Here is a 230,686-nt window from a genome sequence, read left to right as displayed (position 1 = left end):
GCTCCCCAAAAGACATCTTCGGCTTCCATGTCTTCCACTCCCGCCCGAGCTTCATCACCGCGCTCACAGTTGAGGGGCTTGTGACGGATGTACATGGTTCGTCGTTCAAGGACAGCATCGTTTTTATGGAAAATGCTGACCCCGGTTTTGACTGGATATTCACGCACGGCGTCAAGGGATTTATCACGAAGTACGGTGGCGAAAATTCACATATGTCAATCAGAGCGCGTGAACTTGGTGTTCCCGCCGTTATCGGCGCCGGCAGCCGCTTTGAGCAATGGCGGAACGCACGCGTTATTCGACTCGAATGTGCAGCTCAACGCGTCCAAGTTCTCAGTTAAGCTATGGAAATGGAAGCGATGTCTGAACACGGAGTACGGCGATGCCCTCGCCGCATTAGAACGCTCCCACGAGCGGCCTTATCGAAACTCGTGAAGACCTCATAGCCAAGTTGCTTCGCTTGGCCCTCGGCAGGCACACTGATCACGGCCCGCCGAGGGGCGGTCAGCCCTTCGACTCCATATTCCAGGATGATTTCGCGCAACAGGTCGCCCTGATGCTCTCATAGGGTAGGAGGTAACCAGCGTGATAAATCCGATACCATGATCGAACTTACTCAGCAAGGCGAACGGTCAATACAATTGTAATCGCTAGGTGATGTCAGGCTCATGTTGACATCATGAGCGTCGCCAACTGAGGTGCCCGTTTGATTTGGAAGCGCGTGAAAATAAACAAATCGATGGCGGCGATGATCACTCAGCCGTTATATGAGGGATTCTAGTCAGGCACGGGGTCAAGCCCATAAACACTTGGAAACTCATATGTGTCCCGCCGTTCTCAATACGGGCTCCCGAAGCGGTTAGATTTATCGAAAACTTCATAGAATGGAGAATCACCTCACCGGAACTGGTCAATACTTGGCATATCCCCCACGCTGACTTCGATCACCGTCGGTACACTCGTCGTTGAGATGGCCCGACGTAATGCGAACCGCAGTCCTTCGGGAGAGTCCGTTCGGAACGCTTGTGCACCAAAGCTTTCCGACAAACGGCAGAAATCTGGATTTCGAAGATCAGTTGCTATAATTCTACCGCCGTAGTCGTTGACTTGCATCTGGCGGACATTTCCAAAACAGTTGTTATTGAAAAGCAGAACGATCAGAGAAATCTTATGCTGTACAGCAGTGGCTAGCTCTTGAACGGCAAACATGAACCCGCCGTCCCCCGTAATAGAAACCACGGGTACGTTTGGCTTTGCAACCTTCACTCCGAGCGCAGTCGGAAAGCCATATCCGAGTGTCCCCTGATAGCCGGTAGATATGTAAGTGCGGGGACTGTATACAGGATAAACGATGCGACTCGCAAAGCCAACCTGGGTTAATTCGTCTACAAATATTCCATGTTCACCTATTTCTTCACGGATAACCTTCAGATAGCTCAATTGTGGTTCGAGCACCGCTGAACGCGCTTCCCATGCGGCTTTGACTTCCATCAATGCAGTTTCTCGTGGACGTCGAACGGCATTGTATTCTTCAAGCCTTCTCAGCAAGAGTGGCAAGGCTTGCTCTGCCCGAGCCGTAATTTCGCACTTCGGCGTAAAAAATCTACGATGTGTGGTCGGGTCAACGTCAATGCGAATAATATCCGGCCGATGTGTCCGAATCCATTTTTTTGCTGGTATTCGCATGTTGGTACCGATGGCCAGAACAACATCGGTTTTTCCCCAAAGGTCCTTCGCGGCAGGCAGGTGCAGGGAGAGATAGCTACGGGCATCCACAACCCCCATACCGGTACGATATGCCACGACCGGTGCCTGTAAGACCTCCGCTAACTGCCGGACCAATGTGCTCGCGCCTTGCGCACCGCTTCCGACAAATATCATTGGAGCAACAGAGGCACCTAGCACTTTGGCGACCTCTTCGATAGCTTCCTCGTCCAGAGGAGGTTCATAGGGAGTCCGTAGTTTGAGTTGGGGATCGGCGGGAGCCGTGCTGGCTAACACGTCCATTGGAATCTCCAGCCCAACTGGTCGAGGTCGACCCGAAAGCATCTGGTGAAAGGCTTCACCGATCAAGATCGGAATCTCCGATGGGGTGTGAGCAGTTGCTACCCATTTGCTAAGGGAACGCAAGATTGAGAGCTGATCATTAATTTCATGCAATTCACCCCAACCTCTTCCTATTGCCGCTGAGTTTATCTGACCGGTCAAACACATCAGCTTTGCGTTAAGTGCGTACGCCGTTGAGATCGCGGCGGTTGAATTGAGAAGGCCTGGCCCCGGAACAACGTTGAATACCGTGGGCAAATCGCTGACCAGAGCATGACCGAGTCCCATATATGCCGCACCTTGCTCATGTCGAGTGTGAATTATCCGGAATTTTTCTCGATGATCGAAAAATGCATTATAGAGCCAATCGTTCTGCATGCCAGGTAGACCGAATACCGTCCTTATTCCGAGGTTATGCAAAGAAAGAACTGCTGCCTCACCACCCGTCATAGCTCTCATAGTCTTCAGCCCTCCAGAAGCGTATCCAATAATGCGAGTAATCTCGTGTTGTCACCTGGTGCACCGACCGTGATTCTTATGCAGTGCGGCAGATCGAATGCGGGACGTACCATGACCCCGTTCCCAACCAAGAGCCCTGCCAGTTCCTCAGCGTTGAAGCCTTTGGGACAGCGAACCATGAGAAAGTTTGCCTGGCTTGGTGTCACCTCCAGATTCAGGGCTTTTAGCCCGGTCGCGAGCCTGAGCCGCTCGGCATGGTTGTTATCGACGGTGCGCTGCAAGTGAACCCTATCCCCCAAAGCGGCAATTGCAGCATCCATTCCTGCTGCGCTTAGGTGAAAATTTCGTTTCCGCTTCTTCACACTCTGAGCTATCCGTTGCGGCGCGATCCCATAACCGATGCGCATACCAGCCAAACCATAAGCCTTGGAAAAGCTATGAACAATCACGACATTTTGATCGTCGAGGACATGCCGTATAGCATCAGGAAGGCCTTCTTCTGTAGCAAATTGATAATACACCTCATCATATATTACGGTGACATCATCCGGAATTTTTCCCAACACTGTACCCAACACACTTTCCCCAAACCAGGTCCCGGTCGGATTATTTGGATTACAAAGATATAGCAACCTGGTATCCTTGTTTATCCTGCGTAGGATTGCATCGACGTCCAAGCGGAAATCCGATCCAATCAGCGGTACTCTGTCTATCTCGCATCCCTTATTTGCAAGAGATTTTGAATATTCACTAAAACACGGCGGACATATGATGGCACGTTGACCAGGCTTAATCAGCGCATCTTCCACTAAAGACAGTACTTCGACACCGCTGTTTGCCGAGAAAAATTGCGCGCTTGTAAGGCCTCTACCATGAAAGGCAGCTAGGGCGTCGCAGAGCTTTTTGTCGGTGCGTTCTGGATAGCGATTCGCAGAGGCAATTGCTAGTTTCGCGGCATCAACTGCTTTGGGTGATGGGCCAAATGGGTTCTCGTTTGAGGAGAGTTTCGTAATCTGCATTATTTCTTCGTCCGCCATCATTTCATCAAATGATTTACCATTTATAATAGTGAAATAGGAGATATTTCACTATTTCAGCGCTGGATACCCGATAACGACTCGGAAAAGTGGACTAATCTTTCCTCCGCTGGATTGAACTTCCCCCTCGATAATTCATGAGCATTATGTTCGCGGAAGTGCCTTGTGTGTGCCGTGTGTCCACACGAAATTGATTCGTCCGCTTGATGCCGGATGAGTTCAAGCTCAATGGAGAATATCACTCAACATACGACTAAGAATATGGCAAGGCATAATCAACGAGGCTTGCGCAAAGGGCCTCCTTTATTTGCGGCGATGCTGGATACCGCTACACTTCCTTATCCCATGCCCCCTCGGGATGCACTAAAATTTCTACACTTCTTAGCTTGACCCTAGCCGCTTTCTTTTCAAGCCAAGTCTTTATTGTAATTGCTCGGTGCGAGGTCGGTAAAATGATCCGTTTTCAAGACGCCATGAAGTTATTTCATGGAACGAACATTTACTGATATTTTTACGGACTATCTTCGTCAGGATAGCCGTACGCGCGAACCCTGCTGACCTTGAGATATTGTGGTTGCCTCGATCAGGGGCCAGCGGTCAGGCGTTGTCGATCGCCGGCATAAAGGAACCGGGCATCTTCGGCGTAATGGAGCCAGGCGGAGTCGCCTGGATCGGGCTCGAACGGGGTCTCAAGAATGGCGCGGACGGCGGCATGCCCCAGTGCCTGGGCCAAGTGGCTCTTGCCGGTACCGCACGGTCCGGCGATCAAGATGCAGGCCTTCTCCTCAATGTAGCGGCCGGTGGCCAGGTCATAGACAGTCGCCCGGTTCAAGTTTGGCAGGCGGTCGAAGTCGAAGCCCTCCAGGGTCTTCTCCCCGCGGAAGCTGGCGCGGCGCACGCGTTGGCTGAGTTTCTTCTGGTCCCGGCGAGCCAGTTCGTAGTGGACAAGCAAGGCGAGGAAGTCGGTGTGGGCCAACTGACGCTCGACGGCTTCGCGATTGCGTACTTCCAGCGTGTCGAGAACGCCAGACAGGCGCAGTTGCTTGAGGGCGGAGGAGAGTTCGGGGATCGGATTCATGGGATTCAATGAAGAAGCAGCGTCTGGGTGTCGCGGCAGAAGCGGCCGCCTTGGGCGTAGGTGGTGGCCAGCGTGCTGACCGTGGGCGCTGGTTCGAGATCCAGCCCCCTTGGCCAGAATCTGCTTGACCGCGCCGTAGTTGGGCGTGCCGAAGTGGTTGGCCCGCCGGCAGGCGGCTTCCAGCCGTTCGTCGCTGCATTGCTGTGCGAACCGCAACAGGCCTTGGACAGCACGCAACTTGATCAGAACTCGATCGCCGAACAGCACGCGCACCAGAGCGGAACAGGACGGACCGATGCGCTTGGCCTCGCGCAAGCACCACTGGACATCGTGCAATTGCCAAGCCTGTGCCTCGGGTGGCAGATGGTCGGTGACGGGACTGCGGGCGCCGAGCGCACCCTGTCGCAAGTGAGTAGCAAGCAGGATGTATTCCTCATACAGATGCACCATCGTCGCCGTAGCCTTGAGCCACACGACTTGCCGGCCAGACGGAACGGCGCCGAGTAATAAGCCCGCTCGAACTGAACGTGACCATCCCGGTGTGCCGTGGATGCGAGTGCCGGCCTCGGCCATGACCCAGGCGCGCACCTGGCGGTTGGCATCGGCGAGGTCGCGGAAGTCGCGCAGCGGCCCGAAGCTGTTCTTTACGTACTTGACTCCCGATTCCACGATACCCTTCTTCTGTAAGCGGTCTTTTAAGGGCGTCCCTTCCGGCCGCCGGCGGTATCCGAAGACGGTTGAGGGCTTGAGCCTCCAGGGCAGCAGAGCCTCGTAGTCGTCGGCTGTCTGTGCGTGTGGCAACGCCTTGAACAAGGCAACGAGATACTGATACGAATCGACGTCGTTGGCCTTGCAGGTTTCCACCAGCGAGTAAAGACTTGCGCTGGCGTTGGCACCGGCCACGGTGTCGCAGAAGAGGAAGTTTCTCCGTCCGATCACGAATGGCCTAATCGCGTTCTCGCAGGGATTGTTCGAGATCGGCCAGGTTCCGTTCTCGATGTAGCGCACGAGCTTTGGCCACTGCCCATGCAGGTAGTGCAGCGCCTTGCCGAACAGGCTTTGCGGCAGCACGGTATGCAGATGTTGCAGCAGCATTGTTTCGATCTCGGCCAGCAGCGGCTGGCTTTGTTCGGCGCGAACCTGCTGCCGTTGTTCCGGCTTCATCTTGAGCGTGTGGCTTTCGATGGCAAACAGCTTGCCGATGCGCTGCAGGGATCCGGTGACCGGGTGGTCGGGGCGCTTGTCCTTGGGCAAGGCTTGCTCCGCCTCGACCAGGTAGCGGCGCGCGTGTGCCCAGCATCCGAGATGCACCAACTGATAGGTGTTTGAGACGTCGTCGTATGGTGCATAGCCGTCGGTCATCAACACCGCCCCAGGCTTGATACCGGCATAGAGAGCCGTAGCCTGCTTTGTCTCGCGTGTCGGGCTATAGGCAAACAACCGTACCGGCGGCCCCGTGCCATTCATCTGCGCCCATAGGAAGCTCTTTCTCTGGGCAGGCCTGCCGGGCTCCTTGAGCACCTGTACCGTTGTCTCGTCACCGTACACGACGTCTGCTTCCAGCAGATGGTCGCGCAGCAGGTTGACGACTGGCTGCACCGCTTGGCCTACTCGCACTATGCTTGCGGCCAGGGTGCCGCGAGAGAGGTCCCCGCCGAAGCGATGCAGCAGCGCTGCCTGGCGGTACAGCGGCAGGCCATCCTGATACTTCGAGGTGATGCACCAGGCCAGCGCCGATTCGGTAAGGAGTCCCTTGGGAATAATGCGCGCCGGTGCCGGCGTTGTCTTGATGCCGCCGTCGCAGCATGGGCAGGCGTACTTGACCCGCTGGTGCTGGATCACGCGGACCTGCTGCGGCACGATGTCGAGCTGTTCGCTGACCTCGACGCCAATCTCGACCAGAGTCTGGCCATCGAGGGGGCTGACGCGTTCCGACTCGGGTAGTTCGTGACGAACCTCGACACGGGGCAGCGCCGGATGGAGCGGCTTGCGGCCACGCTTCTTGCGTTTGTGTCCGGCCACTTCGGTCTCGGGCGTACCTTCTTCTTCCTGCGCTGGCTGCGCGGCCGCCGCCAAGGCTTCGGCTTCATTGAGGAACAAGTCCTTCTGCTCCGAACCTCGCGCCTCGCTCTTGGCGGCGAACAGCTTACGCTGGAACGCCTTGAGCTGTTCCAAGAGCAGGTCTCGCTGGACCGTCATCACACGCAGCTCGCCCTTGATTGCCTCGCGTTCCGCGAGTATTGCCTTGAGTTCGCGTTCGGCATCGCGCAACAATTGCAGCTCGGCGGCGGTAACGGTGACGGGCGTGGATGGCATGGCGGGTTAGACCGCTGCCGCCAAGCAGCGTTCACGCAGCGCGATGGTATTCTCGGTGCGGGTGCCGGCGCATCGCCTCGATGTCGATTCCCTGGAGCAGCCAGTGCAACGGTTCGACCGTCAGCATAGCCACTGTCGCCTCGCGTGGCCAGGCAAACCGGTCCGCCTCCAATCGCTTCAACAATAGCCAGAAGCCGTTGCGATCCCACCCGAGAATCTTGATACGATCGGCCCGCTGGTTACGGAACACAAATACAGCCGATGCAAACGGATCCAGCCCGAGCGCCTGCTCGACCGGCAGTGCCAGGCCGTTGATGTTCTTACGGAAGTCCACTGCGTCGCGATGCAGATACACCCGCAGCCCAGCGTCGAGGCGGAACATCAATGGCCTCCACTCAGGGCTTCGATCATTGCCTTTACGAGCCCAACGTCTCGCTCGCTGCATTCCAGCTCGAGCGATACACCGTTGGGCAGCTTTGCGCTCAACAGCGCCAGCGGTTGCGCTCGCCGCGGTGGCGGATCGCCAGACACCACAACCTGTGCGGGTGTCTTGATTGGCCGCGAATCTAGAACCTCCTCGACAACCGGCACGAATGCCGGCAACGCACCTTGCGCCTGCGCTGAATCTCGGATCCCGAATCCATTTGCGCAACTGGTTAGCGTTGATGCCCGCCTTGAGAGCCGTGCCTGAAACCGATGCTCCCGATTGAAGACAGAACTCAATCAGACGCCGCTTGCCCGCTGGCTCGTAGTCTCGCTTCCCATTGGAGCGGGCACGCACCGCCTGCAGCGGAAATAGGTCAATCTCGTCGAGGCTAACAGAATTAAAAAACCTCCCGCACATAAAGAATGCGGACAGGTCCGCGCCGCCCGCATAAATTCCCGCGCCTCCAAAAGGCATACACGTCCACCACCGTAACCACGCCCGCACTGAGGGAAAGCCTGTCGGACAAGCAGCTAAGGAACGTACGTTGAACAAGCGCCTTCACACGTGAGACTACCGCGCCCGCTCCCAACAGAGCTCATCTCAATGGCTATCGGCAGGAAGAAAGCCGCTCGGAGCGAGCGATCACTCATTCGCTTTCCCCAAAGACGAGTTTCTTGCTTATCCGATTCAAAATCCTCACGCAAAAACGAAGAGCCGTTTGGCTATTAGACCTTCGATAGGCTACGCAGTTCGTTCACCGAACAATGTCATAGCTGTAGTCGGTCTCCGAAACAGCAATAGTGCTAGCGTCCAAGGCTTCAAAATATTCATCCAGTAGCGCCATAAGAATGCGCAGACCGCCAGCGTATCCCCAAGTAGGGTACCGATGATAGTGGTGACGGTCAAAAATTGGAAACACGAGCCGAACGAGAGGTGTCCCGGCATCGCGCTCCAAGTATTTTCCGTATGTGTTGCCGATCAGATAGTCCACCGGCTCCGTGAATAACAAAGAGCGCAGGTGCCAGAGGTCACGCTTCGGATAGACTTTGCATCCTACACCATATGGCGACGCATCGAGCAACGCCTGCACTTTCTCAGCCCAAGCATCGTTACCGTTTGTCGATAACACGTGGCTTGGTTCAGCCCCAATCTCGAGGAGAAATTGGGTGTATCCCAGCATCTGGTCCGGATCACCATACAATGCGTACCGCTTACCATGGAGGCTTGCCTGACTGTCCGCCATAGCGTCTACGAGTTGACCTCGCTCCTTTTCCAGTTCAGCTGGTATCGGCTTACCGGTCACCCGTGAAATCTCCATAAGGAAATGGTCAGTGCCACCAACGCCAACTGGCGCATTTAAAACCACGACATCCTGACCCTGTTCAGCGATAAACTTACTTGTTCGTTCGCAGCAGAACTCCTGGAAAACGAATGTTGCTTTAGCGTTCAGTGCGCGTTCCACCTCCTCTTTCGTTGTCCCACCTTGATACATTCTGAACACGCCATCCGTAGGTGTGTTCCAGGTTTCCGACGGGTCGCAGATAATGTTCACTTTTACGCCGAACAGATCAAATATTCTCCTGATTTCGCGCATGTTTCCGACGACAAAGCCATCAAAGCCGCCGATGAAGTTCACACTGTCGTCAGGCATTCGTACCAGCGGGTTGGACGTTCCTGCCCTACCGCCCCAAAAGTGCTTCAGGATGCCCAGTAGCGCATTGTCATAACCCGTCACGTGACTACCGACAAATGCTGGCGTGTGGGCGAAGGGCACGTCGTAATCTTCAGGGACGCTGCCCTTCTGCTTGCTGTTTTTGATGAATGCATCGAGGTCGTCCCCGATCACCTCCGCCATGCATGTTGTGGATACAGCAATCATCTCGGGCTTGTAAAGGTTGTACGCGTTAGCCAGCCCATCAATCATGTTGTTCAGGCCGCCGAACACCGCCGCATCCTCAGTCATAGAGGAACTCACACACGAAGTCGGCTCCTTGAAATGCCTTGAGAAATGTGAACGGTAGTATGCAACGCAGCCTTGAGAACCATGAACGAATGGAAGTGTCTTGTGAAAGCCGTTTGCTACAAACACGGCTCCAAGTGGCTGACACGCCTTGGCCGGATTCACAGTCAGTGATTCTCTTGCGAAGTTCTTTTTCTTATAGTCTTCTGTCTTAGTCCATTCGGAAAAATCCCTTATCTTTTCCTCGGGATCCTTAAATTCAAACTCTTTCTTCTTATTCTGAAAGAGCGCCCTGTATTCCGGCTCCCGGAAGAGTAGTTCATGGTCGAGAATTTTGTCAGTCGATTGTGGCATCACTCACTCCTGTACGTAAGTTCCAAATAAACGTTCGCTAGACGCGCCCGCCGCTGCGATCTCTGTGCTCATGTTCGATCTTTCCACGGCGTCTTCGCGAGGTTCCATACAGGACTTGAGATGGCAATGTCCATATCACGGGCGAATATCGCAAATCCGTCGTAGCCGTGATAAGGGCCTGAGTAATCCCAGCTATGCATTTGACGGAACGGTACACCCATTTTCTGGAATACGTACTTCTCTTTGATACCAGAACCGACAAGGTCGGGGCGCACCCGGTCTACGAATCTTTCAAATTCGTACCCCGTCACATCATCATAGATGAGTGTGCCATCCTTTAGATAATGCGTCGTTCGTTGGTAATCGTCATTGTGTGCAAACTCATACCCCGTTCCGATAACCTCCATGCCTAGATCCTCGTATGCCCCTACAACGTGCCGCGGGCGTAATCCACCTACAAAGAGCATCACCTTTTTACCTTGCAACCGAGGCTTATATTTCGCAGTGACGGCATCAGATACCTTGCGGTATTTAGCGATCACCTTTTCTGCATTTTCCATAATCGCATCATCAAATCGACCTGCAATTTCACGCAAGCTTTTCTCAATCATTGTGGGACCAAAAAAATTATATTCTACCCATGGGATGCCATACTTTTCTTCCATGTGTCGACTGATGTAGTTCATCGATCGGTAACAATGCAACAAATTCAGCTTTGACCTTGGGGTGTTCTCTAGTTCCGCCAATGTACCGTCACCCGACCACTGTGCGATGACCCGCAAACCCATCTCTTCAAGAAGAATTCGACTTGACCACGCGTCTCCCCCAATGTTGTAGTCGCCTATGATAGCAACGTCATAGGGTGTCGATTCAAGCGCGAGACGCTTATTGGAGTGAGCATCGAACACAAAGTCGCGGATCGCGTCGTTTGCCAAATGATGACCGAGTGACTGCGACACACCACGGAAACCCTCGCAGCGCACAGGTACGACGGTGTGCCCGCCATACTCCTTACTCTTCTTCTTTGAGACAGCCTCAATGTCGTCGCCGATAAGACCAATCGGACATTCTGTCTGAATAGAAATCCCCTTGTTGAGCGGAAACAATTGCTGTATCTCATCAATGATCTTGTCAAGCTTCTTGTCACCTCCGAACACTATGTCCTTCTCCTGGAAATCAGAGGTGAACTGCATAGTAACGAACGTATCGATGCCCGTGGTGCCAACGTAGTAATTGCGACGCGATCCCCATGAGTACTGGCCACAGCCAACGGGCCCATGGCTTATATGGATCATGTCTTTGATCGGCCCCCATACCACGCCCTTTGATCCAGCATACGCGCACCCGCGAATCGTCATGACCCCAGGCAGCGACTTGATATTCGACTTCACCCCGCAATCTGGCTTGCCTTCCTCGAATGAACTTAGGTGCTTGGCCCGTCGTTTTCCCATCTTTTCAGGGTAAGCCCGTAGCACTTCGTCAATGAGGGCCTTGTTAGCGGCCTTCCGTTCCTCAACCGTCGTGGTCATCGCGTAGTCCATAGGTAATCAACATGCTCGTCGCAAATAGCCGCCGTGCGTGCACGGCGGCTGTCGTTCAAGCCTGACTAGGCAGTAAGTTCTGACGCAGTCTTCCCAACTTTTGACTCGTCGATCTGCACCAGAATCCCCTTCGCCATCAAGAGATCCTCCAACTGGTCCATCGTGATTGGCGTCGGAATAACACCATTTCCGCCATTGTTATGGATCTTCTCGGCAAGCGCACGATACTCCCCTGCCTGAGCGCAGTCTGGCGCATACTCAATGACGGTCATTCGACGCAGTTCTGCATGCTGGACTACGTTGTCGCGAGGCACGAAGTGTATCAACTTCGTGCCTAGCATCTCCGCCAGCGATTCTGCTAGCTCAAGTTCCTTGTCCGTCTTTCGCTCGTTACAGATCAACCCACCCAAGCGCACGCCGCCGCTATTTGCGTACTTCAAAATTCCTTTAGAAATGTTGTTTGCGGCGTACATCGCCATCATCTCGCCAGACATAACAATGTAGATCTCTTGGGCCTTGTTTTCACGTATTGGCATCGCGAAACCGCCACAGACGACATCGCCGAGCACATCATAGGAAACGTAATCAACACCGTCATACGCGCCGTTCTCTTCCAGGAAATTGATTGACGTTATAACACCTCTGCCTGCGCAGCCAACCCCCGGTTCAGGCCCCCCCGACTCGACACATCGGATGTCCTTGTAACCAATCTTCATTACGTCATCCAGTTCAAGATCCTCGACGGATCCCGCTTCAGCCGCAAGCGAGAGGATTGTATCCTGTGCTTTAGCATGCAAAATAAGCCGTGTGGAGTCCGCCTTTGGATCACACCCAACGATGAGAATCTTCTGCCCGAGGTCGCTCAGCGCCGCTAGCGTGTTCTGCGAGGTAGTCGACTTGCCGATGCCACCTTTACCATAAAAGGCAATTTGCCGAAGGTTAGACATTGTGATACTCCATTTTGAATTGAAGGTGTAGCTAGAAAACCATGGTTTGCAAGGCCACGATCATGTCCTCAGTCTGCGGTGTTTCCCTATGGTCTTCTTCTTTCAAAAGCACGCATCGGCCAGCTCGTGTCCGCGCGACCGCGTTAGCGCAGCTTTCGTGCCATGTCGCTAAGAACTCCAGAAAACCCGCGAAATCGCGGCTTTCCGGAACTTGTTGTAGCCCTAACTATGAACCATGGTCCGCGTCGCGATACTGACAAACCGATCGCACTGTGTCGAAATACGTCGCTTGGCAACTAACACGCCCTCGCGTCGCCCCCACTGACCTATTAACTTGAATCATTAAGGCTGGCACAGCCTGTGTGAAACAGAGACGTGTTTGGCAGCTTCACGCTAGCCATCGGACAATTTCGTAAAACTGAACGGCAAACGCCGTGCCCAGCGGTAATGTAGAATACCTTATGCTTTTTTTGGAAATCCATCGTAACCACGTACGGAGAGTCGTCGTACATTCGAGAGGTCCTAGAGAAGAGACCCCGAGGTCGACTTAGCCGTTGTTTAGCCAACTTTTAAACCATTATGGTCGTCTATGAGAGGCCATTTCCTCACTTAGTAAAGATGAAATCCATTCAGTTATGAAATCCCCCATTCAAATATTATGGTAATGTTATCCATCTTCATTGGATGCCCAATTTTCCGTGAGGATCAGCATATTCGCGTGGCTTGGCTCCGATGTTATAGAAATGCAGACGCCCGTGGATGCACCAAAATAGACGCGCCGCCCAGCCAATTCTATAACCGGTCTTTCGTACCGCATTTCGAGATCGCTCACCCGGATTGCACGAACATCCGGATAGCAGCTTTGCCACTTAGCCGCAACTTCGGGAAGTGATGATTCCTTGCGAATCAATTCCGTTATAATATTGATCTGATCGCCAGTGAGCGCCATGTCATTTGCCTCCAGAATCAACTCTTCTAGCTTCGACAGTCACTGGAAGCCTAGTATCTGGCGCCATCTCTGGTAACTGAAACTGCCAACCATTCCCAAGCTTAACGAGGCCGCCCCACATTTGATCCTTCGTCATGGAAACTATCGGCTCTTCAAGGTCCTTTCTTGGCAGATATGCCTTAAGTGTACCTGTAATATCCTTTCGAATCATAATTTTCATTTTTGGCCTCCAAAAACGGAGAAACTGGAAACACAGTGTATGGCAAACACTCCGTTACAAAGGATTTGTCAGGTTCACCGCCATGCATTGACCTTCGCGTATTGAAAAATTCTCCAGACAAACCACACACATTTTGTCATTGCCCCGACAAGCATAATCGACTCATTACGTACAAAAGGACCTGTAAGGACAGCTTACCCGTTTGGTCTGGTTCCGCCACATCTCGCCGGGGAATCGATCTCTTGCGCGACAACAGCGACAACAGGCAGTTTCTCTTAGCCGGCAAAATACCGCCGGTTCGTCTGGATTCCATACAACAGCACGCCGGCACCTTTTAGCGATCGACTCCCCCCTTGGAATTTAGAACGGCCCCGTCAAAAATTCCCCCGTCTGTGATGGACGGTGGACCCGCGATGTGGTCACGTATAGGCGCGCATACGCCTTCATTTAAGTAGTCCAGAGTGCAGAGTTCTCTTGCGCGCATGCCAACGCGACGATCATCCGCGACGAAGTGAACAGCATAGATGTAGAATCGTTGCAGAAAGGTGTCGATTCTAGTGACGTAGCCAATATCTCCTTTATTCACGATAACTTCGCCAATGCTTTTCCCAAAAAACGTACCATCATTGCGAACCATCGACCGTGCGATTACGCGCTCGCCAACCTCAAACCTAGGTTCAAAGGCTATTTCAACGGTGTCACCCCTCTCGGAGTTACATAAGAGCTGCTTTGGCCTCGACATCGCCTTTCCCCGAGATCAGTCTCTAAATTAGCATCCACAAACTTGCCCTCCACTATAGAAGCATGTTCGCACCCCACCGACGATGTAACGCCGACGGATCCTAGTTCCATATTTTCCGGCAATTCATAGTTTCGCTACCGGTAAGGCTTGAGCCATGAAATGAACCAGATCGATAAACACGCCTTCAAGAAGAGCGCTATGGCCAGGCTAAGCCGTTACTATGCAATCGTCCACGGGGCACACCGACAGACACTGCGGAAAATCGAGTCCCTCGCACATAGTGCACTTCTTAGGATCAATTGCCAACACGTCACCTTTCTCACTAATGGCAGCATTTGGGCACTGCGCCTCGCACGCCGAGCAGCCGGTGCAGGCTGAGGCAATAATCTTCAAGGCCATAGATACGCTCCTTACAATTTAAAGTACGGTACTACTCCTCCGCGCTTGCATGGCCTTTGCACATCAAACGGTCGTTGGAGCCTTTTAGACATCCTTTGCCTGATCATGCGTCTCGTCGCAATGTTTACGCAGCGATCCGCCACCAGCCACACGGCTTGAGTAATCATTGAACCAAGATCGTGCTGCGACCTCAACAATTTCCCCCGCGTACTGCTCCACCGACTCGATGCCCGCATCGGCGAGTTCCTTACGCGGACAGATACCAATTTTCGCCACAAAAATGGCATGACAATCGTTGATCGCGCGTATGATACGTACTAGTCGTTCATCGTCACCGTACCCCCCTTGGCAATACAATTCAACCCGGCGGTAACCCACAAAGTGCGCGCCAGAGGCGCTAACTTCGAAGATTTTTAGCTCAGAGATATTCCCAAAGTGCCCATTCACGCGACCCCGGCCTTTCGTTGCAACGGCGATATTGACCTTCAGTGCTCCTGTCGCTTTCCTGACCTTGGTTAAGGCTGGCACTTCCCGCTTTGCCTCACGTTGCGCCATGAGCTCAGTCTCCGTGCGGAACTGGTACTCTTGGCGGATGTTTCGGTCATAGCCGATATCCATCTGCTCGATACTCTCCAGTGAAAACTCGGCACCGCGATCCTCATCCAAGAGTCCTACCGCGTCCGCTCGGCACTGCCGGCAATGCCGCATCAATTTCAGACCGCCCGAACAAGCTTCCTGTACTGTCCTCAATTCACGGGAGGTAGGTCCTCGTGGTCCGTGCAGGCCGAAGTACGTACCGTGCGACGGGTCGGAGATTAGCGGCATAATGTTGTGAAGGAACGCACCTCGCTGTTTCACAGCACGATTTACCTCAATCAAATGTTTATCGTTAATACCCGGAATCAACACCGAATTAATTTTCGTCAGTACGCCTCGTTCTGTTAGCATCTCGAGCCCTTGCATCTGCCGCTCATGCAACACGCACGCGGCGTCCGTCCCTGTCAACCGGCGACGGTTCCAAAAAATCCACGGGTAAATTCTTGCCCCGACAACCGGATCGATCATGTTGATGGTTATTGTCACATGATCAATGTTGTATCGGCAGATGTCATCCACAAAGTCAGGCAACGCGAGGCCATTGGTTGAGAGACATAGTTTGACATCGGGAACTCGCTCCTTAAGCAAACGGAACGTCTCAAACGTGGTTCCTGGGCTCGCGAGCGAATCACCGGGCCCAGCAACACCCACCACCGTCAGTTGCGGTATGCGACTCGCGACAACCATCACCTTCTTCACTGCCTGCTCTGGCGTCAGCTTTCTCGACGTAACGCCAGGTCGCGACTCGTTTGAACAGTCGTACTTGCGGTTACAGTAGTTGCACTGAATGTTGCAGGCGGGCGCAACCGCTACATGCATGCGCGCGTAATGGTGATGCGCTTCCTCTGAGTAGCACGGATGATCTTTTATCTTATCCCACACCCCCGGCCGCATCCCCTCGGCCTCTCCAGGCGACTCGCACTTCAACACGCTGGCTCCAACAGACGGAGTACCCTCGCCCCGTAGGGCCGATGTTCTGCTAGTTGGCATTAGGGGCACAACTTTCTCCCCGCCTTCAAAACAGGCAGCCGATGGTCGCGTGCACGCCCTATTTCGCATAACTCTTTCCTTCACATCGAGAGTAGTTGTACATCCGCCAAAAAGCGAAATCCGTGCCATCGCGCAAGGAGCATCTCGACCGGTATGAGGGCGCAGCATCTGCCGGCGTTCTATAAGTTCGACAGCAGCGCATTCGTCTTGCGTGTGGGTTGAAGCCAGCTCGAAGCTCACTGCGAAAACAGGGTAGCTAAATTGGCCTAATACGGCTCCCTCTTCTCGGCACCCAGCAGCTTGTCCGGACAGAGACATTCGCGACACGAAAAATGTGCGAAGCCCCCAACGTTTACTGACAGCGTCGCCGCTGCCGCTCTTGAAGATAGCGCTCCAGCTTATTGAACTCGGCTGGCACAACGCTTGCTCGACCGTGTAGGACCAATGAAGCGCAAAGGCAACTACCGCGATGCTTAAACCGATTATTATCGAGAGAACATTGTCCGGCCTAAAACGGCCCGCAATGAGCCTTTATCGGATAGAAGAAAATTGTGCGATTGCCGGCATACTCGCGCATGGAGAAATTCCGGAGCTGCTTACAGCAATATTTGCAATGGGTGATGAGGAGATAACGCTTATCGATGCTACTGGGGACATAAACCTCAAGCCGGCAACAACAATTTCCGGCTGCTCGACAGACACCAAGCAAATCGCTGCCCTGTGCTGCAAAGCTGAGTTTGTATACTTGTCCATCTCCGTTTCCGATCGCTATTTTAACCATCTGCGGCTGTCGCGAATTTTGGCATTATCTCTGATCGCGTACCTTATCCGGAAGATAGAGGAATGCCACACAGGAAGCTCTATTCGTATGGCAAACCTTGCGCGTCCGCACCCTTCATTCCTTGTGGAAGTCGCGCTGCGCCCGAGGATGTATGGTGAACAGTGGATCCAATTCTCCAACAAAGTTGGTGCAATTCTCCAGTTTTCGGCCTACGACCTCATTGCAAGGCTGCACGATGTAGAAATCTATTTGCAACATGATGTCGGTCTCGCTACCGCACATACACTAGCTGCGCTCAACTCCAGCGCCCCACATGTGAGCCCAGCGGTAAATGGCATGGTTCACCCGAAGGGCAAGGCAGCGCTCAAGGAAGTCGTGACGGGTTCACGGCATTTGATTGAGCAGGATACAGGTGTCGATAGTAATACGTTCGTCCAGATCTCTTCTCTTGCCCAAGATTCGTCTCACTGGGCAGTGCCGTCGAAAAAAATAAGAACGCATATGTGCTCCCATCGAGTTAGGCGTTGGGATACACACTCCCGCGTATCCCATTTCGATTCCCGGCTGAGACGATGCGACAAGCACGATGCATTGCCTGCTAAGACGCATCCGCACCCAGATTACAAAGATTCGGGTAACTCTGAGGCCGTTTTCCAGGACCGAGTAGTTACAAAAATGTTGTTATCGCGACAACGCGAGCAGGCGCCGGAGATATCAAGCAAAGCCAATGATTCCTATTCTTAGCGACCATAGGTTGTCCATGTAGCGTTAGCTAACAATAAACGTCGGCCCGTCGAAATAGCGCGGCCCGCATCTACGTCACACACCCTATTTTTAACCTACTTCAAAGATATGCAAGGACACCTCCATCAGCAGCAACACCTCTCTTCGACTGAGGACTTTTTTCGGCATTTTGACATCGCATTCGACGAAACAGTTTTGAACGTTAGCCGTCTACATATCCTAAAAAGGTTCCTCCAGTACATCGAGCAACAAGAAGAGCCTCCCTTGGACAACGGCACCGCGCTGTTCGAGTTTTATCGCAGCTTGTTGCTCAAAGCCTACAACGATTTCGTGTCGTCAACGCCAGCGGAACAGAAGGTTTTCAGGTGTTTTGGGGAGGCAGAAGCACGAAGGTACGTTAGCCTTGACAACCTTCGCGCTTCGGTGGGAAAGCGCGACACCGTCTGACGCGGAGAAGGAACCATGCATATTGTTGTCTGTATCAAGCAAGTCCCCGATTCAGCGCAGATTCGGGTGCATCCGGTGACCAATACAATAATGCGCCAAGGCGTTCCAGCTATCATCAACCCATACGACCTCTTCTCACTAGAGGAGGCGTTACGGCTGAAGGACCGCTTCGGCGGACGACTCACGGCGCTATGCATGGGGCCGCCCCAGGCCGAGGACGCGCTACGCAAGTGCATCAGCTTCGGCGCTGACGATGCCATACTCATTACCGACCGCGCTTTCGCCGGAGCTGATACGCTTGCGACGTCCTACGCGCTTGCCGCTGCCATCCAAAAGATCACGACTCAACAAACAGTGGATATGGTCTTTACCGGTAAGCAGACCATCGATGGCGACACTGCGCAAGTCGGACCTGGTATTGCGACACGGCTCGGCTTCCAACTGCTTACCTATGTATCAAGGATCGTTGAAACGGATTTAAATAAGCGTTCAATCGTCGTCGAGCGTCGTGCGGAAGGAGGCGTGCAAGTGCTTCAGACCACGCTGCCTTGTCTCATAACGATGCTTGAGAACACGAACGAATTACGTTTTGCAACACTCCCCGCGATGATACACGCGGCGGCGGTTCCGATACGCAAATGGAATCGAGAACAAGCCGGCATCACTGACTTGAATAGGATTGGGCTCAAAGGCTCGCCCACCGTAGTCAGCAAAGTCTTCGGCCCAGCGCAAAAGGACGAGAAAGCCGAAATTCTGGAAGTGGGTGCCGCGAACCTCCGCGAAGTCTCCCACAAACTTGTTCAAAAGATCCTGGCCCGTCATCCAACATTGGAGGCAGACCTGTTAATGAAGAGGTTCTCATGAATTCCCCCGTTAGTTCACACAATATGCCGAACACCACCGTTAGAAGGGGCAGCAACCGCCACCTTGAGTTGCCTGAGCACCTGAAAACTTACAAGGGTGTATGGGTGTTCCTTGAACACGATCAGGGTCAGGTTCATAGCGTGTCGTGGGAGCTCCTAGGAGAGGCATATAAGCTCGCAGACAAGCTGGGCAGTGAGGTAGCAATTGTCGCGCTCGGCGGCCCTGAAGAGCCCCTTGAGCAGTTTGCAACTGAAGCATTTGGTTTCGGTGCAAATAAGGCGTATGTGATCCACGATCCCGTGTTGCTGGGGTATCGGAATGAACCATTCACGAAAGGATTGACCGATCTAGTTAGCAAATATCGTCCGGAGATCCTGCTTCTCGGGGCGACCACTATGGGTCGAGATCTTGCCGGCTCTGTGGCAACGACTCTTTCGACGGGGCTGACGGCCGATTGCACTAGCTTGAGCATAGACTCTACCTCGCGCGCTCTTGCGGCCACTCGTCCAACCTTCGGTGGCTCACTTCTTTGTACGATCATGACACTTGCATGCCGACCTCAGATGGCGACGGTCCGTCCGCGCGTAATGGCGATGCCGCCAGTTCAGACCGGCCGTTGCGGAGAGATTATTCATGAGCAACTAGGTATGATCGAGTCCGACATCGTGACGAAGTTGCTCAATTTTATTGCCGATTCAAAAAGCAATAAGATTAACCTTCCTTATGCGGATGTGATTGTAAGTGGGGGAAAGGGCCTTAAGAACCCTGAAAACTTCAAGCTGGTCTTCAATCTGGCGCGTGTCCTCGGCGGCGAAGTGGGTGCGACTCGCCCCTGCGTGCAAGCTGGCTGGGTCGAAGCCGAGCGCCAAGTAGGGCAAACGGGTAAAACCGTTCGACCAAAACTTTACATCGCCGCAGGAATTTCCGGTGCCATCCAGCATCGCGTCGGGATGGAAAGTTCTGACGTGATCGTGGCCATCAACACTGATGAAAACGCACCAATCTTCGACTACGCGCATTACGGTATCGTAGGAGATGCCATGCAACTACTGCCTGCATTGACTCAAGCTTGCGAGGATCACTTGGCGCAGCATAAGTCCAGACATATGAGGGTAGTCAAATGACAGAACCTTTGCGTTTTGACGTAATTGTCGTTGGCGCAGGCCCTTCCGGAAACGCCGCTGCCTACTTGATGGCCAAGGCCGGTCTAAAGGTTCTCCAAGTTGAGCGCGGTGAGTATCCGGGCAGTAAGAACGTTCAGGGAGCGATTCTCTATGCGAATGCCCTCGAACAAATTATCCCAGAATTTCGCGACGACGCACCGCTCGAGCGGCACATCATTGAGCAACGCATGTGGATGCTCGACGATACGTCGTTCGTAGGCACGCACGTACGAAGCGACGACTACAACAAACCACCGTACAACCGTTACACCATTATCCGCGCTCAATTCGATAAATGGTTCTCATCAAAGGTCCGAGAGGCCGGCGGATTTCTCATCTGCGAGACGACGGTGAATCAACTGATTATGGATGGAGATCAAGTTGTCGGCGTTCACTGCGACCGGGAGGAGGGTGACGTGTATGCAGACATTGTGATTCTCGCAGATGGCGTCAACTCAACTCTCGCCCGAAAGGCAAAATTTCACAGCGAAATTGAAGCGCATAACGTTGCGCTCGCTGTCAAAGAGATTCTCTTTCTTCCCGAGGAAACCATTCGCCAGCGCTTTAACGTTTCAGGGGACGAAGGCGTCGCTATTGAAATGGTCGGCCGCATCACCAATGGCATGACGGGCACGGGCTTTCTTTATACAAATAGAGAATCCCTGACCATCGGCGTTGGTTGCATGTTAAGTGACTTCAAGAATTCCGTACACCGCATGAGCCCTTATGAGTTGCTCGAAAAGATGAAGCACCACCCCTCGATAGCGCCGCTAATTGATGGAGGCGAAATGAAGGAGTACTGTGCACATCTGATTCCAGAAGGTGGCTTCAATACGATTCCAAAAGTATATGGCAATGGATGGATGATAGTGGGCGATTCCGGAGGCTTCGTCAATTCCGCGCATCGAGAGGGGTCTAACCTAGCAATGACGACAGGCCGCCTTGCTGCTGAAACGGCAATTCGAGCAAAGGCCATGGGTCGTGGCTACCGCGCCGAGGTACTTTCTGCGTACAAGAGCGCGCTCGATAGGAGCTTCGTGATAAAAGATTTACACAAATATCGCCACATGCCAGAGATCCTCCGACAGAACCCCCAGTTCTTTACGACGTATCCTGACCTGCTCGCATTCGCAGCACGTACGATGATTACCGTGGACGGCATCGATAAGACGACGAAAAAACATGAAATCATCGGAAAGTTTCGAAAGAGCCGGACTCTGCCCGGCCTTCTTGGCGACGCGTACAAACTCTGGAGGGCATTTCGATGAGAAAAGTAATAGTCAACATCGAAGAAAAGCTATATCAAAACCGCTATCGCGTGGATGTAGGTAGGCCACATATCCATGTCAAGAACGCGGAGGTATGCGCCAATAACTGTGCCGACAAAAGCTGCACCTACATCTGCCCAGCCTCTTGCTATCGCATTGAGACCAACGGTGCCGTTACGCTCATTACCGACGGCTGCCTCGAATGCGGCAGTTGCCGCATTCTCTGCACCGACCACAGTAACGTCGAATGGGAATACCCGCGAGGCGGACATGGCATCCAGTTCAAGTTCGGCTGAGTCCACAGCGCAATGAAATGAGCAGTATTGACCATACTGCTGCGCCACATTTACAAATAATCTCAGAACTTCTTCCCTAAGCTGAATCCTGCATACCGTCTGAGACGTTAATCCAAGTGGCCTTCTGTATGGACTGCTTCTTTATGATGCACGTGCGCCCAACTCACCATTCCGGCGGTCATCGCATCAGCCTGGAAGCAAAGACACCATCCGGCGCCCCACCTTGCAGGAGAGAAGAATGAACCTCATTACCGATATCGAATTAGCCGAATTTTTTGGCAGCACTGCCACTCCCCCGGGCATGCAGTTGATTAATACAATTCCGGAAGGGGGAAATGACGATGCGGAAGTAATTTTATGGACGACAGTTCTTTCCTTCCCCACCTGCTTACCACCGTACTATATGCTGTATAAGTTACAAGCAAGCTGCGGCAAGCTTCGAAAAGCGCGGGAAGTCGCAGGCAAAGCCCTGGTAGCTGCTGCGCGCCAGGCGTCTATCAACATTGATTGGCGGGCAGTATGGCCTGGCGACGCTGACTTCACTATTTCAGGCCCTGCTCGCTTCTGGCTCTTTACCCTAAAAGCCCAGACGTTATTTAGTATACGGCTTGGCGAGCATGCCATGGCGCTCCAACTGATGAACAAACTTCGCTGCCTGGACCCCGACAACAGCATCGGTTTAGATATCGTTGATTCCTTTCTCGCTCGTTCACCATTGAGATAACGCCAACTGATATGAGTCTCCTTATCCTTTTTATATGTTCCGGCCCTGACAGTTCTCTACTTGTAAAAAGCGATTATTTTTTCGTCATTCAGGCCCAAAACAGTCTCCGAAACTGGGGCAAACACTGCAACTCGGAGCCCTGCACACGTATAGCGCATCACGCTCACATAGCTGTTTGTAGAGGAACTTTTTCCACTTCATTCCATGGACGTTCTTTTCGGCAAGCATGGGAAACCAGTACCTCAGAACCTCTAACAGCGCGGCCCGGGATGGAAGGCGTAAGTTTTGCCAGAGATGTTTGTCTTTCAAACACCCGCAAGCCAATGCATGAGAAACACAGCGCACCTCGATGGGTGTACCGGCACTCGGATCTGCGTGTGCCTCAAGCAAGGCTACGAGTTCTTCGACTTCGTCATAGTACATCGGGTCTGGCGCGTTTGCCTCCCTATTTAGCTCCAAAGATAAGGCATACTCGGCACCTGGAAACCAGTGTGCAAGCAGCCACCTAGTTTCATTGGCGTCAAGTCCTATTATGGGGAGGCCATGTACATTTCCTTCCTCTAACGTCGACGAAATGGCGCCAGCTAGCGTCAGCACCGTGCAGTCGTCGTCATCTACCGCGTGACGCATTAGGGTACTGTGAAAATTCATCTTCGTCATAACAAAGGCCTAAGCAGGCGCGTGCGTATAACATTTTTTTGGACAAATCTTCGCGCAAGCGGTGCAACCTATGCAATACTCGCGATGCAAGATTGTCATAACCTTCTTCTCAAGCTCCTCCTCATTCTCGTTCTCCCCCTCAAGGGAAATATGGCTGCCATCCTCGCTCACTCCAACCAATTGAAGGACACCGCGCGAACACACACGAAAACATCGGCCACAGCCGATACAATTATGATGATCGATAGAATTTACGAAGCTCGGTGTCCAGATCGCGCCACTTGGTAGCACTACAGTAAAGTTGTCATTCACGTTTGCATTCTCGCGATATTCACTTATAAGCCAAGCCGGCGGTTTTCCGCGCCTCCATCAACGCGGCGTGGATTTCGTGGCAGCGTCTGGCAACCACTAAAATTTTCTCCCAACTGGCCGGCAACTCTTCGGATAAATCGTGTAGATCCATCTTGGCTTGCACCGCAAGCGTGTTCAATCTTTTCAAACGAGCTTTTGTTGCCTCAGGGTCATCTATCCTGTCTTCGCTGTCAGTTTCAGCACCAACAGTTATTTGTGGCGGAGGATAGTCCTTCTCTTTGAGGTAGGCGCGATTATTCGCTAACCCGTCGTCCGCGCCCAAATCGTATGCCGTGCCCGAATCCTTCTTGATCACCTTCCTTAACCACGGAGGCGGCGTCCCCTTCAACACCTCCTGCAGCTTTCTAAGGATCGTTTCAATAGGCTCCGCCTTTGCCACCTTGATAGGGTGGATCTTCAGCGCAACAACCCGCGCGGCTCCGGCACCTCCAATCGCGGCGACGTACAATATCGCGCAGTCATGGATTGCTTCAAGCCTTTGACCCAGTTTCTCTTCGTTGTCGTGCTTCTGTGGCGTGTCGCTGAAATCGAAAGCCTGGATGAACCTGTGCGCGGCGGCTGTCACGTCATAGACGAGTATATGTTTCGCCCACCCAAAGTGGGCGTCAACATGCTCCTTATCTTGCGTAGCGAAGGCGATTTTCATGTGCCGTCTCCTTGTAGGATCACATAGTGGCTGGAGGAAACCTTGAGATCAGATCACCGGTGTTTCCGGAGCGCGATGGGTATTGATCGTGGATAGGGGCTAATCCTTCGGTGCGCGGAACTGGATTCGCTCGAGCATCAGATTTGCAATCTCGAAAATCAGGTCCATCGTGCCTCGATATCCTATCTGACATCGATGTGCATTTCCGACGCGGTCGAATACGGGGAAGCCTACGCGCATCAGCGGCTTACCGAGTCGCGCAGCCATTTGGCGGCCATGCGAGTGAGTGATTAGCACGTCGCAATTGCCAGCCGCACGTTCCATGTCTTCCAAGTCGCCCAGCACTACTTCGCTTGCGGGCAAAAGCGCATGCGCTGGAGATGGGGTCGTGCTGACGCAGACTGATAGTTCTGCCCCTAGCTCGTGCAGCAGTGACCCAACCGAAAGGAGCATGTCCGGATCTGCACCAATCGCAACCTTTATACCCCCCGTATAGAAGTGACTGTCCAGCATTGCATCCAGAAGTTGTTCACGCTGCCGACGATACTTCTCTGGAATGGCTCGCCCTGACAACTGCGCGAGAAGCCGCAATAATCGATCGTTAGGTTCTAGACCCGTGAGACGTTCGAAGATTTCAAATGGCGTGCCACATATTTCCTGTAACGCTCGCGCACCAGCACGAGTCTGCTCTCCAATGCCAATTGTGAAAGAAGATGCCCCAGCAGCGCGGATTTGTTCGAGCGTGGTTCCGCCCCGCGTTACGCCACGCCATTCTGAATCAAAGTGGCCATCGAGCGAACCGGAAATGTCAGGGAGGATTATTGGGTCTAGGCCAAATGACTGGACTATCACGCGTAGTTCTTCAACGTCGCGCGGCGATAAATGGCTTCCCGGCAACACGCTAATTTGTCGATAAATAGCAGGCAGCGGCTCTACCAGCTCCATGACAATCTCCACCACAGCTTTGCTGTAGCCGTCCTCGAAAGCGCCAACATAATCTGGCGTCGAGACATACACAATTTCTGTATTGAAAAGTTCTGGATTACCTTTGCGTATAGCTCTTAGATGACCATCGAGATCCTCGCCATTGGTCTCGGTGAGACCTGTTGAACAGACCACAATGATTCTCGGCGCCTCGCGCTTTCGGATGTTAAGCAATGCCGTCTCGACATTATCGTATCCGCCCAAAACCGCAGAGATTTCATCCATTGCGGTAGTCTGCAGCGGGATTGCTTCCTTGAAATGTCGCGTCAGCAAAACCAAGGCAAACGACGTGCAACCTTGTGAGCCGTGCAATACGGGCATACAGGCCTCAAGCCCCATAGCCGCAAAGCTAGCGCCGAGCGGCTGGCTAGTCTTCAACGGGTTTACCGTGCAGGCTTTTTCAGATTGGATCACGATAGCCATAATGGTCTCCTCACTTTCCTAGACCGCCGCCACGCGTAGAGATGTACTTCCTGGATTCTGTGGCGGCTTAGTATTCCGAGTACATTAGCTGTGCCGCGAATCTTTTGACCAGTCGACTTCACCTCCGTTATTTCACGGCGCTGGGATTCGCACCTGTTGCCACACCGGGTTGTAAATAGTACGCTCTATCTCTCGGATCAACTCCACGATCCCTTCATACCCGGCATACGGATGATGACGTTCTTGATTTACGTCAAGCCAAGGCATAAGCGCCTTCAATGCGATAAACTGTGAGCGCCCACCAGACAGCATGATGTCGGCCTTTGCATCGTGCAATAGCTTGTACATCTCGCGCGCCGTCATGTTATCGAACATGAGCGCGTCCTGTCCGAGGATCCCTTTGATTCTTTCTTTGTCTTCCTTGGTACTCTTCTTCACGCTTGTGCCAATGATTTCTAAGCCGGCCTCCTGTAACGCAGCCACAACTGACCATGATTTCACGCCACCTGTGATTAGCAGCGCCCGTTTACCTTCAAGACGCGCACGGTACGTGGCAATCCGCTCCCATGCCCGCTCCTCCTGAGCTTGAATCAGGCGCTCTGTACTGTCTAACAGCTTTCCAGATGCCCCTCGCTGCACCAACAGACTCGCGATCTGGCGGAGAGCGTTGCTTGTGTCGCCAATTCCGTAGAATGAGCACTCAAGGTATGGAATCCCATAACGCTCTTGCATCTTAGTTGCCACATGGACCATGGACTTCGAACAGACCACCATGTTTGCTCTGGCCCGATGCGCGCTCGCAATATCGCTGTACCGGCCATCGCCAGTTATACACGACAAAAGACGGATGCCAAGTTCGTCCAAGAGCGGCTTTACCTGCCATAACTCGCCTGACAGGTTGTACTCGCCGATTACGTTGATGTCTGTGGGCGTTGTATATGCCGGCTCACGGGTACCTATCACATAATTCAAAAGCGCCTCGCCGCCAAGCTTATTGCCGAGGTTCTTTGATCCAGCGAACCCAGGCGCGTGCACCGGTATAACTGGCTTACTGAATTCTACTGAAGCCTGCTTGCACACTGCATCTATGTCATCGCCGATTAACGCAGTAACACACGTTTGATAAACAAAGACCGCAGGTGGATTGTACTTTTCAATGATCTCGCGGACGCTACGGAATAGACGTCGTTCACCCCCGTAGATCACGTCGAACTCATTGATGTCAGTCGTGAAGCCAGTGCGATAGAGCGTCGGCCCTGATGAGGCCGCCTGGCGGTTGTCCCAAGAGTTGCCTTCGCATGCGATTGGTCCATGCACGAGGTGCGCCACGTCAGCTACAGGCTGAAGTGCAATTTTTGCCCCATCGAAAGCGCAGCCCCCAGCGGCCGCGCCCGGTGAAAGCTGCCTTGAGCAGCCCAGCTTTCGCTCTTCCTCGCTCTTGGCCCGGTTCTTCGCACAATTCGGTTGGTCAAAAAGATCGGCAGCCCTCGCCTTTCGCGACATAACGGCTCCATACGCTCTGCGGTTCGCGAAGATCAGCAAGTTGCGTACCATCGTCGCAGCCATGCATTTACCGTTATGCAGCCCTACACGCCCGCTCCCGCGACTGTCGTGGATGGCCGCTCCTGTCGCAGAGTTGGAATCGATCCCGACACTTTGAAGTTCCTCGAGGGTAGACCAATGCGTTGAGTTGTCACAAACTTTTGTCATAGGTGTAGGGAAGCACCCAGGCTGTAGTGGTCAAGTAATAAGACGGTTCTGACCGACGACGGGCCGCTGCGGTTAGACATCCCTCGCGATCGCGACGGCAGCTTTGATCCGATCCTGATTCCAAGCACGAGCGGCGCTTCACCGGGTTCGACGACAAGATCATCGCCATGTATGCGCGCGGCATGACCTTGCGCGAGATCCAGGCGTTTCTGGCCGAACAGTACGGCACCGAGGTCTCGCCCGAATTCATCAGTTCGGTGACCGATGCGGTCATGGACGAGGTGACCGCCTGGCAGGCCCGTCCGCTGGAGGTGATGTACCCGGTGGTGTTCTTCGACGCGCTGCGCGTCAAGATGCGCGAGGACGGCGTGGTGCGCAACAAGGCCGTCTACCTGGCCTTGGGCGTGCTGCCCGACGGCACGCGCGACATCCTGGGCCTGTGGATCGAGAGCACCGAAGGCGCCAAGTTCTGGATGAAGGTGTTCAACGACCTGAAGACCCGGGGTACCCAAGACATCCTGATCGCGGTGACCGATGGCCTTAAGGGCATGGAACAGGCCCTGGCCGCGGTGTTCCCGAACACCACCCTGCAGACCTGCATCGTGCATCTGATCCGCAACAGCCTGGAGTACGCCAACTGGAAGGAGCGCCGCGCCGTGGCGGCGGCGCTCAAGCCCGTGTACACGGCCCCCACCGTCGAGGCCGCGCTGGCCGAGTTGGCGGCCTTCGAGAACGGGGAATGGGGTCGGCGGTATGCACCGATCGGCGCATCCTGGCGTCGCGCCTGGGATCAGGTGATCCCGTTCTTTACGTTCCCGCCGGCGATCCGCAAGATCATTTACACGACGGATGAAGTTGACAAGCGCGTGGTGTGCTTTCGCTCGTTTATGGCGTCCGTATTGGTGGCCACGGAGCGCGTACCGCACTTGCCTGCGGTCGCGCTTGCTTCCAGCGCGAGAACAGCCGTTGGTAAGCGTGCTCAGCTTGTTCGCCTGCCGCACGCTCCAGATCCCGGACGGACTTCAGATTGTAGGCGGCGGCAGACCCCTTGCGGCTACCGCGACGCGCAGGCATGCCTGCCTGCAGTTCCAGCTCACGGGTCTTGCGCGCAGTCAGCGCCGGGCGATCCCAGGCGAAGGCTTCGTTACGCGTGAGGACGTGCCACACGATGATCGCCACCTTGCGTGCCGTGGCAACAGCCGCGATCTGCTGACCGCGACGATCCCGGATACGAAGGAAGAAGGCTCGGACGGGGCCGGCCGTTTGGGCTGCGGCCCAGGCAGCGTCGACCAGCATGGCACGCGCATAGGAACGTCCGCGCTTGCTGATGTGTCCGTGCTTTGCTGGCTGCAAGCCGGATTGGTAGACCGAAGGATTGAGGCCAAAGTAGCTGACCAGTTTCTGCGGCGAACGAAAGCGAGCGATATCGCCAATGGCCGAGATCAACCCGATCGCAACGGTGGTGTTGATGCCGGTGATGGTCAGCAGCTTGCGCAGCCTGTCGTCCTGAATAGCGGATTGGGCCAGGACGCGCTCAACCTGCTGCAGATTCTCTGCCAGCCTGTCGAGCTCATGCAACCGCTGGTCAATCCCGATGCGCTCGTCCATGGGTAGCGGCTGAAGGCTCAGCCAGGCCCGCCCTTTCTTGCCAAACAGGTCTGTCGCAGGACACCGTGCGATGAGATGTGCGGCAAGGACAGCGTGAATCTCATTCTTGAGCCGCGTCCGCTGCCGCACGATCTGGGCGCGGCGCGACACCTGCCGTCGCATCGCTTGCGTGGCCTCGTCTGGAATCCACACCTCGGGCAGGAAGCCACTCGCATAGAGTTGCGCAAGGATCGCGGCATCGATCTTATCCGTCTTGACGCGCGCTTCTGCGATCAGGCGGACTTGCAACGGGTTGGCGACAATCACTTTGCCGACATGACCTGTCAGCACGTTCGCGATGGCGATCGTGTTGCCGGTCGCCTCGAGTACCACGTGGTCGTCGGGCTTTAGCTTGGCAGCAAAGTGTTCCAGCTCGTCGCGTCGCAGTCCGACGCGCCCGCCGGCGCGTAGCCGGCCATTCTCCAAATAGGCGATCTCGGCCACCGATCGCGATACATCCAGTCCTATCACTCGCATTGGCGTCTCCCATGGGAAACATCGCAAATGGGAGCCGGTGGGACAGCACGACAACTACGGATTCGCGCTCGCAGCGCAACCGGGCGGGTCGCAGGGGCGGCCAACTACTAACACGAGCTCGCAGCTCAACGTATATGAACGGCCTGCCCACCCGAAGTGCTCCCCGGTGCCCCTGTCCCGGATGGTCGAACCATACACCAAGTTACACGGTGAGGAGAGGAAGGGCACCGGTTCCTATCATGCCGGTTACCAACGCGATCGAGAGCATCAACGCGCAGCTGCGCAAGATCATCAAGACGCGCGGTCACTTCCCCAGCGACGAGGCGGCGACCAAGCTGCTGTGGCTGGCGCTGCGAAACATCACGGTGAAGTGGGGCAGTTCAACCCATGACTGGAAGGCTGCCATGAACCAGTTTGCGATCCTCTACGAGGAACGCTTCACCCACCCTTATCGTTAAGATATTGCTGGCTCACCGTTCCATCGACGGTGAGCCTTTACCTGCCCTGCACACAAAAAAACTGACAGGCCCCGCCACACGCGCTCCATCTTCAGGTTCAGGAAGAACCGCTCCATCACCGCGTTATCCCAACAATTGCCTTTTCGACTCATGCTGCAAACGATCTGATGCCGTCTCAGCAAAGCCTGATACTCTGCGCTCGCGTACTGACTGCCTCTGTCCGAGTGCAGCACCAGTCCTGGTCCTGGCCGACGCTGCTGCAGCGCCATGGTCAGCGCCGACATGACCAGGTCCGTCGGCATGGTCGGCGCCATCGCCCAGCCCACGACCTTGCGCGAGTACAAGTCCAGCACGACAGCCAAATACAGCCAGCCCTGGGCCGTGCGGACATAGGTGATGTCCGACACCCAGGCCCGCTTCGGCTCAGCCACGTCAAATTGACGATCCAGCACGTTCTCGGCCACTGGCAGAGCGTGCTTGCTGTTGGTCGTCGACACGAACTTACGCTTCCAGTTCGTGCGCAGCTCTGCCTCGCGCATCAGCGTACGAATCCGGTACCGGCCAAGGCGCAGCCCTTGTGCCCTCAGCGCATGCATGACACGCCGGCTGCCGTAGCTCGCGCCGCTGGCAGCGAACGCCGCTTTGACGTGGGTCTGCTCCTGCAGAGCCTTCGTGCTCGGCTTGGCGCGGCGGTGCGCATAGTAGCCGGAGCGGCTCACCTGCAATACCCGGCAGGCATCACTGACCGATACGGCCTCCTGTTGCAAATGGGCTACCAGGCGGTAGCTCACTTTAGTTCCCGTGCAAAGAAGGCCGACGCTTTTTTTAGCAGAGCATTGTCCTCGCGCAGTTGCCGATTCTCCGCCTCCAATTGCCGGATGCGCTGCTGTTCTGCCGTCAGCGGCTTTCCCACCCCAGGTCCACCAGCGCACTCCGCATCATACTGCGCGATCCAGCACCGAACGGCCGACTCACCAAGCTCCATCGACCGGCAAACTTCGTTCACCGATAGGCCTTGGTCTCGTACCATCCGTACTACTTCCAGCTTGAAGCTGGCGTCAAATTGTCGGCGCCTTCTTGTCATCTATCTTTTCACTCGTCGATTACGGATTATCCTCCTATCGACCTGTCCAAGGACATTAGACCACCGCAGGCAGCGATATTCTGCCATCAGAAACGGCGAAGCTCGATCCCGTTCTTACGCAGCGCGTAGCCAATCTGCCGTGGCGTAATACCCAAGAGCCGCGCCGCTTTTGCCTGCACCCAGCCACAGCGCTCCATGGCCCAAATGAGTCGCTCTCTCTCGCCTTGAGGTCTATCGTTCCTGCTGGGCAGGGCAAATCTGGCGCTCTCGTGACCTGCATCTACGGAGACTGTAGGAGTGATCTCCTCGCTCGCTGCAGCGTTTGCCGATCGGCCCGGACGTACGGCGTCTTCGCGCTCGATGTCATGCAATCCTTGGGTTAGACACTTATCCATCTCACACAGGAATGAGAGCCGATCAATGGAATCGTGGAGTGCCATCGTCGCGGTCCTCTCAACGCAGTTCTCCAACTCACGTACGTTACCGGCCCAGTAGCAACCCGAAAGCACGCTCAATGCTCCTTCTGTGAAGCGCAGCGACCTGCCGTTGTCACGGTTGAATCGATCTAAAAAGTATTGCGCCAAAGCCGGGATGTCCTCGCGGCGCTCACGTAGGGGTGGCAGACGAATGCTTACCACATTAATGCGATAATACAAATCTGCTCGGAATTCACCCTCTTTGACCATCCGTTCGAGGTTGCGATTTGTCGCAACGATTAGCCTCACATCAACCCTTACAGGCGTGGCCCCTCCTACGCGCTCAAACTCCCTTTCTTGCAGAACCCGCAACAGCTTCGCTTGGAAGGACGGTGAGATATCGCCAATTTCATCGAGAAATAGTGTGCCGCCGTGCGCTAGTTCGAATCTACCTTTCCGTTGCGATTGCGCCCCCGTGAACGCTCCCTTCTCATGGCCAAACAGTTCGCTCTCCAGGAGAGTCTCTGAAAGCGCCGCGCAGTTCACCGAAACGAATGGCTGATCATTACGCCGAGACAAGCTATAGATTGCGCGTGCGATCAATTCCTTTCCCGTTCCGCTTTCACCGCGCAAGAGTACTGTCGCCCTCGCCGGGGCGACTTGATGGACTTGCGCAAACACCCTCTGCATCGATGGGGAATGGCCTACCGCGTTCTCTATATTGCGCAAAGGATGATGCTCCTTCTGTGGACGTCTACATACCTGTTCCCTGTAACCGCCCTTGTTCATCGCCTCGCGATTAAGCAGCAGCGCTTGCCCCATCGGCGCTGCAACAACTTTCATAAGTTGAAGATCGTTAGCAAAGGCGCGCGTTCCGTCTCGATTCTCACAAAATGCGACCAGCACCCCGAGCGGACGGCCCTCATGCCGGATAGGAGTTCCCAGGAGAGCGATATGATCACCGTCCAATTCATTAGCAGTTCCGAAGCGGTCCGCGAGAAAATGTTCGTCGTGAATCTCAGGGACAATGATAGGCGAATCACTTGAATGAATGCGGCCCACGACTCCCTCATCGGGAAGAAAGCGTACGCGCTCGCGCCAGCCCTCCGAAAGTCCCGTGGAACAAAAACCAGCTAGATATCCACCCGGCTCCGCGACGGCTATGAAGGCGGAGCGCCATCCTAGCGCAGACGAAAGATGCCGTAAGGATCTGTCCAACGTCTGCTCAGCATCCCGCGACGAAACTAGTGTCTGCACTACCTCGTACACCAAATCGAAATCGTTAGCATAGAAATGCGGCATGGATTTAAACTCCCCGGGATGGCTCGTCAAACGCCGTCAGCAAACACGACTAGGTCACAACGACACATTAGTTTGCTGCGCGCTATGGCAAGTTCGAACGATGCCGCCAAGTGGGCGGACATCTACAATGTCAACAAACGGACAATATCGCAGTGGCGATGTCGGAGGGACACGGAGGACAACAACGCCTCTCTGTGCGCGCATAGGATACTAACTGAAAAAACGGCGCCTTTAACACAATCCTGCGTTGACGTCGCTCCGACCATCGAGGTCGTCTTATGCTTAACGCCTCATATGAGGGGTTGCACACCAACAGGGGTAGAAAGCGCGCGAAGTATGGGTAGAGCCTCATCTGCCGGTGCATCGTAGTTCTGAAACTTGTGCCCTGCTGGATTGAAGGGATCTCAATACCTACGAGATTGAATACAATTGGCACCTCTTGTGACTGCCCGGACATCGATTATCAGTCAGACTTCTTCGCGTCAACACTAGCCAAACTTTTTGCCTCTTCCAATAGCACCTGGCGCATCCAAATGCTTGCTGGATCGCCGGTATGTAACGCAGGCCATTGGATAGCCTCCGTAAACGAGGAAAGTGGCAGCGGTACATCGACAATCCTCAAAGGAACCACTTCGCCAAAATACTGAGCTAGTCGTAGTGGCAGTGTTGCGATGCGATCGGTACGGGACAGCATCGGTGGGATCAGGTCAAAGGTTGGTACAACAATCTCTTCCCGTCTCTTGAATCCCAGCTCAAGGAGAAAAAACTCCTCTATCGAGGGCCGGCGTGAACGTCCGAACCTTACAGTCACATGCCCCATCGAGATGTACTTTTCCAAAGCGAGTCTTCGGGACAGCTGCTTATTTGTCGGACAACCTACGCACACAAGCTTCTCTTCAAAAAGACGCGCCTTGGGATGTGTATCACTCAACAACAACTCCGGTAGTATCAGGAAATCAACATCGCCTCGTCTGAGCAATTCGCCAGGTTCATCGTCAGGAAAGAATAGCTCGAAGCTAACGGAAGGCGCCTCGCATGCGACGCGCTTCATGACCTTCTTAAAGTAGACAAGTGTCATGAAGTCCGAAAGACAAATTCTGAAACGTCGTTTCGACTTAGATGGCAGGAATACGTCACGCGAAATGATCGAGAGCTGGACGTGCGATAGTGCTTCACGGACGGGACCGGCAAGTTCCATCGCACGAGCAGTCGGAACGAACTCCCGCCCACGCATAACAAAAAGACTGTCACTGAAATAGTCTCGCAGCCTCGCGACAGCTGCGCTCATAGCGGGCTGACTTAGGTTGATGCTATGCGCCGCGGCTGTCAGATTCCGGTGCGTCATGAGTGCGTCAAGTGCGACGAGAAGGTTCAGGTCAAGGCCTTTGAAGCGCATATGGAGCCATCCACATCATCGATGATTGATATCGAAACAATCGATTGTACAAATTTGCGCCGCTGACGCAAAGTTGTGGCGACTAACGATTAGCAGATCTCCGTGTCCCATTGCGGACGGCGCACTTTGAGACCGAAGGCATAGCGTGCAAACCACAAAGGTAACGTAACGAATCATGGCTGAAAAGGTGCACAGCGAACCATCGGAACGTTTGTCTTGGCCGAGGAAAATTCGAGAACGTGATGCCAAAGTCAAACCACGTAAGGTTTTTCTTACATTCGATGACGGGCCGAATCCGACATGGACACCGAAGATCTTGGACATATTGCGCCAATTTCATGTCCCCGGCACGTTCTTCGTCCTCGGAGCATACGCAGCGGAACATCCGGAGCTAATTCGGCGAATGATCTCCGATGGACACGAAGTTGCCAACCACACGATGACGCATCTCGATCTGTCCCAATGCAACCGCGATGTGTTGCGACGCGAAATACTCGATACGAATGTAATCATCACCAAGGCCTCCCCTGGCCTAGCTGTGCGTTTCTTGCGTGCACCGTATGGAATATGGACTCCTGAAGTATGCGTCGAAGGAATGAATGCAGGTCTTACACCGCTTCACTGGTCGGTAGACCCTCAAGATTGGGCCCGCCCGGGAGTTGATCTGATTGTCGATACGGTCTTGGCGACCGTAGAGCCGGGGGCAATCGTGCTATTGCATGATGGCAGTCCACCGAACGAATTGGCATCACGCCCGTACACAGCATCACGAGAGCAAACCGTGAGGGCGCTTCCTCGGCTAATTTCGGCGTTGAAGGAACGTAACTTTGTGATCAGCTCACTGCCCAAACTACGCGGACAGATCAATCCAGTACGGACTGCCTAAGAACCTGTTATCCCACATAGACCCCGAGACGAATGTGTTCTCCACTACCCCTGGGTCGTCTTCTAGGGAACATTTATCAAAAGTTCATCTCGTCGGACGTGAGTACATCAGGAATTACTGACACAAGAAACAGATAGTACTGAACCAAGTCCCCGCCTTTCCCCATTGGTAGGCATTGCTCCTAACGCTAACATCAAATCAAGCAGCCGGCTCTCTTACCTCATATTGTACTCGCCGCGCCTCAGTTCCGAAATTTATACATCAGACGTCGCGTGCTTCCAACCGAACCGCGTCGATCTGAGCTTAAATGGCGCTCATAACTCGCCTCGGATTTTCATCTGATTCTCTTTGCGGATCAGCGTAGTCTTGTAATCTGAAAATTTCTTAACGCCCCCCTGACAAAACGACAAAGATGAATATTCCGGCCGCAATCAACACGACTTCTGTTTTATTGTACGCACTCCTATCCACCATTTATAAGAGCGCACAGGTTCTGCATAGTCGACCAACACGGTGTACTCCTGCGTCAACCAAGGTCGTTGATCCGGAATGGCGGCCGGACGTCGACGTTATTGTGCCCTGCTTCAACGAAAACCCGGCCACGCTCAGAGCTTGCCTTACTTCAATCGCAAAGCAGGAGTATGCCGGAGTATTGAACGTTTATGTAATTGATGACGGCTCAAGTAACCGTGATGCGTTGGGCGCGGTCTACCGGGACTATGAGGAAGATCCGAGGTTTAACTTTATTCTTCTTCCCAAGAACGTGGGTAAACGTAAAGCACAGATCGCCGCAATACGTTCCTCGTATGGAGAGCTCATACTTAACGTCGACTCAGATACGACGCTGGCCCATGATGTCGTAAAAAACCTTGTACTCAAGATGCGGGACAGATCGATTGGTGCCGCCATGGGACAGTTGACAGCCAGTAATCGAAAGCAGTCGTGGTTGACTCGATTGATCGACATGGAGTACTGGCTCGCATGTAACGAGGAGCGAGCGGCTCAGGGAAGATTTGGCGCCGTTATGTGCTGCTGCGGTCCTTGTGCGATATACCGTCGCTCCGCGCTTCTTCGTCTTCTTGACAAATACGAAACCCAGTTCTTCCGGGGCAAGCAAAGTGATTTTGGTGAAGATCGCCATTTGACGATTCTCATGCTGACTGCAGGCTATCGAACAGAGTATGTTCCTAACGCTATCGCGGCTACTGTTGTGCCAGATAAGCTCATACCGTATCTTCGACAACAGCTCCGGTGGGCACGCAGCACATACCGTGACACGCTCCTCTCGCTACGTCTGTTGCCCCACCTCAATGGCTTTCTTACGCTGGACACCCTTGCGCAGAACGTTGGTTCGCTATTGCTAGCGATCTCAGTCATCAGTGGACTTGCACAGTTTGTGATGACGGCAACAATTCCTTGGCCGGCGTGCATAACAATTGCCTCAATGACGTTCGTTCGGTCCACCGTAGCGGCTATTCGCGCTCGACAGCTGAGATTTTTTGGATTCTCGGCGCATACCCTGATCAACCTGTTCCTTCTACTTCCGGTGAAGGCCTACGCATTGTGCACGCTCGGAAATAGCGATTGGCTGTCGCGAGGCGAGGCATTAAACAGTTCGCACGATAAGTCCGTCTATCCATCATCGGAATCTCCGGAAAAATATACAGCTGGCGAAACGCATTCAACTTCTCGTTCTGAAATTACTGGTAATAAATGTTTGCCCTCTACGTGCGTGACATCGGGAAATGAATATTATACCGAGTAGGATAGATATTACTTGTTCGAGCTTCCTTCAGTAGACAACAACACACTTTTATTCCCGAGCTTCATGTCCACCGCAGCGATCGAGTTCTCCGGCGTTAGAAAGTCATATGGCGGCAAGCCTGTCGTCAATGATCTATCCTTTTGTGTGAAAACTGGCGAATGCTTTGGCTTGTTGGGCCCTAACGGCGCTGGTAAAAGCACGATTGCTCGAATGGTTCTGGGAATGGCAATGCCTGACGGCGGCACGATCACAGTCTTGGGAGAGCCCGTACCAATACGAGCACGCCGAGCTCGCGCTCGCATCGGCGTAGTTCCGCAATTCGACAATCTGGAACCAGGATTTACGGTACGCGAGAACCTGATTGTCTTTGGACGCTACTTTGGCATGACCACAGCCGAGATCGAGGCGGCGATTCCATCTCTGCTTGAGTTCGCGCATCTTGAAACAAAATCCCATGCTCGCGTCACGGAACTGTCAGGCGGCATGAAAAGGGCATTGACTATCGCGCGCGCCCTGATCAATGATCCCCAACTTCTGGTAATGGACGAACCCACAACCGGCTTGGATCCTCATGCGCGCCACCTGATTTGGGAGCGATTACGCTCGCTGCTAACGAAGGGCAAGACTATTCTTCTCACTACTCACTTCATGGAAGAGGCGGAGCGGTTGTGCGACCAGCTTTGCGTAATAGAGGACGGATGCAAGCTCGTTGAGGGAACTCCGCAGGGTCTGGTCCAGAAACAAATCGGTACCGAAGTGCTAGAAGTATATGGCGGCAAACCACACGAGCTGCGTTCATTACTAGCACCCTACGGTCCCCGCACCGAGGTAAGCGGCGAGACGCTGTTCTGCTACGCCTCCGATTTGGAACAGATTCGGGTACCTTTACGCGAGCTTTCTGGCCTGCGCGTCCTACAACGCCCCGCAAATTTGGAGGACGTATTCCTGCGGCTAACCGGACGTGAGATCAGGGAATAAATAATGCGTGACGTACTCATGATGACTTTGCCCGCGAACGCTTGGAACTGGCGTACGGTATGGCGCCGTAATTTCTTAGCATGGCGGAAGGCTGCTCTCGTTTCCCTAATTGGCAATCTTGCAGATCCAATGATGTATCTGTTCGGCCTTGGCTTCGGAGTTGGGGTACTGATAGATCACGTTGAAGGATCTGCATATATTTCGTTTCTGACAGCCGGTATGGTTGCTGCGAGTGCAATGACTTCCGCAACGGTCGAGACAATCTATGCGGCCTTCTCTCGGATGCACACGCAGCGCATGTGGGAAGCAGTCCTGTGCACAAAGCTTACGGTTGGCGACGTCGTACTCGGTGAAATGACGTGGGCGGCCAGCAAAGCCCTATTGGCAGGCACCGCGGTGGCTGGGGTTGCCGCAACATTGGGCTATGCCGATCTCTCGAATATTTTTTTACTAATACCGGTCATTGTTCTAACTGGCTTCGCATTTGCAAGCCTTGCTATGGTCCTCGTCGCGATTGCGCCGAGTTACGATTACTTTGTGTTCTACCAAACGCTTGTCCTCACACCGATGCTTTTCCTGAGTGGTGTCATTTTCCCAGTAGAACAGTTGCCAGGGGCCCTTCATCTTGTTTCGAGAGCCCTTCCACTTTCCCATTCCGTCGAACTCATCCGCCCCGCGATGCTTGGACGCCCGTCGGCGAGCGTCGGTCTGCATGTGTCCGTACTTTGCCTTTACGCAATAGTGCCCTTCTTCCTATCGACAAACCTTGTTCGCCGGCGTCTGATGTCTTGATGATCGCATCGACACTCTGACCAGGATGAATTTGAATATAGGTCAAATCCTTCTACCGCCGCTAACCACTTGATGTATATCTGTGCAACTCTTTAGCGAAATCATGCCAACAGCCGCACCATTCGTAATCCTTGGGATGCCCAGAACAGGTACGCACTATCTGGAAGAATTGCTGAATTTGCATCCAAATGTGTCGAGCAACGGAGAATTGCTCAATCCGTACGATATGAACTGGCCAGATAATAGCCGACTCCTACGTAGCGATAGGGACCTTCTTGAGCTAGCTTATCAATATTACCCTACCCGCTCTGGAAAGACGGCGCTCACCCACGTTGGCTGCAAGATTAACCAACCGCAGTTCCGCGAGCGGCCAGGATTCTTTGAAACCTTGATCGGTTGGCCACATCTTCGCGCGATATTTGTCCGCAGAAATTCTCTGGAGTCGCTGCGATCCCTCGTTCAGGCAAGGACAAGTGGTCAATGGCTACAGTACGGTACGTGCCACTCCTTGGCCGTTCCACCCAACGTAACGTTGACCATCGATGAATGCGAAGCCTACTTCAGGATCGCTGACGACTTCCACACTCTCGTCGCGAATTCCTTTCAGCGAGATCGGATTATGACTATCGACTATGAGGATCTACTGCGCGATCCAGCCCCCTGCCTCGACGCAATTTGGTTCTTCCTTGGAACATCTCCGCACGCATGCTCAGTACGCACGGCCCTTCGGCGTCAGGAAATGCGACCTCTGCGAGAGACGGTATGCAACTTCGTGGAGCTAAAGCGCCATTTCAGCGGGGGGCCGCATACAAGCTATTTCGAAGCCTAGAATGGCTCAAACCATCGCACGAGCAATGCGTAGTTTTGTGCCTCAACTTAATTAATTGGTCGCCAGGTGACTGTGGTTGGCCTATTACTCTTCCAATAGGTTACTTTTATGTCGTCGCCAAAAGTTCAGTGGAAACTACGCTGGGAAAATGATCTTGAACTCTCCGACCATTTGGAATTGGCTGAGTTTTTCAAAGCGACCTACGGTCCGACAGGGCCTTTCAATGCGAAGCCGTTTAGTGGCGGTCGAAGTTGGGCAGGCGCACGGCCTGAGCTCCGCGCCATAGCTTACGATTCTCAAGGGATTGCGGCACACATGGGTGCACTTCGACGATTCATCAAGGTAAATTCAGCCGATGTGCTTGTGGCCGAACTAGGTCTATACGGAGTTCGGCCGGACCTTGAAGGATTCGGAATTAGCCATTCCATCCGCGCAATGTACCCCGTGCTTCAAGAGCTTCGCATACCGTTCGCTTTCGGGACCGTCAGGCACGAGTTGAAAACTCACTTTTCCCGATTGTGCCGACATGGACTAGGAACAATCATCGAAGGAATTCGTGTGCGCTCAACTCTCTCGAACGTCCACTTGGATTTGCCGTCTACTCGGGTAGAGGATGTCCTCGTCGTGGTTATGCCAATTAACAGTTCGTTGCAAGAATGGCCAAGCGGCGAAACAATCGAACGCAACGGACCCGAGCTATGAAGACAGTTCTACTGGATTGATTGGTAGGCGATCTTCGAGCAGAAGGAAGCCTACGTTATGGTCCACTATTAGGAACCGAAAGATTTTCCCATGCTTTCAAACCTAGAATTGCTGCGTCGTGAACTAAGTACAGATGACCCCTGGCGCCTCGACACTAATCCTTACGAACAGGAACGTCACAGACATATGCTTCGATTGTCACTCGCGCAGGGCCGAGTCACTAATGCGCTCGAAGTGGGATGTGCTGCGGGGACATTCACGGAGAAACTTTTGGACCACTGCCAACGGCTCACAGTCATAGATGTTGTTCCGCAAGCGATAGCTCGTACTCGCGAACGACTGAAGGAGCCAGCGAACACTACGTGGATCGTTTCAGACGTCAAAGAGTTCTCGACACATGACAAGTTCGATCTAATCGTGGTCGCTGAAGTTCTCTATTATTTGGATAACCTTGAAGAAATGCGTTCTACGATTCTAAATCTCGCAGGAATGCTTGCGCCGGCCGGACAGTTGGTATTCGGATCGTCACATGACGACAGTTGCCGGAGATGGGGCCACATTGCTGGTGCAGAAACTGTGCTTGCTATGCTCAGAGAAGAGTTGACTGAAGTTGAGCACGTTGAATGCAAAGGACAATTGCTCACTGAGGGTTGCTCGCTAGCACGATTTCGCAAATCTCCGGACGAATCACAACACACACGTTTACCGAGTTAGAAAGAGGAAATAGCATGCGGATCTGCGGGATCAAGCTAACGCACGACGGGGCCATCGCCGTGGTAGAAGATGGGAAATTGATTTTTTGCATCGAGCAGGAGAAGCGAGAGAACAATAAGCGCTATCAGGAAATCGAGAACCTTGAGGAAATCGCTCTCATTTTGGCGGAACATGGGCTGAACGCTGTGGATATCGACCAGTTCGTCATTGATGGCTGGGACGGAGACGTGGAGTCTAGATTCCACGTCCGTAGTGGATCTGTTCCGATGAGTCTAAAGGGCGCACCGTATGCTGAGAGCGACGCCAATCACCTCCTTGCCTCCCTTGACGGCGACGGTTTGGTGGTCGGCGAAGGTTCATTTCCGTACAAGAGTTTTCCTCATGTGTCAGGGCACGTAGCGGCCGCATACTGCACCAGCCCGTTTGCACAAAAGGAGCAACCCGCCCTTTGTCTGGTTTGGGATGGCGGCATCGTCCCAAGGCTCTACCATGTGCAGCGTGATGGGGCACGCCGCGTTGACTGCCTTTTCCCCCTCGTTGGCCATATCTATGCGGCGGCGGGTCACTACTTTGGTCCCTATAAGAAACTAGGCGGAGCAGAATGGGATCTCGGCGTGGCAGGCAAGCTCATGGCTTATATTGGGCTCGGGTCCGTCGATGAAAGTATCGTATCTGTATTTCACAGCCTTTACGACGATCACTTCGCTGGTAACAGCGAGTTGGCGCGCAGCTATCGTGCGAATATTAGGGCACCTGAAGGCTCGTTGAAACCCGTCCGTGATTTTTTCGAAGCTAGCGTGCCTCGACTTGAAGGGAAGCTTCACCAAGATGTGCTTGCCTCCTTTCACGTCTTCCTCGAGCGCCTTCTCGTTCATGAAATCGGAATGGCGCTGCAGCGTCATTCAATACAAGTTCCGCAAAACCTGTGCATTGCTGGGGGATGTGCGCTAAACATCAAATGGAATAGCGCATTACGTGAAAGTGGCTTATTCGCTGCAATATGGGTCCCTCCGTTCCCCAACGACAGCGGCTCGGCAATTGGTGCGGCTTGCTGTGCGATGGCTGCGGACCAGGGATTCATACCGTTGGAATGGTCCGTGTATAGCGGGCCTTCCGCAAAACTTGGCGTCGTCCCTCCGGGATGGACTGCGTTTCCGTGCACGATTTCGGAACTCGCCCGCATACTTGCAGATAACAAGCCAGTCATTTTTCTTGCCGGTCGTGCCGAATTGGGCCCTCGGGCTTTGGGCGGAAGAAGCATTTTGGCAGCCCCAACTTCGGCTGCAATGAAACATCTTCTGAACGATGTCAAGCATCGAGAGCATTTTCGTCCGGTGGCGCCAATATGCCTTGAGGATAAGGCAATGTCCATCTTTGAGCCTGGTACTCCGGACCCCTACATGCTTTTCGACCATCTAACGCGTAAGGAATGGCGTGACAAGATCCCTGCGGTCGTGCATCTTGACGGTACTGCTCGTTTGCAAACCATCCATAGAAGTTCTAAACATCCCGTAGCAGAGCTTTTGGTCGAATATGAGAAGCTAACAGGTATTCCTTTGCTCTGCAACACAAGCGCGAATTTCCACGGCCGAGGATTTTTCCCCGACGCTGCTTCCGCTTGTGAATGGGGGCGCGTGGAACAAGTTTGGTTCGAGGGTATTCTTTGGAGAAAGACGGAAGGAAGCAGCACAACATTGAATGTGGACGAAGCAGTAGTGCGTTCCAAAGGAGCATAGACCCGATATTGGCGACATCGCTCCCGACGTAGCTACGCGTTTCAGAGGTAGACGTTCAACTAGCTTCGCCCAATTTGCACGTGGACTTCGCAGGACGCGTTTGCAAGCCGGGCGCCCGTGTTGTTTGCAAAGTCCAATTTCACACACGTATACGAAATATGATGAGCGATGCTCGCACTCCTCACCTTTACATCTACGACTTCGGAGTCGGTCCGGAATCGAGAGCGCAACTGCTTGGTCAGGCCCCGTCCATCCTCTGGTTCACAGGCCTCTCCGGCGCAGGGAAATCGGCAATTGCCGACCGGCTTGAGGCAGCCCTGCATGCGTGCGGGCGGCTCACTTATATTCTTGATGGCGACTCAGTCAGGCGTGGCCTTTGCAAAGATCTTGGCTTTGACAAGGAGGATCGACGCGAAAATGTTCGGCGCGTGGCTGAAGTTGCCAAACTTATGGCCGACGCCGGCATCGTAGTGCTTGTATGCCTTATCTCACCCTTCCATTCCGACCGAGAGCTTGCTAGGTTAATTGCGGGGAAACATGTCTTTGCTGAAGTTTACGTTCACGCACCATTGGCCGTAGCAGAGGCTCGCGACACTAAAGGACTATATCGACTTGCCAGACGGGGGGCGATCCAAAACTTCACCGGCATTGATTCGCCATATGAAAGACCAACAAGTCCCGATATCTTCATCGACACATGCACAATGTCTATCGATGAAGGGGCCAATATGGTATTGGACTGGGTGTCTCGTCATTAAATATGTTGAGAAGGTTGGAACTTGATAGTGTGATTCCGACCCTATATCAAGCCCCTCGGGGGTTAAAAGTGTCTCGCGTCGAAGACGCAAATGCACCTCACACCCCAAAAGGAGTTTTGCGTATACGCCACCCAAGACTACCTGTGATTAAGTTTTGGCAGTGGGCGACAGAAGCCGACCTTTAGCGCATTTGGTTACACACATCTCAGTCGTCAAGTTCACGGGCGTACCGAAGACCGGCGGCGAAATCCACCACTCGCTGCAGGCCTTGCCAGATAGTCTTGACTCCGGGTTCGCCGTCGCCTTTGCGCGCCAGGAAGCAGCCGAGCATAGCGACCAAGCGCACGACCTCATTCAGACGCGGTGACGTCTTCGGCGGCTTCTTCTTGTCGAGATTGAATGCCGCGCGCCATTCATCGCGCTCGAACAGCAGCCCTGCATCCAGGTCCGGGCAAGTTCGACCCAGTCGCATCAACCGAGCGATGCGCCATGCCACCACCATGAACAGCGCCAAGGCACGCTCAAGCCGTGCCATCGATGCAAGTTGCAACGCCTCGACTCGACAGCCGTTCTTGAGCACATGAAAGAACAATTCCACCTCCCAACGCGCGCGGTACCAGTCAATAAGCTGCGCGGCCGCGTCAAGGTCGTTCACCTCGCGATTACTCAGCAGTCGCCATTCAATCGGCTTGACGCCTGCCGGCGGGTCGACCTCCCGGGCGACAATACAAGTGGCACTCACCACGCCGCCTGCAGCGTCAGGCAACGCAACACGTTGCGCCCACACCTGCTGCCGTACCGCGCGCGCCGGCTGAGCCTGACGGGCTGCCAGCGTGAAGTGAATCCTGCCCACTGGCTCACCCGCAGTTACTTGCTCCCACAGCTTGCCGCCGCCAGGCAAGGTGCGATTGTGCTGCGAGCGCAGTAGCCAATCCGCCGGGTGGCCCAACTCCTTTGCCTTGATCATCAACGCCATGATGTCCGACTCTCTGTCAGTCACATAGACGAGTCGCGTGGCAGGCAGTGCGGTCGCCTGTTCGGCAACCCGCTCATATCCTTCGGTCCAATGGTACTTTCCTTGATGCCGGGGCGAACGCCATCCGCACCCTTGGGCTCGCGCGCCCCCATGTAGGCGTCAAGCACGCCCAGCGGTTCGCGCGCTGGCGTTACCGCGTAAGTCGGGTGCAGATATAGCTCACGTTGCGCCTCATACGACAGCGGTCCCAGGCCTGCGATGGCCTGGCCGTTAAAGTCCAGCTCCGTCGTGTCTTGGATGCATAGCACCACTTCGCAAGCTCGCATCCGCTCGGCTGAACTCTGCCAATGGGGCGCCAGAATATCGCGCCAGTCCAGTTCATCCTGAGCCAGGAAGCGGTACGCCGCAGCCGTTTCCTCCCAGCCGCCGCATGCGCTGGGTATGCTTGCCGTCGGCTTCTCTGCGAGCCGCTCCGCTAGCAGCACCGCCCGCTTGTTCAGGCGCTGGTCGCCCAAGTCAATGTCCTTGAATTCCGCCGCTGCCCAACTCGTTGCCTCTCGCTGCATGTGCCGCCCAAATTGCAAGAGTGAACGACATTCCGAAAGAGTTTACAACCCCACCCGCTATGTCATTGACCGTAAACGACTTTCTGCAGAGCACCAGCCGCCAGGAGTTGTGTGTAATGAGGTGCCTTTAGCGGGGGCCTGGTCGAAGATATACCACGGCGTTCCTGCTTGCAGTAGTGTGAAAAGCAGCACGGCAACCCATTCACAACAGTAGGGTTGAGAGCTCCTACACACAATTCCGCCTGTCGAAGCAGGCCGGAAATGGTTCTGCCTTTCGCAGTTGTCAAACACCGGCCTGCCGTTTGATTTACGACAAACAGTCGCATCTATGACATTCGATGTCTAATTACATTGCGCATTGCCAAAGCGCCATGCCATTGGCATATATATTGCGATTGGATGTTTCTTGAGAGCCTGCCTTGACGACGCCTATGGTATGAGCGCCCCCCCCGGTTGAAGCCTAGCTCAGAGCCGATATTTAATATCCCCGGTGAAACTCACAAACGATATCGAAATGGCAGACATCTGTACAACTCAATCACTCCGTTCATGGGAAACGAAGCCGATAGGCTGTGTGGCGGTGTACGGCCGGTCAACGATGAGATCACGGTCATGGGGCGCAGGAATAATGCACGAGGAGAACTTGACTGCTCTAGCGCTATCCCCTTGGCATGGACACGGGTTAAACATCACGCGGACTCTGTCTTACTCGCATTTTTGGTTTTTTTAAAGCCACTGGATGTTAGCCTTTGGTAAAAAATTAAAACTTTAACCTAAATTCCAATAACAACCCCATCCCTTGGGATGGCCAACGAAATGAACAATACCATTACTGATTGGCATAATGATCATTTGTACTTCGCTCATTTACTAGACCTACTCCAAAATCAAATCGGGGCTTTTTTTGAGGGACGACATCCTAATTATCGATTGATAGCTAAAATCGTCGAGTACATGTGTGATTATGGCGATCGCATTCATCACCCTCGAGAGGATGTTGCTTTTTCTTTACTGGTGAAGCGAGATCCCGATATACAGCTCGTGGTGAATCGACTTCTACAGGAACATCTAGTGATCGCGGAAACCAGCGCCCAACTACTTGACCACTTCAAGGGCGCCGAATGGGACGTTATAACGCCTAGAGACGTGTTAGTGGCGCAAGCGGCAGTATATCTTGCTTACTATCGCAATCATCTATCTTCCGAGGAAAAGCTAGTCATGCCACGAACAGGGGAGATGCTGACTGCAGAGGATTGGGCCAAAGTCGGTGCCGCCGTCGTTCCGGAGAGCGTTCATCCGGTATGTGGGATAAGTCTTCAGGAGCATTTCGCGACATTGCGCAAGCAAATACATGATGAGGAGCAGTTGGATCGGTGAACTGAATACCGGCGACCCTTTTTCCAAGTCACAAGCGGCATACAAGTTGACACCTTTGACCTCTAATGAGCGATACGTTGTGAAAGCGTTTCGATCAATTAGACTGCGTATTTCGGGGCGCTTGATCAGCGATTTCGGGGGAACGTGATCACCTGTTTCGGCGGGAAGCTGCTCGCTGGTTTCGGCGGAACGTGATCACTTCGACGACGCTGCCGAAATCGGTGATCACGATCCCGAAACGAGTGATCACGTTGCCGAAATAGGTGATCAAGCAGCCGAAACGGGTGATCACGCACCGTAATGGGGCCGGGCAAGGGCTGGGGTGGGACTGCGCATGGACTAGAACGCCGGCGATACGCTGCTTCCTTTTTGCAAGGAAGCAAGCTGATGCCGGCCAACCGGATGACCATGCGCAAGATCAAGGAAGTGCTTCGCCTGAAATGGGCGTGTGGCCTTTCGCACCGGCAGATCGCTAGGGCGACGGGTGTGAGTGTTGGTGCCGTTTCGCAGTACGCGCGATGGCGAAGGCAGCGGGGCTGGATTGGGCGCAGGCGGATAGCCTGAACGAGGATACGCTGGAGCAGCGGCTGTTCGGCGCACAGAAGCCGGCCAACAGCCCGGGCGGACGGGTGACGCCGGACTTCCCCTACCTGCACCGCGAGCTGCGCCGCAAGGGCGTGACACTGCAGTTGCTGTGGGAGGAATACCTGGACGCGAATCCCGGGGTCCCCATTTACCAATACACGCAGTTCTGCTGCCGTTACCGGGACTGGGCAGCGACACTCAAGCGGTCCATGCGCCAGCAGCACCGCGCCGGCGAGAAGCTGTTTGCGGACTTCGCAGGTCAGATGGTGCCGATTCTGGACCCGGAAGGCGGCCTTGCGTTTGAAGCCAGCATCTTCGTCGCTGTGCTTGGCGCGTCGAATTACACATACGCGTGCGCCACCCGGGGGCAGACCACCGCCGACTGGATCGGGGGAATGGTCTGTGCGATGGAATTCGCCGGCGGCGTGCCTGAGCTGCTTGTGCCGGACAACCCGCGCGCGCTGGTGGCTCGCCCTGACCGATACGAGCCAGTGCTGTCCCGAACTGCAGAAGACTTCGTTCATCACTACGGCACGGCCATGCTGCCGGCACGGCCGCGCAAACCGCAAGACAAGGCCAAGGTCGAGACCGGCGTGCTGATCGTCGAGCGGTGGATCCTGGCGCGGCTGCGCAACCATCGCTTTTACAGCTTGGGCGAGCTCAACAAGGCCATCAAGAAGCTCGTCGCCGACCTGAATGACCGACCGTTCAAGAAGCTGCCTGGCACGCGCCGGGAGTGGTTCGAGCGGTTGGACCGGCCAGTGTTGCGACCGCTGCCGCCGCGGCGCTACGAAGTTGCAACGTTCAAACAATGCCGCGTCAACGTCGACTACCACGTCGAGATCGACGGTCACTACTACAGCGTGCCGCATGCCCTGGTGCGAAAGGCGGTCGAGGCTCGCGTAACCCGCCACACCATCGAGATCCTGTACGGTGGCAAACGGGTGGCGCTGCACGCGCGCAATACCCGCAAGGGCAGCCACAGCACGGTCAAGGAACACATGCCGGTGGCCCACCGCGCGCACCTCGAATGGACGCCCGGCCGGCTGCTCAACTGGGCAGCCTCGATTGGGCCCAACGTCGCCGTCATCGTCGAATACCAGCTCACCCACAAGAGCCATCCCGAGATGGGCTATCGCGCCTGCCTGGGTCTGCTGAGTCTGGCCAAGAAGTACAGCAAGGAGCGGCTCGAAGCCGCTTGCGCTCGCGCCGTCGCCATTGGCTCGCTCACGCGTAAGTCTGTGGTCTCCATCCTTGAAAACCATCTGGACCGGCAAGCCACTCTGCCGGTATCGCAAACCGAGTGGCATTCCCCCATGCACGACAACGTGCGCGGACCCGACTACTACCATTAGGAAAACTATGCTGATGCAACACACCGTCGGCCAGCTCAAGGCCCTCAAGCTCGACGGGATGGCGCGGGCCTTCGAGGAACAGTCTGCCCTGACCGCCAGTTCCAGCCTGCCGTTCGAAGAACGCTTCTCCATGCTGGTCGACCGGGAGATTGCTTGGCGCGACACCAGGCGCCTGGAGCGGCTGCTGCGCTCGGCCAAGCTCAAGCACACCCAGGCATGCCTCGAGGATGTGGTCTATGACGGCAGTCGCGGCCTTGATCAGCGGCTGGTCGCTACCCTGGCCAGTTGCGACTGGATCCGCAACGCTCAGAGCCTCATCCTGACCGGGGCGACCGGTGCCGGCAAGTCCTGGTTGGCCTGTGCGTTTGCTCAGCAGGCCTGTCGACAGGGATTCTCTGCTCTCTATCTGCGGGTGCCTCGACTGTTCGAGGAACTGCAGATCGCCCACGGCGACGGGAGCTTTACGCGCCGCCTGGCGCAACTCGCACGCATCGATGTTCTGGTGCTGGACGACTGGGGCCTACAGGAGCCTTCTGAAAGCGCTCGCGGCGATCTGCTGGAAGTTCTGGACGACCGCGTCGGTACCCGCTCGACCATCGTGACAAGCCAGCTCCCGATCGAGCATTGGCACCAGTGGTTGAATGATCCGACGCTGGCTGACGCCATCCTGGACCGGCTGGTCCACCAGGCGCACAAGGTGGCGCTCAAAGGCGAATCCATGCGCAAGCGCACGGCAACCGACGCCAAGAAACGGGCATCGTGATCACCTACGCTACAATCTCCTGACCGCGCAGTACCACCTTCCTTCCCTGATCACGTTCGCCGAAACCGCTGATCACCTTCACCGAAATCCGCACCCAGCTGATTATCGAGCCTTGCGGCTCACGTTCCCTATCGGGTCTTCCTCGTCCCGGTCCAACCTGTTAGCCATCATGCGATCATTGCTTGCGCTCCTTGAGAAGGGTTGATCAGTCCTGGTGTATCCGCTTGGGAGGCTATGATGCAGCTATGGGCAGGTGTGCCTCATATCTCCCTTGCCTGGCCAATACTGCCCAGATGGTCCTGGCGAGTTTGTTAGCTACCGCAGCGACCGCGACGTTGAAGGGACGTCGCTTGAGCAATTCGTCGAGCCAGGCGGTTCCCGCACCTCGAGTGACCACGGATCTGGCGCCGTGTATGAGCAAGGTGCGGAGATAGGTGTCACAGGTGGCGGCGGAAATTCGGACAGTCGGTTAAGTGGAAGAGCTGGGGCCTGAGCCGGCCATAATGGCGGGCATAAAGGATCCAGAAGATGACGAAACGAAGCAGACGGACCCACTCGGCAACCTTCAAGGCCAAGGTGGCCATGGCCGCGCTCAAGGGCGACAAGACGCTGGCGGAATTGGCCCAGCAGTATGACGTGCACCCGAGCCAGATCACGGAGTGGAAGCAACAGTTGGCGGAGCACGCCGCGGACGTGTTCGGCGGCGGCAAAACCAAGACTGCGGCCGAGCCGCCGGTGGACGTGAAGGCGCTGCATGCAAAGATAGGCCAATTGACACTGGAGAACGATTTTTTAGAGCACGCGCTCGGCAAGGCGGGATTGCTGAGCGGAAAGCGATGATTGACCGCGATCACCCGCTGCCGGTGAGCCGCCAGGTCAAGCTGGTCGACATTTCCCGATCGAGCGTCTACTACCAGCCGCGTCCAATCAGCGACGCGGATCTGAGGCTGATGCGCCGGATCGACGAACTGCATCTGGAGCATCCCTTCGCGGGCGCACGCATGCTGGCCCGCCTGTTGCGACGGGAGAGCATCCCGGTCGGCCGCCGGCACGTGCGCACGCTGATGAAGCGCATGGGCATCGAGGCGCTGTACCGTCGCCCCAACACGAGCCGCAAGCATGCGGCGCACAAGATCTGGCCATACCTACTGCGCGACCGGACGATCGATCGCGCCAACCAGGTGTGGGCGCTGGACACGAGCTACATTCCGATGGCGCGGGGCTTCGTGTATCTGATGGCGGTGGTGGACTGGGCGAGCCGCAAAGTACTGGCCCACCGGGTGGCGATCACTCTGGAGAGCTGCCATGCTGTCGAGGCGCTGGAGGAGGCCTTTGCGAAATACGGCACGCCGGAGATCGTCAACACCGACCAGGGCAGCCAGTTCACCGCGACGGGGTTCACAGACGCTGTGCTCGACCGCGGCATCCGACTGTCGATGGACGGCAAGGGCAGTTGGCGCGACAACGTGTTCGTCGAACGCCTTTGGCGCAGCGTCAAATACGAGGAGGTCTACCTGAAAGCCTACGACTCGGTCAGCCATGCGCGCCGCTCTATCGCTAACTGGCCTCGACGTGGAGCGCCTACGACATCTCGTGAACCCTGCTGTCTTCCACAAGGTGCAGGCGAACCGCATCGTGCCCCGTGATCCGGCGCTGACTCCACAGCGCCTGCGGCAGGTGCTCGTCCTGCCTTCGGCGCAGGCAACTTTGCCCGCGGATCTCCAGGAAGCCCTCCAGCGCGACGCTCGCACTGGAGGGCTTGAGCAGATGCGCGTGGTCGCCCAGGGGGTCGAAAGCGCGCGGGAGCACCCTCAGCGCACCGTGGTGATCGAAGGCATGCAACCTGGGCTTACCTATGGCGTGCGCGTCGTGCACGAGCGCGATGCCGAAACCATGACGGCGGCGGAGAACGTATGCCGAGTACCGGTCTGCCCTGCCGATTTCGTGCAGCCGAGGTAAGGGCGGCTTGTCGAAGACATAAAGGGGTTCGCGTCTGTCACCAGGCGCCCTGCGGTCAAGCAATCCGCGGTAAAAATCGCAACGTAAATGGGGGAGGCGATCATGCGTGAAGGTCAGTCTGCTGCCGCCTTGCAGGGGAGCGAACAACAAAGAAGACATGTGCGGTGTAGCCCATTCAGGCAGCGTGTGCGGAGGGCGATTGCCGCCTTCGGCGTTGCATTGATCGCAGGGCTCCCCTGTGGCCCAAGCGCAGGTCAATTGGCGGATCGACAACATCAGCCCACTCAATTCGGACCGCCACACGTCCGATGCAAACAGTGCTAGCGGGGGGGCGCGTCAACAAACTTGGCGCGCATCCCACCAACAACCAGATCTACTTTGCGGCCAGCGAATGGGGCGGCCTGTATCGAACGACCGACGGCGGGCGCAACTGGGTATATGTTCCCGGGCACCGCGCGCAGGCAGTCTGGGATGTGAAGTTCAGTCCGAATAATCCCACGATCCTCGTTGCTACCTCGCGGTTCGACGGCAAGACGACCCCGGACTCCGGGATCAGCGTCAGTCGGGACGGCGGCACCACGTGGACAGTTCCTCCCACCGCGCGCCCCAGTGCGAGTGATTGCCGATTCGCAGTGGACAGGACGGAGCCCGAGGCTTTCGGTATTGCGTTTGACCCCGCGAATGCGAACACGATTTACGTGGGCACAAGCTGCGGTCTGGCGACCAGCACCGATGCTGGCGTCACGTGGCGCTACATTGATCCCACGCCAGCCTATGGGGGCATGCGAGTGTGGAGCGTCATCGTCCACCACGGTGTTGTCGACATCTGCGGTGACGAGGGGCACCTGCGCTCCACCGACAATGCGGCCACCTTCATTGGTGGTGGTGCAGAGCCGGCAGGCTTATGTTCACTGGCAGCCTCTCCCGACGAAGGCAACGTGATTTTCCTCTCGGTCGGCACGCAAATCTTCGAGAGCCGGGACGGCGGCGCGACCTGGCTGGGCGGCGACAATCATTTTGTCCGGCGTAGCGACAAACATCTTGGCCGGTGGCGGGAACTCGGAGGCGGCGTAGCCGCCGGAGAGTTTCCGCCACCGGCGGCGCCGAGTTGGCCGGGTTCTACGATGGCTGATCGCATCAATAAGCGGTCAGTCCATGTCTGGAACCCGTATTACCGACCAACAGGTTAGCCTCTACATGTCCAAACGCAAACAGCATACCCAGGAGATTGCCGCTGCCAAGGCCGGCATCAGTGTGCGCAGTGCCCGGCGTATCGAACGTGATAGCCAACTGCCTTCGCAGAAGCCCCGCCGTTACTGGCGCTCGCGGCCCGATCCATTCGTCGAGGTCTGGGACACCGAGGTCGTGCCGATGCTTGCTAGCGAGCCGCGCCTGCAAGCCATCACCATTCTGCGCAAGCTCCAGGACGACCATCCCGACCAATACCCTGACAGCATGCGCCGCACGCTCGAACGGCGCATCAGCAAGTGGCGGGCTGTGTCTGGACCGGCCAAAGAAGTCTTCTTCCCACAGGAACACGCGCCGGGGATCCGGGCACTGTCGGACTTCACCGATATGCAGGCGCTGGGCATCACCATCTCCGGCGTTCCATTCCCTCACCGCCTGTATCACTTCGTGTTCGCGTTCTCGCGCTGGGAGTACGCCCAAGTGGTTGAAGGCGGAGAGAGCTTCGAGGCGCTGTCCTCGGGCTTGCAGAACGCGCTCTGGCAGGCCGGCGGCTGCCCGCGAGAACATCGCACCGACAGCCTCTCGGCGGCGTTCAAGAACCTGAAGGAGCAGGAGGACTTCACAACGCGCTACGAAGCCCTGCTGGACCACTATGGGATGACCGGCACCCGTAACAACCGCGGCCTGGGCCACGAGAACGGCAGTGTGGAATCATCCCACCGCTATCTGAAGGAGGCTGTCGACCAGGCACTGATGCTGCGCGGCCACCGGGACTTCGAGGATCGAGCCGCCTATGAGGCGCTCCTGCGCGAGGTCGTGATGCGTCGTAACCGGCGTCATGCAGCGGCGTTCCGTCTCGAGCGCGAGCAGTTGACGGACCTGCCTCCCCGGCGCACGACGGACTTTGCCGAAGAGGAAGCGCGTGTCACCCGTTGCAGCACATTCACCGTGCGCGGCATCCTCTACAGCGCGCCGTCCCGCCTGATTGGTCACCGTCTGAAGGTGCGTGTGTACGGCGACCGACTGGACTGCTACCTGTCCGGAGCCATGGTGTTCAGCACTCCTCGGGGCTCCCACGCCGCGCACAGCACCCGCCGCGCTATCGACTATCGGCACTTCATTGAGGGGCTCAAACGTAAGCCGCAGGCCTTCAAGGGCCTGGCGTTCCGGGACGATCTGTTCCCTCGGGAGGCCTATCGGCGAACCTGGGAGCAGCTTGATGCCCGGCTGTCGCAACGCGACGCGTGCAAGACGATGGTTGGCCTGCTTGAGCTGGCGGCCATGGACGGTATCGAAGCCGTGCTGGCCGTGCGCCTGGAAGCCATGTTGGGCGATGGTGATCTGCCGGATCTGGAAGCGCTGCGCGAGGAGTTCTCGCCGCGGCAAGCCGATCACCCCGTCATCCATGTCCAGATGCCGGCGACCAGTTGCTACGACGCCCTGCTGGGCCAGGGGGTCGCAGCATGAACGCGCCGCTCCCAATTGATGCCGCCCGCCTGACGTTGATGCTCAACGAACTGCGCCTGCCCACCATTGGCCGGCTCTGGCCAGAGTTCGCACAGCGCGCCGACAAGGAAAGCTGGCAGGCAACCCGGCTGCTTGGCGCCTTGCTCGAACACGAACTGGCCGAACGGGCCAAGCGGCGTATCGAACGACACCGAACCGAATCCCGCCTGGATCCAACCAAGACGCTGGCTGCCTTCGACTTCAGTGCTGTGCCCATGGTCTCCAAGGCGCACGTGATGGCACTGGCGAGCGGTGATTCCTGGCTGGAGAAAGGTGCCAATGTGTTGATCTTCGGCCCGCCGGGCGGTGGGAAGAGCCACCTCGGATCGGCCATCGGGCATGCCCTGATCGACGCTGGGTACAGGGTACTGTTCACGCGTACCAGCGAGATCGTCCAGAAGCTGCAGGCAGCCAGGCAGAGCCTGCAGTTACCTGCAGCCCTGGCCAAGCTCGACCGCTTTGACCTGATCATCCTGGACGACCTGTCGTACGCCCGCAAGGACCAGGCCGAAACCAGTGTCCTATTCGAACTGATCGCCGAGCGCTATGAGCGGCGCAGTCTGCTGATCACGGCCAACCAGCCGTTCTCAGGCTGGGACAACGTGTTCCCTGACCCCGGCATGACCATCGCCGCGATTGACCGACTCGTCCACCATTCGACGATCTTTGAAATGAACGTCGAAAGCTACCGTCGGCGCACCGCAAGCGACAAGCAGTCTGCTCGCCGACGACAATCATCCAGCGACAACGACAATCACCGCGACATCGATAACGGAGCGACAACCATGACCTAACACTCACCGACAATCATCCCGGCCAACCGGCCAAAATGATTGTCGCTGGACCGGCCGTCCTGCTTGACGCTATCTAACCTGGCCCACACAATTCTCCAACCCCGGCCCCCAGGGGCGCATCCCGTTCGTGAAGGTGAACGATCGCGACGGGCGCGCTTTCGATCTGTGGTTCGGAGACACTCAACTCTATCGAGCGGCCTGCGCGACGCCAACGAACACAGCGTCGACGGCGGCTCGTTGTCCCGCCAGTTCGGCGTGGGCAGCCGCGCAGACCGGGGCGCACTGGGACGTTGGTGACATTGCCTTCAATACGGCCAGCGGCCTCAACGCGTGCCCCGCCCTGTTCTCCAACGACGGCGGCATCTACTTCAACCAGCGCACGGGGGCAGACTGCCACGACCCGCGCTGGCAGCAGCAAACGACGACCGTCACCGCGCTATGGCTCTGGTCGATGGCCGGCAATGAACGCGCAGCGCAGGGCGAGAAAGGCGTCTACATCGGCCAGCAGGACTCTGGTGGCTTTGGCACGCGCGACGGCGGAAAAGCGACGCGGGACTGGAACAGCCCGACATGTTGCGATGTCTTTGATGTAGAAGCCGAAGCCGGTCGGGTGGTCTACACCGTCTGTCGCTTCAACGTGGCGCCCGCCACGCGCATGTTCCTCGACGGCGACGCGATGAGCAGCGGCACTGAAATCCAAACCTATCCGGCCGGCAGCCTCACAGGATTCAAGGACAACCGATCCCTGGTGAACTACGCCAGCAACAGCTATGCGGTGGTCACCAGCAGCGGTGTTTTTTTCACCTCCAACATCTCGAGCAATACGGTGACCTGGCGCACGCTGGGCACGGGCGCGCCAGCCAACGCCTGCGGCATCAACGTGTCCAGGCGCAACGATGGCACCTCGGTGTTCTACCTGCGCGCGGGCATCGGAGCGTGCAACCTGGGCGGCACGGGGTCGCTCTGGCGACACGAAGGTGCGACTTCGATCGGCGCCTGGGTGCAGGTGGCCCGCAATGGCAATAGTCAGTTCGGTGCGTTCGGGGTCGACCGTTCCGACTTCAACCACATCATCGCCAACGACCTTTCGGGGGCCTCACCCTCGATGGTGCGCACGATCGACGGTGGCGCCAATTGGGCAGTCGTTCCCGGCATCGACACACTGCTGACGGGCAACGGCGCATTCCTGGCCCGCGTCCAGCAGGGGTTTGGTGCGTTCGGTACCGGTAATGGCTATCCGCAGGCCTCGCTGGTTGCGATCAACCCGCGCAACCGCAGCGTGATCCTCATTGGTGGGCAAGACTCGGGCCTGTACCTGAGCGCAAATGGGGGAACGAGTTGGACGCCACTTACCGATCCAGTCAGCAACTCGACGCTGCGCCCACACATTTCCCGGCCGCTGTTTGCGCACTTTGAATCGCTAGGTAATGAACGGATGAATGTCTATGTCGGCGCGCGCGGCCGCGGCGTCTGGCGGGTGGGCGTGGACATCGAGAGCCGTTGGGCGGGCGCAATCTGGCGCTCGACCGGAGCCCCCTGCGTCGGCGACAGCTGCCCCGGATGGCAGATGCTGGATAACAACATCCGCACCGTGCAGATCGCCGCTGGCGGCGAGCGTCTCTACCAGTTGCACCTCGATGGCCGCATCTGGCGCTCGAACGGAACACCTTGCAACGTCGACAGCTGCCCCGGCTGGCAGATGTTCGATAATAACCCGAAGACGGTGGCGATCGCGGCCGGTGGCGCGGATCTCTATCAACTGCACAACGATGGCCGGATCTGGCGATCTACTGGCGTCGCGTGCTCGGGAGAAAACTGTCCGGGCTGGCAGCGGCTGGACAACAACCCGGCCACTGTAGCCATCGCCGCCAACGGCAACAAGCTCTACCAGCTCCACCGGGACGGCCGCATCTGGGAATGGACCGGCAGTCCGTGCAGAGGTGACAGTTGCCCGCACTGGCGCATGCTCGACAACAACCCGGCCACCGTGGCCATCCGGACCGCGGACGGTATGCTGTATCAGATGCATTTCAACGGCCGGATCTGGCGTTCGACGGGCCAAGCCTGTGCTGGCCAGAGTTGTCCGGGCTGGGTGCAGCTTGACAACAACCCCGCCACGGTCGACTTCAGTGCCAACGCAGGTGGCCTGTTCCAGCGGCACCGCAACGGATGGATCTGGCGCTCGAACGGCGCCGCATGCTCCGGTCAAAATTGCCCGGGCTGGGTGAGGATGGACAACAACCTCCATTCCACCGCTATTGCAGGCGGTGTCTACCAGATGCACCATGACGGACGCGTCTGGAGGTTCACCGGCTCGCCTTGCGCCGGCGAAGCTTGTCGAGGCTGGGACATGCTGGACAACAACCCGCGTACAAAGCTGGTGGCGGCAGCAGATGGCGAGAACGCCCTGCTGTATCAACTCCATGCGCCCAAACTGTTCCAACTGCATAACGACGGCGCGATATGGCAGTCAATCGGCGGGGCTTGCACCGGTGAGTCTTGTCCGTCATGGCAACGGCTTGACAACAATCCGAACACGAAGGCACTTGCCGCGAGCGGTGGCAGGTTGTATCAGCTGCACCGCGACGACCGCATCTGGCGATCGATCGGCCGACCCTGCACTGATGACATTTGTCTTGGCTGGGAGTTGCTCGACAACAACCCGAGCACGACCAAGATCGTCTCGTCTGCGGGCCAGCTCTTCCAGTTGCACAGCAACGGACAGGTGTGGCGCTTCACTGGCCAGGCCTGCAGCGGCGAGAGCTGTCCCGGCTGGGTGCGTCTCGATCAGAATTCGGCTACGCGCGACATTGTGGCGGGTGGTGGGCAGCTGTACCAACTGCACGACAACGGTCGGATTTGGCGTTGGACCGGCGTCAACTGCACGGGCGAGTCTTGTCCCGGTTGGATCATGCTCGACAACAACCCGCAAACCAGAAAGCTCGTCGCGGCTGGCGGACTGCTGCATCAGCTGCACGACAATGGTCGGATCTGGACGCACACCGGCGTACGGTGTTCCGGGCCGTCGTGCCCAGGATGGCAAATGATGGACAATGACCCGCGCACGGTCGACATCATTGCAGGGGGGCGCGAGTTGTATCAGCGTCACGACGATGGGCGAATCTGAGAGTCCACCGGCCAGAAATGCGCAGTTCAATCGTGTCCTGGATGGCGGCTGATGGACAATAATGGACACGCGCAAACGATTGCAGGTGCAGCTGGTGTGCTGTACCAGTTGCATGACGATGGAGCCATCTGGCGCAGCGATGGCAAGCCATGCAACGGACAGAGCTGTCCTGGCTGGGCGCGGCTTGACAACAACCCTAGAACTGGGACGATCCTCTCGGCTGAGGACTGAGCTAACACACCGAGGGGAGAAGGTTGTCGCGATAAGGAGGTAGTGCCAGCCGGGAGTCGCGGGGGTGCTAGGATTATGCGGCCAGCGAGCAAAGTTGCTCGGCAGCGGTCCGGGGTCCGGTCGTCTGCCCCCGTTTTGGCGCGGTCTCCATCAACCACTGCGCAAATCCATTGAACTATTCGCTCTTGTTCGTTGCGGCATGAATGGTGCGACGGAGTTCCGGGTCGTCCAGGTACTTCAGCAAGAACACCGTGCGGATGACGCGGCCCAGCTCCCGGAACGCAAAGTATAGCTTATTCTTCGTACTCTCCGAACCCAGCCGGCGCAGGATGGTCGACGGCGGCATCTTGCCGGCCTTGATCGAGACGGCAACCCGCATCATGTCGGGGTAGTGTCGTTGGATCAGGTCCCAGTCGATGGACCGGCGGCACAGGCGCTCGATATGGTCGTATCGGCGTCGTCGGTCCGCCTTGTACAGCACAAGGTTCTTGATATTGCGCATGCGAGGTATCAGGTTGATGCCTCTAGCAGGCTGCTGAAGTACTCATCGCGCTAGCGATGAGTTTTTCCCCGCAAGGCGGGGAGCGCTGTTTTTCACAATCCGGAAGCCGGACGTCACTGCCTCGGCTTTTTCCGCGTTTTGGCGCCCATTCCGGCCTCATTAGCGCGATTACTGCAACTGCGGACGGATTTGTCCCAGCGAGCGCATGCGCACGAGGTGGTAGGCGGCCATGCTCAGCACAAACATCTGATCGACTTTCTTCAGACCGCGCACCATCACCTGACGCATGCGCCCCACGGTCTTGACCCACCCGAAGCCCTGTTCGATCAGCTTGCGCTTTTGTTGCGAGACGGCATAACCGGCGCTGGAAGCAATGGCATCAGGAACGGCCGAGCGACGACCCGATGTGTTCTGCGCCACGTGGGGCGTCACCTTCATTTCCAGGCAGGCCTCAATGAACTCGTGCGCGTCATAGCCCTTGTCCGCGCCCACGGTGACTTCCACATTCAGGTCTTCAATCACCTGCCTGGCATCGTTAAGCATGACCTTTGCGGCCTCCCGCTCGGCGTGTCCGTCCGCCTTGGTCACCATGGCGCTAACCACCAGGCCATGGCGGTTGTCGCTCAGGGTATGACCCATGTAGCGCAGCTCACTGGATGTCTTGCCCTTGCGGTAGAGCTTGGCATCGGGATCGGTCTTGGATTCGTGTGTCTCGTTGCTGCGCTTGCGACCTTTGAAGCTGCCGCCGGCGTCATCGTCTTGGTCGTCGCCATCCTTGCGCACGAAGCTCTTGTGGCCTGCCCACGCCTGTATCAGCGTGCCGTCCACGCTGAAGTGCTCACCCGACAGCCAGTTCTTCTTCTGCGCGATGGCCAGCACCTCGTTGAAAAACTGGATCACCGCATCATGCTTGATCAGTCGCTCGCGGTTCTTGGTGAAGACCGTGGGCACCCAAACTGAGTCGTCCATCGACAGCCCGATGAACCAGCGAAACAGCAGGTTGTATTGCGTCTGCTCCATGAGCTGGCGCTCAGAGCGAATGCTGTAGAGCACCTGCAGCAGCATGGCCCGCAGCAACTTCTCCGGCGCGATACTGGGGCGGCCACCCTTGATATCGGCCTCGTACATCTGCGCGAACAGCCGGTCCATCTTCACCAGCGCCTGGTTGGCCATAGTCCGGATCGAGCGCAGCGGATGGGACTGCGGCACGAAATCCTCCAGCCTCCGCATAGTGAACAAGCTTCCCGTGAAGGTATCTGCGCCGCGCATGAATGTGGGATTGGATGGGATCCTCAAAGCAACGCTTCAGCCAGTCGTCGCGCTGACGTCCGCTGGAGGTATTTCAGCGGCCTGTTAGGGCCGAAAAGCGTGTCGGGACGTCTCCGCATCCCGCCGCGGCGATTCTTTTTGCTTCTCGGTGCTTTGGTCGTGTGGCGATGGAGAAGCGAATTCGAGCAGCGCCAATGAACCCCTCGGAAGACGTTGACCCCTCGGGTTTCATGACACGGATGGTCGCTGATAGCGCATACCCTGATGACTTGGTCTAATTTGCGGATTTCGGTGAAGGTGATCAGCGGTTTCGGCGAACGTGATCAGGGAAGGAAGGTGGTACTGCGCGGTCAGGAGATTGTAGCGTAGGTGATCACGATGCCCGTTTCTTGGCGTCGGTTGCCGTGCGCTTGCGCATGGATTCGCCTTTGAGCGCCACCTTGTGCGCCTGGTGGACCAGCCGGTCCAGGATGGCGTCAGCCAGCGTCGGATCATTCAACCACTGGTGCCAATGCTCGATCGGGAGCTGGCTTGTCACGATGGTCGAGCGGGTACCGACGCGGTCGTCCAGAACTTCCAGCAGATCGCCGCGAGCGCTTTCAGAAGGCTCCTGTAGGCCCCAGTCGTCCAGCACCAGAACATCGATGCGTGCGAGTTGCGCCAGGCGGCGCGTAAAGCTCCCGTCGCCGTGGGCGATCTGCAGTTCCTCGAACAGTCGAGGCACCCGCAGATAGAGAGCAGAGAATCCCTGTCGACAGGCCTGCTGAGCAAACGCACAGGCCAACCAGGACTTGCCGGCACCGGTCGCCCCGGTCAGGATGAGGCTCTGAGCGTTGCGGATCCAGTCGCAACTGGCCAGGGTAGCGACCAGCCGCTGATCAAGGCCGCGACTGCCGTCATAGACCACATCCTCGAGGCATGCCTGGGTGTGCTTGAGCTTGGCCGAGCGCAGCAGCCGCTCCAGGCGCCTGGTGTCGCGCCAAGCAATCTCCCGGTCGACCAGCATGGAGAAGCGTTCTTCGAACGGCAGGCTGGAACTGGCGGTCAGGGCAGACTGTTCCTCGAAGGCCCGCGCCATCCCGTCGAGCTTGAGGGCCTTGAGCTGGCCGACGGTGTGTTGCATCAGCATAGTTTTCCTAATGGTAGTAGTCGGGTCCGCGCACGTTGTCGTGCATGGGGGAATGCCACTCGGTTTGCGATACCGGCAGAGTGGCTTGCCGGTCCAGATGGTTTTCAAGGATGGAGACCACAGACTTACGCGTGAGCGAGCCAATGGCGACGGCGCGAGCGCAAGCGGCTTCGAGCCGCTCCTTGCTGTACTTCTTGGCCAGACTCAGCAGACCCAGGCAGGCGCGATAGCCCATCTCGGGATGGCTCTTGTGGGTGAGCTGGTATTCGACGATGACGGCGACGTTGGGCCCAATCGAGGCTGCCCAGTTGAGCAGCCGGCCGGGCGTCCATTCGAGGTGCGCGCGGTGGGCCACCGGCATGTGTTCCTTGACCGTGCTGTGGCTGCCCTTGCGGGTATTGCGCGCGTGCAGCGCCACCCGTTTGCCACCGTACAGGATCTCGATGGTGTGGCGGGTTACGCGAGCCTCGACCGCCTTTCGCACCAGGGCATGCGGCACGCTGTAGTAGTGACCGTCGATCTCGACGTGGTAGTCGACGTTGACGCGGCATTGTTTGAACGTTGCAACTTCGTAGCGCCGCGGCGGCAGCGGTCGCAACACTGGCCGGTCCAACCGCTCGAACCACTCCCGGCGCGTGCCAGGCAGCTTCTTGAACGGTCGGTCATTCAGGTCGGCGACGAGCTTCTTGATGGCCTTGTTGAGCTCGCCCAAGCTGTAAAAGCGATGGTTGCGCAGCCGCGCCAGGATCCACCGCTCGACGATCAGCACGCCGGTCTCGACCTTGGCCTTGTCTTGCGGTTTGCGCGGCCGTGCCGGCAGCATGGCCGTGCCGTAGTGATGAACGAAGTCTTCTGCAGTTCGGGACAGCACTGGCTCGTATCGGTCAGGGCGAGCCACCAGCGCGCGCGGGTTGTCCGGCACAAGCAGCTCAGGCACGCCGCCGGCGAATTCCATCGCACAGACCATTCCCCCGATCCAGTCGGCGGTGGTCTGCCCCCGGGTGGCGCACGCGTATGTGTAATTCGACGCGCCAAGCACAGCGACGAAGATGCTGGCTTCAAACGCAAGGCCGCCTTCCGGGTCCAGAATCGGCACCATCTGACCTGCGAAGTCCGCAAACAGCTTCTCGCCGGCGCGGTGCTGCTGGCGCATGGACCGCTTGAGTGTCGCTGCCCAGTCCCGGTAACGGCAGCAGAACTGCGTGTATTGGTAAATGGGGACCCCGGGATTCGCGTCCAGGTATTCCTCCCACAGCAACTGCAGTGTCACGCCCTTGCGGCGCAGCTCGCGGTGCAGGTAGGGGAAGTCCGGCGTCACCCGTCCGCCCGGGCTGTTGGCCGGCTTCTGTGCGCCGAACAGCCGCTGCTCCAGCGTATCCTCGTTCAGGCTATCCGCCTGCGCCCAATCCAGCCCCGCTGCCTTCGCCATCGCGCGTACTGCGAAACGGCACCAACACTCACACCCGTCGCCCTAGCGATCTGCCGGTGCGAAAGGCCACACGCCCATTTCAGGCGAAGCACTTCCTTGATCTTGCGCATGGTCATCCGGTTGGCCGGCATCAGCTTGCTTCCTTGCAAAAAGGAAGCAGCGTATCGCCGGCGTTCTAGTCCATGCGCAGTCCCACCCCAGCCCTTGCCCGGCCCCATTACGGTGCGTGATCACCCGTTTCGGCTGCTTGATCACCTATTTCGGCAACGTGATCACTCGTTTCGGGATCGTGATCACCGATTTCGGCAGCGTCGTCGAAGTGATCACGTTCCGCCGAAACCAGCGAGCAGCTTCCCGCCGAAACAGGTGATCACGTTCCCCCGAAATCGCTGATCAAGCGCCCCGAAATACGCAAGCTGGGGACCTCGTCAGCGAATTCCATATGGGCCAGCAGGCCTTAAGGCCTGCAACAAACGGGCCGGACATAAGCGTGCTGCCTCTACCTGTCGACCACCATGTCAAATCGACCTTGCTATCCGGGAGGCGTCCACATAAGCACTTCCCTAGAGTAGCCGGTTGAAAGGGCGCATGCTTCCACTGCGGCCCCATCGCAGCTCAAGCATAGCGCCGTGTGTGCACGCCTGCGATCTCCTTCGCTCGAGAACAAGACAGCCGTTCCTCGACGTGGTCAGTGGACTGACCACACCAATATGAAATCCTAATGCTGACGCTTGTCGGCAATGAGCGGAAGTGTCACATGGCGTTGGCAGCCAACGGGCGTAAAGAAGACTTTCCGAGGCTTCGGGTCAATGCGCCCAGAACCCGTGAAGTGCCCCATGGGGGTTCCGGCCGCTCAAGTCGCACGCTCCTCTGCTGAGCCGATCAAGGGATATCGAGGTCGCTGAAATGCCTTCCAGCATCTAGAACTCCAGATCGCTGACCACGCGGTCCAGCCTGCCAGCGCACCATTGAAGTGGAGAGTAGAGTACTTCGCCGGTGTATTCGCGGAGTATCGCGCCTACGGTAAAGATCGTGGTCACGGTTTTCGTACCTTCCCGCGACGGACCTTGCTCATGAGTGAATCCTTCTGAATGCGGCCTGTTTAGGAAACGGGGGGGTTGCCTCGAGCAAGTTCACCCCTGCAGCCGACATCCTTGTGAACTGCAACATGGACGGCGCCGAAAGCGGCCGTACTTGCGTGCTAGACGCGCATTCAACTATATTGATCGGGCGTTAAGGAGCGATTCCCGACACATATCCGAGCCGAGCGTTCGCTGCCGCAGCCGCTGTCAGCGGGAACTGCGGCGCAACGACAGGAAGCCTATGATTCCCAAAACTGGGCCCGGCAGAAGCACCCAGGACGTTTTCATGCCCAGGTCCCCTAGCAACGTGGACACGAGGGTAATGGAAGCCACCGTCAGCGCAAATCCAATCGAGTTCTGAATGGCGAGTGCACCGCCGACCAAGGGCAGAGGGCATGTCTTGGCAGCTAACGCTGAAAACTGCGGGGAATCTGCGACAACTGCCGCTCCCCAAATCAAGAAAAAAACCAACAGGCAACCCCGTGACAGCGCGTCTGCCGCGAACGGCAAGAGAAAGCAGCACACTCCTGAAATCGCGAGAGCGCTGAGCGCGACGCGGGCACTATCTACCCAGCGGGTTAGCACGCCGCCGAAGACGCACCCAATGGCGCCAACCCCAATGATGGCGAAGGCCAGCGCTGAGATGCCCTGTGTTTCGAAAAGCGAAGGCAGGGGCGAGCGTGCAACGAGCATGGGTAGTATGGTCCAGAAGGCATAAAGCTCCCACATGTGCCCGAAATAACCTACCGCAATCGCTCTGAACTGGGGATCGCGAAACGCGTGCAATGGATTACCCGGATTCGGGCCGCCCGGGCGGCGCATCGGCAAGTGCGGTCCGTTACCCAAGTAGATGACCATGACTGCCGCAATACCTGCCAGCACCGAAGAGCCAGCCATGACGTACTGCCACGGCCATTGTGCGGCCATAATTCGCAAGCCATGCGGCAGCGCGCTCCCTAAGGTCAGCATGCCTACCAGCAATGCAAGCGCTGCCCCTGCTCTATCGGGGGCCCAGCTAATAATCAGCTTCATCCCAATCGGATAGACGCCAGCGAGACATACGCCCACAGCAAACCGAAGTGCGATTGCTGCGGAGAAATCCCCTGACAGACACGCGAACCACGCGTTGAAAGCAGCACCAAGCAGTGCCGAAAGGCAAAAAATTGGTTCTTCGCAGAAAACCGTGGCCCGAAAGAGCACATTTTGTATGCTGATGTCTGTTTCTTCAGGTATCAGGGGGATGTGTGCTGGATCGCAAGACGCTGCAAGCACTGGGTTGCTGGAAGGGCTACCGGCTGGAGCGCGTGGAATGGCCGGAGGGAGAGAGCCGTACGCTGTCGTTGTACTTGAAGCCGGTCAGCAAGGTCATGCATTGCGAGGAGTGTGGCGCGCGCTGCCATCAGGTGCATGAGACAGTGGTCAGGCGAGTCCGGGACCTTCCGCTGTTCGAGTATCGGGTCGTACTGCACGTGCCGCGCCGGCGCGTTTGGTGCGACCGTTGCGGCGGTCCGAGGCTGGAGCGGCTGGAATGGCTTGGGCGCTACCAACGCGTGACGGCCCGCTTGGCCCAGGCTTGCGGCCACTTGTTGCGCCACTGTACGGTGCAGGCGGTGGCGGCCTTCTACGATCTGGGCTGGCACACAGTTAAATCGATCGATAAGGCTCGCTTGCGTGAGGCAGTGGCCGAGCCGGACTGGTCCAATATCCGCTACCTGGCCATGGATGAGTTCGCGCTACACAAGGGGCATCGATATGCCACGGTGGTAGTCGACCCCATTGGGCGGCAGGTGCTCTGGATCGGACAGGGGCGCTCACGCGAGACCGCCCGAGCCTTCTTTGAGCAGCTCCCCGCCGGCGTTGCGCAGCGCATCGAGGCCGTCGCCATCGACATGACGACCGCGTATGAGTTGGAGATCCGGGCGCATTGCCCGCAAGCAGAGGTGGTCTTCGACCTGTTCCACGTGGTAGCTAAGTACGGGCGTGAGGTCATCGACCGAGTACGGGTGGATCAGGCCAATCAGCTGCGGCACGATCGGCCGGCCAGACGGGTGCTCAAGTCCACACGCTGGCTACTGCTGCGGAATCGGGAGAACTTGAGCGTCCCCCAGGCGGTTCATCTGGATGAGGTCCTGGAGGCGAACCGGCCATTGCTGACAGTCTATCTGTTGCGCGACGAGCTAAAGCGGCTATGGTTCTACCGCCGCCCGGCGTGGGCGCAAAAAGCTTGGGAGCAATGGTGCGAGCAGGCTCGGCAGAGCCGAATACCTGCCCTGGAGTTGTTTGCGAAGCGCCTGCAAGGCTACTGGCATGGCATCTTGGCCCGCTGCCGCCACCCATTGAACACCAGCGTGGTCGAAGGCATCAACAACACCATCAAGGTCATCAAGCGCCGCGCGTACGGCTATCGCGACGAGGAATACTTCTTCCTCAAAATCCGCGCAGCCTTCCCCGGAATTCCTCGATGAACCAAAAAATTCGGCTCGCCGAGAACCTGTCCGCGAGTCCGAATACGGCGAATACCAGGGTACCCAGTATGAAGCCGCTCTGAACCGCCGCCGTGAGCATGCCAATGTTTGCGGCCGTCAGCCCCCACGTCCGGGCAAGATCGTCGGCCGCGCTGTTGGCGCTGAACCAAAGCGAGGTTCCGAACAATTGCGCGGTGGCTATTGTCAATACAGGGTCGAGACGAAGCCATCCCGACTTCAGAGCAGCATTTGAAGATTGAGCCATACTCTGGGAATGCATTCTGTTGCTGGGAGCGGACTTCAATCCGCGGTATCAGCCAGCGCAGCACCTTTGATCGGCGAGGGGAAACGATGGAGCACACGTATGCGCTACTGCTTCCGCGCACCATCCGGGTCAGCACGATGGTCGATGTTGAGCTGCATGAAGACAAGGTCCAGCCACTTGCCGAACTTCGTGCCAACCTCCTTCATCAGGCCGACCTGCTCGAAGCCCAGTTTTTCATGTAGACGGATCGAGCTCGCGTTACCTGCTTCGATCGCGCTGACTATGATGTGTTTGCCGAGTTCGCCCGCACGCTCGATAAGAGCTTTCATTAGCGAGCCGGCAATACCTTTGCCACGCTGGTCAGTTCGCACGTACACCGAGTGCTCCACGGTATGGCGATAGCCATCAAACGCGCGCCAATCCCCAAATGACGCATAGCCGACCACAACGCCCGTTGCGTCCAGCGCCACGAGAACCGGTAAGCCGGCCTTGCGCCGTGCGGAAAGCCAGTCCAAGCGATTGGCCACATCGACAAGGACCTCATTCCAGATTGCCGTCGTGTTCTCCACAGCATCGTTGTAGATCGCACATACCGCTTCCATGTCTTCTGGCGTGGCATCGCGAATCGTTATTTCGGTCATCATGTACCCCTTCAATATGGTCAAAGGTCTCCGCGCTGCCTGCTGGCGGCGGCATTGGATCCCTATGCGGTGGTCGAAATCAGGCGCTCGCCTACTCGTCCAGGAGCCAGATGCCGTGCTGCCTCAGCAGACATGCATCCACCCGGGCGCTCGAGGCAGCCGACTGCCCTAACACACGCGTCTGCCACCTCATCGCCCTTCTCTATCAAGAGTTTGGCGAAGAATCCGCGCATGTGCTCTTCAGCTCGAAAATTGTGCGGCGTCAGCACCATTGAAAACACCGGTGTGTCCGTTTCGAGTTGCACGCGCATCAACCCCTCCACGACGGCTTGAGCGACGAACTCGTGCCGATAGATGCCTCCGTCAACAACGAGCGCACTTTCAATAATCGCCGCATAGTCTCCGCGTGTCGCGATCCGTTTGGCGAACAGCGGAATTTCGAATGCTCCAGGCACTTCGAAGAAGTCTACGGCATCGGTAGACACCCCGAGTTGGACCATGCGGCGCAGGAATCCCTCAAGCGCGTTCTCCAGCAGGTCTTTGTGCCACTCCGCCTGAATGAATGCAACACGCGCCGCGCGGGAAAAAATGCTTGTCTTCATAACAATCTCCTAGCGGAGGGATCGCCTCCGCCCACATCACCCAGGTGTTATTGGGAAACCGGAGCCGTCAGACCCGGGCGCTCGCTTCGCCGCGTCAGCAAGGTTACGATGATCAACGTCGCGATGTTCAGTACCAGTGCGACAACGCCGACATTCACGTCCTTCAAAGCATCCGGCAGGAATGGAAAGAGCGAAGCCACCGACTGCTTAGTCAAAGACACCCACGCAACCGTCGCCTCTCCCACGGCAATGCTAGTCATTGCCGCGACCGGCGTCACCGGATTATTCCGCAGCGAACTCATCACAAGGACCGGGAACAACTGGGTGACGAACGCGTAAGCCATCAGCAGAAGTGCGACGATCGTCTTCCCGCCCTGGAGCGCGAAGAAGAGCCCGACTGCCATGATGCACGGTGCCATCCACTTACTCAGCTTTACGATCTCGGCGCTGCTGGCAGACGGGCGCAACGGACGATAGACGTTATTGGCCAGCAAGGTTGCCGATGTCATCAGAATCATGGAACCCGGCACTAGCGCTGTCAGAACGCCTGCCGCCCCGATGACACCAACAAACCATGGGTCGAAGGTTTGCAGCGAAATCTTCAACAGTGCCAGATCGATGTCGCTTCCTTTGAGCCCAGGAATCTGCAGGACTGCAGTAAATCCGACGAAGAAGATAAACAAGAGCATCAACTGGTAGATCGGCAGAACGTAGGCATTCTTGCGCAACACCACGTCGGTCTTTGCCGTGTAGGTCGCCATGAACATGTGTGGCCACATGTAGAAGCCGAGCGCCGAAAGCAGAACGGTCGAAACCAGCCACACCGGGCTTTCACCGGACTCGCGCAGGGCAAGAAAACCTGGCTTTGCTGCCTCGATGTCCGCAAACATCTGCCCGACGCCACCGTGGTAGTGGAACGGCAGATAGAGGCCGAGGAACACGGCGACAAACATGACCAGGATGTCCTTGACCACCGACGTCCACGCGGACCCGTGTACGCCGGAGATGGCCACGTACAAGGCCACCACAATGGCACCGATCCACATGCCGTGGCTGGAGTCGATGGCGCCATACGATGCAACGCTCACGATAATGCCAAGCCCCTTGAGCTGCAACACCAGGTATGGCATCAGTGCCACGATGCCGACAACGGCGACCAGGATGCCCAGTGGCCGGCTGTCATACTTCGACGCGAAGAAGTCGGATTGAGAGATCAGGTTCTTCGCTTTGGCATAGCGCCAGATCAGCGGTAACAGCCAGTACGACAGGACAAAGCAAAGGCTTCCATAGCCCAGCATGTAGTAGGCCGGACCACCGTGGCCATATGCGTATCCACTCGCGCCAAGGAAGACGAACGTCGTGTAGATTTCACCGGCCATCAACAGGAACACGATTGCCGTGCCGAAGCCTCGGCCGCCCACCGCCCATTCCTCCAGGCTCATCTTTTTTCCTCGCCTGGCCAGCAAACCGAGCGCAAGTGCCAGGGCAATGGCACCAAAAATGAAGATCAGGGCGCTGTTCATACGTGCTCCTCAGCCGCGGTCCCGCGATCGTCGTGCGCCTTACTATCGCTGTGAAAGATGATCGCCATCACAACTGACGTGAGTACGAGATTGAGGGACAGCCAGCCCAGCAGAAAGGGCATACCGAGAATCTGGGGGGGTAACGCGGTTCAGAAAGAACGGGCCTATCAGCACGCCTGCGGCGGGTAGCAAGGCTAGTAAATGGATGGGGCGCATCTGCATCTCCTTTGGTGGCAATAAACTTCCTACCCCGCTCAAGTTGGTGACCGAAGGTACCAACGTGAACGGGCCGGATTGGGCGGAACGTTGTTGTGCTTTCTGGAGTTGTCCTGGTGTTCGTCGCTTCAGGCGTCGGCCATCACGTGTGAAATGCTTTTCACGTTCGTGTAGCACTCGAGCCCTTCGATGCCTCCTTCGCGTCCGTACCCGCTTTCCTTCACGCCACCGAATGGCGTTTCCGACACGGCGGAAGTCAGGTGATTGATTGCGAGGTTGCCCACCTCCAGCTCGTCGCCAAGGCGATAGGCGGCCGCTGCAGAGCGAGTGAATGCGTATCCGGCAAGGCCATAAGGCAGGCTGTTGGCACGTTCGATGGCTTCGTCGAGCGATTCGACAGGGGCAATCAGGCTCAGAGGCCCGAATGGCTCTTCTAGCATCGCGCGGGCGGTGGACGGGACATCGGCAAGTGCGGTGAACGGGAACATGTATCCTGCGCCCGGCAATGGCTCCCCACCGCAAAGCAGGCGAGCTCCTTGATGGATCGCGTCTTTCACCAACTCGTCAAGGCAGGCAAGTCGCCGCTCATTTGCGACAGGTCCGATATCACTGCTCGGCTCCAGCGCATGCCCCACCCGGATCCGGGCACCGTACCGAGCAAATGCTTCGACAAACCTGTCGTAGACCTTGCGATGAACGAAGAAGCGCGTAGGGGCAACGCATATCTGCCCGGCGTTGTTCAATTTCCCCTTTACGCAGGCGAGGGCTGCCGCGTCGGGATCGGCATCATCGCAAACGATGACCGGCGCGTGACCGCCCAACTCCAGAATCGCCGGCTTCATGTGTTGGGCTGTCAGGCCGGCCAGGTGCTTCCCCACGAGCGTGGAGCCAGTAAACGTGACGGCACGGACGACCGGGCTGGCGACCAGGACGACGAGATCATCCCCGGCTCTCCAAATACCAGGTTCAGCACACCAGCAGGAAGTCCGGCATCGCGGTAGGCCTGGGCCAACATCACGGCTCCCGCAGGCGTTTCCTCAGCGGCCTTGAGAATGATCGAACATCCGGCAGCGAGGGCACCACCCACCTTGCGCGCGGGAGAACTCATCGGGAAGTTCCATGGCGTGAATGCGCCAATCACGCCAATGGGTTCGCGGATCACCGTATGCCGCATGGGCGGCTCTGCCGGGATCACACGTCCGTACAACCGCTTGCCTTCGTTCGCATCCCATGTCATCAAGTCACAACCACGCAGCACCTCAGCGCGCGCCTGCGCCAGGGTCTTGCCTTGCTCCAGGGCAATGGCGGTCGCAATGGCCTCGACTCGTTCGAGAATCAAGTCAATCGCCTTCAGCATGATCTCGGCGCGCCGTGCGGGCGACGTGCGACGCCAGATCTTCAGACCATCGGCCGCGGCCGACAAGGCATCGTCGAGGTCTGCAGTCGTTGCGATTGGCACAGTGCCGATGGTTGTTTCGTCCGATGGGTTGATAACGGGCCGACCGGGCGCGCTGCGCCACTTGTCGGCGATCAGCATTCGAATTTCCGGATAGGAAGTCATGTGCATTGCCTGCTGGAGATAAGGAGAGATCGAAGCCATTCAGTCGCCTGCGATGGGGACGCCCGTGACACCTGGCGCGCACACGGCGCATCGGGAAGGACGAGCGTGTCCGACATGGGCGCGTAGCGCCCATGTGCGACCTGACGTCTCGGGGGTTTTGGAGCTGGACCTAGGCGGCTACGGCGCCTTTCACAGCCGGCGCTTCGACACTATGGAAGTTGCGCCCAAAGTAGATCAAGGCGTCGCGATCATTGCGCGTCCGCACGGCTTTGATCTCACAGAGAAACATGGTGTGCGTGCCAACGTCCATCATGGATGCGACTTCGCAGTCCAAAGCGCTGACGGTGCCGGCAATCACGGGGGCACCGGTCACCAGCCGATCCCATTCCACATCGGCAAAACGCTCCTCGACCGAGACGCTCTTGCTCGAGAACCGGATAGCCGCGTCTTGCTGATCCGCTGCGAGAACATTGACGCAAAGGCAGCCGTTCTCACGCACAACCTCGTTGTTCTTGCTGCCACGATTGATACAGACAAGCAGAGTTGGCGGCTCGTCCGTGATGCCGCACACTGCCGATACTGTGCAGCCGGCCAGTCCACCTTCGCCGTTACTAGTGATGATGTTGACCGCGGCCCCTAGCCCGGCCATGGCTTCTCGGAACGATGTTTTGTCTACCATAGTGCTCCCCTTAGCTTGGGGCCTCATAGTTTGTGAAGGACGTGCTGCGCGGATTACCGCACAGCGGCGCGTGCCTTGGCTGCGGCATGGGTGACCGGCAGGCGTGCATGACCGAACAGCTTTTCGCGATACGTACCTTCGCGATAGGCGGTCTTGTACACGCCGCGCTCCTGCAGGAGCGGTACCAGCAGATCGATGACGTCGTCGAGACATTCCGGAGCCACCGTACGCGACAGGTTGAACCCTGCTACACCGGTCTCGTTGGTCCACTCGATCATCAGGTCAGCGATCTGTTCGGCAGAGCCGACCCACGGTGCCTGGCGGCTACCCAGCGGCATCTGTTCGAGCAGCTTGCGCAAGGTCCATTGGGCCCCTGCGCTGCGAGTCATGGCTTCCACGTTGGAAACGATCGCCTGGCTCTTGCTCACATCGATCGGCTCGTCGAGGTCGTAGCGCGAAAAATCGATGCCAAGCGAACTGGCTGCGTGTGCGAGTGCGCCTTCCGAACTCACATATCGCTTGTATTCCTCGTACTTCTCCTGCGCTTCCTTTTCGGTGCCACCAATGATCAGCGTCGCTCCCAGGAATGCCTTGACATCGTCCGCGATGCGGCCAAAGGCCACAGCCTTCGCGCGGATGTCGTCGACGATGGTCTTGACGCCGTCCTTCTTCTGGCCATTCACGAAGACGCATTCAGCGTGCGTCGCGGCAAACTGCCTGCCACGCGTCGAGGAGCCTGCCTGGTAGAGCACCGGTGTCCGCTGCGGCGACGGAGCGCATAGGTGCATCGCATTTACCTTGTATTGACGACCGCGATGGTGGATCACGCGAACCTTCGACGGGTCTGCGTAGATGCCTCTGGCCTTGTCGTTGATGACCGCGTCGTCATCCCAGCTTCCTTCCCAGAGCTTGTACACCAACTCCAGGTACTCGTCGGCCAGATCGTAACGGTCATCGTGCGCAACCTGCCCGTCGAGGCCGATGGCTCGCGCCGCGCTGTCCAGATAGCCAGTCACGATGTTCCAGCCGATGCGCCCACCTGTCAGATGGTCGAGCGTCGACATGCGGCGGGCAAACAGGAACGGCTGCTCGTAGGTGAGGTTGGCCGTAACGCCGAACCCCAGATTGCGTGTGACCGCGGCCATGGCCGGAATCACTAACATTGGGTCGTTCACCGGCACCTGCACGGCGTTTTGAACAGCCGCGTTGGCGTTACCACCGAAGACGTCATAGACCCCAACGACATCGGCAAAGAAGATGCCATCGAACAGCCCACGCTCAAGTTTCTTGGCGTAGTCCACCCAGTATTGAACCTCGCTGTACCGGCTCGATTCATCACGGGGATGGGTCCACAGTCCCTGCTGGATATGACCCACGCAGTTCATCTCAAATGCGTTCAGGTGGATTTCACGACTCATTTCTACTCCTAGTTGTCGAGAGAGACTTGGAAGGAAGGTATCCCCCCATGCCGTTTACTATAGTAAACAATCGAGCATGAAAAAAGACATTTCGGCCGGAGGTAAACCCCTAGATGGGATCTGAGTTTATGCAGCCTTCGGTTCTAGCTTCAAGCGCAACCGCTTCGATCCGCCTGGCCGCGTCTGGTGGCAGTTGCTCGAAGAAGGCGCGCCGTCTCGCGCGAGCAGCCCTGACAGATCCAGAGCACTTGCTGCCGCTCGGATCGACTACCACCGTGGCAAAGCGATGGCCTTTGTGCAGCGCGAATTCGTCCATGGCTAGGGAACGAATGCCGGCATGTGGCAATTCAGCCCCCCAAATTCTTCGAAAACTAAAGAAAAAACGCCCGACGAAACGTCGGGCGCTATAAGGGACGCATTGTCGGGGGATACATACAACCGACTTGGGTGCACCTAACTGGCGCACCCCGATGAACATACTAATCGCAGCCCACAAAAAGTATTATCAGATCTTCTCGAATTTCCACCAAGGATTTTCTGATATGGCACTAGCCCGCAAGCCCACAACATGAGTGCGAACCTATCTAGCCCCTCCAGCTCTGCTTGTCACAGGTGGAAACACATACCAGCCACCGTCGCAGTGCCGGAAGAACATGATCGACAGCGTACCAGTAGCGCGGTTGCACTCCACACAAACAAAGCGGCTGCGGCAGTCTCGCAGGCGGCCCGTACCGATAACGCGGGGCGGCTTCCCTACCGACGGTGTAAGCCATTTTTCAACCATTGAACGTAACGACTTCTCTGCTGCCATGCTTCCTCCATTGACGGATAGTTGATGGCAATATCGAATGCATTCTGTGCTTTCGTAATGCCACTACAGGCGAAGCGCACGATCCAACGCCGTCCTTTGCGGGCGATAAATGGCATCGGGTTCGCCCGATTACATTTAATTAACGCCCCTAATATCCCCGACGACATAGTCGGACCGACATTTCCCGCATGAATTAGGCAGTACACTGAGATCCATCGTGACAAACGGCTAAATTCCGAGCCAACCCATTGATGCATCCCATGGACTGAGCGCATGACCTCAAGAGGCAAACGGGCACACTACCGTTTCTTAGTTCGACGTCTGCAAGGAAATCATTCCGCGAAATCCATTCCACTGCGCTGAATGCCTTATCCTCGACAGAAGGTCGCGCGTCAGCCGCGCCGCGCTTTGCCATGATTTCTGTATAACGCGGGTAGCTACCCGTCGGGCTATTCATTTTCGAACTGCCTGGCTCAATAGAGACACATCAAGCCGATCAATAGGAGAACATCTCCGCCGGCCATGGGCGAGAATCGCGGACAGGAAAAACGCCGGACGTGAACTCCAGCCGCACCAAGCGAAGCGTTGGTGGGTAAAAAAAGGGTTCTTCGCAGAAAACCGTGGCCCGAAAGAGCACATTTTGTATGCTGATGTCTGTTTCTTCAGGTATCAGGGGGATGTGTGCTGGATCGCAAGACGCTGCAAGCACTGGGTTGCTGGAAGGGCTACCGGCTGGAGCGCGTGGAATGGCCGGAGGGAGAGAGCCGTACGCTGTCGTTGTACTTGAAGCCGGTCAGCAAGGTCATGCATTGCGAGGAGTGTGGCGCGCGCTGCCATCAGGTGCATGAGACAGTGGTCAGGCGAGTCCGGGACCTTCCGCTGTTCGAGTATCGGGTCGTACTGCACGTGCCGCGCCGGCGCGTTTGGTGCGACCGTTGCGGCGGTCCGAGGCTGGAGCGGCTGGAATGGCTTGGGCGCTACCAACGCGTGACGGCCCGCTTGGCCCAGGCTTGCGGCCACTTGTTGCGCCACTGTACGGTGCAGGCGGTGGCGGCCTTCTACGATCTGGGCTGGCACACAGTTAAATCGATCGATAAGGCTCGCTTGCGTGAGGCAGTGGCCGAGCCGGACTGGTCCAATATCCGCTACCTGGCCATGGATGAGTTCGCGCTACACAAGGGGCATCGATATGCCACGGTGGTAGTCGACCCCATTGGGCGGCAGGTGCTCTGGATCGGACAGGGGCGCTCACGCGAGACCGCCCGAGCCTTCTTTGAGCAGCTCCCCGCCGGCGTTGCGCAGCGCATCGAGGCCGTCGCCATCGACATGACGACCGCGTATGAGTTGGAGATCCGGGCGCATTGCCCGCAAGCAGAGGTGGTCTTCGACCTGTTCCACGTGGTAGCTAAGTACGGGCGTGAGGTCATCGACCGAGTACGGGTGGATCAGGCCAATCAGCTGCGGCACGATCGGCCGGCCAGACGGGTGCTCAAGTCCACACGCTGGCTACTGCTGCGGAATCGGGAGAACTTGAGCGTCCCCCAGGCGGTTCATCTGGATGAGGTCCTGGAGGCGAACCGGCCATTGCTGACAGTCTATCTGTTGCGCGACGAGCTAAAGCGGCTATGGTTCTACCGCCGCCCGGCGTGGGCGCAAAAAGCTTGGGAGCAATGGTGCGAGCAGGCTCGGCAGAGCCGAATACCTGCCCTGGAGTTGTTTGCGAAGCGCCTGCAAGGCTACTGGCATGGCATCTTGGCCCGCTGCCGCCACCCATTGAACACCAGCGTGGTCGAAGGCATCAACAACACCATCAAGGTCATCAAGCGCCGCGCGTACGGCTATCGCGACGAGGAATACTTCTTCCTCAAAATCCGCGCAGCCTTCCCCGGAATTCCTCGATGAACCCAAAAAAAGGCGTCGGTTGCCGAAAGTCCGGCCTTGGCGGTGGCGATGGCGACGACTGTGGTTGCTACGGCACCCCCATTCATCGTGGCGTGGCCCGAAAGCCAGACCAGCAGCGCCAGCCCGAGTGCGCCAATGAAATTGGCCATGCACACGACCACCCAGTTGCGCAGCACGTCGCGAGTGCTTACGCAGCCGCTGGCCCAGGCCATGGCCAGCAGGTTATTGCCGGTAAACAGTTCAGCACCGGCCACCGTCACCAAAATCAGGCCAAGCGAAAATCCAAGCCCCCCTAGCAGGCGACTCGCTGCGAAGCCGAGCGATGCATCGCTGCTCACCAGAGCAAACATCAGCGCGCCCAGCCCGATGAACGCCCCCGCGAGCATGCCTAGCATTGCCAGCGTGAGCAGCGGCATGTGAGCCTTGGCAATGCAGAATTCGTTGACCCTGCTCGCGACTTGTTTAGGCGAGTAAACGTCAAAGCCATGGTCGGCTACAGGCGTCATTGCGACACTCCTGGGGGGCGTTAGCTGGGAGAGTTCCTGGTGCAAGCTACTGTAGGACGCCAGACCGGCCTCCATTTGATCGGCCGCAAGTATTATGGGTAATGGCAATGCGCTGCGACGCGCGTCTGGACGAGTTCAAGGGCGCGGCAATCGCGCTCAGAACCACCGGGCAATCGAAGATGACTCGCGGATGATCGTGCTCGCGCCAGGCTCTGCGTACATTGAGTCGTTGTCAACGCGACGACTCTGACACGTGGACGCTGCTTCTCTACGCGCATGGCCCATGGTTGCAGCGGTAGTGGCTCCAGCAAGGCCAACACCCTAACGGTGCCGACGCGCCGGTGCGTGCATATGCCCATGGCTTCAATCCTCATTTCCCACTTTGTTGCCAAGCCAGGCGAAGAAGACACCAACGGCGAAAAACCAGATCGCGAACACAATGGCCGGATACGCGGTATCCCACCAGGAGAACGACTGACCGGTCTGGAGCCGCCTGAAATCGAGCCCGTGAAAAAGTGAGTTCATGAAGTTCATGAACGGCTCCGGGAGTGCTACCCAAACCAGAGTACACAAGATATAGAACAACACAACCGTGAGGGAAAGCACGATGCCAGTCTTGATGGGTTTCATGACTACCTCCTTGGTTCAGCCGCTTCAGTGAGGCTTGGCGCGAAACAACTGGCTGAATCGAATCCGTGGAACGAACCCAGGCGTTCGCCTGCGGTACGCTTCATACTGCTGGCCGAATGCTTCCAGCACATCTTGCTCCTCCGCTCTGGCCAAGCGAACATACATCCAGGCGAGAACCGGGAACATCAACAAGATAAGAATCGTCGGCCATTGCAGGAGGAAGCCGGCCATGACGAGAATGAACGCAACATACTGCGGATGCCTGATGTGCGCGTAGAGGCCCGTCGTCGCCAGACGGCCTTCCTGCTGCGCATTGTATAGAACACGCCAGGCGGATGACAACATCAGGAAGCCGCCGAAGATAAGGATATTGCTGGCGATATGGAATGGCCCCAGGTGCGGATTGCCTTGCCAGCCGAACAGCATCTCAGGCAGATGGCCCGCGTCGTGCGACAGGAAATCGATGCCAGGGAATCTCGCCGAGAGCCACGGCAGCATGAGGTAGATCGTCAAGGGGATCCCGTACATCTCGGTGAAGAGAGCAACAATGAACGCCGAGAACGCGCCAAAGGACCGCCAGTCACGAGATGTCTTGGGCTTGGCGAAGCTGAAGGCGAAGACGATGAATACCGCCGAATTGATGATCACCAGCGACCACAGCCCATAGCCGTATTGCGGATGCTCGGTCATCGCCGTCCTCCATCGATGTCATGACCGTCCCGCGCTCGCCCCTGTCGGTGATGACCATGCCCGTGCCCCTGGTGCATGAAAAGATGCATCAACGGACAGGCGGCCAGGAGCAGGTAAGGCAGGGCCTGGATGACATGGGCCCGGTGCTCTGTCCAGAGAAAGTAGCCAATGACAAGCAGAAATCCGACCGTAACCAGTCTTGACCTCGATAGCCGCCGCTCCGTCGCTTGAACGCGCTCATCATTGCTTGTCGTTGCCAGCTTGCCCGACATAGAAGCCTCCTTGCGCGCAACGGCGCAGGCAAAGCCTTGCTTCTCTTCAGTATCGGTGCCGAAAGACGCTCGCCCTTGAGGTCGATCAAGGAAATCGAAGCCTAACAGGCTGCTGAAGTACTCATCGCGCTAGCGATGAGTTTTTCCCCGCAAGGCGGGGAGCGCTGTTTTTCACAATCCGGAAGCCGGACGTCACTGCCTCGGCTTTTTCCGCGTTTTGGCGCCCATTCCGGCCTCATTAGCGCGATTACTGCAACTGCGGACGGATTTGTCCCAGCGAGCGCATGCGCACGAGGTGGTAGGCGGCCATGCTCAGCACAAACATCTGATCGACTTTCTTCAGACCGCGCACCATCACCTGACGCATGCGCCCCACGGTCTTGACCCACCCGAAGCCCTGTTCGATCAGCTTGCGCTTTTGTTGCGAGACGGCATAACCGGCGCTGGAAGCAATGGCATCAGCAACGGCCGAGCGACGACCCGATGTGTTCTGCGCCACGTGGGGCGTCACCTTCATTTCCAGGCAGGCCTCAATGAACTCGTGCGCGTCATAGCCCTTGTCCGCGCCCACGGTGACTTCCACATTCAGGTCTTCAATCACCTGCCTGGCATCGTTAAGCATGACCTTTGCGGCCTCCCGCTCGGCGTGTCCGTCCGCCTTGGTCACCATGGCGCTAACCACCAGGCCATGGCGGTTGTCGCTCAGGGTATGACCCATGTAGCGCAGCTCACTGGATGTCTTGCCCTTGCGGTAGAGCTTGGCATCGGGATCGGTCTTGGATTCGTGTGTCTCGTTGCTGCGCTTGCGACCTTTGAAGTTGCCGCCGGCGTCATCGTCTTGGTCGTCGCCATCCTTGCGCACGAAGCTCTTGTGGCCTGCCCACGCCTGTATCAGCGTGCCGTCCACGCTGAAGTGCTCACCCGACAGCCAGTTCTTCTTCTGCGCGATGGCCAGCACCTCGTTGAAAAACTGGATCACCGCATCATGCTTGATCAGTCGCTCGCGGTTCTTGGTGAAGACCGTGGGCACCCAAACTGAGTCGTCCATCGACAGCCCGATGAACCAGCGAAACAGCAGGTTGTATTGCGTCTGCTCCATGAGCTGGCGCTCAGAGCGAATGCTGTAGAGCACCTGCAGCAGCATGGCCCGCAGCAACTTCTCCGGCGCGATACTGGGGCGGCCACCCTTGATATCGGCCTCGTACATCTGCGCGAACAGCCGGTCCATCTTCACCAGCGCCTGGTTGGCCATAGTCCGGATCGAGCGCAGCGGATGGGACTGCGGCACGAAATCCTCCAGCCTCCGCATAGTGAACAAGCTTTCCGTGAAGGTATCTGCGCCGCGCATGAATGTGGGATTGGATGGGATCCTCAAAGCAACGCTTCAGCCAGTCGTCGCGCTGACGTCCGCTGGAGGTATTTCAGCGGCCTGCTAGGTCTCTGGCGGCTCCCCACTGCAACTATGTACCTGCAGGGTATAAGTCCAGCAACTCCAGGTTTTTCATCGGCATAGGCAAAAGAGGTCACGAGCTTCGAAACCCCTTTGACTCGACCTACAAGACAGATCGAGTGTACGAAGCCCGCGCCTTCGCTGTCAATGCCTCCTTTCCAAGTTTGCGCTGATCGAAGATGACATGTAGCTTCGACGGGCTTCCTATTGCCCGAAGAACAACAAAGTGCGGCGATGCGTCGCATGCTCCTAAACCTGTCGCCGCCGAAGGCCTGCAACCCAATGCAGCAAGGCTCGATGCCGGCCGGCTGCCTGAGCGGATTCTTAGAGCAATCGCGCTGGTCTACGAGTCCGATGGACTTCGGACTTTGCACATCACGAATCGTCAGGTACTGGCCACGCTCGTCCGCTTCGCTTTGAACCAGAAGGATCCGTCTGCGCTCGCCTTCATAAAGAAGGCAACGATTGCGCAACACCTCGGGATGAGTGAGGCCACGGTCTATCGAGCGCTTGGTGCGCTTGAAGATGCCGGGCTTATTAAGCGTGAACGGCAGCGGCGCACCAGGGCGCAGCTTGAGGTCGTTGGGCGGATCGGGTTCTCCTCAAAGTTGCTCCGATGCATTGGAATCACCAGCCTGCAGGTTCAGTCCACTATCCACGTTCCGACCCGCTCTGATGAGTCGGGGGCCTCTACATGTCTCGCACCGGTGAATGGCGTAAACAAGACCATGCAGTCTTCTACGAAGAAACATCCGGGGCCGGGATCCTTTTTGCGGATTGACGGTCGCGCGGTGCCGATGGACCTGGCGCCCTTGGTACGCGACCAAGCCCTAAAGATGTCCGCGCTGTTCCTACTGATGAAGCTTGCGAGAACCACGGGCCACCGTTTGTCAGACGTCGTCTCGGCGGCTGGCAATGCGCTCAGGCCGCTCCGGGGACGAGAACTGTTCGCGTACCTCAAGTCGCTCCTCGAGATGCCTGTTGACTACGGACATATAGTCCGGACGCGGAAGCTCCGTGAAGATGCAGGGCGAGCAGCCGAGGCTCGGGCCACACGAGAGCGGCAGCAGATTGCCGAGCTGGTGGCGAGATACCGAGGCAAGCGGGTTTCAGCACCAGATGGGTCGACCTATGAAGTCGATTCAGCGTCGATCGTGTTTATTGACCGCAACGGTCGCCGGAGTTCGGTGGGGCACGATCAGGCGCGCGCCTGGCTCTTTGAGATGGACAGAGTAGCGTGTGGGTCCTCTTCCGGCCCCATCCAGTTAACGCAGCCGGGGCAGCCGTCGTCGGTAGTGGCGCGAGCGGCTATTGAGACTATCCGCGGGCTGGTGCACGGCAGGAACGCATCTCAGGAGTTAGATTGCTTTGGCCTCGGCATATCCAAGGAACTGGCTACACCCCGAACAGGTTATGGCATGCTACGGAAGTCAGCGCAGGAATCAAAAACCTGCGATAGCGACAGCGTCGATCAACGCGAAGAAATCCGCTGTGTCATGCGCGACTGAGTGCCACGCGGCCGAACACGAACTGTCCCAAGTACCAGGACAAATCTGGCGTCGTCAGGATGACGTCTTCGGAGACGGATGCAGGCTCCAGCTTCATCCGCCGCAGTACAAGCTTGCCTTCGCGCGACGCCAGCCAAGCCCGAATAAACTCCCTGCGAGTTTTGGTATCAGCCGACGTAAAATGCGCGCGACCTTGGGCTGATTCTTCATTCATGCGTGCACGCGTCTCTTCATCACGCGACGCCACGCTGTGCTCAACGGATGACTTCACTGCTGCCTTTACGGCTTCCTTCTCCGTTTCCTCCGTGAGCAGCTTCGTCTGGACCTGAACCATGGTCCGCTCAGCTTCGGACATGCGCCAGTTGTCGCGCAACGCCTTCATCAGATAGCCGGACGGACTCTTCTTCACTTGGCCCCGATTGAGCTTGAACCGCGTGTACTCGATCGCTTGCAGGATGCGGTCGTCATTCCATGCTTCCCGGTTCTCGGAGATCTCGGTGAACTGGCGCGTGGACAGGTTGAACTCGTCCTTCAGGATCTTGTAGATCTGGCTCGCGTCAGATAGGCTCGCCATCACCGCATCGGCCGTGTCCTTGCGCTGGAGTTGGAAGCGGATGCGGTCAACCTTCTTCGACGAGGTCGATTCCGTCCGAGTTTCGTAGGACAGCTCGATGTCCGAGATCTCATTGATTTCCCGGACCGCTGGCTCAAGCCAGTCGCGCTTGAAATATTTGAAGATGCTGGCGTTCGCGCCCATCTTCCCTGGCCAGGTCCGCATCTCGTCCAGCTTGATCCAGTCGGTGCGCCCTGCCGGCACGCTCGGCAAGACCTTGTCGTAGATGGCGCGCGCCAGGCTGCGCGTAAATGCCGTCGAAATCCGCAGGCTTAGCCAGTGGGACTTGCGTGGGTCGCGAATGTGGGGGATCAGGCTGTGGTGCACGTCGAAGCGGATGCGGCCACGATGCATGGCCACCATACCGATCAGTTGCACCTGCACCCAAATATCATCTTCCGCCGGCTCACGGTCTGACGGCGTGTTGGTGACGCGGACCTTCGCGTTCTGCGCTTCGTCTGCGATGGTGCGCAAATGCTTCAGGTTGCGGCTGTCGTACCGCATCAGCCATTTGAAGTAGTTCAGCTCAACGTCGTACTGATCTGGGACTTCCGGCTCTTGGGCGACGATGAAGTAGGCGGCATCGAGGAACCGTCGCGCCGCTAGCCCCATGTTCACGATTTCCGTGAAGAAGTTATTGCGCTGATAGCCGATTTCGCGGTTCGCCTCGTTGATGGACGTGCCGAGGTCAAACATGTCTTCGAACAATGCGAGCGCCATTTGCCGAGGCGTGGTCCTCGTTTTGATCTCCACCGGATTCTCGGCCGCCATAACTTGTGGTTCCCCTCTTTTTAGGCTGGGGTGACTCTAGCACGTGATGGTGAGGTTCTCAACACAATGAACCTCACCATAAAAGCCAGGCATCAGCGGCCCTGACCTTGCCCTGCGGTCCCAGCACAACGACCCTCACCCTACGCACAATGGACCTCACCGTTGCGCAAGGCGGGCAGTGGCTAAGTTGGCATCTAGCCTAGCGTCAGCGGGGATATCCACAGCGTCCGCACAACGTACCTCACCTTGACTGCCTCGGCACAAGAACTAGCACCTTGCGGAACAACGAGTCTCACCTTGCTCGCACATCAAACCGCACGTTCGTGGCACAACACACCTCACCTTTGGCACATTGCACCTCACCTTGCTGGCATCTAGTGTTTGATTAGAAAGGGCTTTGCTTTTTTCCGTTTGTTTGTCGGTGTGTTTACTTCTCAAAAAACTAAACAAACAGGCACGGTCCACGCTCACAAGATCGCCGACTGTGCTGGGGCTCGTCAGATGCGCGGGCAACGCAGACCTCGTCCTGCCGTGGAGGGTCGCCCAGCCGACGGCACCAACATCACGCTGGGCCGGCTGCAGAATTCTTCACGAAGCGCCAAGGCTCCCTCTGCCGGGGATCCTTCATGCCGGTCGTCACACAAGTCTTTGATGGTGAGGTTTTTTGTGCTGCAGTAAAGGTGAGGTCCGTTGTGCAAGACGTTGGCAGGCTTTTCTCCTGCAGGGTGAGGTTCATTGTGCGACCTCAATAAGGCGCGTACGAAGCACGCACAATGAACCTCACCATTGTCGATGCAGGGTGAATCCGGCCGTCGCGACCTCATTTGAACGAGGCAAAATCCAAGCAGAGCGTTCCCGTCGAAGCGCCGTGCGAGGTGGTGTCAATGGCCTAGGCGGCCCACGGCTCGACCGGCAAGGTGAGGTCAATTGTGCATAATCCCAGAACTAGGCTTCTAGCATCCAGGCAATTGGCATCACGATTGACTGGATTGGCCGGGATGGTGAGGTCATTTGTGCTGGTTTGCCGCGCCTGCATACGCCCGGGGGCCGCTTGTTTGACACCGCCTGTATGGGGTTGTGCAGGGCAAGACGCCCTAATTCGCCTAAAGTTTGAGCAAAACTGTGGTTTTTTAGGATAGTTGGTTTCAAAAACAACAGTTTATAAAGCATTGCTCAAGCGTTTCTTGTATTCTGAGCTTTCCAGAATTTTGCGGAAAAACCTCAGAATGGTGAAAACGAGCCAACTTCCTGCAGTCGATCGGACTGTCCCGCTTGAGCAAATATCCCAGTTCGCGGAAAAGGTCACCATTTTCACGGATGAACTGCGTCAGACGATCCTTGCGCCGCGTCCTAGAAAAACCGCCCCGGTATTCAAGACCGGGGAGATCGCCGAGATGTGCAACATCTCACATTCCCAGGTTCAATACCTTGCCACCAAGGGCGATGGGGAATTGCCGCCAGGTACTGCAGCGGGAACAGGACGCACGCGGACCTTCACGTTGGAGGAGGCGCGCACGTGGGTGCAGAAGGTGTCGGACATTTATCAGACACCGCTGGTCACCGGTACGCGGGAGCCCGAAGGGAAAATCATCATCACGGCCCAACTGAAGGGCGGTTCGGCCAAGACTACGACAACGATGTGCCTCGCCCAGGGACTGACGCTGCGCGGCAGAAAGGTGCTGGTGGTGGACCTAGACCCACAGGCGTCGCTTTCCGAGCTGTGTGGTCTCTACGCCGAGAAGGACGTCTCGCCAGAAGACTCCGTTCTGCCGTATATCTACGATCAGCAGATCGAGGGGGGCTTGCTGTCCCAAGTGCAATCGACATACTGGGACGGCCTGGATCTCATTCCCGCGCACACAGAACTGATCGGCGCGGAGTTCCATTTGCCTGCCATGCAGAAGGTCAAGCCGGGCTTCCGTTTCTGGACTGTTCTCAGGGAGGGACTGGAGCCGTTACGGAAGCACTACGACTACATCCTGATGGACACGTCGCCCTCGCTTTCCTATATGAACTTGAACGCCTTGCTGGCGGCAGATGCCATGGTCATGCCAATGGTGCCAGAGAACCTGGATTTCATCAGCTCGCTGTCGTTCTGGCGCCTGTTCTCCGATGTCTCCAAGAGCTTCATCAAATACGAAGCGGACAAGAAGTACGACTTCGTGTCGCTGCTGCTGTCGAGGGTCGACTATGGGCGTACGTCCTCTGCACCGATTGTTCGGGCATGGGCTCAAAGCGCCTATGAGAGCTGGCTGCATTCAATTGAAGTGCCCGCTAGTTCTGTGATGAGCACTGGGGCCCTGGCTTTCTCAACGGTATTCGACGTGAGTAGTACCCATAGCGCTGCAAAATCGCTGCAGCGGGTGCGCCAGCCGATTGTCGACTATTGCCGATGGTTGGATGAAATCTACGCAGAAAAATGGAGGAGCGCGCAATGAGCAATATGCGAGAACAGCTATTGGCGAAGACGGCTGGTATCCGGAAGACGTCGGCAATTCAGAAGGACGAGATCAAGCGTAACGATCGCACGCAGACCGCACCTGGGTTGGCTGGTGCACTGGCCGTGGCACAGATGCGCGTGCAGGAGCTCGAGGCTGCCGGGGTTGCGTCCCTAATCGCGGTCGCTGACATCGTGCCGAACCCCTGGCAGCCTCGGCGCGTCTTCAACGATTCAAAACTCGCGGACCTCGCGGAGTCCATCCGAGAGGTTGGGTTGATGCAGCCTATCGTGGTACGCCGCGCCGAAATGGGTTATCAGATCGTGGCCGGTGAGCGCCGGTGGCGGGCCCACAAGATGCTGGGCGCCGATACCATCAAAGCGGTGGTCGCTGAGCCGTCTGACGCCGATATGGCGGTGCTGGCTCTCGTGGAGAACGTCAGCCGTGATGATCTCTCTGACTATGAGATTGCGCTTTCCATTCGTCAGACCGAGAAGGAATTCCCGTCTCGCGCTCGTCTGGCCGAGGCTCTCGGGCTGTCCAGAAGCGGGCTTTACCGATTCCTCAGCTTTGCCCAACTCCCCGACTATGTAATCCGGGATCTGGATCTTCAGCCTACCCTGCTCGGCGGGACGGCCGCCGAAGCGATCGTTATGACCATCCGCAAGTATGGCGAGGCGGGCGATGCAGCGGCGAAGGAAATCTGGCCACTGGTGGCATCGGGGAAGATGGACCAGGGCAAAGCAGCAAATGCGATAAAAGCGCTGGCAACCCGTCGAGTTGATGCCGCCAATTCAGCGAGCGAGCGAAGCATCGACAAGTTCTTTGCCGGTAAGGAGCATGCCGGCTCGATTACCAAGGACGCCAACGGCTTCACCGTCAAGATCAAGTTCGGTGCACTGAGCGAGGCGCTGGAGAACCAGATCCGCCAGCTGATCAGCGAGACGTTCCACCACCAGCCGAAGTAATCTGACCCGAGGTGACAAGAAGGCCCGCCAAATGGCGGGTTTTTTTTTGGTTCATCGAGGAATTCCGGGGAAGGCTGCGCGGATTTTGAGGAAGAAGTATTCCTCGTCGCGATAGCCGTACGCGCGGCGCTTGATGACCTTGATGGTGTTGTTGATGCCTTCGACCACGCTGGTGTTCAATGGGTGGCGGCAGCGGGCCAAGATGCCATGCCAGTAGCCTTGCAGGCGCTTCGCAAACAACTCCAGGGCAGGTATTCGGCTCTGCCGAGCCTGCTCGCACCATTGCTCCCAAGCTTTTTGCGCCCACGCCGGGCGGCGGTAGAACCATAGCCGCTTTAGCTCGTCGCGCAACAGATAGACTGTCAGCAATGGCCGGTTCGCCTCCAGGACCTCATCCAGATGAACCGCCTGGGGGACGCTCAAGTTCTCCCGATTCCGCAGCAGTAGCCAGCGTGTGGACTTGAGCACCCGTCTGGCCGGCCGATCGTGCCGCAGCTGATTGGCCTGATCCACCCGTACTCGGTCGATGACCTCACGCCCGTACTTAGCTACCACGTGGAACAGGTCGAAGACCACCTCTGCTTGCGGGCAATGCGCCCGGATCTCCAACTCATACGCGGTCGTCATGTCGATGGCGACGGCCTCGATGCGCTGCGCAACGCCGGCGGGGAGCTGCTCAAAGAAGGCTCGGGCGGTCTCGCGTGAGCGCCCCTGTCCGATCCAGAGCACCTGCCGCCCAATGGGGTCGACTACCACCGTGGCATATCGATGCCCCTTGTGTAGCGCGAACTCATCCATGGCCAGGTAGCGGATATTGGACCAGTCCGGCTCGGCCACTGCCTCACGCAAGCGAGCCTTATCGATCGATTTAACTGTGTGCCAGCCCAGATCGTAGAAGGCCGCCACCGCCTGCACCGTACAGTGGCGCAACAAGTGGCCGCAAGCCTGGGCCAAGCGGGCCGTCACGCGTTGGTAGCGCCCAAGCCATTCCAGCCGCTCCAGCCTCGGACCGCCGCAACGGTCGCACCAAACGCGCCGGCGCGGCACGTGCAGTACGACCCGATACTCGAACAGCGGAAGGTCCCGGACTCGCCTGACCACTGTCTCATGCACCTGATGGCAGCGCGCGCCACACTCCTCGCAATGCATGACCTTGCTGACCGGCTTCAAGTACAACGACAGCGTACGGCTCTCTCCCTCCGGCCATTCCACGCGCTCCAGCCGGTAGCCCTTCCAGCAACCCAGTGCTTGCAGCGTCTTGCGATCCAGCACACATCCCCCTGATACCTGAAGAAACAGACATCAGCATACAAAATGTGCTCTTTCGGGCCACGGTTTTCTGCGAAGAACCTTTTTTTTGGCCGCGATCGGCTAATCGGCTGCTACGCGGTGCTACCGTATCGGGCAGGGTCGCCTTCACTCGCTCTGTAACGGCGGCTCCCAGCGATTGGACAGATGGCCCGATTTGGGACTGACAGGCCCATGGGAGTTTCTGCTCGGTCCGGCGCATTGCAGGAGGGATGCTACGCGGGAAGCGTACCTGCAATCTGCAGTGCAGAGGACTGGATGAATGTGCGAGGAGCTGTGCGACCGCTGCATCGCGACGGCTGTCCGAAGTTGGGACAGTCGCACAGGAGCCTCGGCGGCGGGGCATTGGCGCCTTGTTCGCCGCGACAATAGTGCGGTGGGCGGAGGGTCGGACGCAGAGACTGTTCTGAGTTGGGACACCCCCGGTAAGCGCTGAGGCATTTGAGCGAGCGTCGCTACGCGACGAGCGAAGCCGGTCAGTCAAACCGGCCGCGGCCGAAAGGCCTCATGCCGTCAGGCGCGATGTGGGACAACGCTGTGGTTCGCCGAAGTGGCGAAACTCTGGGCGATCCGGCCAACTCGGCCCCATGGCCAACGCGGCGGCGAGCGGCCAGCCGCGGGCGTCCGGGAAATGGCCCCGCCCCTCCGGGTAGCAAGGCTGGCCCGAAAGCCGGCGGTCGCACCCGCGGCTGTAGCCTTCCCGGTGTCCCAAGTCGGGACAGTTTCTTGCGCATTCCAACGCAGCCGAGGTTGTCCCAACTAGGGACACCACGTCTTAGGGGCTCTGCCAGCGATGCCAACCCAAAGCGCGATCCCTACCGTTTTGCAGTGATGCGCTCGCATTGAACGTTCACGGTCATACCGCCGGCACTTGTCCCAAGTGGGGATGGTAGCGGCCAGGAAACTCGCGCTCACGCGCGCGTCGGTAATGATGGCGAGGAGTAGTGGACTTGGCCTCGAGAGGTAAGCCGGCAGGCGGCAACGTGGGACACGGTGAAACGTTGGCGAAACTGTCCCGACTGGGGACGCGGAGATGCCGCAGCTGGAGGCCACCACTGTTTCGGACGAGTCTGGCTGCGGTCCCAAGGAGCACAATGGCCGCTGCAACCTGCAGGTCAGAATCGCACGTCGCAGCGACGCTGCCGGCGACCCTATGTCGTGCCGCCGCTGAGACTGTCCCAACTCGGGATACTTTTTGAGGGGAGATCATCGAAGCGATTTGTTCCATCACTGTATCCGTGCACGGGCTTTCCCGAGTCAACAAAGTCGTCGCTATGGCGGCTGCCAGAAGGAGCCACGGTCAGGCGCGGCGCCTCGCGCCGAAGCTGGGCTGGGCGCCGTGCGATCCATCCAGACTCTGTCCCGTCGGCAATGACCTGGCCGGCGGCAAGGTGACACGCGGGGGAACGCGCAAGAATCTGTCCCGACTTGGGACACCGGGATGGCTACTGCCGCAGCCGCGACCAGCGCTCTTTCGGGCGAGCGTCGCGGCCGTCCCCCGGGACGACATGGCCCTGCCCACCTACAGGTCGGCTTCGCACATTACACCGACGCTGGCGGCAGACCTATGTCGCGCGGCAACCAAGACTGTCCCGACTTGGGGCATTTGTTCAGCGGCGTCAAAAAAACGGGGCGTTCCGCCGCCGTACCCTTGGAGAGGCTGTCCCAAGTTGGGACAATGGCGATATGGTGCCGGCGCAGGCCGCTCGGTAAGCGGCGCCTATCAAGGACGCAACCTTCTCAAGTCGCTATGATGTGCTTGCGTTGCTCGGACTCGGAGAGCGGCGACTCTCCCCGGCGGCTGTCCCAACTCGGGACAGCCGCGCCCCGGATCGGCTTACCCGCGCGACGTGCCTACCAGCCAATTGGAATCTGAGGTCGCAATGACGTTGCTCGCGCCAATCGTTAGCCTTGACGTGGTGATGCTTCCGTGGGCATGGGATCAAATGGCCGGCTCGCCGATGTGGAATGCTGACCTTGGCGCCGCTATCCCAGAAGTCGCCACGGCCCGCCGTGACCACCCAGACGAATGAGGGGATACGCAGCAGCCAACAGCGGTCGCCGTGCAAGACGGCTGGTGCACACAAGCTGCGGCGTCCGCGCCAAGTCGGGGGGCATCCGTTCCCGGGGCAGCGCACTAACTGGGGAAGAGCTTCGACACCGCAGCGAGGCCGCGCGCGCGTTCCGCTCGGACATACAAAGAGGTCGTTTGCAGTGAGGCGTGCCCTAATAGCCGTTGGAGGACGTCCGCAGGCATCTCGTTGGCCACCGCATGAGTAGCAAACGTATGCCGCAGCGCGTGAGGCGCAGCCCGGCGCAACAGGTCCCGCTCTGGCTCGGTCATGGGGAGCGAGGCGTCGTCGGCGATGCGCTGCAGCGTCGCCGTCAATAGCTGGTACAGGCCATCCGGTGAGAAGCCCTTGCCAGTGAGGACCGATTCGCCGTCCGTCAAGCTGAGATGCTTCGCCTGGGCAGTACGTGTCGACGGCACCACCACCGGGGAGAGCAACGCCAACGCCTGATCGGCGTTCTCGAAATCGTGGCCGCGGTCGGCCCAGTGCGCGCGCAACGCGTCGATGGCGCGCGCCGGCAGGAACACGGTGCGCCATTTGCTGCGTTTGCCGAGCAGCGCCAGTTCCCACAGGCCAGCGGGGATGCCGGCTTGCTCCGGCACCGGCTGGAGGTGGCAGCGCTGCGCGCCGGCCGCCTCTTCGCGGCGTGCGCCACTGCAACCGAGCAGTAGCACGGCCGCGCGCGCCAGGCGGTACTGGGCACCGGGCGCGTCGGCATCCTTTGCGGTCAGCGGCGCGGTCACCGGTACTGCGGGCCATTTCGCACAGAGCTGGTCGAGGATGCCACCAGGCTGCACCAGTGCCGTCCATAGCTGCCCCGGCAAGGCCTTCTCGACCGCGATCGGCACCTCCCGGCGCGCCGTCAACGGATCCGGGACCAGCAGCCAAGGGTTGCCGCCCAGGTAGCGCACCCCCACGAGCCAGGCAAAGAAGCCACGCAGCACCAGTACCGCGTAGCGCTGGGATTCCGGCTTGAGGGCGCCGGCGAAGGGGCGCCAGCGGGCCGAGCTGCGGGGCGCCTTGGGGCCGACCCAGGACGGATCCGGCTGCGCCAGGAAATCCTTGTAGCGCTCGCAATCGTCGACGCCCACGCTCGACAGCGCGATGCGGCGCACGCCCACGCACCAGAGCAGGAAGCGCTCCAGCTCCTTCTGGTAGGCGCGCGCGGTCTTGTTGCGGTCGCGGAAGCGATACAGGTAGGCCTGGATGGCCTCGAGGTCGTTTCGCGCGGCAATCAGGCAGGAACCTGGCGCCCGGTTGCGGCCCTCGCTGCCGTCGAACATCGCCACGACCCGTCCCATCTGCTCCAGCGGCACCAGCTTGCGCGCGAGATCCGGGCCCAGCTCGACCAACGCTGCCTGCGGCGTGTCGTCGACGACCGCGAGCGGCCCCAGCGTCGCCGCCTGGGACTGCAGCCAGCGCTCGATCGCGCGCGCCTTGCCGGCCCCGAGCCGCGGCACCGGCAGGTACCAGCGCCGGCCCCGCAGCGCGATGTAGGCGTGCAGTTGCCCGAGCGTCTGGATGTGCTCGTGCCGCAGCGCCCGGAACACGATCGGACGCAGCCAGGCCGACACCGGGTCGTCGGGCTGCGGCGCGGAAAAGTCCTGATCGGCGGCACGCACCAGATAGTCGATGGCCGATTTCGGCCAGCTGTTGAAGCGGCGCGCGTCCGCCAGGCTCGCCGACAGGTACGGGTTGCTCAGGCAGACGCGCTCGACCAGGTGATCGCGCATGGCATCGAGCCGGGCTTCGAGTTGCGCCGCGGTGTCGATGCCGGCGGCGTGCAGCGCCTCTTCGTCATAGACGCGCGCCAGGATCTGTTCGGTCGGGATGCGGTTGAGCCGGAAGCGCAGCGCCGTGAAGTCGGCGCGGGTATAACGCGGGGTGTCGGCAGCGACGAGGTTATGTTGGGCCATGGCAGGGAAGAGAACGGCAGCAAGCCTATCTTACCTGATAATAATGGCGGGATGACGCTTTCCGCGCGGCGCGCGCGAGGATGAATGACAGTCGGGAAGGGGTATTCAGGTGGCGTCGCAGGCGGGGCAGCGACGCCATTTTCGGCTACACTGTGAGAATCGCCGCACACGTGGCGGATCTCAAGCGGTGTCAGCGCCGCGTGTCTGCGGGCCTTGTGGCTCTGCGGGCCTTGTGGCGCCGGTTCCGGCACCTCCGCCATCCCCGGTTTTCCCAAGTGCCGCCTCAGAAACCCGGTAAATCCCGTAAAAATTCAAGCCTGATAATGTGGGTTATCAGGTAAGGCCATCCACCGGTTCTTACGTCACTTTCACAGCGCACGCCGCTCACACACCTGAAGTTGTCTCCGCTTGCACCTGAAGTTGTAGCTGCGGACGGCCATGATGCATTCGCGCGGACCGGGCGATAGCGGAGAAGGGCGAACCATAATCCCATGATAGCTGCTCGGGGCGATTCGCTCGCGGCCAGCCATAGATACGACCGTCCGGATGCGGCGCCAGGCAACGTTCGGTCAGCAGGCGGTACACCTGGCCACGGCTGATGCCCGCCTTCTCGCGAATATGCTTGCCATCGGCACCATTCAAATAGAGCCGAACCGCGCTGACGCGGGCAAGAAAGGTCACGCGCTGAGGCTCTGGCAGGGCTTGCTCATCGACCGTGGGCCACGTGGCCAGATTGATCTCCACTTCCGACTCTGCCGCAGTACTTCGGGCCCGTAGATGTATTCTGGCGCGCACCCTACGGCCCTCCCATCCCGCTCCAACAAGACACAACATTAGGTGAAACGGCGGCAGCGATTACAACTTTCGGTGCGGAAGGGCACAGACGCGCTCAGGTAGAGTGTCGCGCAACGCACTGATTCGGGGGATTTCCTGCCAAGTGGGATAGGGGAGGGTTACAACATATAGGTGTGCAAGCCGCGCCTGCCGCATTGCTTTGTCAGCATGCGGGGCCGCCGTCCATTCGCCGGCATCGCCGCCGCGAAGTCGAGCCAGCCGCTGGGCATGAGGCGCGCCAGCCAGCCGCTGTCACGCCACGATGTGTTGGGCGCCGCATGGCAGGCAAGCCAGTGTCGCGTCGCGGGATCGGCATGGTCCGCGCCGCACAGCCGACAATCGGCTTGCACGGGTTCAGTAAGCTGTCCCACGGTCCCGGCCGGCGGCGAGCGATCGGGCCAACGCCGTTGTTCAATGCCCGGTTCGGCCGCACGTCCCCACAGCAGCTCGATGAATGCCTACCGCGCGCGGCGACTGCTGCCGATCCACGCGCTGATCGCCAACGGATCGCACGCGTCGATGAACCGGAACCGGGCCACCCACCTCGCGCCGTCGGGAGCCAGATGGCGGCGCACGTGGCGGGCGAGCGCCCCACCGTCGTGGTCGGCAGCGACGGCCAATACGACGGCTTCCCTCGCTCGGGTTGCCAAGTGGCGGTGGCGCGTGATCGCGAGCTGGCGTTAGCCATCGATTGGCCGGTCAGCCGCTCCGCATGCCGTTGCCTGAAACGGCGCGCCGCAGTGCAGCGGTCCAGCATCTGGCAAGTCACGGCGACGTCGAGGCGCTGATTCGGTATGCGGAAACGGCGCCCGGCGGTCTCGTTCCCATATCTGTGTTGTCGCCGCTCGCGGCGACGGCGTTCGTGCAGACGACTGCAAACCGGGGGGAGAGCGAAGCACGCGGACCGTAATCCTAGATAGCGGCTCGGGACGTTTCGCCAACTGCCTGAATTCGTCCGTCGTGCAAACGCGCGACAAAGGCGCCGACAGCTTCTCGGTAAACCCAGAACCTGGTGCCGCGCTCTAGCCCGCCGAGCAGTCACCGCCTGTGGAGGGCGCCGGGCGGGGCGAGGGCGGCAGCGCCCGTCCAGCCTTGAGCGTGCCATTGCGAGACAATGCCACGCGGCGTTGACGGTGCCGCATGGCGCGATGTAGAGCGTCAACTACTTTGGCCGGTCAAACGACAATTATCTTGGCCTGTCGGCTGGGGTAATTGTCGCTCGTCAGGTCGTCATTGTTGTCGCTCCTTCCGGTTCGGTTTCGGGTAATTGACGCCGCCGCGCACGCTTGTTGTCGCTGGCGTTGCGGCGCCGGTAGCTTTCGACGTTCAGCTCGAAGATCGTCGAGTGATGGACCAGGCGGTCGATGGCGGCCACCGTCATCGACGGATCGGGGAACACATCGTTCCAGCCCGAGAACGGCTGATTGGCCGTGATCAGAAGACTTCGCCGCTCGTATCTCTCTGCGATCAGCTCGAACAGCACGCTCGTCTCCGCCTGGTCCTTGCGCACGTACGACAGGTCATCGAGGATGATCAGGTCGAAGCGGTCCAGCTTGCCGAGCATCGACGGCAACTGCAGGCTTTGGCGGGCCACCTGCAGCTTCTGCACGATCTCGCTGGTGCGCGTGAACAGCACGCGGTAGCCGGCATCAATCAGGGCGTGACCGATGCCGGAGCCGAGATGCGTCTTGCCGCCGCCCGGCGGCCCGAACAGCAGGATCGTGGCGCCTTTCTCTAGCCATGAGTCGCCGGTCGCGAGCGCCATCACGTGGGCCTTCGAGACCATCGGCACCATGCCGAAGTCGAAGCTGTCGAGCGTCTTGGTCGGATCAAGGTGCGATTCGATGCGATGTCGTTCGATGCGCCGTTTGACCCGCTCGGCGAGTTCGTGCTCGAGCAGTGCGCCAAGCAACCGCGCGGCCTGCCAGCCCTCTTTGTCAGAGCGCTGTGCAAACTCGGGCCATAGTCGGCCGATCGTCGGCAACCGCAGTTCGTTGAGCATCAGGCCCAGGCGCGCGGCATCGTAGGTTGCAGGCATGTTCATGCTGTCACCTCCGCGTCGAGCAACGTGTCATAGAGCGACGCCGCTGGCGTCTCGACGACTACCTCCGGACACTGCGCTTGCCGCGGTGCGAACTCGCTGCGCAGTTGTTCGAGGTCCGGTAATTCGCCCGCAGTCAGCAAGGCCTCGAGCCGGGCGGCAAGGACGACCTCGACGCCGTGGTTCGCGGCGAGATCGAGCAAACCGACCATGGTCTTGCAGGCATCGCGCTGCGTCATCCGGGCTTCGAGCTGTTCCCAGGCCCGGCGGTACGCTTCGCGTGGGAACAGGTCGTCGCGGAACGCCAACCCCTTGAACGCCTGGGGCTTGCGCTTGAGCTCGTCCACGAAGTGCCGGTAGTCAAGCGCGCGACGACGGCTGTTAGCGGCATGAGACCCACGCGCGGTGCTGTGCACCAAGGCCCCCGACAGATAGCAGTCGATCCGATCGGGGTAGATCCGCACCTTCAGCCTGTGGCCGATCAGGCGCGACGGCGCGCTGTAGAGGATGCCGCGCACCGTGAAGGTGCCGCAGCGCGTCACGCGTGCCTCCTCCTCGACGAAGTCGGTAGTGCGCCGCAGCGGCAGATCCTGCAAATGTTCACGCTCGACGTTGAACGCGGCGGCGTTGCGGCGGTTGCGCCGCATCACGACCTCGCGCACGAAGTCCTCGTAAGCGGTGCGATCTGCGAAGTCGCGATGGCCGCGCAGCATGAGAGCCTGGTCGACGGCTTCCTTCAGATGGCGATGAGACGACTCAACGCTGCCGTTCTCGTGAGCCACGCCGACGTTGTTGCGTGTGCCCGTCATGCCGTAATGCTCGAGCAGCGCGGCGTAGCGGGCCGTGAAGTCCTCTTGTTGCTGCAGGTTCTTGAACGCAGCCGACAGGCTGTCAGTGCGATGTTCGCGCGGGCAGCCGCCGGCCTGCCAGAGCGCATTCTGCAAGCCGTTAGACAAGGCTTCGAAGCTCTCGCCGCCTTCGACGACGCCAGCGTATTCCCAGTGCGAGAACGCAAGCACGAAGTGATACAGCCTGTGCCCGAACGGCGCGCCGGCGACGGTCACGTGCAGATCGCGCATGTCGGTGAAGTCCGACAGGCCCTGCACGCCGGGCAGGTGTTCCTGCGGGAAGAAGATCTCCTTGCTGGGGCCCTCGATCGCGCGCCACTGGCTAACGCGCCGTTCCAGCATGCGTCGCATGCTGTCGGGGAACCGATCGGGATGAGCCTCCTGCAGCTTGGCCAGCAACGTGACTGCCTTGAGCCGGGGCGAGAGGCGCAGCAGCGGCACGATCTCGCTGTCCCCATCAGCAAACGGATCGGAACGAGTGCGCCACGTGCGTGGCGTCTTCTGCGACGGCAGATGGTCGCGGTGCTCGATTCGCCGCGCTGTGCGGACGCTCATGCCGGCCATTGCCGCTGCAACTTCCTGGGTGTGATGTTTGCGCTTGTTCATGAAGAGGCGGACCTGCTGGTCCGTAATGTGGATCCCGGACATGGCTGTTCGCTTCTTCTTGAAGGCAATCAGCCATCCTAAAACCCCCTCCGCCCGGCGCCGCCGGTGGGGCAGTGTCTCCGGCGGCTACGCCGCCTCCGCCACTGCCCCACCGGCAAAGATAATCGTCATCAAACCGGCCAAGATAATTGTCGCCGTCTAGCGCGATAACCGCAGGCCGGGCATTGGCTCCAATAACCGGCTCAACGACGCAGGCAGCGTGACGGCGCCTGGTACCCCAACGGCCACAGAGCGGGCCGGTCGCGAACTCGCTAGCGTCGGCGCATGCAAGCCGCCGTCCGCAAGCGTATCGCGGACGCGGCGCTCCGCCAGCGCTCAAAGCCAGGCGTGGGGTCCAATAGCGTCGGCCTGCGACCGCCTCCGAATACGAGAGGTACGTGAGGGCATCGAGCCACACCACTAACGGATTCATCGCACTATGTCCGCCGGCACCATGCGAGGGCGGTGGCACAACTCGGGGGCAAAAAGCGCAGCCGATCGCAAGCCGCAGCTGCCAGCCGGCCGTCAGGACCCGACAACGTCATCGGAAATGCCCGGCCGCAGCGACACTCCGCACGCTGGGCTCCGCGTGGATCGGACAGTGCTGCAGCCAGCGCAGCGCAAATAAGTCTGCAGCCAGCCAGAGGGGACAGACTCTGGCTACGGCGCCGAAGAGGGCGGGCCGCAGGCCAGCCCTCGCTTCTTCGAGCGTTGACCATTGGAATGCCCACTAACGCCGCGAGTCGCTCCCGATCAAGGCGGGCCGGTGCCGGCCGTGGTGATCCCAGTCCGCCGCATGAGCGTAAGCTGGCATGCCCAAAGCCCATTGAGTGCGCTGACCCCGTGCAGGGTGTGGCTCATCTAGGACACATAGGGCAGGATGCTGTCGCGACGCCAGGTTAAACACGGGGTTCCATCACATCTGCATCGCGCTGCGTTCATTGTGCTGTCGTGCCGCAGTGGCCGACACTATCGCCATCAAGATGCGATGACCGGCATGCCTTGACCAACTGCCGCCACGCATTCAGTGATGTCGCTTCCTCAACGCCCGCGCCGCGGCCAAGCGTAGCAGTACGTGGCGGCAGACATGGCGCACCGTCTTTATCGGAAAATTGACTGGCCAGGCAATAACCCACCGGCAGGCAATCGGTCATGGCATGCATCAGCGCGGTCGCCCTGTCGCAAACCGGAATCCCTGTGCACAACGCACCGGCGGATGGCTTGCCGTGAACGACAGGCCAAAGCCCGTCGGCCACTCGCTGCCGAGCCACAACCATTCTCGCTGCGACATCCTGTGGACTCCGTCGATGACGCGGATCACAAAGCGCCCGCCATCGTGGCTGGCCGACTCGATCCAGCCTTCCAGCAACGTGTGGTGCCGCGTTTTCCAGACTCAGTGGATGAACCACGGATACAATGTGTTGAATCTTCACGGCGCATGCAAGCGGCCGCCTTCAAGCGCGTCTCGGACGGGCCGCTCCGCCAGCGCCCCCAAGCTGAAATTATGCGCTCGCCGTTGCGGCGGTACAGCACGGCCGAAGGTAATAGAATCACTGACGGGCCAAGCCCGCAAAGAGCGATAAGGAAGGATCGCCGCCTCGCGAACGAGGTCCTGGGATCCGGAAACGACGAGCCGACCGTATTCGCAGCACATCGTGAACCTACTTACAGGTCAATGCGAACGCCATTCACCCCGGGTTCTTCCAAGCATAGGCCCATGAAAAAACCGCCTATTGCGGTAAGCAGCCCTGCACTGGGCAGATTCGCCGTGTCCCCGAGACTTCCGGCTGGACCATGGGCACTTAGTTGTGTCCCCATGTGGTTACTAACTTGGAGTCTTAAGCTTAAGTAGTATCAGACCACCGCGCGAAATCCGGGGGTGATGGACGACGTTGAAAGTCAACGGCACGATTCCCATGATCGAAAGGAGCGGTGTCGGAGTTTTCAACCTAGCGACAGACTGATGCGCTAGGAAAGCAACAGAATGATTGAACACGAACGCACAAGGAGCAATTTCCGGCAAGGCGACTTGAAGTACGTTTATCACGTCGGTGCCACTTCATCGTCTGAGCGAACTTTGGCCAACGCGAGGAGATCTGACGTGACGCGCAACCGGCACACCGCGCTTTCCTTCTGGCCGGGCTCGATCCAGCGCAGGCCGAGGCCGTGGTGGATCGCATCGGGCAGGCCCACCCACGGCTCCACGCAATAGAAGTCGGCGGTCTCAGTCTCGGACCATGTGGTCACGGCATGCCATGGCGCGCTGCCGGGCTGGTTCAGTTCGAAGCGGATTTTGCGCCCAGGTATGGCCAGCGTGGCAGACGGGTTAGCGCGGAAGGCGTGGAGGGCGTCCTGCAACCGTGGGTCGTCGAGCCGGTATGTTGGCTCGCCCGGCTCCGCGCACATCGGGCTGCCATCCGACCGCTGGCGCAAGCGCTCGGTGCGCGGCAGTGCGAGCGATGCTGCGGCGCGCTGTGAGTGGGGCAAGGCGAAATAGAAGTGGTGACCGGGATAGCAGGGCAGGCACTGCGTGCCGGTATTGATGGTGCGCAGCGTGACTTCCAGGCCATCGGGCAGCAACGCGTAGATGGCTTCAAAAACGAAGGCGAATGGATAACCTGCGCGCGTTGCCCCACTGTCGCGCAGCGTCATTCTGATGGACGCGCGACCGTTGATGGCGCTAACCTCAAACGGAAGGTCGCGCGCAAAACCGTGCAGCGCGAGCGAATGCACTTTCCCTTGCGAATCACGCCACTGCCCCGGGTTGCCCTTGACAAAATGCCGGCCGGCAAACGGAAACAGCAGTGGATTGCCGCCGCGGACCTTGGCGGGGCAGCTCCAGTCAGCGGCGTCGGGCCAGTAAAGGATATCTTGCCCTCGGTGTACCCAGCGGACCAGGCGCCCACCATGTTGAGGTGCCAGCAGCAGATAGGAGTCGGCGTGGCCAATCCACACCAGCGGGTGACCCTGGAAGTCTTCGGTTGGCAGATGCATGGTTGTGGTGATGGGTGCGAAGGCCCCATGATAAGGCAGATGTCGCCGGCACACTGCCCCCATGCTGATTGAGCCCGCACATGCCTTGAGGAAGCGCGCAACGTGGCTGGCGATGCCCTGCGGCGCATAGCCCACAGCGATCAGGCACCACTCCTTCAGGTCCGACAGCGTGCTCAGCAAGCGGGGCGCTGGAGCGATCTCGTTGAACATAGCACAGCGTCATCCAGCAAAACACTCAGGGCACGTATGATTGCCGGGCTCAAGTAGTCCAGATCGAAAATCATGCTTCGCGCACTTCTGACACAGTCTTCCATCATGCGGTGCAATTCATCCCTTAGCCACGGATAGCGCGAGCTGGTGCTTCCGGAGGTGGGCGGGCTGCTAATGGGCACCACAGCGCGCTGCGGCGGCAGTCCGCCAGAGGGCAAGGGCCACGCGGGCCGCGCCGGAACTGCATCACCAGCGGTGCGGCGCTTATATGCCATCACCGCATCCGACGAATCGTGCCGTCTCGGCGGTACGAAAAAGTCCGCTGCTTCTCGAGCATTCTGCAGCGGGTATCTGAGAATTTTTCAGCGCTCACCTATCAGTGCTCTGTCCCTGCTTGAGCGCGCCTATAGCACTGCCGGCGATCTTCGGCACGCCGCTCACAAAGCTGGGTCACCCATGTAAAACCGTGGAGCGTGATTAAAAGAACTTTGAGCACGACAGCGCGTCTCCAGTGAGAGCCGGAGTGACGCATTCAAGGGGCGAGAACTCATTGTCGGCATGGCTATTGCTTAACTCGCGCGGTCTGCCGCTCGCTAAAAGTAGGAAGAGCCTGGCAACGCATTGGTTATCGATCGTCATACCGGCGGTGCACGACCGCCAAAGTGCTCCATGCGCGCGCCGTTTATTCACATTCAGTTTCCCCGCTTGCGACACATAACCAAATTTTTAAGTCACTTACTGTGCATTCAAAGACGACGTCCCTGCGGAAGGAGCCGCGCCGGTCATGTAGACGGGAAGCTCCTTTCGCCCCGGGAGTACAGCGAAGCTGCCGTTAGACTTGCGCGCACCTACTGGTGATCAAACCTTCCATCGGCGCTTTCTACAAGACGGCGCCCTAACGCAAGGCACGAATACGCGCCGCTAGAGTTCACATCCGGCGTGGCAAGGGGATGGCCTCTGTCGATCTATCGATGTATCCCATATCCGAACACCAGGGATATGGCGTACCATGTTCCTTCCTCCCCCAGCAACGGATGTCGGTGTTGATAATAGGGTTTTGAAAGACCAAGTATCGACACGATCGCAGTGCTGTTGCGGGCGCGTCAATTTATAGCCACCAATCCCTGTCAAGCATGATTCGAGTTCTTATTGCTGAAGACCACGCGATCGTCCGCAGTGGTCTAAAGCAAATTGTGGCGACCACGACAGATATCGTCGTCTCAGGCGAGGCCGCGGATGGCGCCGCTGCGTTGGAGCAATTGCGCACCGGAGAGTTCAACCTTCTCCTCTTGGACATGACTATGCCCGGTATCAGTGGCATCGACTTGATTCGGAGGGTTCGTCTCGAATGGCCGAGTCTCGTCATCCTGGTTCTCAGCATGCATAACGAAGCACAGGTCGCTTCAAGGGCCTTACGTGCCGGGGCATCTGGATATGTGACAAAGGATAGTGACCCGGAGATCCTCCTTGGGGCAATACGAAAGCTTGCCGCAGGGGGCAAGTTCATCGATCCGGCGTTGGTCGATGCCATGGTGTTTCACCAGAGGGGCACTGACGCGCCAGCACATGAAGTGCTGTCTGATCGGGAATTCCAAGTGCTGCAGCGGCTTGCTACAGGGCAAACCGTCAACGAGATCGCCGAGTCACTATCGCTAAGCGCTAAGACGATCAGCACCCACAAGATGCGGCTGATGCAAAAGCTGGGGCTTCAGAACAACGCCGAGCTTATTCGCTATGCAATTCGACATGGATTCACGCAGGAATGAGGTCTCTAAGGATGCTCTGCACAATTAGCCGGCGGATGTGCTTGCAATGAATCGTCGAGCCAGCGAGCATGTGGCGCATGAAACAAACTGACCTTGGACTGAACTTGTCGACCAAGCGCACCCGCAAGCGCGAATTCCTGGACGAGATGAACCGTGTGGTGCCATGGGCCGATCTGGTGATGCTGATCGCTCCGTACGCCCCGGAAGGCAAGCGCGGCCGTCCCCCGTTCGCGGTCGAGGCAATGCTGCGCATCCACTTCCTTCAGCAATGGTTCGGCCTGTCGGACCCGGCGATGGAAGAAGCGCTGCACGACGTGCCGCTGTATCGGGAGTTCGCCGGGCTGGACAACTGGACGGTGAGGCTGCCCGACGAGAGCACCATCCTGCGGTTCCGTCACCTGCTGGAGAAGCACAAGCTGGCCGCTCAGATCCTCGCGCTGGTCAACGACATCCTTCGCGACAAGGGATTGATGCTGCGCGCGGGCACGGTGGTGGACGCGACACTGATCAGCGCACCGAGTTCGACCAAGAATGGGTCGGGCGAACGCGACCCAGAGATGCACCAGAGCAAGAAAGGAAACCAGTGGTATTTCGGCATGAAAGCGCACATTGGCGTGGACGCCGAAAGCGGGCTGGTGCACACGGTGCGGGGCACGGCGGGCAAGGTCAACGACGTGGTTGAGGGCAACAGCCTGCTGCATGGAGAGGAAACCGACGCGTTCGGCGATGCGGGCTATCAGGGCGTGGAGAAGCGTCCGGACGCGCGGGCGGGCGTGAACTGGCACGTAGCGATGAAGCCAGGCAAACGTCGCGTCCTGGACCAAAGCAAACCACTTGGCGCGCTCGTCGATCAGGTCGAGCGAATCAAGGCGGGCATCCGGGCCAAGGTCGAGCATCCGTTCCGGGTCATCAAGCGGCAGTTCGGCTACACCAAGGTCCGCTATCGAGGGCTGAGGAAGAACACCGCGCAACTCATGACCTTGTTCGCACTGTCCAACTTGTGGATGGCGCGCGGCAAACTGCTGGCTGCCGGGGCATGAGCGCGTTTCTGGCTCACGCCGATGCCTCGCGCGCAGCCCGCGAATGCTGCTTCGCGCGTGCGAGATAGCTTCGCTCCGAGCTGATAGGTTGGCGTCGTGGCGCATTCAGCTTCCTGTTAAACGGCCAAGCACACTCGATTCGCGTTTGTGCAGAGTATCCCTAAGACTTCCAGGCGAATCATCTCGGATTCTCGATTAATGGGATTGAGGTTTTTCAAAGGTTTCCAGAAGTCGCAGTCTTATTAGGGTACCGCGATCTGGCTTGCTGTGAACTTCTAGCTGCGCGCCAATTAGGCGAGCGCGTTCCGCCATACCGTGTAATCCATATGAATATCCGGCGCGCGCAGAAACAACGTTGAATCCCTGCCCGTTGTCCCTGATGATCACTTCGATACCGGCGTCTGTATTGGCAAGTGTGACATCGACTTGGGAAGCTTTGGCGTGGCGGGCAACATTGGTAAGTGATTCTTGAACGATACGAAAAATTGCCGTCGCACGAGGGTCAGGAAGATTTGGTTCGGGGTGAGTGGATTGGAATCGACACGGAATCTTGGTGTGGCGGCTAAAGTCTGCAGCGAGCCATTCCAATGCGGACGCGAGACCATAGTTCAATGCTGTGGGTCGCAGGTGACTCACTACATTTCGCACAATGCGAATGGTTTGTTCAATCAATTCGCGCATCTCTTCAGCCTTCTGAATCACACCAGATCCCGTCGGCAATTGCATGCTTAATAAGGAGAGGTCCATTTTTAGGGCTGTTAAAAGCTGCCCTAGTTCATCGTGGATTTCCATGGCTATGCACTTCCTTTCCTCCTCCCGAATCGCTTCCTGATGCGCATGTAATTGTTGGAGACGCTCCCGGGATGCTAGCAATTCGAGTTCGGTCCATTTCCGCTCGCTCACCTCTAGCTCTAGCCTATCGCGCTGCAATTGCAAATCTTCCAAGGCATGCTTGCGGGCGGTCACATCGGTGAGCAATCCTTCGAGATAACGAAGGCTACCTTCGCTTCCCATTAGGCCGCGTGCATTCAATTGGACCCATATAGGTGTTCCATCAAGCCGACTCAACTGAAGTTCGAGGCCGCGAATTTCGCCATCGACGTTCAGGGTCTTGAACAAAGTCGCAGTTAGGCTGAGAGAAAAGGGGCTTTTTGGTCGACCATCGCTTTCTGCAGACACAGTCAAATCACACGCGTTGTCATAGCCAAGCAGTTGAGCCATCGCGGGATTGGCTTCGGCAAGATTTCCAGCTTGATCGAGGAGGAATATACCCTCGACAGCATTCTCCACGATGCTACGGTACTTTCTCTCGCTTTTTTGAAGAAGCAGTGTCGATGTACGAAGCTGATCGGCCATGTAATTGATTCGCACGGCGAGACGCCCGAGCTCGTCGCCAGATTTCACCTCGCATCTCGCATCAAGATCTCCACCAGAAATCTTATCGACCATCTTTTCGAGGCCATTGACGGGGCTGCGGACCATGCGCTTCAGGAGGAGGAAGCTAGCAGCGTAAAGCACTGCTAGGAGCGCTGCCATAATCGCAAAGATGGCCTGCCGGGCGCGGTTGATTGCCTCCTGAGCGACAGCCTTGGTTAGTACGACTCGAATTTCCCCGATTTTCTCTTTCGGTGCGTTTCCGGGCGGATCATATTCAATTGCTCGTACACGTACAACGCTTTCGCCGTCGTTTAAGTGACGGGAACCTTTTACAGTAGCTACCGTTCCGTAGCCTGCCGCGGTAACCGTAAACTCGGCAACTTCAGGGTTGGGTGCAAGCGCGGCGAGTTGGTTTTCGATTGCGCGAAGATCAACGTTCCATAAAGGCAGAACAAGCGATTGGCTGAAAAGGTCAGCAATTCTTGTGGCCCGGTCCCCTAGTGCGAGAAGTCGGCTGTTGCGCTCGTGTTCTACTAACATAGAAGCTGAAGTTCCGGCGACAGCTGCGACAAGCACGACAAGCGAAAGCATCAACTTGGTATGAAGATTTAGGGACCTCAGCGAAAATTTGGCACGCACACGCATCAGAGGCTTCTGGTCGTAGTTTTTAAAAGATGCTTAAGATCGAAATCATAGGAGCCTTCCCGTTGATTTAAATGCTTTGAATAGGGTCTAACGTCAAAGGCTTCGATTCGTCTAAAAACGACATCGGAAAAACGTCTGGCGTTCGTGCGCTCGATAATGCCAAGATAGTCGAGTTTTAGACGCGGCCCCCCATGTTTCGCAAAATCCTTGCCCCAGTGATAATCGTATAGCAGTACCATTGCCCAAGCACCGACAAAATAATCGCCTGCTACGATGCCCGCAAGGCCGCCATGAATCACGCTTTCAAGCGCTTCTTTCAAAGCTCCCATGCCGCCTACCAGAACATGGGCGTTGTTAAGCTTGACGGCATCAAGTGCACCCAGTGCCATAGTGTCATTGGCGGCCCACATGACATTGGCTTCGGGGTACCGTGCCAGCAGTACGCGAGCCTTTTGGTGGCTATCGGCTCGACTCCAGTCACTAAAAACCAACTGACAGATGCGCCCATTTGCCGTTTGATTCAGGAAGGTGGCGACCCCGGCAGCCCTTTCCAGCGAGACTGGTGTATTAGGATCCCCAGTTATTCCAATAACATTAACCTCTCGTCGGCCGAGTCGTTGATATAAAAACTCCATCAGGCGAAATCCGCCCAACTCGGCGTTCGCCGTTAATGTGCCGATCCAGTTCGAAATTTTTTCCCGTTCATTGCCGACGTACTGGCGCTGTTCGGACGTCAGATCGTTGTGAATAACTAATATTTTGGACGGTGAGTGAGCCAACACTTTAAGCATTTGTTGTGCGGCCATCTTCTCGTTGACAATGATTACGTAGTCTGGGGGAAAACTACGTCGGGCAACTTCCTCCGCCTGGCGCTGCATGAGTAAATGATCACGCTCTGCGTACAACACCTCCAGTTGCATATTAAACGTCGTTGCGGCCATGCCCATAAAACTGGACACCAATTGCCAATGTTGACCGGTGCCACGTTCAGCGGATTCGCCGGGGTTGAGAAACACAACGTGGGGCCGCCGTTCGAATGCATGTGTCGAATGTATCATGTTTACAAGCCCGGCATACGCTCCGGCGCGGAGCATCTCTCTGCGATTCATTTTCGAAATTTAGGTTCTATCAAACCATCTAAGCGCTATGGGGGCGGCAGCTCGAAACGTGCTCTGAAGCGGCCGGTAGATTGTATTACCCGTCGGATTTCATTTCTATAGAGAGCGCACGTCAGAATAGTAGCGATGGTATTGGCAGCAGCCAAAAAAATCGTACGAGTAGGGCGACAGCTTCAGTAGGTCTTAAGCCCTAAGAGGCACTCTACATGTTGATGATAATTGCAGCTTGAGAATTATGCGGGATTTTCATTTCAGTGGCATATCCTGCACTTCGACAAAAGGTTCGTCTACCGCATCATGCATTCTATGACCAGGTGAACGATCGTAAGGCGGAGAAAACCACATGCGTAACGCTTGGGGGCCCAACCCCCAAATGGACCGGCACATGCAGGGAGAGGCAACGAGTTGGGCGGCGGCAGAATTCAAGGACATTGACTTGGGCGACTAGCGCCTGAACAAGCGGGCGGTGCTGCTAGCTAGCGATAGCATCGCAGAGAAACCGACGGCAAGCATACCCAGCGCATGCGGCGGCTGGGCGGAAACGGCTGCGGCGTACCGCTTCCTGGCGCAGGATGAACTGGACTGGCGCGATATTCTGGCGCCCCACTGCCAGAGTTAGGCCGAGCGGATGCGGGCATGCGAAGTGGTGCTCTGGATCCAAGACACTACGGAACTGGACTTTAACGGTCAGACTATCACTGTCTTGGCCGACTTACGCTGTATCGCCATCGCGCGAACCGCCTGGCGTGCTCTATGCTTACATGTGGGCACGCGAGCCGAAGAGTGCGGATGGAGTGCGCCCCAGCATCAAGGAAAGTACCCGCTGGATCGAAGGATATGAGCGGGTCGCGGAACAGGCGGCCGCACTGCCAGCCACACGACTTGTCTATGTGTTAGCGCCGATGTAAAACTGACCCACCCCGCCGAAGTAAAACTGACCCACCTGGTGGAGGATGGCGGATTTGCCGCCGATGCTGACACAGGAGCAAGCAGTGGAAATCAGGGTATTGGCGAAACGAGGTGCGGGGGTGAGGGAGATAGCACCGGCAGACGGGTCTGTCGCGCAACACGGTGCGGCGCTATTTGGGCCACGAACACGCGGGTCGGTACAGGCCGCGTGAGCTCAGGGCAACGAAGCTTGCGCCGCACCACGGCTATTTGCTGGAGCGCATCGAAGCGGCACGCCCGCGCTGGATTCCGGCGACCGTGCTGCTACGCGAGTTGCGCGAACGCGGCTACGACGGTGGCGTCAGCCAGCTCGAGGTGTTTCTGGCGCCGCATAAGAGCGCCGAGCCCGAGCCGCTGGTGCGCTTCGAGACGGCCCCTGGCAAGCAAATGCAGGCCGACTTCACAGTCATTCGGCGCGGGCGCGAGCCACTGCTGGCACTGGTGGCGACGCTGGGCTACAGCCGCGCGAGCTTCGTGCGTTTCACGGCCGGCGAGGACACCGCCACGCTATGCACCTGTCTGGAAGAGGCGCTGGCTTTCTTCGGCGGCGTGCCCGAGCACATCCTGTTCGACAACGCCAAGTCGGTGGTCGTCGAGCGCGACGCGCACGGCGATGGCCGCCATCGCTGGGACCGGGAACTGTTGGCGCAGGCCGAGCGGTATGGCTTCGAACTGAAGGTATGCCGTCCCTATCGCGCCAAGACCAAGGGCAAGGTCGAGCGCTTCAATCGCTATCTCAAGGAGAGCTTTGTCGTGCCGCTGGCCGCCACGCTCAAACAAGCCGGGCTGAAGCTGGATGTCGAGGCCGCCAACCAGTACATTGGCCGCTGGCTGACGGAGGTGGCCAACATACGGGTTCATGCCACCACTGGCGAGCGCCCCGTGGTGCGCCTTGCCGTCGAGCAAGAGGCCTTGCTGCCGCTACCGCAGGCGGGCAGACCGCTGCCTGTACGCAGGCCCATGCGCCCCATCCCGCGCGAGAGCCTGCAGCATCCGCTGGCCGTGTATGACAGCCTGCTGGAGGTGGCGGCATGAACCTGCAGCACTAGCGCATTGCCAACCTGTGCGGCCAGCTCAAACTAGACCGCGTGGCGCTGGAGTGGGGGTCGCTGGCACAGCGGGTGGCGACCGAGGACGCCAGTCTGGCCGACTTCCTGGAGCGGCTGCTCAACACCGAGGTTGCCGCCCGCGAGGAGCGCAAGCGTCAGGTGCTGACCAAGCTGGCGACACTGCCGTCGGTAAGGACGCTGGAGCAGTACGACTTCGGCTTCGCCAGCGGCGCACCGCGCATGCAGATACAGGAGTTGGGCAGCCTGGCGTTTATCGAGCGCGCCGAGAACGTTGTGCTGCTCGGGCCGTCCGGCGTCGGCAAGACACATCTGGCGACGGCGCTGGCCTATCGCGCGACGCAGGCTGGCATCAAGAGCCGCTTCCTGACGGCGGCTGACCTGATGATGCAACTAGCGACTGCGCGGCAGCAGGGGCGGCTGCGCGAGTACTTCAATCGGGCCGTGATGGGACCCAGGTTATTGGTGGTCGACGAAATCGGCTACCTGACGTTCGGGCGGGAAGAGGCGAACCTGTTCTTCAATGTCGTCGCCAAGCGCTACGAGCGGGGTTCGATGGTGTTGACCAGCAACCTGCCGTTTGCGCAATGGGCGACCGCCTTTGCCGACGACCAGACGCTAACGGCGGCGATGCTCGACCGGCTCCTGCATCACGCCCATATCGTGCAGATTACAGGGGAAAGCTACCGGCTCAAGGACAAGCGCCGGGCAGGTCAAACGAACGGCCGAGCCGCCGCCAAGGCGGCTGGCTGACGGGAGCCAGGTGGGTCAGTTTTACTTCGGCGATTCTTGCCAAAGTGGGTCAAATTTAAATCGGCGTTGACATCTATGTAGCTCACTGGAATCGGACATCATGGGCGCTGATGGTCAAAGCAAGGGAGTTGGGCCACCCGGCGGATTGGCTATTGCGCTCGCAGCACAATCACAACACCTTGCCTGGCGGCGGCAAGCTGTGGGACCAAGTAACACAGCAATTTTGAGCCCTGTGCCAACGAAGGAGGCAGTAGCTTACCGAATGTGGCAACTTAGCAGGCCGCTGAAATACCTCCAGCGGACGTCAGCGCGACGACTGGCTGAAGCGTTGCTTTGAGGATCCCATCCAATCCCACATTCATGCGCGGCGCAGATACCTTCACGGAAAGCTTGTTCACTATGCGGAGGCTGGAGGATTTCGTGCCGCAGTCCCATCCGCTGCGCTCGATCCGGACTATGGCCAACCAGGCGCTGGTGAAGATGGACCGGCTGTTCGCGCAGATGTACGAGGCCGATATCAAGGGTGGCCGCCCCAGTATCGCGCCGGAGAAGTTGCTGCGGGCCATGCTGCTGCAGGTGCTCTACAGCATTCGCTCTGAGCGCCAGCTCATGGAGCAGACGCAATACAACCTGCTGTTTCGCTGGTTCATCGGGCTGTCGATGGACGACTCAGTTTGGGTGCCCACGGTCTTCACCAAGAACCGCGAGCGACTGATCAAGCATGATGCGGTGATCCAGTTTTTCAACGAGGTGCTGGCCATCGCGCAGAAGAAGAACTGGCTGTCGGGTGAGCACTTCAGCGTGGACGGCACGCTGATACAGGCGTGGGCAGGCCACAAGAGCTTCGTGCGCAAGGATGGCGACGACCAAGACGATGACGCCGGCGGCAACTTCAAAGGTCGCAAGCGCAGCAACGAGACACACGAATCCAAGACCGATCCCGATGCCAAGCTCTACCGCAAGGGCAAGACATCCAGTGAGCTGCGCTACATGGGTCATACCCTGAGCGACAACCGCCATGGCCTGGTGGTTAGCGCCATGGTGACCAAGGCGGACGGACACGCCGAGCGGGAGGCCGCAAAGGTCATGCTTAACGATGCCAGGCAGGTGATTGAAGACCTGAATGTGGAAGTCACCGTGGGCGCGGACAAGGGCTATGACGCGCACGAGTTCATTGAGGCCTGCCTGGAAATGAAGGTGACGCCCCACGTGGCGCAGAACACATCGGGTCGTCGCTCGGCCGTTGCTGATGCCATTGCTTCCAGCGCCGGTTATGCCGTCTCGCAACAAAAGCGCAAGCTGATCGAACAGGGCTTCGGGTGGGTCAAGACCGTGGGGCGCATGCGTCAGGTGATGGTGCGCGGTCTGAAGAAAGTCGATCAGATGTTTGTGCTGAGCATGGCCGCCTACCACCTCGTGCGCATGCGCTCGCTGGGACAAATCCGTCCGCAGTTGCAGTAATCGCGCTAATGAGGCCGGAATGGGCGCCAAAACGCGGAAAAAGCCGAGGCAGTGACGTCCGGCTTCCGGATTGTGAAAAACAGCGCTCCCCGCCTTGCGGGGAAAAACTCATCGCTAGCGCGATGAGTACTTCAGCAGCCTGTTAGGCCCACGGAATTCTTCGAAGAACCCATTTTAAGCGGTGGCATGGATTTCGCATTTGAGGGCCTTCACTAGGCTGAGGCCATAAAGAACATCATGTCCGAGGTCAAACAGATGCAGCTTGAGCCTAAAGCATAAGCAGGGTGTATTGGCTTGTATGCAAGATCTTGCGGCCAACTTTGGGCAGCGCAATGTCGGCAAATATCATATTGTGGGAATCAATACCATGCTACCTAACCTAACCTAACTGTTACGGCTACCGCGGCTGAATTCATGCGTTGTGTGGTGCGTTTTTCCGGCGTGCCACTTGGTGCTGGCTTTCGGCTGTGCGTTAGCGTTGGCGCGTGCTCTGAACATGATGCAGAATTCAGCGCTGAGGCCGAGCCACACGTAGGCGACGAAGAGATGGATATCAAAGGTGTTCGCCTTTTCTTGCCGGCCGAAAGCCGTCTTCTATTGGATGGCGTGACATTAGATTTCGTCGACTCGCCGACTCGGACTGGTCTAACTTTCGCAAAGACTGCTGTGCGGCCGAGCATCACTGCCAAGCCCTTGACGCCCGGGATGTTGAACGCATTTCCTTATACGGAAGTCATGACTCTTCCCTCAGTGTTTGAATAGTGAGCGCGGCGTCCATGGTTCGCTGCATGCCGATCCAGATCGTCTTGGCGCCGGGCTCGCCATCGTTCTTCCGCCCAAGGAACCCGCCCAGGGAAGCAACCAACCGAATCATGTGATTGAGTGTGACCGGTGTCTTCGGGCGAGCTTTCTTGGAGAGCACGTATGCCCCCCGAATCTCGTCGGCATCGAAGAACAGCGACGCATCCAGATCCGGACAGGTTCTGCCCAACCGCATCAGGCGGGCAATGCGCCATGCCACCACCATATACAACGCCAAGGCCCGCTCCACACGATCCATGTGCGATAGCTGTAGCGCCTCGACCTTGCAGCCGGTCTTCAGGACATGGAAGAACATCTCGATCTCCCACCTTGCCCGATACCATTCAACAAGTTCGTTGACCGCATCAGCGTCCTGCGCTTCTCGGTTCGTCACCAATCGCCAAACCACTGGCTTGACGCCTGCGGGCGCTTCGATCTCCCTTGCCGCCACACAGGTGAACTCCGCTCCGACCAGACCCGGCAGCTTCATACGCTGGGCGCGTAGTTCCTGTTTGACCTCGCGCGCCTTCTGGCCTGCTCGCCCTGGCAAGATAAAGGTGATTTCCCCGAGTACCGGGCTGGCGTCGACGCTATCCCACAACTTGCCGCCCTCGGCCAGGTTGCGGTTGTGTTGGCTGCGGATCAACCAGTCGGCCGGTTGGCCAAGTTCCTGGGCGCGCGCCATCAACTCGGCAATATCACCCTCGCGGTCTGTCATATACACCAGCCGTGTCTGCGGCAATAGCGCGGCTTGCTCCGCAACCCGTTCATATCCTTCAATCCAGCGTACGCTTTCCTTGATCCCGCCCCGGTTGCCATCGGCGTCCTTGGGCTCCCGAGCCCACATCCAGGCATCGATCACCCCCAGCGGCTCGCGGTCAGGCGTCACCGCGTAGGTCGGATGCAAAAACATGCCCCGCTGGGCTTCATAGGTCAACGGACCCAGCCCGTCGATCTCCTGGCCATTAAAGTTCAATTCGGTTGTATCAGCGATGCACAGCACCACCGGAAACTGCGCGGCCCTCGCTGCAGTGCGCTCCCAATGCGGCTGCATTACGTCCCGCCAATCGATCTGCTCATTGCCGAGAAACCGATATGCCGCGATGGTTTGCGACCAGTCATCGCATGCGCCGGGGATGCTCGCCGTCGGCAGAGCCGCAAACCGCTTGAGCAGCTCCTTGGCGCGCCGATCCCGCCGCGGATCACCAAGATCCAGACTCTCGAATTCCTCGTCCACCCATGCCCCCGACTCGTTGCTCATTGCTGCGCGAAAATCCGAGAGTAAACGCGAGTCTGGCGAAGTTAACAACCCCCTTACCTCGAAATTCCCGGGACTTCAAGCTCCAAGCCTCGCCGCGGAGACGGTCCTACTTCCGTATAAGGGGATGCCTTGAGTGGGTGGTAACCTCCAGCGTTGCAAAGCGCTGACGTCTGGTATCATTTTAGTGCAGAAAAAATGGACCGACTCGATAATTTGAATTAGATTTGGCCCAGGTCAATTTCAATCCCGCCGAACACCTTGAAAGAGATTCATTATCGTCCCTACAGGTTCACGATTCGCCTGTATCCGGATGACGCTCTATGCACAGTCGGCTTCCAACTGCAGGAGCTAACTCTCTTCTTCAACATTGTTGATCAGGTCAGAGCCTTGGCAAGAACGGACAACGCAGTGGATGCGACAGATACGCTGCGGTGTTGCGCACTCATTGAGTGCTACTTGGCGACATGTTATGCCCTAAACAGAAATTTTCTGACAGTCCCTACCAGCGATCAGTTCGCTGCGTTCTTGACTAACGTTGTCGCCAATCACATTCCGGGATGACTTCAAGCCAATCAAGTGGAAGTATGACAATCTATCGCGACCGCGGACGCAGCTTACGGCGACAGGTTTGTTGTCTGCGTGGAGGCTTGTCTGGCTGATCGGCTTGCTTTTGACCCACCTCCCGCACCAGGCAGGAGATCCTTCGCGCTTGTGGATGGTGTACTGATTCGCATTTTCTTTGCTTGTGCTGCTCGGTGTTTTCGCGTGGTCAAAGAAGCCTTAAAGGGAAAAGACTAGAATTGGGAAATCGCTTCAAGGATCAATCTTTTAAAAGCAGAGGTGTAGCCCAGCCAATGCAGGACTTTTTTCGTCACCACAAATACGTGATGATCTACTTCCTGTCGCTTTGAGCTATAGTTCCAGGACCAAATCGAAATTCACCAGATGCGTCCCGAACTACCCGAAAACGACGCCAGAAGGCCGACTGACGCACAGGCGCGTTACAGCGCCGGTTGGCGCAGCACGCTTGTCAGCGTGGCGGTCAATATCGGCCTGACCATCGCCCAGGGGGCGGCCGGCATCATCTCCGGCTCGCAGGCGCTGATTGCCGACGCCGCACATTCGCTGTCCGACCTACTTTCAGACTTTGTCGTACTGGCCGCCGGAGCGCAAAGCAGCAAGGATCCGGATGCCGATCACCAGTATGGACACCTGCGGTTCGAGACAGCAGCGTCGCTGGTCCTGGGTGTGCTGCTGCTGACGGCGGCGGCGGGCATGCTGTGGGCAGCACTGGGCAAGCTGCAGCATCCCGCCGGGCCACAGCCGGTTCAGCCAATGGCACTTTGGGTGGCAGTGGTCGCGCTGGCATCCAAGGAGTTGCTGTTCCGCTACATGCTGGCCGTGGCGCGGCGGGTCCGTTCGAGCATGCTGGTAGCCAATGCCTGGCATGCGCACTCGGATGCGGCTTCATCGTTGGTGGTGGCGCTTGGCATCGCCGGCAACCTGCTCGGCTATCACAGCCTCGACCCGATCGCGGCAATGGTAGTGGCGCTGATGGTCGCGCGCATGGGACTGCGCTTCAGTTGGGACGCTCTAAATGACCTGATGGACCGCGCCGCCGACAAAGTAACCGTCGCCGACATTCGCGCCACCATGCTGGGCACGCCCGGCGTGCTCGGCTTGCACGACCTGCGCACCCGCAAGATGGGCGACCAGGTGCTCGTTGATGTCCATCTTGAAGTCGAGGCCACGCTGACAGTGGCACAGGGCCATGCGATTGCCGTCGATGCCCGGCGGCGCACGATGGAGCACCATCGCGTACTCAACGTTATGACTCACGTCGACCCGGTTTACTTTACGAAAACCCTCAAGGCAGAATAGATGTCGCCCTGTTTTTGGGATATCCAAGAAATTAGAGTGTCTTGGTCTCGTTGTCATCGGACCCGGTGGCAGCTTGGGTGTTCAACGGTCATCGAAAAGAGAAATATGACATCGCGTGTTCTCGTTGCTGAGCTGGGTACGCCATGGTAGAAGAAAATCGTATTCCTGATAGGCCATTTGGGAATGATCGCACTCACGCAGTTGGCCCATAAATTCGGACTGAATGGCCATTCCCGTGGAAGTGCACCATCCAAGCGATGTGCCAAACGAGCAAAGTAAATCCTCACAAAAGACGCCGTTAAGACCCATTTCCTTATACGGAAGTCATGACTCTTCCCTCAGTGTTTGAATAGTGAGCGCGGCGTCCATGGTTCGCTGCATGCCGATCCAGATCGTCTTGGCGCCGGGCTCGCCATCGTTCTTCCGCCCAAGGAACCCGCCCAGGGAAGCAACCAACCGAATCATGTGATTGAGTGTGACCGGTGTCTTCGGGCGAGCTTTCTTGGAGAGCACGTATGCCCCCCGAATCTCGTCGGCATCGAAGAACAGCGACGCATCCAGATCCGGACAGGTTCTGCCCAACCGCATCAGGCGGGCAATGCGCCATGCCACCACCATATACAACGCCAAGGCCCGCTCCACACGATCCATGTGCGATAGCTGTAGCGCCTCGACCTTGCAGCCGGTCTTCAGGACATGGAAGAACATCTCGATCTCCCACCTTGCCCGATACCATTCAACAAGTTTGTTGACCGCATCAGCGTCCTGCGCTTCTCGGTTCGTCACCAATCGCCAAACCACTGGCTTGACGCCTGCGGGCGCTTCGATCTCCCTTGCCGCCACACAGGTGAACTCCGCTCCGACCAGACCCGGCAGCTTCATACGCTGGGCGCGTAGTTCCTGTTTGACCTCGCGCGCCTTCTGGCCTGCTCGCCCTGGCAAGATAAAGGTGATTTCCCCGAGTACCGGGCTGGCGTCGACGCTATCCCACAACTTGCCGCCCTCGGCCAGGTTGCGGTTGTGTTGGCTGCGGATCAACCAGTCGGCCGGTTGGCCAAGTTCCTGGGCGCGCGCCATCAACTCGGCAATATCACCCTCGCGGTCTGTCATATACACCAGCCGTGTCTGCGGCAATAGCGCGGCTTGCTCCGCAACCCGTTCATATCCTTCAATCCAGCGTACGCTTTCCTTGATCCCGCCCCGGTTGCCATCGGCGTCCTTGGGCTCCCGAGCCCACATCCAGGCATCGATCACCCCCAGCGGCTCGCGGTCAGGCGTCACCGCGTAGGTCGGATGCAAAAACATGCCCCGCTGGGCTTCATAGGTCAACGGACCCAGCCCGTCGATCTCCTGGCCATTAAAGTTCAATTCGGTTGTATCAGCGATGCACAGCACCACCGGAAACTGCGCGGCCCTCGCTGCAGTGCGCTCCCAATGCGGCTGCATTACGTCCCGCCAATCGATCTGCTCATTGCCGAGAAACCGATATGCCGCGATGGTTTGCGACCAGTCATCGCATGCGCCGGGGATGCTCGCCGTCGGCAGAGCCGCAAACCGCTTGAGCAGCTCCTTGGCGCGCCGATCCCGCCCCGGATCACCAAGATCCAGACTCTCGAATTCCTCGTCCACCCATGCCCCCGACTCGTTGCTCATTGCTGCGCGAAAATCCGAGAGTAAACGCGAGTCTGGCGAAGTTAACAACCCCCTTACCTCGAAATTCCCGGGACTTCAAGCTCCAAGCCTCGCCGCGGAGACGGTCCTACTTCCGTATAAGGGGATGACGTAAGCGACCGAGAAACGGCGTCCTAGTTTTGTAGGGTGAGTCTTGGCAGGCTTGCGTCCGCAAACACTTTGCGGACGCAAACCATGATCACTGACGATATTGATGTTGACTGCTTTCCACTGCGAGTAGTGCGTGTCCGGCGCAATGGGAAACGCGATTACGAGCCGGTGGCCAAGCGGCGTTTGATTGAGCTGTGTCTTCGGCCTGGCGCATCGGTGGCAGGCATGGCGCTCAAGGCTCAAGTCAATGCCAATCAACTGCGCAAATGGATTCGGCTGCATCGGGAATCGAGGGCAGTGGAACACGGTTCGCTGGCGGCGTTCGTGCCGGTTGTTCAGGGAATCCGATCCCCTGAAGTCGAAGCTGTGGTCACTGCGCCGCGTCGCACGACGGCCGTGGCAGTTGAACCGCAACCTCAGCCGTCGCGATCAGTCGCGCTGCTGAGTGCGAAGTTGCCAAACGGCGTAGCGATTGAGCTCGCATGCGGTGAGCGTGACGGTGAACTCGTAAAGGCGATGATCGAAGCGTTGGGGGCGAGCTGATGTTCCGCTTCGACGAAGGGCTGAAGGTCTACCTGCACCGGGAAGCTGTGGATTTCCGCAAGAGTATCAATGGTCTGTCGGCGCTGGTCGAGCAGTCGCTGGGGCTCGATCCGTTCGCACAAGCGGTCTACGTGTTTCGCAATCGACGAGCCGATAGGATCAAGCTGCTTGGCTGGGACCGGAACGGATATTGGCTCTTTTTGAAACGACTTGAGGCAGACCGTTTTGCTTGGCCGCGTGGGGCGGCAGTGGCGACGCTCTCGGTCGAGCAACTTCACTGGCTGCTGGACGGCATCGACATCAGTGCCGTCCAGCGGCACCCGCCGCGACATTACCAACGGGCCGTGTGAACGCTGCATGACATCGACGGTCAAATCCGCCATGTCGTCAACGCCTGTCACGATTACCGCCGCGGAACTCCAGCTCTTGCGCAATGCCGCCAAGGAGCGCGATGCGCTCAAAGGCAAACTGCGCGTGGTGACGGTCGAGCGTGACCTGCTGCTCGAGAGGCTCAAGGCCTTCCAGCGCAAGCTGTTCGGCGCCACGAGCGAGGTTCGGGGATCGCAGCAGAAGGACCTGTTCCTCAATGAAGCCGAGACGCTGGCGCCAACGGCGGCGACACTTCCGGCACAGGAAGAAGAAGGTACGCCAGAGATTGAGGTGGCCGGTCACAAGCGCAAGAAGCGCGGCCGCAAGCCGTTGGACCCGGCGCTTCCCCGCGTGCCAATGCGCCACGAACTGCCGGAGTCAGAGCGGGATTACTGCAACTGCGGACGGATTTGTCCCAGCGAGCGCATGCGCACGATGTGGTAGGCGGCCATGCTCAGCACAAACATCTGATCGACTTTCTTCAGACCGCGCACCATCACCTGACGCATGCGCCCCACGGTCTTGACCCACCCGAAGCCCTGTTCGATCAGCTTGCGCTTTTGTTGCGAGACGGCATAACCGGCGCTGGAAGCAATGGCATCAGGAACGGCCGAGCGACGACCCGATGTGTTCTGCGCCACGTGGGGCGTCACCTTCATTTCCAGGCAGGCCTCAATGAACTCGTGCGCGTCATAGCCCTTGTCCGCGCCCACGGTGACTTCCACATTCAGGTCTTCAATCACCTGCCTGGCATCGTTAAGCATGACCTTTGCGGCCTCCCGCTCGGCGTGTCCGTCCGCCTTGGTCACCATGGCGCTAACCACCAGGCCATGGCGGTTGTCGCTCAGGGTATGACCCATGTAGCGCAGCTCACTGGATGTCTTGCCCTTGCGGTAGAGCTTGGCATCGGGATCGGTCTTGGATTCGTGTGTCTCGTTGCTGCGCTTGCGACCTTTGAAGTTGCCGCCGGCGTCATCGTCTTGGTCGTCGCCATCCTTGCGCACGAAGCTCTTGTGGCCTGCCCACGCCTGTATCAGCGTGCCGTCCACGCTGAAGTGCTCACCCGACAGCCAGTTCTTCTTCTGCGCGATGGCCAGCACCTCGTTGAAAAACTGGATCACCGCATCATGCTTGATCAGTCGCTCGCGGTTCTTGGTGAAGACCGTGGGCACCCAAACTGAGTCGTCCATCGACAGCCCGATGAACCAGCGAAACAGCAGGTTGTATTGCGTCTGCTCCATGAGCTGGCGCTCAGAGCGAATGCTGTAGAGCACCTGCAGCAGCATGGCCCGCAGCAACTTCTCCGGCGCGATACTGGGGCGGCCACCCTTGATATCGGCCTCGTACATCTGCGCGAACAGCCGGTCCATCTTCACCAGCGCCTGGTTGGCCATAGTCCGGATCGAGCGCAGCGGATGGGACTGCGGCACGAAATCCTCCAGCCTCCGCATAGTGAACAAGCTTCCCGTGAAGGTATCTGCGCCGCGCATGAATGTGGGATTGGATGGGATCCTCAAAGCAACGCTTCAGCCAGTCGTCGCGCTGACGTCCGCTGGAGGTATTTCAGCGGCCTGCTAGGGCCTTCTTCTTGAGGACCGGATCTTGTGCAACGGAGGCAGCTGTCCGCATCGCACGACGTCGAACCGGTCAACCAATTATCCTAACAGCCGGTTTTCACGGTTGGCATGACATCTTCCAACGGTACCCGTGGTCTGACGATTCTACAGCCAAAGACCATTACATCCAGGACTTTCAGTATGACTTAGATATCTTGCAGCAGATGTTGAGTTGGAACAGAGGCAAAGTCGCCGGAATTGTAGTCACGCCAGAGCCATCGGTCTTTCCTCCGGAGTTACTCCACCAAAGCGCTAGAATGGCTATGCTGCATGGAGCGCTTTTGATCGTTGACGAGGTGCTTTGCGGACTTCGTTACGCCGACGGTGGTTACTGCCAAGCACACCGGGTCCCGGCCGACCTGATTACCTTGTCCGAAGGACTCGCACAGGGAATTGGCCTTTCTGCGGTTATTGGTACGGCCGATGCCATGTCCGGGGCGGATGGTGTTTATCTTGGCAACACCTACTTACGTGAAAATCGAGCCTTCGTAGCTGCTAATCTAACGCAGCAAATTTTCGAAGAAGATGGCATTGTAGCTCGCTTGGCGGATAGCGGCGCAGTGCTCAAGAGGTTGTTCCACGAGTCGTTCGCTAGCTTCGGAATACCCGCGCGTGTCTTAGGAAGCGACGCCATGTTCGATATTGTCATGCCTTCGCAAAGACATGGAAGTGCATTTGTCCGACGGTGCCTTCAATACGGTATATACACAGGCTACCCGGCAACTTACATGAGCAATATTTCCATGGGCAACACATTCTTCAGCACTTTACAAGAGGCGCTGAAGGGTGCGCTCGCGGACTACTGCAAAGACGAAGATATGACCGCGCGGGTTACAGATAGATCCATGATCGAATACTGTTGGCGAGCGTTTCGCGCGACAGCGAACACTTGCCTCTCCAACAAGACTTATTGGGCACAATTATGAAAGGCCGGTACCGAGATGCCCACAGCCAAGGATTACCGCTCGAACCCGCCCCCAAACGCACAATCGCCGAATAACTCGCATCGCTACAGTTGCAGAGATGTCCTATTACTTTCGCAAATTGCCGTAGCAGCATGGCTGCGGCTTTCACCGATATTACGTGATAGGCTAAATTGAAGGCCTATTTGCTGACCGGTTCGGTCCGAGTCGCACCAGCACTAATATTATTCCGCGCAAGACTCATTTGCCATTAAATTCAAAGACTCCGCCTGAGTTTAGTCAACGACAAACTTGGGGATCTGCTTAGGAGTACCAAGTGAATTGTACGTGCAACGTCCCTCAATTCCTGCGCCGTCTTATATCCGCTCACCCGAAACGCGTAATCTGTGGGAACCTCATACATTTTGCGCGTATCTGCAAATCTAGACTCGTCAGCAGTTATCGTGTTCATGAACACGGTGTAGACTGGGTACTTTGCCGCCCCCAGAAAGGCTCTCCGCGTTTCCGTTGTGGGACAAACAAAATCCACAATGCAATGGTCGTTCGCACCGTAGTTTAGCGTCAGATTGGCGATTTCCGCCATACGACGAGCGTGCTCGATTCGGTGCACAAAACTAAACGTCAAGTCACGATTTATATTATCCCGAACAAAATCCGCATTAACCCAGCTGGCTGTCGGAATTAAATCCAAAAGCATTCTAGCAAGTGTAGTCTTGCCAGATCCCGGAAGGCCTTGAATCATGACGATAGCACGCCCTCTTTGTTTCATATTCCACTTGCTCATGATTGATGGCCGTGTCAACGAATGCAGCAATAAATTCAAGCGTTTTTCAATGAATTCTTAAACCACGGTTGGATCGATCTACGTTCCCATTTTGCCAACTTCGCATTCGGGCCTCAACACAGTTTACCGAAACTTTGCTAGGGATGCTCTGCACAATTAGCCGGCGGATGTGCTTGCAATGAATCGTCGAGCCAGCGAGCATGTGGCGCATGAAACAAACTGACCTTGGACTGAACTTGTCGACCAAGCGCACCCGCAAGCGCGAATTCCTGGACGAGATGAACCGTGTGGTGCCATGGGCCGATCTGGTGATGCTGATCGCTCCGTACGCCCCGGAAGGCAAGCGCGGCCGTCCCCCGTTCGCGGTCGAGGCAATGCTGCGCATCCACTTCCTTCAGCAATGGTTCGGCCTGTCGGACCCGGCGATGGAAGAAGCGCTGCACGACGTGCCGCTGTATCGGGAGTTCGCCGGGCTGGACAACTGGACGGTGAGGCTGCCCGACGAGAGCACCATCCTGCGGTTCCGTCACCTGCTGGAGAAGCACAAGCTGGCCGCTCAGATCCTCGCGCTGGTCAACGACATCCTTCGCGACAAGGGATTGATGCTGCGCGCGGGCACGGTGGTGGACGCGACACTGATCAGCGCACCGAGTTCGACCAAGAATGGGTCGGGCGAACGCGACCCAGAGATGCACCAGAGCAAGAAAGGAAACCAGTGGTATTTCGGCATGAAAGCGCACATTGGCGTGGACGCCGAAAGCGGGCTGGTGCACACGGTGCGGGGCACGGCGGGCAAGGTCAACGACGTGGTTGAGGGCAACAGCCTGCTGCATGGCGAGGAAACCGACGCGTTCGGCGATGCGGGCTATCAGGGCGTGGAGAAGCGTCCGGACGCGCGGGCGGGCGTGAACTGGCACGTAGCGATGAAGCCAGGCAAACGTCGCGTCCTGGACCAAAGCAAACCACTTGGCGCGCTCGTCGATCAGGTCGAGCGAATCAAGGCGGGCATCCGGGCCAAGGTCGAGCATCCGTTCCGGGTCATCAAGCGGCAGTTCGGCTACACCAAGGTCCGCTATCGAGGGCTGAGGAAGAACACCGCGCAACTCATGACCTTGTTCGCACTGTCCAACTTGTGGATGGCGCGCGGCAAACTGCTGGCTGCCGGGGCATGAGCGCGTTTCTGGCTCACGCCGATGCCTCGCGCGCAGCCCGCGAATGCTGCTTCGCGCGTGCGAGATAGCTTCGCTCCGAGCTGATAGGTTGGCGTCGTGGCGCATTCAGCTTCCTGTTAAACGGCCAAGCACACTCGATTCGCGTTTGTGCAGAGTATCCCTAGCGCGATGAGTACTTCAGCAGCCTGTTAAGGCACCCTGCAAGGCTGCACAGCGAAGAAACAGAAACGGCGAATCAGGTGGGAGCGTGGGAACCCAAACCTGCCGCAACCAAGCGGTTTGCAAGCCCGTGGATAACCGTTCTAAGGCCCGCCATTAATTTAATTTCGCCACAGATTTTAAGGGCGTCAAATAGTGTTGCTGCAGTCATGGGTGCAGCCCATGTCAATGAGCTTCTGCCTATAGGCCGGTTCTGTCGTGGTTTTTTAAAGCATCATTCTCCTGGCTCACAAAGATCAGCACTGACAGGATCGTGATAAAAAATCGGAACGCATCTGGTATCCCATTCCACTGTTTCGACATCCACATACCGAACCATTCCCCTCCAATCGACATGAACGCAACCTGCAATGTTCAAAAAACCTAGCGTCAGCCCGGCGTTGGCAAAGCCTTTCGCGCGCTGAAAGGCCATGTGGGAATCATGCCGGGCACACCACAAGCGATTGCTACCCATCCAGCAAAAAACCGCCGTTACAGTCTCTAGGTGTGATAATGCACACATAGGCAACATGATGCAGAATTGGCGAAGTGATAGTTCGATACATGTTTCTGCTACTTGGAAAGGTCGTGTCCATTAGAAGGACATGACGGATAAAGACGAAATTTGTAAAGTAATCGGTTATATTGTTAAACGCGACCAAAGAGGCAAAGAGCGCGATGGCAACGACCATCAGTGTCTTGGAGATTCGTAGGGCCATAGATTTATCGCTTTGAGTTAGTGCCATCAGAAAGAACCTCTGCGCCGACCCCAATGTCCAGGAGTCCGTCCTTCAGGCCATTGTTTCTGGACTCGGGGTTGGCAACGGGTGACCACCCATCGCCGCTCGCAATATTGCGCATAACAAATGCTGGCGCAAGGAGTGTGCCAGACGTTTGCGCGAACTCACTCTAGGTTTCTGTTCCTTCAACTTGATCGCCTCAAAGCGAGTTAAATTTGATCCACCTTTTTCAGTAACGTCAAAGGCATCCCCTTATACGGAAGTAGGACCGTCTCCGCGGCGAGGCTTGGAGCTTGAAGTCCCGGGAATTTCGAGGTAAGGGGGTTGTTAACTTCGCCAGACTCGCGTTTACTCTCGGATTTTCGCGCAGCAATGAGCAACGAGTCGGGGGCATGGGTGGACGAGGAATTCGAGAGTCTGGATCTTGGTGATCCGCGGCGGGATCGGCGCGCCAAGGAGCTGCTCAAGCGGTTTGCGGCTCTGCCGACGGCGAGCATCCCCGGCGCATGCGATGACTGGTCGCAAACCATCGCGGCATATCGGTTTCTCGGCAATGAGCAGATCGATTGGCGGGACGTAATGCAGCCGCATTGGGAGCGCACTGCAGCGAGGGCCGCGCAGTTTCCGGTGGTGCTGTGCATCGCTGATACAACCGAATTGAACTTTAATGGCCAGGAGATCGACGGGCTGGGTCCGTTGACCTATGAAGCCCAGCGGGGCATGTTTTTGCATCCGACCTACGCGGTGACGCCTGACCGCGAGCCGCTGGGGGTGATCGATGCCTGGATGTGGGCTCGGGAGCCCAAGGACGCCGATGGCAACCGGGGCGGGATCAAGGAAAGCGTACGCTGGATTGAAGGATATGAACGGGTTGCGGAGCAAGCCGCGCTATTGCCGCAGACACGGCTGGTGTATATGACAGACCGCGAGGGTGATATTGCCGAGTTGATGGCGCGCGCCCAGGAACTTGGCCAACCGGCCGACTGGTTGATCCGCAGCCAACACAACCGCAACCTGGCCGAGGGCGGCAAGTTGTGGGATAGCGTCGACGCCAGCCCGGTACTCGGGGAAATCACCTTTATCTTGCCAGGGCGAGCAGGCCAGAAGGCGCGCGAGGTCAAACAGGAACTACGCGCCCAGCGTATGAAGCTGCCGGGTCTGGTCGGAGCGGAGTTCACCTGTGTGGCGGCAAGGGAGATCGAAGCGCCCGCAGGCGTCAAGCCAGTGGTTTGGCGATTGGTGACGAACCGAGAAGCGCAGGACGCTGATGCGGTCAACAAACTTGTTGAATGGTATCGGGCAAGGTGGGAGATCGAGATGTTCTTCCATGTCCTGAAGACCGGCTGCAAGGTCGAGGCGCTACAGCTATCGCACATGGATCGTGTGGAGCGGGCCTTGGCGTTGTATATGGTGGTGGCATGGCGCATTGCCCGCCTGATGCGGTTGGGCAGAACCTGTCCGGATCTGGATGCGTCGCTGTTCTTCGATGCCGACGAGATTCGGGGGGCATACGTGCTCTCCAAGAAAGCTCGCCCGAAGACACCGGTCACACTCAATCACATGATTCGGTTGGTTGCTTCCCTGGGCGGGTTCCTTGGGCGGAAGAACGATGGCGAGCCCGGCGCCAAGACGATCTGGATCGGCATGCAGCGAACCATGGACGCCGCGCTCACTATTCAAACACTGAGGGAAGAGTCATGACTTCCGTATAAGGAAATGGGTCAAAGGCGGTCGCCCGAGCATTCCACCGGAGAAGCTGTTGCGGGCGATGCTGCTGCAGGTGCTCTACAGCATCCGGTCCGAGCGTCAACTGATGGAGCGGACGCAGTACAACCTGCTGTTTCGCTGGTTCATTGGGCTGTCGATGGACGATGCAGTCTGGGTGCCCACGGTATTCACCAAGAACCGTGCGCGCCTGATCCAGCACGATGCGGTGATCGAATTCTTCAACGAGGTACTGGCCCTCGCGCAGAGGTGGCGGCGGAAATTCGGACAGTCGGTTAAGTGGAAGAGCTGGGGCCTGAGCCGGCCATAATGGCGGGCATAAAGGATCCAGAAGATGACGAAACGAAGCAGACGGACCCACTCGGCAACCTTCAAGGCCAAGGTGGCCATGGCCGCGCTCAAGGGCGACAAGACGCTGGCGGAATTGGCCCAGCAGTATGACGTGCACCCGAGCCAGATCACGGAGTGGAAGCAACAGTTGGCGGAGCACGCCGCGGACGTGTTCGGCGGCGGCAAAACCAAGACTGCGGCCGAGCCGCCGGTGGACGTGAAGGCGCTGCATGCAAAGATAGGCCAATTGACACTGGAGAACGATTTTTTAGAGCACGCGCTCGGCAAGGCGGGATTGCTGAGCGGAAAGCGATGATTGACCGCGATCACCCGCTGCCGGTGAGCCGCCAGGTCAAGCTGGTCGACATTTCCCGATCGAGCGTCTACTACCAGCCGCGTCCAATCAGCGACGCGGATCTGAGGCTGATGCGCCGGATCGACGAACTGCATCTGGAGCATCCCTTCGCGGGCGCACGCATGCTGGCCCGCCTGTTGCGACGGGAGAGCATCCCGGTCGGCCGCCGGCACGTGCGCACGCTGATGAAGCGCATGGGCATCGAGGCGCTGTACCGTCGCCCCAACACGAGCCGCAAGCATGCGGCGCACAAGATCTGGCCATACCTACTGCGCGACCGGACGATCGATCGCGCCAACCAGGTGTGGGCGCTGGACACGAGCTACATTCCGATGGCGCGGGGCTTCGTGTATCTGATGGCGGTGGTGGACTGGGCGAGCCGCAAAGTACTGGCCCACCGGGTGGCGATCACTCTGGAGAGCTGCCATGCTGTCGAGGCGCTGGAGGAGGCCTTTGCGAAATACGGCACGCCGGAGATCGTCAACACCGACCAGGGCAGCCAGTTCACCGCGACGGGGTTCACAGACGCTGTGCTCGACCGCGGCATCCGACTGTCGATGGACGGCAAGGGCAGTTGGCGCGACAACGTGTTCGTCGAACGCCTTTGGCGCAGCGTCAAATACGAGGAGGTCTACCTGAAAGCCTACGACTCGGTCAGCCATGCGCGCCGCTCTATCGCTAACTACCTAACTTGGTACAACCAACGACGGCCCCATTCCAGTCTGGCGGACCAGACCCCGGATGAGGCATACTTCGCCACGCTGCCAGCGATCAAATCGGCAGCCTGACTGCCACAGCGCTTCCACTTAAAAACTCCGGATCTCTATCCGAACAAACGGCGCCACCTCTCCAGCGCCCAGGGCACGTTCGATCAGGGTCTTCTTGAACGCCATCGAAGCGTCCCAGATCGCCCTCGGCAGTCAACCTCCATGCACAAGCTCGACGTGAATCCCGCTCATGAATGATGTTTGGCGTTCAACACATATGCTTGTGCCGGCGCGCTGGGATGAACATGGGCGGGCCGCAGTTGCTAGGACTGAGCTTGCCCCTGTTTCACGAATCCCATAGCCGAGGCCATCAGGCCGCTTGCCCTGGCTGGGCAGCGGCCCAATTCTTCTCGAACGTCATAGGGCTGACGTAGTTCAATGTCGAATGCAGCCGGCGAGCATTGTAGAAGCCGAGCCAGTCGACGATTTCATCCATCGCGGCACGCCGCGTCGGGAAGCGCCGGCTGTGCAGTCGTGCGACCTTCAGCGAACCCGACAGGCTTTCGGTTGGCGCATCCCAATAATCGCCGGGCCGGCTCATCGACGAACGCATGCCGTACGCCTTGAGCGTGTCCTGGAAGAGCCCGCCGCAGTACTGGCTGCCACGGTCGCTATACACAATCACGCTGGCATCGGGGCGACGCCGGAACCATGCCATGCGCAACGCATCCGTGACCAACTCGGCCTTCATATGCCGCTGCATCGACCAGCCCCACCACCTGCCGGCTGAACAGGTCGATGATGACGGCCAGGTACAGCCAGCCGTCAGCCGTCGCCACGTAGGTGATGTCGCTCGTCCAGACCCGATTCGGCGCCGGCGCCGTGAAGTTGCGTTCCAGTAGGTTCGGTGCGACAGGCAGGCCATGCTTCGAGTTCGTCGTCGCGATGTACTTTCGCTTGTGCCGGGCACGCACGCAGTGTTGCACCATCAGCTTGCGCACGCGCTCCTTTCAGTACGCCGCGCGCAACCAGCTCTTTCCACATGCACGGCCAACCGTACTCGCCCTTGACCTCCGCGTGAATCGCCTGGATGTGCACCAGCAGCGCGTCGTCGCTCACGCGGCTGCGCTGCGGCCTGTCCTTAGCGGCGCGTTGCCGCCGTTGATGAAAGCCGGCGGGGCTGACTTCCAGCACCTCGCATAACACCGAAATCGGCCAGTGGTGACGATTGCGTTCGATAAAAGCGTACTTCACGTCGAGTCCTTCGCGAAGTACGCGCACGCCTTTTTTAGGATGACACGCTCCATCTTCAGACGTGCCACTTCGGCACGAAGTTCTCGACAATTCCATCTGCTCCGCGCGGACCGGCTTCGTGCCGGCCCCGCCGAGCTTGCCTTCCTGCTCGGCCTAGACCCAGTTGGAAATCGACTGCCCTGGCACGCCCAGCGCCGCAGCCTCCGCCGCAATGCTCTGGCCCGCCTTGACCAGCCGAACCGCTCCCAGCTTGAATTCGAGCGTGTACCGCGCTCGCGTCGTCTTGCTCATCTTCTTGACTCTCCTTGCATGAATTTAAACGCTCAGCAAGGGATTCCTTTTTCGGGGGCAAGCTCAGGACTTCTTCTTCGTCATTCACAACACCTTACAAATTGACAAGGTGTTGCACTTCAGAATTTTATGCCGCCTTAAAATTACTCAGCGGTGACGGCGAAGTTCTTAGACCCAAAGCTCAGCCCACCGACCGAGGATGTAATTTCAAAACCGTACTGGATCTCGCCGACGACCACGTCATCAAAATAGTTCAGCGACTTTAAGTAATTCATAATCTCCAGCACGTCGATCGTAGTTTGGTTGGTCTTCGCTGTACGTAAGAAAGAATAGACGGCGTTCTTGCCGTTGGTACCGACATAGACATTCCAGGTGCTACCGGACAGCGAAACGTTACTGTAGAGCGGAATCGCGCAACCTTCAGCAGTCCAGTTGTACGAGATTGGCTTGACATTACCGCATCCATTCGAGGTGCCCGTGTAGTTCAGCCAGACCATGATCTCGTGCTGTTTTGCGTCTGCCCAGATATCCAACGTAGATTCCCATGCACCAGCAGAGGGCGTGGTAGCTGAGATAGTGGCAGTGAGCTTCCTCAGCGAACCGACAGGCTTGTTGACAAAGTATTCGACGTGCGGATAGGACTTTATGCCGTTCGTGTCAGGCTGGTCTGATGTGACACTCCAGTCGAAACTTGAATTAGCCCAAAAGGACTGCGGACCAACTGCGACTGGAGGAACGCTGCAAGGCCCCCATACGTCATTGTTTAAGGTATACCCCTCGTAGCTCCAACGCGCGAAAAGAGTATGCTCATGGCAGGATGAAGTTGAAGGCGAAGTTACAGACCATGTTGCAGCCTGCGCGACGGTGGATCCAAGCATCAGCATCAGGGAGGTGAGACATCCCAATATGGCTAGAAATTTTGGCATATCTTCTTAATCCTATCGGTGTAAATACTTAGAATCGGTAAGGCGTTCTAGTTTAACGAAGATGGCTGGGTGTCGTACGAGTTCAACTGAAGCGGAAATGAACTACCTAACGATTCCGCGCCGGAAATACCGACAGAGCTGCCTGGTTCTCCATTAGCAGATCCCCTACCACTGGCGTGTCCGGGATGCCATCGTATACGGCACAATACACCCGCACACAGACGTTAAAAAAACGCCCGACGGGAAGTCGGGCGCTATAAAGGACGCATTGTTTGGGGAGACATACACCAACTCAAGGAGGGCCTGTCTAGCCCAATCCCTATACAGATACTAATCGCACCCTACAGAAGATGTCATCGGATTTTCTTTAATTTATAATAAGGATTTCCTGATATCTGATATCCCGAGGGGATGGTGTTCAAACATTAGCATTGCCAAACTAACCAAATGAGGATTGCCGGTTGTGTTCGCAGCGCGGTACGGCACGAATTCGACGCCAGGTTCGGCCCTAGCAGGCCGCTGAAATACCTCCAGCGGACGTCAGCGCGACGACTGGCTGAAGCGTTGCTTTGAGGATCCCATCCAATCCCACATTCATGCGCGGCGCAGATACCTTCACGGAAAGCTTGTTCACTATGCGGAGGCTGGAGGATTTCGTGCCGCAGTCCCATCCGCTGCGCTCGATCCGGACTATGGCCAACCAGGCGCTGGTGAAGATGGACCGGCTGTTCGCGCAGATGTACGAGGCCGATATCAAGGGTGGCCGCCCCAGTATCGCGCCGGAGAAGTTGCTGCGGGCCATGCTGCTGCAGGTGCTCTACAGCATTCGCTCTGAGCGCCAGCTCATGGAGCAGACGCAATACAACCTGCTGTTTCGCTGGTTCATCGGGCTGTCGATGGACGACTCAGTTTGGGTGCCCACGGTCTTCACCAAGAACCGCGAGCGACTGATCAAGCATGATGCGGTGATCCAGTTTTTCAACGAGGTGCTGGCCATCGCGCAGAAGAAGAACTGGCTGTCGGGTGAGCACTTCAGCGTGGACGGCACGCTGATACAGGCGTGGGCAGGCCACAAGAGCTTCGTGCGCAAGGATGGCGACGACCAAGACGATGACGCCGGCGGCAGCTTCAAAGGTCGCAAGCGCAGCAACGAGACACACGAATCCAAGACCGATCCCGATGCCAAGCTCTACCGCAAGGGCAAGACATCCAGTGAGCTGCGCTACATGGGTCATACCCTGAGCGACAACCGCCATGGCCTGGTGGTTAGCGCCATGGTGACCAAGGCGGACGGACACGCCGAGCGGGAGGCCGCAAAGGTCATGCTTAACGATGCCAGGCAGGTGATTGAAGACCTGAATGTGGAAGTCACCGTGGGCGCGGACAAGGGCTATGACGCGCACGAGTTCATTGAGGCCTGCCTGGAAATGAAGGTGACGCCCCACGTGGCGCAGAACACATCGGGTCGTCGCTCGGCCGTTGCTGATGCCATTGCTTCCAGCGCCGGTTATGCCGTCTCGCAACAAAAGCGCAAGCTGATCGAACAGGGCTTCGGGTGGGTCAAGACCGTGGGGCGCATGCGTCAGGTGATGGTGCGCGGTCTGAAGAAAGTCGATCAGATGTTTGTGCTGAGCATGGCCGCCTACCACCTCGTGCGCATGCGCTCGCTGGGACAAATCCGTCCGCAGTTGCAGTAATCGCGCTAATGAGGCCGGAATGGGCGCCAAAACGCGGAAAAAGCCGAGGCAGTGACGTCCGGCTTCCGGATTGTGAAAAACAGCGCTCCCCGCCTTGCGGGGAAAAACTCATCGCTAGCGCGATGAGTACTTCAGCAGCCTGATAGGCGGTCTCCAAGGTGCCTGATGCCACGGAGATAAAACCCTTCGAAAAGCAGTCCAGAAAATTCATGTTCGATTGTTTAACGCAAACCTGGCCAGAGCGAAGCAATCTCTTTGCGAGCTCTTGCCGCTTTCCCCGGCGTTGGCTTGTATTTGAACCTAAACGCATAACAATCCGCCGATTCAATGAGCGGCCCCGCATGCACGGCGATTGTCAACGTAGTTGTCACGTCACCTTACGCAACCTGCTTTAGTTCTGCTAGCTCCATCTGCTCCGGATTGAGCCAGACTTCGTCGGCCAAACTCCAGTTCCGCGTCGGCCCTGACCAACGCGCAGGCGTTCTGGCCTTAGCCTCAGCATAGACCGCTTCACGGTGCGCCAGCACCACCGGGGCGAGGCGACTGTGGCGCTGCGCCGGCGTGACGAATTTCAGTGCACTAGGCTTGTGCTCATGGTTGTACCAACGCACGAATCGCTGCGTCCATGCGCGTGCCTCGTCCACGCTGTCGAACGCCTGGTGCGGGTAGTCCGGCCGGTATTTGCAGGTCCGGAACAGCGACCCCGCGTAGGGGTTGTCATTGCTCACGCGCGGCCGGCTGAACGAAGCGACCACCCCCAGGTTTTCCAGGGTGGCCAGCATCGTCGCGCCCTTCATTGGACTGCCGTTATCCGAGTGCAGAACCAGAGGACGTCCAGCCAGACCTTCGGCCAAACTGGCTCGCCGCATGAGCAGCGCCGCCAGTTCCGCCGACTCCGCCCGATGCACTTCACCGGTGGCGCAATGGCTGGTCACCACCCGGGCCGAGGGCTTGCGCGCACGACCGCGGTGATGCTGCTGCGACGCGCTACGCAAGACACGATAAAAGCTCGACTCCGAGGCCACGTACTGGCCGCGGTCCGCCAGCGTCGGTACGATCTGGCTGGGCGGCAAACTGGCAAACTCCACGCTGTTGGCCACGGCAAGAATCTGCTGGCGTTCCGCCTCGCTTAGCTTGTTGGCTGGCGCTGGCCGCTCAGTGGTGGTGCGAGCATCTGCGACCACCTCGTCGCCTTCCCGAACCCAGCGCTGGAAGGTGCGCAAGCTCAGACCCAACTCGTCGCAAGCCTGCGCCAGCCGGCAGCCAGAGCGTTCTGCCTCACGAATCAACGATATACACAACCGGCGATCTGGGACGCTGATCAGTCGTCCTCTTTTTCTCCCCAGATCGCCTGGACTTTTTTTCTCAGGATCAACAACGCGGCCGCTTCCGCCAGCGCCTTCTCCTTGCGCTGTAATTCCTTTTCAAGCTGCTGGATACGCTTCTTGTCGCCTTTGGACTGGAGCAGTTGCTCTCGCGCCTGCTCACCGGCGTTGGCATTGGCCGAGCGACAGGCCTCGCGCCAAGCAGCGATCTGCTCCGCGTAAAGACCCTTGCGGCGGCAATACTCGGCCAATTCCGCCTCATTGAGCGGCGCGGTTTCCAGTACCACCGCAAACTTGTCTTCCGAGGACCAGACCTCGGGGTTCTTTCCATCTCCCGGCACCGGGACTCCTTGCGCTTTCATCTGTCGACGCCAAGCATACAGCGTCTGCTCCGTGATCCCCGTCTCCCTTGCCAGCGCTGACACCAACGCGTTCTCGGGAGGCATCATGCGGAGCAACAGCGCTTCCTTTCTCTCTGCTGAATAGGCTCTCATTCACTCTGACTCTACCGCCCCCAGACTGGGTCAATCGAAATCAGGTGACACGACAACAATTCTGACGCCGGGGGTGCACGAGGATCTTTCGACGTCTGCAAAGTTTTGATTCAGATCAATTCACGGGACCAGACTTATGTCTATCTTTCTTTTGGATACCCATCCCGTCCTTTAGACTCGCGTCACCATTGCATGGTGATATTGGTAGAATGTCCAATACTACGCTATCGGAAATTCGTCATGTTAACACGAAGCTATTGCAAGTCTTTGTTCTCGTTATGGAGTACCGTAACCTGGGGGCTGTCGCAGCATGCACCCAGCGCAGCGTGAGCACGGTGTCCTATAGTCTCGATCGCTTGGGCGAGATCACCGGTGACCCCTTGTTCTTCAAAGGAAACGGCATACTTGTGCCCACACCGCATGCGATACGTCTGGAAAAGATAGCGCGACAGATCCTGGCGATATGGGGAGATTTGGTTCGACGCCGAGAGGAGGTCACGACCAAGCGTCAGGAGGGTGGTAGGCGCGTAGCAATAGGCTTTTCGGCATCGATTGGCGATCCCCTCATCACTGAAATCTTGTTCGCCTTAGGCGAAGAGTTTCCGCAAGACACTTTTGTCACGCGGCCGGTGATTGCCGATGCGGTGCTTGCCAGTCTACTTGACGCCGGAGAATTAGACTGCGCCTTCGTCGTCGACAGCGGGCACCATCCCGAGCGTGTGCGCCAGCATAACATCGTGGCAACGCAGCGTCGGCTCGTCGGCGCCACGCGCAGAGTCAACGAGGATAAGAGCGAGAATGCCTGGATCCTATTGCAAGAAGACAGCGAACCCGGCAGCCCGTTACGTGCCTTCCTGAGCCGGCAGGCCGGTACGCCTGGCTACCGAGAGACGGTGGTGCCATCCTGGCATGCGCAGATAACGCTACTGCATTCAGCGGGTGGCATCTGCTCGCTGTTGGATTATAACATTCCATTGGTGACACGCGAGCCAGAAACGCAGCTTCTAGCACTCCCTTGTAGTTTCCCAAAATGGGCTGCCTTGAATTTCTGGGGGGCGGAACGCAGTTGCGATCAACGAGTGGTGAGCGACGTCATGGAGGTTGGTAGAGCTGTGCTGCGCGATCCGCTCAAGGCCATCGGCAGAAGTAACAACATGGCTCAACAGCAATTACTACGCAATATCTTACCGGAGGCAGGCGCCGTAGACACAAGTCCTTTCGGTTAGGGATACTCTGCACAAACGCGAATCGAGTGTGCTTGGCCGTTTAACAGGAAGCTGAATGCGCCACGACGCCAACCTATCAGCTCGGAGCGAAGCTATCTCGCACGCGCGAAGCAGCATTCGCGGGCTGCGCGCGAGGCATCGGCGTGAGCCAGAAACGCGCTCATGCCCCGGCAGCCAGCAGTTTGCCGCGCGCCATCCACAAGTTGGACAGTGCGAACAAGGTCATGAGTTGCGCGGTGTTCTTCCTCAGCCCTCGATAGCGGACCTTGGTGTAGCCGAACTGCCGCTTGATGACCCGGAACGGATGCTCGACCTTGGCCCGGATGCCCGCCTTGATTCGCTCGACCTGATCGACGAGCGCGCCAAGTGGTTTGCTTTGGTCCAGGACGCGACGTTTGCCTGGCTTCATCGCTACGTGCCAGTTCACGCCCGCCCGCGCGTCCGGACGCTTCTCCACGCCCTGATAGCCCGCATCGCCGAACGCGTCGGTTTCCTCTCCATGCAGCAGGCTGTTGCCCTCAACCACGTCGTTGACCTTGCCCGCCGTGCCCCGCACCGTGTGCACCAGCCCGCTTTCGGCGTCCACGCCAATGTGCGCTTTCATGCCGAAATACCACTGGTTTCCTTTCTTGCTCTGGTGCATCTCTGGGTCGCGTTCGCCCGACCCATTCTTGGTCGAACTCGGTGCGCTGATCAGTGTCGCGTCCACCACCGTGCCCGCGCGCAGCATCAATCCCTTGTCGCGAAGGATGTCGTTGACCAGCGCGAGGATCTGAGCGGCCAGCTTGTGCTTCTCCAGCAGGTGACGGAACCGCAGGATGGTGCTCTCGTCGGGCAGCCTCACCGTCCAGTTGTCCAGCCCGGCGAACTCCCGATACAGCGGCACGTCGTGCAGCGCTTCTTCCATCGCCGGGTCCGACAGGCCGAACCATTGCTGAAGGAAGTGGATGCGCAGCATTGCCTCGACCGCGAACGGGGGACGGCCGCGCTTGCCTTCCGGGGCGTACGGAGCGATCAGCATCACCAGATCGGCCCATGGCACCACACGGTTCATCTCGTCCAGGAATTCGCGCTTGCGGGTGCGCTTGGTCGACAAGTTCAGTCCAAGGTCAGTTTGTTTCATGCGCCACATGCTCGCTGGCTCGACGATTCATTGCAAGCACATCCGCCGGCTAATTGTGCAGAGCATCCCTAAGGTTTAGCAAAAAATTTCGCTGCGTGCCGAACTCCCAGATCGAATATGAATCTGATTCGAATCCTGGGAGATTTGAGGAACTTGCGGATGAGCACACCGGACTTCTTTCGCAGCCGCCTGGACGGGATGACTGATCTTCGGCATCCGCTGGCAGTGCTGGCGAGCCGGATGCCGTGGAACAGCATTGAGGCAGCCTTGGCGCCAGTGCTTGCGCGCAAGGCGAAGGATGGCAGCAACGTGGTCGGCGAGGACTTGTTCGGACCGATGTTGGCGGTGGCTGGTGCAGGCATCAGTGCCGCAGGCCGGCCTCGCCTTCCGATCCGGCTGATGGTCGGGCTGCTCTACCTCAAGCATGCCTTCAACGAGAGCGACGAGTCGGTGTGCGAGCGCTGGGCGGAGAACGTGTACTGGCAGTACTTCTGCGGCGAGGAGTACTTCCAGATGCGGCTGCCGTGTGACCCGACCAACTTCGTGCGTTTCCGGCAGGCTCTGGGTGAGGCTGGCGTCGAGGAACTGCTGGCCACCACGATTGCTGCCGCCGTGCAAATGAACGTGATCAAACCGGCTGAGTTCGAACGGGTCGTCGTCGACACCACGGTGCAAGAGAAGGCCATTGCCTATCCGACCGACAGCCGTCTGCTGGAGGTAGCGCGGGCCAAGGTGGTGCAACTGGCCAAACGCGCCGGCATCGAGTTCAAGCAGACCTTTGGCAGGGAAGGCAAGTCGTTGCGATTTCGTGCGGGTGGTTATGCGCATGCCAAGCAGTTCAAACTGCTGAGAACCGTGCTCAAGCGTCAGCGCACCGTGCTCGGCCGCGTACTACGGGACATCGAACACAAGATGACGGCGCTTGCCGAGGACCAGCAAGAGCGTCTGCGTCCCTGGCTCGAACGTGCCCGACGCATTGCGCAGCAACGCGTCAAGGACAAGAACAAGCTCTACGCCCTGCACGCACCCGAGGTGAAGTGTGTCGCCAAGGGCAAAGCCCCCCAGCCGTATGAGTTCGGTGTGAAGGTGAGTTTGGCAATCACTGCCAATCAGGGACTCATCGTCGGTGCTCGCAGCTTTCCTGGCAATCCTTACGATGGTCACACACTACACATCCAACTCGAGCAAACCGCTATCCTGCTTCAGGACCTGCCGGGATCGCGCAAGCCCCACACTGCTATCGTTGACCTCGGTTATCGCGGGGTCGATGCCGAAGTGACGCCGGTGAAGGTGATTCACCGCGGCAGAATCAAAACCATGAATCGTCGCCAGCGCAGAATGCTTAAACGTCGCCAGGCGGTCGAGCCTGTCATCGGCCATGTCAAAGCGGATCACGGCATGCGTCAGGGCGAAATCGGTAACGCCGTCCCCTATCCTCTGTGCCGCAGGCTTCAATCTCCGTTGGCTGCCGCGAGCAATTGCCCGCCTGGGCATCCGCGGGCGTTCTTTTTTTTCGTCTTGACTCTGCTCACAGGTATGGCTCGATCCGCCAGGAATGCAGCCAATCGACCTTGCCCGCATTGCCGCAGTCAACCGATGGGGCGACCAGAATCATCCACCCTCCAGCCACGCTGGGCCCTCAGACTGAATTTTTCAGGTCCGACTATAGAATCCGTGTGGCCGCCTGTGCTGCAATAAATGATGGGCTGGTTTGCTCGTGCGAATATTCGGTGCATTTTTTCTGAGTTTATTCAGCATGGCGGAGGCGTGCCTAAGGGCATGACCAGATTTGCGTGTTTGACGCTGGGTGTCAACATACTTGGAGGTGATAAAGCTCAAATGATCAGCTATCGAAGGCGTAATGGGCGCCATCTTTCAGGCAAAGCGACAGTGCTTGCTATTGCTATCTCCATTGGCTACCTATATGGCTGCGCGGGCTCGCGGTCGGCATCAGATGCTGCCAGAACACCGGAGGCTTTTCTCGCAGCGATCAATAACGTCATTGAGCATGGCGATTTAACAAATAGCGAACTATTGGCGGAAAGCTTTCGACTGAAATTTAGCCACGGAGAGCCGCATCAAGCCTTTCATCCGAAAACTAATGAGTTAATTGGAATCCGACGGGATTTCAAGATCGCATCGGCGTCTCAAGAAACTTTTCTTTATTCAACAACTCCCAGCGCGTCATATGGAACCCTTGCGCCGAGTGATGGAGGGCTGCCGAGGGTGTCATTTGGTGATTATCTTGATCGAAATAATATATGTATAACTCGTGGCGTGCTCTTTGATAAATTCGGTCGAGGTATATCACATAGAAATTATGATCACCCGGGTGAGGACTATTTTTATGGATTCAATTACAAGGAGAATTGGATTGAGTTGATAGTTGGCTTCTCTACGATTGACTGTGCAACAAATATCAGTTTATTTCAAAACAGGAAAATGGTTGAGTTACCATGACAAGTAATCAGATTATCACGGGCAATGAATCAATGTGGGGTAACGTCCGACTCTCAACGAGTCAGATTGCACTTATAAACAAGAGTCCAACTCTTGTGTCCCAGCTATTGGATTACCAGGCGGCAGTTGCTGCGGGATCATTGAACCCAATTGTTCAAGGGCCCGATGGCAGCATGTTCTTCAAGGAAGGGGGAGGAATTACGTTTGCTAGCAATTGGAAAACTTGGCCGGATGGCGAGGTCATCGGTAGCTTGGCCCATGAGATCGGTCATTTCGCGAATGTGAAAGCCGACACTGACTTCAAATCGGCGTATGCAGTTCCGTCCAGTAGTCCAGACGCCTATGCGATGAGCGCCATGGTCGGCCTGCATCAAGAGGGCGAAGCAGTCTATAACAACTGGGTGGTTCAGCGGGAGATTCTGAGCAATAATGGTCCGCAGATTTATTTGGCGGGCGAGTATAAGGCGAATCCTGATGGTAGCGTTAGTAGTACCGGGCTTCAGTCGTTACTTGATACGCAACATGCCACGGATATTCGCTCCAGTAGCCTTATCGGTTCTGATCGGCAGATTCTGATTGATAGTGCAATGGGCGTCTATGCGACCTTGCCGAACAGTGTTAACTGGCAGGCCTACTTCAATTATTACGGCGCAGCCAGTGGCGCACAGGCTCCCGCGCCTGGAACCCTTCAATCGGTCACCTTTACGAACAACAACGCGACCAATCAGATTGGTTCGATGTCGGAGAACTACTCATCCGGTAATACGATCCAGGTAAAGTTCACTGGAACAGCGCCGAGCACGTCGACCGTTACGAATCCATCTGGCAATCTGCTTACCGAAAATGTCTATACTAGTGCGACGGTCAATGCGAATAATGCAACCGTTAATCTTCTGAATGGCGCCACCGCTACAGTGAACGGCACTGGCAACACCATTAACGCCGGCAATAATGTCACGGTCACGGCGAACGGTACAAACAACACCATCAACACCGGTGCCAATGACCTAGTCTGCACCAGCAACAACGTCTTCAATGTGGGCGCCAACGTGGCAACGTGGCAGACCCTCAAGGTGTGGGGTGATACGACAGGCACCGGCCAGTTCCAGAGCGGGCAACTGTACACCCTCGACCAATTGGGTATTGCAGGGATCAACCTGGATGCCACGCACATCAGCCAGGACAGCAACGGCAACACCATCCTGGATGACGGCACGTACACGCGCGCCGATGGCACCACGGGCGACATTGCCGGGGTCAATCTGATGTTCAATCCGGGCAACGGCCAGACGCCTAGCGCGGCGGATACCTTCGCCCAAAAACAAGTGAATCAGTTGATTCAGGCAATGGCCGCGTATGCGCCGGACGCAGCCGGTAGCATCGTTGCGCAGGCGCTGCCCCAGGATCAAACCACACTGCAACTGGCGGCTCATTGATACGTCACCCCGACGGTAGCAGACGGCGCCCTTGCGAGGGCGCCGGTTTTTCTACGCTTGTCGATAGCCACCCCGTCTAACAAGAACAATTTCGCACTGATCCATGGGTTCGAACGAAAACCTGGCGCGTCTCGACGATGCCGGCTTGGCTGCGCTCGTGCTCATCGCACGATTTCATGGCATTGCTACGGATGCCGCGCAAATCCGCCATGCCGCCGCGCTCGGTGGCGAGTCCTTCTCTGAGGCCGATCTGGTATTAGCCGCTCGTGGCATGGGCCTGAAAGCCCGAGCAGTGGCGCTGGTGGCAGATCGGCTTGGCAAGACCCCATTCCCGGCCTTGGTGCTGGACAGTGCGGGCCGGCATTTCATTCTCGCCGGTTCCGATGGCAAGACCGCGCTGATACTGGAGCCCGGCATGTCGGCGCCCGCACCCAAGCCGATCGAAGAGATAGTGGCGCGTACGAGCGGGCGCATCCTGCTTTTCACCTCGCGCGCCTCCCTGGCAGGCGAGCTGGCTCGCTTCGATTTCTCATGGTTTATCCCGGCGGTGGTCAAGTACCGCCGCCTGCTGCTGGAAGTGCTCGGCGTTTCGATGGCGCTGCAACTGTTCGGGCTGGTGTCGCCACTGATGTTCCAGGTGGTGATGGACAAGGTGCTGGTGAACCGCACCTATAGCACCCTCAACGTGGTGTGCCTGGCGCTCCTTGTCAGCTCGGTATTTGAGGTGTTGCTCACGGGCCTGCGCAACCATGTATTCGCGCACACGACCAACCGTATCGACGTGGAACTGGGCGCGCGCCTGTTTCGCCATCTTGTAGCCTTGCCACTCGCCTATTTCGGCGCGCGGCGTGTGGGCGACACCGTGGCACGCGTGCGGGAGTTGGAAAGCATTCGAAATTTCCTGACCGGCCAGGCGCTGACCGCGCTCATCGATCTGGTGTTCTCTGTGGTGTTCCTCGCTGTCATGTGCCTGTACAGCGTCTGGCTCACGCTGATGGTGGTTCTGTCCTTGCCGCTCTACGGTGCGATTTCCGCCTTCATTACGCCGTTGCTGCGCAAGCGCCTGAACGACAAGTTCGCCCGTGGCGCGGATAACCAATCGTTCCTCGTGGAATCGGTGTCCGGGATCGAAACGGTCAAGGCCATGGCCGTGGAGCCGCAGTTCGTCAAACGCTGGGAAACCCAGCTCGCGGCATACGTCGCGGCGGGCTTCCGTGTGACCTCACTCGGCAACGTCGGGCAGCAGGCGATTCAATTGGTGGGGAAGCTGGTGACGCTCGGCACGCTGTTTTTTGGAGCCAAGCTCGTCATCGACGGCAAGCTGACCGTGGGCGCGCTGATCGCCTTCAACATGATGTCGCAGCGCGTGAGCGCCCCGGTGCTGCGCCTCGCGCAACTGTGGCAGGATTTTCAGCAAGTCGGTATATCCATGAGCCGCCTCGGCGACATCTTGAATACGCGCACGGAGCTGGCGCAAAGCCGGCAAACGCCGCCGTCCATCAAGGGCAGCATCGTGTTCGAGAACATCCGCTTCCGCTATCGCGCGGACGGCCCGCCGATCCTCGATGGCGTGAGCCTGGGGATCACCACCGGCCACGTCGTGGGTATTGTCGGGCGCTCGGGCTCAGGCAAGAGCACGCTCACCAAACTGCTACAGCGACTCTATCTGCCGGAGCAGGGCGCGGTGCGTATAGATGGCATCGACCTCGCGCTGGCCGATCCCTCCTGGCTGCGCCGCCAGATCGGCGTGGTGTTGCAGGAGAACCTGCTGTTCAATCGCTCGATCCGCGACAACATTTCGCTCACCGATCCCGGCGCCCCGCTGGAGGCAGTCATGCAAGCGGCGAAGCTGGCGGGAGCGCACGATTTTATCTGCGACATGCCGGAAGGGTACGACACGGTGGTCGGTGAACACGGCGGCAACCTTTCGGGCGGCCAGCGGCAGCGCCTGGCGATTGCACGGGCGCTGCTGACCAATCCGCGCGTGCTGGTGTTCGACGAAGCCACCAGTGCGCTCGATTTCGAGACCGAGCGAATTATCCAAAACAATATGAAGGCCATCTGCGCCGGACGCACGGTGATCATCATCGCCCACCGGCTCACCGCCGTGCGCCACGCCGACCAGATCATTGCCATGGACGGCGGCCGTATCGTGGAACGGGGCAGGCATGAGGAGTTGCTGGCACTGGGTGGCTACTATGCCCATCTCGTCTCGTTACAGGACAGCGGACTATGAGTACCCCCGGCGTATCCCAATGGGCGGCGCTGCGTGAGCCGCTGCGCCGCTACGCCAGCGTATTCCGGGCGGCCTGGCACATCCGTCGCGAGTTGGACGCGCCCAGTCGGACCCCGCACGAACTGGCATTTCTCCCCGCCCATCTGGAATTGGCGGAAACGCCAGCGCATCCGGCGCCCCGCTGGACAATGCGAATCATTGTGGCGCTAACCGGACTGGTGTTATTGATCGGCATCTTTGGCAAGCTCGATATCGTGGTAACTGCCAAGGGGAAATTTGTACCCAATGCGCGGGTGAAGGTGATTCAGCCGGCGGTGACCGGCGTCATTCGCGAAATCCTCGTGCGTGATGGCCAGCGCGTGGCGGCGGGCCAGTTGCTGGTGAAGCTCGACACCACTCAGGCCGCCGCCGATGCGGACAAGGCGTACCTCTCCCGCGTCGATGCCGGCCTCGGTGCGGCCCGTGCGCGGGCGCTGCTTGGCGCGCAGGAAATCAAACAACCGCCGCAGGTTGTGCAGGTGGATGGCGCGTCGGAAGACCGAATGCGCGAAGCCCAGCATCTGGCCAATGGCGCCTGGCGCGAGTATCAGGATCGCATCGACAGCGCGCAGGCAGAGCTGCACAAGCGCGAGGCGGCGCGGGACAGCACACGGGCCGAAGTGGCACGGTTACAGGCCACCGCGCCGCTTGCGCGCCAGCAGGCCATGGACTATAAGGCGCTGGTGGCTGACAAGTATGTGGCGCGTCACGATTACCTGGACAAGGAACAGAAGGCCCTGGACCTGGAGAACGAGCTGGCGGCCCAGCGTGCCCACGTGCTGGAGCTTACGGCCGGTATCGCCGAGCAGCGGGCCGAACTGGGGGCGCTAGCCTCGAAGTTTCGGCATGACCAGCTCGATGAGCTGGAGAAACACACCCAGCAGGGGGCGCAGAGCCGCAACGATGAGACCAAGGCGCAGACGCGCCAGGAACTGATGAGCCTCACCGCGCCCGTGGCCGGCACGGTGCAGCAACTCGCCGCGCACACACTGGGCGGTGTCGCGACCACGGCCCAGGCGCTGATGGAAATCGTGCCCGACGACACGCTGGAGGTCGAGGGACAACTGGAAAACAAGGATATCGGTTTTGTGGACGTGGGCCAGGCTGTCGCGGTCAAGGTGGAGGCGTTTCCCTATTCCCGCTATGGCTTCATCGAGGGCACGGTGCTCTCCGTGTCGAATGACGCTACCAACGACAAGAAGCTTGGGCTCACCTTTCCGGTGCGTATTCGCCTCACCACTAACCGCATCCGGGTGGAGAACCGCTGGATCGCGCTCACGCCTGGCATGGCGGTTACGGCGGATATCCGTACCGGCAAGCGCACGGTGGCCGAATACTTCCTAGGCCCCGTGATCGAGGCCGCTCAGGAGAGCTTGCGTGAACGCTAGACGCATCCCGCTCACCCTCATCCTGGCCGGGCTATGGGGGCTGGTCCAGGACGCGCAGGCCTTCGACCCGCTGCGCGCGGAGCAGCACCTTCCGGCCACCCCTGCCGGCGCGCTCATTCCGGACATCGCCGGATGTCGGGCCGGGCCGCCAGTCTCGCCGCTGCTCCTGGGCGAGGCCGTCGAACGGGCGCTATGCGTCAACCCAAAGACGCGCCAGGCTTGGGCCGATGTCAAGGCCCAGGCCGCTGGCGTGGGGACTGCGCGGGCAGGCTACTTGCCGACCGTGAACGGCACCGGGCAGTACGTGCGAGACGGGGCGAGGACGGATGTGACCAGGCATCCGAATCTGAGTTCGGCCACGCTCGCCAATGTGGGCACCGGCAACGTGGCATTGAATTGGGTGCTCTACGATTTCGGTGCGCGTAGCGCTGCCGTGAGCAGCGCATCGGCATTGCTGGCTGCCGCACAATCAACGCAGGATGCCACCGTGCAAAGCCTGTTCGTGACCACGGCCAAGGATTACTACACGGCCCAGGCGAGTGCGGGCGCCTTGGTTGCGGCGCGCGATGTGGAGGCGATGGCGGCGAACAGCCTCCGCGCGGCCTCGGGGCGGGTGGACAAAGGCGTGGCGCCCATCTCGGATGCCTTGCAGGCACAGACGGCCTATACGCAGGCGGTACTAAACCGCGCCAAGGCGGACGGCCAGTGGCAAACCGCCGTTGGCACGCTCGCTGCTGACATGAATCTATCGCCGGACGTGCCGCTCACCCTGCCCGGTGTGGGCGACGAGGTGAGGACGGACGCGCAGTTCACCCAGGCGGTTGGCGAGTTGATCGAGGGCGCCAGGCAGGCACATCCAAGCGTGATGGCCGCCGAGGCCCAGGTGGATGCGGCGGCGGCCAGGGTTGACCAGACGCGCGCCGAGGGCATGCCCAGCCTCGGCCTGGTATCCCGCTACAGCCTGAACAATCAGCCAGCTACGCTAGGGCTCGGCGTCCCGAGCTTTCCGGCTACCGGACGCGACTGGTATGTCGGGATTCAGCTCACGATCCCGTTATTTGAAGGTTTTGGCCGTTTGTACCGGATCCATCAGGCCCAGGCACAGCTCGAACGCGAGCACGACGGTCTGGATGCTGCGCGCCAGCAGGTGGGGCTGGAGGTGTGGAGCAGTTATCAGGCCGTTCGAACCGCCACGGACAGCGTGAAGTACAGCGCAACGCTACTCGATACTGCGCAGCAATCCTTTAACGCTGCCGAACATCGCTATCAGGCCGGCGTCGGCAATATTCTCGAACTGCTGAATGCGCAAACGGCGCTGGCCAATGCCAAGCAGCAGCGCGTACAGGCACTGGCCGATTGGAAAGCCACGCGGTTGCGGCTGGCGGGCAGCCTGGGGCGGCTTGGCATGAACAATGTACAGGTGGAACGATGAACGAAACCGCCACGGCATTTGCGAAGGGAGAAAGTAAATCCATGTCAAAGCATCTCTCTTTGCTTCTGGCCTTCGGGGGCCTTGCTCGTCGCGGCCTGTGCGCCCCTCGCTGAGAGGGAACCGAAGCAGCATCTTCCAGAGGTCGTGCAGAAAAGCGAGCGGGTGATTCTGGTGGAAGGAAATCCCGACGATCCGGTCAAGCTCGAAGTCACGCTGTACACCCGGCCGGGTCCGAGTCCATTTCTTGCGGTACTAAACCACGGCTCATTCCTGGAAAACCACACGATTTCGTTTTAATTTTGCGACGGGCTATTTGCTGTCGCGCGGATATGTCGTGGCCGAGCCCATGATGCGTGGCTATGGTAATTCGGAAGGCTACCTCCGTCGGCACGGATGCGATGCCGTGGCAAGCGGTATGGATGCGGCCAAGGACGTCAACGCGGTTATCGGCTATCTAAAAAAACAGCCCTATGTAGATTCCGCCAAGGATACTCATTGCCGAAGAGAGCGTCGGTGGATGGAAGACCTTGGTCGTTGGTGCGTTCAACCCATCCCCTTATACGGAAGTAGGACCGTCTCCGCGGCGAGGCTTGGAGCTTGAAGTCCCGGGAATTTCGAGGTAAGGGGGTTGTTAACTTCGCCAGACTCGCGTTTACTCTCGGATTTTCGCGCAGCAATGAGCAACGAGTCGGGGGCATGGGTGGACGAGGAATTCGAGAGTCTGGATCTTGGTGATCCGGGGCGGGATCGGCGCGCCAAGGAGCTGCTCAAGCGGTTTGCGGCTCTGCCGACGGCGAGCATCCCCGGCGCATGCGATGACTGGTCGCAAACCATCGCGGCATATCGGTTTCTCGGCAATGAGCAGATCGATTGGCGGGACGTAATGCAGCCGCATTGGGAGCGCACTGCAGCGAGGGCCGCGCAGTTTCCGGTGGTGCTGTGCATCGCTGATACAACCGAATTGAACTTTAATGGCCAGGAGATCGACGGGCTGGGTCCGTTGACCTATGAAGCCCAGCGGGGCATGTTTTTGCATCCGACCTACGCGGTGACGCCTGACCGCGAGCCGCTGGGGGTGATCGATGCCTGGATGTGGGCTCGGGAGCCCAAGGACGCCGATGGCAACCGGGGCGGGATCAAGGAAAGCGTACGCTGGATTGAAGGATATGAACGGGTTGCGGAGCAAGCCGCGCTATTGCCGCAGACACGGCTGGTGTATGTGACAGACCGCGAGGGTGATATTGCCGAGTTGATGGCGCGCGCCCAGGAACTTGGCCAACCGGCCGACTGGTTGATCCGCAGCCAACACAACCGCAACCTGGCCGAGGGCGGCAAGTTGTGGGATAGCGTCGACGCCAGCCCGGTACTCGGGGAAATCACCTTTATCTTGCCAGGGCGAGCAGGCCAGAAGGCGCGCGAGGTCAAACAGGAACTACGCGCCCAGCGTATGAAGCTGCCGGGTCTGGTCGGAGCGGAGTTCACCTGTGTGGCGGCAAGGGAGATCGAAGCGCCCGCAGGCGTCAAGCCAGTGGTTTGGCGATTGGTGACGAACCGAGAAGCGCAGGACGCTGATGCGGTCAACAAACTTGTTGAATGGTATCGGGCAAGGTGGGAGATCGAGATGTTCTTCCATGTCCTGAAGACCGGCTGCAAGGTCGAGGCGCTACAGCTATCGCACATGGATCGTGTGGAGCGGGCCTTGGCGTTGTATATGGTGGTGGCATGGCGCATTGCCCGCCTGATGCGGTTGGGCAGAACCTGTCCGGATCTGGATGCGTCGCTGTTCTTCGATGCCGACGAGATTCGGGGGGCATACGTGCTCTCCAAGAAAGCTCGCCCGAAGACACCGGTCACACTCAATCAGATGATTCGGTTGGTTGCTTCCCTGGGCGGGTTCCTTGGGCGGAAGAACGATGGCGAGCCCGGCGCCAAGACGATCTGGATCGGCATGCAGCGAACCATGGACGCCGCGCTCACTATTCAAACACTGAGGGAAGAGTCATGACTTCCGTATAAGGAAATGACCTCAAAGATGGGCAATTCCTTCGCGCTCTTGCGGTGCTAAGTGTGGCTAACAAAACCGTGTCGTCGTCATCTGCCCGTTGAGTGTGGCTATGCGTCATGGCACGGAAGAAGGTCAATAGCGAATTGTGGAAGGCAGTGCTTGCTGGCGTCGCCTTCGTGATTGGGACAGCGGCCTCTGGGAACGCTCGCCCTGGCGCGGGCTGACGCGATTGCGTGAGCATGACCAGTGGCGCGTAAGCTGCCGAGGATGTCGTTCTCCCAGGCTTTCCCCATTAGCCTCTGCAGGACGGTGGCACGGGGCCGTCTGTTTGCTGTTCACCATGGTTCCGATGTGGCTCAGCGCAAGGTCCGTGGTCGCATCCAGGTTATCCCGGAACCTCCGGGCCTTGGGCCTGTCAGTTTTTTTGTGTGCAGGGCAGGTAAAGGCTCACCGTCGATGGAACGGTGAGCCAGCAATATCTTAACGATAAGGGTGGGTGAAGCGTTCCTCGTAGAGGATCGCAAACTGGTTCATGGCAGCCTTCCAGTCATGGGTTGAACTGCCCCACTTCACCGTGATGTTTCGCAGCGCCAGCCACAGCAGCTTGGTCGCCGCCTCGTCGCTGGGGAAGTGACCGCGCGTCTTGATGATCTTGCGCAGCTGCGCGTTGATGCTCTCGATCGCGTTGGTCGTGTAAATGATCTTGCGGATCGCCGGCGGGAACGTAAAGAACGGGATCACCTGATCCCAGGCGCGACGCCAGGATGCGCCGATCGGTGCATACCGCCGACCCCATTCCCCGTTCTCGAAGGCCGCCAACTCGGCCAGCGCGGCCTCGACCGTGGGGGCCGTGTACACGGGCTTGAGCGCCGCCGCCACGGCGCGGCGCTCCTTCCAGTTGGCGTACTCCAGGCTGTTGCGGATCAGATGCACGATGCAGGTCTGCAGGGTGGTGTTCGGGAACACCGCGGCCAGGGCCTGTTCCATGCCCTTAAGGCCATCGGTCACCGCGATCAGGATGTCTTGGGTACCCCGGGTCTTCAGGTCGTTGAACACCTTCATCCAGAACTTGGCGCCTTCGGTAGTCTCGATCCACAGGCCCAGGATGTCGCGCGTGCCGTCGGGCAGCACGCCCAAGGCCAGGTAGACGGCCTTGTTGCGCACCACGCCGTCCTCGCGCATCTTGACCCGCAGCGCGTCGAAGAACACCACCGGGTACATCACCTCCAGCGGACGGGCCTGCCAGGCGGTGACCTCGTCCATGACCGCATCGGTCACCGAACTGATGAACTCGGGCGAGACCTCGGTGCCGTACTGTTCGGCCAGAAACGCCTGGATCTCGCGCAAGGTCATGCCGCGCGCATACATGGCGATGATCTTGTCGTCGAACCCGGTGAAGCGCCGCTCGTGCTTGGGAATCAGGATCGGATCAAAGCTGCCGTCGCGATCGCGAGGGATGTCTAACCGCAGCGGCCCGTCGTCGGTCAGAACCGTCTTGGCGCTCTTGCCATTGCGCTGGTTGGCCGTGCCGGCCGGGCGCTCGGCGCCAGCCGGGTAGCCCAGATGATGGCCGAGCTCGGCCCCCAGGGCGCGCTCGATCAGGGCCTTCTTGAACGCCATCGAGGCGTCCTGCACCGCCTCGGCGGTCATCGGACCCTTAACGAAATGGGCAATCAGGTCCTCGGGAATGGTCGGCAGCTCACGGTCGGCGGCCTGGCTGGTCTTGGTTTTGCGTGGCATACATGCTCCTTGGCGACATGTTATGCCCTAAACACAAAATTTCTGACAGGTCCCGGGCCTTCGGCTATCGGAACGGGGAATACGGGCCTCAAAATCCCGTCTTCTTCAAGAATCCGCGCCGCCTTCCCCGGTATTCCTTGCTGAACAAGAAACCAACCGGTCTGCGCCAGGGGAGGGGAGCCCTCCACTCGCTGCACAATCAGACAAAAAGCGGCATGTGGAAGGTTTATTCAGCTAACATTGGTGCGTTCTGATGACGCTGCCCTTGATAGATATCAGCGCTGCAGCTCTATGCCCTGTCAGCGTTACAAACAAATCCTAAAATCACCCTTTCCGATCTCCAAGAACAAACAGTTATCGGACCAGCCCTCCATTTCCGCTGCGAATGCAGGCATAGCGCCGAACAGCACGGTCGCCGTCATTAAACCAACGACCCCCAATTTTTTAATCCTCTTGCGCATGGCACTCTCCATGAATTAAAAAAACGAAATTTCATGACACTTTGATGCTAAATGCAGACGATCCTAGGCTAAATTGTGGGGTATGAATTCATGCAATCAAATAACAAATTTATGAAGCGTCATTTGTTCGTGCTTCGTCTCCTAGAGAGATAGAGATAAAAGTTTATATGCCAAGCTATGCGAAGACATAGGACGATCGACTTCAACTCGTCATTGCTTGATCTAAATCAAGATCTAATGAGATGAGGAAAGATCCTATAGTCAGGAATGTTGTGCCGAAGAACTCAGTTTGAAGTAGGTGTCGAAAGCACGAAAAAGGGGCCAAGGCGTTTTGGAAACTACAGTCATACAAATTTAATATTTCGATAACGCCATCGGAGCCTGAAATGGTCAAACTACCCAATAGATCATGGGGATTTTATGGCACATGAAATCGGGGGCTTGTCACCTCACCACAGTAAAGAGTCATTTCCGCTCAAGCAAGCTAGCAGGCCGCTGAAATACCTCCAGCGGACGTCAGCGCGACGACTGGCTGAAGCGTTGCTTTGAGGATCCCATCCAATCCCACATTCATGCGCGGCGCAGATACCTTCACGGAAAGCTTGTTCACTATGCGGAGGCTGGAGGATTTCGTGCCGCAGTCCCATCCGCTGCGCTCGATCCGGACTATGGCCAACCAGGCGCTGGTGAAGATGGACCGGCTGTTCGCGCAGATGTACGAGGCCGATATCAAGGGTGGCCGCCCCAGTATCGCGCCGGAGAAGTTGCTGCGGGCCATGCTGCTGCAGGTGCTCTACAGCATTCGCTCTGAGCGCCAGCTCATGGAGCAGACGCAATACAACCTGCTGTTTCGCTGGTTCATCGGGCTGTCGATGGACGACTCAGTTTGGGTGCCCACGGTCTTCACCAAGAACCGCGAGCGACTGATCAAGCATGATGCGGTGATCCAGTTTTTCAACGAGGTGCTGGCCATCGCGCAGAAGAAGAACTGGCTGTCGGGTGAGCACTTCAGCGTGGACGGCACGCTGATACAGGCGTGGGCAGGCCACAAGAGCTTCGTGCGCAAGGATGGCGACGACCAAGACGATGACGCCGGCGGCAGCTTCAAAGGTCGCAAGCGCAGCAACGAGACACACGAATCCAAGACCGATCCCGATGCCAAGCTCTACCGCAAGGGCAAGACATCCAGTGAGCTGCGCTACATGGGTCATACCCTGAGCGACAACCGCCATGGCCTGGTGGTTAGCGCCATGGTGACCAAGGCGGACGGACACGCCGAGCGGGAGGCCGCAAAGGTCATGCTTAACGATGCCAGGCAGGTGATTGAAGACCTGAATGTGGAAGTCACCGTGGGCGCGGACAAGGGCTATGACGCGCACGAGTTCATTGAGGCCTGCCTGGAAATGAAGGTGACGCCCCACGTGGCGCAGAACACATCGGGTCGTCGCTCGGCCGTTCCTGATGCCATTGCTTCCAGCGCCGGTTATGCCGTCTCGCAACAAAAGCGCAAGCTGATCGAACAGGGCTTCGGGTGGGTCAAGACCGTGGGGCGCATGCGTCAGGTGATGGTGCGCGGTCTGAAGAAAGTCGATCAGATGTTTGTGCTGAGCATGGCCGCCTACCACCTCGTGCGCATGCGCTCGCTGGGACAAATCCGTCCGCAGTTGCAGTAATCGCGCTAATGAGGCCGGAATGGGCGCCAAAACGCGGAAAAAGCCGAGGCAGTGACGTCCGGCTTCCGGATTGTGAAAAACAGCGCTCCCCGCCTTGCGGGGAAAAACTCATCGCTAGCGCGATGAGTACTTCAGCAGCCTGATAGGTCTCTGGCGGCTCCCCACTGCAACTATGTACCTGCAGGGTATAAGTCTTGCAGCTCCAGGTTTTTTTTCGTTGGTTGAAGTCTCATTCACTTTTCCTTGGAAATCCGCGAGGCCGAGTCGTACTTGTACGTGGCGGACAAGTAGAAGGCCCTCAGGTCGATTTAGGGATTACTTTTCATCAAACACGACAAGGTCATCCTTCCTTGCACTTTTCCCGTTTGCAGGTCGCAAAAATACCGGATCACTGCGCTACATCTTTTGCGTCGTCATGTAGTGGTCAACGCATCAAGGCCTGCCTCTAAGACAAAGGGAGAGGTCGGATTCTTCTTGGCCATCGATAGCCGCAGATCCTCACGTGCTCTCGTCACTGCTACGTAGAACAAGCGACGCTCTTCCGATTCGGTGCTTTTCTCATCGGGCACAACGGTTTCCTCGGCCCGGATGATCCATACCCGATCCCACTCTAGCCCCTTGGAGCTGTGCATGGTTGTTAGGATCAACGCATCCGGCGCCGGCTCATTGTTGCTGCGGCGCAGGAACTCCAGCCTGTCGGAAAATGGACCATTGAGCCGGGACAGTACGTCGAACGTCGTGGTCGTGGCCCGGCGGGCAGGATCAGAGTCGGTCTGGTGCATCATCCATTCGTACACTCCTTCCAGCACCAGCGAATAAAACTGCCGGTCGCAGAGCGTTCGCCACTCGACAAGCCGTTTCATAAGTTCCCGATAGCGATCCGCCGATGCTTCCGAAAGGCCCAGTTCCAGAAGCTCTTTTCTTTGGCGCTGTTCTGTATTCGCGCGGCCCTTGCTGTGCAGGAGCCGTAGTTCTTGGGTATCAATCCCGACAAAGGACAGCAGCGCGTCCACACCGGTACTCTTCGTCCTCTGGACCAGTTCCAGAAGATTGCACATGAGGGCGGCCTCAGGCCGGTTCAGAATCGACTTGCCGGACGCCCGAAAATACTTGACGCCATGCGATCGGCATATCGCCTCGACGGGGTCGAGAATGCGGTTGGTCCGGGCAAGGACTGCCGCCGATTGGCCATTCCTTACCGCCGCCGTCAGATGCTCCATCGCTGCGACAGCCTCGGCATACTCGTCAGCGAACCGCTGGAACTGAACCTTCCCGCCGGGGCCCTTGTACGCAACCAGTTCCTTTGGGATCCTGTCGCGGTTATTCCGGATGATTCGGTCCGCCGCCCCAAGAATCTCTGCGTGGCAGCGATAATTGTTGCCCAACACCACTGACTGCGCGTCAAACTGACGAATGAAGGATTCCATTCCGCGGAAGCCCAACGCTGATCGGAAGCCATAGATGCTCTGATCATCATCGCCAACAACGGTCACAATCGATCCGGCCTGAGCATGCGAGGCGATCCACTGATATTGGAGAGGGTCAGTGTCCTGAAATTCGTCGACCAGGAGGTACCTGAACGGATACGGCTCGATGGTGCCGTTCTGCATGCCTTCCACGGCTAGCCGAAGCATGTCCTGAAAATCAATCTTGCCGTTTCGCTCCAGTGAATCTTGGTAGCCACGGTAAAGCACTTCTTCGGCGCTGCCGCTTTGCACTTGGCCGAAGTTGGTCTTAATCGCTTCAACCGCCGCGATGGCGTCCTCCACCTTCCAGTCCAACCCTAGGTCAGAGAGAACCTGGATCAGAAGCCCGGTACGATCGCCATCGGTGGCGACGTCTGGCGCGCTGCCGCCGTCGCGCCGTCCAAGCTGCTTATAGGCGAGAGAATGGAACGTACCAGCAAGCAGTCGCCTCTTCGTCGCTGATCCGGCAAGCGCGAGTATCCGCTCGCGAAGCTCGACCGCGGCGTCCTTACTGAACGTCACTGCGCCCACAGTCACATGCGGATCCGCAAGCAGGACTGCGGTCTTGGCAGCGATCGTCGCCGTCTTTCCAGCTCCAGGTACCGCCACGGCGAGGCAGTGCTGACGCAGGTCCACGACTTCGCGTTGGGCGGGATTAAGGACTGCTAGTACCTTTTCGAGCGACATTGGAATCCCGTTGTGGTGCTGGTGATAGCACGTGTGAGCAAGTGCCCCGAAGTACGACTACGAGACAGATACGAGGCAGTTGGGGCGCTGATGTTGGTGGGACCATCTGTCACGGGGTGATAGCAAGTGCCCCCACGGGACAACTTGTTGCCTCTGGGGTGACGTGCTCACACCAGGTGACACTTGGGCTTACATCCCGCGCACAGTCGTCATTAGCTTCAGGTGCGTGGTGTAGCTGCGCAGCCCCAGCGGCTGGAACTTGCGCAGGAAGCGAGTGACCTCGTCGTTGACGTCGCTCTGGTCACGGATGCCGTTCCAGACCATGAAGTCGAACTGGTCCATGGTTTGATCGAACTTGATCAGAACCTGCAGTGCGCGCACGGAGAACCGCGAATAGGCTTGAACCTCGAGTGAAAGGGAGGGGCGCTGGATTGTCGGCACAAACACGATCTCGCCTTGTGCGCGCATTTCCTGTTCCCGTTGTTCGCGGTAGGCTTTCGCCACTCGCAATTGCTCGTCCACATAATCCTCAATCTTCGAGAGTTCGCGCTCCAGGTAGTTTTCGAGTGTCGACAATTCAGAGCGCGAGAACGTGGCAGCTCCGAAGCGCTGCAGGTTCAACGACATCCGGTTCATGTACGGCCACCATTGCTCGAACAGCGGCCGCAGGCGGGTGTGATTGAGCTTGAGCGCCACTGGAACAACTGCCGCACCGGCAAGCTCGCGATTGAGGATCTGCAGGCCGAGCTCGCGCCGGCGTCGAACGATCGCTTGGCGGTCTTCAGGCGCCAGGTCCCGAAAAAGGTTACGGGTGCGCTCCACCTGAGCCTTGCGCTCCTCATGATCCGCTGTCGAGATCAGACCTTCCTGGCGCAGTGCGTCGGCCGATTGCTCCATCTCCGCGAGTTCGGTCTCGACGTCGCCAGAACTGTCAATTGCGCCAAGCGTTGGAGGTGTTGCGACGAGCGGCGCAGCAGCTACGTCGGTCGGCGCGGATTGCTGCAGGGTCTCTTCGGCGGGGGTCAAATCGGTCGTGGTCATGATGTTCTCCAATATGTGGCCGGGCACCGGCCTTGGTAGTCGTTACGGCACCGGCTACTTGCCGACATGGAAAGACGCCGCAAGGCGCCAGCAGAGCAGGCCAATCAGGCAGACACCAAAGGTCCACCAGGTCGCCAGCATGGGAAGGGGTAACAGCAGGGCAGACGTCCCGAAGCCGAAGCAGAGCGTCAATCCATGGGCCGCAACGTGGAATGTCACCGGATTGGCGAACCCAGCCCCGGCGGCGCGAATCTTTCGCGATACGGTCCCGTCGTTAAATAACGCAACGAGCAGGACGATCGCGCCGAGAACCCAGTGATGAGCCACCGCGGCCCGGTACACCGCACGGTAGATCGTCAGCCAGAAATGCTGCATCCAACCTCTGCCGAAGGCGGCGGCGCCCCCGTCGGAGAAACTGGTCTGGCCGTCGGAGCCGGTGAACGATGCCTTGACCGCACCGCTGTCGATGAACCATTTGTGAAAGCGGGCGTTGGCCAGCGAAACGACGATATCCGCCCTTTCCTGGCCGAGCACGCGTTCAACCGACGCCTGTTCGGCCTCACTGATTTCGAAGGCGCGATCGTTCTGCATGAACGGCGCCAGGGTGCAGATCATCAACGGCGAGACGATCAACCACAAGCGTACGTGCGAAGCGAACCGGCTGTTGGCCATGTCAGATCCAGCGCAGTGCCAGCCATAGCGGCAGGCTCAGAAAAGCGAACAGAGCGCCCCAGAAGATGGCCGGCTTGTCTACCGAAATCTTGACGAGCGCAAAGCATGCCGCGGCCGCTCCGCTGGAGAATGACTGGGGCATCTCCTGAGCAAGGTGGGGCGGCGCCGTCAACCACTCATGCATGTGCAGGGCGAGAGCGGGATCGACACCACAGAGCCTGGCCGCAAGGCGAGCGGGGGCCTGTTTGACTCGGATCGCCGCCCGGCGCGCGTCAGTGTGCAAAGTCGCCAGCGACATCGTAGTTCTCGAAGTAGCGGGTGAAGGTGTAACCCGTCAGGACCCGGGCAGCGAGCTGAAACGCTGCGCAGCGTTGCGTGATTGCGCCAGGTGCCGGTTCGTCGACGACGCGGCAGACATAGCCATCCGGCTGGCGCTGCTCGAACGCCGGAATGGATTCGTGAAACGGATACCAGACGTTGTACTTTTCGCCCTTGAACGCGGCATAGCGCTTGCCATAGAGCTCGTGAGCGCGGGAGAACAGCCCCATCATGAAAGCGACGTTGGGATCGCCGTGCTTGCGGGCGGCGCGCCACGCCGTGATGCCGTCGGCAAGCATTTCCTTGACCAGCGGCTCCTCGCGGACGCGGAAATTCACGCCGATGTAGTCGACTACCCGCGTGCAAATGTCATCAAGGTCCGGCGATAGCGAGAGCACGGGCGAGAGCTTCGCCGAAAGCTTGTATTCCTTGACGATTTGTCGGAACAGGCTGCTGCGCATTGGTATTAGTCCGTGATAATTGGAATTCGACCCTGGTAGACGGCGCCTCCAGAGATTCGCAGGAAGTACTGCAGGTTCGGCAGTTGCATGACCAGGTCGTGCGGAATGAGCGGCGCCTTCTCAAGCTGGGCCGATCGAGACACAGAGCCGCTGAACTCGCCGACATGAGCCTCCGTTCCGGTGCTGGTGCTGCTTGAGACGACCAGGTTGCGGATGGCTGTGGTCCCGGCTTTCTCGGAGAACCACTTGGCCGTGTCGATGTCTTCCAAGCGTAAAACGATCTGGTTGTTCAAATTCCCCAAGACTTGCTGCATTTTTGCCACGTTTCCGAGTTTGGCCGTGAAGTCGGAGCGGGTCTGGTAAGCGACGAACGCCTTGAAGCCTGCCCCGCGGCCCTTGTTCAAGAGCTGGAGCAATTGCTCGTTGATGGCCTCGGCCGCTTCGTCGACAACCAGGACAATCTCGGGCGGCTTGGCGTAGAAGTTGTAAATCGCGCCGGCGACCGATGCGATGTCGGCCAGCAGCATCGACATGACCGCCTGCGCCACCATCGAATTGGATAGCGAATCGGCGCCGACATAAAGCACAGCCTTCTGCTTGATGACCTTGTCGATATCCCAGATCTCGCGGTCATCCTCAAAATCGTCCGCTTTGGGCGCCAGCATCAGTCCGGTCTCTCCGGTGGCAAGCATCTGCAGAAGGGGCAGGGCAGAGGCAATGATCCGGCCATAGTGGTCGCGGTCATGCTGAAAGGTTGAAATCAGGCCGTCGATCGTCTCGTGCCCCTTGCCGAGCTTGGCGAATCGATCGATGTACATACTGACCATGGCATCAAGACGCGTGCCACCCATCTTCTGTGCGACCTTCTGCATGTACGCCGTGACTTCCTCTTCCCAATCAGGCTTGCCGGCCTCAGGGAAAAAGCGCTCCAGCGCTCGCTCGAGCAAATTGTTGATGCCATTCTGAGCGTACTGGAGGATCGACCGGAGATTCGGCTTGTCGCCCACGTACAGCTCGCCCTTGACGGATCGGTCAATAAACAGGAAGGCAAACTGGCGAAACGGACCTTCCTCCATCAGTTGGGCGATGCGAGTCGGAATTTCCGACGGCTGGGACCAGTTTTCCAACGGGTTCAGGCGAATGGATCGCGAGGGCGCCGCCTGTTTCCAGTACAAGAACTTGCGTCCGGTGCGCTCGCATTCACGCTTGCACCGTGCGACCCAGTCGGGATCGTTCTTGGGATCGATCGCGATCAACACGTCATTGGGGTTGTGGATCACCTGCGTCGAAATCAGCTCGAACGTGCGTGTCTTTCCCGACCCGGTAGTGCCGCTGATTGACGTGTGACCGCCCATTGCCTTGTAGTGAAAGGGGATGGGGCCGCGCTGCGATTCCATGCCCCCGATCCAGGATTTTCCCTGTGGCGAGCGGTCCGCAATGCTGTGCTCGGGGGCGAACGTTTTCTCGATCGCCTTGACGGTATCCTTCGGCAGCCATTTGGGCAGCCCCGGAACATCGCTTGATGGCATACGCAGGATGTCGTGGGCGATCTGACAGTGCTTCTGCGTCCATTCATATCCGGTACCCAGATACATGGCATCCTCGTCTTTGTCTGCGGAGCGCAGCTGTCGGCTCTTTGCAAGCAGGTCTTCGATCCTGATCAGGGTCAGCCATTTCGTGGAGATGGCAAGCCGGAACCGCAGCGCCCGCCACACCTGTGTGGAACGAACGAGCAGGAATGCCAGGCAAACCAGTGAGAAGTAGGCTCCGTTTGGCATGCCGCTCACGAGCAGCACCACGCAAGCAAGCGCCCAGCCGACGGCGGCCCGGAACTCGTAAATGGGGCGGAAGTGGTTAATGTAATGATTCATGCGTCGGATTGCGGGCCAGGCATGATCAGGTTTCCTACTTCGTCGACCAGCAGGATGTCCTGGCCAACGATCTTGTAGAGATGCCTGAACTTGCGCAGATGCTCAATGAGTGTGTCGGAGGCAATGCCATAGTTGCCGAGTGAGCGCTTGCTGATAGCAACCTTTCCCTCAACACGCGTCACTTTCGTCTTTCCAGCGGCCGCGTCCTGCGAGAGCGCCTTGAAGAACTCGCGCATGAGGTTCGAGGTGCCAGCGAGTGCCTTGAAGGGATCCTCGGGCGTCGGCTCCTTGCGCAACGAACGCGCTCCGTCGAGTTGCACCACGTTGCGAGACGTCTCAACTCGTGCATGCGGCTCGCTGACCGCCGGCGAGCCGTTGGCCGTATCGGGCGAATCCGGTCTGCTACCTGCCGCTTGGGGTGGCGTCTCTGCTTCTGTCTTCGCAGTATTCGCGTTCGCCTGGGGCAGGTTCGCTGGCGACGTCGGGGCGTCGGCCCCATCGGCGGCCAGGCTCTGCGCCGCCGGCGCTGGGGTCGCGTCCGGGGCAAAGGCGGCACGGCGAGCCTTCACCTCAAACTGGGTTGTGGTGTCGATTGCTTGCCGCACAACCTTGTGCAGTAGCGTCTCCAGGCCTGACGGTCGTGGATCCGGGTTGATGGCGCCGAACAGTTCGGAGAGCACGTGGCTGTCGAAAGCGCCCAACCGTTCGGCCCCGAGGATCTCTCGCGCGAGCAGCGCCGTGCGCATCCGTTCGATCGGCAACGCTGCCTCCCGCCGCGTCACCTGGTAGGTGTCAGCGCCGAGCCAGCTGCCGAACGCCCCGTGTGCGGCAGGAACCCATTCCGCTCCATCCCGATGCCGAAAGAACTGGAAGTGGCGACAGGGCTCGTCCAGCCGCGAACAGCAGGCAGCCAGAAAGAGCGCATACAGGTACTGAGGTTCAAGCTGGCGCCGTCGTTCCGACGTCTGGTCTGCGGCAAATTTCTGAGCGCCGGAAAGGCGCATGGCGAAGTAGGCCGCTTCGACCGTGGCACGAAACGCCCCGCCGGGCTCGGCGTGTTCGGCCGGCCGAAGCGGCATGCTGGAGAACCATGCGGCGCAGCGTTCCAACACGCTCAGCCACTTGCTCTTGATGTCTGCCTCGTTCGTTTCGTTGGCGTATTGCCGAACCAACGCGAGGCGGCTGTCGTGGGCTGCCAGCAAGTCCGCTGCTGGCAAGGGGTGATGGACCGTCATTTCTTGCCCTTCTTGGCGAGGAACCCACCGATGCCGCCAGCTGCCTTCATACCCAGGCGAGCCGCGGCGCCACCGCTAAGACCACCCCCCGATCCAAAGACCGCACCCGACATCTTGGGAATCTCGAGTGCGACCAGCAGCATGAACAAGGCAACACCAAGGGCATAGGCGGCGCCAGCCAAAGATTTCGTGCCAATGCCAGTCTGATCAGCGATCGTGGAAGTGAAAGCGCTTGAAACGAGTCGCGCCATGATGGTTGAGATGACGATATACATCGAAGCGCCGATCATGAAATCGAGCCACGACATGAAATAGCGCCGTGTGTAGTCGGAGAACGCCAGGGCTACTGCAAGGGGGCCGATCACGATACCCACAGCGGCCTGAATCTCACCCAAGGCGATGAAGAAGCTGTACATCAGCGCTGCCACCGCGCAGACCACGAACGTAAAGAGAAGAGTCAATCCCGAAACCGCCACGCCGAGCTTGCTCAGACCGCTTGCCGCGTCCATCGCCTGGTTGTACGAGTCCAGGAATCCCGCGCCCACCGAGATGAGGGTCATCGCCGGATTGCTGGACCGCGTACCGGCGATCTTGTTGGCGAGTGTCGTGAACCAATCATAGATGCCCGGCGCAAATTGGCTGTATCCCACATAGATCGAGGCGAGAATGCCGAGCACCATGATGGTTTCCAGGATGTCGTTCCATGCGCTGGTTGGATCATTCGTGGCGGCGAACCGGATGGCGGCAAGCGTCAGCGTAATGAGCGCCAATCCGTATGCCACCTTGTCCGTCTCCGATCGTATGCTCTGACTGAGTGAGGTGGCGCCCCCAATCAGGCCGGTGCGGAAGGAATCGAACTGCCCAATCCAACTTTTGAGGGATTCGGCAACAGTGCCCGTCGGACCCGAGAAAGACGGCGGGGTCTGGGCAGACTCCACGGACTGGGAAGGGGACCCGGCTTCGGCACTCGTTGACTGAGCAAAGGCCGGGGCGGTGTGCAAGAGCACCGCGGTGACAAGCAGAACCAGTAGGCGCAGCAGCATGGCGTTCATTGCAACCGGATCAGTCAGCTTGCAGCTTGCGGGAGAACACGCGGGCGCGCAGCTGCTTGAGTTCTTCATCCTGCGCGATCGTAATCGCGCGCATGGCCTCGGCGCTTTGGGATTCCTTCGCGACGCTCTGTTGTTCCTTGTCCGCGTCGGCTTGAGCGCGAACGCTCATGAGCTGCAGCAGATCCGAGTTCTGGCTGGCGAGCACGTCCAGCATCTGGTTGGTCGTCTGCGCCGCGGCTTGCGCGGTCGGCGAGAGCTTAATGCTCGATTGAATCTTTTGCCGGCGCTTCGCCACTGACTGCGTATTCTTGTAGATTTGCTCGCCCAGGCTGAACAGGGCCTTGGCAGTCTTGTCGCCGTTCCTAAACAGATTGCGCTGGTCCTCGAACCATTGCTCCTTGGTTTTTCCCGAAGCGACGACCATGCTATGAATCTTCTTCAGGTAGTCGGCGTTGTCCGAAACCGTGCCGTAGAGGTCCTTGAGCGTGGTGCCGTAGATCTCGTACTTACCGATGTCATCGGCGATGGAGTCCAGTTGCTCCGTAATGGCGGCCACATCCAGACCTGTGGCCTGCAGAAGCTGGTTGGCCATCATCTTGTACTGATAGATGATGTTGGTATTCTCGTAGACCTCGGTTTTCAGCGACTGCATTGCCGTCATGGTGGTTTGCACGAGGCCAACCCAATCGGTGACCGGCAGGGCAGCGTGGGCAGACGAAGCCCCGAAGACCGAGGTTGCGATGGCGATGTTGGCGATCCACTTCTTCACGTTGTTTCTCCAAAGTTATGCTGCGCGCGCAAGCATTTCGCGCACATAGCGGTCCTGCCAATCGGATTCACCCGACGCGTAGTGCTTGTCGCAGATTGACTGTGCGACCCCGTCCGAGCGCAGCATGGCCACCATCTCGTCGGAGAATGCCGTCTGCAGCATTCGTGTCTGGGTGTTAGTGATCAGTAGGTAGTCGCGGTTAGGCACCGCGTCTGAAATCAGCTGCACTTGGTCATCGGTTAGCCCGAATTTCTCCTTGTAGAGTTCGGGACTGGTCTTAGCCTGGCTGTTAGGCAGGTAGATCCAGTTGGCGATGTTTTCCTTGAGGATCTCGAAGTTCGCCACGCGCGCAATCTGACGCAGGGACTGCGTCGCGCACCAGATGGCGCCGTTGAGCTTGCGGATGGTGGTGATCCAATCCTCGTAGCGCCGATAGAATCGCTCGTTCTGGAAGAAGAAGCCGCATTCCTCGACCTCGATGATCGTGTAGCGGATGCCATCCATCGACTGACTGATCCGGTAGAACGCATAATCGGTGAACAGCACCGCTGCGCGTTCGTACTTCTGGAACAGTTCACCCATCTCGATACACAGGTTGTCACTAACCGAGAAAGCGTCTTCGGCGTGATCGAAGAAGTGCCCGTACTGACCACCCTTGAGCCAGATCTGAAGCCGCCCGCGCAAATCCGCATGCAGCATCGTCGAGAGCGAGCTGAGGGTCCAGCGCTCGCGAGGGTAGCCAGCCAGCAGCTTGACGGCCTCAAAGAGATCCTGCACCTGCTGAGGCGACAGCGTGAAGTCGTCATCCTCTAGGGAGAGCGTCAGCCACTCCGTGATGTAAGTGAAGTTCTTCGGGTCGGCCAGCAGCGACAACGGATTGACCGGCGTGCTGGTCTGAAACTTCCCGGTGACGTCAATGAAGGTACCTCCGCTCAGCAGCGTCGGAATGCGTGTGGAACGGTCCTTGTCGAAGCGAATCCGCCGCGCCTTGTGCCTGTCGCCTTGCGACACCAGGAAATTCAGGAACACCGATTTGCCGGCACCGATCGGGCCGATGACGAACAGATGGCCGTTGCCGCCGCGCTGATGCATGTCGACGCGCTGAATTGTGCGGTGGCGCGTTGGCAGGCAGGTCAGGGGAGGCACTTCCGCTCCGGTCTTCTCGCTTAGCCACGCGTTATAGGACGGGCCTTCCAGGACCGAGCGAACCGGCGCGATGTCGGACACGGCCGGCGTTTCCACGAACTGGAGGCGGCGTTGCTTGTCCCAGCGGCCAGGCAGGGTACTGTTCCAAGCGGGCATCAGGTTCGCCTTCTCGCGGATCGTCCCGAAGCCGGCGTTGGTCAATGCGCCGACCACCTCGCTGACGGCGTCCTCGCATTCACCTTCGGAATCCGCGTAGACAATCACCGAGATATTGGCAAAGCCGTGCTGGATCCCCTCGGCGGTGAGACGCTTGAGTGCGTATCCCGCCTCCTTGGCCAGTTCCTCGCGGCCTTCGTCGTTCTCGCTTTCCTCCTTGGAGACGTACTGCTTCATCATGGAGCGCAGGTTCACCGCCGCCATCTTGTAGAAGCGGCGCACCTTCTCGATGTAGGCCGTGGCGCGCGCGGTGTCCAGAAAGCGGTACATGATGCAGATATCCAACTCGGCATCCACGTGCATCAGGCTGTCAAGCGCCGCTTCCTGGAAGCTCATCCATTCCTTCACCGCAACAACCGCGGCATAACGCTTGCCGTGGGCGGATTCGAATAGCAATCGCTCGGCGCCCACCGTGACCTCGGATTCCGTCAGGTGCGTGTCGAGCAAGGTGACAGGAAACCGGATGCGGCGCGGCGGCACGCTAGGATTGGCGACCTGGTGAAGCGCGGCATAGCTGTCCTGCATGGTGAGCCGGGTCGGCTTGATGCGCGGAATGCCGCCGGTAAATGCATCGAGCATGGCCTCGAAGCGCCGGGTATCCGCGTGCATCCGCTCCATGTCGAAGGCGAAAGCGCTGCGAGAGAGAACCGTGTCTTTTGCCGCCTCAACGATGGCGCCGTACACCGAGCGCCCCCCAACCGTCATGTGATAGCCAATCTTCTCGAAGAACTTTGCAATGCCCGACTCGGGGGTGTAGGCAATGCTGAGGGCGTGCGTGTTCCGGAAGTACCGCCCGGTGGTCATATGCGCACGGTTCAGTGCGTTCAGACGTGCGTCGGCGCTGTTGCTGAAATCGCCGTCGATGAAGCCGGTTGTGCGGCGGTGGGACAGCCGCCACCAGGCGGTGATGCGGTTGTCGAAGGATCGGCAAGCCTGGTCGAGCTGGTCGCGGGCCGAGGTAATGTCACTGGCATCGGCGCTATCCGCGTCGACACCCCGAAACTCATAGGCCGCCAGAAGTGATCCATCCTTGTTCAGGATCAGTTCCGGCGTAATGGACGTGAGCCACGGCACGATCTCGGCCAGCGGCCGGCGTTTCAGTTTCAGCATGGCAGGTCGCTGTCAAAGCCGTAAGGCCGGCGAAAGACCGAGTGAGATTTCCCGTGCCAGGGGACGGACTCGTACAGGTCGCCGTACATGTTGTAGATGTTGAGAATCTGGTTCCACCATGGATCCCGGCTTGTCAGCCAGGCCAGCAGCGCGTGGTTGCAAAGACCGCTGACGAATATCGCCGCCGGGATCTCCCAGCCACTGCGGTAAGTGACATAGATCAGCAGCGCGACGATGGTGCCGTTGGCGATGGCCAGTCCGCGTACCGCGCCGGCGATCAGGCGCGGCATCGACAAGCCGATGCTCACATGGTGCTTGCGCATGTCAGAAGCCGGTGCAGGCGGCCACAATATTCAGCGTCTTGAGGATCGACGGTGCCGCCGCGGCGAGGCCGACGCCCACGCACGCCCCCGAAATGAACTTGGACAGGCTCGACTCCGCATTGGCATAGGCGTACGCGCCGAGCACGATGACGATCAGGCCAATGACGAAGAGGTACTTGGTGTTGATGAAGGTGGCGATGCCACAGATGAAGTTGCCGAGATTGCCGAGGAACGAATCGTCCGCGGCGGCGGCGGAGGTGGCCACCGCCATCATGCCGACGAGCAACAGGACGGAAGGCGCGTACTTGCGTGCGGTGGCGCGGGCGCGCAGGGAGAACTGGGGGGTCATGCGGAGGGACTCCTGAGGTTAGAAAACGCGTTGGAATTCGTAGTCGTTGTTGCGAAATCCCTTGATCTCAATGATCTCGGAGAGCACACGCATGTCGCCCGATCGCTTCATGTGCACCACGTAGTGAATGCAGTCTGCGATGAGCCGGCGCATGTCCTCGACCTTCCAGCCGGAGCCGGGTGGAATGCCGAGGAGCGCCATGCTTTCGAGACGGGACAAAGCCATGCGTGGGCTTGGTGCGTGAAGAGATCCCATGCCACCGTCGTGGCCGGTGTTGAAGGCCTGGAGCATGTCGTATGCTTCACCGCCGCGGACTTCACCAACGAGAATCCGGTCGGGCCGGAAGCGCAGGGAGAGCGCAATCAGATGCTGCGTGGTGACCCCCTTGTCGGCGTTGGATAGCAGGCGCACAACGTTCGGCACGCTGGGCTTGAGTTCGGTCGTGTCCTCGATGGTGATGACGCGCTCGTCCGGCGGGATCTCCCCAACCATGGCGTTGAGAAGCGTGGTCTTGCCAGAGGACGTACCGCCTGCGACCAGGATGTTCTTGCGTTGTCGGACAAGCTCTCCAAGGGCCTGGGCGAGCGCTTCGTCCTCGACGCGACCGGTGAAAATGGGTGTTTCGGCTTCCGTGCGCGCGTGTCGCGAGGAGAAGGCACCGGCCTTCACGTAATCCGACAACCGCATGTTCTTCTCGCGATGGCGACGAATGCTGAGTGCGTGACCCTCGATCGAGGTCGGCTGCATCACCGCCGCAATCCGCAGGCCCTTGTGACCTGCGTTGATGATGCCTTGTGATGTCCCACGGACTGCGGACTTCTCGACAGAGGAGGCCAGTGACCGGATTGCCCCTTCGACCTTGAAGGGGTCGAGCACGACATCGAGGCGGGTCATGACGCCGCGCCGCTCGACCCAGATGCTGTTGTGGCGGTTGATCATGACTTCTGCGACATCATCCGCATGGATGACGTCGTGCAGCGGCGCCAGCGATTCGAAGAACATCGAAACGGCGCTATCGGCCAGCTGCGTGAGCTGCAGAAGAGGGTGGTTGGCGGACGCTGATTCCATGCCCGCTATTGTTGGCGGGCAAAGCCTGACTTTGCGGACCGAAAGCTAGGCCATTTTCAGGAGCTTTCGATCGAGTCTGCAGCGTGTGGCGGCACCGTCGTCGCGAAAAGGAACATGTTCCCTCCAATATCAGCGAAAGGCGCGGTCAAATCCTGAGCATTCGACGGGGGATGCGCCAATGCTGTCGCTCAGCATGTGCAATCGGCAGAACCGGCATCGGAAGCTCGTTCGCTCGTTAGCATTGAAGGCCGATGCGACAAATATGGAAAGCTCTGCAAAATGGCATAGCTTTCGAGGCCAGGTAGAGGGCAATTCGCTGATTCAATTAGCGGCATCCCAAAGTCCTGCCGCCACATGCTCTTCTCTCGCAAATCCACCGACAAAGCCAAGCCCCTGACCGTCGCGCCGGGCATGTATGGCGAAGAGCGTCCGGAGCAAGTCGTTTTCGATCGGACCACGCGCATCACCGTGGACCGCAACCACTGGAAGCTCGCTACCGCCGGCGCCGCATGCCTCGCGCTCGTCGCGATTCTGACCCGGGAGCCGCCGCCGTCGGTGGTGAAGGTCGTGGGCGTGTCGGCCGATGCGACGGGCAAGCCCATCACGCGCGAACTGGACGCATTCCACCCGGATGAACGGCAAGTGCAAGCTGCACTGAAGGATCTTGTGCAGCGGTGGTTCACCATCGAGCCCATCCTGACGCCGCAGATCGAATCATCGCGCATGGCGGCGAACCTGCGTTCGGTGCGAGAACAGATGCTGGGATCGGCGAAAGAGCAGTTCAAGGCATGGGTGGACGAGGATGAGCCGTTCCGGCAGGTGATGGCATCGCCGACGCTCACACGCGAGCCCCGGTTCACCAACATCGCAAGCCTGCCCGACAGCACGGTCGTGGTCGAGTTCGTCACGACGACAACCGAAGACGGATACAAGCCGCGCAAGCAGCGGTACGCGATTACCTTTCGCTACCAAGTCAAGCCGGCCGACAAGGAGGCCATGCTCGGCACGAATCCGTTTGGCGTGTTCCCCATCTTTTTCTCGATCCAGAAATCCGCGGCCTGAGCCGCGACTATGCCCATGGAAGCCCGTACCCCCTCCCGAGTTCTCCCGCTGGTCATCGCCCTTGGCCTGGCACTGTTGCTTTCCATTCCGGATGGCCACGCTGCGGACAAGACTGGGCGCCGTCCTGGCGCTGGCATTGCCGGGCTGGGTATCGGCGACCTGAGCGACGCCATGAATCCGGGGAATCCGTTCAATGGCGGTGTCGATCCTATCGCGCTGCCGGGTGACTCTCGGCTCGTGGTGTTCACGTACAGCCGGGACCAAATTTTCCGGGTGCTGAGCGCGCCATTGAAGGTCACGACCATCGAGTTTCCGGACGACGAGCAGATCGTTGGCGACCCGGCCTGGGGCGAGAACGTACGTTGGGACTATGACACCGATGGCGCCAACCATCTCTACGTGAAGCCGCAGGCGGCGGGCCTCGTCAATACGCTGTCGGTGAACACGAACAAGCGCAGCTACGAGTTCACGCTGGTGTCGTCGCCTCTGGGCGGTATCTTTTACCAGAAGGTGCGATTCCGCATTCCGACGTCGATCTCGGCCAAGGTCAAGGCCCGCAATGACTCGCGTAGCGAGCAGGCGGACAATGCGAAGGCGACAGAGGGGGGCGATTCGCGTAACGTCGACGCCGTGGCGGTGCCACCGGACCAGCTGAATTTCGAATACGCCATTTCGGGAAGCGCCAGCTTCAAGCCGGAGACCGCTTTCGACGATGGCAAGGCGCTATGGCTACGGTTACCTGCCGCCGCGCTTCAGAGCTGGCCGGTCGCCCTGGTGAAGGACGGCAGCGACTTCGTGGTGGTGAACCAGATCCGTCGCGGCGGCTATCTGGTGGTCCAGCGTCTGGCCGATACCGTTGTGCTGCGCTCCGGCGACGATGAAGTCAGGATCGAGCGTGGCCGTCGTCGCGTGTTGGGGCTGTTCTGATGCGCGGCGCGAAAATGGATCAGGTCACGTCCGTGACCGACGCGCAGGAGCGCACGGTCAAGGGGAAACTCCCTCGCAATGTGCTGTTCGCCCTCGGTGGCATCTCGGCGGTACTGGTCGGTGGGTTGGGCTACTACTTCCAAACCATCACCGACGATCAGCTCGAAGCGAAGGCGGAACAGGCGCGCGCGGATCAAATCAAGCAGCGTGCGGGCAACGCCGACACCGGCCAAAGCCTCGAGGCCGCGATCCGCGCGCAGGCAGACAAGGCCCGCGAGGAAGCGGAGCGGCAGCGCAAAGCCGCTATTGCCCCTGACACGAAAACGCCGGTCATGACCGCATCGGACCTGGGCGGCGGGGCGAAGGCCAGCCCCACCGTGGACCCGAATAAGAACGAGCAGGATGATCTCTACACGGCACCGGTGTTCAAATCGGGCGCGCGCAAATCGCAACTGAATCAAAGCCGGACGCCGCCCGGCATGGCCGATGTCACGGACCCGGCTCAGATGCGTGCGCTGCAGCAGGCGGTGGCGGCACGCCAGGGCGCTGCGAACGCGGCCGCACTGGCACAGGAAGGCGCGACAGCGCCACAGTTGCCCGGCGACCGGCAGTTCCTGCGGGACGCCGGCGGCACGACGACGTTGCGAACCGGCTTCGATGGCAAGTTGCCAAAATGCACGGTCAGCCGGGGCTTCGTCATCCCAGCGAACTTTGCCGGCGGACTCAACTCGGACAAGCCGGGCGAATTCCGCGCCACCGTGTCACAGGACGTCTATGACACCGTGCAGGGCAACTGCAAGGTCATTCCTGCGGGCAGCACGCTGGTTGGCATCTATAGCGCCGACATTGCGGTCGGCCAGGAGCGCGTCCTCACGGCGTTCGTGCGCATGCAACTGCCGAACGGCAAGACCGTGCCGCTGATGGGCATGCAGGGCGCTGATCCGGATGGCACCGCCGGCAATAGCGGCGACGTCAACAACCACTTTCTGAAGATCTTCACCGGTGCGCTGGTGATCGGTGCGCTGTCGCTTCGATTCAACGATAACCCAACCACTACCACCGTCGGGCCGGCGGGGCTGGTCGCCTATGGGAACGCTGCAGGGCAGATTGCCACGCAGACGGCGCAGACCATCCTGAACCGTAACCAGAATATCCGTCCGACCATCACGACCGAGCCGGGGCAAAAGATGCTGGTTCAGGTCAAGCATGACATCGTGCTGGAGCCCTATCGTGACTAAGCGGCTTGCGGGCATGCTCTGGTTGGCTGCCGGACTCATCACTGCCGGCGCACAGGCTGCAACGATCGACGCGGTCATTAGCCCCACTGCCATCGTGGTGAAGGTGGACGGGCAGGCCCGGTTACACACCATGGAAGGAAAGCCGGTTCTGTACTGCGGACTCGATGCGTTCCTTGCTTGGTCGGCACGTCTGCTGGGCGCGCAGGTCGATGCCGGGGCGGAAGCCGGCCCGGTCGTGACACTGGCTGGCAAGCCTGTGCCGATCACCGCATTGCTGGTGCGCGAAGGTTGGCTGCGCCCGTCCGCGCTGAACGATGCCGCTCAGGAAGCCATCGCGGAGCGGCGCGGTGGCTGGGCGTGCGCGCCGAAGACCGAGCCGTTCGCGCAGATGGGCGGCCGCGTGGATCCCAAGATTACAGCGGGCATCGCCATGAACGAGTCGTCTTACCGCGGCCGGCCCTGGCCTTGGACGCTTAACGTGGCAGGACGCGGCATGTTCTTCTCGACGCGCGAGGAAGCCTACGCGGCCATCAACCGGCTTCTGGCCAACCAGCGCTGCGATTTCGATGTCGGGCTGATGCAGGTGAACTGGTGCTACCACGGCAAGCGCTTCGCCTCGCCATGGGAGGCGCTGGCGCCGGCGACGAACATCCGCGTGGCGGAAGACATTCTGGCAGAGAACCTGCAACGAAGCGGCTCTCCGATGAAGGCGGTGGCGTGGTACCACAGCGCGAACCCTGAGCGCGGTGGGCCGTACTTCTCCCGATTCATGAAACACGTGGCGCAATTCCAATGATCAGGTCGTTCATTCTCTCTGCACTGGCGTTGGTGGCTGTACAGGCCATGGCCGCCGACACCGACCCGCTCGATTTCGACTACCAGGTCATTGCGCGCGCCGCCGATCGTCCCGCGATGGTGTTCAACGATGGACTGTCGACCTACATCCAGCCGCGGCACGGCCAGGTCGTGCAAGCCGACGGCGCCATCCAAAATGGCCCGTACTGGGTGATCGACGGCGTGCCGGAGGTGGTCCGCTACTCCGTCAGTGGTCAGCCGGTTGTCGCGCGCTGGAAGCGAGCCAACGGCTTCACGTCCGAGCCGGCAAATCCGGTGGGAGACATGCCACGGAGTCTCGCCGCGATCTCCGGACGACTGGCGATGATCGGCAACTACGCCGGCCAGCCGTTGGTGCGCGCTGGCCGTTCGAACCTGCCGCTCGCGCAGATGATCAAGTCGATCGCGCCGGCGGGGTGGACCGGCACCGCCCAGAAGGATATCTCCCTGACCGACGACGTGGCACTGGATACCCGCGGCGGGGAGAACTGGCTGCAAGCGCTCGCGCGGGTGCTTGAACAGCGCAATCTCTACGCGGAAGTGGACTTCACGCGCCGGAACATTGCGCTGCGTGCCGGACCGCCGAAGAGCTTCTCCGTGGCCGAGACCGGCTCAAGCGCCGCGACACCTGGCGGCGTGTTGCAGGCCGCTCTGACGACGCCGGGCAACGTGGCTGCAGCGCCGAAAGAGCCTGCGGCGCCGACGTTGCCGGTGGCTGGCACGCCGCTGCCGGAAGGGCCGACGTTGGCCTCCGCCTTCGGAGCACTGGCGATCCGTGACAACAAGCAAGGTCGGATCGAGATTCGCTTCGAGCAGGAGCCCAAGGACCTGGTCCTGCGTGACGAGACCGATAGCAAGATCTGGACGAGGTGGGACGAGGCCCAGCGCGTGTTGTCCTTCGCGACCGTTGACCGGTTCACTGCGACTGCGGACGGCAAGGCCGTCGAAGTCAGGCGCTCGCCGGAGATCGATTACGAATTTCCGCGCGAGAACAGCGCCGGCCTGGAAATGGTCTTCGAGAAAGACGGCGCCACCTACCTGAGCTTTGCCAAGTCGTTGGTGAGCGTTTCTGTGTTCGGTGATGAGCATCAGCGCAACGGTGAACACAAGGACCGCTACTACAAGTTCAACGGCATTGCCGCACGCCTGACGGTGATCGCGGACGGCAATGTGGTCTACGTGGACCGCTCGCCGCAGGTGCGGTTCAAAGAGCAGCCGGGCAAGGTGGCACTGTGAAGATCCGCTGGATGGTGGCGCTCACGGCATCCGCCTTGCTGGCCAGCGCAGCTCGTGCCGACTGCCTCGATGATGCCGCGAAGTTCCATGGGGTCAGCCCCTCCTTGCTCCGGAGCATCGCGTTGCAGGAGTCGGGCATGCGGCCGTGGGTCACGAATCGCAATGGCAACGGTTCGGAGGATATCGGCCTCATGCAGATCAACTCGATCCACCTGCCGCGCCTGGGCAGGTATGGGATCACGCGCGCCCACCTGTTTGATGGGTGCATCAATGCCTACGTCGGCGCGTGGATTCTGCGCGAGAACATCCAGCGCTTCGGACCAACGTGGAAGGCGGTCGGGGCCTACAACGCCTCCTCGCCCGACAAGCAGTTGCGCTACGCCAACCAGATTCATGCGCGGTGGCAGGCGCTGCAGCGCGCCGCCTTGCGGTAGTTCCTTCACCTCAACCGAACGCATAGTTATGTGCCAATCCAACCGAACCGTTCGCATTGCCGTCGCCGCAGCATCACTCTTGAGCGGCCTGATCCTTGTGCCGGCGGTGCACGCCTCGCAGCTGTCGAACGACGGCTGGCAGCAACTGCAGGCGCCACGTGCCGCCAAGGCTGCTGCCAGCCAGACATTGCTGGCCGCCAATACACCATCCGCAGGCGCAGCGCCGAGCAAGGCCAGCACGCCGGCCGTGCCGAACATCGCGCCGGCGGCCGGGGCCGTGTTCCGGCTTGTCAAAGGGGAGGCACTTCAACAGCAGCTTCAGAACTGGGCGAGCCGGGCCGGGTGGACGGTGGCCTGGAACGTGCCGGACGGCTGGATCGTGCCCGGCGACAAGGACTACGGCAGCGACTTCGAAAGCGCAGTCAAGCGGGTGGTGGAGGAGCTGGCCAATAACGGCGCCGACGTGGTGGGGGATAGCTGGCGCGGCAATCGCACGGTGATTATCAGCCAAAACGGGATGGTCCAATGATGATGAAGAAGAGCAATGCAGCGCGCTACACCGCGTCCGCCGTGGCGGCCGCCACGCTGCTGTCGGGCTGCGGTGTGATGGAAACGCGCAACGTACAGAACGCCATCGGCAACGAGGCGCACGCCGCATACGCCGATGCGCCTCGCAGCCGCCCGGTGTTCCGGGTGCATGAGGGCGCCTGGCTGATGGGGGAAAAGATCCGCGCCAGCAAGCCGCAGCCGGACATCTACAACAAACACGTGGTGTTCAAGGGCACGCTTGGATCCTTGACGGAAGCTGCAAACTGGATCGCGCAGAGCGTCGGCGTGCGCGCGACCGTGGACGCCTCAGCCGTGGCGTCCGCAACGGGCGGTTCGGCACCAGCGCAACCTGCCGCCGGATCGCGGCCGACTGGGCCAATTCCGATGGGTGGCACGCCCCGAGTGGACCTGGCCGCCCCGTTGGCCGGCGCTTCCGGCTCGGGCCAGGGTGCTGGCATGGCGATCACTACGCCCTTGACCCTCCGTTACGAAGGCAACTTCAAGGGTTTCCTCGATGCCGTCGAGGCGTATTTTTGGGTCTGGTCGCGTTACAACGATGGGACGGTGTCGTTCTTCCGGACGGAAACCCGGACCTTCATGCTGCCGAGCCTCGCGGATGCCTCATCCATGAACGGTTCGATCACCACGTCGGACAGCAGCTCCGGGGGCATGGCCGGCGCCGGCGGGAACGGCGGCAGTTCAGGCGGAAGTGGTGGCCGTAGCGGCCAGTCGATGAACATGTCCGTCGAGATGAAGCCGTGGGAAACGCTGCAGGCGACTGCCAAGGCCGTCGCTGGCGCGAGCGCCGAAGTCGTGGTCGACAAGAACCTTGGCACCCTGACCGTGACGGGCGATCCGGTGCAATGCGATCGCATCGAACAGTTCGTCAAGAGCCTGGCGGCCATGTACGGCAAGCAGGTGGCGATCGACGTGCAGGTCTACGAAGTCCGCGTCACGCGTGAGGACAACTACGGGCTGAACCTGTCGCTCGCCTATCAAAGCTCCGCTGGCCAGACCGGCGTCGCGTTCAGTTCCGTCAGCACGCCGACGATCTCAGGCAGTGCCACCCCCATGAATCTGGGCGCGACCATCATGAGTGGTCCTTTCGCCGGCAGCAAGGCCGTCGTGCAGGCGCTCTCGACGCTTGGCAATGTATCGCAGGTGGTATCGCGCTCGGGCGTCACGCAAAACGGCAAAGTCCTGGCTTTGCAGACCGCCACGCTGCAGGACTATGTCGCGCAGTCGCAAACGACGCTGGCTGCCAATGTCGGTTCCACCAGTTCCATCCAGACCGGAACGGTGACCTACGGCTTTACCAGCAACTTCCTACCCAAGGTGGTCGATGGCCGGATTCTGATGAACTTCGACATGACGCTGTCGGACCTGCTGCCGCTGCAGCGATTCAACTCGGGCGGGGACGCGAACCAGACCAGTGTGCAGCTGCGCACCATGCCGACCAACCGGTTCACGCAGTCGATCACCTTGAAGCCGGGTGAATCGCTGGTGCTCACAGGCCTGCGCAACCAGAAGGCGTCTACGACCAATAACGGCGTCGGCGAGCCGTGGATGGCCGCACTCGGTGGTGGCGTCGGTGCGCTCAAGGGAGACACGGTCATCGCCATCATGATCTCGGCCCGCTTGCTGTAACCCAGAGACAATTCCATGCAGAATCGCGCATTCAATCATCGTTGGCCCCCTGCCGCGCTGGCTTTTGCCGCTACCGTCGGCCTCTCGGCTGCCGCCCCTGCCAATGCGGCGTCGGCGATGTCGAACCCTGTCGCAGCGGCGATCGCGTCGGCGGGAGGCAGCCCAGGGACGTCGCAATCTGGCACCGCTCCGTCAATGCAACCGACGGCTGCCGCCCCAGCGGCGGGCGTTGCGAGCCCCACAGCGACGAGCACGCCCGCGGCAGAAGCCGTCCAACCGTTGCGTCCCACTGACGCGCCGGAACTCGCGGCTTTGCAGTCCCAAATGGCTTTGTGGAAGGCGCGCGCTGAGATCGCCAAGTACAAGGCAGAGGCCAAGCGGGCGGAGGATTCGCTGATTGCAGCTCCTGCCGGTGCGGCGGCGGGCGCCGGTGTGGCATCGATTTCGCTGGCCGGTCCGATGCCGGTCGGCGGCGTTGCAGAGCGCGCACCGCGGCTCGCGCCGGAGGCGCCCCGCGTGGTGTCGCTGCGCGCGTTCGACGGTCACTACAACGCGGTTGTGGAAGTCAGCGGTCGAACCATCCCAGTCCAGGCTGGCGACACGCTGGACGGCGGCTGGAAGGTCGTCAGCATCGACGACGGTGGGGTGAAGCTTGCCAACGGCAAGCGCGTGCGCACGCTGAGGCCTTGAGCGATGGCTGAGATCCTGTCATTCCCCGGACTGAAGGGCAGCTTCGCCATCGGGCTGACCTGGCAACACGAGGAAGCCCAGCCGAGCCAGGGTGTCCTACGCGCGCGCGCGCTGGAACTCGGCCGGAACGTCCGCTGGGGCCTGGTGCATCAAAGCGCGGAAGGGGCCATCCAGACCGGATTCTGCGAAGCGATCGCCGGCGCGAAGCCGGCCGGGCTGAAGCCGCTCGCCGCGGTCGTTGCCGGCCAGCACCGCCAGCCATGGAGGGGACTCTTCCACCTGCAGGGCAGCCTCTACTGGTACATCGCCGTCCGGCAGGGCCACGCCGTCATTGCCGGTGGCGACCGGGTGGGCACCCTGGAGGAACTGGCACCGATCCGGGAGCGGCATCGCGCCCTTGGGGAATGGACGGAGGTAGAAGGGACGATACGGGATCTCGCCAACATGGCGCGGGCTGCAAAGGGCGTGTCGCCTATGCGGGACGTGCTGACTGGACCTTGGAAGTCGACCTCCTATGCGGTGGCAGCGGCAATCGGCGTCGTGGCGCTTCTCGTCGGAGGCTGGTACTGGTACGACCAACAGCAAGCCGCTGAGCGTGAGGCGCAGTTGATGCGACAGCGCGCGGTTGCCGCCGCGCAGCTCGCCAATGAGGCCGCAAGGCAGCGGGCCATACCCTGGGTCGAGGAGGCGATGCCGACCGCCTTCCTGCAGGCCTGTCGCCGCGCCTGGGACCGGCAGGTCCTTGCGGAGGCCGGCTGGACGCTTGCCAGCTGGCGCTGCAAGCCGGCCACGTCGACCGCCCTGACGATCGAAACCACGTGGAAGCGCGATGGCGGCTTGGCTGCCAATGCTCCCGGAGCGCTTTCCACGGACGGCAATCAAGCGACGGCGACGGCGAATGCGCCGGCGGCATTCCTGCCTTCCCCGCGCGCAGTCAGTGCGACAGCCGCCGCGCAGCGGTCGATGTGGACGTACGCACAGGGTAACGGCGTGAGCTTGCAGTTGACCTCGCCGCCCGCGCTGCTGCCGGCAGACGGCAACACCCCGGTCGATCCGTGGCTCGCCATGACCGCGGACATCGGCTTTGGCGCGCCGCCGTGGCTGGGTGTGGGCGAGGGACTGGATGACGTGGCAGGCCTGCGGCTGACCGAAGTCAGCTACGAAGCAGCTGCCCAGTTATGGAAGGGCACCGGAAAACTGTACGCAATGCGGGACGGTGCAGTGCCGCCCGCTGGGAGTCAATGATGGTCAAGACCCTATCGCGCCTGTGGCGCAGTCCACGCAACGCCTCGACAGGGGGCGCCGCACTGGCGGCGCGCGCCGAGCCGTCTGTGAAGTCCGATGCCCTGGCGTTGCCGAAGCCTCCCGAGGTGCTTGAGCCGCATATCCTATACCCGCGCAACCTGCCCGCCACCTTCGACCGTGTCGCCTTCAACCTGAACCATCTGACTGCCGAGCAGGCATCGGCGCTTCGCCAGCGCGCCGCGGAAAGCGGCCTGCATGTGGAAGATGTCGCCAAGGAGCTTGGCCTGACCGATGACAACGTGCAGCAGGTGCTGGCTGTGCACGGTTGCGATATTTATGTGGATGCCCGGCATTTCGGCACGCCGCGGCTTCTGACCTGGGAAGCCAAGCTGCGGCGCAGCGGTGCGGCGCCCCAACTGCGCAAGGTGTCCGCGCAGGAGCTTGCCGTGTTGCGCCAGCAGCGCGGTTCCGGTCAACTGCAGGATACGGACCTGCAGACCCTGACCCTCGCGCGCCGGCTGATCGCGGATTGCGCTGTGCTGATCGCCTCGGACATTCACATCCTGGTTCGCGAGCACCACACCGAGATTCAGGTGCGGATCAAGGGAGATCTGCGCACGGTCTCCGCGCTATCGATGCGCCGCGAGGAGGGTGAACGCCTGATCCGCGCGATGTACACGGGCCTCGCCACGGTGAAGGCCGCGACCTATAACCCGCTGGACGTGCAAGACGCGCAGATCGCCGGCGACGCGCTGCCGGGCACCGGGCTTTCGAGCGTGCGGATCGTGCGTGGGCCCGCTTACCCGGTGGAGAGTGGTGGCGGCTTCCTCGTGGCGCGGCTGCAATACCGGGAGCACCATGAGGGCGCGCTGAAGGCGGACGCGGTCGACGCGGCGAAACGACTCGATCTGCGCTCGCCGAAAGCGCCTGGCGGCGAATTCAAGCTCGGCCAGATGGGCTACACGCCGCTGCAGGTGGACCTCATCTCGCAGCTGCTGCGCCGGCCCATGGGCGTGATCGTCGTGACCGGCCCGACCGGGAGCGGCAAGACCACGACGCTCTTCGAATGCACACGGCATCAGGCACGCCTCTTCCCGGAGAAGCGGCTCATCACGATCGAGAATCCCACCGAATATCCGATGGACTGGGCGATCCAGCTCACCACGGAAAGCGAGCGGTTCCCGGAGATGTTGCGCATGACGTTGCGGATGGACCCGGATGCGGTGCTGTTGGGCGAAATCCGCGGTGTCGAGGAAGCGATCGCGACACTGCAGGCGGCGGCGACCGGCCACCAGGTGCTCACCACGCTGCACGTGACCGACCCGTTCGAGACGTTCTCGCGGCTGGTGATGCTGGACCATGTTCGCCTGGCGATGGAGGTGATCGCCAATCACAACCAGATCATCGGCCTCATTGCGCAGCGGATTGTGCCACTGCTGTGTCCGAAATGCTCTGTGGAGCTGGACAGGGCCCCAGAACCACTGCCGGATTACATGCTCAGTGCGATGCGAACCTGGGGCGATCTCTCGGAAGTCCGAGTGCGCGGCGCGGGCTGCGGTCACTGCCACGGCGAAGCCATCATTGGTCAACAGGCGGTAGCTGAAGTTGTCGTGACCAGCGAGCAGCTTATGCAGGATTGCATCAACGACGGCGTATTGGCAGCGCGGCGCAATCATCGGCGCCGGGAGGGTTCGGACAAGCCCATGATCGCGCACGCGATGGACCTTGTGCTGGCGGGACGCCTGAGCCCTGTCGATGCGGAGCGAAGCGTAGACGCCATTCCGATGAGGGATCAACTATGAACGGGCTGTCTTGGACGATGCGCCGGCGCCTGTATCAACAGGCATCGAGCCAGTTGGAGAATGGGCTGACTCTCGCCCAGGTCATTGAGGACTTCCGGGAGCGGCAAGCACGGCGAGGCCGCAAGCGCGCCGCTGAGGCGGCGCACGAGGTCGGTCGGCAGGTGCGCGATGGCAAGACGCTGATGGCGGCGATGGGTACGAGCCTCAGTGATCTGGAGCGCAGCGTGCTGGACGCCGGCGAGAAGGCCGGGCAGTTGCCGGACGCTATGCGGCTGGTGCTGGATGTGCGCGAACTGACGACGCGTCTGCGGCAGAAACTGCAGGCCAGTTTTTTCGCGCCGGCCGTGTACCTAGTCACGCTGTATGTCGTCCTGCTGCTGATCGGCGGCTACATCGTGCCGCAGTTCACCGATGTGCTGCCGATCGATAAGTGGACGGGCTGGGCATATGCCATGTACGGAATGGGCCAGTTGGCTGTGGGATGGCCGGCGCCGGTCATCTTCGGGAGCCTCGGTGCCTACGCAGTCTGGAGCTGGTGGGCGTTGCCGAGGTGGGCTGGGCCGGGCAGGCGATTCTTTGACCAGCATGTGTTTCCGTTCACGGTGTACCGAGAGATCACCGGATTCAGCTGGCTGATGTCGTTCGTCGCGCTGCTGCGGGCGAAAGTGCCTGACATCGCAGCGCTGGAAGGCCAGATCGGCACGGCATCGCCATGGCTGGCCTCACGCCTGAGGCCGATTCGACTCGGCCTGGCCGATGGCCTGGACCTCGCCGAAGCCATGCGGCAGACCGGGAACGGCTTCCCTTCGCTGGATCTGATCGATGAAATCGGCGCGTATGCCGGCTTTGACGACTTCACCGAGAAGATCACGGTGGCCGTGCGGCAGAACGCCGAAGTCATCGAGCGGCAACTGCTTGCGAAGGGGATGGTGATGTCGGCGACCTTCACCGGACTGATGTTCCTCGCCTTCGTTGTTCTGCAGCTCGGCTCCAACTCGCTCTCGGAGATCCTCACATCTTCCATGGGCAAGCTCTGACAATCGCTTTCGCAATCTCACAAGGAGTATCACATGGACGGAATTCTTGGGCGTATCGTCGCCATCGTGTTGGGTCTGCTGGCTCTCGTTGGCATCGCCTATGCCGGGTACAACGGCTTTCAGAGCCACAAGGCCGGCGTGGTCGCAACCAATATCACGCAGCTGATCACGAATGCGCGAGCAGGGTTCTCGCAGGGGAACAACGGCTATACCAATTTCACTACCGCCAATATCGCTTCGATGATTACTGGCGGTATGTTCCCCTCGGACATGGTGCGCGGCACGGCACTCGTCGACCCCTGGGGCAATGCAGTCACGCTGGCCGCTGCCAACAACGGGTCCCAGGGTGTCATTACCTTCGGCGGCGGCAATGCGCAAACGGCAAAACAATGCGTGAGCACAGCACTGGGCCTGAAGGACTACGTGACGTTGGCGGTCGGCTCGACCACGTTCAACCAGACCAACTTGCCTGACCAGGCCACCGCCGGCGCTGCCTGTAGCGCCACAGCGACCTTCACGCTGACCTTCCAGTAAGCAGGCAAAGCGATCACAGCGACGAGGCGGAATTTCCACCGGCATCACGTCCACGGTGGAAGGCGATGAAATCAGGACGTGGACTTTAGGGAAATGACATGGATGGGATTCTCGGGCGCATCGTCGCCATCGTCTTGGGCCTGCTGGCACTGGTGGGCATCGCATACGCGGGCTACAACGGTTTCCAGAGCCACAAGGCTGGCGTGGTCGCCACCAACATCGCGCAACTGATTACGAATGCCCGCGCTGGATTCTCGCAGGGGAATAACGGCTACACGAACTTCACCACGGCCAACATCCCGGCGATGATCACCGGCGGCATGTTTCCGACGGACATGGTGCGCGGCACGACCCTGGTCGACACGTGGGGAAATGCCGTGACCTTGTCGGCCGCAAACAGCGGCTCGCAAGGCGTGATCCGGTTCGGTGGCGGCGGTGCTCAGACAGCCAAGCAGTGCGTGAGCACCGCGACCTCCCTCCGCGATTTCGTTTCATTGGCCGTTGGGACCACGACCTTCACGCAGGCGAACCTGCCAGACCAGGCCACCGCCGGCGCCGCATGCAGCGCGACCGCGAGCTTCACACTGACTTTCCAGTGAGATTCCACGCGGCCACCAAAGTCTGAGGAGAAGGGCATGGGCTATCTCATCCTGCCGATCGCGACCGTCCTGTTCTGTCTGGGGATTGTTGCCCAAAGCCGGCAACTATCAGAAGCAGCACCTGGGGCCGGCGTGGCTGGCCGTATGGAATCTGTAGCGACGGTCACAGCGCAGCAGGCGCAAGCATACGGCTCGGCCTGTGTGTCGACCGCCGGTGCAACACCGGGGCTGGTCGGTGCGAGCGTGACGCCAGTGCTGCCGTCAGGGATGGTGGCGCCGGCTGGTGCCGGCTGCATGGCCGTCGCCAATCCGGGCGGCGGGCGCGACGTCTACGGATACGTGCGCGTGTCATCAGGCGCAAGCGGCGCGCTGCTCAGCAGCACAGCGGGCAGTCTCGCGTGGTTCCGGGTCCGCAGTCAGGGCACGGCCGTCAATCTTGCTACCGGCATCGCCTACAGCGTGCCGGCGACCATTCCCGTTGGGGCGCTGGTCAATTGGGTCCAGTTGAACACCTGAGAAACGCATGGAAGCCATCCTCGGATATCTCGTCGCGCTGATGCTCTCGATGCTGAGCCTTGCCGGCTTCGCGACGTGGGCAAAGGCCGGCGTGACGAACGTGCAGACCGCCGCCGCGGCGAGCCAGATGCTTGTCTTCGACAAGGCCGCCCTGCAGTTCGTGCAGGACGAATCCGCCACGCTGGTTGCTCAGGCAACTGCAAGCGTGCCTGTCAACGTTACGCCGGCCATGCTCATCAACGGCGGCTATCTGCCAGCCGGGTTCTCGGCGACCAATGTGTTCGGCCAGACCTGGCTGCTTCAGGTTCTGCAGCCGACGCCAAACAACTTGCAGGCGCTCGTCACGTCGCAGGGCGGGCGGCCGATCACCGACACCCGCCAGCTCGTGCAGATCGCTGCGCAGGCGGGTGCGCAAGGGGGCTTCGTACCCTACGCCGGACAAAACGGCGATCCGACGATGGTGGCAACCCGCGCCTATGGGGCATACGGCGCGTGGCAGGTGCCGCTTGACAACTACGCGAACCCGGGCAGCGGCCGGCTCGCGTCTTTGCTCGCCTTTACCGGCGCGCAGGCCAACAACGGCTATCTATATCGGGTGCAGGTTCCGGGCCATCCGGAACTCAATCGGATGCAGACGTCGATCGACATGGCAGGCAACGACGTCAGCAATGCCGCTCGGGTCACGGCAACGACTGCCTTAACCAGTGGTGGCGATACCTATCTAACAAGTACCGGTGCGCCAGGTACTGCGTGCGGCGTCGAAACGTCGACCCGCCGAAGCACCACTGGCACCGGGCATGTGATCTGTGCCGGCGGCATCTGGCAAGCGGTAGGCACGGCCGTGGCAAACATCTATGAAGGGCTGTGGTGTGGGAACAATGGTCAGATAGCGACCAGCGCGACCAATGTTGGATTCATCTGCAAGAGCAACAGGTATATCGCGCTCAACAACGCGCTGGGCAATATGACCGTTACTCGGAAAATTGAGAACGTTACAGACGGTATGACGTTCTCGAAGGACAACTGCCCGGGTGGTACCGCATGGGCGTTGTACACCCCGAAGCAGGAAATGGTCAACATCACTGGCAATGTGATGCCGCCGATTCAGGGCACGTACTTCTCCATGAACGACTGGGGTACTACATGGTATGCGCAAGCAAGCGCAATCTCTCCTGCCGCATGGTACAGCGGCAACGATACTGGGGCGCTCGGGGGGCGACTCGTGGGCACCGTTACAACTGGATGCACCTTCTAGGACCGGGATTGATTGATGAAAAGAATTCTTTGGGCATGCATTCTCGCAGCTGATTTCTCGGCAGCCAACGCACAGTTGTACTCGTTTCCGGCACCGCCGATGACCGTGGCAGACTGTAGGCAAGGGCACCACTGGTATCGGGAGCCAGGTAGATTGCCGTACTGCAAGGTCGATGATCCCCCGCCGCCCCCGCCGCCGCCGCCCCCTCCAACATTAGTGTGTCGCTACGAGTTTTGGAAATTCATGATCGCGATTGGGCCGGGCGGTAACTGCAGTGCGGATGGTGGATGCGACGGATATGGATACTCCGTTTATGATGGCGTCGCCAACAACCCCACGGTTGCGCGCACTTGGAGTTCCTGGGATGCCGGACCCATTGTGCATGATCCCTCGGCGATGTGGCCGCTTATCCAGGTTGATATGCAGTCGCGCGGCTATTACGCTGGTGCCACTAAGACGTCAACACCTGGCAACGGGAATTACCCGGGCACCAGCTACTACGAGGTTTGCAAGTATTGAGATCCCAGGGCTGAACAGACAAAGAACCCCGTCGTTGCGGGGTTCTTTGTTTTTAGAGGGGTAACATGTTGCTCAGAACGCCGTAAAGCTCCAGGACTTGCTGATAGCAACACCATTGCGAGCACCTGCGAATGTTGCTGTGTGGGTGCCCCCTGTGAGGGGTTGCGTCGGGAGCATGAACACCACGCCAGCGTAGAGGCTCGTGTTCTCGATCGCGCTGGCGACGGAACCGGCCTTTGCATTAGCCGGAACCAGCACTCGTACCGGAACCGCTGCTCCGCCAGGGCCAGTCAGCGTGAAGCTGGATACGGTCAAAACGTTGGAGGACGACGGTGCCGCCATCCGGAACATGATCGGATGTCCAGCACTGGCAAGATCCGACGCCGGATTGGGGTTTTCCGTAGCTGGGTAGAAAGTTCCGAATATGGAGTCGTTGTCAGCAGGGTAGTATGCCACGGCATTCGCAGCGAGCTGCTGACCACCCCATTGCGCGAGACCATAACCGCCACCCTTGGCGCCGGTGACTATGCCAAAGTTGATGACGCAGCGGTTGTCGCGCACCGAAAGACCGACCGTCTCTTGATTGCTGGTGATGGCTTGTAAATGGTAGACAGACCGCTTAAAGCCCGCGAGGCAGCTCTCCGCGTCGGGCGCCCCGCTAGACACAGCTTGGCCAATCCATTGATCCTCCGACCCGCCCGCTGCAACCACTTGATCATAGGGATTCGCACCAGTGAAGCCAGCATTTCCGGCTACTTCCAAATGGCCTGTAGCGCTATTTGCCTTCATGTAAGCCAGATGGTTATCGGCGGCGATGTCGAGCTTGTCGTCTTGCTTAAGCGCGCCGACGCCGATCTTCAGGCGGAGTGAGTTCAAAGCATCATAGGCCGCAAGCCGCTGATCTCCGTTCGGATACGTCGATACCGGAGCTGTGGTCGCCGGCGGCACCGACGTCGGCTCCTGCGGCGGCGTCGTCGGAGTTGTAGGCGGCGTGGTGGGATTCTTGGATCCACCATCGTCACCGCCACCACCGCCGCATGCGGCAAGAGCGAGCGCCATGGCAGTGGCCAGAACCGAGAGAGCGAGTTTGGAGTTTTGCATGCTTTTCTTCCTCTGACTTTGACCGGCCGGGGATCGACCGTTACTTTTAGCTTACCTATCGGCGCGCGAAGTCAAGTGCCCGCAATCCCCGGCCGGACGTGAGAATACACGAAGGCGATCAGCATCTAGTCGACGAATTGGAGCCAAACTTGACCCCCCGGAAAGAGGGGTGTCCTGGTAATCGTTACGGCTGGCGGACCCGAAGACCGCGTCAAGTGCACGTCACCGCGATCGGTAGAGCGATGTGCCGCAGCTATTGCAGATGTGCCACTGATGCGCGGCAATGAACGGCTGCTCGCGCCAGAGGCGGATGCTTCTGGATCCGCACCGATAGCAAGACATGCCGCGCTCGGTCACGCATGCTGGATACTTCCGCGCATATTCGCTCACCGTCGGCAGGCCTTTGCGCGTCAGCGCAAAGGCGATCAAGGCGAAGTACGAGAACATGAAGGAGGCAATCGCCCATGGCCAGGCCAACGCCCCTCCTGTCTTGCCCACTTGAACGCCAGGTAAGCTGGCAAAACCAGAAAGACCGCGATCGTTATCCATTCCATCGTTGAATCTCCGTTGTATGTGTTTCGAGGCCTGCCCCGCGAAACCGTCCGGCGGGGTCGTCGGCGCGCTTGGGCTATCGGAAAGTGGAGGCTCCCGGCGTAGCAGTCCTGAAGGTCCAGGAGATACTCACCGGCTTGCCGGCCCGAGTGCCAGAAAACGAAGCCGTGTAGGCCTCGCGGTCCGCCAGTGGCGCGAGCGGGACCAGGAAGGCCGCGTTGTTCCGGAGGTATTCGTCTGCCATACCATTCGAGCCATCCGCCTTCGCCGCCGGGGACACCAAAACGCGCGCAGGCAGCTCCGCGCCGTTGCCGTCAACGAGTTTGAAGGCTTCTACGGACAGCACCTCCGCGAGCGCACCATTCGCGTAAATCATCAGGGGGCGGCCTGGCGCCGGCAGATCCGGCGCAGGATTCGGCGACTCGCCGGCGAAGTTGAAACCGGGTCGCACGTCGGTGTCGCCGTCTGCTGGCACAGTGACGAAGATTTCAGCATCGATCTGCTGGCCTCCTCCATAGGGCACACCGTTGGGTGTCGGGCCTGGTTGTGTTGCAGTGTTCGTGCCGAAGTCCACGACGCAGTGATTCAGGCCCAAGGCACCAGTATCACTGAATCCAATTCCCATGGATTCCTGGTTCGTGACGAGCGACTGCAAGTGGTAGACGGTGTGGTACCACTGATCGATGCAGCCTGCGCCGATCTCGCTATCATCGGGGCCTCTGGCTGCGCCCACGATTTCGGCCACCCATTGGGTGTCGCCGACACCGGCCCTTCTGGCTCGTAGCAGAGGCGTGGTTGCGTAGAAATGCAGAGAGCCTACGGATTGGTCATGCTGTGCCACGCTGTGCGCGCTGAGATAGACAGCATGTGCCTGGGCGGCGGTGTCGAGCGCGGGGTCTTGCATGAGAAGACCGACGCCGAGCTTCCGGCGCAAGGCGTTGACACCGTTGAAGAGCGCGAGCTGTCCCGAACTCTTTGCGTAGGATGGCTCCGGCACGCTGGTCCGCAGCGCAAGGGAGGGAACTTCTGCCGGGCCAGGAGCAGCCGACGGAACACTTCCGCTTGCCCAAGCTTCCTCATTGCCAATGAGCGCCAGCAACAGCAACGCAAACCATTTTCTCGTCTTCACGAATTCTTCCGATATAGCAGGAGAGATGTCATTGCCTATTGCCGGCCTGTCCCGCAGTCTTCGCTGTTGCTGCTACTGCCAAGCCAGCACGGACAGCAGATGCTCTGTTCGGAGCAAAAGTGGTGTCACGAAGTCTGCTAGCAGGCGCCAACGCTTGCGCGAACACCATTTCTCCGCGGTGAGATGAGGCAATGGGATCGCGGCTGGATTCGAGCCGCTTGATTCCAGATTAGCGACATCGTGCCGAAGTCAAGGCTCGCCGAACGGGAGGTTCCGACACTGGCGTTAAGGATGGTTAGTCGGCAAGATTTCGCAAAGGTTGAGCCCAGTTGGTTGGGGCGCAGAGCATAGGCAAAAAAAGGGTTCTTCGCAGAAAACCGTGGCCCGAAAGAGCACATTTTGTATGCTGATGTCTGTTTCTTCAGGTATCAGGGGGATGTGTGCTGGATCGCAAGACGCTGCAAGCACTGGGTTGCTGGAAGGGCTACCGGCTGGAGCGCGTGGAATGGCCGGAGGGAGAGAGCCGTACGCTGTCGTTGTACTTGAAGCCGGTCAGCAAGGTCATGCATTGCGAGGAGTGTGGCGCGCGCTGCCATCAGGTGCATGAGACAGTGGTCAGGCGAGTCCGGGACCTTCCGCTGTTCGAGTATCGGGTCGTACTGCACGTGCCGCGCCGGCGCGTTTGGTGCGACCGTTGCGGCGGTCCGAGGCTGGAGCGGCTGGAATGGCTTGGGCGCTACCAACGCGTGACGGCCCGCTTGGCCCAGGCTTGCGGCCACTTGTTGCGCCACTGTACGGTGCAGGCGGTGGCGGCCTTCTACGATCTGGGCTGGCACACAGTTAAATCGATCGATAAGGCTCGCTTGCGTGAGGCAGTGGCCGAGCCGGACTGGTCCAATATCCGCTACCTGGCCATGGATGAGTTCGCGCTACACAAGGGGCATCGATATGCCACGGTGGTAGTCGACCCCATTGGGCGGCAGGTGCTCTGGATCGGACAGGGGCGCTCACGCGAGACCGCCCGAGCCTTCTTTGAGCAGCTCCCCGCCGGCGTTGCGCAGCGCATCGAGGCCGTCGCCATCGACATGACGACCGCGTATGAGTTGGAGATCCGGGCGCATTGCCCGCAAGCAGAGGTGGTCTTCGACCTGTTCCACGTGGTAGCTAAGTACGGGCGTGAGGTCATCGACCGAGTACGGGTGGATCAGGCCAATCAGCTGCGGCACGATCGGCCGGCCAGACGGGTGCTCAAGTCCACACGCTGGCTACTGCTGCGGAATCGGGAGAACTTGAGCGTCCCCCAGGCGGTTCATCTGGATGAGGTCCTGGAGGCGAACCGGCCATTGCTGACAGTCTATCTGTTGCGCGACGAGCTAAAGCGGCTATGGTTCTACCGCCGCCCGGCGTGGGCGCAAAAAGCTTGGGAGCAATGGTGCGAGCAGGCTCGGCAGAGCCGAATACCTGCCCTGGAGTTGTTTGCGAAGCGCCTGCAAGGCTACTGGCATGGCATCTTGGCCCGCTGCCGCCACCCATTGAACACCAGCGTGGTCGAAGGCATCAACAACACCATCAAGGTCATCAAGCGCCGCGCGTACGGCTATCGCGACGAGGAATACTTCTTCCTCAAAATCCGCGCAGCCTTCCCCGGAATTCCTCGATGAACCAAAAAAAGACGGCGGCCCCAAGAGGAAGCCGCCGTATTGAGAAGGCCGAGAAGGGTCAAATTTCTGGCGCTTGCGATTCTTGGCTATGATCGCTGAAAAGACAACCCGTCAATCGAAGGGTACGGAGAGGGGTGCTTCGGCGACTGTTGCTGATGCGCGGTCAGTTCCGACGCCTGCCCCGTGAAGCCGTCAAAGACCCGTTGCAGCAAGGGCACAGAAATGACTGCGAAAGCTCGATCTTCGCGGAGGAGTTCGAAGCCAGGTACGGCGTCCCGCACTTTCGGCAGGGCCAGACCGCGAGCTCTTCGTGCATCGACATGGAGCGGGCCAGATGCAGCGACCGCTCGGGTGGCACCTTGCAGTCGTCCGAGAAGAACGCGCGATGGATGTCAAGGGTCGCGACGAAGCTTTCGGGTGTCGACACGTCACAGGCGATCGCCGATCGAAACAGCCAGATCTGGAAAGTCGACTGAACGCGGCGCTGCGCGGAATCCAGGTACCACATTAGCGATGACGGCGGCTGGCCGGGTGGCGATGGTTTGCCATGCAACCTCTGATAGGTCTTCCGCGTGGTCTCGATGGTGATATTGAACAATGATGAGACGCTCATGGCGCGACAACTGAGAGCCAGGAATGCCTCGGAGAGGGCGTCGCGCACAAACGTTTCGAGCCGGAAGTTGCCCCAGACGCCAGAGTGCGCCAGGCGGTCAGTCCGAAGCGGCGACGTTTCCATCAGATAGTGGGAGATCATTTCCCGCGATAACCGGCCGGAGTGACTCTCCAACCAGAACATCTCGTCCGCGAAGCGCCAGTGGAATAGCGGCACCAGCCGCTCGGTGATAGCCACGTCGAGTTCGTGCTGAGGAACCGACCGCATGTACGCGGCCAACTCGTTGGAGATGCCGATCAGAGGCGCCGCCAATACCGACATGTTGAGAAGGTCGTACATGGCATTGATGTACGCGCGGTTCGTATGCTCGAGCGCCAACCGGTCCACCACTGACAGATTGCGGGGCAGGCCAGTCTTGAGCCGCTCCATTGTGGCGGTCGGCATCCGTCCTTCGATGAAGGATCGCCAGTCATCGATGGTTGTGAGCGTTGGTGCGTAAGCGAGGAACGGCGTTCCCAGAATCTTCGCCGACTGGTACAGGTCGTCACGCAGCGAGCGAAGGTTTTCGCTCGATACCCTGAAGATGCTTTCCAGCGTTGGATGCACCGTAACGGCATTCAGGACGTAGTTGTTGATTCGCAGATTGGCCGCAAGCACACGATCGCGCACCCAGGCTGGCAAGACGAACTGCTCGTAGATAGAACGGGTCGGGGTGGTTTGCATGTCAGGCTCCAGTGATGGCGATCAGTTCGTTGTGGAAGGCTTCCACAGTGCGGCGCAAGGACACCAGCGCGGGGGCATGCTCTTTGACCTTGATGGCTTTGACGGCGCCTCGGAATTTCGCGAGCGCATCATCGAGATCCGCTTTCAGGCCGTCAATGCGTAGTGACAGACTCCGCGAGTCGGCCGACTTGGCTTCATGGCGTTCGATCTTATTGTTGACAGCGGAGAGGCGCAGTTCGGCATCCTTGATCTGCGCATTGAGCGCTTCAAGTTTGCCGCTTCCGTCTATGACGGCATCGGCGATGGTCTTGTACTCGGGAGGAATGACCTCGACCTTGATCTCCTTCACAACCTCCCGGATCTTCGACTCGGCCAATGCCTTCTGCAAGGCCTGTCGTTCGTCCGTCAAGCGCTTAATGGAATGCTGCAGGCTTTCCATGGCCCCAGCCTGCGACGAGAGCGCCGCGGAGGTTCGGTCAAGCTGCTCCTTTTGCGCCGCAGATTGCGCGTCGGAGGATGTCATCTGTTCGCGCATGTGGCGCATCTGGGCTTCGAGATCGCGCTGGCGCTCCAGGCTCTCGTTCAACTGTTCTTCCGCCGCCTCCAGCGTCGCCATGACGTGATTGAGTTCCTGGTGGGTGCGTCGAGACCATTCGATGTATGGGACGATTTCCTTGCGCGAATAGGGTTCGTCGTCCTTGCGAGCATCGATGAACCGCTGCACTTCCTCTGGCGTGATGTCCGACCGCTTGAGAATCGTCAGCTCCCCCAGGTTCAGAAACGTCAAGGCATCGCTGTTCTCGGAGAAGTGATGAAATGCCTGCAGATACTTGATCGCAGAGGCGCGGGAAATGCGCAGGGCGCGCACCGCGAAGTTGTACAAGTTGTCATCGGCTTCCTGGCGAGCGCGGGGGGTGTCGCCCAGACGCTTCTGCACACACGTGAGGATCACGTGGTAGATCTGGAATAGGCGAGAGCCGATGGCGGTATGTTCACTGAGGATCCGCTTGCGTGAGAGTTCGATCTCTTGCGCGGCTTGCACGATCCGGCCGATCGCGCCGGCATCGACATAGTGACCCAGTTGCTGGATCGCCAGCTCGCGCAATACGGGCGGCTTCGGGTCGATGAGATTGAACTCGCGTTTCTCTTCTTCTTTCTTCTTCATTGTTGCCCTTACGGAAAGTTGTTGCGGCCCCGGCGATCGCGGCAGCCACTTCAACGTACACGCTAGGAGCAAGTGTCAAGCTGATGAAACGGGTGCAGCGATCTTCGGATGGAAGCTTATGCCGAGTTTGAGCATCGGAATGTCACGAAAGCTCAGGAAAATCAGGTGTCTTTCGAAAGTCAAGCTCAAATCAGCAGCGCTTTGCCTCACTTTTTATCGACAGACATTAACTGGATTTGAGGTAGCACCCCCTTAAGATGGGGGCACTTGTATATACAACCTGGCCTTGAGCGAGGGTCGTTGGAAGGAACATGTTCCTTCCAAATTTGGCGAAAGCTCAGGACGTCGGCTTGTGATTTGAAGGCAAATCGAAAGCGCCGGGGCGGCGCTTGTCATGCTTTCCCAAGCCGTGTAGAGTGCGGATACCTCTAGCGTCTATGACGCATCGACATGGCGGTCAGACCAAACTGACATTCCGCGTGGGCCTCACTGGCCTTCCTTTGCGCGGCCCGCCCCATCCCCTTTCTTCGCACGCGAGCAGCGTCCTTACGACATGCATGACATGTCGCAAGCGCGTTGCCGAGCAGTCGCGCCTCATTGGATTCCTTGCTCTTCCGAGCATCGAATAATCGCCTGGCATCCGCCAGGAAATCCCTTTAAATCGTTTCTCGTGAGAAACCATGGAATCCTTTGCCAAAAACATGATCGCGCGCCCGCTCAAGCTCTTTGCTTTTTGCATGGCGCTGTATCTGGCTTCGCAGTCATTCATTGTTGGTGTGTTTCTTGCCGCTGTCGGCTTCTTCTACCTGAAGGAGAAGGTGCTGCAGTGGGGCAAGGCTGTACCAGCTGCGCCGAAGGTTTCGATGCCGGAGCATGACTCCAAGCCGAAACCGACGAATGACCAGGTCGCCGAACCGCCCGAGCAGAATTACGCACGCTCGGCTGTGGTGACGCCAATCTGTCGCACTGGAACGCACGATCGTTCCTGACCTCCCTCGCCGCCCGGTTCTCGGGCGGCTTCCACCTGTCGCGGGAACCCGTTACCCGCCGACAGGTGGGTCTCCGGGTGCCTGTCCGGAGACCATCATGGAAACAATGACAGCAGGGTGGCAGCTGGACTTCTTCGATGAAGCGGCTGCCATCGTTGTGCCCCCACCCAAGATTGACCCGTTGCCGGACCCTTCGCTCTGGAGCGACTCGGTACGCGAGCAGATGGTCGACGCGCTCATCAGCCTGGCCTGTGACAGCCGCCGAGGCGACAACATGCCCGAATCCCTGATCGACTGTGCTGAGCTCTTGCGAGCCCGTATGCGGAACAAGGCGCTCGATTTGGAGGAATATTCCATGACGATCGGCTGGATCTTCGGATACTGGGACGGAGCGCTTCCCTACACCTATGTCTGCGCGGTTTGCGGGGTAAGCCCGGAAGTCTTGCAGGATGTGATTCTCAACAACGCCCGCCTGAAAGCAGACCTCGAAGGAGTAAAGCGGTTGTGCTGCGGGTCTCTTCTGTAACCAATTACCATGACTCTCTTCGGAGTACTCAAGCGGGCAGTCGCCACTATCCTGGGCCAACCGCCAGTAGTGGCGTCTCGGGCCGCCAATGAAGTTCCCGTCGGCACGGGCGCGGACAACGAGTTTCAAATCCTCATCAATGGCGTCCCAAATCTCTTTCGGGACGAAGGCGACCACGTCGTTCACTTCGTTGCCGTGTTTGATCGCAGCATTCAGCACACGGCGTTCGGCCACAAGGTTCTTCCCGAGGTCGTTCCGCGCTGGCACAAGCTCGGCAGGTACGATGGGGAATGCGTGACACCGCAGTCCGTTGCCGAAGCCGTCATGCGCCAGGCGAAAGAGGGGGCGAGCGCCGCTCCGCTTCCACAGTCGAAGGGTTCGGATGAGTCAAGGGAATCTCGGGGACCGCGGACTGCACAGCATCAGCGCCCAGACCACCGACCTGCCAAAACCGAACCTCGCTCTGACGGTAACGCGTCGCGCTCGAACTATACCGTTGGCAAGCTGGTCGAGTGGGGTGAAATGGAGTTCCCGAACCGCAAACCTGGCGGCAAGGCGACATACACCTCCTTCGCGGTGAAGTTGGACACCCACGCCGGCGAAAGGACATTGCAGGGCGAAGGTTTGAAAGATGCCCTGGCCGACGCCGCTTGCAAAATCGGCGACCGCGTAGGCATCAAGCGCTTGCACAAGGAGAAGGTGCCCGCCTTCAACCATGCGACCGGCCGCCCTGTTCTTGACCCCGAGACTGGGGAACAGAAACTCTGGGACCGTTGGGTCTGGCAAGTCAATCGCATTCATTAACAAGGAAGCAACATGGCATCCGTGAACAAAGTCATTCTCGTTGGCAATCTCGGGGCAGATCCTGAGGTTCGCTACATGCCCAGCGGGGACGCTGTGGCCAATATTCGTATCGCTACCACCGATCGCTATAAGGACAAGCAGAGCGGCGAGATGAAGGAAGCCACTGAATGGCACCGCATTTCGTTCTTCGGCAAGCTGGCTGAGATCGCAGGGCAATACCTGAAGAAGGGCTCCTCCGTTTATATTGAGGGACGCATTCGCACCCGCAAGTGGCAGGATCAGTCGGGCCAGGACAAGTACAGCACCGAGATCGTTGCCGATCAGATGCAAATGCTGGGTGGCCGCGGCGGATCGTCGAACGATGACGGCGACGATGGCTATGGCCGCCAGTCGCAAGAAGGCCGCCAAGCCGGCGGCAGTGAGGGCGGCAATGGTGGTGGCCGACGCGGCCAAAGTCGCCGCCCGCAGCAGGCGCCGTCGCATGGCTTCGAAGATATGGATGATGATCAGATTCCGTTCTGACAAGCCATAAGTGGCAGCTATATGCATGCTCCCGCGAATCCGCGGGAGCATGCACCTCATCTTCGGCTTCGCGCCACACCCGTTTCTCCCCCCCGATCCAATCGCTGTGCTGAAAAGACATTCTGGCGCCTCACGCAGCCGGGATGTCCTTTGAGCAAGCGTTCCTTCGCCTGTCTCAGGCATCGACCACTCTCCACACGGAGCCATCCCATGAAAAAGCTGAGTGATATCGTGAAGAACTGGACGCCCGCTCACTGGGACGCTCTGGTTGCGCAGTACCTGCCCGCCGACGTCCTCACAGACGCCTTCTGGCGAGGTCGCCCTGGTCCGTGCCCGATCTGCGGAGACGGCACAGACAGATTTACCTACGACAACAAGCGGGGCCGCGGTGACTGGGTGTGCCGCAAGTGCGATGCCGGTGGTCCCAAAGCGGGCGACGGCATCGAGCTGGTCTGTCGCTACACCGGCATGTCGTACCTTGAGTTGCAGCGGCGACTCAATGGGGAGGGCGGCGAGCCGTTGCCAGCGAAGATGTCTGCCATCAGGCCGGCATGCCGGCAGCGCAGCAAGGGAAGCGCTTCCGTTTTGATGCGCCGCGTCATAAAGCAGGTCACCAGCTCGACTCCGGTCGCGGCTGGTGACCATGCCATGCGCTATCTCGCCGCCAGAGTTCCAGGGCTGCGCGCTCCGCTGCCACATGGACTGCGGCTGGCCGTGCAGGATTACTGGCACAACGGGAGCATTGTCGGGCGGTACCCAACGATGATTGCTGAGTACCAGCTGCACGACGGCCGGATTGCTACGGTTCACAGAACATCGTTGCACCCGGCCAAGCCAGAGAAGGCGATAGTCGTGTCGGAGGACGGCGAGATCCTTCCAAGCAAGCGAAATTATCCGGGCGCCTTGCCGCTTGATGGCGGCGCTGTACGGCTGATGTCGCCTCGCGATGGAGCGATTGGCGTTGCGGAGGGCATCGAGAATGCCTATGCGGCGTACATGCTGTTCCGGATTCCGACCTGGTCGTGCTTGAACCGCGTGCTCTTGAGCAAGTTCGTAGTGCCAGACGGTATGGGCATCCATACCGTGCACATCTTCGCCGATTTTGACAAGGTGGACCCGAGGACTGGCAAGTCACCGGGTATGGCCGACGCGCTCGCCCTCCAGAAGCGCTTGCGCGCCAATGGCTTCACCGTTGTGCTGCATCGGCCGAAGGTCCGAGGCACGGATTACTGCGACGAATGGCGAACCGTACACCGGTTGCGTCTGATCTCCCAACAGGCAATCGCTGCCTGACATTTTCGCCACCCGAATGGTGGCGTTCCTTTCAACTCTGCCCGGTGGGTTCGCCCCACTGGGCGGAATCCCGTGTGGCAGGACTTCAGGAGAAGCACCATGCCACAGAAGGGTTTTACCGCGATCGTGAACAGGTTGCACATTCACGCAATGCGCAGCACCGCCACCAGCGAGGTCCAGGCTGGTCAGTCCGATGCCCAGTTCTTCCACGTCTACCGACGAGAAGCCTCGGGCCATCTGACGTTGCTCGAGCGGAATCTGTCGTTCGATTCCGCACTCGATTATTGCCTCGCGCCAGCCACGCTTCACTGAGCGCAAAGTCCTCTTCAACAAAAAGCCCAGCAGACATGCTGGGCTTTTTTGCTTTCTGGGGTGGGAAGGCGTCAGCCAGCGTCCTTGGGGGCGCGCCACCCGCGATAGACGACCATAATGGCTTCCAGAATGCACCAGGCGATCAGCGCGTAAAAGAGGAAACGGTTCTGAGCCTGGGTGGTGGAAAGATACTCGAAGAATTTCATGGTGAAGTCCTGTCGTCCGTTGTGATGATTGTAGATTGCCACGAAGTGAGCGCCAGTCAAGCCGGAGCGAGTCAATCGAAGAACCGCGACATCGCCGAGTTCATTGCACTAAGGTCCAGTGCGCTTGGGGCGGGCACGGCGGGCACCTCGATATCCGCTGGCGCATCCCGGGAGATTTCCTCCCTGACGAGTTGGGCTCTCGGGGTGGAAGCAGCGGACTGCCCGACCGCTGCGACATTCTGGGGCGGTACGAACGCTGCCTCGGAGCGGTACATCAAGGTAGTCAGGAGTGCACCTGCAGGCGCCGGCGTTGCCGCAACGCCTTCTTTCGCTCCCATGACCTGCGCGCCGACCTCTGCCAAACGGCGGAAGACCTCGGCTCGCAGGCGCGGGTCGTTGACCTGCGCAAGCTGCGCGTAGAGCTGAGGCGTCGTCATCGGGTTGAGGGTGACTTTGATGGCGAGCTTCCCCATAGTCGTTACCCGCGCGCTTGCCGTGCGCTACCGATGTCGAAGAATCCGCGGACATTGGCGTAGCAGGGCGATTCCATCGCGACGATATGCGAGCGCGGGAAGGCGGCACGGATGGCGCCGGAGTACAGCGCGCTGCCGCCACCGGTGAGAACGATGGCTGCGATGTCTTCCGTGCGGCCCACCCGCGTCTGCATTTCCTTGACCGCGGTTTGACATTGGGCCTTGGCGACTTCGAAATACGGGCGCAGGTCGACCATCTTGTTGTAGTAGCGCATGAGCTTGCCGTCACGCAGGGACTTGTCGATGCGCTCGATGCTGCCAGACGGCTCCCCGCCTTCGTCCGCCGAAAGGAGTTGGGCGACTTGTTGGTAAATTCGCGACGATCCGCCGGGAACGCCGCCGCTGCGGGTGTCATCCATCATGTAGCCACGAGCGACAACCCAGTCGGTCGTGAAGTAACCCACGTCCACGATCAGGCAGTTGTCATCCGGGTCCAGATCCTTGCCGGATTGACGCATAAACGTGACCAGCGATCCGAGTGGCTGGGGCAGGGCGACGACCCGGTTGATGCTGACGCTGCCGGCGCCGAAGTCATGCGTGCCAGCAAAGCGTTCCTGCAGGACGCCGGCGTACTTCTGTAGGGTATGGACGGGAAGGCCGAGGATGAGTTGGCCAACGTCCCTGGCCTGTGAATAGTGAAGCGCGCCGAACAGCAACGCAGCATATTCCGGCGTCGTGACGAAGTCCTCGGAGAGGGTCCGCCCGGTATTGCCGTATGCAGAGGTGATCGAGACGTCCGGGCCCACCTCGTATTCAGCGCCGTCCACAGTTACGTGAACGACATCGCGCGACTGGAAATAGCCATCCCCGTGGTTGGCGAGGCTCGAAGCCGATCGAGTTGGGGCCAGCGAAAGAAACATGCGGGTTGCAACGTCCGCACCCAGGGGGAAGGCAAACTTGGTGTTGCCGTAGCCGACATCGACCGCAATGGTTTTGGTGGTGTTCATCTGAAGACTCTCCTTGGCTTTGTTGAAGGTTGCCGGAGCGCAGTGGTGTCACATATCTGACTGTGATCTGACAGGAATGTGTTAGGTGGTGTCACCAGGTGTCAGCGGGCGTCACCACGTCGCGCTGATCTCACACCTGCTCACACAGACCTGACACTTGCTAACACGTATCTGACACTGCGATCCGATCCCTTTCGAATCTACCCGGTGCGATGCGAAGTCAAGTTGTCGAATGCTGGCGAATTTGACGGCGATTTCGTTGCGACGCGGCTGAGTTTCGGTTTATCCTTTGAGCACCTTCAGCGTCCCCGACGCATCGACCTCGCCGCCAGTTGGTGGCAAATCCCAGGCAACCACGACCTCAAGGAGGACGTGCGGACGCCCAGTGTGCAGGCCGGAAATTGATCCGGCATTTTTTTCAATCAAATCAAGCAGACAGTGGCCGACATTGAGGAAGGCTGCACACCGCGATAACACTCGATCTCAGCGCCGATGTGCGCGCTGTAACGCAATGAGAGAGATTTTGGGGCGCACAGTTGCACAGTCCCAAGGCTCCATCACGGAAGACACGTCCATTCAGCGAGAGAGCTGGGTACGGTTCAGGCGGCCCGAGACACTGCGGCCAAGGTGAACTGACTTTGGGACGGGGGATTGGATGCGATCGGGCCAGACGGCTATCGCGGATCCCTTCACTTGACGACCGGTAGGCGCAGCCGGCACAGAAATGCGCAAGAACGATTTACCCAAGAGTCTTGCGATGGTGGACCACAAGGGTCGCTATCGCAGTCGCGTCGATCGACGCAGCGGCTTGGGTATTCGCGGGGACGGGCTCGGCGTGAGCCGGGCCATGGACTACGCGGACGGTCGGACCACAGTTCTTCCCTGTGTCTGGTCGATCGAGTGCTATCGCTAAAGGCAAGGAAGGCAGTCCCCCAAATCCGGTGGGGAGAAGTGACCGGCAGGTGTCGAACGAACGGGGCGTTTGACAGTGTTGGAAAAGGGTCGCACCGTAAAGCGCGCCCCCGCCGTGGTGATATCACGGCTGGCCAGGACTAACGAGTATGGGTATCAGGATCGATTTCCGGGGAAAGATCAGGAGCTACGCGTTCCCCGCGCGGCTGGAAGGCGAACTCATCGCGCTGTTCGAGGACAACGTCGACCGCGTAATCAGTAGGTCGAGGCGCAGCAGAAATGCGCTGAGCATCAAGACGCAGGAGTATCGCCTTCTCAATGTCTGCGCCGCAGTGCGCGAGCTGCGGCAGGAGGGTGGCTATGCGGTTGAATCTCCGTGGTCGATTCGGAACAAGCACGTCCAATGGTTGGTGGATAACTGGGTTCGGAAAGGGCAAACAGCGGGAACGATCGAGAACAAGCTCACCTATCTGCGCGCGATGGCTGAGTTCATGAACAAGCCGTATCTGGTCAAGACGCTTGCTGAATACGGCGATCGCACGGAGCATGGGCTCGTTCGCCACTATGTTGCCCAAGAAGACAAGTCCTGGTCGGGGAATGGCATCGACATTGACGCGAAGATCAAGGAGATTGAGAGGACCGATGAGTGGGTAGGCGTTCAGCTTCGCTTGATGTGGCTGTTTGGCCTACGGGTTGAGGAATCCGCGAAGCTTCAGCCGGGCGTGGCGGTGCGCGGCGGCATGCTGCACGTCGAACGCGGAACGAAGGGTGGGCGAAAGCGAGAGGTCTTAATCGACATGCCGGAGACGCAGTACCCGTTGCTTGCCAGAGCGGCGTCGCTGGCCAATCCCAGGACGGGGTCAACCACCCCGACGGACTATACACTTGACCAATGGATGAGCCATTTCTATGAGGTACTGCGAAAGCATGGTCTGGTAAGGAAGGTGACGGGCTGCACTGCACACGGCCTGCGCCATGAATATCTCCAGGGGCTGTACCAGCGCAGTACCGGCGATGCTGCGCCGGTCAAGCGAGGCGCGCGGCTCGCCAGTCGTGAGGTGCATGAGGAGGGACAGCGCGTCGTTGCCCGAGCCGCTGGGCATAGTCGTCCTACTAAGTCGAATGCGTACTTAAGTACATACGCCGTTCAGGAGCGCCTCTCCAAACCTGTTGTCAAGCCTGGGCAGGCGGCCTTGGCACTTGCAGCAGCCAACGGCAACAAATCCCACGCTGCGCTTGCGCTTGGCATCAGCCGCCGCTCGCTGTACCGGCTCTTGGACAGCTACGCCGCGGGAGATCAGTCGTGAAGGTGGAGGATCAGGAAAGCTCGTTTAATTGGCATAGCTTTTACCGGAAAGTTGCGGCGTTTATCCCATCAAAATTGCTGCGGGACGCATTCTGCGCTGCAGCCGTTGGGAAACGCTGCCGAGGTCGCAATCGCCGTTCCGACAACAGTTCGCGGTCGTCCATACTGGGTGACCGCCGTACGCCTACTCTGAGAAGGAAGAATGCATGACGAAATCCGAACTAATTGACGCGATCGCGGCCGGTGTGGACGGTCTTACCAAAGCAAAGGCAGAACAGGCACTGAACGTGACCCTGTCGGCCATCATGGACACCGTGGCCAGGGGTGACGCACTGAACTTGGTTGGCTTCGGCTCCTTCAGCAAGGGCGAGCGTGGCGAACGCATTGCGCGCAATCCGCGAACCGGCGAGAAGATCACGGTGGATGCTGCCAAGACAGTGAAATTTAGACCGGGCCAGAAGTTCAAGGATGCCGCCAATGCGTAGCGATTCGAAGCCTGGGACCTCGGGTAGCAACGACGGGACCTACCTCCATTCCGTTTTCATCGTTCTTAGGCGGGTGATGCAGGTTTTCATTGTGTGATCCCCGCGAGCGTTGTGGGTGCGGTGCTATTTTTTTTTTTTGGCGCTCACGGGACAGGCACCCGTCAAGACTGCCGTGCTGGCGGTACACACTTGGGCCGAGGCGTCGGTGCGGCCTGCCCCGCAAGGGGCAGGCCTGGTAGCAGATTGTGGGGCGGAGCTTGAGGGGCTTTCGAAATTGCGTCGCCCGGCGATATTTGCCCTAACACTGCGATGAAGGTCGTACCGACTGCTGCTGCAGATGCGGCGAGTCGCGAGGTGAGCGCGCTGTATGGGATTCTCGTGTTGATGTCCTTCGGGCTGTTGTTGGCTATGAGGCCAGGCCGTCGTTTCTTCGGAATACCATCGCATTCTTGAGCGGGAGGGCCTGTGATGGCCCTCACAGAACGAAAGGCACGTCCAAAGACGTGCCTTTCATGTTTTTGGAAGGAACATGTTCCCTCCTTCTGGCGTCGCCGCTAACGGGCATAGGCGAGAGCCAACGTGGCCAGCGCGCCTGCGTGCCGTATGAGATGACCGAGCGATTCCGCGTCGCGATTTGCGCTCACAGCGTTGCCGGATACCAACCATGCGAACGCGACGCGGCGGGCCGGCTTCTCCCCCGGGTGTGGGGTGGGTGGCGGGAGGTCGATTGGCGTCGTCCGCGCGTCACCAGCCAATGCTGGGAAGGGTTCGAGACCAGTGAAGTGGGCAAGCTCGGCGATGCTGATGACGCTGTACGCCGGCGTCGCATCGTTGCGAACCACATAGGCCGCTGCGCCGACGCCAGGCACGTAGATCGCTTTCCACAGATACCCAGGTACCCGGACACGTCCGTTGAGCGTGGGGCTGTCCTTGGCGAACGCAGGGCCGGTGACGACCTGGATGGAGCCGTGCTCCCGAGCAAGTTTGCGCGTGGACGTCTCAATATGACTCCACGTCCGGCGGTTAGACATACTGTGCTGCGGGACGATGTTGGCAAGGCTGAAGCTCTCTGCCTGCGAGGCCTTGTCGGCAAAGTCCCCGCTCGGTGCCACCGCGGTCGTAGCCCGATCGAGCGAAGTCCTGCAGTCTGGCCCGGTCCGAAGGCGGCAGCCGGTCTTCCTCGTAGAAGTCGCTGTCGCGCGGCAGCTTGCGGGCCGCCTCCACCGCTGTGGCCGTCAGCCGCTCGGCCGACCACAGCGCCGTGCGGGTGCTGGGCGAGTAGAGCACCGCATAGGCGCGATAGCAGAGAAGCCGTGTATCCCGCGCCGCCTCGCGAACGGCCGGCTGGCCCGCTGATAGCACGTGCGGGCAGGGCGCGGCGTCTTTAGCGACGGCTGCGGTTGCTGCGCTCAGGGCGAGCAAAAGGGCGATGAAGGAGCGGACCATGGTCAGGGAGGAAGGTAAGTGAACACCGTTCCAGCTTGCCAGCCCAGTTACAAAGTCAAGGCGTCACGGCTGCCAATGGTCCGGCACGCCATCGATGGCCTTGCCGATGAACTCGTGCAAGTCGAAGAGCGGCCATTCCCGGTCGGCCAGTGCCTCCTCTGCGATCTCGGCGCACAGCGCCGGCACTGGCTCGAAGCGGACCATGGGCGCGCCGTCGACGTAGATGATCCTGGCGCGCTGGAGCAGCTTCTGATAGCGGGCAGCCTGCGACACCACGGTCTCGGGCGGGTCCACGTGCTTGAACTCGTAGCCCGGCTGGGCGAGAGCCGCGGCCATGGCGGCGAACTTGGGGCCAACCGTCTCCCAGTCCGAGGTGGTCGCCGCGAGCAGGTTCAGGAAGTAGGGGATGTCTGAGCTGGTGAGCGCGCGGCGCGACATCATCGATACGGCTTCCTGGTCGGCAGGGCGATGCTCGACGCGGCTATTCCAGATGGCGCTTAGCCGGGTGAAGGCGGTGTTCTTGTCCGCATCCATGGTGACGGGAGGCGTCGAGATGCCGCATTCTTCACAGACGATGACCGCCTGGAGACGGCCGGCGATATAGGTGGGGGCGCCATCGCAGTGGGCGCATTGTAGGAGGCCGCTGGGCATGGGAAAGGTCAGGGTCGGAAATGCCGGCATTATGCCTGCCCCGAGGGCGGCGCCCAGCGGTCCAGTGTGATGAAGCGTTCGAACAGCGGTCCTGCTATGCCGCGTCGATGGCCAGATAGCCGGCTGTGGTGTTCAGGACTTCCTGGCGCGCGGTGTTCTCGAAGCCTGCAGGATCTCGGCATGGTCGCGTAGCGCGGCTCCGATCTGCCAGAATTCGTTGAGCCAATGGCCGGGTGGGCCCATGGGGCCCCCCAACTGGCCGGTGGTGATCGCTCCCCGAATGGCGAGGACGGTTTCCGGTTCCGGGTATTCGCGGTCGTTGTCGTTGTACTGAGGCATGCCTATCTCGGTTGGGTGGCCCATTGTAGGGCCGGGTGCATCTGGAATCCGTCGGCTTGCCGGAACAGTTCGGCGGCGCCTCGAACGTACTGCAGAATCCATTCCGTGGCGATCCATCGCCTTCCCAGGCGCTCGGCGGCCAGGCCGGTGCGGATCGTCCCGCCGAAAGGATCGACCACCAGGTCGCCCGGCCGGGACAGGAATCGCGTAAAGAAATCCGGAATGTCGGTCGGCTGCATGGCGCCGTGGGTCGGCAGGCCGAGAGACTGCGCGGCGCGGCGGTAAGCCCGGGTGTCCGCGCAGTTGTGACCCCGCTCGATGACATTGCGGGGCAGGCGGCCCGCAGTCTGATTGCCGAAGGCGCTTGCCCGGATGCGATAGGCGCCGTCGCCATACACCGCGTTACGAGTCTCTCCGCCGGCGGCCATCAGTTGGCGGTGCCGGGCGGTGTGGGCCTCGAGGAGCTGGCGGTTGTCCGCGCGCACGCACGACGGATCGTTGGTGAACCACAGCACCGGTTCGTAGGCGGAGGCGAGCTGGACACGGTCGACGCAGGCCCATCGGGTCGGCCCGGGCGGCTTGCTGTAGTTGACCCAGGGGACGCGGCCCATCAGGGAAAGGCCAAGCCGGTCATGCAAGGCCAGCGTGAGGCGCTCTATATAGAGCGAGCGGGCTGGGCTGCGCGGCTCGAAGATGTCGTTCGACACATTGAGGACAATGCTGCCGCCTGGCACAAGCCCTGCGACGATCGGCTCGAGGGCCTTGCACAGGAAGTCGACATACTGCGCTTCCGTGGGATTGCCGTAGGCCCGGGCCTGGCGCAGCGGGTACGGCGGCGAGGTGACGCACAGCGCAATCGGTTCGCCAAGGCCGCGGAAGATTTCCTCGTGGCGCGCCCAGACGGCCACACCCAGGGTGGTGCTGAAGGCGACAAGCCGAACGCCGTTGGCGGCGCGGTCGAGCTCGTGCGTAACAGGCTGCGTCAGCCGCCAGAATCCGGCGCGGTCCGGAATGCGCTCCACGACGCCCATGGCCTTCAGCGTCTGCTGATGCCAGCGCACGGCGCGCTTGAACGGGCTGTGCAGGGTGCCAGCGGCGCCGATCGGGACTTTGGCCTGAGCCTGGGCGAGATCGATCCCGACCGCGGTCGCCACGGCATCGTAGAGCTGGGCGGTGGCGATGCCTTCGGCTGGCGCGTCGGCGAACGCTGCTGCCACGTGTCCGAACAGTTTCAACTGCTCCATCATGCAGCGCCCCGTGCAAGCGCACGCTCGCATGCTGCCGCGACGTCGAACGACGTCACAGGGAAGGCGTCGTGCACGGCGCCGTCGAGCAGCCGGCCCACCGCTTTCTTGCCCACCGCGTGCATCACCGTCACGGGGAACCGGCCCTCGTCGCGGGCGCGCATGAAATCTTGACCGCGCTCGAGCTGCGCGCCATGCCTGTCGAGGCAAATCCCGCCGGCGATCCACGTCTGCGCCTTGTTGACCCATTGCTGAAAGCTGGCGAACTCGCGGAAGACCGGCTCACTGGAGGAACGGTCCACGACTGCCGTATGCCAGTGCCCCCATTGTTTGAAGAGGAAGGGCACGCCGGCTGCCGCGCATTGGTCACGCAACGAGCGCGGCCATGCCGGATGCATCGGCCGGGCACCCGTGCCGCTCTCACCGCCCACGATGATCCAGTCCAGGGAGCCCGGCGCATAGTCGTTGCCGGAGGTATGCAGCAGTTCACCGGTCAGAGTCGAGAACACGTCGACATGCCCGAGCAGCGGTTCCATCGAGAGAAACCGCGTCTTTGCCGGCGCGCGCAGAAGCTTCGGGATGTCGCGGTCGGCTTCCACCTGGTTCACCACGGTTGCGCCCAGCCAGATATCGGCGGGGGCATTGCCGGCGATCCACGTAGCCAGCCACGGAACGAGGGGATTGTCCGCACAGTCGTCGCACAGCATCAGCGTGTTGAACGCATCGCCCAATCGCTTCGTGGCGTTGCCGATGCGCTTGGTCAGCACGAGCTTGTCCAGGTTCGGCGTCTGGCGCCAGACATCGAGCATATCGATGAACCACTCGATCGGCACCTCGTTGTCGAACACATCGGCCAGACTCGCGCAGAAGACGCGTTGCCGGCGCCCGTGTACCGCGGCGAAGGCGTCGTGCGCAGCGTTCCAGTGCAAGGGCTTGCGCCAGTTGGCGGCGGATGTGCGCCGGCGGGGCGCACCGGGGCCCCAGTTTTGGGATTGGCCACCGCCGAAGCGTGCGTTGCGGGCCTCAGCGTAGCAGTGGTCGCAGCCGGGGCCAACCCGCTGGCAGCCTTCCCAGGGATTCCAGCTGTGGTCGGTCCATTCGATCTTGGTGTTTTCGCTCATTTCGTTTTCTCGAACATGTCCATGGTTCGGGTGTCCCGGGTATGGGATGGAAAAGCAAAATCCCTGGCCTGCTGATTCGCGGCTGTGCCGGTGTCTGTGGCAGAAGGGGAATCAGCCACCGAGGACGATTCGTGCGGACACTCGCAGTGCTGCGTGAGCGCATGTACAAAATGCCGGGCGTAGGTTGAGACGGCACGCCAATACGCCGCCATGGGGCCTTTGCGACGGCGCCAGGACAATTCGGCTTCGGCGTTCGATGCCTCGCGCAGTTCGTGGAGCACCGCAGCGATGGCTCGGCGTTGCTCTGGTGGGAGGCGCAGGAGCTGCTGTGCAGCGGGTAGACGCAGGAGGGGATTGATGTAGCCCATCGGGTCGGTGGAAGGTGAGGGATGCTTCCAGCCTATCCAATCGCGGGCAAAGTCAAGCAGGTGTAGGGAGGCGCGTCACGTGGGGCCGAAAGGCCGAACTTCACCGCGGCGGCTCTGAGTGCGTCCACGTCGATTTCGCCGGAGGCGATGACAGCGAGGACCTCTTCGGCAAATCCGTACAGTGCAGTGAGCTCGTCAGCGACGATTTCGCCCACGTAGAGATAGAGTCCGTTGGGCATTCGCCGGACCACAGTGGTCTCTGTTGCCATGCGCGCCAGCAGCGACTCGGCGTGCTCGGCGCCGATGCCGAGATGCCGCTGGACAAGCGGGACAGATGCGGCGCGGTACTGGTGCACCAGCTGAACTGCCTTCAGATACGCACGGTTCATGCCCAGTGGTGCCCGGCTGCTCATGCAGCGCTCGGCCGGGGCAGCCGGACACACGTGATCTGCTGGTCCTGAGGGCGCCATTCGATCACCGGCACGCCGTTGGCGCGGTAGAACGCCTGCTTTTGCGCGAGCCTGGCGTCGTAGTCCGCATTGCCCGTCATGCCAAGGACTTCGATGACGGCCTCAGGAGCCACGTCGGTCAACACAAAGTCGGGATGCACGGCGGCTCGGCCAATGTGGCGCAGCGGTTTGCGGAATGCCCGCTGCAGGCCGACCAGATAGTCAGCCATGGCAACCTCGTATGACGAGTCACAAGGCAGGAACTGGCGGTTGGCCAGCATGGCCGCGGCATCGACCACCGTCAGGTAGCCTGATTTCGACCGCTCGACCAGCAGGACGGCGACGCAACGCTGTTCTGCCTTGCCGATGCCGGACAGGGCGCCCCCGAACGACACCTGCAGGCGCGCGTAGAGGTCGGCGGCCATGAAGAAGCGCTGGGTACTTTGGCGCAGCACGAACTTGCCACCGAACTGGGTCGTGCCGTGGGATTCGATTTCGCCGATCACGATGCCGCGCGGATTGCCGGCCGGAGTGGACGTGAGCCTGCCCTGCCATGCTTCGAACTCCGCCAGGATCTCCGTCCTGCGGCTCGGGTCCCACCGTTGCATGACGTGCAGCAGCCCATCGGCCGGCTTTCCGTTGATACGGCATTCTGCCAGCTCCGTTGTCAGCTGTGACCAGCAGGCGTTCCAGCCGCGCGAACCCGTTCCCGGCCATACGTTCAGCCCTGCTTGCTCCCAGGCGTATTCCAGAAACGCAAGCAGCCCCGCCGAACGCCGTTGCGGCTTCGTGCTCTGCCCTTTGGGGAGGCGCTGGACGGTCTTGGCTGGGGTGTGCGCGCTGACCGAGAGCGAGGCATCGAGGCGGATGTCATGGTGGCCGTCCTTCATCCGGAACGGGTCCAGGTTGTCGCTCGCGCCCGACTTGGCCAGCGCCTGGCGGTTGAATGGGCAGCCTGCAGCATGGTGGTGTGCCTGTTCCGGCCAGCGCGCGAGCAGGAAGATGTCCCGATGTCGGCGAATCACCAGCTTGGGCCGTGGGCGCCGAGTGCTGCATTCGCATTCCGCAAAACCCTGGACCGTCTTCGCGCGCTCGAGGTGACGCGCGTAACGGCCGGGATCTTCCAGTACATCGTCGAGCGGAAACTCGTTCCCGCCAATGCGCACGGTGATCATGGATTCCTCTCCTTAGACGCCGGCTTCCCGGAACATGGTGTACAGATCGCGCCGGATCTCGCTGACGTCGAGTAGACGCTTGGCGCGGGTCATGGCGACGTAGAGCAGCCGCATTTCTTCCGGCGCCATGGTCAACTTGCCGTCGTCGCCGTTCCTGAATTTGAAGTCGCCGGCGAGCTGCACGCGGTCCCACTCAAGGCCCTTGGCGCGGTGGACGGTGGACACGATGTAGTCGGCTTCGTCCTCTGGGGACACGCGGGTGAGGATCAGGCGCAGATAGTCCACCCCCTCGTTGTCGATCAGCTGCACCAGCGGCTTCAGGTCGCGGCCGGCGAACGACTCGGCGTACTCCTGAACCTCCTCCCAGGTCTCGAACAAGGCGAGGGTGGCTGGGTAGCCAATGCGCTGGCCGCGCATCAGCTGCTCGGCGCCGTCGGCGAACGCCCGGAGCTCGTCGACGTTGGCCCGTCCGGCGACGCGGTCGCCGCGGCCGATGCCCTCGGCCAGATGGGTCAGGACCGTGGCGTTCTTGCGGCAAAGGATCGCGTCGAAGCGGTCGTGGCCTGAGGTCGAATCGTGCAGAATTCGGGACTCGACGTGGTCCTGGCCGCGCACTGGCGTGTCCTCATCCATCAGCCGCAGCACGCGGCTGGCCAGCTGTGCAATGGCCGGGCCGAACCGGAACGACTCGGTCAGCGCGCATTCCGGGGCACGGATATGGTCCATGGCGTTGACAGCGCCGCGCCACTCATAGATCTGCTGGTAGGGATCGCCCACGTAGATGACCTGCGCCTGTTGCGCGCGCAGCACCGACAGCATCAGGCCGTCGGCATCTTGCGCTTCGTCGAACAGGATGAAGTCGGCGCCGATGCGCGGCCGGCTGCGCTCAAACAGCTTGACATAGACGTCGTGGGCGATGGCAGACGGCGCATTCGGATCAAGATATTCATCCCAGAGCCGCTTTACATACGGCAGCAGCGATTCGCGCAGGTGCTCGGCTTCCTCTTCCTTGACGATCGCCTCGACCGGGATGTGCCAAGCGAGCGGCTCTGCCTGGGCGGAGCGGCAGAAGCGCGCGGCGCCGTCCATCACCATCCGGGCGACCTTGCTCGGGCTGAGTTCCAGATCCTTGCCGATGGTGGTGGGGCAGGCGTAGTTTACCGAAGCCGTAGCGGATCGCCAGTTGATGGGGTGGCTCGACCGGATTCCTGAGCTTGCGCGTGATCTCCGGGCGCGTGGCGCTGTAGGCGAGCGAATGCACGGTGCGGCAACGGGTGTTCTGCGGAAACTTGCGGGCCGCTTCGTTGGCGATCTCCCGATTGAAGGCCAGATACAGGCCACGCGCGCGGCCGCGGGCCTCAGCGGCCATGCGCAACGTGGAGGTCTTGCCGGCGCCGGCGTACGCCTTGACCTTGACGGCGCCACCGGCACGCACCGCCTCCACGACACACTCTTGTTCGGCGGTAGGAGTCATGCCATCTCCAGTTGTTCCGGCAGGCGCGCAAGAACCCGTCGCCGGATGGTCAGCGCGTGCGCGCGGGAGGCCTCGGCGCGCCGTGCGGCCTCGCCGCTAACTTTGTCAACGATATAGGCGAAGTAGAGGGCGCTGGTGGGCCCGGTCCAGGCCTGCCACTTGGCGCGAACGTCAGCCCGCTGCTCGGCTGTCAGCGAGAAGTAGACGGCGCGTTTCTCGCGCCAGACGCGGGCGTGCAGTCCGCGCATCGTCGTTTCGAGCCTGTCGGAGCGCTGCTGGCGGCGAGCCAGTTCCTCGTCGGCCGAGTGCTGTTCGGCGGCCACGTGTTCCGCGAAGAGCGGATATCGGTCGCGCTCGCGCTGCTGCTTGCGCGCGAAGGCGGCCTGGCGGCGGGCGTTAAAGTCGATAGGGTCGTGGCGTCCGAGTCGTGTGAATCGCATGGGCGGCAAGGAATGGAGTGGTCTAAGACCAAGATACCGGCCCCGCGCCGAAGTCAAGGCGGCGGGCGGGCGAAGTTCGCCGCCAACCATTTTCCGAGGTGTCCTGCCGGCGTAGGCGCCGAAAGCGTTAGAATTTCGGGCGTCTTTTACCGAAATCCCCCATGTCATCCCGCAATCCGACTTCCCGGGAAATCTCCCTGGGCAACCGCCCGAAGCACGAACCGGAGTTCATCGCGCCCGGCGAGCCGCAGTACGGCGAGATCGCCCGACTGGATGCGTTCACGTTCAAGCGCTACCTGGACCGGGTGTTCTGGCATCCACGGCCGGAGGTGCTGCGTTTCGAGGTTCGTGCTATCCCATCGCCTGTGGGCAGCGTCTACGACGTGGTCGCCATCGTGGGGCAGGGCGAGGGAGAGATCTGGTTCTCCGAGGCGGCCGTGCCAGCGCGGTGGGACTATGTAGCGATCACGGAGACAAGCGATGGGCTGGGTCGCATGCAGCGTGAGAAGGCCAAGGCCGAAGGCAAGCTGCCCCAGGACTACAAGCCCTTCGTGGGCGAGGGGCCGGTGCAGGACTATGCCAAGCTCGAAAATCCGGAGGAGGTCGAGCAGCGGCGCTGGGCAGTGGTCAATCGCATCCGCGAGGCCAACCGCCGGGCGCGCGAGGCGGCAGCGTGCGCGCGCTAAGCATCCGATTCTTGTCCCGCGCTGGCAGGCAGGGTAAGATTCGTCCGATTCTCCGCGCATCAGCGCATCGACCTTGCCGGCGTACCGGCCATCTTCATTTCCACCCATTGGGGTTTTTCCCAATGGGGAAGGCTCCATTTCAGGAGCCCTTCCATGCGTATCTTCTCCCGTATCACCGCGCTGGCTGTCCTCGCGACCGTCATCAACCTGTTCGCGGTCCTCTTCTTTCTTTGTACTACCGAGGACGATAGCCTTGCTGCCATGCAAGTGCACATCGTTGCGGAGATCGAGTTTCTGGTGCTGATCAGCTGGCTTCTCGCGAAGCTGCTGGGTCTGGACCGGAAGCCTGCTGCCGCCGCGTGACCGCTCAGGCCAGCGGCCGATTCCACTACCCACCGGGAAATACTCTCCGGTGGGGCGTATCCCGCCTTGCGAGGAAACGTATGACCTCCAGGCGTTTCTCCAATCCGGGCGGCAAAGGCGAGACGGTGTTTATGCATGGTGTCTCCATGTATAAACTCGTCTCTACATTCCGACAGGTGGTTGCCATGTCCAAGTCCGCAACACTTACGATCCAGAAATGGGGCAGCGCCCTCGCCGTGCGCATCCCCACCAGTGCGGCGCGTGCCGCGCATTTCACGGAAGGCCTTGCCGTAGAGGTCGCAGTGGCTGACGTTGGGGTCACTGTCAAGCCGGTCGGCCATCGCAGCCTGACGCTCGCCGAAAAGCTGGCATTGTTCGATCCCGCGAAGCACGGCGGCGAGGCTATGCCCGCAGCGCCTCGCTATCCAACGTCTACGCTGCGGCATGTGAGCAGTTGAACCAGGTTATCGCCATCTAGGCACACCAATCCGGTCGCATTCGCGCTTCCGGACTCAATCACCCATCGGGAACGCCCCCGGTGGGGGCGTTCCCACTTTCTCGAGGTAACGCCATGTTTAAACTCAACACCATCGAAATTGAAGTCGGCCCGGTGCCGGCCGAGGAGGCGTGCGCGCAGGTTGGTCGCGACGACTACAGCGAACGCTCGCGGCGCGAGTGCGCGGTGTACATCCGGCAGCTGCAGCGCATCTTCGGCAATCCGGATCCCACAGTCCTGCGGTTTGTCCGCCGCGGCTTCCCGCATGAACTCGGCCGCTATCACGAAGTGGTTGCCGTTATAACCGCGGAAGGCGCCGACCTGTTCAACGAGTCGTTGTTACCCAGCGAATGGGATCACATCGCTCGCGCCGAATTGACCTGGCTGCGCTTGCAGGGGAAATGGCGCGAAACGGTGAGGGCCCGCCCCTCGGCGATCGAGCTTGTACCGGACATCTTCCAGCGTACGGAGATTCCTGATTTTCCGAATCATCCGGCTGCGATGTGGTGGGCACTGGGATTCATGCCCATGCCGATCGGCCGCGCCATCTCGATTCACTGAGGGGCCACGCCATGACCAACACCCTTGCGAAGCCGACGATCGTTGTGCATCTGGACGGCGGCCTGGTGCAGTACGTTGGGAGTGACTCCCACGTCCCCGTGATCGTCGTCGACCATGACCTCGAAGGTGCAGGCGAAGACGAAGTCAAAACCCCGCCCGATGGCGGCCGCGCCACTGTCCGTCTGGAAGCCTCCACCGACATGAGCCGCGAGTCCGCCCAGCGCTGGATGGAACTGGCCACTTAAGCGGTTCCGTCCGCCCTGATTCACCGATTCATTCCCTCGGGAGACCATCCCGACGGGGCGGTCTCCCATATTCCTTGAGAGACCGACATGTACAACCAGATCATTGAGAAATTCATTGCGGCCCAGCGTACGGCCCGCCAGGCTTACCAGGATGCCGCGCAGTTTGAGCGCGAGGCGCTGGCCAGCACAGGCGCAGGCGAGCCGTTCTTTGCAGTCGGCGTGCGTTCCGAGTACCGCCAGGACGACGAACTTGAGAAGTTCTGCTTCGCGCTGGCTGGGAACGTTGTCAGCCGCGCGCGTCGCGAGTTCGCCCCGGTGGGGGCGCGACTCGATATCGACAACCAGGCCGAGTTCGACCGCGCCGGACTGGATATCGGCAAGGCGCTGAAAAAAGGCAATATCCCCGATGTCGACCAGCTCTGGGCATCCCTCAGCGCGTACTACAACGGCGACGGCGGTGCCACCACCGCGTACCGGCAAGCTGCGGCACGCATTGTCCGTGGCTTCGGCTTGCACCGGAATGCGGAAGTGAAGCGCACCGCGTCCGGCGTCGTGCTCAAAAAGAGCGTCCATTCCGAGGCGGGGTGGAAATCTGCCCGCCGCAGGGTTGGTTACTACAGCACGCAGCCCACGGCAGACTGCCTGTCAGGCCTGGCTACCTTCGCCGGAAAGGCGGGTAACGCGGTGCTGGCGAGCATGCTGCAGCGAATCGATCTGCATCAGCTGGAATACACCTCACGCGAGAAGATGTCCATGCCGGGCCTCGACATCACGCTCTACAACGACAAGTGGGAGTTTAAGTTCTCGCACGAGTTGGCTGAACCGCTCATGCTGTTCGTGGGCGAGTACGGCCAGGACGCCATGCAGGAACGGCACTGAGATGTACAACGCGCTTGTTGAGGCGTTTCGCTCGGCGCAGGGCGCTTCGCTCGATGCCTATGACCGGGTCTGCGCGCTTGCCGCGCAGGTCCGCGCCGATGCGACGATCGTTCCCGTGCCTATCGACCAGGCTGGCGACTTTCGTCGGTTCCTTCGACGCCTCGTTGCGAGCCTGATCGATCGGGCAAGCAAGGAGTTCGGCATCGAAGGCGCACCCGTGTGCATCGACGAGACGCGCATTCCGGTGAACGGCCACCCGAACATCTGGGAGGCCATCCGCGCCGGCGATACGCCCGATCTCGACCGCTACTGGCGGGTGCTTGCCGAGCGGTACCAGGCCAGCGGCCGCGCGTTGGCGTACCGGCAGGTCGCCGAGACGCTCGCTGCGGCGCTGCAGTTCGATCAGCCCAATGCCGTGCGCCGGCACGCCAAAGTCGTGCGGCTGCGGCTCAAGGCGCCTTCGTTGCCTGTGGCTGCCGCGCGTCCGTCACGGCGCGTTGCAGCAGACGCGCATGCCGACGTGCGCGCGGCCTTGCTAGCGCTGGCCGCGTATGCGCAGGATGCGGGCGAGCCCGCCCTGGCAGGTTGCCTGCGCCAGTTCGACCATGGTGAGGTATTCGCTGCGCAGCAGCGGCGGACTTTCCCAGGGTTGGACGTCCTGCAATACAACGAGTACTGGGAATTGCGGTTCGCCGCGCGTCTCGGATAAGGCCTTCTAGCCTTCGTCGCCCAGCACCTGCAAGAGCCGGCTGCTGCCTAAGCAGCTTGGCACCTTCTCCTGCCCCGTCGACGACGGGGCATTTTCTTTTTGTGCGCCCGGCAGGGCGCACTCACTTGAGGGTGAAAGTCCCTTACACACCCGGCAAGGGGAAGTGTTAGCCATAGGCAAGGGTTCCCCGGGCGACTGGGGGTCTGAAGGAAGCCCGAGGCAAAGCGCTGGCCTGACGAACAGGAAGCGGATATGAGGCGACGCATCTGGGTAAGGCAGCAAAAAGGGCCAAAGCCCAGTACTTGCACGGAACGGTGCGGCGTAGATCCGACAGGCATAAGCGTGAAGGTGGGTGCGTCATACCCGGGGAGATCTGTACCGCTGCCACGGTGCTACCGGCGTCGAGAGGTGTCGGGATGGCGGTGCAGAAGTCAGCAGAGGCCATATTAGGCGAGCCGTTGGCGCTGAAGGGCCGAACATGAATGAGCGCGATTAGGACGACAGACCTCGATGCTTACCGACGAAGCCCAAATGCACGAACGAGTGCAGCCCACAGCGGAGGAAGGCGGGCGGAACCTGCCCGGGGCCGATGGGGGTGCGGAGGCTGGCACGGCGGCTGTTGGGCAAACGAAAGCGCGGGCGCCATCGCTGATGGAGGCGGTGGTCGAGAGAAGCAACATGTGGCTGGCGTACCGGAGGGTGGTCGGCAATGGCGGTGCGGCCGGGGTGGATGCCTTGGAGGTGACGGCGTTGCGTGACTGGCTGAAGGTGAGCTGGCCAAGCGTCAGGGCGGCGTTGCTGGGTGGTCAGTACATCCCGCAGTCGGTGCGCGCGGTGGACATTCCCAAGCCTTCGGGCGGGGTGAGGACACTGGGCATCCCGACGGTGGTGGACCGGCTGATCCAGCAGGCGCTGCTGCAGGTTCTCCAACCGCTCTACGAACCGGGGTTCTCCGAGTCGAGCTATGGCTTCAGGCCGAGGCGCAGCGCCCAGCAGGCGGTCTTGCAGGCACAGCGGTACGTGCAGGAAGGCCGGCGATGGGTGGTGGACATCGACCTTGAGAAGTTCTTCGACCGGGTCAACCACGACATCCTGATGTCGCGGGTGGCACGGCAAGTGAAGGATGTCCGGGTGCTCAAGCTGATCCGGCGGTATCTGGAAGCGGGGCTAATGCGTGGCGGGGTGGTCGAGGCGAGGAGGCAGGGCACGCCGCAGGGCGGGCCGCTGTCGCCGCTGCTGTCGAACATTCTGCTGACGGATTGGGACCGTGAACTCGAGAAGCGGGGGTTGGCGTTCTGTCGCTACGCGGACGACTGCAATATCTACGTCCGAAGCCAGGCAGCAGGACAGAGGCTGTTGGCCGGGATGATGACGTTCCTTGCGGAGCGGCTGAATCTGCAGGTCAATGAGGCCAAGAGTGCCTGTGCGCGGCCTTGGGCACGCAAGTTCCTGGGCTACAGCCTGACAGCGCATCGTCAGGCCAAGCTGCGTATTGCCCCGGAAAGTCTGCAAAGACTGACCGGACGAATCAAGGAACTGATGCGCAAAGGGCGAGGAAGGAGCCTGGCTCACACGATAGCGGTGCTGAATCCGGTGCTGCGCGGGTGGATCGGGTACTTCCAGCACACCCAGAGCAAGCGGCCATTGGAGGAGCTGGACGGGTGGATACGGCGCCGGCTGCGGTGCTTGCTATGGCGGCAGGCCAAGAGCCGTGCTACCCGCACTGTGATGCTGCGTCGGCAAGGCTTAACGGAGGATCGCGCGTGGCACTCGGCTCGCAACGGGCAGGGCCCATGGTGGAATGCCGGGGCTCGCCACATGGGCGCGGCCTTCCCGAAGGGCTACTTCGACGCCTTGGGGTTGATCTCGCTGCTGGATACTCAGCAGCGCTTGCAGTCTCGTTCGTGAACCGCCGTATGCGGAACCGCACGTACGGTGGTGTGAGAGGGCTGAGGGGGTGACCCCTCACCCTACTCAATCCTGCCGCACTTCGCCGGCACATTTCGTTTGGAGGTAGCATGATGCTCAACGAGAGCGAACCCTTGTGGCTTGCCCACTTCTCTGACCTGCATTACTCGCCCGGCAACCTCGCCGAGGCCGACCGGTGTTTCGGATTCGCAGTTGAAAATGCCATCGTCTCCGGCTGCCACGTGGCCGTCGTGTCCGGCGATTCGACGGACCACGGACTCGATGCGCACACGCCGGCGTTTGGATCGCTCGCGCGGCGCATCCATCGGCTCTCGGGCTACTGCCCGGTTTTGATGCTACAAGGGACATTTAGCCACGAACCGCCCGGCACGCTGGACGTGTTCAGGCTCATCGGTGCGCAGTATCCGGTGTACGTCGCTGATCGCATCCACCAGGTGGCGGTGTGTGACGGCGCGTTTCACCCGTCTGGTGGTCCCATCTTCACCGACGCGGAGTTTGACGCCCTGCTGGCCCAACACGGCATGCCCAAGGTTGTCTTCACCTGCGTGCCGACTGTCAACAAGGCGGTGCTGGCTGCGGCCGCTGGCGTGGCCAATGCGGCAACCGCGGTGGGTGACCACCTGGCCAGCTACCTGGTGGCGGCGGGCACGATGAACGCTCGCTTGCGCAGTCGGGGAATCGCCACGGTCGGCGTCTCGCACGGCACGGTCAATGGCTGCCAGACCGAGCACGGCGTGCCCATGGCAGGCTTCGATCATGAGTTCAGGATCGGAGCCCTGTTCGAGGCCGAGTGCGATGGCTTCCTACTCGGCCACATCCACCGTGCCCAGCAATGGGAGCGGGAGGGCAGGGTGGTTGCCTATCCAGGCTCCATCGGACGCTTCCACTACGGCGAGATCGGCGCCAAAGGATACCTGCAATGGGACATCGTTCCGGGCCGGGCGACCGCGCAGCTGGTGGAGACGCCCGCGCGCGAGACGGTCTGCGTGGACTTCGATGGCCCGCCGGACATGGACGCATTGGCTGCCGTTGCGGCCGAGGCTGCCGACAAGTTCGTGCGCGTGCGCTGGACGGTGAACGAAGAGCATCGGCAGCTGGTCGACCGCGACGCCATCATGGCGTTGTTCGGCAAGAGCGCGGAGCTGAAGATCGAAGCCCGCGTCCTGCCCGCCGTGCGCAGCCGTGCCGAAGGCATCAGCCGTGCGGCAAGCCTACTCGAGAAGCTTTCGCGGTGGGGGGAACTGACCGGTGTTGCAACAGGCCCTCTCGCGGAACGGCTGGCGCTACTGGAATCGCTTGACGCGCAGTCGATTGCTGACGGCGTGCTTGAGCAGTTGCGCGGCATGCCGGCGCCGGAACCCGCGGAATCGCCCGCCTGGTCGGAGGATTTCCCATCCGGAGCCAGCCCGTTCGCGACGCCCGTCGATGATGTACCAACTACGCGTGCCGAACCACTGGGCTTGACCCCTCCAGCAGCGCCGCAGATGGAGTGGCTGACCGACGACCTTTTTGCGTAGCAATACGCCAACACCTTGAGCATGCAAGCCATGTTCCGACTGCCTTTGTGGCAGTCGAAACCCGGTTTCACCCCGCGTCCTGGACGCATCGACCCAGCAGTATCCATTTCTTTCCATTGTCCCTGACGGGTGCTTCCCGTCCGGGGCGCACTCCGTCCTATCCTGAGGAGTGCAACATGGTCCTGTACCACGCCGGCCCGCAGTGGCTGTTCGTCGACGAGACGTCTATCAATCGTTCGGAGATGGCCAAGCGCCTGACCGATCAGCATGGATTCACCCCATGCACGCTGTACGAGCCATTTGGCGCAGGCCGGGGCGCGGTCATTGCCAAGCATGACCACATGCTGGTGATGGCGCTGGGCGAGGCCGGTGGTAACACCTTCTATGCCGTGGCGCCATCCAAGGAACTGCAGGACCTCATCTGGTCGTTCTCGCATGGCCTGGCTTCCCAGTGGAGCGAGCTGGAACTCCGCGCCCTGACCGGCGAGGGGGACTGGAATGCTCTCATGACGATGGCCGCAGCGCAGTTCGCGGCCGCACGCCGCTCGGTCGAGCGCGCGATCGCGGGCAACCCCGCGCATGACGCACCCACCGCCCAACAATCCATGACGGCAGACATGCCGTTGCTGGATGATGACGTGATGGAAGTGCCGCCGGACTACCTCCACTCCTTTACCGGCATGGAGGTGTCCGAATGCGCCCACTGAAGCTGACCCTCGCAGGATTCCACGGGATCCGTGACGGCATGCAACGGGACAGCATTACCGTCGACCTCTCTTCCTTGCCCGCTGGGCTGATCGCCATTGTCGGCCCGAACGGTGCCGGCAAGACGACGATCATGGACAACCTGCATCCGTATCCGATCATGCCCAGCCACGCGGCCAAGATGTCGGCCGACGCGTTTTCGTACTGGGACCACCTGTGCGCCCCGCGCGGAGAGAAGGATCTCGAATGGGAACATGGCGGCAAGATCTACCGGTCGGCATTCGCATTCCGTAACCCGGGCAAGAGCCGCAAGGCGGAGTACTACTTGTTCGAGAAGGTGGGTGGCGACTGGAAGCCGGTGCAGTTGGCCGACGGAACGTTGTCCGATGGCAAGGCGGAGACCTATGGTCTCTGCCTCGAGGCGGTGCTGGGTTCGGCCGAGGCATTCTTCACGAGCGTCTTCTCTGCCCAGAATCGTCGGCCGCTTACCACCTATCAGCCTGCCGAGATCAAGAAGCTGCTCGCCGAGCTGCTCGGGATCGACCACCTGCGCGAGTTGTCGGCCAAGGCAGGCGACGTCGCCAAGGCGTTGAACCGGGCTTTGGAGACGGTGCAGCGGGACGTGCTTGTGCTGTCCGGCAAGCGCGACACCGTGAACGCGATCGCCCAGGAGATTTGCCAGATTGACGAAGGACTCGACGCCGAGCGCGCCCGCCGCGCAGAACTGCTCACCAGCGGCAGCAAGCTGGAGCAGGAGCGTGCGACGCTGGCGGCCAAGCAGGCCGCTTCTGCCGGAACCGAAGCACGCTTGCGCGAGCTGGACCAGCGCCATCGTGAACTGACGGGCCGCCGGCAGCAGCTGGCCGGCGACGCCCGTGCTGCGGCGTCGAAGGCTTCGGCGCGGCGGCAGGATCTGCAACGCCTTGCTGCGGAGCACCGGTCCACGCTTGCACAGGCTGAAGCCATCAAGGCGGCAGCCCATCAGCGTGACGAAGCGCAGCTGGCTCTCGGCCGCCATCGCGGCGAACTCGACCGCCTGCAGAAGGAGCTTGCCGATCTGGAGCCCGTTGCCGGCCAGCACGCGGCGATCGCCAGTGAGCTAAGGGGGATGGAATCCCGCGGCTCGGTGGCGGCGCAGTTGGTCAAGACGCTAAAGGCCCAGACGGAAGTGATGGACCAGGTGCCGTGCGCTGGCCATGACATGCACGCGCGTTGTCCGTTGCTGGCCCAAGCGCGCGAAGCCAAGGGCAAGCTCGAGCCACAGGTCATCGAAGTGGCGAACCTGCGTACCAGCTACAAGGCAAAGCAGGAAGCCTTGCAGCAGTTGGGCCAAGCGCTGGCGCGGCTCAATGAGGTGCGCCGCGCCGTTGCAGCGCTGCGGCAGGAAGTCGAGCAGGGCAATTCAGATCTGCAGCGCCTCACGGGGCTTGCAGCGAAGAAGCCTCTGCTCGATGCTTCGGCGGCCGCATTGGACTTGGCGCAACGCGATCTCGTGACCCTGGACGCGGAGGACACCGAACGGAAGGCGCGGCTCGACCGTGATATCCGTGACGTGGACACGCAACTGGCGAGCCTGCAGCGCGAGCGCGACAGCCTGGCTGTGACGGACGTGACGGGCCTCGTTGCCGATCTCGATCGTCGGCTTGCAGCCAGCCGCGAGGCGGTCAGTGCATTGGACGGCCGGATCGAATCGCTGATCCGCCGGCAAAGCGCCTTGGCCACCGAGCGCAGTCTGATCGAGCGGGAGCTTGCCGGGCTGGACGGTCTGGAATCACGGGTCCAGCGCCTGTCCGACGAGATTGCCCAATGGAAGCTGCTTGCCAAGGGTCTCGGCAACGATGGCGTCATTGCCCTGTCGATCGACGACGCGGGCCCTGCCATCACCGCGATGGTCAATGACCTGCTGCTGGCGTGCTACGGAAGGCGCTTCACGGTCGCCATCCAGACCCAGACGAAGCTGGCCAATGGTGACGCCCGGGAGGGCTTCGCCATCAGCGTTCTTGACGCGGACAACGGCACGACGAAGGATTTCTCGGTGCTGAGTGGCGGCCAGAAGGTGTGGATCAACGAATGCCTGACGCGTGGAATCGCCCTGTACCGGGCGCAAGACACGCAGCAGCCGTTCCAGACCCTGTTCACCGACGAAGCGGACGGGCCGCTCGATCCGGAGCGCAAACGTGCCTTCATGCAGATGAAGCGCGAGGTGCTCCGGCTTGGCGGCTACGAGCGGGAATTCTTCATCAGCCAGACGCCCGATCTCGTGGATGAAGCCGATGCCGTCATCGACGTCGTGGCGCTCGCGGCTCTGTAGCGCCGCGACTCCGTTCCTTTCTGATCATGCCCGCATTCCCGAAAGGGGTGCGGGCCTTTTTTCTATGACTTCCGAGATGACACCATGAATGCAACGACAATGAAGCTGACCGCGGAGCAGGAGGAGTTCGTCGCCAACGCGATCGAATTGGGAAAGGCTCAAATCCGACAGGAGATCGCTTCGGGCCGCATACCGCCGACAGTAAAGACCTTCAGCGCGCTTCACGACTACGTCGACGCCAACGAATTCGGGGGACTGTGTGCGGACGATGGCGACCTACCGCGCCTCTTTCCCCGCGTCACCGAAAGCGATGCTGAAGCGTTTTGCGAGGCGGCAAACCAGGTCCAGCAGGCACTGGATACTTGGCTGGCGAGCGGGATGGAAAAGGTAAGCATGCTCATTTCGGGGCTGGTGGAGGATGCCCTGCATGCAGCCTGTCTGGCGGTGCAGCTGCGCCTGAAGATCGACCACGGCGACGTGGCCGGTGTCTTTTTCTCAGGCAAGCAGAAAGAGGACTTCGACGCGATGTTCTCGCGCTATGTCCTCTGTGAGGTCGCCATGCTCGCGTCTTCGGACGACAAATGAGTGTAGGCCTCCTCGACGGCGGATTGTCGCCGCGTGCGCTTCTCGCTAGAATCTGACTACTACCCGCGTCATCGACGCATCGACCTCGCTGGCACCAGTCAGCAAATTTCTTTCACCCATAGGGGCCTTCCCTATGGGCAAGGCTCCGTCCATTTCCGGAGCCTGTCCATGTTTATCCACTCTCGCGTTACTGGCACTGCTGTCCTTGCTGTGGTGGCGATGCTGTCGCTGGCGCTGTACTTTCGCGTCACGACTCCCGATGCGGCCCTTCTCCATTGGCAGTTGCTGTGTTGCTTCGGCGCTGATGCAGCCATGGCAGCGTTGTGTATCGTGCTTCGCGTGCGGGCCCTACGCAACACGCGAAAGCTCATGAAACTTGTTCGTCCGGGCTGGCTGTGAGCCATGCACGCACATGCCGCCCTCGCTCATCGAGGGTTTATTGCTTCCTATAGAAGGCCCGGCCAACAACCGGTGAAGCGACTTCATGAGTGTGATGCTCGTAATCGCCATCATGGGGCCCAGCATCGATGACATGGACGGCAAGCAGCCGGGCTCATGCGTGCCCGCCTATGAGGTCATGGAGCGGATTCCAAAGCTTGAACCCTGGCCAGTCTGTCCGACTCGATCCACGATCCGGTCTGACGGCCGTGGTGACATTCACGTAAAGCGCGAAGCGAATTTCTCGTTCAATCGTGCAGGTGCTGGCCTGCAATCTACATCTCACACTATGACAAAAATCATGATTTCGGCGGAACACGCCGCAAAGTTGCTGCCTCGCGGCAAGAAGGTACATACATTCATCCGCGTGTTTGCATGGGTGGGTGCAGACGTTGACCGTGCGAGGGTCCTGGCCGCCTTTGAGTCGGCCAAGGAGGTCGAGGTATCGTCGTATGCCGCCTGTCTTGACCACCACCTCGTGATCGAGCTGGACGGGATGCGCACATACATCAACACCAACCCGAAGGAGCTTCGCAGACTGCATCCGCAGGTTGCTGCTGGCTGACACTGAAGGAGCGTCAATGAACCCGATTGTCAATATCGGGCTGCATGACTCGGAGTTCGATGGGCTCTGGCGGCCCTGCGGAGGGCGCGCGCCGGCTTCAGCCAACTGGCTAGCGAGGTATTGCGGGTCGGTGGTTACGAGCGGGAATTCTTCGCCTCCCAGACGAGGCAGACGCTGTCATCGATTTCGTAGCGCTAGCGCTGCAGTACGCGCCTAAAATCCTGCCTCAATCGTGCCCGGTGCCCCAAATGGGGCGAGGGCGATTTCTATTTCGAACCAATCATGATTAATAAGAGTCTCTCTGGCGCGCTCTCAGCGGCCCATAGCGCCAGTGACCAGACAGCATCTGGGGATTCCGGACAACAACATGCCGGCCCGGGCGATGGTCGGTCGTCTAAGCAGCGATCGACGCCAAGAGCACGGCTCAAAGTACCCTATGCGCCAGCGCTGACTTTGATTCCCTTCCGGGAAAGCTGCCCAGCGGAATGGGCAGATTCATGTCCAACGCACATGGCGGGAACGCTGCCTGTAAGCGAAAAACCGGAATCCGACAATGACTCAATCTTTTGCTTCTGGATTGGTGACCAAGACCCGGAATCGGTAATCGATGAAGTCGCGGAGTTCATCGCCTGCTACTACGTGGCCGACGTATTCTTCGTTCGAGCCTTGCCAGACATGGCGCGAGTCTCTCTCGAAAAGCTTACTCGCTAAACCATCGACGGGAGGGCCCGTTACACTCCGGGCTGCGGGCCCGCTTCTTCTTGAAATCCTTCATGTTAGTTGTTGTCTTTACATGGGAAAAGGCCCGACATCTTCGGATGTCGGGCCTTTTCCCGTTGACGCCTTTTAGGCGATTAAGCGGCAGCGTCTTTCAGCTTCTTGAGCGGGCGCACCTTCACCTTCACGCTGGCCGGCTTCGCGGCGAACCATTGCTCCTGGCCAGTGAAGGGGTTTTTTCCAAAGCGCTTCTTGGTGGCCGGCACCTGAATGGCCGACACCTTGAAGAGACCCGGCAGGGTGAATTCGCCAGCACCCTTCTTGTGGACCGCGCTCAGCACGGTGTTCTCCAGGTGAGCCAGCACGGTCTGAACGGTCTTCTTGTCCAGCTCGGTCTGGGCAACCAGGTGTGCCAGCAGGCTGGACTTGTTGAAGGTGTCCTTCAGCGGCTTGGCTACCGGGGCGGCAGCGGCAGCCTTTTTGGCAGGAGCGGCCTTTTTGGCCGGGGCAGCCTTCTTAGCTGCGGTCTTCGTTGCAGTCTTTGCTACAGGTTTCGCTTTCGTGGCCATGGTCGTATCTGGTTGGAAATGCGCGCCTGCAAGCCGGATCTGACCTGCAGCGCACCGGCGAAGAATAGCAAAACCCGGCGCCTATGCAAGCAGGAAATTCCCCGCACTTCACTGGCGGACTCGCCGTGAAAGGGCCCGGGATGCGCGGCGTATACGCGCGGCAGCTGCCTTCGGCGAATCGCTCACCTGGCTCCAGTCATGATGCCACCAGGCAATGATGGCCGCGGCTGCGGCGTTATTCATCTCCGCGCGAGCGACGGCCAGCACTTCCGCAGCGACAGCGTCCCACCAGGCGGCACCTTCGCCGTCACTAGCCCGCGGATCAATCGCGCTGCGGTAGATGGCTTTGACAGTGTCCCGCGGGATGTCCATATGGCTCTGGTACGGTGCCGGCATTGTTGGTCCCTCTGTAGCGCTAGCGTGTTCCGCTAGATTGTTGGTTGATGGATGGTGGCAAAAATTCGGTCGCAGGTCCGGTTGCTGGCAAGTCCGAGCATTTGGCTGACTTCGTCCCGTGGTTGGCCCGCCAGAAGTTGGCGGCGGCAGAAGGTATTGCGCAGCGTGCGCGGGCTCGTTTCGACGTTGGTGGCGCCGATCGCGTTGAGGATTTCAGACACGATTCGGCCGAAGCTCATGTCGGTGATCGGCAGACCCTCTGGGGTAAGCGTGAAAAGCAACTCGCCCTCGATGGCTAGGGCCGCACGCCGAGTGCTCCAGGCCCGCAGCGGCGGTACCGCGAAGCTGGCCAGGTGAACCGTTCGGGCGTCTCGTAGTCCATGTGCCCGCACGACAAGGTAGGGTGGCGTCGCGTCCGGCCACAGATCCGCACAGCGGGCTGCGCGCGCTTCCGCCGCGGTAATGCCGGTACCGAGGAATGCCGCGACAATTGCTTGGCTGCGCAAACTGGCCAGATCGTCAGGAGGCGATTGCAGATACGCCTGCAGCCGTGCGTCCACGGCTTCGGTCAGGAACTGAGGCGTCGGCTCCTGGTCTGGCCAGCGTTCAGCTGAAAGCAGGGCAGCGGCTGGGTTGTCCTGCCGTACGCCGGTGAAGACCAGGTGTCGGCACAGCCGGTCCAGCAACTTCACATACCGCATGCGGGTTGCCTGGGAGTATGTGCGGCCATTGTGGGTTTGCCAGAACGCGTCGACGTCGGCTGTGCCAAATGAGGCAATGGTCGTGCCTCTTGCTAGCAGATGCCGACGAAAATGCTCGAACATCGCCTGATGCTGGACGATCGAGCGCGCCGAGAAGGGGCGGCCATCAGCGCCGGCCGCTTCGCGAACCTGCCAGTCCCCGTACGCTTGCGTTGGGTTGCTCAACCAGAGGGAGTCCATTTGGGTCATGCACGCTGTTATATACTGAATTTGGCCCATCGCACACCCCTGCCACCGCTACGCGGCGGATATGACTGCCAGTGTCACGTCTCAAAGTTGTTGAGTTTTGTTTCACAGTTAGTGGGTTGGATTCTCAAAGTTGGGTAAAAGGCGGAGGGAGGACTATATAGGTGCCAACCGGTGGCAAACCGGCCGGGACGCCGCCTCCGTGTACCCATTAACTGTGAGACAGATCGCACCATTAGCCCACTTACTGTGAGAATCCAGCCCAATTATCTTGAGACACAGGAGTCCAACTTGTTGATTCTTCGGGAGCCTGTCGTCCATTTACTGTGAGACGGGACACTGCCAGTCAGTGGTCAGAACCGCGGGCGTCCATAGCGGTTGCGGCGCGCGTCGAGTCGTGCGCGGGTGCAGGCGTAGCGAGGGTAGGCGGCGTCCAGCATCTCCGCGATCCGCTCCAAGCGGTCCGCCTGCGTGAAGCAGCACGCCAGCAGGCATTCCCAGGCGCAGTAACGCATGATTTGTTGGAGCAGTGCATACCGCCTTTCGGGAGGGAACTGCAGATTGCCGACCTTCGCCCACGCCTTGAGCCCTGCATGGGCCAGTGCCACGAGTTTGTCGGGCGTTGCTGGCCCGGTTTGGCACAGCTCAACCGCATCCCGATGCAGCTGTCGGTCAAAATCGCTCATGCCAGCACCTCGGTGGACGGATGGAGATCCCGGACGCTGACCCAACGCGGGCAGATTTTCGCGCGGCCGCGTACGAACTCTTCCACTTCGACGTCGGCGGTGGGGCCGCCCGGCCCCTGGAAGACGGAGAGCACGCGAGCCTGGCGCGAGGGAAGAGCGGGCGCGGCCCGGTAGAGCAGGGTGGCGATGGCGCCGGCCTCGATCCATCCGTACCCACGATAGAGCGGTGTGCCGTTGGCATGCTGGCCGATCCGGTGGCGGAAGACCGACGTCAAGCCGTCCAGGAAAGCGCCGAGCTGCGACCGCTGCATGCCGATGCCACCACTGGTTTCCTGCAGGGCAGGCAGTGTGGGACCGTACTGGCGGGCCAGCGCGGCATGCATGACGCGCCGATACTCTTTGCCCCCGGCGAGCATCACTTTGCCGATACGGGTTGGCCACGCAGCGGGCCGCAGGTAGCGCGACAAGTCGGCCACCATTTGGTCGGCGCGTTGCCGCGTCATGGGCTCATCGTAGGGGGCGATCTTGGTGTCGGGTTGCAGGAAACCGTGGCGCGCGGATAGGATCAAAACACGGGGCGCCGCATCGCTGCGCACGTGTGCCCGGTACGATTCGTACATCACGCCCCGGTATAGGTCGATGGCGCGCGCATCCCGATCGAGCTTTGTGCTCGAGCAGGCCATCAGGAGCAGGACCGGCTCGCTGGCATCGGGGCGGGGTATTGTTGCGTGGGGGAAAAGGGAAAGCTGCATAGTCGAAAGCATGGGCATGGAGTTGCGTTGCATTGCTTTTCACTCTACAGACCCGCCACCAAAGTCAAGGCAACCACGCGCCGCCGCCTGACGCGGAGTGGGCTGACAAGACGTCGAACGGGCCCTTCGCGGCCGTCAGGTGTTTATTGTTCGTGGTGACTCAGTCGGAGGACGCAGTCGGCGACGGTGTGGGACTCAGAAGCTGTAACCTTGGTCGCACCAGTAGTGCCAGTCGGAGACAGCAAGTCGAGTACTTTGGTCGGCTCGGACCGGAACGAGCTGGGCAAGGGGCACGACGAGTTCACGCCGGTTGTGCTGTGCGCGCACGAAGATGGCAACGCGGCACAGCTGGTCATGAGCGAGGACGATGACGGAGACTCGCTCGCCAGCACGTAGCGGGGACGCGGCCATGGCCTGATGTACCCGCGCTTCGAAGGGAAAGCTTAGGCTGTCCTCAAGATGGCAGTACCACGCCATCGCGCATTCTTCTTCGGTGTACGCGTCGACCACAATCTCCATCGAGATTCGCTGTTCGTGTTGGTTGACGCCTGGCTTTGCCATGGGGTTTGGGGTGGTCAGATGCCGACAATGCGTCGCAGCAAGGCCAGATTATGTTCCCGCTTTGGTACGAACCCGTGGCTTCGCGGCTAACGCGACGACGGTGGGTGCAGCCGGGATCGGTTCGAACAGCGCCTCGATGTCTTCGGCGGAGAACTTGGCGGCGCCGGCGCCAGCTTCCGACAGGATGGCCTCGGCAAGCGCTGCCTTGTGTTCCTGCATCGCGACGATTTTCTCTTCGACGCTGCCCGCGGTGATCAGTTTGTAGACGAACACGGGCTTGTCTTGCCCGAGACGGTGCGCGCGGTCGGTGGCCTGATTCTCAACGGGGGTAGTCGTCCTTTTTGTGCAAAATCTTACGGTTTCCCCGCAAAGCCTTTCTTTATAAGGCGCTCCGGGCAAAGCAGACAGCTGCCTGCTGCCCTCAAGTGACTTCGGGAGTACCATGTCCGCCCGCGATTTCGGATCGTGTCACCTGGATGGGGGCGGAAGATGCCGGGCTTGGAATTTCGCTATGTGGGAAAAGACAGTTTGCCTTCTCGATTGTCGGAATTCGATGTCGAGTACTATTTCGCGCTGACCGACAGCGACGTTGCCGCAATCAACCAGAAATTTCGGCGTGCCGGCCGTGCCGGAGCCGCCATCCAGCTGGCATTTCTGCGGGCAAGTGGCCGTACCCTTGACCAACTGAACACACTCCCCCGTCAGCTCTTGCGCTACGTGGGCGAAAAGCTGGGGTTACCAACTCCGACGATCGCCTCGCTGCGCACCATCTATCAGCGATATCCGACGCTGTATGAACACCAGGTCTGGGCCTGCCAATACCTCGGCTTGACACGAATCGATGACGATCACTGGAGAGGCCTCGGAGCTTGGATGCGGCAAGATGCCGCCGAATCGCTTTCCCTTGAGGAGTTGATCCAGCACGCCCACTACTGGCTGTATGAGCGACGGATTCTGATTCCTTCGACACGAGCGCTGCTGAGCCTGGCTCGCTCAATTTGGGCGGGCATCGAGCGAGATTTGCTGCTGTCGATTGAGGCGGTCGTCCCCCTGGCGCAGATAGCAGGAGCCGAAGCTGCCGTGTTCGCCCAACATGCAACAGCGGGAACGACCGTGCTGGAATGGCTCAAGACCCCGCCAGCACGGCACAGCCCCTCAACCATGAATGAGACGCTGGCCAAGATCCGCTTCCTGAAGAGCCTCGGCGCGCATACTTGGGCGTTTGATGCCATTCCGATCGAGAAGCAGCGCGCCTGTGGCCAGCGTATCCAGGCTCGCCGTCCCGCCAAAGTCCGCGAACTGAAGACCTCCACGCGTACGATTGAGCTGGTGTTTTTCCTGCGTGTGACCTTGCTGGAGCTGACGGACGCGATGCTCTACCAAACCGGACGGCGCGTCTCCGACCTAGTTCGGCAGGCCTACAACAAGACCACGACGAAGCAAGCGCGCTCGGCGAGCGAATACCGGCAGCAAATGGTCGAGATCAAGGCCCTGGTTGACGATACCCGCCGCTCGGCCGAAGAACGGCTGGCCGACATCGGCAAGCTGCTTGAAGGCCTATCGGCCAAACCGCCGGCAAGCCACGCCGCCAGCGTGCGCGAAACGCTCACGGAAGACCACCACCGTATCCGCAACCTCGTGACTTCCTTGCGGGAGTTGGAATTTGCCAGCAACAGCACCGATCCGGCCCTGCGGCAGCTTGAGTTCATCGGTAGTCTGCACGACCAAGGCGCGACGGAATTGCCGCCCGATTGCAATGTGTCGGTGGGCGCGAGCTGGCGTGACCTGGTCGACGGCGAAGACCGTAAGCGCGCGTTGCGCGCGATGGAAGCCTGCGCGATCACGGGCCTGCGTAAGGGGCTGCGCCGCGGCACCGTGTGGATCAGCCATAGCCTGTCGTTTCGGGAACGCGATCAACTGCTGATCCCGCCCGCTCAGTGGGATTCTGAGCGCGACCGGTATCTGTCCACGCTTGACTTGCCGAACCAGGCGGACACCTACCTCAATCCCCTCATGGATCACCTGAAGGCAGGCCTCGCGGCACTGGACGAGGCCCGTGCGGCAGGCCACGTCACGATCGACACGAACGGCGTGCTGCATCTGTCGCCGCTCGAAGCGGCGGAAAGCGATGGCATCCCCACGCGCACCCGTGATCTGCTCTTCAAGGACATCGGCAGCGCGCAGTTTGCCGACATGATCCTCGAGATGGATGCCCGTACCAATTTCAGCGAAGTGCTGCTGGCACGCAACGGGGACGCGCACGAACTGATCACGCTCTACGCCGCGCTGCTCGCCCATGGCACCGAGCTCGACGCCAAGGGTGTCGCCGCCATGATTCCGAAGCTCGATCCGGCGCACGTCTCCACCGCGATGCGCGCGCTTGAGATGCCCGGGCGGCTGCGCCGAGCGAACGAACGGGTAGTGGAATTCCAGCGCACGCACCCGATCACCGAGTTATGGGGGACCGGTCAACAGGCGTCCAGCGATTCGATGAGCCTGGACACCTCGCGACACTTGTTCTATGCCCGCGCCGATCCTCGACGTCGCACTCATGCCGTCGGGATCTATACGCACGTGCTGGACCAGCACGGAATCGTCTATAACCAGCCCATGGTGCTCAACGAACGCCAGGCCGGCGTGGCCATTGAAGGGGTCATGCGCCACAATGAGACCCGCAGCGACGGCGGGCTGCTCCGGCTCGCGGTCGATACCCATGGATACACGAGCGTTGGGATGGCGGTGTCCAAATTGCTCGGCTTTGATCTATGCCCATGGCTGCGCAATCTGTCGGAGCGCAAGCTGTATTTGCCGCGCGGTCTGCAGGTAACGGATGGACTGTCGGCCGCCGTCTCGCCCGAGATCTCGCTCAAGGCAATCCGCGACGGCTGGGATGGCTTGCTGCGCCTAATCGCCTCCATCCACTCGGGCCGGGTGAGTGCAATCGTCGCGCTGCAGCGGTTCGGCAGCGCCGCCCAAGGCGACCCTATTCATCGGGCAGCTGATCATCTGGGCAAGATGCTGCGCACACTCTTCTTGTGCGATTTTTTCAGCAACATCGAGTTTCGTCGGGAGCTGCGCACGCTGCTCAACCGGGGGGAGTCGGTGCACCAGCTCCAGCGTGCCATTTACTCGAGCAAGGTACACCATGATCGCGGGCGCCGTCAGGACGAAATGATCGCGATTTCCGGATCGCTGACGCTGCTGACGAATCTGGTGATTGCCTGGAACACCCAGCGCATGCAAACGACGGCCGATGCTTGGCGCCGCAAGGGGCAACGGATTGAAGATGACTGGCTGCGCCGCATGGGGCCCGCACATTTCGCGCATGTGAATTTCCGGGGCATCATGAGCTTTCCGATCCACCTGTATCAAGACAGCCTGCTTGAGGTGGCACCGCAGCGGCGTGCGGTGTAGCAAGAAGAACGGACCCTCCGGAGCCAGACTGATCAGCTCCAGTGAGTATCGGTCAGCGGATCGTGCAACGTCACCTCAATGAAGCAATTGCAGAGGTCCGCGTTTTCGTGCATGTCCGCGAGCAGCACCTCGATGGCTTTCTCCAGCTCCGGCCCTGCGGTGAACGGCATGACGATTTCATAGCGGGGGCGGCGCTGCTCGAAGACGCGCATCTGGTACTGGGACAGGCAGAACTGCTCGATCCAGCGGCGCGCCTTCGACTTGCCGCGCACGAATTTGCTGTTGCGCTCGATGTATAGGTCAACCGTCAACCGCGTTTCAGGCACGGGCTTGGGCGGAACCGTGGGACGTCGCTCGGGCGGCGGCGCCGACGGTAGGGTGGCTGGTGGCGGTGCCAGCGCTGCTTCGATACGGTGCTGCGCGAATGGGTCTGCCGCGTCGATGTAGCGCATGGCCGAGCGGACATCCTTCCAGCCGACGTATTCCATCAGCATCTTGAGGTCCCACTGGTTCGCGTTTGCCCAGGTGGCAAAGCCGCGCCGCAGCGAGTGGCTGCTGTAGCGGTCCGCCTGCAGCAGCCCCGCATCCTGGAACAGCTTGCGCAGCAAGGGCACGACGCTGCTGGCTTGCAGCCCCGCTTCGGCGATCCGTCCCCAGCGATCGATCCGCCGAAACACAGGGCCCGCTGCCAAGCCTGACGCGGCCAACCAAGCCACATAGGCAGCCACCGGGCAGAGGCGCGACAAGGCAGGCGCCTTGTGCGTCGTGCCGGCGTGGTTGCGGTCCGTCTTGGTGTGCGGCAGGAAGATCGTCATGCCCCGGCCGGGCTCGACGGTGATGTGCTCGATCTGCAGCCGGCTCAATTCGTCCGACCGGAAGCCCCGCCAGAAGCCAATCAGCACCAGGGCCTTGTTGCGCGCCAGGACCTGGAGGTGGTGGTCATTGCCTGTCATCGAGGCCGCAGCAATTTGGGCGTCGAGCCACACCACCAGTTGCTCGAACTGAGCGAGCTGCAGCGGCTTGGCGCGCCGCTCTTGTGCGGGGTGCAATGCCTGGATGCCCTTGAGCACCTTCCGCACGTGTGGCGCCCGGTTCGGATCTGGGAAGCCTTGCGAGACGTGCCATTGTGCGATTGCAGCCAGGCGCTGACGCAGGGTGTTGATAGATAGCGTCTGCGCGTGCTCGGCCAGGTAACGCGCGATGCTGTCGGCGCTAGCCGCAGAAAACCACCCCATTCGACCTCGAAATGACGAATGGCTGCCTGGTAGCTTCGCCGCGTGTTGTCGCGGGTGGCGGCTTCCAGGTATCGGTCGACGTCGTGCATGGCCAAGGGGAGCAAATAGCGATGGTGCGGATGCGTATTGTCGCGCTTGTCTGGCCTCCATGACCATTTCGGAATCCTCTTGTGCGTTTCGCCACCTCGAATCGCTCCACGTCCGGGGCTATTCGTGAGGAGCTGCAGGGCGCTCTGCGCCGCCCAGCTGCCTGAACTTCTCCGTGATCGGGTCCGTATGGCGCCGTAGATCGCGAGCAGGTGTGCGGGCGCACGATCTTGCCGGTAAGGGGCATTCGTCAAGAGTTGCCCAGGTGCAACAACGCCCGGGCCGGTCGAGACCGCGGAAGGTTGCCCAGAGGCTGTGAGCCATTTCGTACTAGCGGGCCGGTTGGAGAGCCTCTCGCCAGGGCCTCACACGTGATAATCTGCCATTATCACCTGTCAAAAATCGACGAGAATCCGCTTGCTTGACGGCTCCATTTGGTATGTATATACATAGTACGTAATACGGTATCAAATTATAGGAGCACCATGGCCCGTGCCGGTCTAAGCCGTCTGGATGTCAAACGCGCCCGCGATTCGTTGATGGCCCAGGGGCAGCATCCGTCGATCGATGCAATACGTATCGCGCTGGGCAATACCGGCTCGAAAACGACGATTCACCGCTATCTCAAGGAACTGGAAGAAGAGGAAGGCGGGGCGCTCCAGCGGGCCGGCTCGACCTCCGATGCCATCCTGGATCTGGTAGGCAGGCTGGCGGCACGGCTGCACGAAGAAGCGCAGGCAGTGGTCGACCAGCAGGTCGCGGCCGCCACCGCACAGCGGCAGCAGGTCCGAGCGGAAGCCGACAAGCTGTCCGCTGATCTCGTCGCACTTCGCGCCGAACTGGCGCAGGCGCATGCCACCGTTGCCGAAGTGCGGGCCGCGCACAGCGACACGCAGACGGCGCTGCAGCAGCGGGCCCTGGAGGCCGAACGGCTGGCGCAGCAGGTCCAGGATCTCACCGAACGGCTGGCCGAACACGAAGGCTTCCGGCGCTCGCTGGAGGAGAAGCTGCAGCACGCACACCAAGCACTGGAACACTTCCGCAACGCCAGCAAAGAGCAGCGCGATCAGGAGGCACGCCGGCACGAGCAGCAGGTCCAACAACTGCAGGCAGAAACCCGGCAAGCCAATCAGGCGCTGATCGTCAAGCAGGGGGAGATCACGCAACTGAACAAGGACGGCGCACGGCTGGTCGCGGAGATTGCCGCCTCGGCCAAACGCAGCCGCGGCCTGGAGACGCAGGCGGAACAGGCACATGCCGGGCTGAACCAAGCTCGCGTCGATCAAGCCCGTGCGGAAGCCGAACGCGATGCCCTGCGCTCCGCGGTCCAGCAGCAAGCGGACGAGCTAACCGCCGAGCGTGCCGCGCGCGAGCGCCTGGCCGGCGAGTTGGCCAAGGTCACCGGACGGCTCGACGCCCAGCAGCAGTTGCTGGCCGACTATCGGACACAGCTCGGCGTGGCTGGTCCGGCAGCTTGAATGCGTAAGGTTTTGCACAAAAAGGATGGCTCTTGCGAAATCGGCGGATTTTCAACCCATTGATTCACAAGGAAAATCTGGAGGAAACCGTAAGATTTTGCACGAAAAGGACGACTACCCCGTACAGGATCGCTCGACTCGTGTCAGATTTGCGCGAGAGCGTCTCCAACGTGGCTCTCAGCCACGCGTGGAGTTGATCGAGTAGTGGACGCGCTTGCGCCTGTCGATACGCCTGGCGCACATCGGGTGGTTTGCCCCGGATCTGCTCTTCGATCTTGTAGAGCGCGCCGATGCGTTCCAGGGCCTCGGTATTCAAGGAATTGGGGCGAGCTGCATACAATTCGTAGAACTGCCGCCGGGCATGGGCCCAGCACGCTGCTTCGGCAACCCGTCCCGTTTCGTAGATCGCCTGGTAGCCGCCGTAGGCATCGGCCTGCAACGTCCCGTTGAACGATTCAAGATGCTGCTGCGGGTGGATGCCCTTGCGGTCCGGCGTATAGGCAAACCAGACGGCCGGCGGAGTAGCATCGCCCGACGTCCGGTCGTCACGCACATACACCCACAAGCGTCCAGTTTTAGTCTTGCCATTGCCTGGCGCGAGCACCGGCACTGGCGTATCGTCGGCATGGAGCTTCGTCGCCGCCATGACGTGTCGACGCAGTGTGTCGACGAGTGGTTGCAGCAGCGCCGCACTGTGACCAACCCACTTCGCCAGCAACGAGCGATCCAGCTCGACGCCTTCACGCGCATAGATCACCGACTGTCGGTAGAGCGGCAGGTGATCCGCGAACTTCGCGACCAGCACGTGGGCCAGCAGTCCCGGGCCAGCCATGCCTCGCTCGATGGGGCGGCTCGGCGCAGCAGCCTGGGCGATGTGATCGCAGCATGAACACGCCAGCTTGGGTCGCACATGCCGGATGACCCGGAAGCTCGCTGGCACATATTCGAGCTGTTCGGAGACATCCTCGCCAAGCTGCTTCATCGGCGCACCGCATGCCGTGCAGGTATCACGTGATTCGGGCCAATGAGTCTGGAACTCGCGCGGCAGGTGTTCTGGCAACGGCTTACGTTGTACCTGTTCCGGTGCCGTACGCGGCGTCCTGTGGATCTCGATGGGTGCGGCACCTTCGTCGGCCTCGAGTTCTTCTAGGCGAAGTTCGAGCTGTTCGATCTGGCGGTCCAGCTTCTCCGAGCGACGGCCGAACTGCATGCGGCGCAGCTTTGCAATCAGCAACTTGAGATGCTCGATCTCCGCCTTGTCCGTTGCCGTCGCTGCCTTCTGCGATTCGACCACGTCTTGCAGATGCCCGATGCGGGCATCGCGCTCCAGCAAGAGGGCTTTGAGCGCTTCGATGTCGTCCGGGTACGCGTTCGCCGTCGTCATGCCAGCAGTCTACGCGCCGGCACTCAGGTTTACAACGCCGAGATCGGCTCCGCCGTGCGCACCGGCTGTCGCCAGTCGATGCCTTCCAGCAGCATTGAGAGCTGCGCCTGGCTCAGGCTGACGACACCTCCATCCGCACGAGGCCAGACGAAGCGGCCGCGTTCAAGCCGTTTCATCAGCAGACACATGCCATCACCGCTCCACCAAAGCACCTTGACCAGATCGCCTCGTCGGCCACGGAACACAAACACGTGGCCGCTGAACGGGTCCCGCTCTAGCACGGTCTGCACCTTCGCGGCCAGGCTGTTGAAGCCAGAGCGCATATCGGTCACACCAGCAGCCAGCCACACCCGCGTTCCAGCGGGAAGGCCCGGCATCACGAACCCACTCCCAGCAAGCTCGCCAGCACGAGCTGCAGGACATCAGGCTCGGGCTTGCCTTCGAAACTCACACGCATGCCACGACATTCGATGACGAGCCCGGTCGATCCAATCGGCTCCGGCCTCGGCGGCGATGCTATCTGAACGGGCAGGAATAATTCCGAAGGCTCGGATGCTGACGTCGCAGCTCGCTCATAATCCCGCCGCCACTTCGACACGAGATTCGCGTTCAGGCCATGCGAGCGCGCAACTTCTGCCAGTGAGCTTGCCGGGTCCAGCGTTTCCGCCACGACCTGCGTGCGGAATTCCTTCGAGTAGTTCTTGGAGCCTCGCCGGCGACCCCGCGCCTTGATTTCCATTTCTTCTGGTTCCCACCAAATTCTGGTGGGAACCAGATTGCCGCCTATGGCTCTTCATGAACAGACGGTGCTGGGGCCACGCTTACGAAAGAAGCGGTTGTCGCTTTCAATGGTGTCGATAGCAGCTTCTGCCAGGCTACGATATTCGTCCACCCATCGTTCATGAATGGTGCGGAAGAAGTTGCCGTCTTGCAGCTGTCCAATGTGCTCGAGCTCTCCTTCAGCATTTTTGAAGACACTTGCATTTAGCAGCGTTGCGTGAACGTCCACGACGTGGACCACCAGTTGAATGGCTGCGTCGGAGTGTCGCTTTTCCAGTAGCGACACAACCTCGGAGACTAGTTCCGTAAGTATTGCTACGGTTTCGTCGTCACCGGGATCCTTGGGGCGCCCAAGATCTATTGACCACCGCAGTAGGGTTCGAGCTAGCACGCCGGGCGGGGGAGCATTTCGTACGCTGCAGATAGGCGTCTTGCTGGACGTTGGTGTGCCAGGACATATCGGAAGCAAAAGCCATGGTTGCCGACCAATAGCATCTTGCGCGCTCCAGTCCGTCATTTCGATCTTCTGCGCTTCTTGCAGCCGACTCATCCATAGGCGGATGGCCCAATCAAGTAGACGAAGGCGAATGTCCACGATCCGCAAGCCAGGGCGGCTGGTCAGTTCCACGCAGGCTTCGTCGTCGCCTAGCCGGAACCACTCAATTCTGGGCTGAGTCGGATCGCTATCATCTGGCGTGTTCGGTACCCATCCGTTTTGCTTTGCTGCGAGTAGTAGCTGAGTGGGTAGGCGCAGCGCCATCTCGCGCGGCAGTGCCACATGGACAGCGTAACTGGAGATTGCTCTTAGGCGGTGGGTATCAGAGAGGAAGAGGACTGTGCGGAAAAGGAAAATGCCGGTTAGAACTGCATTGAGGAGAAACCATCCGACGTTGCCCGCCATGAAGGAGGCAACCAAGTCCGCTTCGTGATAGGGAACAAAGAAGTACTGAAAGGTCATCCAGGCAAGTAGGCAGACCGAACTGGTTCCCGAGACGAGCGCTCCGGAGTCCAGAAGATAGACCTTCAGGCCAAGTTTTGCCGTTGCCCGCTGTTGGAGGTTGACAGCAACGAACGCGAACACTATTGGGTAGGACAATGCCGCGAGCGTTGCTTGCGTTCCCCACAGTGCTGTGAAGTAGGGAAGAGAGTCGCTAGCTTTGGCGTGCGCGAGGACTAGTCCGGGATACTCGGGCAGTGTTAAGCAAAGAATCGCGGCAAAGAGGACGGCCGCAAACACTGAGAAGGAAAAGGCAGCGAGATGGTTGCCGCAATACACCAGGCAACCATGCAGTCTTGAGTACTTGGTTGCCCTCCGCTCGGTGTTCTCCCGGCGCCACTGCTTCTTGAAGCGTTTTGCCTGATAACTAAGGGTATTGAAAAAGATCCCATACATTACCGTGCCAAGTGTGCCGTACCACACTGCGGAGTCGAAGTACAGGCATGATAGCGGCAGATTGTGCGTGGAGCGCCATTGGCTGCTTTCGTCGGCGACGGGAGAGTAATTTTCCTGCCGTTTGAGTTGGGTATCAACGAACTGTCAACGCAGTCGGGGGCGTATCTTGGTTAGGGCCCTTGTTGGGCTTGGTTGCAGAACGCCACGGCGCAGCGCCGGGGCCGAGCGCGCCGAAGCCGAGGCGGCGCTAGCGCGCCAACTGCTGGCAGACTTACGCCTGCCGCGCGAGCGGGAGGGCGCCGGTGGGGGCCGGCGCCAACCAGGCAGACAGCAAGGATAGCGACGGCAACGATGACTACGACATGACCATGGCGGAGCTGGCAGCAGCGGGGGGCTTCGATCCGCCGCCCCCTCCACCACCGCCCCCGCCGCCGCCGGTGGTCTGGTACCGCAACGCCGCCGGACAGAACTGGGACGGGACCGGCGAGATGCCGGACTGGCTGTGGCGGGCAGTCAATGCGGGGCAGAGCGGGGAGTCTTATCGGGTCGGATAGCGGCGTCAATACCGAGGGGTCTCCTTGTGATAGCGGATTCTCCTTATCTTGGCGCGCCCGCTTGCCAGATTTCCCTGATGGCTAGTCGACACGTGATAGCTATCCGTAACTTTCGGGCGTCTGTCTTGCGCCACGGTTGCCGACCAAGGACAATACTCCGTCAAGCGCTTTGAGCGCCTGATGCGCAACATTAGATCGGGTCGCCGCATGTCGTCGAGCCGATACCTTCTAGGGAGCGGCCTTGATTAGCGTCTTGCACGCAGATGCGTATTGTGGATTTTCGGGCTGGGTCAGTGACCACGATGCTGTCCACGCGACAGGCGCTCAACCTGTTTTTGTGGGGCGCGTTCTGTGGCCAGGGGCAAGTGAGCCGGAAGATACGGTGATCAAGCTTTACCCAACCGATTCGTGCGGCGTGGCAAACGAGGTCATCGGCTTTACGGCGAATGCCGTAAGGGGAGTCGACCAGCCAGCGAGGGGAGGAGTCATTCTGCTGAACCGGGAGATGTTGCCAGTCTTCGATGCCGATGTCACAGCCTACGTAGATCGGAGTACAGGTCTGGCCGTGTGCTGGGCTGCCACGTTGGTGCAGAATGCCAAACCGTTCCGGTTCTTGCGCCGTCTGTCCACTTTCGACCAGGATCAGCTTGCCGCTTTCTTTAGAAGCAAGTTTGCTCACATCCTCACTGGTGTTGACCATGCCACAGGTAACAGCGATCGAAGTGATGCCAACTTCTTATACTTGGACGATATGAAGTACGTTGCCATCGACCAAGGCGCGGTAGGTGGAGGCCCTTATTGGCATTCCTCCTGGCCAGACGAGACGGCCGGAAATCAACTCAACCTCGCGGCACAGAGGGAGATGACGGCATCCCAACTTTCGTCGTGGTATGCATCAGTGCTACAGGAGGGTCTTAAGACGCAAGACATCTGGCCGGAAGTGTCAAACCAACTGCGTAGGGACTTAATCGGCCTCCTGGACTCGGAGCAGATCGACACGATCGTTGAATACATGAGCACGCGCGCCAGCAATGGTACGCTTGCGCAAGCTTGCGGGCGCTTAATCTAATGGACCTCTCACTTCTTCTTTCGCGAACAGCGGCCGTACGCGAGCCAGTCTTTACTGGAGAGTGGGCGACCGTTTTCTTCCGTCCGGACCTGGCCAGTCAGCAGGACTTTGTCATAGGCGTCGCGGCGGTGATCAAGGGGGACGAGCGTCCGCTCCTTCGATGGCTTCCGGCGTTTAACAAGCTTTCAAGTCTTTATGGAGATGCGCTGAGCGGAACTGACCTTCGTGATTTGGTGAAAGGCATCGAAAACGCTATTGGCGCCAGCTTCCGAGAGGGTCTCTCCAAAGCAGCGACTGGGACGCCACACGTGCGGATGGTGAGTTGCGGTTACCTTGCCACGGATCATGTCGAGAAGGAACTCACAAGCTTGCTCAAACGCCAAGCTGGCGCTCTTTGGGTCGATGTTGCGCCACGCGAATCGCCGATGGATGATGATTGGGCATACATGGAGATGCGCAAAGCCCTGGCTTCGTTATCGAGAAAGATCTTTGTGCCAAATCGTGAATTGACCATCGGCGCAAGGAAACTGCATGTGGGACTAGACAATGGGAAGAGTTTTGGGAATATTCTCTCAGCCCGATATTCCAGTATGCAAACTGTCGAGCGTCACGTCTATAAGTCGCTAAAAGACGTTCTTGTTGCGCACAATCTTACACATCGACACGCGGCGCCACCCGCGCTGTTCGTTGTCTTGCCTGATCCGGAGACGCCGGTCGAAATGGCAATAGCGAAAAAGACCGGCCAGTTGCTTGAGGAAGTGCAGGATATGGGCGTCGTTTCGTATTCCGATACGCGGCCCGATGCTCTGGCTGGGCAACTCGAAGGCTGGCTCATAACAAATCGCTAAGCGGCCTATCAACCCACCTCGGCGAGCTTTTTCTTGACAGTGGTTGTGCTGCCAGACCTACACACATTTCGGTGCGCCGAGAGGGGGTCCCTTTGATTTCCGCGCAATTTACTGGGGTAGCCACCCCTAGCACCCATACGGGTTTCCGGGCGATGCTCAGTTGAAATCGCCGTCAAATCAGACACTTGCTGACTTGTCCTTTTCCGCCATTTCCCAATGGTCCTACTCCACTGGAGCCCTGGCACGGGCCGGCCGAGCGGCTACCCACTCCGTAGCCATCACCAGAATCTGCGGAATTGCGCCGCCTGATTGGCTGGTGGGAGCCGCCAGGGGCGCGGGCCGCTGTCCGACCTCACGCGCCAGCTCCTGCTCGCCTACTGCCAGGCCTTGCGACAGGGCGCGGCCAGCCCCGACGGTCGCGGCGATCGCACACGCCGAACGCCGTTGGCCGACGCCACCCGCATGCGCGCTGGACTCGTAACAGCAACCTATTGATTTAATGGGAATTTCAGGTGGGCATAGTCCGGAGAGCCGCATGAATGCTAGGGGTCGCTACACATTCAAATTGCAGAGAAATCAAAGGGACCCCGGTCAGGGGCCAAAATTGGAAGCACCCAGCATGAGTTGCATATATGGATGCGCGCAGCGCGTCCTCGGAGCGCTTCCACACGGCCTCGGCCGTTGGCCGACGCTGACGGCAATCAGGTAGTCAAGGTCGAAAATGTCGTAGCGCCGGTGCGGGCCATCTTATCCATCTTGTGACGCCACCCGCCACGTCGGAATGCCGACCCCGAAACTATCAAACCACTCCCGAATCCCGTCCGCCACAAAGCTTGGATCACAGGTAGCGGCGTCTGGAACGCATGCTTGGATGAGGTCTTCGACGTCAAAACGTCGTTCAGGCTGCGCCCGCCAGACGCGGTCGCAAGCTGGGATGGCGAGGTGCTGGTCTTGGATGGGGGCGTAACGCATGGCGCAGACAGGAAATGAAGTTTCCCATATTGACGGCCGCCTCGCCGATTTCTTGATCCATCCATTGCACTTCCGACAAGCCAATTGGCGACGGGAACTGGACCGTCAGGTCCTGGCTCAGCGTCATGGGGGTTTCAAGCCAGTCCGGCCAATTCCGGATTTTCAGTCCGGCGA

189 protein-coding genes and 23 pseudogenes (1 of these 212 running past the window's edge) are annotated in these 230,686 nt (G+C 59.5%); 103 read left to right on the top strand and 109 right to left on the bottom strand.

The genetic code is table 11. The annotated features are described in order from the left end of the window. On the top strand, window positions 1-341 hold the final stretch of the coding sequence (locus tag RALTA_RS27995) for a PEP/pyruvate-binding domain-containing protein (protein ID WP_197714832.1). Its footprint begins 2,023 nt before the window's first position; 341 of the gene's 2,364 nt are visible here — the last part of the coding sequence; its start codon lies off the left edge, out of view; its stop codon occupies window positions 339-341. Between the two features lie 556 nt (window positions 342-897). Here the strand turns inward: RALTA_RS27995 and RALTA_RS27990 are convergent. From RALTA_RS27990 to nifB, 13 genes and pseudogenes are all read right to left on the bottom strand, one after another. Then, window positions 898-2,496, bottom strand: coding sequence for a thiamine pyrophosphate-dependent enzyme (locus tag RALTA_RS27990; RefSeq protein WP_012354697.1), 1,599 nt, complete (start codon window positions 2,494-2,496; stop codon window positions 898-900). A 14-nt stretch (window positions 2,497-2,510) separates the two neighbouring features. Next, window positions 2,511-3,545: a pyridoxal phosphate-dependent aminotransferase gene (locus RALTA_RS27985; protein WP_012354696.1), complete on the bottom strand. Its 1,035-nt coding sequence runs from the start codon at window positions 3,543-3,545 to the stop codon at window positions 2,511-2,513. A 580-nt stretch (window positions 3,546-4,125) separates the two neighbouring features. Next, a complete protein-coding gene (tnpC, locus tag RALTA_RS31135) occupies window positions 4,126-6,936 on the bottom strand; it encodes an IS66 family transposase (RefSeq protein ID WP_012354695.1) in 2,811 nt (936 codons plus the stop codon). A gap of 31 nt (window positions 6,937-6,967) precedes the next feature. Next, entirely contained in the window at window positions 6,968-7,318 is a 351-nt protein-coding gene (gene tnpB / locus RALTA_RS27975) for an IS66 family insertion sequence element accessory protein TnpB (protein WP_012354694.1), read from the bottom strand. 306 nt (window positions 7,319-7,624) lie between these two features. Then, window positions 7,625-7,780: pseudogene (locus tag RALTA_RS31130) on the bottom strand (hypothetical protein); the annotation flags it as partial. Window positions 7,781-8,117: 337 nt separating this feature from the next. Continuing rightward, window positions 8,118-9,677 carry a nitrogenase molybdenum-iron protein subunit beta gene (gene nifK, locus RALTA_RS27965; RefSeq protein WP_012354693.1) on the bottom strand — a complete coding sequence of 520 codons (1,560 nt, stop codon included), beginning with the start codon at window positions 9,675-9,677 and terminating at the stop codon, window positions 8,118-8,120. 68 nt (window positions 9,678-9,745) lie between these two features. Then, window positions 9,746-11,206 (bottom strand): nitrogenase molybdenum-iron protein alpha chain, encoded by a 1,461-nt coding sequence (gene nifD / locus RALTA_RS27960; RefSeq protein ID WP_025586731.1) that lies wholly within the window; start codon window positions 11,204-11,206, stop codon window positions 9,746-9,748. Between the two features lie 77 nt (window positions 11,207-11,283). Then, window positions 11,284-12,165 (bottom strand): nitrogenase iron protein, encoded by an 882-nt coding sequence (gene nifH / locus RALTA_RS27955; RefSeq protein ID WP_012354691.1) that lies wholly within the window; start codon window positions 12,163-12,165, stop codon window positions 11,284-11,286. A gap of 667 nt (window positions 12,166-12,832) precedes the next feature. Further along, complete coding sequence (locus RALTA_RS29715) at window positions 12,833-13,114, bottom strand: hypothetical protein (protein ID WP_012354689.1); 282 nt, start codon at window positions 13,112-13,114, stop codon at window positions 12,833-12,835. Between the two features lies 1 nt (window position 13,115). Continuing rightward, the gene (nifT, locus tag RALTA_RS29710; RefSeq protein WP_081479548.1) at window positions 13,116-13,334 is read right to left on the bottom strand and encodes a putative nitrogen fixation protein NifT; all 219 of its coding nucleotides are present in this window, start codon (window positions 13,332-13,334) and stop codon (window positions 13,116-13,118) included. A gap of 334 nt (window positions 13,335-13,668) precedes the next feature. After that, a complete protein-coding gene (locus RALTA_RS29705) occupies window positions 13,669-14,076 on the bottom strand; it encodes a nitrogen fixation protein NifZ (protein WP_012354687.1) in 408 nt (135 codons plus the stop codon). 207 nt (window positions 14,077-14,283) lie between these two features. After that, window positions 14,284-14,475, bottom strand: coding sequence for a 4Fe-4S binding protein (locus RALTA_RS29700; protein WP_012354686.1), 192 nt, complete (start codon window positions 14,473-14,475; stop codon window positions 14,284-14,286). An 84-nt stretch (window positions 14,476-14,559) separates the two neighbouring features. Then, window positions 14,560-16,131, bottom strand: coding sequence for a nitrogenase cofactor biosynthesis protein NifB (gene nifB, locus RALTA_RS27950; protein ID WP_012354685.1), 1,572 nt, complete (start codon window positions 16,129-16,131; stop codon window positions 14,560-14,562). 400 nt (window positions 16,132-16,531) lie between these two features. On the opposite strand from nifB, the gene RALTA_RS29695 reads away from it, so the two are divergent. From RALTA_RS29695 to RALTA_RS29680, 7 genes are all read left to right on the top strand, one after another. Further along, window positions 16,532-17,587, top strand: coding sequence for a beta/alpha barrel domain-containing protein (locus tag RALTA_RS29695; RefSeq protein WP_012354684.1), 1,056 nt, complete (start codon window positions 16,532-16,534; stop codon window positions 17,585-17,587). Window positions 17,588-17,695: 108 nt separating this feature from the next. Next, window positions 17,696-18,034 (top strand): nitrogenase-stabilizing/protective protein NifW, encoded by a 339-nt coding sequence (locus RALTA_RS27945; RefSeq protein WP_012354683.1) that lies wholly within the window; start codon window positions 17,696-17,698, stop codon window positions 18,032-18,034. Between the two features lie 15 nt (window positions 18,035-18,049). Then, a complete protein-coding gene (locus RALTA_RS27940) occupies window positions 18,050-18,898 on the top strand; it encodes an electron transfer flavoprotein subunit beta/FixA family protein (protein ID WP_012354682.1) in 849 nt (282 codons plus the stop codon). Next, window positions 18,895-20,022: an electron transfer flavoprotein subunit alpha/FixB family protein gene (locus RALTA_RS29690; protein WP_012354681.1), complete on the top strand. Its 1,128-nt coding sequence runs from the start codon at window positions 18,895-18,897 to the stop codon at window positions 20,020-20,022. The genes RALTA_RS27940 and RALTA_RS29690 overlap by 4 nt, the downstream gene beginning before the upstream one ends. After that, a complete protein-coding gene (locus RALTA_RS27930; protein WP_012354680.1) occupies window positions 20,019-21,329 on the top strand; it encodes an FAD-dependent monooxygenase in 1,311 nt (436 codons plus the stop codon). The genes RALTA_RS29690 and RALTA_RS27930 overlap by 4 nt, the downstream gene beginning before the upstream one ends. Next, the gene (locus RALTA_RS29685) at window positions 21,326-21,625 is read left to right on the top strand and encodes a ferredoxin family protein (protein WP_012354679.1); all 300 of its coding nucleotides are present in this window, start codon (window positions 21,326-21,328) and stop codon (window positions 21,623-21,625) included. Before RALTA_RS27930 ends, RALTA_RS29685 begins: the two co-directional genes overlap by 4 nt. 238 nt (window positions 21,626-21,863) lie before the next feature. Continuing rightward, window positions 21,864-22,349 carry a hypothetical protein gene (locus tag RALTA_RS29680; protein ID WP_012354678.1) on the top strand — a complete coding sequence of 162 codons (486 nt, stop codon included), beginning with the start codon at window positions 21,864-21,866 and terminating at the stop codon, window positions 22,347-22,349. A gap of 84 nt (window positions 22,350-22,433) precedes the next feature. Here the strand turns inward: RALTA_RS29680 and RALTA_RS29675 are convergent, their stop codons facing one another. From RALTA_RS29675 to nifE, 5 genes are all read right to left on the bottom strand, one after another. Beyond that, a complete protein-coding gene (locus RALTA_RS29675) occupies window positions 22,434-23,000 on the bottom strand; it encodes a nitrogen fixation protein NifQ (protein ID WP_081479563.1) in 567 nt (188 codons plus the stop codon). 18 nt (window positions 23,001-23,018) lie between these two features. Next, window positions 23,019-23,321 carry a ferredoxin III, nif-specific gene (fdxB, locus tag RALTA_RS29670; RefSeq protein WP_012354676.1) on the bottom strand — a complete coding sequence of 101 codons (303 nt, stop codon included), beginning with the start codon at window positions 23,319-23,321 and terminating at the stop codon, window positions 23,019-23,021. Between the two features lie 19 nt (window positions 23,322-23,340). Continuing rightward, window positions 23,341-24,027, bottom strand: coding sequence for a nitrogen fixation protein NifX (gene nifX / locus RALTA_RS31125; RefSeq protein ID WP_012354675.1), 687 nt, complete (start codon window positions 24,025-24,027; stop codon window positions 23,341-23,343). Between the two features lie 99 nt (window positions 24,028-24,126). After that, window positions 24,127-25,434 carry a nitrogenase iron-molybdenum cofactor biosynthesis protein NifN gene (gene nifN / locus RALTA_RS29665; RefSeq protein WP_012354674.1) on the bottom strand — a complete coding sequence of 436 codons (1,308 nt, stop codon included), beginning with the start codon at window positions 25,432-25,434 and terminating at the stop codon, window positions 24,127-24,129. Between the two features lie 132 nt (window positions 25,435-25,566). Continuing rightward, window positions 25,567-26,937: a nitrogenase iron-molybdenum cofactor biosynthesis protein NifE gene (gene nifE / locus RALTA_RS27920; protein WP_012354673.1), complete on the bottom strand. Its 1,371-nt coding sequence runs from the start codon at window positions 26,935-26,937 to the stop codon at window positions 25,567-25,569. Between the two features lie 240 nt (window positions 26,938-27,177). On the opposite strand from nifE, the pseudogene RALTA_RS27915 reads away from it, so the two are divergent. After that, a pseudogene (locus RALTA_RS27915) lies at window positions 27,178-28,004 on the top strand (IS256 family transposase); the annotation flags it as partial. Between the two features lie 25 nt (window positions 28,005-28,029). Here RALTA_RS27915 and RALTA_RS29660 read toward each other — a convergent pair. Further along, on the bottom strand, window positions 28,030-29,268 hold the full coding sequence (locus tag RALTA_RS29660; RefSeq protein WP_012354672.1) for an IS110 family RNA-guided transposase: 1,239 nt from the start codon (window positions 29,266-29,268) through the stop codon (window positions 28,030-28,032). Between the two features lie 236 nt (window positions 29,269-29,504). On the opposite strand from RALTA_RS29660, the pseudogene RALTA_RS27905 reads away from it, so the two are divergent. Continuing rightward, window positions 29,505-29,726, top strand: a pseudogene (locus tag RALTA_RS27905) (transposase); the annotation flags it as partial. 71 nt (window positions 29,727-29,797) lie between these two features. Here the strand turns inward: RALTA_RS27905 and RALTA_RS27900 are convergent. The 3 genes and pseudogenes from RALTA_RS27900 to RALTA_RS29640 all read right to left on the bottom strand — a co-directional run. Beyond that, window positions 29,798-30,810 (bottom strand): annotated as a pseudogene (locus tag RALTA_RS27900) (IS3 family transposase); the annotation flags it as partial. An 86-nt stretch (window positions 30,811-30,896) separates the two neighbouring features. Next, the gene (nifA, locus tag RALTA_RS29650; protein WP_012354669.1) at window positions 30,897-32,528 is read right to left on the bottom strand and encodes a nif-specific transcriptional activator NifA; all 1,632 of its coding nucleotides are present in this window, start codon (window positions 32,526-32,528) and stop codon (window positions 30,897-30,899) included. Between the two features lie 463 nt (window positions 32,529-32,991). Continuing rightward, window positions 32,992-33,924: a LysR family transcriptional regulator gene (locus tag RALTA_RS29640; RefSeq protein WP_012354667.1), complete on the bottom strand. Its 933-nt coding sequence runs from the start codon at window positions 33,922-33,924 to the stop codon at window positions 32,992-32,994. A 175-nt stretch (window positions 33,925-34,099) separates the two neighbouring features. On the opposite strand from RALTA_RS29640, the gene nodB reads away from it, so the two are divergent. The 9 genes from nodB (at window position 34,100) to cysC (ending at window position 43,084) form a co-directional block, all read left to right on the top strand. Next, window positions 34,100-34,810: a chitooligosaccharide deacetylase NodB gene (nodB, locus tag RALTA_RS29635; RefSeq protein ID WP_012354666.1), complete on the top strand. Its 711-nt coding sequence runs from the start codon at window positions 34,100-34,102 to the stop codon at window positions 34,808-34,810. Between the two features lie 412 nt (window positions 34,811-35,222). Then, the gene (gene nodC, locus RALTA_RS29630; RefSeq protein WP_012354665.1) at window positions 35,223-36,575 is read left to right on the top strand and encodes a chitooligosaccharide synthase NodC; all 1,353 of its coding nucleotides are present in this window, start codon (window positions 35,223-35,225) and stop codon (window positions 36,573-36,575) included. 63 nt (window positions 36,576-36,638) lie between these two features. Continuing rightward, window positions 36,639-37,553: a nodulation factor ABC transporter ATP-binding protein NodI gene (gene nodI / locus RALTA_RS27890; protein WP_012354664.1), complete on the top strand. Its 915-nt coding sequence runs from the start codon at window positions 36,639-36,641 to the stop codon at window positions 37,551-37,553. Window positions 37,554-37,556: 3 nt separating this feature from the next. After that, on the top strand, window positions 37,557-38,345 hold the full coding sequence (locus RALTA_RS27885; protein ID WP_012354663.1) for an ABC transporter permease: 789 nt from the start codon (window positions 37,557-37,559) through the stop codon (window positions 38,343-38,345). 103 nt (window positions 38,346-38,448) lie between these two features. Then, entirely contained in the window at window positions 38,449-39,174 is a 726-nt protein-coding gene (locus RALTA_RS29625) for a sulfotransferase (protein ID WP_081479546.1), read from the top strand. 108 nt (window positions 39,175-39,282) lie between these two features. After that, entirely contained in the window at window positions 39,283-39,876 is a 594-nt protein-coding gene (locus tag RALTA_RS29620; RefSeq protein WP_012354661.1) for a NodA family N-acyltransferase, read from the top strand. A gap of 90 nt (window positions 39,877-39,966) precedes the next feature. Beyond that, the gene (gene nodS / locus RALTA_RS29615) at window positions 39,967-40,590 is read left to right on the top strand and encodes a nodulation methyltransferase NodS (RefSeq protein ID WP_012354660.1); all 624 of its coding nucleotides are present in this window, start codon (window positions 39,967-39,969) and stop codon (window positions 40,588-40,590) included. A 14-nt stretch (window positions 40,591-40,604) separates the two neighbouring features. Then, on the top strand, window positions 40,605-42,326 hold the full coding sequence (gene nodU / locus RALTA_RS29610; RefSeq protein ID WP_012354659.1) for a nodulation protein NodU: 1,722 nt from the start codon (window positions 40,605-40,607) through the stop codon (window positions 42,324-42,326). A gap of 161 nt (window positions 42,327-42,487) precedes the next feature. Further along, complete coding sequence (cysC, locus tag RALTA_RS29605; protein WP_232348030.1) at window positions 42,488-43,084, top strand: adenylyl-sulfate kinase; 597 nt, start codon at window positions 42,488-42,490, stop codon at window positions 43,082-43,084. Between the two features lie 205 nt (window positions 43,085-43,289). On the opposite strand, the pseudogene RALTA_RS27870 reads toward cysC, so the two are convergent. Next, a pseudogene (locus RALTA_RS27870) lies at window positions 43,290-44,626 on the bottom strand (IS4 family transposase). 816 nt (window positions 44,627-45,442) lie between these two features. Here RALTA_RS27870 and RALTA_RS29595 point away from each other — a divergent pair. Further along, window positions 45,443-46,003 (top strand): hemerythrin domain-containing protein, encoded by a 561-nt coding sequence (locus RALTA_RS29595; RefSeq protein WP_115671149.1) that lies wholly within the window; start codon window positions 45,443-45,445, stop codon window positions 46,001-46,003. Between the two features lie 148 nt (window positions 46,004-46,151). Here the strand turns inward: RALTA_RS29595 and RALTA_RS30500 are convergent, their stop codons facing one another. Next, the gene (locus RALTA_RS30500; protein WP_198053012.1) at window positions 46,152-46,295 is read right to left on the bottom strand and encodes a hypothetical protein; all 144 of its coding nucleotides are present in this window, start codon (window positions 46,293-46,295) and stop codon (window positions 46,152-46,154) included. 95 nt (window positions 46,296-46,390) lie between these two features. Between RALTA_RS30500 and istA (RALTA_RS27865) the strand changes: the two are divergent. Both istA (RALTA_RS27865) and istB (RALTA_RS27860) read left to right on the top strand, forming a co-directional pair. Beyond that, window positions 46,391-47,943: pseudogene (istA, locus tag RALTA_RS27865) on the top strand (IS21-like element ISRme9 family transposase). Window positions 47,944-47,950: 7 nt separating this feature from the next. Further along, on the top strand, window positions 47,951-48,706 hold the full coding sequence (gene istB / locus RALTA_RS27860) for an IS21-like element ISRme9 family helper ATPase IstB (RefSeq protein WP_012354650.1): 756 nt from the start codon (window positions 47,951-47,953) through the stop codon (window positions 48,704-48,706). Window positions 48,707-48,938: 232 nt separating this feature from the next. Here istB (RALTA_RS27860) and RALTA_RS30680 read toward each other — a convergent pair. After that, a pseudogene (locus RALTA_RS30680) lies at window positions 48,939-49,145 on the bottom strand (IS110 family transposase); the annotation flags it as partial. Window positions 49,146-49,234: 89 nt separating this feature from the next. On the opposite strand from RALTA_RS30680, the pseudogene RALTA_RS30890 reads away from it, so the two are divergent. The 6 genes and pseudogenes from RALTA_RS30890 to RALTA_RS27830 all read left to right on the top strand — a co-directional run. Beyond that, window positions 49,235-50,271: pseudogene (locus RALTA_RS30890) on the top strand (IS3 family transposase); the annotation flags it as partial. Between the two features lie 28 nt (window positions 50,272-50,299). Continuing rightward, window positions 50,300-50,665 carry a hypothetical protein gene (locus tag RALTA_RS27845; protein ID WP_145987298.1) on the top strand — a complete coding sequence of 122 codons (366 nt, stop codon included), beginning with the start codon at window positions 50,300-50,302 and terminating at the stop codon, window positions 50,663-50,665. Between the two features lie 308 nt (window positions 50,666-50,973). Then, window positions 50,974-51,855 (top strand): WD40/YVTN/BNR-like repeat-containing protein, encoded by an 882-nt coding sequence (locus tag RALTA_RS30885; protein ID WP_012354653.1) that lies wholly within the window; start codon window positions 50,974-50,976, stop codon window positions 51,853-51,855. Next, the gene (gene istA / locus RALTA_RS27840; protein ID WP_012354405.1) at window positions 51,821-53,320 is read left to right on the top strand and encodes an IS21 family transposase; all 1,500 of its coding nucleotides are present in this window, start codon (window positions 51,821-51,823) and stop codon (window positions 53,318-53,320) included. Before RALTA_RS30885 ends, istA (RALTA_RS27840) begins: the two co-directional genes overlap by 35 nt. Continuing rightward, complete coding sequence (gene istB / locus RALTA_RS27835; RefSeq protein ID WP_012354406.1) at window positions 53,317-54,153, top strand: IS21-like element helper ATPase IstB; 837 nt, start codon at window positions 53,317-53,319, stop codon at window positions 54,151-54,153. The genes istA (RALTA_RS27840) and istB (RALTA_RS27835) overlap by 4 nt, the downstream gene beginning before the upstream one ends. 127 nt (window positions 54,154-54,280) lie before the next feature. Continuing rightward, window positions 54,281-57,280 carry a beta propeller repeat protein gene (locus tag RALTA_RS27830; RefSeq protein WP_012354652.1) on the top strand — a complete coding sequence of 1,000 codons (3,000 nt, stop codon included), beginning with the start codon at window positions 54,281-54,283 and terminating at the stop codon, window positions 57,278-57,280. Between the two features lie 409 nt (window positions 57,281-57,689). Here the strand turns inward: RALTA_RS27830 and RALTA_RS27825 are convergent. The 4 genes and pseudogenes from RALTA_RS27825 to istA (RALTA_RS27810) all read right to left on the bottom strand — a co-directional run. Further along, window positions 57,690-58,034, bottom strand: a pseudogene (locus RALTA_RS27825) (Tn3 family transposase); the annotation flags it as partial. 147 nt (window positions 58,035-58,181) lie between these two features. Beyond that, window positions 58,182-59,282, bottom strand: a complete 1,101-nt coding sequence (locus tag RALTA_RS27820) for an IS5 family transposase (protein WP_012354651.1) — start codon at window positions 59,280-59,282, stop codon at window positions 58,182-58,184. A gap of 373 nt (window positions 59,283-59,655) precedes the next feature. After that, window positions 59,656-60,411 carry an IS21-like element ISRme9 family helper ATPase IstB gene (istB, locus tag RALTA_RS27815; protein WP_012354650.1) on the bottom strand — a complete coding sequence of 252 codons (756 nt, stop codon included), beginning with the start codon at window positions 60,409-60,411 and terminating at the stop codon, window positions 59,656-59,658. Window positions 60,412-60,418: 7 nt separating this feature from the next. Further along, a pseudogene (gene istA / locus RALTA_RS27810) lies at window positions 60,419-61,971 on the bottom strand (IS21-like element ISRme9 family transposase). A gap of 95 nt (window positions 61,972-62,066) precedes the next feature. Here istA (RALTA_RS27810) and RALTA_RS30490 point away from each other — a divergent pair. Beyond that, window positions 62,067-62,210, top strand: coding sequence for a hypothetical protein (locus RALTA_RS30490; protein WP_198053012.1), 144 nt, complete (start codon window positions 62,067-62,069; stop codon window positions 62,208-62,210). Window positions 62,211-63,129: 919 nt separating this feature from the next. On the opposite strand, the gene RALTA_RS27805 is transcribed toward RALTA_RS30490, so the two are convergent. Continuing rightward, the gene (locus RALTA_RS27805; protein WP_012354647.1) at window positions 63,130-64,122 is read right to left on the bottom strand and encodes an MFS transporter; all 993 of its coding nucleotides are present in this window, start codon (window positions 64,120-64,122) and stop codon (window positions 63,130-63,132) included. A gap of 44 nt (window positions 64,123-64,166) precedes the next feature. Here RALTA_RS27805 and RALTA_RS27800 point away from each other — a divergent pair, with 44 nt between their 5' ends. Continuing rightward, window positions 64,167-65,387: an ISL3-like element ISRta1 family transposase gene (locus RALTA_RS27800; protein WP_012353615.1), complete on the top strand. Its 1,221-nt coding sequence runs from the start codon at window positions 64,167-64,169 to the stop codon at window positions 65,385-65,387. A 4-nt stretch (window positions 65,388-65,391) separates the two neighbouring features. Here RALTA_RS27800 and RALTA_RS30880 read toward each other — a convergent pair. The 10 genes and pseudogenes from RALTA_RS30880 to RALTA_RS30485 all read right to left on the bottom strand — a co-directional run. Further along, window positions 65,392-65,652 (bottom strand): annotated as a pseudogene (locus tag RALTA_RS30880) (MFS transporter); the annotation flags it as partial. Window positions 65,653-65,756: 104 nt separating this feature from the next. Then, window positions 65,757-66,296 carry a GNAT family N-acetyltransferase gene (locus RALTA_RS27795; protein WP_012354645.1) on the bottom strand — a complete coding sequence of 180 codons (540 nt, stop codon included), beginning with the start codon at window positions 66,294-66,296 and terminating at the stop codon, window positions 65,757-65,759. 59 nt (window positions 66,297-66,355) lie between these two features. After that, a complete protein-coding gene (locus tag RALTA_RS27790; RefSeq protein WP_012354644.1) occupies window positions 66,356-66,895 on the bottom strand; it encodes a 6,7-dimethyl-8-ribityllumazine synthase in 540 nt (179 codons plus the stop codon). A gap of 47 nt (window positions 66,896-66,942) precedes the next feature. Next, window positions 66,943-68,418 (bottom strand): sodium:solute symporter family protein, encoded by a 1,476-nt coding sequence (locus RALTA_RS27785; RefSeq protein WP_012354643.1) that lies wholly within the window; start codon window positions 68,416-68,418, stop codon window positions 66,943-66,945. Beyond that, window positions 68,415-68,540 (bottom strand): hypothetical protein, encoded by a 126-nt coding sequence (locus RALTA_RS31060; RefSeq protein WP_018003724.1) that lies wholly within the window; start codon window positions 68,538-68,540, stop codon window positions 68,415-68,417. The genes RALTA_RS27785 and RALTA_RS31060 overlap by 4 nt, the downstream gene beginning before the upstream one ends. Before the next feature lie 222 nt (window positions 68,541-68,762). Further along, complete coding sequence (locus RALTA_RS31055) at window positions 68,763-69,512, bottom strand: aldehyde dehydrogenase family protein (protein ID WP_306414578.1); 750 nt, start codon at window positions 69,510-69,512, stop codon at window positions 68,763-68,765. Next, entirely contained in the window at window positions 69,488-70,234 is a 747-nt protein-coding gene (locus RALTA_RS31050) for an aldehyde dehydrogenase family protein (RefSeq protein ID WP_306414577.1), read from the bottom strand. The genes RALTA_RS31055 and RALTA_RS31050 overlap by 25 nt, the downstream gene beginning before the upstream one ends. 130 nt (window positions 70,235-70,364) lie before the next feature. Then, complete coding sequence (locus RALTA_RS27775; protein WP_012354642.1) at window positions 70,365-70,874, bottom strand: flavin reductase; 510 nt, start codon at window positions 70,872-70,874, stop codon at window positions 70,365-70,367. A gap of 53 nt (window positions 70,875-70,927) precedes the next feature. Beyond that, the gene (locus RALTA_RS27770; RefSeq protein ID WP_012354641.1) at window positions 70,928-72,292 is read right to left on the bottom strand and encodes an LLM class flavin-dependent oxidoreductase; all 1,365 of its coding nucleotides are present in this window, start codon (window positions 72,290-72,292) and stop codon (window positions 70,928-70,930) included. Between the two features lie 139 nt (window positions 72,293-72,431). Further along, window positions 72,432-72,623 (bottom strand): annotated as a pseudogene (locus RALTA_RS30485) (transposase); the annotation flags it as partial. Between the two features lie 1,161 nt (window positions 72,624-73,784). Here RALTA_RS30485 and RALTA_RS27765 point away from each other — a divergent pair. Continuing rightward, window positions 73,785-75,005, top strand: a complete 1,221-nt coding sequence (locus RALTA_RS27765; RefSeq protein WP_012353615.1) for an ISL3-like element ISRta1 family transposase — start codon at window positions 73,785-73,787, stop codon at window positions 75,003-75,005. On the opposite strand, the gene RALTA_RS27760 is transcribed toward RALTA_RS27765, so the two are convergent. From RALTA_RS27760 to RALTA_RS27745, 5 genes are all read right to left on the bottom strand, one after another. Then, window positions 74,942-75,511: a formate/nitrite transporter family protein gene (locus RALTA_RS27760; protein WP_012354640.1), complete on the bottom strand. Its 570-nt coding sequence runs from the start codon at window positions 75,509-75,511 to the stop codon at window positions 74,942-74,944. The two genes, RALTA_RS27765 and RALTA_RS27760, sit on opposite strands and share 64 nt — an antisense overlap. A gap of 363 nt (window positions 75,512-75,874) precedes the next feature. Beyond that, on the bottom strand, window positions 75,875-76,141 hold the full coding sequence (locus tag RALTA_RS27755) for a DUF5676 family membrane protein (RefSeq protein ID WP_012354639.1): 267 nt from the start codon (window positions 76,139-76,141) through the stop codon (window positions 75,875-75,877). Window positions 76,142-76,165: 24 nt separating this feature from the next. Then, on the bottom strand, window positions 76,166-76,831 hold the full coding sequence (locus tag RALTA_RS27750) for a methyltransferase family protein (RefSeq protein ID WP_012354638.1): 666 nt from the start codon (window positions 76,829-76,831) through the stop codon (window positions 76,166-76,168). Further along, complete coding sequence (locus tag RALTA_RS29565; protein ID WP_012354637.1) at window positions 76,828-77,103, bottom strand: DUF2933 domain-containing protein; 276 nt, start codon at window positions 77,101-77,103, stop codon at window positions 76,828-76,830. Before RALTA_RS29565 ends, RALTA_RS27750 begins: the two co-directional genes overlap by 4 nt. A 247-nt stretch (window positions 77,104-77,350) precedes the next feature. After that, window positions 77,351-78,451, bottom strand: coding sequence for an IS5 family transposase (locus RALTA_RS27745; protein ID WP_012354616.1), 1,101 nt, complete (start codon window positions 78,449-78,451; stop codon window positions 77,351-77,353). Window positions 78,452-78,732: 281 nt separating this feature from the next. Here RALTA_RS27745 and RALTA_RS27740 point away from each other — a divergent pair, with 281 nt between their 5' ends. Next, window positions 78,733-80,061: a helix-turn-helix domain-containing protein gene (locus RALTA_RS27740; RefSeq protein WP_012354636.1), complete on the top strand. Its 1,329-nt coding sequence runs from the start codon at window positions 78,733-78,735 to the stop codon at window positions 80,059-80,061. Here RALTA_RS27740 and RALTA_RS27735 read toward each other — a convergent pair. Continuing rightward, window positions 80,048-81,445 carry a replication initiation protein gene (locus RALTA_RS27735; RefSeq protein WP_012354635.1) on the bottom strand — a complete coding sequence of 466 codons (1,398 nt, stop codon included), beginning with the start codon at window positions 81,443-81,445 and terminating at the stop codon, window positions 80,048-80,050. The two genes, RALTA_RS27740 and RALTA_RS27735, sit on opposite strands and share 14 nt — an antisense overlap. A 1,226-nt stretch (window positions 81,446-82,671) precedes the next feature. On the opposite strand from RALTA_RS27735, the gene RALTA_RS27730 reads away from it, so the two are divergent. After that, window positions 82,672-83,883: a ParA family protein gene (locus tag RALTA_RS27730; protein ID WP_012354634.1), complete on the top strand. Its 1,212-nt coding sequence runs from the start codon at window positions 82,672-82,674 to the stop codon at window positions 83,881-83,883. Next, window positions 83,880-84,851: a ParB/RepB/Spo0J family partition protein gene (locus RALTA_RS27725; RefSeq protein ID WP_012354633.1), complete on the top strand. Its 972-nt coding sequence runs from the start codon at window positions 83,880-83,882 to the stop codon at window positions 84,849-84,851. The genes RALTA_RS27730 and RALTA_RS27725 overlap by 4 nt, the downstream gene beginning before the upstream one ends. A 51-nt stretch (window positions 84,852-84,902) precedes the next feature. On the opposite strand, the gene RALTA_RS27720 is transcribed toward RALTA_RS27725, so the two are convergent. The 6 genes from RALTA_RS27720 to RALTA_RS27695 form a co-directional block, all read right to left on the bottom strand. After that, entirely contained in the window at window positions 84,903-86,123 is a 1,221-nt protein-coding gene (locus tag RALTA_RS27720) for an ISL3-like element ISRta1 family transposase (protein WP_012353615.1), read from the bottom strand. 2,173 nt (window positions 86,124-88,296) lie between these two features. Further along, complete coding sequence (locus RALTA_RS27715; RefSeq protein WP_012354632.1) at window positions 88,297-90,147, bottom strand: phage integrase family protein; 1,851 nt, start codon at window positions 90,145-90,147, stop codon at window positions 88,297-88,299. A gap of 384 nt (window positions 90,148-90,531) precedes the next feature. After that, window positions 90,532-90,891 (bottom strand): hypothetical protein, encoded by a 360-nt coding sequence (locus RALTA_RS30715; RefSeq protein ID WP_012354631.1) that lies wholly within the window; start codon window positions 90,889-90,891, stop codon window positions 90,532-90,534. Window positions 90,892-92,203: 1,312 nt separating this feature from the next. Further along, entirely contained in the window at window positions 92,204-93,025 is an 822-nt protein-coding gene (gene istB / locus RALTA_RS27705; RefSeq protein WP_012354629.1) for an IS21-like element helper ATPase IstB, read from the bottom strand. Then, window positions 93,022-94,518, bottom strand: coding sequence for an IS21 family transposase (gene istA, locus RALTA_RS27700; RefSeq protein WP_012354628.1), 1,497 nt, complete (start codon window positions 94,516-94,518; stop codon window positions 93,022-93,024). Before istA (RALTA_RS27700) ends, istB (RALTA_RS27705) begins: the two co-directional genes overlap by 4 nt. Window positions 94,519-96,558: 2,040 nt before the next feature. Continuing rightward, window positions 96,559-97,509 (bottom strand): aldose epimerase family protein, encoded by a 951-nt coding sequence (locus RALTA_RS27695; protein WP_012354627.1) that lies wholly within the window; start codon window positions 97,507-97,509, stop codon window positions 96,559-96,561. A gap of 1,343 nt (window positions 97,510-98,852) precedes the next feature. Here RALTA_RS27695 and RALTA_RS27690 point away from each other — a divergent pair. Beyond that, complete coding sequence (locus RALTA_RS27690; RefSeq protein WP_012354626.1) at window positions 98,853-99,485, top strand: response regulator; 633 nt, start codon at window positions 98,853-98,855, stop codon at window positions 99,483-99,485. Between the two features lie 77 nt (window positions 99,486-99,562). Beyond that, window positions 99,563-100,525 carry an IS5 family transposase gene (locus RALTA_RS27685; RefSeq protein WP_012354594.1) on the top strand — a complete coding sequence of 321 codons (963 nt, stop codon included), beginning with the start codon at window positions 99,563-99,565 and terminating at the stop codon, window positions 100,523-100,525. 195 nt (window positions 100,526-100,720) lie between these two features. Here the strand turns inward: RALTA_RS27685 and RALTA_RS29550 are convergent, their stop codons facing one another. Beyond that, window positions 100,721-102,547, bottom strand: coding sequence for a sensor histidine kinase (locus tag RALTA_RS29550; RefSeq protein WP_012354625.1), 1,827 nt, complete (start codon window positions 102,545-102,547; stop codon window positions 100,721-100,723). Further along, window positions 102,547-103,563, bottom strand: a complete 1,017-nt coding sequence (locus RALTA_RS29545; RefSeq protein ID WP_232348028.1) for an ABC transporter substrate-binding protein — start codon at window positions 103,561-103,563, stop codon at window positions 102,547-102,549. Before RALTA_RS29545 ends, RALTA_RS29550 begins: the two co-directional genes overlap by 1 nt. Before the next feature lie 553 nt (window positions 103,564-104,116). Between RALTA_RS29545 and RALTA_RS29540 the strand changes: the two are divergent. The 4 genes and pseudogenes from RALTA_RS29540 to RALTA_RS27660 form a co-directional block, all read left to right on the top strand. Continuing rightward, a pseudogene (locus RALTA_RS29540) lies at window positions 104,117-104,558 on the top strand (transposase DNA-binding-containing protein); the annotation flags it as partial. A gap of 78 nt (window positions 104,559-104,636) precedes the next feature. Continuing rightward, a pseudogene (gene istA, locus RALTA_RS27670) lies at window positions 104,637-105,648 on the top strand (IS21 family transposase). Between the two features lie 17 nt (window positions 105,649-105,665). After that, window positions 105,666-106,433 carry an IS21-like element helper ATPase IstB gene (istB, locus tag RALTA_RS27665; protein ID WP_232348037.1) on the top strand — a complete coding sequence of 256 codons (768 nt, stop codon included), beginning with the start codon at window positions 105,666-105,668 and terminating at the stop codon, window positions 106,431-106,433. Window positions 106,434-106,793: 360 nt separating this feature from the next. Then, on the top strand, window positions 106,794-107,894 hold the full coding sequence (locus tag RALTA_RS27660; protein WP_012354616.1) for an IS5 family transposase: 1,101 nt from the start codon (window positions 106,794-106,796) through the stop codon (window positions 107,892-107,894). A gap of 733 nt (window positions 107,895-108,627) precedes the next feature. Here the strand turns inward: RALTA_RS27660 and RALTA_RS27655 are convergent. After that, a complete protein-coding gene (locus tag RALTA_RS27655; RefSeq protein ID WP_041232863.1) occupies window positions 108,628-109,956 on the bottom strand; it encodes an IS4 family transposase in 1,329 nt (442 codons plus the stop codon). 945 nt (window positions 109,957-110,901) lie between these two features. Here RALTA_RS27655 and RALTA_RS27650 point away from each other — a divergent pair. Beyond that, the gene (locus RALTA_RS27650) at window positions 110,902-111,837 is read left to right on the top strand and encodes a cation diffusion facilitator family transporter (RefSeq protein WP_012354613.1); all 936 of its coding nucleotides are present in this window, start codon (window positions 110,902-110,904) and stop codon (window positions 111,835-111,837) included. Window positions 111,838-112,161: 324 nt separating this feature from the next. Here the strand turns inward: RALTA_RS27650 and RALTA_RS27645 are convergent, their stop codons facing one another. Beyond that, a complete protein-coding gene (locus RALTA_RS27645; RefSeq protein WP_012354611.1) occupies window positions 112,162-113,490 on the bottom strand; it encodes an IS4 family transposase in 1,329 nt (442 codons plus the stop codon). 213 nt (window positions 113,491-113,703) lie between these two features. Here RALTA_RS27645 and tnpA (RALTA_RS29515) point away from each other — a divergent pair, with 213 nt between their 5' ends. The 3 genes and pseudogenes from tnpA (RALTA_RS29515) to RALTA_RS29510 form a co-directional block, all read left to right on the top strand. Then, window positions 113,704-114,162 (top strand): IS66-like element accessory protein TnpA, encoded by a 459-nt coding sequence (gene tnpA / locus RALTA_RS29515; protein WP_081479541.1) that lies wholly within the window; start codon window positions 113,704-113,706, stop codon window positions 114,160-114,162. Beyond that, on the top strand, window positions 114,162-114,512 hold the full coding sequence (gene tnpB / locus RALTA_RS27640) for an IS66 family insertion sequence element accessory protein TnpB (RefSeq protein WP_012354445.1): 351 nt from the start codon (window positions 114,162-114,164) through the stop codon (window positions 114,510-114,512). Before tnpA (RALTA_RS29515) ends, tnpB (RALTA_RS27640) begins: the two co-directional genes overlap by 1 nt. 31 nt (window positions 114,513-114,543) lie before the next feature. Further along, window positions 114,544-114,948 (top strand): annotated as a pseudogene (locus RALTA_RS29510) (transposase domain-containing protein); the annotation flags it as partial. Here the strand turns inward: RALTA_RS29510 and RALTA_RS27630 are convergent. Further along, window positions 114,921-116,021, bottom strand: a complete 1,101-nt coding sequence (locus RALTA_RS27630) for an IS5 family transposase (protein WP_012354609.1) — start codon at window positions 116,019-116,021, stop codon at window positions 114,921-114,923. The pseudogene RALTA_RS29510 and the gene RALTA_RS27630 sit on opposite strands and share 28 nt — an antisense overlap. 98 nt (window positions 116,022-116,119) lie before the next feature. On the opposite strand from RALTA_RS27630, the gene RALTA_RS29505 reads away from it, so the two are divergent. Then, complete coding sequence (locus RALTA_RS29505; RefSeq protein WP_240074695.1) at window positions 116,120-117,073, top strand: aminotransferase class III-fold pyridoxal phosphate-dependent enzyme; 954 nt, start codon at window positions 116,120-116,122, stop codon at window positions 117,071-117,073. A gap of 253 nt (window positions 117,074-117,326) precedes the next feature. On the opposite strand, the gene RALTA_RS29500 is transcribed toward RALTA_RS29505, so the two are convergent. Further along, complete coding sequence (locus tag RALTA_RS29500; protein ID WP_256461668.1) at window positions 117,327-117,812, bottom strand: adenylyl-sulfate kinase; 486 nt, start codon at window positions 117,810-117,812, stop codon at window positions 117,327-117,329. Window positions 117,813-118,063: 251 nt separating this feature from the next. On the opposite strand from RALTA_RS29500, the gene RALTA_RS27620 reads away from it, so the two are divergent. Further along, window positions 118,064-119,026, top strand: coding sequence for an IS5 family transposase (locus tag RALTA_RS27620; RefSeq protein WP_012354594.1), 963 nt, complete (start codon window positions 118,064-118,066; stop codon window positions 119,024-119,026). Between the two features lie 399 nt (window positions 119,027-119,425). Here the strand turns inward: RALTA_RS27620 and RALTA_RS29490 are convergent. Then, window positions 119,426-119,943, bottom strand: a pseudogene (locus RALTA_RS29490) (DUF2165 family protein). A gap of 393 nt (window positions 119,944-120,336) precedes the next feature. On the opposite strand from RALTA_RS29490, the gene RALTA_RS27615 reads away from it, so the two are divergent. From RALTA_RS27615 to RALTA_RS27600, 3 genes and pseudogenes are all read left to right on the top strand, one after another. After that, window positions 120,337-121,665, top strand: a complete 1,329-nt coding sequence (locus RALTA_RS27615) for an IS4 family transposase (RefSeq protein ID WP_041232861.1) — start codon at window positions 120,337-120,339, stop codon at window positions 121,663-121,665. Between the two features lie 19 nt (window positions 121,666-121,684). Continuing rightward, a pseudogene (locus tag RALTA_RS27610) lies at window positions 121,685-121,939 on the top strand (transposase); the annotation flags it as partial. A gap of 84 nt (window positions 121,940-122,023) precedes the next feature. Then, window positions 122,024-123,162 (top strand): IS3 family transposase gene (locus RALTA_RS27600; protein WP_373429603.1). Its coding sequence is split into 2 segments (ribosomal slippage): window positions 122,024-122,291 and window positions 122,291-123,162, totalling 1,140 coding nucleotides; the frame shifts between segments, so codons are not numbered across the junction. A 289-nt stretch (window positions 123,163-123,451) separates the two neighbouring features. Here the strand turns inward: RALTA_RS27600 and RALTA_RS27595 are convergent. Together RALTA_RS27595 and RALTA_RS27585 are read right to left on the bottom strand one after the other, a co-directional pair. Further along, a pseudogene (locus RALTA_RS27595) lies at window positions 123,452-124,626 on the bottom strand (IS3 family transposase). A gap of 143 nt (window positions 124,627-124,769) precedes the next feature. Continuing rightward, window positions 124,770-125,552: a GH12 family glycosyl hydrolase domain-containing protein gene (locus RALTA_RS27585; RefSeq protein WP_012354599.1), complete on the bottom strand. Its 783-nt coding sequence runs from the start codon at window positions 125,550-125,552 to the stop codon at window positions 124,770-124,772. A gap of 596 nt (window positions 125,553-126,148) precedes the next feature. Here RALTA_RS27585 and RALTA_RS27580 point away from each other — a divergent pair. After that, a complete protein-coding gene (locus RALTA_RS27580) occupies window positions 126,149-127,249 on the top strand; it encodes an IS5 family transposase (protein WP_012354598.1) in 1,101 nt (366 codons plus the stop codon). A gap of 377 nt (window positions 127,250-127,626) precedes the next feature. Here the strand turns inward: RALTA_RS27580 and RALTA_RS29485 are convergent. Continuing rightward, window positions 127,627-129,068 (bottom strand): annotated as a pseudogene (locus RALTA_RS29485) (IS3 family transposase). 209 nt (window positions 129,069-129,277) lie between these two features. On the opposite strand from RALTA_RS29485, the gene RALTA_RS27565 reads away from it, so the two are divergent. Next, window positions 129,278-130,294, top strand: coding sequence for a LysR family transcriptional regulator (locus tag RALTA_RS27565; RefSeq protein ID WP_012354595.1), 1,017 nt, complete (start codon window positions 129,278-129,280; stop codon window positions 130,292-130,294). Between the two features lie 160 nt (window positions 130,295-130,454). Here the strand turns inward: RALTA_RS27565 and RALTA_RS27560 are convergent, their stop codons facing one another. Then, complete coding sequence (locus tag RALTA_RS27560; protein ID WP_012354594.1) at window positions 130,455-131,417, bottom strand: IS5 family transposase; 963 nt, start codon at window positions 131,415-131,417, stop codon at window positions 130,455-130,457. A 159-nt stretch (window positions 131,418-131,576) separates the two neighbouring features. Between RALTA_RS27560 and RALTA_RS27555 the strand changes: the two are divergent. The 7 genes and pseudogenes from RALTA_RS27555 (at window position 131,577) to RALTA_RS27530 (ending at window position 142,413) form a co-directional block, all read left to right on the top strand. Further along, window positions 131,577-132,939: pseudogene (locus tag RALTA_RS27555) on the top strand (IS5 family transposase). 176 nt (window positions 132,940-133,115) lie between these two features. Beyond that, window positions 133,116-133,877 (top strand): hypothetical protein, encoded by a 762-nt coding sequence (locus tag RALTA_RS29480; protein WP_145987296.1) that lies wholly within the window; start codon window positions 133,116-133,118, stop codon window positions 133,875-133,877. A 173-nt stretch (window positions 133,878-134,050) separates the two neighbouring features. Next, window positions 134,051-135,313, top strand: coding sequence for a hemolysin (locus RALTA_RS29475; RefSeq protein ID WP_145987295.1), 1,263 nt, complete (start codon window positions 134,051-134,053; stop codon window positions 135,311-135,313). Between the two features lie 103 nt (window positions 135,314-135,416). Continuing rightward, on the top strand, window positions 135,417-137,549 hold the full coding sequence (locus RALTA_RS27545) for a type I secretion system permease/ATPase (RefSeq protein ID WP_012354590.1): 2,133 nt from the start codon (window positions 135,417-135,419) through the stop codon (window positions 137,547-137,549). Further along, window positions 137,546-138,976: an HlyD family type I secretion periplasmic adaptor subunit gene (locus RALTA_RS27540; protein WP_012354589.1), complete on the top strand. Its 1,431-nt coding sequence runs from the start codon at window positions 137,546-137,548 to the stop codon at window positions 138,974-138,976. Before RALTA_RS27545 ends, RALTA_RS27540 begins: the two co-directional genes overlap by 4 nt. After that, the gene (locus tag RALTA_RS27535) at window positions 138,966-140,408 is read left to right on the top strand and encodes a TolC family protein (RefSeq protein WP_012354588.1); all 1,443 of its coding nucleotides are present in this window, start codon (window positions 138,966-138,968) and stop codon (window positions 140,406-140,408) included. Before RALTA_RS27540 ends, RALTA_RS27535 begins: the two co-directional genes overlap by 11 nt. Window positions 140,409-141,084: 676 nt before the next feature. Continuing rightward, window positions 141,085-142,413, top strand: coding sequence for an IS4 family transposase (locus RALTA_RS27530; RefSeq protein ID WP_012354732.1), 1,329 nt, complete (start codon window positions 141,085-141,087; stop codon window positions 142,411-142,413). A gap of 480 nt (window positions 142,414-142,893) precedes the next feature. On the opposite strand, the gene RALTA_RS27525 is transcribed toward RALTA_RS27530, so the two are convergent. Together RALTA_RS27525 and RALTA_RS30675 are read right to left on the bottom strand one after the other, a co-directional pair. After that, on the bottom strand, window positions 142,894-144,153 hold the full coding sequence (locus RALTA_RS27525) for an IS256 family transposase (RefSeq protein ID WP_012354364.1): 1,260 nt from the start codon (window positions 144,151-144,153) through the stop codon (window positions 142,894-142,896). Window positions 144,154-144,458: 305 nt separating this feature from the next. Next, window positions 144,459-144,614 carry a hypothetical protein gene (locus RALTA_RS30675; protein ID WP_020384409.1) on the bottom strand — a complete coding sequence of 52 codons (156 nt, stop codon included), beginning with the start codon at window positions 144,612-144,614 and terminating at the stop codon, window positions 144,459-144,461. 572 nt (window positions 144,615-145,186) lie between these two features. Here RALTA_RS30675 and RALTA_RS27520 point away from each other — a divergent pair. Continuing rightward, window positions 145,187-146,287 carry an IS5 family transposase gene (locus RALTA_RS27520; RefSeq protein ID WP_012354583.1) on the top strand — a complete coding sequence of 367 codons (1,101 nt, stop codon included), beginning with the start codon at window positions 145,187-145,189 and terminating at the stop codon, window positions 146,285-146,287. A 413-nt stretch (window positions 146,288-146,700) separates the two neighbouring features. Here the strand turns inward: RALTA_RS27520 and RALTA_RS27515 are convergent, their stop codons facing one another. The 13 genes from RALTA_RS27515 to RALTA_RS27455 all read right to left on the bottom strand — a co-directional run bounded on the left by RALTA_RS27515 (window position 146,701) and on the right by RALTA_RS27455 (window position 160,071). Next, window positions 146,701-148,440, bottom strand: coding sequence for an ATP-dependent helicase (locus tag RALTA_RS27515; protein WP_012354582.1), 1,740 nt, complete (start codon window positions 148,438-148,440; stop codon window positions 146,701-146,703). A 189-nt stretch (window positions 148,441-148,629) separates the two neighbouring features. Further along, on the bottom strand, window positions 148,630-149,481 hold the full coding sequence (locus tag RALTA_RS27510) for a hypothetical protein (RefSeq protein ID WP_012354581.1): 852 nt from the start codon (window positions 149,479-149,481) through the stop codon (window positions 148,630-148,632). Window positions 149,482-149,535: 54 nt separating this feature from the next. Then, window positions 149,536-150,153 carry a DUF4400 domain-containing protein gene (locus tag RALTA_RS27505; protein WP_012354580.1) on the bottom strand — a complete coding sequence of 206 codons (618 nt, stop codon included), beginning with the start codon at window positions 150,151-150,153 and terminating at the stop codon, window positions 149,536-149,538. Window position 150,154: 1 nt separating this feature from the next. After that, window positions 150,155-150,451, bottom strand: coding sequence for a hypothetical protein (locus tag RALTA_RS27500; RefSeq protein WP_018003854.1), 297 nt, complete (start codon window positions 150,449-150,451; stop codon window positions 150,155-150,157). Continuing rightward, window positions 150,426-150,932 (bottom strand): hypothetical protein, encoded by a 507-nt coding sequence (locus RALTA_RS27495; protein WP_012354578.1) that lies wholly within the window; start codon window positions 150,930-150,932, stop codon window positions 150,426-150,428. Before RALTA_RS27495 ends, RALTA_RS27500 begins: the two co-directional genes overlap by 26 nt. A gap of 5 nt (window positions 150,933-150,937) precedes the next feature. Then, entirely contained in the window at window positions 150,938-152,803 is a 1,866-nt protein-coding gene (gene traD / locus RALTA_RS27490) for a conjugative transfer system coupling protein TraD (RefSeq protein WP_012354577.1), read from the bottom strand. Further along, window positions 152,800-154,038, bottom strand: a complete 1,239-nt coding sequence (locus RALTA_RS27485) for a TraI domain-containing protein (RefSeq protein WP_012354576.1) — start codon at window positions 154,036-154,038, stop codon at window positions 152,800-152,802. The genes traD and RALTA_RS27485 overlap by 4 nt, the downstream gene beginning before the upstream one ends. Beyond that, the gene (locus tag RALTA_RS27480) at window positions 154,035-155,090 is read right to left on the bottom strand and encodes a type IV secretion system protein (protein WP_012354575.1); all 1,056 of its coding nucleotides are present in this window, start codon (window positions 155,088-155,090) and stop codon (window positions 154,035-154,037) included. The genes RALTA_RS27485 and RALTA_RS27480 overlap by 4 nt, the downstream gene beginning before the upstream one ends. 10 nt (window positions 155,091-155,100) lie before the next feature. Next, a complete protein-coding gene (locus tag RALTA_RS27475; RefSeq protein ID WP_012354574.1) occupies window positions 155,101-155,859 on the bottom strand; it encodes a conjugal transfer protein TrbJ in 759 nt (252 codons plus the stop codon). A 15-nt stretch (window positions 155,860-155,874) separates the two neighbouring features. Continuing rightward, window positions 155,875-158,331 carry a VirB4 family type IV secretion system protein gene (locus tag RALTA_RS27470; RefSeq protein ID WP_012354573.1) on the bottom strand — a complete coding sequence of 819 codons (2,457 nt, stop codon included), beginning with the start codon at window positions 158,329-158,331 and terminating at the stop codon, window positions 155,875-155,877. After that, the gene (locus tag RALTA_RS27465; protein WP_012354572.1) at window positions 158,325-158,654 is read right to left on the bottom strand and encodes a type IV secretory pathway, conjugal transfer protein; all 330 of its coding nucleotides are present in this window, start codon (window positions 158,652-158,654) and stop codon (window positions 158,325-158,327) included. The genes RALTA_RS27470 and RALTA_RS27465 overlap by 7 nt, the downstream gene beginning before the upstream one ends. Window position 158,655: 1 nt before the next feature. Then, on the bottom strand, window positions 158,656-159,003 hold the full coding sequence (locus tag RALTA_RS27460) for a TrbC/VirB2 family protein (protein ID WP_012354571.1): 348 nt from the start codon (window positions 159,001-159,003) through the stop codon (window positions 158,656-158,658). Window positions 159,004-159,021: 18 nt separating this feature from the next. Continuing rightward, on the bottom strand, window positions 159,022-160,071 hold the full coding sequence (locus RALTA_RS27455; protein WP_012354570.1) for a CpaF family protein: 1,050 nt from the start codon (window positions 160,069-160,071) through the stop codon (window positions 159,022-159,024). A 354-nt stretch (window positions 160,072-160,425) separates the two neighbouring features. On the opposite strand from RALTA_RS27455, the gene RALTA_RS27450 reads away from it, so the two are divergent. The 16 genes from RALTA_RS27450 to pilV all read left to right on the top strand — a co-directional run bounded on the left by RALTA_RS27450 (window position 160,426) and on the right by pilV (window position 175,676). Continuing rightward, on the top strand, window positions 160,426-161,133 hold the full coding sequence (locus tag RALTA_RS27450; protein WP_012354569.1) for a VirB8/TrbF family protein: 708 nt from the start codon (window positions 160,426-160,428) through the stop codon (window positions 161,131-161,133). A 15-nt stretch (window positions 161,134-161,148) separates the two neighbouring features. Then, the gene (locus RALTA_RS27445) at window positions 161,149-162,060 is read left to right on the top strand and encodes a TrbG/VirB9 family P-type conjugative transfer protein (RefSeq protein WP_012354568.1); all 912 of its coding nucleotides are present in this window, start codon (window positions 161,149-161,151) and stop codon (window positions 162,058-162,060) included. A 14-nt stretch (window positions 162,061-162,074) separates the two neighbouring features. Continuing rightward, on the top strand, window positions 162,075-163,298 hold the full coding sequence (locus tag RALTA_RS27440) for a TrbI/VirB10 family protein (protein ID WP_012354567.1): 1,224 nt from the start codon (window positions 162,075-162,077) through the stop codon (window positions 163,296-163,298). Beyond that, the gene (locus tag RALTA_RS27435; protein WP_012354566.1) at window positions 163,291-164,094 is read left to right on the top strand and encodes a transglycosylase SLT domain-containing protein; all 804 of its coding nucleotides are present in this window, start codon (window positions 163,291-163,293) and stop codon (window positions 164,092-164,094) included. The genes RALTA_RS27440 and RALTA_RS27435 overlap by 8 nt, the downstream gene beginning before the upstream one ends. Then, window positions 164,091-165,368, top strand: coding sequence for a TrbG/VirB9 family P-type conjugative transfer protein (locus RALTA_RS27430; protein WP_012354565.1), 1,278 nt, complete (start codon window positions 164,091-164,093; stop codon window positions 165,366-165,368). The genes RALTA_RS27435 and RALTA_RS27430 overlap by 4 nt, the downstream gene beginning before the upstream one ends. 11 nt (window positions 165,369-165,379) lie before the next feature. Then, window positions 165,380-165,802, top strand: a complete 423-nt coding sequence (locus RALTA_RS27425; protein WP_026163867.1) for a lytic transglycosylase domain-containing protein — start codon at window positions 165,380-165,382, stop codon at window positions 165,800-165,802. Window positions 165,803-165,881: 79 nt separating this feature from the next. Next, the gene (locus RALTA_RS27420; protein WP_018003857.1) at window positions 165,882-166,331 is read left to right on the top strand and encodes a toxin co-regulated pilus biosynthesis Q family protein; all 450 of its coding nucleotides are present in this window, start codon (window positions 165,882-165,884) and stop codon (window positions 166,329-166,331) included. Beyond that, window positions 166,328-167,998 carry a type II secretion system protein GspD gene (locus tag RALTA_RS27415; RefSeq protein ID WP_012354562.1) on the top strand — a complete coding sequence of 557 codons (1,671 nt, stop codon included), beginning with the start codon at window positions 166,328-166,330 and terminating at the stop codon, window positions 167,996-167,998. The genes RALTA_RS27420 and RALTA_RS27415 overlap by 4 nt, the downstream gene beginning before the upstream one ends. A gap of 15 nt (window positions 167,999-168,013) precedes the next feature. Next, window positions 168,014-168,688: a type IV pilus biogenesis protein PilP gene (gene pilP / locus RALTA_RS30130; RefSeq protein ID WP_012354561.1), complete on the top strand. Its 675-nt coding sequence runs from the start codon at window positions 168,014-168,016 to the stop codon at window positions 168,686-168,688. Between the two features lie 3 nt (window positions 168,689-168,691). Beyond that, the gene (gene pilO2 / locus RALTA_RS27405) at window positions 168,692-169,933 is read left to right on the top strand and encodes a type 4b pilus protein PilO2 (RefSeq protein WP_012354560.1); all 1,242 of its coding nucleotides are present in this window, start codon (window positions 168,692-168,694) and stop codon (window positions 169,931-169,933) included. Next, the gene (locus tag RALTA_RS27400) at window positions 169,930-171,735 is read left to right on the top strand and encodes a GspE/PulE family protein (RefSeq protein WP_012354559.1); all 1,806 of its coding nucleotides are present in this window, start codon (window positions 169,930-169,932) and stop codon (window positions 171,733-171,735) included. Before pilO2 ends, RALTA_RS27400 begins: the two co-directional genes overlap by 4 nt. Further along, window positions 171,732-172,772 carry a type II secretion system F family protein gene (locus RALTA_RS27395; protein WP_012354558.1) on the top strand — a complete coding sequence of 347 codons (1,041 nt, stop codon included), beginning with the start codon at window positions 171,732-171,734 and terminating at the stop codon, window positions 172,770-172,772. The genes RALTA_RS27400 and RALTA_RS27395 overlap by 4 nt, the downstream gene beginning before the upstream one ends. A gap of 33 nt (window positions 172,773-172,805) precedes the next feature. Continuing rightward, window positions 172,806-173,306, top strand: a complete 501-nt coding sequence (locus tag RALTA_RS27390; RefSeq protein ID WP_012354557.1) for a prepilin type IV pili — start codon at window positions 172,806-172,808, stop codon at window positions 173,304-173,306. A 98-nt stretch (window positions 173,307-173,404) separates the two neighbouring features. Continuing rightward, window positions 173,405-173,905 carry a type 4 pilus major pilin gene (locus RALTA_RS27385; RefSeq protein WP_012354556.1) on the top strand — a complete coding sequence of 167 codons (501 nt, stop codon included), beginning with the start codon at window positions 173,405-173,407 and terminating at the stop codon, window positions 173,903-173,905. A 36-nt stretch (window positions 173,906-173,941) separates the two neighbouring features. Next, a complete protein-coding gene (locus RALTA_RS27380) occupies window positions 173,942-174,421 on the top strand; it encodes a hypothetical protein (RefSeq protein WP_012354555.1) in 480 nt (159 codons plus the stop codon). A 7-nt stretch (window positions 174,422-174,428) separates the two neighbouring features. Then, window positions 174,429-175,676 carry a shufflon system plasmid conjugative transfer pilus tip adhesin PilV gene (gene pilV / locus RALTA_RS27375; protein ID WP_012354554.1) on the top strand — a complete coding sequence of 416 codons (1,248 nt, stop codon included), beginning with the start codon at window positions 174,429-174,431 and terminating at the stop codon, window positions 175,674-175,676. 591 nt (window positions 175,677-176,267) lie between these two features. Here the strand turns inward: pilV and RALTA_RS29455 are convergent. From RALTA_RS29455 to RALTA_RS27365, 3 genes are all read right to left on the bottom strand, one after another. Further along, window positions 176,268-177,296: a CAP domain-containing protein gene (locus tag RALTA_RS29455; RefSeq protein WP_012354552.1), complete on the bottom strand. Its 1,029-nt coding sequence runs from the start codon at window positions 177,294-177,296 to the stop codon at window positions 176,268-176,270. A 222-nt stretch (window positions 177,297-177,518) separates the two neighbouring features. Further along, window positions 177,519-177,845, bottom strand: a complete 327-nt coding sequence (locus RALTA_RS27370) for a hypothetical protein (RefSeq protein WP_232348027.1) — start codon at window positions 177,843-177,845, stop codon at window positions 177,519-177,521. A 79-nt stretch (window positions 177,846-177,924) separates the two neighbouring features. Continuing rightward, window positions 177,925-178,977, bottom strand: coding sequence for a CAP domain-containing protein (locus RALTA_RS27365; protein ID WP_012354551.1), 1,053 nt, complete (start codon window positions 178,975-178,977; stop codon window positions 177,925-177,927). Window positions 178,978-179,417: 440 nt separating this feature from the next. On the opposite strand from RALTA_RS27365, the gene RALTA_RS27360 reads away from it, so the two are divergent. Further along, the gene (locus RALTA_RS27360; protein ID WP_012353615.1) at window positions 179,418-180,638 is read left to right on the top strand and encodes an ISL3-like element ISRta1 family transposase; all 1,221 of its coding nucleotides are present in this window, start codon (window positions 179,418-179,420) and stop codon (window positions 180,636-180,638) included. Between the two features lie 163 nt (window positions 180,639-180,801). On the opposite strand, the gene RALTA_RS27355 is transcribed toward RALTA_RS27360, so the two are convergent. Beyond that, window positions 180,802-181,974: a FlhC family transcriptional regulator gene (locus RALTA_RS27355; protein ID WP_012354550.1), complete on the bottom strand. Its 1,173-nt coding sequence runs from the start codon at window positions 181,972-181,974 to the stop codon at window positions 180,802-180,804. Window position 181,975: 1 nt separating this feature from the next. Beyond that, window positions 181,976-183,139, bottom strand: coding sequence for a hypothetical protein (locus RALTA_RS27350; RefSeq protein WP_012354549.1), 1,164 nt, complete (start codon window positions 183,137-183,139; stop codon window positions 181,976-181,978). Window positions 183,140-183,819: 680 nt separating this feature from the next. On the opposite strand from RALTA_RS27350, the gene RALTA_RS27345 reads away from it, so the two are divergent. The 6 genes from RALTA_RS27345 (at window position 183,820) to RALTA_RS27320 (ending at window position 187,585) form a co-directional block, all read left to right on the top strand. Next, entirely contained in the window at window positions 183,820-184,128 is a 309-nt protein-coding gene (locus tag RALTA_RS27345) for a hypothetical protein (RefSeq protein ID WP_012354548.1), read from the top strand. A 97-nt stretch (window positions 184,129-184,225) separates the two neighbouring features. Next, window positions 184,226-184,654 carry a hypothetical protein gene (locus tag RALTA_RS27340; protein WP_012354547.1) on the top strand — a complete coding sequence of 143 codons (429 nt, stop codon included), beginning with the start codon at window positions 184,226-184,228 and terminating at the stop codon, window positions 184,652-184,654. 9 nt (window positions 184,655-184,663) lie between these two features. Next, window positions 184,664-185,458, top strand: a complete 795-nt coding sequence (locus RALTA_RS27335; RefSeq protein ID WP_012354546.1) for a hypothetical protein — start codon at window positions 184,664-184,666, stop codon at window positions 185,456-185,458. A gap of 12 nt (window positions 185,459-185,470) precedes the next feature. Next, window positions 185,471-185,980, top strand: coding sequence for a single-stranded DNA-binding protein (locus RALTA_RS27330; protein WP_012354545.1), 510 nt, complete (start codon window positions 185,471-185,473; stop codon window positions 185,978-185,980). Window positions 185,981-186,190: 210 nt separating this feature from the next. Further along, complete coding sequence (locus RALTA_RS27325; protein ID WP_012354544.1) at window positions 186,191-187,273, top strand: DUF7146 domain-containing protein; 1,083 nt, start codon at window positions 186,191-186,193, stop codon at window positions 187,271-187,273. 99 nt (window positions 187,274-187,372) lie between these two features. Continuing rightward, entirely contained in the window at window positions 187,373-187,585 is a 213-nt protein-coding gene (locus tag RALTA_RS27320) for a hypothetical protein (RefSeq protein ID WP_012354543.1), read from the top strand. 71 nt (window positions 187,586-187,656) lie between these two features. Here the strand turns inward: RALTA_RS27320 and RALTA_RS31005 are convergent, their stop codons facing one another. The 3 genes from RALTA_RS31005 to RALTA_RS27305 all read right to left on the bottom strand — a co-directional run bounded on the left by RALTA_RS31005 (window position 187,657) and on the right by RALTA_RS27305 (window position 189,271). Next, window positions 187,657-187,791, bottom strand: coding sequence for a hypothetical protein (locus RALTA_RS31005; RefSeq protein ID WP_256461664.1), 135 nt, complete (start codon window positions 187,789-187,791; stop codon window positions 187,657-187,659). 71 nt (window positions 187,792-187,862) lie between these two features. After that, the gene (locus RALTA_RS27310) at window positions 187,863-188,264 is read right to left on the bottom strand and encodes a hypothetical protein (protein WP_012354541.1); all 402 of its coding nucleotides are present in this window, start codon (window positions 188,262-188,264) and stop codon (window positions 187,863-187,865) included. A 5-nt stretch (window positions 188,265-188,269) separates the two neighbouring features. Further along, a complete protein-coding gene (locus RALTA_RS27305; RefSeq protein WP_012354540.1) occupies window positions 188,270-189,271 on the bottom strand; it encodes a PRTRC system protein D in 1,002 nt (333 codons plus the stop codon). A 1,061-nt stretch (window positions 189,272-190,332) separates the two neighbouring features. Here RALTA_RS27305 and RALTA_RS27300 point away from each other — a divergent pair. After that, entirely contained in the window at window positions 190,333-191,490 is a 1,158-nt protein-coding gene (locus RALTA_RS27300; protein ID WP_012354539.1) for a helix-turn-helix domain-containing protein, read from the top strand. A gap of 205 nt (window positions 191,491-191,695) precedes the next feature. Beyond that, window positions 191,696-191,974 (top strand): HU family DNA-binding protein, encoded by a 279-nt coding sequence (locus tag RALTA_RS27295; protein ID WP_012354538.1) that lies wholly within the window; start codon window positions 191,696-191,698, stop codon window positions 191,972-191,974. Window positions 191,975-192,528: 554 nt separating this feature from the next. Here the strand turns inward: RALTA_RS27295 and RALTA_RS31000 are convergent. The 11 genes and pseudogenes from RALTA_RS31000 to RALTA_RS27250 form a co-directional block, all read right to left on the bottom strand. Further along, window positions 192,529-193,086, bottom strand: coding sequence for a DNA/RNA non-specific endonuclease (locus tag RALTA_RS31000; RefSeq protein ID WP_250649624.1), 558 nt, complete (start codon window positions 193,084-193,086; stop codon window positions 192,529-192,531). Next, the gene (locus tag RALTA_RS30995) at window positions 192,998-193,420 is read right to left on the bottom strand and encodes a DNA/RNA non-specific endonuclease (RefSeq protein ID WP_012354536.1); all 423 of its coding nucleotides are present in this window, start codon (window positions 193,418-193,420) and stop codon (window positions 192,998-193,000) included. Before RALTA_RS30995 ends, RALTA_RS31000 begins: the two co-directional genes overlap by 89 nt. Before the next feature lie 63 nt (window positions 193,421-193,483). Further along, complete coding sequence (locus RALTA_RS27285; RefSeq protein ID WP_025586689.1) at window positions 193,484-194,071, bottom strand: Lar family restriction alleviation protein; 588 nt, start codon at window positions 194,069-194,071, stop codon at window positions 193,484-193,486. A 132-nt stretch (window positions 194,072-194,203) separates the two neighbouring features. Continuing rightward, on the bottom strand, window positions 194,204-194,410 hold the full coding sequence (locus RALTA_RS27280; RefSeq protein WP_012354534.1) for a hypothetical protein: 207 nt from the start codon (window positions 194,408-194,410) through the stop codon (window positions 194,204-194,206). Window positions 194,411-194,412: 2 nt separating this feature from the next. After that, window positions 194,413-195,657, bottom strand: coding sequence for a site-specific DNA-methyltransferase (locus RALTA_RS27275; RefSeq protein WP_012354533.1), 1,245 nt, complete (start codon window positions 195,655-195,657; stop codon window positions 194,413-194,415). Beyond that, window positions 195,654-196,775: a phage Gp37/Gp68 family protein gene (locus RALTA_RS27270; protein ID WP_012354532.1), complete on the bottom strand. Its 1,122-nt coding sequence runs from the start codon at window positions 196,773-196,775 to the stop codon at window positions 195,654-195,656. The genes RALTA_RS27275 and RALTA_RS27270 overlap by 4 nt, the downstream gene beginning before the upstream one ends. Further along, complete coding sequence (locus tag RALTA_RS30865) at window positions 196,772-197,143, bottom strand: hypothetical protein (RefSeq protein ID WP_012354531.1); 372 nt, start codon at window positions 197,141-197,143, stop codon at window positions 196,772-196,774. Before RALTA_RS30865 ends, RALTA_RS27270 begins: the two co-directional genes overlap by 4 nt. Window positions 197,144-197,175: 32 nt before the next feature. Then, window positions 197,176-197,556, bottom strand: a complete 381-nt coding sequence (locus RALTA_RS27265) for a hypothetical protein (RefSeq protein ID WP_012354530.1) — start codon at window positions 197,554-197,556, stop codon at window positions 197,176-197,178. Beyond that, window positions 197,553-198,767 (bottom strand): DUF1173 family protein, encoded by a 1,215-nt coding sequence (locus tag RALTA_RS27260; protein ID WP_012354529.1) that lies wholly within the window; start codon window positions 198,765-198,767, stop codon window positions 197,553-197,555. The genes RALTA_RS27265 and RALTA_RS27260 overlap by 4 nt, the downstream gene beginning before the upstream one ends. Before the next feature lie 12 nt (window positions 198,768-198,779). Beyond that, a pseudogene (locus RALTA_RS27255) lies at window positions 198,780-200,241 on the bottom strand (3'-5' exonuclease). Next, complete coding sequence (locus RALTA_RS27250) at window positions 200,238-200,681, bottom strand: hypothetical protein (RefSeq protein WP_018004055.1); 444 nt, start codon at window positions 200,679-200,681, stop codon at window positions 200,238-200,240. Before RALTA_RS27250 ends, RALTA_RS27255 begins: the two are co-directional and overlap by 4 nt. A 161-nt stretch (window positions 200,682-200,842) precedes the next feature. Between RALTA_RS27250 and RALTA_RS27245 the strand changes: the two genes are divergently transcribed. The 14 genes from RALTA_RS27245 to RALTA_RS30860 all read left to right on the top strand — a co-directional run bounded on the left by RALTA_RS27245 (window position 200,843) and on the right by RALTA_RS30860 (window position 212,670). Further along, window positions 200,843-201,367 (top strand): hypothetical protein, encoded by a 525-nt coding sequence (locus RALTA_RS27245; RefSeq protein ID WP_012354527.1) that lies wholly within the window; start codon window positions 200,843-200,845, stop codon window positions 201,365-201,367. A gap of 153 nt (window positions 201,368-201,520) precedes the next feature. Beyond that, window positions 201,521-201,730 carry a hypothetical protein gene (locus tag RALTA_RS27240; RefSeq protein WP_012354526.1) on the top strand — a complete coding sequence of 70 codons (210 nt, stop codon included), beginning with the start codon at window positions 201,521-201,523 and terminating at the stop codon, window positions 201,728-201,730. An 80-nt stretch (window positions 201,731-201,810) separates the two neighbouring features. Further along, entirely contained in the window at window positions 201,811-202,188 is a 378-nt protein-coding gene (locus tag RALTA_RS27235; protein ID WP_012354525.1) for an AbrB/MazE/SpoVT family DNA-binding domain-containing protein, read from the top strand. A gap of 113 nt (window positions 202,189-202,301) precedes the next feature. Then, window positions 202,302-202,787 carry a hypothetical protein gene (locus RALTA_RS27230; protein WP_012354524.1) on the top strand — a complete coding sequence of 162 codons (486 nt, stop codon included), beginning with the start codon at window positions 202,302-202,304 and terminating at the stop codon, window positions 202,785-202,787. 11 nt (window positions 202,788-202,798) lie between these two features. Further along, complete coding sequence (locus tag RALTA_RS27225; RefSeq protein WP_012354523.1) at window positions 202,799-203,032, top strand: hypothetical protein; 234 nt, start codon at window positions 202,799-202,801, stop codon at window positions 203,030-203,032. Between the two features lie 87 nt (window positions 203,033-203,119). Next, window positions 203,120-203,911 carry a hypothetical protein gene (locus tag RALTA_RS27220; RefSeq protein WP_012354522.1) on the top strand — a complete coding sequence of 264 codons (792 nt, stop codon included), beginning with the start codon at window positions 203,120-203,122 and terminating at the stop codon, window positions 203,909-203,911. Between the two features lies 1 nt (window position 203,912). After that, on the top strand, window positions 203,913-204,620 hold the full coding sequence (locus RALTA_RS27215; RefSeq protein WP_012354521.1) for a hypothetical protein: 708 nt from the start codon (window positions 203,913-203,915) through the stop codon (window positions 204,618-204,620). Between the two features lie 510 nt (window positions 204,621-205,130). Continuing rightward, window positions 205,131-206,528 carry a group II intron reverse transcriptase/maturase gene (ltrA, locus tag RALTA_RS27210; protein WP_012354520.1) on the top strand — a complete coding sequence of 466 codons (1,398 nt, stop codon included), beginning with the start codon at window positions 205,131-205,133 and terminating at the stop codon, window positions 206,526-206,528. Window positions 206,529-206,638: 110 nt separating this feature from the next. Next, window positions 206,639-208,066 (top strand): metallophosphoesterase family protein, encoded by a 1,428-nt coding sequence (locus tag RALTA_RS27205; protein ID WP_012354519.1) that lies wholly within the window; start codon window positions 206,639-206,641, stop codon window positions 208,064-208,066. A 176-nt stretch (window positions 208,067-208,242) separates the two neighbouring features. Further along, on the top strand, window positions 208,243-208,773 hold the full coding sequence (locus RALTA_RS27200) for a hypothetical protein (protein WP_012354518.1): 531 nt from the start codon (window positions 208,243-208,245) through the stop codon (window positions 208,771-208,773). Beyond that, complete coding sequence (locus tag RALTA_RS27195; RefSeq protein WP_012354517.1) at window positions 208,761-211,082, top strand: AAA family ATPase; 2,322 nt, start codon at window positions 208,761-208,763, stop codon at window positions 211,080-211,082. Before RALTA_RS27200 ends, RALTA_RS27195 begins: the two co-directional genes overlap by 13 nt. A gap of 84 nt (window positions 211,083-211,166) precedes the next feature. Further along, window positions 211,167-211,667 (top strand): hypothetical protein, encoded by a 501-nt coding sequence (locus RALTA_RS27190; protein ID WP_240074693.1) that lies wholly within the window; start codon window positions 211,167-211,169, stop codon window positions 211,665-211,667. Between the two features lie 168 nt (window positions 211,668-211,835). Then, on the top strand, window positions 211,836-212,066 hold the full coding sequence (locus RALTA_RS27185) for a hypothetical protein (RefSeq protein WP_012354515.1): 231 nt from the start codon (window positions 211,836-211,838) through the stop codon (window positions 212,064-212,066). 85 nt (window positions 212,067-212,151) lie between these two features. Then, the gene (locus RALTA_RS30860) at window positions 212,152-212,670 is read left to right on the top strand and encodes a hypothetical protein (RefSeq protein ID WP_012354514.1); all 519 of its coding nucleotides are present in this window, start codon (window positions 212,152-212,154) and stop codon (window positions 212,668-212,670) included. 854 nt (window positions 212,671-213,524) lie between these two features. On the opposite strand, the gene RALTA_RS27170 is transcribed toward RALTA_RS30860, so the two are convergent. The 6 genes and pseudogenes from RALTA_RS27170 to RALTA_RS27150 form a co-directional block, all read right to left on the bottom strand. After that, window positions 213,525-213,956: an HU family DNA-binding protein gene (locus RALTA_RS27170; RefSeq protein WP_012354512.1), complete on the bottom strand. Its 432-nt coding sequence runs from the start codon at window positions 213,954-213,956 to the stop codon at window positions 213,525-213,527. Between the two features lie 428 nt (window positions 213,957-214,384). Continuing rightward, complete coding sequence (locus tag RALTA_RS27165) at window positions 214,385-215,332, bottom strand: tyrosine-type recombinase/integrase (protein ID WP_012354510.1); 948 nt, start codon at window positions 215,330-215,332, stop codon at window positions 214,385-214,387. 320 nt (window positions 215,333-215,652) lie between these two features. Continuing rightward, entirely contained in the window at window positions 215,653-215,985 is a 333-nt protein-coding gene (locus tag RALTA_RS27160) for a hypothetical protein (protein ID WP_012354509.1), read from the bottom strand. Then, on the bottom strand, window positions 215,982-216,770 hold the full coding sequence (locus RALTA_RS27155) for a DUF6884 domain-containing protein (protein WP_240074692.1): 789 nt from the start codon (window positions 216,768-216,770) through the stop codon (window positions 215,982-215,984). Before RALTA_RS27155 ends, RALTA_RS27160 begins: the two co-directional genes overlap by 4 nt. A gap of 162 nt (window positions 216,771-216,932) precedes the next feature. Continuing rightward, a complete protein-coding gene (locus tag RALTA_RS29435) occupies window positions 216,933-217,298 on the bottom strand; it encodes a calcium-binding protein (protein ID WP_012354507.1) in 366 nt (121 codons plus the stop codon). A gap of 48 nt (window positions 217,299-217,346) precedes the next feature. Continuing rightward, window positions 217,347-217,619, bottom strand: a pseudogene (locus tag RALTA_RS27150) (hypothetical protein); the annotation flags it as partial. A 168-nt stretch (window positions 217,620-217,787) separates the two neighbouring features. Here RALTA_RS27150 and RALTA_RS27145 point away from each other — a divergent pair. Continuing rightward, window positions 217,788-220,712 carry a Tn3 family transposase gene (locus RALTA_RS27145; protein WP_012354506.1) on the top strand — a complete coding sequence of 975 codons (2,925 nt, stop codon included), beginning with the start codon at window positions 217,788-217,790 and terminating at the stop codon, window positions 220,710-220,712. A 32-nt stretch (window positions 220,713-220,744) separates the two neighbouring features. Here the strand turns inward: RALTA_RS27145 and RALTA_RS27140 are convergent, their stop codons facing one another. Further along, a complete protein-coding gene (locus RALTA_RS27140) occupies window positions 220,745-221,947 on the bottom strand; it encodes a site-specific integrase (RefSeq protein ID WP_240619770.1) in 1,203 nt (400 codons plus the stop codon). 572 nt (window positions 221,948-222,519) lie between these two features. On the opposite strand from RALTA_RS27140, the gene RALTA_RS27135 reads away from it, so the two are divergent. Next, a complete protein-coding gene (locus tag RALTA_RS27135; RefSeq protein ID WP_012354504.1) occupies window positions 222,520-223,512 on the top strand; it encodes a DNA-binding protein in 993 nt (330 codons plus the stop codon). Between the two features lie 115 nt (window positions 223,513-223,627). Here RALTA_RS27135 and tnpC (RALTA_RS27130) read toward each other — a convergent pair. The 4 genes and pseudogenes from tnpC (RALTA_RS27130) to RALTA_RS27120 form a co-directional block, all read right to left on the bottom strand. Beyond that, window positions 223,628-224,896 (bottom strand): annotated as a pseudogene (tnpC, locus tag RALTA_RS27130) (IS66 family transposase); the annotation flags it as partial. A 29-nt stretch (window positions 224,897-224,925) separates the two neighbouring features. After that, window positions 224,926-225,273: an IS66 family insertion sequence element accessory protein TnpB gene (gene tnpB / locus RALTA_RS27125; RefSeq protein WP_012354502.1), complete on the bottom strand. Its 348-nt coding sequence runs from the start codon at window positions 225,271-225,273 to the stop codon at window positions 224,926-224,928. Next, complete coding sequence (gene tnpA, locus RALTA_RS29430; RefSeq protein ID WP_012354501.1) at window positions 225,273-225,635, bottom strand: IS66-like element accessory protein TnpA; 363 nt, start codon at window positions 225,633-225,635, stop codon at window positions 225,273-225,275. The genes tnpB (RALTA_RS27125) and tnpA (RALTA_RS29430) overlap by 1 nt, the downstream gene beginning before the upstream one ends. Window positions 225,636-225,689: 54 nt before the next feature. Continuing rightward, window positions 225,690-227,096, bottom strand: a complete 1,407-nt coding sequence (locus RALTA_RS27120; protein WP_012354500.1) for a hypothetical protein — start codon at window positions 227,094-227,096, stop codon at window positions 225,690-225,692. A gap of 335 nt (window positions 227,097-227,431) precedes the next feature. On the opposite strand from RALTA_RS27120, the gene RALTA_RS30855 reads away from it, so the two are divergent. From RALTA_RS30855 to RALTA_RS29415, 3 genes are all read left to right on the top strand, one after another. Continuing rightward, window positions 227,432-227,623: a hypothetical protein gene (locus RALTA_RS30855; RefSeq protein WP_012354498.1), complete on the top strand. Its 192-nt coding sequence runs from the start codon at window positions 227,432-227,434 to the stop codon at window positions 227,621-227,623. 241 nt (window positions 227,624-227,864) lie between these two features. Continuing rightward, the gene (locus tag RALTA_RS27115; protein ID WP_012354497.1) at window positions 227,865-228,692 is read left to right on the top strand and encodes a hypothetical protein; all 828 of its coding nucleotides are present in this window, start codon (window positions 227,865-227,867) and stop codon (window positions 228,690-228,692) included. After that, window positions 228,692-229,540: a hypothetical protein gene (locus RALTA_RS29415; protein ID WP_012354496.1), complete on the top strand. Its 849-nt coding sequence runs from the start codon at window positions 228,692-228,694 to the stop codon at window positions 229,538-229,540. Before RALTA_RS27115 ends, RALTA_RS29415 begins: the two co-directional genes overlap by 1 nt. An 898-nt stretch (window positions 229,541-230,438) precedes the next feature. Here the strand turns inward: RALTA_RS29415 and RALTA_RS30465 are convergent. Beyond that, the gene (locus RALTA_RS30465; protein WP_155892727.1) at window positions 230,439-230,639 is read right to left on the bottom strand and encodes a hypothetical protein; all 201 of its coding nucleotides are present in this window, start codon (window positions 230,637-230,639) and stop codon (window positions 230,439-230,441) included. Between the last annotated feature and the right edge of the window lie 47 nt (window positions 230,640-230,686).

This window comes from Cupriavidus taiwanensis LMG 19424 (assembly GCF_000069785.1).
Classification (GTDB): Bacteria; Pseudomonadota; Gammaproteobacteria; order Burkholderiales; family Burkholderiaceae; genus Cupriavidus; species Cupriavidus taiwanensis.
This window is presented reverse-complemented; position numbering and strand designations above follow the sequence as displayed.

Bases quoted from the DNA above. Each gene is read 5' to 3' on its own strand.
- RALTA_RS27990 (WP_012354697.1), bottom strand. From the start codon at position 2,496: ATGACGGGTGGTGAGGCAGCAGTTCTTTCTTTGCATAACCTCGGAATA.
- RALTA_RS27985 (WP_012354696.1), bottom strand. From the start codon at position 3,545: ATGATGGCGGACGAAGAAATAATGCAGATTACGAAACTCTCCTCAAAC.
- tnpC (WP_012354695.1), bottom strand. From the start codon at position 6,936: ATGCCATCCACGCCCGTCACCGTTACCGCCGCCGAGCTGCAATTGTTG.
- tnpB (WP_012354694.1), bottom strand. From the start codon at position 7,318: ATGTTCCGCCTCGACGCTGGGCTGCGGGTGTATCTGCATCGCGACGCA.
- nifK (WP_012354693.1), bottom strand. From the start codon at position 9,677: ATGCCACAATCGACTGACAAAATTCTCGACCATGAACTACTCTTCCGG.
- nifD (WP_025586731.1), bottom strand. From the start codon at position 11,206: ATGACCACGACGGTTGAGGAACGGAAGGCCGCTAACAAGGCCCTCATT.
- nifH (WP_012354691.1), bottom strand. From the start codon at position 12,165: ATGTCTAACCTTCGGCAAATTGCCTTTTATGGTAAAGGTGGCATCGGC.
- RALTA_RS29715 (WP_012354689.1), bottom strand. From the start codon at position 13,114: ATGGCGCTCACTGGCGATCAGATCAATATTATAACGGAATTGATTCGC.
- nifT (WP_081479548.1), bottom strand. From the start codon at position 13,334: ATGAAAATTATGATTCGAAAGGATATTACAGGTACACTTAAGGCATAT.
- RALTA_RS29705 (WP_012354687.1), bottom strand. From the start codon at position 14,076: ATGTCGAGGCCAAAGCAGCTCTTATGTAACTCCGAGAGGGGTGACACC.
- RALTA_RS29700 (WP_012354686.1), bottom strand. From the start codon at position 14,475: ATGGCCTTGAAGATTATTGCCTCAGCCTGCACCGGCTGCTCGGCGTGC.
- nifB (WP_012354685.1), bottom strand. From the start codon at position 16,131: ATGCGAAATAGGGCGTGCACGCGACCATCGGCTGCCTGTTTTGAAGGC.
- RALTA_RS29695 (WP_012354684.1), top strand. From the start codon at position 16,532: ATGCTTAAACCGATTATTATCGAGAGAACATTGTCCGGCCTAAAACGG.
- RALTA_RS27945 (WP_012354683.1), top strand. From the start codon at position 17,696: ATGCAAGGACACCTCCATCAGCAGCAACACCTCTCTTCGACTGAGGAC.
- RALTA_RS27940 (WP_012354682.1), top strand. From the start codon at position 18,050: ATGCATATTGTTGTCTGTATCAAGCAAGTCCCCGATTCAGCGCAGATT.
- RALTA_RS29690 (WP_012354681.1), top strand. From the start codon at position 18,895: ATGAATTCCCCCGTTAGTTCACACAATATGCCGAACACCACCGTTAGA.
- RALTA_RS27930 (WP_012354680.1), top strand. From the start codon at position 20,019: ATGACAGAACCTTTGCGTTTTGACGTAATTGTCGTTGGCGCAGGCCCT.
- RALTA_RS29685 (WP_012354679.1), top strand. From the start codon at position 21,326: ATGAGAAAAGTAATAGTCAACATCGAAGAAAAGCTATATCAAAACCGC.
- RALTA_RS29680 (WP_012354678.1), top strand. From the start codon at position 21,864: ATGAACCTCATTACCGATATCGAATTAGCCGAATTTTTTGGCAGCACT.
- RALTA_RS29675 (WP_081479563.1), bottom strand. From the start codon at position 23,000: ATGAATTTTCACAGTACCCTAATGCGTCACGCGGTAGATGACGACGAC.
- nifX (WP_012354675.1), bottom strand. From the start codon at position 24,027: ATGAAAATCGCCTTCGCTACGCAAGATAAGGAGCATGTTGACGCCCAC.
- nifN (WP_012354674.1), bottom strand. From the start codon at position 25,434: ATGGCTATCGTGATCCAATCTGAAAAAGCCTGCACGGTAAACCCGTTG.
- nifE (WP_012354673.1), bottom strand. From the start codon at position 26,937: ATGTCGCGAAAGGCGAGGGCTGCCGATCTTTTTGACCAACCGAATTGT.
- RALTA_RS29660 (WP_012354672.1), bottom strand. From the start codon at position 29,268: ATGCGAGTGATAGGACTGGATGTATCGCGATCGGTGGCCGAGATCGCC.
- nifA (WP_012354669.1), bottom strand. From the start codon at position 32,528: ATGCCGCATTTCTATGCTAACGATTTCGATTTGGTGTACGAGGTAGTG.
- RALTA_RS29640 (WP_012354667.1), bottom strand. From the start codon at position 33,924: ATGCGCTTCAAAGGCCTTGACCTGAACCTTCTCGTCGCACTTGACGCA.
- nodB (WP_012354666.1), top strand. From the start codon at position 34,100: ATGGCTGAAAAGGTGCACAGCGAACCATCGGAACGTTTGTCTTGGCCG.
- nodC (WP_012354665.1), top strand. From the start codon at position 35,223: ATGAATATTCCGGCCGCAATCAACACGACTTCTGTTTTATTGTACGCA.
- nodI (WP_012354664.1), top strand. From the start codon at position 36,639: ATGTCCACCGCAGCGATCGAGTTCTCCGGCGTTAGAAAGTCATATGGC.
- RALTA_RS27885 (WP_012354663.1), top strand. From the start codon at position 37,557: ATGCGTGACGTACTCATGATGACTTTGCCCGCGAACGCTTGGAACTGG.
- RALTA_RS29625 (WP_081479546.1), top strand. From the start codon at position 38,449: ATGCCAACAGCCGCACCATTCGTAATCCTTGGGATGCCCAGAACAGGT.
- RALTA_RS29620 (WP_012354661.1), top strand. From the start codon at position 39,283: ATGTCGTCGCCAAAAGTTCAGTGGAAACTACGCTGGGAAAATGATCTT.
- nodS (WP_012354660.1), top strand. From the start codon at position 39,967: ATGCTTTCAAACCTAGAATTGCTGCGTCGTGAACTAAGTACAGATGAC.
- nodU (WP_012354659.1), top strand. From the start codon at position 40,605: ATGCGGATCTGCGGGATCAAGCTAACGCACGACGGGGCCATCGCCGTG.
- cysC (WP_232348030.1), top strand. From the start codon at position 42,488: ATGAGCGATGCTCGCACTCCTCACCTTTACATCTACGACTTCGGAGTC.
- RALTA_RS29595 (WP_115671149.1), top strand. From the start codon at position 45,443: ATGAACAATACCATTACTGATTGGCATAATGATCATTTGTACTTCGCT.
- istB (WP_012354650.1), top strand. From the start codon at position 47,951: ATGCTGATGCAACACACCGTCGGCCAGCTCAAGGCCCTCAAGCTCGAC.
- RALTA_RS30885 (WP_012354653.1), top strand. From the start codon at position 50,974: ATGCAAACAGTGCTAGCGGGGGGGCGCGTCAACAAACTTGGCGCGCAT.
- istA (WP_012354405.1), top strand. From the start codon at position 51,821: ATGTCTGGAACCCGTATTACCGACCAACAGGTTAGCCTCTACATGTCC.
- istB (WP_012354406.1), top strand. From the start codon at position 53,317: ATGAACGCGCCGCTCCCAATTGATGCCGCCCGCCTGACGTTGATGCTC.
- RALTA_RS27820 (WP_012354651.1), bottom strand. From the start codon at position 59,282: ATGCGCGGCGCAGATACCTTCACGGGAAGCTTGTTCACTATGCGGAGG.
- istB (WP_012354650.1), bottom strand. From the start codon at position 60,411: ATGCTGATGCAACACACCGTCGGCCAGCTCAAGGCCCTCAAGCTCGAC.
- RALTA_RS27795 (WP_012354645.1), bottom strand. From the start codon at position 66,296: ATGATGACCGAAATAACGATTCGCGATGCCACGCCAGAAGACATGGAA.
- RALTA_RS27790 (WP_012354644.1), bottom strand. From the start codon at position 66,895: ATGAAGACAAGCATTTTTTCCCGCGCGGCGCGTGTTGCATTCATTCAG.
- RALTA_RS27785 (WP_012354643.1), bottom strand. From the start codon at position 68,418: ATGAACAGCGCCCTGATCTTCATTTTTGGTGCCATTGCCCTGGCACTT.
- RALTA_RS31060 (WP_018003724.1), bottom strand. From the start codon at position 68,540: ATGCCCTTTCTGCTGGGCTGGCTGTCCCTCAATCTCGTACTCACGTCA.
- RALTA_RS31050 (WP_306414577.1), bottom strand. From the start codon at position 70,234: ATGGCTTCGATCTCTCCTTATCTCCAGCAGGCAATGCACATGACTTCC.
- RALTA_RS27775 (WP_012354642.1), bottom strand. From the start codon at position 70,874: ATGGTAGACAAAACATCGTTCCGAGAAGCCATGGCCGGGCTAGGGGCC.
- RALTA_RS27770 (WP_012354641.1), bottom strand. From the start codon at position 72,292: ATGAGTCGTGAAATCCACCTGAACGCATTTGAGATGAACTGCGTGGGT.
- RALTA_RS27760 (WP_012354640.1), bottom strand. From the start codon at position 75,511: ATGACGCCTGTAGCCGACCATGGCTTTGACGTTTACTCGCCTAAACAA.
- RALTA_RS27755 (WP_012354639.1), bottom strand. From the start codon at position 76,141: ATGAAACCCATCAAGACTGGCATCGTGCTTTCCCTCACGGTTGTGTTG.
- RALTA_RS27750 (WP_012354638.1), bottom strand. From the start codon at position 76,831: ATGACCGAGCATCCGCAATACGGCTATGGGCTGTGGTCGCTGGTGATC.
- RALTA_RS29565 (WP_012354637.1), bottom strand. From the start codon at position 77,103: ATGTCGGGCAAGCTGGCAACGACAAGCAATGATGAGCGCGTTCAAGCG.
- RALTA_RS27745 (WP_012354616.1), bottom strand. From the start codon at position 78,451: ATGCGCGGCGCAGATACCTTCACGGAAAGCTTGTTCACTATGCGGAGG.
- RALTA_RS27740 (WP_012354636.1), top strand. From the start codon at position 78,733: ATGACATGTAGCTTCGACGGGCTTCCTATTGCCCGAAGAACAACAAAG.
- RALTA_RS27735 (WP_012354635.1), bottom strand. From the start codon at position 81,445: ATGGCGGCCGAGAATCCGGTGGAGATCAAAACGAGGACCACGCCTCGG.
- RALTA_RS27730 (WP_012354634.1), top strand. From the start codon at position 82,672: ATGGTGAAAACGAGCCAACTTCCTGCAGTCGATCGGACTGTCCCGCTT.
- RALTA_RS27725 (WP_012354633.1), top strand. From the start codon at position 83,880: ATGAGCAATATGCGAGAACAGCTATTGGCGAAGACGGCTGGTATCCGG.
- RALTA_RS27715 (WP_012354632.1), bottom strand. From the start codon at position 90,147: ATGGCCCAACATAACCTCGTCGCTGCCGACACCCCGCGTTATACCCGC.
- istB (WP_012354629.1), bottom strand. From the start codon at position 93,025: ATGAACATGCCTGCAACCTACGATGCCGCGCGCCTGGGCCTGATGCTC.
- istA (WP_012354628.1), bottom strand. From the start codon at position 94,518: ATGTCCGGGATCCACATTACGGACCAGCAGGTCCGCCTCTTCATGAAC.
- RALTA_RS27695 (WP_012354627.1), bottom strand. From the start codon at position 97,509: ATGCATCTGCCAACCGAAGACTTCCAGGGTCACCCGCTGGTGTGGATT.
- RALTA_RS27690 (WP_012354626.1), top strand. From the start codon at position 98,853: ATGATTCGAGTTCTTATTGCTGAAGACCACGCGATCGTCCGCAGTGGT.
- RALTA_RS27685 (WP_012354594.1), top strand. From the start codon at position 99,563: ATGAAACAAACTGACCTTGGACTGAACTTGTCGACCAAGCGCACCCGC.
- RALTA_RS29550 (WP_012354625.1), bottom strand. From the start codon at position 102,547: ATGCGTGTGCGTGCCAAATTTTCGCTGAGGTCCCTAAATCTTCATACC.
- RALTA_RS27660 (WP_012354616.1), top strand. From the start codon at position 106,794: ATGCGCGGCGCAGATACCTTCACGGAAAGCTTGTTCACTATGCGGAGG.
- RALTA_RS27655 (WP_041232863.1), bottom strand. From the start codon at position 109,956: ATGAGCAACGAGTCGGGGGCATGGGTGGACGAGGAATTCGAGAGTCTG.
- RALTA_RS27650 (WP_012354613.1), top strand. From the start codon at position 110,902: ATGCGTCCCGAACTACCCGAAAACGACGCCAGAAGGCCGACTGACGCA.
- RALTA_RS27645 (WP_012354611.1), bottom strand. From the start codon at position 113,490: ATGAGCAACGAGTCGGGGGCATGGGTGGACGAGGAATTCGAGAGTCTG.
- tnpA (WP_081479541.1), top strand. From the start codon at position 113,704: ATGATCACTGACGATATTGATGTTGACTGCTTTCCACTGCGAGTAGTG.
- tnpB (WP_012354445.1), top strand. From the start codon at position 114,162: ATGTTCCGCTTCGACGAAGGGCTGAAGGTCTACCTGCACCGGGAAGCT.
- RALTA_RS27630 (WP_012354609.1), bottom strand. From the start codon at position 116,021: ATGCGCGGCGCAGATACCTTCACGGGAAGCTTGTTCACTATGCGGAGG.
- RALTA_RS29500 (WP_256461668.1), bottom strand. From the start codon at position 117,812: ATGATTCAAGGCCTTCCGGGATCTGGCAAGACTACACTTGCTAGAATG.
- RALTA_RS27620 (WP_012354594.1), top strand. From the start codon at position 118,064: ATGAAACAAACTGACCTTGGACTGAACTTGTCGACCAAGCGCACCCGC.
- RALTA_RS27615 (WP_041232861.1), top strand. From the start codon at position 120,337: ATGAGCAACGAGTCGGGGGCATGGGTGGACGAGGAATTCGAGAGTCTG.
- RALTA_RS27585 (WP_012354599.1), bottom strand. From the start codon at position 125,552: ATGCCAAAATTTCTAGCCATATTGGGATGTCTCACCTCCCTGATGCTG.
- RALTA_RS27580 (WP_012354598.1), top strand. From the start codon at position 126,149: ATGCGCGGCGCAGATACCTTCACGGAAAGCTTGTTCACTATGCGGAGG.
- RALTA_RS27565 (WP_012354595.1), top strand. From the start codon at position 129,278: ATGTCCAATACTACGCTATCGGAAATTCGTCATGTTAACACGAAGCTA.
- RALTA_RS27560 (WP_012354594.1), bottom strand. From the start codon at position 131,417: ATGAAACAAACTGACCTTGGACTGAACTTGTCGACCAAGCGCACCCGC.
- RALTA_RS29480 (WP_145987296.1), top strand. From the start codon at position 133,116: ATGATGGGCTGGTTTGCTCGTGCGAATATTCGGTGCATTTTTTCTGAG.
- RALTA_RS29475 (WP_145987295.1), top strand. From the start codon at position 134,051: ATGTTCTTCAAGGAAGGGGGAGGAATTACGTTTGCTAGCAATTGGAAA.
- RALTA_RS27545 (WP_012354590.1), top strand. From the start codon at position 135,417: ATGGGTTCGAACGAAAACCTGGCGCGTCTCGACGATGCCGGCTTGGCT.
- RALTA_RS27540 (WP_012354589.1), top strand. From the start codon at position 137,546: ATGAGTACCCCCGGCGTATCCCAATGGGCGGCGCTGCGTGAGCCGCTG.
- RALTA_RS27530 (WP_012354732.1), top strand. From the start codon at position 141,085: ATGAGCAACGAGTCGGGGGCATGGGTGGACGAGGAATTCGAGAGTCTG.
- RALTA_RS27525 (WP_012354364.1), bottom strand. From the start codon at position 144,153: ATGCCACGCAAAACCAAGACCAGCCAGGCCGCCGACCGTGAGCTGCCG.
- RALTA_RS30675 (WP_020384409.1), bottom strand. From the start codon at position 144,614: ATGCGCAAGAGGATTAAAAAATTGGGGGTCGTTGGTTTAATGACGGCG.
- RALTA_RS27520 (WP_012354583.1), top strand. From the start codon at position 145,187: ATGCGCGGCGCAGATACCTTCACGGAAAGCTTGTTCACTATGCGGAGG.
- RALTA_RS27515 (WP_012354582.1), bottom strand. From the start codon at position 148,440: ATGTCGCTCGAAAAGGTACTAGCAGTCCTTAATCCCGCCCAACGCGAA.
- RALTA_RS27510 (WP_012354581.1), bottom strand. From the start codon at position 149,481: ATGACCACGACCGATTTGACCCCCGCCGAAGAGACCCTGCAGCAATCC.
- RALTA_RS27505 (WP_012354580.1), bottom strand. From the start codon at position 150,153: ATGGCCAACAGCCGGTTCGCTTCGCACGTACGCTTGTGGTTGATCGTC.
- RALTA_RS27500 (WP_018003854.1), bottom strand. From the start codon at position 150,451: ATGTCGCTGGCGACTTTGCACACTGACGCGCGCCGGGCGGCGATCCGA.
- RALTA_RS27495 (WP_012354578.1), bottom strand. From the start codon at position 150,932: ATGCGCAGCAGCCTGTTCCGACAAATCGTCAAGGAATACAAGCTTTCG.
- traD (WP_012354577.1), bottom strand. From the start codon at position 152,803: ATGAATCATTACATTAACCACTTCCGCCCCATTTACGAGTTCCGGGCC.
- RALTA_RS27485 (WP_012354576.1), bottom strand. From the start codon at position 154,038: ATGACGGTCCATCACCCCTTGCCAGCAGCGGACTTGCTGGCAGCCCAC.
- RALTA_RS27480 (WP_012354575.1), bottom strand. From the start codon at position 155,090: ATGAACGCCATGCTGCTGCGCCTACTGGTTCTGCTTGTCACCGCGGTG.
- RALTA_RS27470 (WP_012354573.1), bottom strand. From the start codon at position 158,331: ATGCTGAAACTGAAACGCCGGCCGCTGGCCGAGATCGTGCCGTGGCTC.
- RALTA_RS27465 (WP_012354572.1), bottom strand. From the start codon at position 158,654: ATGCGCAAGCACCATGTGAGCATCGGCTTGTCGATGCCGCGCCTGATC.
- RALTA_RS27460 (WP_012354571.1), bottom strand. From the start codon at position 159,003: ATGACCCCCCAGTTCTCCCTGCGCGCCCGCGCCACCGCACGCAAGTAC.
- RALTA_RS27455 (WP_012354570.1), bottom strand. From the start codon at position 160,071: ATGGAATCAGCGTCCGCCAACCACCCTCTTCTGCAGCTCACGCAGCTG.
- RALTA_RS27450 (WP_012354569.1), top strand. From the start codon at position 160,426: ATGCTCTTCTCTCGCAAATCCACCGACAAAGCCAAGCCCCTGACCGTC.
- RALTA_RS27445 (WP_012354568.1), top strand. From the start codon at position 161,149: ATGGAAGCCCGTACCCCCTCCCGAGTTCTCCCGCTGGTCATCGCCCTT.
- RALTA_RS27440 (WP_012354567.1), top strand. From the start codon at position 162,075: ATGGATCAGGTCACGTCCGTGACCGACGCGCAGGAGCGCACGGTCAAG.
- RALTA_RS27430 (WP_012354565.1), top strand. From the start codon at position 164,091: ATGATCAGGTCGTTCATTCTCTCTGCACTGGCGTTGGTGGCTGTACAG.
- RALTA_RS27425 (WP_026163867.1), top strand. From the start codon at position 165,380: ATGGTGGCGCTCACGGCATCCGCCTTGCTGGCCAGCGCAGCTCGTGCC.
- RALTA_RS27415 (WP_012354562.1), top strand. From the start codon at position 166,328: ATGATGATGAAGAAGAGCAATGCAGCGCGCTACACCGCGTCCGCCGTG.
- pilP (WP_012354561.1), top strand. From the start codon at position 168,014: ATGCAGAATCGCGCATTCAATCATCGTTGGCCCCCTGCCGCGCTGGCT.
- pilO2 (WP_012354560.1), top strand. From the start codon at position 168,692: ATGGCTGAGATCCTGTCATTCCCCGGACTGAAGGGCAGCTTCGCCATC.
- RALTA_RS27400 (WP_012354559.1), top strand. From the start codon at position 169,930: ATGATGGTCAAGACCCTATCGCGCCTGTGGCGCAGTCCACGCAACGCC.
- RALTA_RS27395 (WP_012354558.1), top strand. From the start codon at position 171,732: ATGAACGGGCTGTCTTGGACGATGCGCCGGCGCCTGTATCAACAGGCA.
- RALTA_RS27390 (WP_012354557.1), top strand. From the start codon at position 172,806: ATGGACGGAATTCTTGGGCGTATCGTCGCCATCGTGTTGGGTCTGCTG.
- RALTA_RS27385 (WP_012354556.1), top strand. From the start codon at position 173,405: ATGGATGGGATTCTCGGGCGCATCGTCGCCATCGTCTTGGGCCTGCTG.
- RALTA_RS27380 (WP_012354555.1), top strand. From the start codon at position 173,942: ATGGGCTATCTCATCCTGCCGATCGCGACCGTCCTGTTCTGTCTGGGG.
- pilV (WP_012354554.1), top strand. From the start codon at position 174,429: ATGGAAGCCATCCTCGGATATCTCGTCGCGCTGATGCTCTCGATGCTG.
- RALTA_RS29455 (WP_012354552.1), bottom strand. From the start codon at position 177,296: ATGCAAAACTCCAAACTCGCTCTCTCGGTTCTGGCCACTGCCATGGCG.
- RALTA_RS27370 (WP_232348027.1), bottom strand. From the start codon at position 177,845: ATGGATAACGATCGCGGTCTTTCTGGTTTTGCCAGCTTACCTGGCGTT.
- RALTA_RS27355 (WP_012354550.1), bottom strand. From the start codon at position 181,974: ATGCAAACCACCCCGACCCGTTCTATCTACGAGCAGTTCGTCTTGCCA.
- RALTA_RS27350 (WP_012354549.1), bottom strand. From the start codon at position 183,139: ATGAAGAAGAAAGAAGAAGAGAAACGCGAGTTCAATCTCATCGACCCG.
- RALTA_RS27345 (WP_012354548.1), top strand. From the start codon at position 183,820: ATGGAATCCTTTGCCAAAAACATGATCGCGCGCCCGCTCAAGCTCTTT.
- RALTA_RS27340 (WP_012354547.1), top strand. From the start codon at position 184,226: ATGGAAACAATGACAGCAGGGTGGCAGCTGGACTTCTTCGATGAAGCG.
- RALTA_RS27335 (WP_012354546.1), top strand. From the start codon at position 184,664: ATGACTCTCTTCGGAGTACTCAAGCGGGCAGTCGCCACTATCCTGGGC.
- RALTA_RS27330 (WP_012354545.1), top strand. From the start codon at position 185,471: ATGGCATCCGTGAACAAAGTCATTCTCGTTGGCAATCTCGGGGCAGAT.
- RALTA_RS27325 (WP_012354544.1), top strand. From the start codon at position 186,191: ATGAAAAAGCTGAGTGATATCGTGAAGAACTGGACGCCCGCTCACTGG.
- RALTA_RS27320 (WP_012354543.1), top strand. From the start codon at position 187,373: ATGCCACAGAAGGGTTTTACCGCGATCGTGAACAGGTTGCACATTCAC.
- RALTA_RS31005 (WP_256461664.1), bottom strand. From the start codon at position 187,791: ATGAAATTCTTCGAGTATCTTTCCACCACCCAGGCTCAGAACCGTTTC.
- RALTA_RS27310 (WP_012354541.1), bottom strand. From the start codon at position 188,264: ATGGGGAAGCTCGCCATCAAAGTCACCCTCAACCCGATGACGACGCCT.
- RALTA_RS27305 (WP_012354540.1), bottom strand. From the start codon at position 189,271: ATGAACACCACCAAAACCATTGCGGTCGATGTCGGCTACGGCAACACC.
- RALTA_RS27300 (WP_012354539.1), top strand. From the start codon at position 190,333: ATGGGTATCAGGATCGATTTCCGGGGAAAGATCAGGAGCTACGCGTTC.
- RALTA_RS27295 (WP_012354538.1), top strand. From the start codon at position 191,696: ATGACGAAATCCGAACTAATTGACGCGATCGCGGCCGGTGTGGACGGT.
- RALTA_RS30995 (WP_012354536.1), bottom strand. From the start codon at position 193,420: ATGGTCCGCTCCTTCATCGCCCTTTTGCTCGCCCTGAGCGCAGCAACC.
- RALTA_RS27285 (WP_025586689.1), bottom strand. From the start codon at position 194,071: ATGCCCAGCGGCCTCCTACAATGCGCCCACTGCGATGGCGCCCCCACC.
- RALTA_RS27280 (WP_012354534.1), bottom strand. From the start codon at position 194,410: ATGCCTCAGTACAACGACAACGACCGCGAATACCCGGAACCGGAAACC.
- RALTA_RS27275 (WP_012354533.1), bottom strand. From the start codon at position 195,657: ATGATGGAGCAGTTGAAACTGTTCGGACACGTGGCAGCAGCGTTCGCC.
- RALTA_RS27270 (WP_012354532.1), bottom strand. From the start codon at position 196,775: ATGAGCGAAAACACCAAGATCGAATGGACCGACCACAGCTGGAATCCC.
- RALTA_RS30865 (WP_012354531.1), bottom strand. From the start codon at position 197,143: ATGGGCTACATCAATCCCCTCCTGCGTCTACCCGCTGCACAGCAGCTC.
- RALTA_RS27265 (WP_012354530.1), bottom strand. From the start codon at position 197,556: ATGAGCAGCCGGGCACCACTGGGCATGAACCGTGCGTATCTGAAGGCA.
- RALTA_RS27260 (WP_012354529.1), bottom strand. From the start codon at position 198,767: ATGATCACCGTGCGCATTGGCGGGAACGAGTTTCCGCTCGACGATGTA.
- RALTA_RS27250 (WP_018004055.1), bottom strand. From the start codon at position 200,681: ATGCGATTCACACGACTCGGACGCCACGACCCTATCGACTTTAACGCC.
- RALTA_RS27245 (WP_012354527.1), top strand. From the start codon at position 200,843: ATGTCATCCCGCAATCCGACTTCCCGGGAAATCTCCCTGGGCAACCGC.
- RALTA_RS27240 (WP_012354526.1), top strand. From the start codon at position 201,521: ATGCGTATCTTCTCCCGTATCACCGCGCTGGCTGTCCTCGCGACCGTC.
- RALTA_RS27235 (WP_012354525.1), top strand. From the start codon at position 201,811: ATGACCTCCAGGCGTTTCTCCAATCCGGGCGGCAAAGGCGAGACGGTG.
- RALTA_RS27230 (WP_012354524.1), top strand. From the start codon at position 202,302: ATGTTTAAACTCAACACCATCGAAATTGAAGTCGGCCCGGTGCCGGCC.
- RALTA_RS27225 (WP_012354523.1), top strand. From the start codon at position 202,799: ATGACCAACACCCTTGCGAAGCCGACGATCGTTGTGCATCTGGACGGC.
- RALTA_RS27220 (WP_012354522.1), top strand. From the start codon at position 203,120: ATGTACAACCAGATCATTGAGAAATTCATTGCGGCCCAGCGTACGGCC.
- RALTA_RS27215 (WP_012354521.1), top strand. From the start codon at position 203,913: ATGTACAACGCGCTTGTTGAGGCGTTTCGCTCGGCGCAGGGCGCTTCG.
- ltrA (WP_012354520.1), top strand. From the start codon at position 205,131: ATGCTTACCGACGAAGCCCAAATGCACGAACGAGTGCAGCCCACAGCG.
- RALTA_RS27205 (WP_012354519.1), top strand. From the start codon at position 206,639: ATGATGCTCAACGAGAGCGAACCCTTGTGGCTTGCCCACTTCTCTGAC.
- RALTA_RS27200 (WP_012354518.1), top strand. From the start codon at position 208,243: ATGGTCCTGTACCACGCCGGCCCGCAGTGGCTGTTCGTCGACGAGACG.
- RALTA_RS27195 (WP_012354517.1), top strand. From the start codon at position 208,761: ATGCGCCCACTGAAGCTGACCCTCGCAGGATTCCACGGGATCCGTGAC.
- RALTA_RS27190 (WP_240074693.1), top strand. From the start codon at position 211,167: ATGAATGCAACGACAATGAAGCTGACCGCGGAGCAGGAGGAGTTCGTC.
- RALTA_RS27185 (WP_012354515.1), top strand. From the start codon at position 211,836: ATGTTTATCCACTCTCGCGTTACTGGCACTGCTGTCCTTGCTGTGGTG.
- RALTA_RS30860 (WP_012354514.1), top strand. From the start codon at position 212,152: ATGAGTGTGATGCTCGTAATCGCCATCATGGGGCCCAGCATCGATGAC.
- RALTA_RS27170 (WP_012354512.1), bottom strand. From the start codon at position 213,956: ATGGCCACGAAAGCGAAACCTGTAGCAAAGACTGCAACGAAGACCGCA.
- RALTA_RS27165 (WP_012354510.1), bottom strand. From the start codon at position 215,332: ATGGGCCAAATTCAGTATATAACAGCGTGCATGACCCAAATGGACTCC.
- RALTA_RS27160 (WP_012354509.1), bottom strand. From the start codon at position 215,985: ATGAGCGATTTTGACCGACAGCTGCATCGGGATGCGGTTGAGCTGTGC.
- RALTA_RS27155 (WP_240074692.1), bottom strand. From the start codon at position 216,770: ATGCAACGCAACTCCATGCCCATGCTTTCGACTATGCAGCTTTCCCTT.
- RALTA_RS29435 (WP_012354507.1), bottom strand. From the start codon at position 217,298: ATGGCAAAGCCAGGCGTCAACCAACACGAACAGCGAATCTCGATGGAG.
- RALTA_RS27145 (WP_012354506.1), top strand. From the start codon at position 217,788: ATGCCGGGCTTGGAATTTCGCTATGTGGGAAAAGACAGTTTGCCTTCT.
- RALTA_RS27140 (WP_240619770.1), bottom strand. From the start codon at position 221,947: ATGGGGTGGTTTTCTGCGGCTAGCGCCGACAGCATCGCGCGTTACCTG.
- RALTA_RS27135 (WP_012354504.1), top strand. From the start codon at position 222,520: ATGGCCCGTGCCGGTCTAAGCCGTCTGGATGTCAAACGCGCCCGCGAT.
- tnpB (WP_012354502.1), bottom strand. From the start codon at position 225,273: ATGCCGGGCCTTCCCGCTGGAACGCGGGTGTGGCTGGCTGCTGGTGTG.
- tnpA (WP_012354501.1), bottom strand. From the start codon at position 225,635: ATGGAAATCAAGGCGCGGGGTCGCCGGCGAGGCTCCAAGAACTACTCG.
- RALTA_RS30855 (WP_012354498.1), top strand. From the start codon at position 227,432: ATGACCATGGCGGAGCTGGCAGCAGCGGGGGGCTTCGATCCGCCGCCC.
- RALTA_RS29415 (WP_012354496.1), top strand. From the start codon at position 228,692: ATGGACCTCTCACTTCTTCTTTCGCGAACAGCGGCCGTACGCGAGCCA.
- RALTA_RS30465 (WP_155892727.1), bottom strand. From the start codon at position 230,639: ATGACGCTGAGCCAGGACCTGACGGTCCAGTTCCCGTCGCCAATTGGC.